This window comes from Ensifer sp. Root127 (assembly GCF_001425225.1).
GTDB classification, from domain to species: Bacteria; Pseudomonadota; Alphaproteobacteria; order Rhizobiales; family Rhizobiaceae; genus Ensifer; species Ensifer canadensis.
In genome coordinates this window covers 1-230,686 of the sequence record NZ_LMDX01000051.1, presented here as the reverse complement: position 1 = coordinate 230,686, position 230,686 = coordinate 1, and the positions used below count along the sequence as shown (strand labels likewise).

Sequence of the window (230,686 nt, the reverse complement as noted above, 5' to 3'; positions counted from 1 at the left end):
TCCGCCACCATCTGACCGGTATTACCAACGCGGTGCCGCGCATTGGCCCCGAATTCGACGCGGCGCGCAGCCGCCTCGCTGGAGACATGGAAAACCATGGCTCCGCCCCGATCCTCAAGGGATTCCTCTTGATCTTGCTGGTCGGGTACGGCGCCGAATACGCGCTACGCTATTTTTTGAGGCGGACGTTGCGTTCGGCGGCCTTGACCGGGGCGGCGCGCACGATTCTGGTCAAGGTGCTGCCGCTCCTGGTGTTCGCTATTGCCACGACCGCCGTGCTCGCCGTCGCTGAGTGGCCATCGCGGCTTGAAGAAACCATCGCGCCGCTCCTGGTTGCCTGGATCGGAGCCCGCTTGCTGATCACCAATGGGGCCGCAGTAATGTCTGGTGGAGCGGTCGATGCGACCGATCCATCCGGTCGAGCCGGCTATCTCTCGCTGACGGCTGAGGATGCGCATTTTTGGTACCGCTCGTCAGTGGCAATCATTTGTGCCGCCGCCGCCATCTGGGGTATCGGCGACGCCATGCAGGCCCTTTCTGTCGCCCCCGACGTTCGCAACCTTGTGGCGGCCGCGCTCGGTCTTATCGTGCTTGCACTTGCAATCCTCACCGTGCTGAGGAGACCAGCCGCAACCACAGGATCGCGCCGTGTTGTCGGCAACATTCTGCTGGTCTCCTTCCTGGTGCTGCTTTGGGTGCTGTGGGTGGCCGACATGAGGGTTCTGTTCTGGATCGGCCTTTACATCATCGGCTTGCCACCGCTCCTGCGCTTCACCAGTGCCTTTGCCCGCACGATGCTGGATGTATCGGCGGACGACGATATGCGCGTCATGCGCAATGTGCTGATCGAACGCGGCGCCAGATTGGCGATCATTGCCTTGGCGGCCGGATGGCTCGCGCTTGTCTTCCGCGTCAACGCAGCGATGATGGTCCAGGACGACGTTTTCAATCGGATTTTCCGTGGTGTGCTTGCCGGTGTCGTCATTCTGCTCGCGGCTGACTTGATATGGCAGTTGACGAAGAGCCTGATCAGCCTTCGCGTCAAGCACGCTACCGTCCAAACGACTGACCCCTCCGAACGTGCACGCAACACCCGCTTGCTGACGCTGATGCCGATCCTGCGTAATTTCCTTGCGGCCTTCATCCTCGTGGTGGCGCTGCTGATGGTGCTTTCCGGCCTTGGCGTTCAGATCGGCCCGCTGATTGCCGGTGCCGGCGTTTTTGGCGTCGCCATCGGTTTTGGTTCGCAAACCCTGGTCAAGGATGTGATCAGCGGGATCTTCTACATGATGGATGACGCCTTCCGCATTGGCGAGTACATTCAAAGCGGCAGCTACAAGGGGACGGTGGAATCCTTCAGCATACGCTCGGTGAAGCTGCGGCATCATCGCGGTCCGGTCTTCACCGTGCCGTTCGGGTCTCTTGGTGCTGTTCAGAACATGAGTCGCGACTGGGTGATCGACAAGTTCATGATCAATGTGTCCTACGAGGCCGACATCGCCAAGGTGAAGAAGGTGGTGAAGGGCATTGGCGCGGCGCTTCTCGATGATCCCGAATTGGGGCCGACGATTATCGAGACGGTGAAGATGAAGGGCGTCGAGAGCTTCGGTGACTACGGCATCACCTTGAGTTTTGCGATGACGACCAAGCCGGGACATCAGACACAGGTCCGGCGCCGGGCACAGGCGATGATCAAGGAGGCCTTTGACAAGAACGGCATCTCCTTCGCTTCGCCGACAATGCACGTGGCCGGCGACGAACAGAACGCGGCTGCGGCAGCCGCGACGCGCGATGCGATCGCCAAGAAGAATGCAGCGGCAGCGCTCGCCGAGGGTGCACCACCGGAATAGGGTTTTCTCTGGCTGGGGAGGCCATAAATGAGACGCCTCGCATTGTTTCTGCTGTTCTTCGCCGTGGCGGGGACCGGACATCTATGGGCTCAATCGGACGAAAGTACATTCCAGCCGATCATCGCCCCGCATATGGGTGATCTCGACGTCATGGAGAAGCGGCGGCTGGTGCGGATCATCGTGCCCTTCAGCAAGACAATCTACTTTATCGATCGCGGTCGGCAGCTCGGCACAGCAGTCGAGTTCGGAACGGCGCTCGAAAAAGAGCTGAACGCCGGGCGAAAAAAGGAGATCGAAAAGATAAGGGTCGCATTCGTGCCGATGGCACGTGGGCGCCTGCTGACGGCGCTTGAGGAGGGCCTTGGCGACATCGTCATGGGAAACCTCACGATCACCGAGGCGCGGCTGGCCAAGGTCGACTTCACCGATCCGTTGTTCAACGAGGCCAAGGAAGTGCTGGTTACGGGGCCGTCGGCGCCGGCGATCGCCAATCTGGACGATCTAAGCGGCCGGGAAGTCCGTGTTCGCACGTCCAGCAGCTACCACGAGCATCTGGTCGCGCTGAGCGACGGTTTCGTCAAGGCTGGGCGCGCGCCGATCACGATCAAGGAGATGGACGACAATCTCGAGGACGAGGACATTCTCGAGATGGTGAATGCCGGTCTTTTGCCCTGGGCGGTGGTCGACAGATACAAAGGCAGCATTTGGGCTACGGTGTTCACGGATATCAAGATGCGTGACGATATCGTCGTATCTGATCACGGGCAGGTTGCCTGGGCGATCCGCAAGGAGAACCCTCAGCTCAAGACCGCGCTCGACGCCTTCGTCAAGACCCACCGGGTCGGCACCACCTTCGGCAACATCCTGAAGAACACCTACTACAAGAGCGACAAGATGCTGAAGCGTGCCTATGCGCCTGAGGACATGGAGCGCTTCCAGCAACTGGTCGAGATTTTCCGCAAGCACGGCGGTACCTATTCCTTCGACTATCTGATGCTGATGGCGCAAGGCTATCAGGAATCGCAGCTTGAACAGTCCCGGCGCAGCCCGCGCGGTGCAGTCGGCATCATGCAGCTTCTGCCGTCCACCGCCGCCGACAAGGCCGTCGGCATCCATGGCATCGACAAGGACCAGAACCTGAATGTCGAGGCCGGATCGAAGTATCTGAGGCACCTGATCGATACCTATATTGATGACCCGGCGGTCACGCCGCGCAACCGCATGCTCTTCGCCTTCGCGGCCTATAACGCCGGCCCCGGCAATTTGCACAAGTTCCGTGCAAAGGCAAAGGACATGGGCCTCGATCCGAATTTGTGGTTCGGCAATGTCGAAAATGCCGCGGCCGCGATCGTTGGGCGCGAGACGGTTCAATATGTCAGCAATATCTACAAATACTACGTTGCCTACGGGTTGCTGGCGGAGCAGGCTCAGGAAGCCACCACAATAAAATCCTCGGCCACTGCCAATGCCAGTGCGCAGTAGATTTGCATCACGTCGTCTTGAGTGGCCCGCGCCCTTATTGACGACGGAGACCCGAAAGCCAGCTGGACCTGATGGCGCCGACCGGCCTATTGAATGATGCCTTCAATCAATCGGATGAAGGCATTTTTGGGCGAGTGTGAAATGTTGCGGCGACCATGACGTATCGTTTTTGAGGCGTTGGATACTGGGTCACGAGCGCCTCGTCCGGGGCCGGCCCGAAGGAGGTTTTGGTGATGGTTGTATCGAGACGCGCGTTCCGTCCCTGCGGGCCATTGGTACTGCTCGCAGTGTTGGGCCTTGCTCTGGCCGGCTGCACCACTCCGGATCTGGAGCCGATACCGGGAAGCATCACCTATGGCGGGCAGCCGAGGACGAAGCTGACGAAGGCGCCGGTGGGCAGCATGGTGCCGCATACTTTTGTGAGCGGCAGCAGCTTCGTCAAAGAGACATACATTATCCAGCCGGATCGCTCGCTCAGGCTTGTTCGAAGGGATTATTTCGACATACCTGTCAATTGATCCGGTTAAGGTCCGTGTGCGGCCCGAAGGCCGGCTTGCACTGCCGCTGCCGTTGACAGTGTCAAACGAAGACGCGATAGCTCGATCTGCATGAAAATCGCCTTCTACGCACCGCTGAAATCCCCCAGCCACCACGTTCCATCCGGTGACCGGCTGATGGCGCGCCTGTTGATCGACGCGCTGCGGCAGGCGGGACATGAAGTGTGGATTGCCAGCGAGTTGCGCAGCTTCATGGCGGATGCCAGCGAGGTACAGTTCGCGTCGATGGCGGCAGCCGCGGCCAGCGAAACGGCGCGTCTTCGCACGCTTTGGCAGTCCCTAACGCCACCTGATGTCTGGTTTTGCTATCACCCCTATTACAAGGCGCCGGATCTGATCGGGCCAGGGCTTGCGGCCGAGTTTTCCATTCCCTACGTCACAGCCGAGGCCTCCTATTCATTCCGCCGCAATGAAGGCGTGCGCGCCGTTGCGCAACGCCATGTACTGCGCGCCATTGAACAGGCCGCGGTCAATATTTGCCTGACGCAGCGGGATCGCGATGGCCTGGTCGAGGCAGCACCCACCTGCCGGCAGGCGATGCTTCCCCCCTTCATCGATACGGCTCCGTTTACACGGGCATTCCGCAGTGCTGCGGATGGTTGTCGCCTCGTCACCGTGGCGATGATGCGCAGCGGCGACAAGATGGAGAGCTATCGTATGCTTGCCAGATCCCTGTCGCTGGTTGTCGATCGGCCGTGGACAATGACCGTTGTGGGTGACGGGCCGTGCCGGCAGGATGTTCACGACGTTTTTTCCGCTTTGCCGGCAGACCGATTGATTTGGCTTGGCGAAAAAGATGCGAGCGACATCCCGGGCATCCTCGGCGAAAGCGCGATTTATCTTTGGCCGGGCCGCGGTGAAGCCTATGGGCTGGCCTATCTCGAGGCACAGGCGGCCGGACTGCCCGTCGTTGCGCAGCGCACAGCGGGCGTGCCCGAGGTGGTGCGGGATGGCGAGACCGGGCTGTTGACACCCGAGGGCGACGTCGATGCCTATGCGGCAGCGATCCGCTGTCTGATCAACACCCCAGAGACCCGCCAACGGTTTGGCGAAAATGCCCGACGTTTCGTCCACGAAGAGCGGTCCTTCCCCGCCGCAGCACGGCGATTGGGCGAGATTTTCGAAGGATTTCTGGAGGAGCCCGCGTGACCGTTGATGCCGACTGGCACTTACTCGTCGATGAACTCGATCGCGCACACGTGCGGGGACGAAAGGTCGACTTCTGGCTGAGGGACGACGATGCCACCGAGCCGAGCGCTCCGCTCGACCGGCTTCTATCGCTTGCGGCAAGCCATGCGGTGCCGGTGACGCTCGCCGTGCCGCCTGCGCCGGCGACCGAAGCGCTGGCGCGGCGTCTCGCGGGCCTTGCCGATGTCTGCGTGACGGTGCATGGCTGGGCACACCGCAATCACGCGCCGCCTGGCGAGAAAAAGCAGGAACTCGGTGCCCATCGGCCGCACGTCATGATCCTCGATGAATTGCGATGCGGCGTCGAGCGCCTGCAAACGCTCTTTCCCGAACATTTCATTCCGATGCTCGTCCCGCCGTGGAACCGGATCGATCCGGCCCTGCTGCAACGACTGCCCGAGGCTGGATTTGCCGCCCTTTCGGTTTTCGGACCGGAGAAGCCGTCGCCTTTCCCGCTGGTCAACACTCATGTTGACGTCATGGATTGGCGCGGTACGCGCGGATGTCGGGACCACGGGATTATCATTGCCGATATTGTCTCGCGCACGCGGCAGGTCAGCGGCGACATAGAGGGCAAGGAGCATCAGTCGGGCCGCACGGTCGGTCTCTTGACCCATCACCTCGTGCACGACGAGGCCGTCTGGGATTTTCTCGAGAAGCTCTTCACCGTCACGGCCGGGCACCCCGGTTGCCAGTGGCGTCAGGCGAAAGACCTCATAGATCGATGATCTGACCGTCACGGGCAGCGAACGCACCGGCAAACATGGACTGTACGTCGATTTCCATCGCGTCCAGCTGTGCGTCTGTTCGCGCGGGGTCGTGATGGAACATTGCCAAGCGCTTGACGCCGGCGGCCATCGCAAGGCGCGCGCCATGCATCCCGGTCGAATGACCAAAACCGCGAAAATGCGTCATCTCGCTTTCGAGATAAGTGCAGTCGTAGATCACCAATTCGGCGGCGGCGATGAGCTCAAGGACCGCCGGGTCGAGGATGCCGGGTTCGTGTTCGGTGTCGTAGACGAGCGCCACTGCGCGGCCGTTCCATTCGACGCGATAGCCGACGCAGCCGCCGGGATGGGTAAGGCTCGTCGTGCGGATCGTCACGCCCTCGCGCGGGGTCAGGACGTCTCCGGGCTTGAAGTCGACGCCTTCAAGGCTTGCCTGACAGATATCCGGATCGACGGGGAACCATGGCGGCCGCATGAAATCGCGGATCATTTCCTTGGTCGTCATCAAGCCGTGCAGATGCCCCGACCAGAACCGCACCGACGACTGACACTTGTAGATTGGCTTGAAATACGGAAGGCCGATGATGTGGTCGTAGTGGCTGTGCGTAAAGAAGAGGTCGTAATTATCGACGCCTTCGGCAATCAAAGAGGCGCCCGCTTCGCGTAATCCTGATCCTGCATCGAAGAGCAACACTTCCTTGCCGCATCGAATTTCGATGCAGGATGTATTCCCCCCATAGCGCAGGAACTGCTCGCCGGATACCGGCAAACTCCCTCTTACGCCCCAGAACCGCACTCGAAAATTGTCTTCTTGCATTCCTGTTTCGGCTTCACGCTGTCCGCGCAAGCCTAGTTGCCTGCGCTTAACTGATAGACAAGCACATATGACCACCCCCCTGCAATGGCATGGGTTATTGTTTAGACATTAACCTTATCAATGCCCACAAATGACGATGGCATATTTGATGTTGTGTCGGGTGGGCCGAAGCCTTGTCGCGGGCAGCGATCAACGGCCGTTTGCAACAATCGTCAGGCTTTTCGGGAGCTTATCCGGCCATTTGACCGTCGCAGCTGTTGCTCCTCCTCAAGCTGATGCAGCGAATTCTTGCAATCGCCAGCGGATATGAAGCGGCACATCCCAAGCGTTGCTTCTGCCTCTACCCATGACGTTTGCGGCAGCGTCTGGTCACGATGTCACCATTTTATGCTGATGCCGATATTCCCCTCCAGCACTTGCGTTTTGTCTCCGCCGAGGTTGGTCGTGTAGTCCGCCGTCGCGAAGAGGCTGGTCGATTCCGATAATTTTGCAACGAGACCACCGCCGATTTCCAAAGCGGTGCCGCCGACTTTGGTGACGATCGCGTCTGAGCCGAAATTTATGCGCTGGTCCGCATCGAAGCCGTGCCAGATATTGGCTTTGACGTAGGGATGAAGCGTTGCCGTCTCTGTCGGAATGTCGCCTTGCAACCGAAAGCCCAAACGGCCGGTAACAGCGTCCTCGCTGTCGAAGGACGTCGTCGAGAATGCATCCCGTTGCTCGTCCAGCGAGAGATGTTGCCAAATCAACTGTGCCTGCGGTTCGAGCGTCCAGCTCTCGGTCAAGGCTATCGGATAGCCGCCCTCCAGCGATGCCGTAATGCCGGTTCCGTCAACCCCGATGCCGGTGCCGCCGTTGGAGTTCGCATCTCCATCGAACCAGGTACCCATCAAAACGGCATCGAGATACCAGTCATTGGGGCCGATATGGGTCCAATATCCGCCGAAGCTGTTTGCGTCGACCTCGATGTCGCCGACGCTCAGATTGTTCCAGCCGAGCGCCTGGCCGGTGATGTCGCCGTCGGCGCGGACGTGGCTGAGGAAAAGACCGACGCGGTCATGATGGCCCGTATCGGTTTCCCATCCGAAAAGGTCCTGACCGGCCTGAAAGCCGAACAGGTTGCCATCGAATCCCGGCGCGACAGTTCCATCCCACTCCATTTCGGTGTTCTGGCCGAAAACACGCGCCCAACTTGTCGGCAGCGCACCTGCGCCGTCAAGCAATGCCTGCTCGCCGCGACGTTCGTGGAACGTGCCGAGGCTGGAGAGGGCAAGATACTGGGCAACGGGCGGCACGGCCGCGTAGGTAGGTACCTCGACACGGTAGAGTGGAACGACTTCCACAGCTGTCGGCGTACCGTCTATCGTCACAACCACCACCTCGGGGGTTACTGGCGTGGCATCCTCTGAAGGGGGCGTAGCGCCAGGTCCAGGCGGTACGAGGACCACTTCCGGCGTCACGACCTCCGGCAGCGGGGTCGTCACCGGCGGCGAGGGCCACGGGTGCCGAGACCTGACAACCGTCAAATTTTAGGAGGAAACTCGGACAATCGAGGATTGTTGCCAAGGCGTTACGTCCAGTTGCCAAGGTCTTTGACGGCTGATGCTGAAACCCGCTTCGCGGGCCTCTGGCGTTGCCGGGGTCGTCGCAGGTTCCCTGAACACGGGTATCGGGATTTGAAACTTTTTCTTGCGGTCTCGCGTGGAACATCTATCGACATAGCCAGTAGGTAAAAGCTCGGAGCATCGATGGCACAGACGAGTGAAACACGATTCTACGACAGCGTGCCGCTCTTTGACGCGTTCGAAGGGGTTGCCGACGAAACGAATTATCGTGCCTTGCCGGACGACTGGATGCTCGCGCTCGCCGATATCGTCAATTCAACCGGTGCGATCGCCGAGGGCCGCTACAAGACCGTGAACATGGCCGGCGCAAGCGTCATCTCCGCGCTGATGAACGGTCTTGACGAGAAATCCATGCCGTTTGTTTTCGGAGGCGACGGGGCGCTGGCGGTCCTGCCAGCATCGATGGCGGAGCGCGCGAAAGCGGCGCTTGCCGCGGTGAAAACGTGGGTCCTCGAAGAATTCGGGCTCGAGTTGCGCGCGGCACTGGTGCCGGTCAGGGACATCAGGGCGGATGGCCTCGACATGCGCGTCGCCCGCTTCAAGGCGAGCGAGGAGGTCTCCTACGCGATGTTTGCCGGCGGCGGTGCAAGCTGGGCGGAAGCGGCCATGAAGGCGGGGCGTTACCAGGTGGAGGCGGCACCGTCGGGCACGCGACCCGATCTCACAGGTCTATCGTGCCGATGGAACCCAATCCAGTCACGACACGGCTCGATCGCGTCGATCATTACAGTGCCCGGCGAAAAAGGCAGCGGACCGGAATTTCAGGCGCTGATCGCCGACATCGTTGCTCTTGCCGACGAGGAAGAGCGACACGCGCATCCAGTTCCCGAGCTCGGGCCTGAACCACGCTTTTCCACTCAAGGCATCGAAGCCGAGGCGCGGGCGAGGGCGCCGCGGGGAGGGCGGCTTCTGGCGCGCCTTTGGATCACGCTGCAGACATTGGCGCTGTTCATCTGTTTTCGCATGGGTTGGAACCTCGGCACGTTCGATACGACCCGTTATCGGCGCGATCTCGCCAACAACACCGATTTCCGCAAATTCGATGACGGCCTCAAGATGACGATCGATATCAGCGCCGCGCGCCTCGCCTTGATCGAGGCGCGGCTTCGTCGGGCCGAGGCGGCCGGCGTCGGCCGCTACGGCCTGCACGAACAGGACTCTGCATTGATGACCTGCATCGTGCCCACCCCGATGAGCCGGGATCACATGCATTTCGTGGACGGAGCCTCAGGCGGCTATGCGGTTGCCGCCAGCAAGCTGAAGGCGGCCTTGGCTAGGCCTTGACGATGTGCGCGCCGGTCAGGCCGTGGCGGTGAAACACGTTGCGCGTATCGACGATAAGCGGTGAGGCGCTAGCAAGGGCGGCGTAGTCGACCTGGTCGTGGTCGGTTGCCACCAGCACGACATCGAACTGCCGGATCGACTGCTCGTCGAGCGTCACGGACCGTCTGCCCTTCAGAGCGCTGTATTCGCGCGTCGATGGGATCTCGGCGACATAGGGGTCGTGGTACTCGCACCGACCGCCGCGTTCCTCGATCAGTTCGATCAATTTCAGCGAAGGGCTTTCGCGAATATCGGGCACGTTCTTCTTGTAGGCGAGGCCGATGACAAGGACCTTCGAACGGCTGAGCGCCTTGCCCGCATGGCGATCGAGCGCCTCGGCGATCCGGCTGACCACGTGGCGTGGCATTGCCGAATTGATCTCTCCGGCCAACTCGATGAACCGGGTCGGCAATTCGTATTCGCGCGACTTCCAGGTGAGGTAGAAGGGATCGATCGGGATGCAATGCCCGCCGAGCCCAGGCCCGGGATAAAACGGCATGTAGCCGAACGGCTTGGTCTTCGCCGCCTCGATCACTTCCCAGACGTCGATGCCCATCGCCTCGAAGACAATCTTCAGCTCGTTGACGAGGGCGATGTTGACCGAGCGGAAGATGTTCTCGGTCAGCTTGACCGCTTCGGCGGTGGCGTTGGACGATACCGGTACGACCGTTTTGACCACCGCGGCATAGAAGCGTTCCATCAGGCTTGCGGCGAGCGGCCCGTCGCCTGCCACGACTTTCGGAATGCTGGTCGTCTCGTAGACCGGGTTGCCGGGGTCTTCGCGTTCGGGTGAAAAGCCGACAAAGAAATCAACGCCCGACCTGAGGCCGGTCTCCTCGAGGATCGTGCGCACGACGCCGTCGGTCGTTCCCGGGTAAGTGGTCGATTCGAGCACCACGAGCTGGCTGGCCCTGAGCGTTGCTGCAATCGCACGTGCCGTATTCTCAACGAAGGAAAGGTCGGGATCGCGGTGTTTCGTCAGGGGCGTTGGCACGCAGATGACGATGACATCGCAACTGCCCAGCTGTCCGAAATTGGTGGTGGAGCTGAAGCGCCCGGCTGTCGCCTGCTCGGCCAGCACGGCGTCCGGTACGGCTGCGATATAGGATTTGTGCGCGTCGAGCGCGACGATCTTTGCCGGGTCGATGTCGAATCCGGTCACCGAAAAGCCCGCGCGTGCCGCCGCAACTGCGAGCGGCAGGCCGACATAACCAAGTCCGATGACGCCGACATGGGCCGTGCGAGCCGAAATCGACGCCAGCAGCCTTTCGTGATGGGGTGAGGTCAATTTTCGGTTCCAGCTTTTGTGAACGGGAGGCGCCAGCCTGGCGACATGTCGTGGTTTGTTGGATAGAAACAAGGTACAAGTCAAGCGTGGCGCGGATGCCTTCCCCTGACTGCGGTGCATTGGCGTGCCATCAAATCTTCGTGTGGCCGCGGCGCGAAACAAAAAATTCGCGCGCCTCTGGAAATTGCAGAGGGCCATCAATATCTGCAGTATATAAGTGCCGCATTCCGGGTGCCTGCACGTCATCGACGCCGGAATCGGTTGGAGCATTTTCTTAACGGGCACGTATCATCATCAGCCGCCGCGAGCGAACGCCGACACATCGTCGGGCCGTTCGCCCATCGCAATTGGGCATGGTGCTGGACTGTCTGTCACGGTGAGGACGCGAAATGGGCCCGGTAAACGATAACGTATCTGAAATCCTGATCGACAAGGTCGCGGACTGGCTCATGCGGACGTCGCTCAGCGACGAGCCGCTGGAGACGATCGTCAAGGGCTTCTGCGAGCGGCTGGCAGCTGCCGGCCTGCCGTTAATGCGCGTGCACCTTTCCTTTTCCATGCTGCATCCGCTCTATGATGCGCTCGGCTTCACCTGGGTGCGCGGCAAGGGCGTCGAGGTCAGCGGCCTGCGGCACGAGGAACTCGCGCTCAATCCGGAGCGGTTCCTGCGCAGCCCCTACTATTACCTGCTCAACAACAATCTCGAGCATGTCCGCCGGCGCCTCTACAAGGATACGCCGTCCGAGTTCCCGATCTTCGACGAGTTGAAGGAACAGGGGGCGACCGACTACATCGCCTTCATGCAGTCGCTCGGCGCCGATTCCGGCCACGGTATGGTCGGCTCCTGGACGACGGACCGCCACGGCGGCTTCACCGATGACGTCATCGGCGCGCTGTTGCGCCTGCAGAACCATCTCGCTGTTGCGGCCAAGATGGCCGTTCTCGGCAAGCTCGCCGACAACATGCTGACCACCTATCTCGGCTCGAGCGCCGGCCGCCGCGTGATGAGCGGGCAGGTCCGGCGCGGTGACGGAGAGACGGTACGTGCGATCCTTGTCATGGCGGATATGCGCCGCTCGACCATGCTTGCCGAAAAGGAGGGCCGCCAATCCTATATCGAAACGCTGAACGGTTACTTCGATGCGATTGCTGCGCCGTTCAACCGCAACGGCGGCCATATCCTCAGCTTTGTCGGTGATGGTTTCCTGGCAGTCTATCCCTGCGGCCGGCACAAGGAACCTTCCGAATTTGCCGCGCGCGAGGCGTTCGGCGCGGTGCGCGCCGCAACCGCACGCATGGAATTGCTCAATTCCGAGCGGCGCAAGCAAGGGCGTGACCCGATCGGCTATGGCGTCGGGCTTCATGTCGGCAATGTAATGTTCGGCAATGTCGGCCTTCGCGACCGGTTAACGTTCTCGGCCTTCGGCTCGGCGGTCAACGAGGTGCAGCGGCTGCAGAACCTGACGAAGAAATACGCCCACAGCGTTGTCGCCAGCGAGGCTTTCGCCAATTATTGCGGCGGCGACTGGACCGCGCTCGGGCAGGAAAAGCTGCGCGGCGTGCGCCAGAAATTCACCATTCTCTACCCGAATGAGGCAGCGCTTCTGCCAAAGCCGGATGAGCGCCTCGATGATGTTTTGCAGGATGGACTTTCGGAAGCAGAGCATGTCATGCTGCTCCATCGCAACACCCGCCCGCTGCAACCGCCGCGTGGCCTTATCGACAAGATGCTTCAGTAAGGACCTCAATGTTCCGAGCAGCCCTCATCGTCGCGAGCTTCTTCATCACTGGCGTTGCAGCAGCGCAGCCGTGGGAAACCAAGCTTTTCGACGGGTTCGAGGGAAAGGATTTCTCGCCGGACGGCGGGCTCTACTACCGGGAGAATTTCGAGCAGAGCGCGGGGACGGCCGAGTTTCAGAGCATCGTCAAGCGCAACGGCAATGGCGGACTCAAGCTGAGCGTCGTGCCGATCTGTCCGGATTCGCTCGACGGCTGCAGTGAGAGAGCGGAAATCTGGGAGAAGACGGCGCTGCGGGTGCCCTACGACCAGGGTATTTGGTACGGGTTCTCCATGAAGTTTGCCGACCCGATCCCCTCAGGTGATCATCGTTATCTCGTGGCGCAATGGAAACGCGAGATCGACCCGGGTGCTGAAGGCGATTTCAGCCCGTTCCTGGCGCTCCGCATGAACTTCGGCAAGTTGTTCGCAACTATCGAGACCAATTATATCGCGCCGGTTTCCACCGGGCCGGACGGGGTCGCCGCCGCCTGCATGCCGGGTGAAGTGCCGGTATGGGGACGCCCGGGCGTCAACCAGATGCGCATGCTTGTGGCCGCTGATTCCGCGTGGAAGGCGGATGACGGCAATCTGTTCAACGCCTGCACAGATGCGATTACGGTGACGAACCACGGCAATCCATTGCCCGATCCGAAGTCGGGCTGGATCGATTTCGCGATTTATACGAAGCCGGGCGCCGACGGCACCGGCCATATCGAGCTCTTTGCCAATGGTAAGCCGATCATCACGGTCAAGGGCCATGTCGGGCATGCTGACAAGGGGCTCGGCCGTAATCAGTATTTCAAGTTCGGCCCCTATCGCGCGGCCGATGCGACCGACTGGACGCTCTATTATGACGATTTCCGTCGATCGCCGCGCTGCGCCGACGTGCTGCCCCAAGAAACTTGCCCTCTTCCCTGAGATCGCGACGCGACCGTAAACTATGCTGTGGTTGCAAGGGGCTAAGCTAGACAGCCCCCTGAAGCTGCGATAGTCTTTTTTTAGAGGCGGCGGATACAAGGGCAATGAGGGAAGTGTGTTGTGATGACATCAGGGGCGGACCTGCTTCGAGTTGAAGGTCTGCGGATCACATTCTCGGTGCTCGGCGGTGAAGTTGAAGCCGTCAAGGAAGCGAATTTCAGAATTTTGCCAGGAAAGGTGACCGCCCTCGTCGGCGAGTCCGGTTCCGGGAAATCGGCCATCAGTCAGGCCGTCATGGGTATCCTGCCGAATGTCGCGCGGGTCGGTGGACATGTCCTGTTCAACGATCCGGCGGCCAAGGGCAAGCCGATCGACCTGCTCTCGCTGGAGCGCGAAGGTGAAGAAATACGTGCCTTGCGCGGTACCCGCATCAGCAAGATCTTCCAGGAACCGATGACGTCGCTGTCGCCGCTCCACACGATCGGCAACCAGATCTCCGAAGTCTTGAAAATTCATACGGATGCGGAAAAAGCCGAAAGGCGCGCCAGAACGGAAGAGCTTCTTGGTTATGTCGGGTTTTCGAACCCGAAGCGTGCCTATGATATGTATCCTTTCGAGCTCTCCGGCGGCATGCGCCAGCGTGCCATGATCGCCATGGCGCTGATCTGCCGACCGGCGCTGTTGATCGCCGACGAGCCGACGACTGCGCTCGATGTGACGGTGCAGGCGCAAATCCTGCAGTTGCTGCGCGAGTTGCAGGTCAAGCTCAACATGGCGATGCTGTTGATCACCCACGACCTCGGCGTGGTTGCCAATATGGCTGACGAAGTCGTGGTGATCTATCACGGCCAGATTGTCGAAGCAGGTCCGGTCGATGCGATCTTCCGCAATCCGCAGCATCCCTATCTCAAGGGCCTGATGGCCGCGGTCCCGCATTTCGACATGAAGCCGGGCGAGCGGTTGAAGGCATTGCGGGAGGTGCCGGTCAAGGCTGGGACACTGCTGGGTGCCAAGGCCTCCACTAGGGCGGTTGGCCCCGACGTTCTCCTGTCCGTACGCAACCTTTCCAAGACCTATGGAACGCGCAAGACCTCGTGGTTCGGCAAGAAGGACCCGTCTCGCCATCGCGCGGTGGACGATGTCAGCTTCGATATCCGTCGTGGCGAGTGTCTGGGTCTGGTCGGCGAGAGCGGCTGCGGCAAGACGACGGTCAGCAAGATTTTGATGCGGGCCATCACGCCTGATGGCGGCAGCGTCAGCTTCGATGACGGCGAAGGTCCGATCGACGTGCTCAAGGCGGAAGGTGATGAGCTGAAGACGCTGCGCTCGAAGATCCAGATGGTTTTTCAGGATCCGGTGTCGTCACTCTCGCCACGCATGACTGTCAGGAATATCCTGAGCGAGCCGCTCGAAATCCACGGGCGCGGAACGGCGAAGTCGCGTGTCGAGACGGTGCGCTTGCTGCTGCAGGCCGTCGGGCTCGACCAGCGGTTCGTCAACCGCTATCCGCATAGTTTTTCCGGCGGCCAGCGCCAGCGCATAGGTATAGCGCGGGCGCTCGCTCTGGTCCCGCAACTGCTGATCTGTGACGAGCCGGTATCGGCGCTCGACGTTTCCGTCCAGGCCCAGATCCTCAACCTGCTCAAGGATCTGCAGAAAGAACTTGGGCTTACATGCCTGTTCATCTCGCACAACCTCGCGGTGGTCGACTATATGGCCGATCGGATCGCGGTGATGTGTGCGGGGCGCATCGTCGAACTCGCGCCGCGCGAAGTTCTGATGCGCAAACCGGTGCATCCCTACACGAAGTCGCTGCTCGCTGCCGTCCCCTATCCGGATCTCGATCGTCCGCTGGATTTCGATCTGCTCAAGGCCATTGAGGGGTCGGACATGCGGCGCTGGGGACCGCAGTTCAGCGACGACGGCGAGGAAGGTGCGCTTTTTCCTGCTGACCTTGGTGGCGACCACTATGTTCTCGCGCGCAAGTCAGTGGATGCAAGGGAGTTACGGCCATGATCACTCGCCGAACTGCGCTCGCCCTGCTCGCAACAGTGGCGTTTCCCAAGTACCTTCTTGCAGCGGCAAGCGAGCCGAAATTTTTTGAGGCGCTTGTCGCCGAGGGAAAGCTGCCGCCCGTCAATGAACGGTTGCCGAAGACCCCGCGCGTCATCAACGTTGCGGCCATGGGACGCCAGCCAGGCAAACACGGCGGCACCGTGCAGAGCCTGATCGGCAGCGCGAAAGACATACGGTTGATGACCGTTTACGGCTACTCACGCCTGGTCGGCTACGACGAAGAACTCGAACTGCAGCCGGACGTGCTGGAAAGCTTCGAGACAGTCGAGGACCGGATCTTCACGTTCCATCTGCGCGAGGGACACAAGTGGTCGGACGGAAGCCCGCTTACGACGGACGATTTCCGCTACTGCTGGGAAGATGTTCTGCTCAACGAGAAACTGAGCCCGGCGGGCCTGCCGATGGCGCTGGTGATCGACGGCGAGGCGGCAAAGTTCGAGGTGCTCGACGAGCGGACCGTGCGCTACACCTGGTCCACGCCCAATCCTGATTTTCTGCAAAAGCTCGCCGCACCACAGCCCTTGGTGCTGGTGATGCCGGCGACGTACCTCAAGCAGTTCCACGATAAATATCAGGATGAGGACAAACTCAAGGCGCTTCTGAAGGAGCAAAGGGTCAAGAAGTGGAACCAGCTGCATATGCGCATGGCCCGTTCCTACCGCCCGGAAAATCCCGATCTGCCGACGCTTGACCCGTGGCGCAACACAACATCCTTGCCGGCCGAGCAGTTTGTCTTCGAGCGTAACGCCTTCTATCATCGGGTCGATGAGAACGGGTTGCAGCTCCCCTACATCGACAAGTTCGTGCTCAACGTCAGTTCTCCGGCGCTGATCCCGGCGAAGGCCGGCACCGGCGAGAGCGACCTGCAGGCGACAAATATCGACTTTATCGACTACACCTTCCTGAAAGATGCGGAAAAGCGCTATCCGGTGAAGGTTCTCCTCTGGAAGAAGACGCAAGGCTCACGGGTCGCGCTGCTTCCCAATCTCAATTGCTCCGATGCGGTCTGGCGGTCGTTGCTGCAGGATGTGCGCGTCCGCCGGGCGCTGTCGCTGGCGATCGATCGTTCTGAAATCAACAAGGCCGTCTTCTACGGACTGACCAAGGAGAGCGCCGACACTGTCCTGCCGGACAGCCCGCTGTTCCGGCCGGAGTTCGCCTCCGCCTGGATCGCCTACGACCCGGTGCAGGCCAATGCGTTGCTGGATGAGGCTGGCCTGACGAACCGCGGCAGCGATGGCATTCGTATTCTCCCTGACGGCCGTGCCGCTCAGATCGTCGTTGAGACCGCAGGCGAAAGCACCCTGGAGACCGATGTCCTGCAGTTGATCACCGACTACTGGCAGAAGATCGGCATTTCGCTCTTCATCCGCACGTCGCAACGCGACACCTTCCGCAGCCGTGCCGTCGGCGGTGAGATCGTCATGTCCATGTGGTTCGGACTCGACAATGGTGTGCCGACTGCGGACATGAACCCAGGCCAATTGGCGCCGACTGCGGACGATCAGCTGCAATGGCCGGTTTGGGGGCTCAACTATCTCTCGCATGGTGAGATGGGGCAGGCGCCCGATCTTCCGGCCGTCGTTGAGCTAACCGAGCTTCTGCAGCGTTGGCGGCACTCGGCCGAGGATGCCGAGCGCACCGAGGTCTGGGAGAGGATGCTGTCGATCTACACCGACCAGGTCTTCTCGATCGGCATCGTGAATGCCTCCCTGCAGCCAATTCTCGTTGCCAACAAGATCAAGAATGTCCCGGAAGCAGGGCTCTACGGATTCGATCCGACGAGCTATTTCGGCGTCTACAAACCCGATACGTTCTGGATCGAGCAGGAAGGCTGACATGCTGCGATACATCCTCTGGCGCATCGCGGCGATGGTCCCGACCTTGCTCATCATTTCAGCGCTCGTCTTCACCATCATTGAGCTGCCGCCCGGCGACTACTTCGAGAGTTACGTCGCCGAGATCAGGGCGCAGGGCGAAGGCGTCAACATGGAGCAGATCGAGGCTCTCCGGAAGGAATACGGCTTCGATCAGCCGCCGCTGCTGAGATATGTTCATTGGCTCGGCGGCATGCTGCAGGGCGATTTCGGCTACTCCTTCGAGTACGAACTGCCGGTCAGCGCCGTCGTCGGCGACAGGATGTGGCTGACGATCCTCGTCTCGTTCGTCACCATCATCTTTACCTGGCTGATCGCCTTCCCGATCGGCATCTACTCCGCCACGCACCAGTATAGCTGGGGCGATTATGGGCTGTCGCTGGTGGGGCTGATTGGCATCGCCATTCCGAACTTCATGCTGGCGCTGATCCTGATGTACTTTGCCAATATCTGGTTCGGCATCTCGATCGGCCATCTCATGGATCAGAAATATCTGGCAGAGCCCATGAGTTGGGCGAAGGCGAAATCGATCCTCGAACATATCTGGATACCGGTCATCATTGTTGGTGCGGCGGGGACCGCCGGCATGATCCGGCGTCTGCGCGCCAACCTGCTTGACGAATTGCAGAAGCAGTATGTCGTGACCGCCCGCGCAAAGGGGCTTTCGCCAATGCGCACGCTGCTCAAGTATCCGCTCAGGATGGCGCTGAACTTCTTCATCTCGGATATCGGTTCCATCCTGCCGGCGATCATTTCCGGCGCGGAAATCACTGCGATCGTACTGTCTCTCGAAACGACCGGCCCGATGTTGATCAAGGCGTTGCAGAGCCAGGACATGTACTTGGCCGGCTCGTTCCTGATGTTCCTCGCATTTCTGACCGTCATCGGCGTGCTGATTTCCGATCTCGCGCTCGCCATTCTTGATCCTCGGATACGGCTGCAAGGCAGGAGCACCAAGTGACGTCATTCCTTCCGGCGCCCGGCGAACCGCTGCCGCACTACGTATCGACAGCACCATTCGATCCCTATTCCGTCGAAGCGATGACGGAAGAACAGGTGCGGGTTAACCAGGCTTCGCAGCTGCGGCTAATGTGGTGGAAGTTCCGCCGGCACAAGCTGGCGCTGATATCAGGCATTTTCCTGGTCGCGCTCTACCTGATGATCGCGATCTGCGAGTTCCTCGCACCCTACAATCTGCACACGCGCAATGTGGATTTCATCTATGCGCCGCCGCAGTCTGTGCACCTGTTCCACGAGGGCAAGTTCGTTGGCCCGTTCGTCTACGGGCGGACGATGGAACTCGATATGGAGACGCTGAAGCGCAACTACACCGACAACCTGCAGGACGTCGAGCCGATCCGCTTCTTCTGCCGCGGTGACAGCTACCGCTTCTGGGGCCTGTTCGAAAGCAATGTGCACCTGGCATGCCCGGCAAAGGACGGTCAGCTCTTCCTGCTCGGCACCGACCGGCTCGGCCGCGATGTCCTGTCGCGCATCATCTATGGTGCGCGGATTTCACTGACGATCGGCCTTCTCGGCATTACGGTGAGCTTCGTGCTCGGCATCGTCATCGGCGGTCTCGCCGGCTACCACGGCGGTGTCTTCGATCTCATCGTCCAGCGCATCATCGAAGTGCTGCAATCGATCCCGAGCATTCCGCTCTGGCTGTCGCTGGCCGCAATCATGCCTGCGACCTGGAGCCCGATCCTGATTTATCTGGGTATCACGATCATCCTCGGGCTTCTCGACTGGACCGGGCTTGCCCGAGCGGTGCGTTCGAAACTGCTTGCGCTGCGCGAGGAGGACTACGTTCTTGCCGCGCAATTGATGGGCGCAAAGAGCGGCCGCATCATCGGTCGACACCTGGTTCCGGGCTTCATGTCCCATCTCATCGCCACTGCGACCATTTCCATTCCAGGGATGATCCTCGGCGAAACGGCGCTGAGCTTCCTCGGATTGGGGCTGCGCCCCCCGATCACCAGCTGGGGCATCCTGCTGACGGAGGCGAAAAGCGTGAGCGTCATCGCCTTCTACCCCTGGCTGCTATTCCCAACGATCCCGGTCATTTTTGTGATTTTGGCGTTCAACTTCTTGGGAGACGGGTTGCGCGATGCCGCCGATCCCTACAAATGAGGTTCGTTTCGACGCCGGCCGCAAGCCGGCGTCGCGAGTTTTGATTCGTTTTTTCCTGAGCGAAAGGTTTCTGGCATGACGCGGCGCTTAGAAGATGCCCGGATACTCATGTACAGCCATGACACTTTCGGGCTCGGCCACCTGCGCCGATGCCGCACGATTGCGCATTCGCTGGTGGAAGATTATCGGGGTTTGAATATCCTGATCATATCGGGTGCGACGATTGCCGGCGCCTTCGATTATCGCGCGCGCGTCGATTTCGTGAAGATTCCGAGCGTCATCAAGCTGCACAACGGCGACTACACGTCTCTCGATCGCCATATCGAGTTGGACGAGACGTTGAAGATGCGCCAGTCGATCATCCGTCACACGGCGGAAACCTTCAAGCCAGACATCTTTATCGTCGACAAGGAGCCGATGGGGTTGCGAGGCGAGGTCGAGGAGACGCTCACCTATCTCAAGGCCCATGGCACGACGCTCGTTCTCGGCCTGCGCGAGGTGATGGATGCGCCGCATCTGCTCGAAGCGGAATGGAAACGCCGCGACACCATGCGCAAGATCGAGCAGTATTACGATACGATCTGGGTTTATGGGCCGCCCGACTTCTACGACCCGCTGACGGAACTCGAGGTGCCGCCCGCCGTGCGCGAGCGCATGAACTTCGTCGGCTTCCTGCAGAGGAGCGTACCGCGCGAGGAATTGCCCGGTCACAAGCCGGAAGGCGACTATATTCTCGTCACCACCGGCGGTGGCGGCGATGGTGCCGACCTGATCCACGATTTTATTCACGCCTACCAGCAGGATCCGGAGTTGACGCATAAGGCGCTTGTGGTCCTTGGCCCCTATATGCCGGTCAAGAAGCGCGAAAAGCTGATCAAAAAAGGAAGCAAGATCCCTTTCATCAAGATCATCGAGTTCGATAATCGCATGGAAGAGCTGATTGCCGGCGCCAAGGGCGTGGTGGCGATGGGCGGTTACAACACCTATTGCGAGATCCTGTCTTTCGATAAACCGGCGCTGATCGTCCCGCGGATTCAGCCGCGCGAGGAGCAACTGATCCGTGCACGTCGTGCCGCCGAGTGGGGTCTCATCGACATGCTGCTGCCCGACGAGGCGGTGGATCCCTTGCGTTTCGCCGCCGCGTTGAAGGCTTTGCCGCAACGCGCGCCGCCGTCGAAAAGTTGTGCCAACGGCCTGCGGCTCGAGGGGCTGGTGCATATCTCCGAAATCGTAGGCGGGTGGCTCGACGAGCAGTCGAGTGAGCACCTGAGTATTGTCAAGAAATCGAGCTGAAGCATTGCCAACGGACCGCAAGATTGCCGTCATTCTGAAGGGATATCCGCGCCTTTCGGAAACCTTCATTGCGCAGGAATTGCTCGGACTTGAGAAAGCGGGGCATGAGCTGGTCCTGATCGCGCTGAGGCGCCCGACCGACGGCAAGCGCCATCCCGTGCATGACGAGATCCGCGCCGACGTGCACTATCTGCCGGAGTACCTGCACGAGGAGCCATTGCGTGTCCTCAAGGGTCTGGTGCGTTCGCTGCCGAAGCCCGGATTCTGGAAGGCGCTTGGGCTGTTTGTGAAAGATCTGGGCAGGGACCTGACGCGCAATCGCTTCCGCCGTTTCGGGCAGGCGCTGGTTCTGGCATCGGAATGGCCGGGCGATCCGCGCTGGCTGCATGCCCACTTCATCCACACGCCGGCTTCCGTCACAGCTTATGCCAGCGTCATCGCCGGTACGCCCTGGACGTGCTCGGCGCATGCGAAGGATATCTGGACATCGCCCGACTGGGAGCTTTCCGAAAAGCTCGGCCGCGCGCGCTGGACGGTGACCTGCACCCGGACCGGCTACGAGCATCTGCAGAGCCTGACCTCACAAAAGGCCAGAGTGCATCTGAGCTATCACGGCCTCGATCTCGAGCGTTTCCCGCGTTTCGACGGCGAACATTCGAGCCGCGACGGTTCCGATGAGGCAGACCCGGTGCGCATCGTCAGTGTCGGCAGGGCGGTGGGCAAGAAGGGCTACGATGTTCTCCTTCAAGCTCTAGCCCTCTTGCCTGAGGATCTTCACTGGCGCTTCGAGCATATCGGCGCCGGCGAATTGACAGCAAAGCTCAAGGTCCTGGGTAGCGAGCTCGGTATCTCGGACAGAATTGCCTGGAAGGGTGCGCTCGATCAGACCGACGTGCTCGCCCACTATCGCACCAGCGATATCTTTGCGCTCGCCTGCCGGGTGACGGCAGATGGCGACCGTGACGGACTGCCGAACGTGTTGGTCGAAGCGTCGAGCCAGCGGCTCGCCTGTGTGTCTACGGCAATCTCGGGCGTGCCGGAACTCCTGGTCGACGGAGAAAACGGTCGTATCGTGCTCTCCGAGGACGCGAAGGCACTGTCTCTCGCCTTGGAACAGCTGATCCGCGACCCAGAGGGTCGCCGCCGGCTGGGCGCTGCCGCCGAGAAACGGGTGAGGGCGCACTTTGACCACCACTCCAGCATCGAACAACTGACGACCCTGTTTGCAAACGAATGGAAAGCGGCGTGATGCGGCAGCGGCGGGTCTTCTTTTATGTCCAGCATCTGCTGGGGATCGGCCACCTCGCGCGGGCAAGCCGCATTGCCAGCGCACTTGCCGCCGATGGTTTCGACGTCACGGTTGTCACCGGAGGCACGGCCGTTCCCGGCTTTCCAAGCGCCGACCTCAAACACGTAGCCCTGCCGCCGGTTGTTGCCGGCGACAAGGGGTTCTCCGGCCTGGCGGACGAAACCGGAAATCCGGTCGATGATGACTTCAAGGACCGCCGACGGAAGATGTTGCTTGACGCTTTTCGCACCTGCGACCCGGATGTCGTGATCTTCGAGGCGTTTCCGTTCGGTCGCCGCCAGATGCGGTTTGAACTGATGCCGCTGCTCGACCTCATCGAGGCATCGAGCCCGCGCCCACTGGTGGCGACATCCCTTCGCGATATCCTGCAGGAGCGGACGAAGCCCGGCCGTGCCGAGGAGATGCTGGATCTGGTACAGGAGCATTTTGACCTTGTACTCGTGCATGGGGATCCCGCCTTCGCTCGGCTTGAAGAGACCTTCCCTTACGCGCAGGAGATCGCCGACAAGGTTGCCTATACCGGTCTGGTCGCGGGCGATCCGCCGGCGCCGCCGTTGGAGCGTTTCGATGTGCTGGTCTCGGCCGGTGGCGGCGCAGTCGGCAAGGAGCTGATTGGCGCCGGTCTGGAATCTGCGAAGCTCCTGCCGCCGGGGCTGCAATGGTGCATGATTACCGGGCCAAACCTTCCGCAGGTCGACTATGACGCATTCGAGGCCGCCGCGCCTGGCAATGTGAAGCTGTTCCGTTTCCGGCAGGATTTTGCCAGTCTGCTTTCGGGTGCGCGGCTTTCCGTCTCGCAGGCCGGCTACAATACGGTGTGTGACATCATTCGCGCCGGTTGTGCGTCGCTGCTGATCCCGTTCACGGCGGGCGGGGAAACGGAGCAATCAACGCGTGCGGTTCGACTGGAAAAGCTCGGGCTTGCCGGTGTCCTGCCGGAGAGCGAGGTAACGCCGGCCCGATTGGCGCGCGACGTTGAAACGCAGCTCGCACGGGCCAAGCCCACGATGCCGCCGCTCGACCTCGAAGGCGCCGCCCACACGGCGGCGATCCTGCGTGAGCGGCTTTCGCAAGTGGCGGTCAAACCGTCCCGATCAGCATGAACCTTGTATATTTCTTCGTCGGCAACGCACCGACGAAATCGAGCGTCGCGAGTTTCGCCTGGTCGGCGAAAGCATCGACGGACTCGACGCAGTTGATGTGCGTCGGTTCGCTGAAGTAATCGTTCGACTGCAGGAGAACACGTGTGCCTGATGGGATCAGCGCAAGCCAGCTCCGCAGATCGGCGATGTGCTCGCAACTCGTGTTGACGATCAGGTCGGCGTCGAGGCTTGCGTAGTCGATCGCGTACATGTCGGCCGTGATGGCCCGGAAACGATCGGCAAAGGTCGCGTTGAGGGTGCGGGCGACAGCCTCGACGGAGGCGTCAATGTCGTAGCTCTCAGCCATTGCGATTTCGAAGCGACAATCCTCAAGCAACATCGCCGAAAGGATGCCGTACCACCCGCCGAGAACGACGATCCGCTTATAAGACTTGCCCGCCGCTTGCAGCAGCGTGTCGCGAGCCCAGAGCTTGCAGGCAACCTGCCTATGATTGAAGGCATTGGCTATATCGGCGTCAGGGTGTCTGGCAATCACCTTGGCGATGCCATCGATCAGCGGGCTTCCGGTATAGGCGGCGATACCGCGCGTCAGGTCGAAAGCGTTTTCGTACCAGTCGCTCGCAGGAGTAGGGGGATGGCTGGTGTGTTTCATGCACTCGTTGTAAGCTGGCAGACAATCGAGTGCAATATGGGCATTTTTCGTTCCCCACGCCTTGATCCGCCGCAGGGAGGCATGAGCGCCGATCTTGAAGGTGCGTTCAGGCGTCCATTGCGGTTTTCTCGCGCTCCTGCATAATCTAATAAACCGGATTCGAAACCGGATCAGATTTTTGCCGAAACGCCTTCGCGACCGGCCGCCCGTGGCAGTTCAGTCGGAAAGGACCACAAGCAAGCATATCGTGGCCGGGTATCGGTGGCTGCCCGCGCCGCAAACAACGCAGTGTTCAATAAGGTCTCGTTGCCAGAAACATGGAACCACGCCTCTCCCGCTACATTTGGACTCATACGCGCAAGGACCAGCTCTGGATCCTGTTGGTCGTGGCGTTCTCGATGGTCCCCTACTTCCTGTCCTTCGATCTGCCCAAGCAGATCGTCAACGGACCAATTCAGGGCGACGGTTTTGACAGCCCGGAAGCGACGCAGGCGTTCCTGGCGATCTCCTTTGACTTGCCCTATCTCGGGACGATCAATCTTTTTGACGGCTTCCAACTCGGTCGCGAAGGCATGTTGCTGGCGCTGAGCCTCGTGTTCCTGCTGCTGGTTGTCGTCAACGGCCTCTTCAAATTCTATATCAACACCTTCAAGGGGCGGCTCGGCGAGCGTCTCCTGCGGCGGATTCGCTTCGAGCTTGTCGATCGCGTTCTGAGGTTTCCACCGACGCATTTCAAACGGGTGAAACCGGCCGAGATCTCAACGATGATCAAGGACGAGGTGGAGCCGCTCGGCGGCTTTACCGGCGATGCCTTCGTGTCGCCCGCACTGCTTGGCGGTCAGGCGCTGACGGCGCTGATCTTCATCCTGCTACAGAGCTTCTGGCTCGGGCTGATCGCCTCTGTTATCGTCGCCGTTCAGGCGGTGATCATCCCGCGCATGCGCAAGCGGTTGCTCGTCCTTGGCCGCGAGCGCCAGCTGACTGCGCGCGAATTGTCTGGCCGGGTGAGCGAAATCGTTGACGGCATCGGCACGATCCGCGGCCACGACACCTCCAATCTCGAGCGCGCCGACATCGCGTCGCGGCTCGCGCGCATCTTCAAGATCCGCTACGACCTCTATCAGTGGAAATTCCTGGTCAAGTTCATCAACAATTTTCTCGCCCAGGTGACGCCGTTCATGTTCTATTCGATCGGCGGCTATTTCGCGCTTCAGGGCCGCCTCGATATCGGCCAGCTTGTCGCCGTCATCGGCGCCTACAAGGACCTGCCCGGGCCGCTGAAAGAGCTCATCGATTGGGACCAGGCGCGCCAGGACGTGCAGGTGAAGTACGCCCAGGTGGTCGAGCAGTTCAGCATCGAACCGCTGCTCGATCCCAAGGTCCACGCCCTCGCAGCGGCAAGTCCGGCGCCGCTGAACGGCTCGCTCGCGGCCGTCAACCTGACGGTGACCGATGATGGTGGCGTGACACTCCTCGACCACGTCTCGCTGCAGGTGCAGCCCGGCGAGGCGGTCGCACTCAAGGCCGGCGGGGAAGTTCTGGCAGAGGCCTTCGCTCGACTGATCTGGCCGGCTGGCGGTCGTGTTGTCATCGGTGGTCAGGATATACTGGAGATGCCGGAGTCGGTCACTGGCCGGCGGATTTCCTATGCCTCCTCAGACGTGTATGTGTTTCAGGGCAGCCTTGGCGACAACCTGCTCTACGGCTTGAAGCACGCGCCAATGACCGAGGTCCGGTATGAAGGCGAAAGGGCGGCCCATCGCAAGTGGGAGCTGGTCGAAGCCAAGCTTGCAGGCAATCCATCCTTCGACGTCAACAGCGATTGGGTCGATTACCAGGCAGCCGGGGCGACCGGGCCAGACGATCTTCTGATCAAGATCAGGCCTGTCCTTGATGCTGTCCTCCTGACCAATGACGTTCTGGCGCTTGCCGTGCGCTCCACCATAGACCCGAACCGCAATGCGGCCTTTGCCTCTGGTATCGTCGAGATGCGCAGCGCGCTTCGGGAGCGCCTTGAACAGGAAAAGCTCAGCGATCTCGTGGTGTTCTTCGAGCCCGGCTCGTACAACATCGAAGCGACCATCGGCGAAAACTTGCTCTTCGGCACGATTACCGATCAGGTGATGTGGGACGGTGCGCTCGAGGGACACCCGTTCTTCAAGACCGTGCTTCAGCGCGTCGGCTTGCGTGACGTCTTCTACGAAATGGGGCTGGAAATCGCCGAGAACGTCGTCGAACTGTTCCGCGACCTGCCGCCGGATCACCCGTTCTTCCAGCAGTTGACATTCATGACGGCCGAAGAAATTCCTGTTTATGAGGCGTTGCTGCAAAAGGTCCGTGGGCGACCACGCGCGGACGTTGCCGAGGATGACCAAGTCAAGATCATTCGGCTGTGCTTCGGCTACATCGAGCCTCGACACCGCTTTGGTCTCCTGACCGACGAACTGATGGCCAAGATCGTAGCTGCCCGGCGCGAGTTCGACGAGGGCCTGCCGACGGACCTCGCCGGCATGATCGAGCACTATCGTCCGAACCGCTACATCGCGTCCGGCAGCATCATCGACAACGTGCTCTTCGGGCGCATCGGTCACAAGCACGCCGATGGATCGGAGAAAATCCGGGCGATCGTGCGCGATCTTTTCGAAGCCGTTGGCCTCTATAACGAGGTGCTGGCCTTCGGCTTCGAATTCAATGTCGGCGCCGGCGGCAAACGCTTGACCGCAGGCCAGCGCCAGAAGCTTGATCTGGCCCGCGCGCTCATCCGCATCTGCGACTTCTACATCTTCAACCAACCGCTGCTGGCGCTCGACCAACGGGTCCAGGAGCAGGTGGTCCGAAACGTCTTTGGGCTCTTGCGGCAGGGCGGGCGCAATCCGGCAATCGTCTGGGTGGTCGCAAATCCGGCGGTGATGGAACTGTTCGATCGTGTCGCCGTATTCGAAAATGGCCGACTGGTTCGCGACAACGAAACGGAAGTGGGGGCTAACGAAGGACCCGACTATAAGGAAATGGCATCTTGATGTAATATTAATGTCAGGGCACCAGCATAAGGTCCCGCGGCAACGCGGGAGGCAGGTCGCCCCGGCTGGATACTCGGAGAAACGGATTGTGATGTTGCTCAAGGATGAAGTCGAAATGCTGCGCCGGATAACCCTGTTTTCAGGATTGCCGCCTGCAAAATTGAAACTCCTTGCCTTCACCTCTGACCGGGTCATGTACAGCGCCGGGGAGGCCCTTTTCTATCAGGGCGATATTGGCGATGCCGCCTATGTCATTCTCTCAGGCAAGGCCGACGTGCTGGTGACGACTGCAAGCGGGCCGCTGAAGCTTGCGGAAGTGGAACAGAATTCGATCGTCGGCGAAATCGCCATTCTCTGTAACACCCCGCGCACGGCGACCGTGCGCACCACGACACCGCTGGAAGCTCTGCGCATCCGCAAGGACGACTTCCTGAAGCTGCTGGCCGACTTCCCCGAAATGGCGGTGGAAATCATGCGCGTGCTCGCTGACCGCCTCAGCCAGACGACGGCCGAACTTACGGAAGCGCGCAGCCGAAACGAGCGCATGGAAGCGTGAAATCGAACCGGCGGCGCCCGTCGTTGGCATGTCCTGGCCGCATGGAAGACCTTCGCAAAAACGATTCCGCTTGACCGGGATATGGGCTAGAGAAGCGCCATGCGTGCGATCACCTACTTCTGCAAGACCGTCCATTTCCCTGACAAGCCTGAGAAGAAGCGCTTCTTTGCGCGGCTTCAAAGCGGCGAGTGGGAGCCGTGCACATTTCAAAACATCGAGCGGCTGGTCGACGGCAACACGACCTTTGTCGATATCGGCGGCTGGATCGGCGTGACGCCCTATTGGGCAGCTCAGATAGCCGACAACGTCATTACGGTCGAACCCGACCCCGTCTGCTTCGGCATCCTCAAGGAAATGGAACCGCAGAACGAAGGGGAGGTCGCGCTGATCAATGCTGCACTTTCCGAGGATGACGTCCTGGTGCTGAACTCGGTCGGCGGATTTGGTAGCTCGGAGACCTCGGCGCTGATCGCCGACGACACGGGGCAGGCGATCAAGGCGAAAACGATCACGATTGCCGAACTGCAGTCGCTGGCGCGAACCGAGAAGCTATGCTTCAAGATCGATATCGAAGGCTACGAATACCGTTCCCTGGCCCAGTTCCGGGATATCGACCGCACGCGGACGACGGGCGTTTTGCTCGCCGTTCATCCGCAGATCCTGTTTGCGTCACTGAGCGGGCCGGCAATCGTCAGGGCATTGCGCACCGTCGTTGCCACCCTCGGGCTCGTGCGCAGCTTTCGCGGCTTCCGCCTCGACAATCCATCAGCGATATGGACTGCCCTCAAGAAATCCACCTTCCGGCGTGAATTCCGCGGGTTCGATCTACTCTTTGTTGCAAGGTCAGCGACCCGTAACGATGCGCGCTGAAGAGAAACAGTCGCTGACGTTCTGAGCCACGGCCGCAGCCAATACATGCCTTGTGGAAGCAGGACTTAGCTGAAAGGCGCTGAGTCCACGAATTAACCACGTCTGCAACAAGGTTAATTCTTGGTTTAAGAATGTTACTTCTGCTGGTATAAGCGGCTAGTTTCTATTTTCATTCCTCGGTTTTTCTGCTGTGCCATGAGAGCGGTCAGATGTCCTGGATGTATTTTGTTGGCGCAACCTATTGTATCGCTGCGCTTTTCCTGTTGGCGATGACCTATCTGGAAGGTCTGCAGGCGCACGCGCCCTGGAATGTCTATCGTGTCGCCGGCATTGTGATCTGTATTTTCTGGCCGCTGCTCATTTTCTATCTAATGTTTAAAATTGTAACGAAAAGAAAAATTCCGCAGGGGTAAAGGTATTTCTGTGATGTTTTGATGACGTATTTTTGTCTTCTTGGAGAATTTACCATACAACCAGAAAACGCCGGCGGTTAACCCATGAACTCTTCATGCGGATTATGTTTCGGTTGTGATTGACCCGTGTGAAAGTTCTGAACATGTGCGGTTTTGGCGGCTATTTCGGTTCGGTCCGGGAAGCAGAAACCCTTCTCAAGAGGATGGTGACCGCGATCGCGCATCGCGGACCGGACGAGCATGGCACATTCGTGGCGCCGGAAGCCGGCCTCGGTCATGTCAGGCTCTCGATCGTCGGGCTTGGTGACGGCCAGCAGCCAATGTCAGATGCGACGGGCGAGCTAACAATCGCCTTCAACGGCGAGATCTTCAATTATGTCGAACTACGTGAGGAACTGCGCGCCAAGGGCCGGCATTTCCGGACTTCGAGCGACACCGAAGTTATCCTCCATCTCTACGATGAGATGGGCGAGGACTGCCTGTCCGTCCTCAATGGCGACTTTGCCTTTGCAATCTGGGACGCCCGCCGCCACCGAATGATGCTCGCTCGCGATCGCATGGGCGTGCGTCCACTTTTCTATACGACCAGAGGCGGCACACTCTACTTCGCATCCGAGATCAAGGCGCTGCTTCAGGTGCCCGGCATCGTAGCCGAGATCGACCCGATCGCGCTCGACCAGATCTTCACGCTTTGGGCGCCGATCGCGCCGCGGACAGGCTTTCGTGATATCCACGAGCTGGAACCCGCAAATTTCATGATCGCCGAGCGGGGGCGTCAGACGATCAGGCCCTATTGGCGTCTCGACTATCCGGATCGCGAGGCCACTTCACGCTTCGTCAATGAAGACGAAGCCGCCGACGAATTGCGGGCGCTGTTGAGCGACGCGACGCGGATCCGCATGCGGGCCGATGTGCCGGTCGGCTCCTATCTGTCGGGCGGTCTTGATTCCTCCATCGTCGCGGCGCTGGCGGCGGGTATGGCGCCGCAAGGATTGCGCACGTTCTCCGTCACGTTCGACAGCGTCGAGCACGACGAAAGCGCCTACCAGATGCAGATGGCCGCGGCCCTCGGCACGCAGCACAGCACCGTTGCCTGCCGTGCCGGCGATATCGCCAGGGTGTTCCCGGATGTGGTACGTTTTGCTGAAAGGCCGATCATCAGGACGGCGCCGGCGCCGCTCTATCAGCTTTCGGGCCTGGTGCGCGAACAGGGGCTCAAGGTCGTACTGACCGGCGAGGGGGCCGACGAGGTCTTTGCCGGCTATGATATCTTCAAGGAAGCGCGCGTGCGTCGGTTCTGCGGGCGTCAGCCTGGCTCGCACATCCGCCCGCATCTGTTCCGCAAGCTTTATCCCTATCTCCCTGGCCTACAGCAGCAGTCGGCTGAATATCTCGCCGCGTTCTTCGGGGCGGGAGACGTTGCGCTAGACGATCCGCTCTTTTCCCATCGCCCCCGCTTCAAGAGCACGGCGGCGACGAAGATCTTCTTCTCGCCCGATCTGCGCGCCAGCCTTGCCGGCTACGACGCGGCAGAGGAGCTGGCGAGCCGTCTGCCTCAGGATTTCGGCCGCTGGCATCCCTTGCATCAGGCTCAGTATCTCGAGGGTCGGTTCCTTTTGCCCGGCTATATCCTTTCGAGCCAGGGCGACCGCATGGCGATGGCGCATGGCATCGAAGGGCGTTTCCCGTTCCTCGATCATCGGCTGGTCGAGTTTGCGTCCGGTCTGCCGCCGGAGATGAAGCTCAAGGGGCTGGTGGAAAAGCACATCCTGCGCGAGGCAACCAAGGACCTGATGCCGGAAGCGATCGGCAAGCGCACCAAGCAACCCTATCGAGCACCCGATAGCCTTTCGTTCACCGGCGTCGGTGAACTCGATTACGTCCGCGAGGCAATGAGCCAAGACAGAATTGCCGCGGGTGGTCTCTTCAACCCGAAGGCGGTCACGAAACTCTACGAAAAGTGCCAATCCCAACCGGTATCCGGCTTCCGCGACAATGCAGCGTTCGTCGGAATCCTGTCGACACAGCTATGGCTGAAGACATTCACTGGCACGAGCATCCACGCCGCCCAGGCGGCCTGAACGACTGAGGAAAGGAAAGGAAAAGACATGACGGAGACGATCAAGGACAAGGTCAGGGCCTTTGTCATCGAGAACTTCTTGTTCGGCGACACGTCCTACGACCTTGCCGACACGGCATCGCTGATCGAGAACGATATCATTGACTCCACCGGCGTGCTGGAGCTGGTCGCATTCATCGAGGATCACTACGGCATCGCCATGGCGGACGCCGATATCGTACCGGCGAACCTGGATTCGCTCGCGCGCATCTCGGCTTTCATCGAAGCCAAATCTGGCGCGACGGTAGCGGCGTAAGCGACAACGGGTGAGGTCCACGCAGATGCGGTTCGAGCAATTCCTTATCGACAACGCCGCGGCGCATGCGGCGAAAACAGCATTGATCACCGACCGCAAGCGGCTGCGGTATGACGAGTTCGATCGGCTTTCGAGCCAACTGGCGGCCTCGCTTTCCAGGAACGGTGTCAAGCGCAATGACCGCGTGCTGGTGTTCATGGACAATTGCTGGGAAGCCGCTGTTTCGATCTTTGCCGTGCTGAAGGCAGGCGCGACCTTCAGTCCGATCAATTCGTCGACCAAGGCAGACAAGCTGGCCTACATCATCGGCGATTGCGAGGCAGCCGCCATCCTCACACAGGCAAAACTGATGCCGGTCGTGGGCGATGCCCGTGCGCTTGCCGGCGATGCGATGCTGTTCGTTGCTTCCACGGCGGCGCCCAACGGCCAGGTGCCTGCGGGTGCCACCGCATTCGACACATGCCTGGAAGGCGAGCCGCAGCCGGTTGTCCACGGCGGGATCGATGTTGACCTGGCGATGCTGATCTATACCTCCGGCTCCACTGGGCGCCCGAAGGGCGTGATGATGACACATCGCAATATCGATGCGGCGTCCGGATCGATCACCACCTATCTGCGCAACCAGCACGACGACATCATCCTCAACGTCCTGCCGCTCGCCTTCGACTACGGCCTCTATCAGCTGCTGATGGCGGTCCGGCTCGGAGCGACGCTGGTTCTCGAAAAGTCCTTCGCGTTTCCGCATGCGATCTTCGAGCGCATTCGCGAGGAGGGTGTCACCGGATTTCCGCTCGTGCCGACGATGGCGGCGATGATCTTGCAGATGCGCGATCTGGAGCCGGGTTTTCTACCCAGCCTTCGCTATCTTTCCAACACTGCCGCGGCGCTGCCGCCGGCACATATTGCCCGGCTAAGAGAACTCTTTCCCGGCGCGCGGCTCTACTCGATGTACGGGCTGACGGAATGCAAGCGCTGCACTTATCTGCCGCCCGAAGAACTTGATCGTCGGCCGGGCTCCGTCGGCATCGCCATCCCCAACACCGAGGCCTTTGTGGTCGACGATGAGGGTAAGCGCGTTCCGCCGGGCGTGCCCGGCGAACTCGTCATCCGTGGCCCGCACGTCATGCAGGGCTATTGGCGCAACGATGCCTCGACCGAACGCATGCTTCGGCCGGGACCGCACCCTTGGGAGAAGGTGCTCTACACCGGCGATCTGTTTCAGGCCGATGCGGAGGGCTTCCTCTATTTCGTCGGGCGCAAGGACGATATCATCAAGACCCGCGGCGAGAAAGTTGCGCCGAAGGAAGTCGAGACGGTCCTGCATTCCCATCCAGGCATTGCGGAAGCCGTCGTGCTTGGTGTGCCCGACCCGGTTCTCGGCCACGCGATCGCGGCACTTGTCGTGCGCTCGGACCAGACGCTCAGCGACAAGGACATCATCCGTCATTGCTCGCGCCATCTGGAGGACTTCATGGTCCCGAAGGTTGTCGAATTTCGCATCGAGTTGCCGAAGACGGACACGGGTAAGGTTAGCCGCCGACTTGCGGCCGAGACGATGGAGCCTGCAGAATGAACATTCGCCCGACCCAGGACACGGCTGCGTTTTCGGCCGAAACGCTTGATATCGACCATGCGGCTGAAACCGACCGCATCGTGGCAGGGCTGCGTGAGCAGCTGCGTGGAATGAAGAAGCGCGGCCTCGTGCTAGGTCTTTCCGGCGGCATCGATTCCAGCGTGTCTGTCGCCCTGGCTGTGCGAGCTGTGGGTGCGAAGAACGTCTTTTGTCTGTTCATGCCCGAGAACGACAGCGACCCGGAAAGCCTGAGGCTCGGCCGTCTGGTCGCCGAAACCTTTGGCGTCGATGCCGTGGTTGAGGATATCGGGCCGATCTTGCAGGCAATGGGCTGCTACGAGCGTCGCGACGCCTTCATCCGCCAACTTGTTCCTGCCTACGGCGAAGGCTGGGCATCGAAGATCGTGATCGCCAACGCGCTCGAAGGTGAGGGCTACAACATCTCGTCGCTGGTGGTCCAGGATCCACAGGGCAAACAGACCAAGCTGCGCATGCCGCCGCCTGTCTATCTCGGTATCGTTGCCGCCACCAACATGAAGCAGCGCACGCGCAAGCAGATCGAATATTACCATGCCGACCGGCTGAATTTCGCCGTCCTCGGCACGCCGAACCGGCTGGAATACGACCAAGGCTTCTTCGTGAAGAACGGCGATGGCGCCGCCGACGTCAAGCCGATAGCGCATCTCTACAAATCGCAGGTCTACGCGTTGGCGGCCTCTCTCGGCATTCCCGAGGAAATCCGCCGCCGCCCGCCGACGACGGATACCTATTCGTTGGAGCAGACGCAGGAAGAGTTCTATTTCTCGCTGCCCTACGACCGCATGGATCTATGCCTTTATGGCCTCAACAACGGACTGGCGATCGAGGCGGTTGCGCAGGCTGCGGGCTTGACGGCAACGCAGGTCGATCGCGTCTGGGCGGATATTGCCGCCAAACGCAAGGCGACGCGCTACCTTCATCTCGGGCCGCGACTCGTCCAGACCGTTGAGGAGATTGCTGACTGATTGGCATAGGGTGCGATGGCCAATCCGGCCGCATCGGTCAGTCGAAGCGGCCGCCCATAAGTCGGCTCCAATGTTCGCCGGCCAACCCGTTTATAAATCCTTGCGAATGGCGGAACGCCTGAACGAGTTCGTCGTCGCGCGAGTGGATCACGGTTGACGCCATGTGCACAAAGGCGATGCGACGACCGAGCATGGCCTCAAGGAGAGCTGGCTGCGTCCGACCACGCAGACCCGCGACACCGCGCGCGGCTGCGTGGTCGATCAAACAATCGATGACGGGGCCGGCCTGTCCGGGAAGGGCGAGGATCTGCAGCACGCGGCCGATATCGCCGGAGCGAGCGTGATAGGCAAAGGCGCCGACGACGGTTCCGGTGCGCGCGGTGACGGATGCGAAGATTGCGCTACCCTGATCAGGTTTTTGCACCGCGTCTGCGAGGATGTTGTTGAGCTGCCCTTCCGCCCAATCCGGGCGCAAAGGGAATTGGGCAGTGAGCGGACCGACGAGATCGGCGAAACCGCTTCTGTCGATTTCACCAACGCGAAAATTTGCCTGTCCCGTTCCGCTTTCGGGGACGGCCGACCAGCGCCGCTCCCCGCGACCCATCCTGTTGCGATAGAAACGATCAAACGCATGCGCGAGCGGATTGACCAGCCGAGCGAGCTTGATCCGGTGCTCGGCGACGCTGAGCGTGAATGCCGATGGCCGGATGACACGCACCCAATCAAGACTGTATTGCGGCAGTACGATACCGCGCAGTTTCGTCCACATCTGAGTCGATACTTCGCTTGCGGTCTCGCTGAACGACAGATCCTGTGGACCCGCGAGGAAGGCCTTCAGCAACCGTGCACCCGCCATCGGATCGCTTTCACGATCCTCGGCCATAAGGGAGCCGCATATGGCGGCTCGCAACGGCCGCCCGTTAAACGTCATCGGCAGCGCGTTAACGCCAACGAAACCGGAGATGCGGCCGTCGCCGTTGACGTGGACGAGGGGCCGAATCTCGCGATCGCAACCAGGTGCGTCCAGGTAGAGCTGCCGCATATAGTCGACGAGCGCAGCTGGCGGCTCCGTCTGATCCTTGCAGAAAACCTTCTGGAACATTCCAGCGATCGCAGGAATGTCTGCGGGTTCAAGCGGCCGGATGTTACTCATCGTTCCTCGTCCCCGGCACCCGCCGCAACGGATGCTTGAGCAACAAGTTTCCTGACGATGGCGACGCGTGGCTTGCCTTCCGCATCGGTGGCGAAGGTGACGGGCTCGTAGGCCTTGGTGCGGGCGAGAAGGGCGGATGCCTGCCGATCCTGGCCGGCGCCGAACTCGAAGAGCAGCCAACCACCGGGTTTCAGGAACGCCACAGCATCGCGGATAAGGCGCTGATGGATCGAGATGCCGTATGGGCCGCCATCGAAAGCTTCCCGCGGCTCGGCTTCAAGCAGATGGGCGCTGTCGCCTTCGAGCCTGGATGTCGAAATATAGGGCGGGTTGCAGACGATCATGTCGACCGAGCCCTCGAGATTGTCGTCGGCCAGCGCAGCAAACAGATCGCCCTGTCGTATGGTGACGCGATCGGCGACGTTCAGGCGAGTGACGTTTCTGCGGGCCAGCGCAACGGTGCTATCGGTCAAGTCCGCACCCCAGACGCGGGCGGAAACGACATCGGCCGCAAGCCCGAGCGCCAGGTTTCCGGAGCCGCAGCACATGTCGATGACGGTTGCGCCGGATGGCCGGTCATGCAGGATCCTTGAAGCCGTGCGTCCGAGCAGCTCCGTTTCTTCTCGTGGCACCAAGACATCGGGTGCCAGTTCGAGTTCGACGTCCATGAAACGGTGCAGACGCGGCGCCACGCCGCTTGCCTGATCATCCTGAAGGGGATTGTTGTTTTGCGGCACGGCCTCTCCTTCATGCGTCGATCGATGGCTGCACGATCCACACTACTGCAATCAGGTAAACGGAAGCTAAAATGCAATTGAAGCGGGAGTGTTAACCGCGCAATCATTTCTAAGTGCTATTCTTTGCGATGATCGGAAGCGTGTGCTCGGCTGTTGCGGCAACGCCCATCCGGCATCGGACGCACATTTCGTCGGATTGTTGTCAAGGGCAGATCGGGATGGCATCGGAAGGTCTCAGAGAACCGGGCGCGCACAAACCGTTCCTGTCGATGATCATGTCCTATGCCGCCTCGGGCGGCAGCCTCATCATTGGATCCGCTGCCCAGCTTCTGACGTTCGCGATCCTCGCACGTTGGCTCGGCGTTCATGAGTTCAGTGTCTTCGTGGCGATCACGGCGGTTGCCAATATTGCCGTGCATCTCTGCGGGTTGGGGGCGATGGAGTGCCTCGTGCGCCGCGTCGCACGCGACCGGAGCATGTACTCTCGCATGCTCGGTCACAACGTCATCTTGACCGCCATCAGCGGCATCGTTCTGGTTTTGCTTGGCGCGATTGCGCTGCCGTTCTTCTTCACGCTGTCAGCTGACCCGGCTACCAACATTGCCGTGATTACGCTGATGCTGGTCACCAACATCATCTTCGTTCGCGTCATCGTGCTGACGGAGCAAATCTTTCTCGCTCACTCGAATTTCGCACCTGCCAACAAGGTTGTCGTCGGCTTCGCCATCGCCCGCACCATCGCCGCGGCGCTCGCCTGTATCGTCTTTGGCGTGGCGACCGTTGCCTCCTGGGCGGTCTGGCAGTTCGTATGCCATGTGCTCGTCGCCATCGGTTGCTGGTATGCCGTAAAAGGCCTTGGCCGGCCCGTCTATGGGATCGTGCGCGAAGAGCTGCCGCAGGGGCTCTACTTCAGCATCCCCTTCATTCTGCGCGCGGTGCGCCAGAATGCCGACCTGCTCGTCCTGAGCCTCGTTGCCTCCGCAGAAGTGATGTCGAGCTATAGCGTCGCGCGGCGCATGCTGGAGAGCAGCTATCTCTCGGTCGAGGCGCTGAACCGGTTGATTTATCCCGGTTCGGCCAAGGCAACGGCCTCCGGCCTGCACCATGCCTTCGAGCGGGTACGCAAGGTGCTCGTTGCTGCCACTTCGATCAGTATTGCGGCGGCGATCGCGGTCTTCGTGCTTGCGCCGGTCCTGCCTTACCTCTTCGGCAAGGACTATGTCTCGTTGGTGTCCTTCGTTCGAATTCTCTGCTGGGTCGTCGTGCCGATTGCCATGTGGTCGGTCGCAATGGAAGCGCTCGGAGCATCCGGGCATCACCCTGCGCGTGCCTCTGTCATGGGCCTTGGCAGCGTCCTTGGCGCTGCGTTGACAGCGTGGGCGACTTGGTATGCGCCACCTGCGGGCACGTTCATCTCCTTCTATGTGATCGAGATCGCGATGGTCATCGTTTCCTGGAGTGTCTTCCTGCGCTTCGTCCGGCGCGACAGGGAGGGAGCGGTTGAGCGCGTCGTCCCGGCGAGGATGGCGCATGAAGGCTGAGGTGAGGGAACTGGAAACTGCCACAGCCATCGGGCATCGCATGCAGCACCCGGGCCGCGTGAGACCGATGGAGCTGGGCGATATCCCTGCAGTTAGCTCGCTCTTCAGCAAGATTTTCCGCAAGCGCGACATTGAGCCAAGTGGTGACCTCCGGCAGTATCTTGAAGCGGTCTTCTTCGGCAGTCCGCTTTACTCTCCCGAGCATGGCAGTATCGTCTACGATGACGGCGACGGCACCATCGCCAGCGCAATCCTGGCATTGCCGATGGAATTCTCGATCCACGGTCGCCATACCGTCGGCAAGCTTCTTTGCGCGTTCATGTCAGACGGCAAGGCGGGTGCCGTTGGTGCGGCATGTCTCGCTCGTACGATGCGCTCCGCGCGCCAGGACATGTGCTTCTCGGATAATTCGTCGCCGGTGAGTGCGGACCATTGGGTTGCCGGGGGCGGGGTCGTGCTTCCGATACAAAGCCTGGAGTGGCAGCGATCGTTTCGACCGGCTACCAGCAGCGCCATTCGTGCCAGCCGTCAATTTCCGGCATTGGGTTCGAAATTGGTGCTCGGTGTCCTTGGTGCATTCGACAGGGTGTTGCGCTGGCGAAGACCATCCGTCAAACCCACCCCGGCTTCAGGATGTATGACGAAGGTGATCGGGGCCGGCGAGTTTCTCGGTTGCGCCCGACCGATGATGGAACGGTTTTCGGTCAGGCCCGTTTGGTCAACCGAGGAGTTCGATTGGCTCGTCGCGATCGCCGGTAAGAACCAAGGCCTCGGTGAAGTGCATTTCCGACAAGTAACGGCGGATGGAAGAGCGATTGGCGTTTTCCTCTTTCTTGGCAGGGCGAACAGGACTGCGACGGTTCTGAATGTGCTTTGCCAACCGGGTCGGGAGTTTGAGGTGACGGCCGAGATGTTTGCCTGCCTCGACCGCGAAGGTTACGCCCAGGCCACAGGCGCCGCACAACCATTTCTGATGAACGCGATCTCGCGCCAACGCTGGCTGACGTTCCGCCACCGTGGCTATTTCTGCATGGTAACGCGCCATGGAGATCTCAAGGACGCGGCATTGCGCAACGACCTCTATATCGGCGGTCTGGCATCCGAAAGCTGGAGCCGGTTGCTGACGGACTTCTAAGCGTCAAGGTAAACGGCTGCCGGGCCGATTAACGGAATTTTCACCGTACAACTCTAATCCTTCATTGGAGATACGAGACGCGCAAGCCGGCGATTTTTGCGTCTTGAAGCGGGCGTGAGGGATGCGGATGTATAGGCCGAACGAGCCCCGACAACAAAGGTCGCCTCAGCCAGCGCACGGTCAACGTGCGATGGTCGGCGGCGGTTCGTTGCTCAACCTTCTGCCGACAGACGACGAGGACGCGCTCCCTCCTTTTGAAGAAAAGCAAGCGCCGCGAAGAGAGCCGGAAGTCCGGCGTTCCCAGGTGGTTGCGCGGGCACAGACCGAGACGCAGCCGACGCCGCATGTCGGTGGCCTGTTCTTCCCGCGGCTTCACCTCGTCAGCCAGATCGGGGTAGACGACGGTATTCGCTGGCTGCGCGACGGTATGCTCTGGATCATCGCCGCAGTGACGATTTGCACATTTGCGGCCCTTGTCTATGCAATGACTGCGTCGCCTCGATACACCGTCTACACGGATATCGTCGTCGACCCGTCCAATCTCAACGTTGTCAGCGACGATGTTTTTACAAGCAATCCGCAGCGTGACGCGCAGCTGTTGGAGGTGGAGAGCAAACTCCGGATCCTGACGTCACGCAATGTGCTGGCGCGGGTGATCGACGAATTGCAGCTCACGCGCGATCCCGAGTTCGTCAAGCCGGCATCCTTTGCATCGCTGCGCAACCTGTTTTCATCGAAGCAGGAACAAGAGGTCAACAACGAGCTTGCAGCCATGCGCGCGCTTTCGGAGCGCGTGGAGGCGCGGCGCGAGGAGCGTTCTTTCGTCGTCGTCATGAAGGTTTGGAGCGAGGAGCCGGCAAAGGCCGTGACCCTCTCGAACGCGATCGTCGATGCCTTCGAGCAGGAGCTGTTTCAGTCGGCGGCCGAAAGTGCAGGGCGTGTCGCCAAGAACCTCAACGCCCGGCTGGACGAATTGCGCCGCAACGTGACCGATGCCGAGCGGGCGGTGGAAGATTTCCGCAGGGTCAACGGCCTGCAGTCGACCAATGGTCAATTGGTCAGCAACCAGCTTTCCGGTGAACTCAACACCCAGGTCCTGGACGCACAGCAGCGCTTCATCCAGGCGGAGACACGCTACAACCAGATGAGTGCGGCAATCGCTCAAGGGAGAACCGCCAGCGCGTCGGAGTTCGAGTCCGAAAACATGACGAACCTGCGCGAGCAGTACAACTTGCTCCAGCAGCAGATTGCCTCGATGCAGCGCACGTTCGGCGAACGGCATCCCCGTCTGGTGTCGGCTCGATCCGAGCGCGCGACGATCGAGGGTGCGCTTGCCGACGAGGCCCGGCGCATTCTGGAGCGGGCCAAGGCGGACATGGATCGCGAGCAGCAGGCGCTTGAAGCCTTGCGCGGTAAGGCAAACGTCGAGAAGTCGAATGTCTTCACCGACAATGAGTCTCAGGTGCAACTGCGCGATCTGGAGCGCGATGCCCGTGCCAAAGCGGCGATTTACGAGACGCATCTTGCGCGCGCCCAGCAAATTACCGAACAGCAGCAGATCGATACGACCAATGTGCGGGTGATCTCGCGGGCGTTGCCGCCCAACGCACGCACGTGGCCGCCACGTACGGTGATCCTGCTGGTCGCCGGCGCTATGCTCGGCCTTTTCCTTGGTGTGTCGGCAGCGATCGCCCTCGGCCTGTGGAGATATATTCGCCGCCCGCAGCCGGCGACTGCCTGACGGGAGCGCGCCAATGACGAGCGCCGCCTACGCCGAAACCAATGCCGCCGAAACGCTGCGGCTGCGTGTCGGCACCGTCCTGTTCATGACGACGTTTCTGTTCTTCTGGATATCGATCACCCCGTTCGTCGACCTGACGGGAGCAGCAGTGCTTGATCCGTCGGCCGGTAATTCGAACCGATTGAACCAGATCGTTTCTCTTTTGTTGTTTACGGGCATGCTCGGTTACGGCCTATGCCATCCGATGCGAAATATCATCCTGCAGCCGCGGCCGCTGCTTGCAGTGCTGTTTACCTGGTTCCTTTTCGTATCGGTGATCTCAGCCCACCCAATGCTTGGGATCAAGGGCACCGTTCTTGCCATCATGGTCACGGTCAATGCCAGCATCTACCTGCTGTTGCCCGCCAGCGAACGGCATTTTGCCAAAATGCTGGGCATCGGTACGCTCATCATGCTCGGCGTTGCCTATTACGGCATCGCCTTTAAGCCGATGCTCTCTATTCATCAGGCGTCAGAACTGCGCGAGCCCATGAATGCGGGTCTATGGCGCGGCCATTTCCCGCACAAGAACAGTGCGGCCGCCGCGATGGTGATCGCGGCCTTCTTCGGGCTTTTCGTCATGAATAGCTGGTCGCGATTGGCCGGGATCGCCATCGTGCTGCTGTCGTTCAACTTCCTCATCCATACCGGCGGCAAGACCTCGACCGCGATGCTGCCGGCGATCCTGTTGCTTGCCTGGATATTCGAGAAGATCCGTCTCCTGCGCATCCCGATCGTCATCGGTGGCGTCGGGCTGTTCAATCTGTTTGCCGTCGGATCAGCCGTATTCATGCCGCTCAGCGAGTTCATCACCGAACTTGGCATCGACGCGACGTTCACCAACCGGGCGGATATCTGGCGCTTCGCGTTCACCGCGCTCGCCGAGCAGCCTATCACCGGCTACGGTTTCAAGGCATTCTGGCAAACGGAAGAGCTGGTCCACAGCGGCGGAGCGATCGAGACCTGGGCGGTGGCGGCTGCCAACGGCCACAATTCCTATCTCGACATCGCCTTGATGACGGGCTTTCCCGGGCTGCTGCTCACGGTGTTGTGGATCCTCGTCCTGCCGCTGCGCAATATTGCCCGCATGGCGTCCGCCGAGCAGCATTCACATCTCACGCGGCTCTTTACGCGCGTCTGGCTCTATACGATCTTCAACGCCGGCCTTGAGAGCTTGTTCTACGAGGGCGGCAACCTGCTGTGGTTCACCTTCCTGTTTTCGCTCTACGGTCTGCATTTGCAGGCCCGCGCGGTCCTTGCCTTGCCGTCGCAATCTGCCGAAAAAAGGGGCGTGGCCTATGCTTGAGTTTGTGCAAAAGGTTGACGGCCTTGTCGACCGGCTGGCAAATCGTCTGATCTGGCGCCTTGCTCAGAAGAAGCTCGCCGTTGCGACCGACGTTCCGCTCGTCTCGTTCACCTTCGACGATGTGCCTGACAGCGCCTTGCACCAGGGTGCCGAAATCCTTGAACGGCACGGCGTCCGCGGCACATTCTACATTGCCGGGGGGCTCGAAGGGCGGGTTGAGCCGGATCGAACCTTGATCACCGCTGCGGGTTGTGAGGCTCTCTCCAAGCGCGAACACGAAGTCGGCTGCCACACCTTCAGCCACAGCAAGATAAGACGTCTCACCGGGGGGGCGCTTGCGCGCGACCTCGACCGAAATGCGGACTATCTAGCAGCCAGTGGCGTCGCGGAGCCGGCAAGGAACTTTGCCTTTCCCTACAACGCCGCCTGGCCGATGGCACGCAGGGAATTGGGGCGGCGCTACCGAACGTGCCGGGCCGCAGGGGAGGCGATCAACCGCGGTGCAGTCGATCCAATGATGTTGAAGGCGGTCGAGATCCGCCAGCCCGAGGCGCACGCTCTTGCGCTGACCCGCTGGATCGATGACCTCGTCGCGCAGCCGGGATGGCTGGTCTTTTTCACGCACGACATCGCGCCACGACCGACGCCTTATGGCTGCACGCCGGAGATGTTCGAGCATCTGGTCCGCTATGCGGTCGAGAAGGGATGCACCGTCCTGCCGGTCGACAAGGCACTCGATCGGCTTGGCGGATGAGGAGAACGATGTGCTCAACACGATAGCCGCCGGCAAGCGACTTCTCGCCATCAACAACTACTTCTATCGACGCGGCGGCGCCGAAGCGGTGTTCTTCGACCATATGAAGATGTTCGCCGATATTGGCTGGGATGTCGTGCCCTTTGCCATGGAGCACGAGGACAACGAGCGCTCTGAATGGTCCAAGTATTTCGTCTCCGAAATCGAATTTGGTCGGCAAACGAGCTTTCTGCGGAAAATAGAGCAGGCGGCAAGCGTGATCTATTCGCGCGAAGGCCAGCGCAACATCGCCAGGCTGATTGACCGCGCGCGTCCGTCGGTTGCCCATGCACACAACGTCTATCACCACCTGTCGCCGGCGATCTTTTCGACGTTGAAGGCAGCGGGCGTGCCGGTTGTCATGACGGCTCACGACCTAAAACTTGCCTGTCCTTCCTACAAGATGCTGCGCGACGGCAAGATCTGCGAGGACTGTCGCGGCGGACGGGTCTACAACGTCCTGCGTCACCGCTGCGTCAAGGGCTCGGCGATCTTGAGCGGTGTCGTGCTGGCAGAAACGGTGCTGCATCGTACGCTGGGCCTCTATCGCAACAAGGTCGACCGGATCGTCGTTCCGAGCCGGTTCTACGTGGAGAAGCTTGTCGAATGGGGCTGGCCGCGTGAGCAGATGGTGCACATTCCGAACTTCGTGGATGTGGACGATTACAGCAGCGCCTGGGACGAGGGCGACTATTTCGTTTTCGCAGGCCGGCTTGCACCCGAAAAGGGCATCGCCACGCTGATCAAGGCGGCGGCACTTTCGAAACAGCGGTTGGTCGTCGCCGGTACAGGCCCCGAAGAGGCATCGCTTCGTCGGCTCGCGAGCGAGCTTAATGCAGGCGTGACGTTCACCGGATATCTCTCAGGCGAGAGCCTGCACAAATTGATCGGATCATCCAGGGCACTCGTACTGCCGTCGGAATGGTACGAAAATGCGCCCATCAGCTTGCTGGAAGCCTATGCTCTGGGACGGCCGGTGGTCGGTTCAGCCGTCGGAGGCATTCCGGAAATGATCCAGGTCGGGGAAACGGGCATGACGGCAACGTCGGGAGACGCTGATGATCTGGCAAGGGCGCTGGCCGACATGACGGCTCTTGGGCCGACAGCGCGCGCCCGCATGGGCGCTGCCGGCAGGGCGTGGATATCCAGAGATTTCTCCGCCAATGCTTATCGCGACAGAACGCTTGATCTCTACGCTGCGCTCGGGGCGACCTAGTTGGCAGATTTATCCTTGCGTCATTAACCAAGGCTTGCGAATATACTTACCGCGGCATTAAATATGTTCGTTTATTGATCGAACAATTAGATATTTAACGATTTAATTACGATCTTATTAAGTATTGTTAACGTAAATGGCCTTGGGTGCGCAATCTTTGAGGCCACGCCATGGGCAGGAAGTTACGAGTCTCGCAAGTTGATCGTCGGCAACAGCCGTCGGTTTCCACTGAGATTGTACAATCTGGAATATTGGAAGGCGTCGACGGGAAGGGCGGTACTGCCCAGCGTGGAGTCCACCTCGTGCACAATCACCGCGAGCTGACAGGCAAAGATCGTCGGCTGAGCGCGCGAACCGGACGGCGGCGCGTGATGATGCTGGGCCTGCGCGGAATTCCGGATGTGCAGGGCGGCATCGAAAAGCATGTCGAGATCCTTGCCGGCAAGCTCACGAAGCACGGCTGGGACGTCGACGTGATCGGGCGGCGCCGATATCTTCCGGCATCTGTCCCCTTCAGCTGGAATGGCATTCGTGTCGTTCCTTTCTGGGCGCCGCGCCGGATGGCGCTGGAAGCCATCGTTCACACTTTCATGGGTGTTTGCTACGCGGGCTGGCAGCGTCCCGACGTGCTGCATATCCATGCGATCGGGCCAGCACTGTTCGTCCCGCTTGCGAGAATGCTCGGCCTGAAGGTGGTCGTGACCCATCATGGCTATGACTACGACCGGCAAAAATGGGGTGCTCTTGCCAAGGGTACGCTGAAGCTCGGTGAACGCCTGGGCATGCGCTTTGCAAGCGGGCGGATCGCCATTTCGAAGGATATCGCTGAGACCATGGGCGCGCGGCACAATGTGTCCATGGCCCTTGTGCCCAACGGGGTGTCGGTCACGCCGTCCAGGGGCGAGACCGGCATTCTTGCCGAGTTCGGCCTTGCGCCACGGCGGTACATTCTGCTTGCCGCACGGATCGTGCCCGAGAAGCGCCAGCTCGATTTGATCCGCGCCTATGCCAAATGTTCCACTCCGGAGTTCCGGTTGGTTCTGGCCGGCGGTGCGGAATTCGAGACGCCCTACACCGAGGAGGTGAGAAGGCTGGCAGGTGATATCGCAGGTGTCGTTCTAACGGGCTTTCAGTCCGGTGATCGGCTTGCAGAGCTTTTCGCCAATGCGGCCCTGTTCGTTCTGCCTTCCAGCCACGAGGGCATGCCGATTGCGCTGTTGGAGGCCATGGCCTACGGCTTGCCGGTTCTTGCGAGCGATATCGTTGCCAATGTCGAGCTTGGCCTTGCAAGCGACGAATATTTCCCGCTCGGCGATGTCGAGGCGCTGGCATCGGCCATGACGGCGAAGCTTGCCAATCCGCCCAGTGAAAGCGAGATGCGCGCCCGTGCGGCGCACGCCGAAGCCGCCTATAGCTGGACAAGCGTGGCGGAAAAGACCGTCGCGGTGTATAGCGCGTTGGTGGCAAAGTAGATCGCGCGCAATCGCACGCGACATCCCTGTTGCCGTCGGGCTGATTTTTGCCGTGTTGTGTGCGGTGCGGAGAGACAAGAACAGTATGAATATCAAACGCGCCGCTGGCCTATTTGGCTGGCTCATATTCGCCGTGATCGCCTATTCGACCCTATCACCACTCGATCTGCGCCCGCGTATGGGCACGTTCGTGCATGTCGAGCGGTTCGGCGCGTTCGGGCTGATGGGGCTGCTCTTTGCAATTGCCTATCCCCGGCGGCTCCTGCTTGTCCTCGGGCTCGTTTTGGCCACCGCCATCGGGTTCGAATTGCTGCAGGTGGTGTCGGCAGACCGTCACGCCCGGATCGGGGACCTCGCCATCAAATTGCTTGGCGGTGCATGCGGCGTGGCTTCGGGTTGGGTCCTTATCCGCAATCGGTCGCGTCTGCTGCAATTGCTGGTGCAAATAAACCAAAACTCAAAGTATCGCGGGTAGAACTGGCTGCGCCGGGACGCTTGGCTACTGCATAATTCCTTAAATCGGAATCGATTTAAGGAGAAAATTATGCAGCAGGATTCAAGCGTTACAGCGTCCTTCGCGCGTCATATTTGACGCGCGGCGCTGTAGACGCCCCGGTGATTTTGGAGGCGCGCTTGTCAGTATCCGTCATCATCAAGACGCTGAACGAAGAGAAGCGAATAGCGGCCACGATTGAAAGTGCGCTTGCTGCCCTCGGAGCGACAGGTGGCGAAGTCATCGTCGCCGACAGCGGCTCATCCGACCGAACGGTCGAGATTGCCGCGCAATATCCCGTCGTCATCGCCCAGATCAGCCCGCCGGCGCGGCCGAGCTGCGGCATTGGCCCGCAGCTTGGCTTTCAATACTCCAAAGGCGACCATCTCTGTCTGCTTGACGGAGACATGTTGCTCGACCGTGATTTTCTCGCCGTCGCCGTGGCGTTTCTCGCCGACAATCCTGAGGTTGCCGGCGTTACCGGCCATGTCCAGGAGATGCTGACGTCTAATCTCGAGTTCTCGCGTCGCGTCAAGCGCAACTCGCCGGAAAACCGGATCGGATCGATCGACCGGATGAACGGCGGTGGGCTCTACCGGCGCGATGCGATCGAAGCGGTCGGTTACCTCTCCGATCGCAACCTGCATGGATACGAAGAATTCGATCTCGGCATCCGGCTGCGAAGCGCCGGATGGGGGTTGCATCGCCTTGACCGGCGTTTCGTCCAGCACTTCGGACATACTGTCAATTCCTATCGCCTGCTGGTTCGACGCTGGAAAAGCAAATATCTCTTCGGTATCGGCGAACTTCTGCGCGCGTCGCTCGGTCGGCCGTATTTCTTCCAGCTGCTGCGTGAGCTGCCCGAGCTGAAGCTCTGGTGTCTCGTCTATCTGTGGTGGGCGCTCTCGCTCTGTGTGCTTTTGTTCTCGCCGAGCCTGGCTGTCGGCCTGGGCATCGTCTTTGCTGTCCTCGCCTCAGTCATCGTGTTGATGAGCATTCGCAAAGGCAGCTTGAACATGGGGCTGTACACGGTCGTTGCGTGGTTCTTCCACGCCGCTGCACTGCCTGTCGGCTTTTTCAGGCGACGGCGAAGACCGGAGGTTCCGATCGAGAGCAAGTTGCTTGGAGCGGTAGCGTGATGCGCCAGGGATGTCTGGCTGCGGTGCTGGCGCTTGCGGTGATGTGCGTGCCTGCGCGCGCCGCGGATCAATGGGTTCCGGTGAAAGAGATCTCGCTCGAATTGAGACCAGGCAGCCCGCTCGATTTCTCGTCCATCCTGCCCAACGGCCCGATCAATGGCGATCACAGACTGGTCGTCGGCAAGGAGGGGCGTCTCGCCTATGCGAAAGCGCAGGATACGCCGGTCAGGATGTTGTGCGCCTCGCTTGCCTGGAGCCCCGCGTCCGGCGGCTTCCCCGATCATGAAGGCGCCGATCGTTATGCGCGCCAGCTGGCGATGCATGGCTACAACATCGCGCGCCTGCATTTCGTCGACGCAAGTCTGATGTTCGGGCGTGATCGGGATTTCGATTTCGACCCGGAAACGCTCGATCGGATCCAGTATCTGCTTGCGGCTCTGAAGCGCAACGGCATCCACTGGATTATCGACGGCCTGTCGTCGCCGCGTGGCGCCTATGGCGGTTTCGATGACCGCTGGGACACCGGCGGCGATGTAAAACTCATGCTTCACCTCGACGATCGGACCTTTGAGCATTGGAGGCGGTTGCAGCAGGCGGTCCTCGGGCGCGTGAACCCTTACACAGGCGAAGCTCCGATCCGCGACGATGCTCTGGCCCTGGTCATTCTTGCCAATGAGAATGGCCTGGAGTTCGAGACGGTGGTTCATGATCGGCCCGGCCGGGCTCCCTATGACGACCGGTTGGCGCAACCGTTCAATCTCTGGCTGAAGAAGCGTTACGGCACGACGGCGAGCCTGGCGAAGGCGTGGGGGGCGCTTGGTTCAGGGGAAGTGCTGGAAACAGGCGGGATCAGGTTGCCTCGGGACCGCTATATCGACAGCCCGCGTCTGCGCGATCTTCAGGCGTTCTTCGTCGAAACCGAGCGAGCCTCCGCCGCGCGCATGAGCAAGGTTCTGCGCGACCTTGGCTACACGGGCCTGATCACCAACTACAACAACTGGCCGTCGACCCAGATGGCTCTGAGCAGGCGCGATCTCCAGGTCGTCGCGGCGAACACCTACCATGATTGGGTCGGCGGCTACACGCCGGGCAGCAAACTCCTTCAAACCAGCTCAATCGCCGACAGCGTCAACTACATCAGGATGATCGCTGCATCGCGCTGGCTCGGAAAGCCGTTTGTCGTCAGCGAATACGACCACCTGTTCTGGAACCGCTACCGCTACGAGGGTGGCCTTGCCATGCCGGCCTATGCCGCCCTTCAGGGCTGGGACGCCCTTTGCCGCCACGGCCATGGACCGATCGCGCTCGCCTATGGGGAGCCGTTTCCGCATAAGCAAGCGATGCTGCCCTACGCGATCGCCCTCGATCCGGTTGCGCGCGCGGGCGAAACCTTGGCCGCCTTGCTCTATCGGCGCGGCGATGTCGCGACCTCGGATGTGACGATCCCATTTTCCGTGCGCGGCGAGGAGGATCTGACCGACGACATGCAGGCGCGCGAACCGGAGTCTCTGACCGATCTTGCCCTGGTCGGTCGTATCGGTCTGGAACGCGCCGAGCGATTGGGTGATGCGATCGCGGTTACCCAGCCGCGGCGGGAAAGCAGCGACAATGTGCTGGCGCTGCTGCGTGCGAGCAGTAGGTTGAAGCCGGACAACGCAACGACCGTCGATGCTGGCATCTATCAAAGCAGCACCGGTGAAATCGTTCTCGATCGTTTCGCCAGGCAGCTGCGCGTAGCGACGCCGGCGACGGAAGCGATGGCGTTTGCGTCCCTGCGCGAGCCGGTCGACCTCGGTGTGCTACGGGTGGAGCGCGCCGACGGCAACGGCCTTGTCGCTCTCTCGGCGCTCGATCCTCCGGCAACCCTGTCCGGCAGCCGGCGTTTCCTGTTGATCTTTGCCACCGACGCCCAGAACACGGACATGACGTTCCGTGACAGTGAAGAGAAGGTCATCGAGAGTTTTGGCCGGTTGCCGGTGTTGATCCGGCAGGGGACTGTCGATCTCTCCCTGTCGAGGACGGCGGCCAAGTGGCGCATTTCACCGGTGGGTCTTGACGGAACAGTTCACCCACCTGTCGTCGATGGCGCCGGTGCGGTCAAATTTCGCCTGAGCAACGACGGCCCGTCCGGCCCGACGACCTACTTCCTGCTGGAGTTGCGATAAGCGACGTTCGGCGAACAAGTCGGTCGTCAGGATCAATGATTGGCCACGATCTTCGGCTATCGTCATTCCTCCAAACCGTAGGAGGATGCAATGAGAACGTGGGAAGCGATGCACCCCGGCGCGCGCTGGATAGCGCCTGAAACGGACTTGCGCACCGTGGCAAGGATCATGCGTGACGAAGACATCGGTGCTCTGCCGGTCGGCGAAAACGATCGCCTCATCGGCATGGTGACGGACAGGGACATTGCGTTGCGGGCATGGGCAAACGGGCACGACGACGCTGCGTTGCTGACTGCGCGCGATGTCATGACAAGGGATATCGTCTACTGCCGCACCAGCGAAACGATCGAGGAGGCTGTTCGCCTGATGGAGAGCAAGAAGGTACGGCGCCTGCCGGTGATCGATGACGAAAAGCGCATGGTCGGCATGTTGTCGCTCGGCGATATTTCGCATGCGAGCAGCGGTGAATTGACGACCGGATTGGTCAAGGCCGTCACCGCCCATCACGCATGACGTACGACTGTCCGTTTGGTTGCTGACCTCGCCGTGTAACGGCGAGGGCGGAGATTTTCCACTGCGTGTTTCCTTAAATCCTATTCGATTCAAGGATAAAAACATGCAGCCATTCAAAGCGCTACAGCGACCTTTGCGCGTCTAATATGGCGCGCGGCGCTGTAGACCTGAAGCGGTGTCATCCGCTGGCGAAAAACGTCAGAAGCGGTAGGTAATGCCTGTGCCGATCAGCCAGGGATCGAGTTTGACCTTGCCCGTCACCGTGCCGGCGCCCGGCAGGGTCGCGTTGACCTCTGGCTCGAGGAACAGTTTCTTCACGTCGAAGTTGATACCCCAGTGATCGTCGAGCTTGATGTCGACACCGGCCTGCAGGGCCACGCCGAAGGTATTCTTGAGGTTGAAGCTGGAGAAGTCGCCCTGGGCTTTTTCGTTGTAGAAGATGGTGTAGTTCACGCCGGCGCCGACATAGGGCTTGATCGTGTCAGTGAGATTGACGTGGTACTGCAGCGTCAGTGTCGGCGGCAGCAACCAGGCCTTGCCGATCTCGCCGAGACCGGCGATCGAACCGCTGCCCCTTGCGCTGTGCGGGGTCGTGCCCAGGACCAGTTCCGCCGCAAGATTGTCGGTGAAGAAGTAGGTGATATCGAGTTCGGGCACGACCGAGTTGCTGACGCCGACTTTTTCGCCGTCAAGTGACGTGCCATTCAACTGCAGCGATGCCTTGTCTTGGGGTAAAACGGCAAGCGCGCGGGCGCGGATCATCCATGGGCTCTGCTCGCTTGCAGCCGGTAGCTGAGCGGCGGCCTCGCTCGGCGCGGTAAGGTCCGCGGCTTGAGCCGCAGTGACCGAGGCCGCCAGCAAAACGAGTGCGGCGGCGGTTGGAAGGATGGAGCGAGTAGACATGATTCCGGACCCCCAGAAGAAGTTGAAAATTGCCATTCAGGGCATGCGGCGGCAGGGAATCTGCGGCCGGCGGCACTATGGGCAACTCCGCTCGACGGGGGGTTGTTCTAGATCAAGGTACTTTGTTCGTTGGTGAGGGGGTCGCTAACGGTAGATTCGTGAGTGACCGAAGCGCTCAGGCCGGCATGCGCGGAATGCTGGCAAGCAACCGCTGTGTATAGGGATGCTGGGGCGCCGTCAGGATATCGCGCGTCTTGCCGCTCTCGACCACCTGTCCCTTTTCGAGGATGACCATCTCTTCGCAAAGCGATGCGACGACACCAAGGTCGTGCGAAACGAACACCAGCGTCAGCGTTGCCGACAGCGTCTTGAACAGTTCGACGATCCGGATGCGGGTCGACAGGTCGAGCGCGCTGACGGCTTCGTCGGCAAGAATGATCTGTGGACGGGCGACGATTGCGCGCGCAATCGCGATGCGCTGGCGCTGTCCCCCGGAAAATTCGTGCGGGTAGCGCTGCATGGCATCGAGCGGCAGGCCCACAGCCTCCAGGGCTTGCGCCACCGCATCCTTGCGTGGACCGGCGATGCGCAGCGATTGCAGCGGCTCAGCGATGATGTCGAGCACCTTCTGGCGAGGATCGAGCGACGAATAGGGGTCCTGGAACACCGGCTGCACCGCGCGCCGGTAACGGCGCATGAACGCGCCATCGGCCGGATCGAGTGCATCGTCGCCGAAGCGGATCGTGCCGCTCGTGGGCCGCTCCAGACCGAGCAGCAGCCGCAGCAGTGTCGTCTTGCCCGAACCGGACTCGCCCACCAGTCCAACGCTGGCGCCGGCGCGCACGCTGAACGACACGTCGCTCAAAATCTTGCGGTGACGGGAATAGCCGAAGTTCACATTCTGCAGGTCCAGCATCACGATCCCGTCCGTCCAAGGGCCTCGTCGAACATGCGCGCGGCATCGACAAGCGTCTGCGTATAGTCGTGCGACGGGTTGCTAAACACGTCGACAACGGCGCCCTCTTCAAGCGCGATGCCGTCGCGCAGCACCATCACACGCTCGACCACTTCGGCAACAACAGGCAGGTCATGGCTGATGAAGAGCAGCGCCATTCCCGTTTCACGCACAAGCCCGTCGAGCAGCTTGAGGATTTCGGCCTGGGTGGTGACGTCGAGCGCGGTCGTCGGCTCGTCGGCGATCAGAAGTTTTGGGCGGCAGGCAAGCGCCATGGCGATCGCAACACGTTGGCGCTGGCCGCCCGACACTTCGTGCGGATAGGCGTTGGCAATGCGCTCCGGTTGCGGCAGGGCGACCTTGTCGAGCAGGTCGAGCACTTCGCGGTCGACCGCTGAACGCGTCGCGCGTCCCTGTTCGCGCGCGAGCCTGCGGCGCACCGGCTCGGCGATCTGCTTGCCGATTCTCATCAGCGGATCGAGGGCTGTCAGCGGCTCCTGGAAGACAACGGCGGTTGCGACCCCGCGCAGCCGGTTCAGGCGCTTGTCTTCAGTGCCGACCACCTCCTGGCCATCGAGCACGATCGAGCCGGTGACGGAGATGTTCGCCGGCAACAGGCCGGTAATCGCCATCGCGGTCATCGACTTGCCCGAGCCGGATTCGCCGATCAGCCCCATTCGCTCGCCGGAGCCGATGGAGAACGACAGGTCCGAGACCAATGTCTTGCCGCTAGCGCGGACGGTCAGGCCCTGAACGGAAAGCAAGGCGCTCATCGCGATCTCCCGCGTGTCGGGTCGCCGACGTCCCGCAGGCCGTCGGCAAGCAGGTTCATGCCAATGACCAGTGCGACGAGGGCAATGCCGGGTGCAATCGCGCCGACGGGGGCGGTATAGACCGTACCCTGTGCCTCCTGCAGCAGCCTGCCCCAGGATGCGTTCGGCGGCGGTGCGCCCAGGCCGAGATAGGAGAGCGACGCTTCCGCGATCACTGCCAGGCCGAATTGCAAGGCGAAGTTCACCGAGAGCGTCGGCCAGATGTTGGGCAGTACATGGCGCACGACGACGCCGGGCCACGAGGTGCCGGAGGTCCGGGATGCGACGATGTAGTCCTGGCGCAGCACACGCTTGGCAAGGATCCGCGTCAAGCGGGCGACGATCGCCGAAATCGCCAGGCCAAGTGCCAGGGTCGCCGACCACAGGCTAGCACTGTCGCTGGCCGCGACCACCAGCATCGCCAGCAGCAGCGTCGGGAACGCGATCAGAATATCCAGGGTGGCGGCCATGACATCGTCGAGCAGGCGCGTCGCGAAAGCGGCGAGAATGCCGAGCGTCACGCCGATCGAGGCGCCGATCGCAACAGCGCCAGTACCGACGATCAACGCCGTGCGCGCGCCGATCATGATTTGCGTCAGGTAATCGCGGCCGAGTCGATCCGTGCCGACCCAGTGCAGCAGTGACGGCGCTTCGAGCCGGCCGCCGGAGGCATTGAGCGGGTCGTAAGGTGTCCAGAACAAAGTGACGATGGCGACCGCGACGTTGAGGCCGACGAGGGCAAGCCCGATGGAAAGCGACAGCGAATGTTGGCGGGCGGGTTTATCTGTCGAAAGGTCAAGGGCGGTCACGTCGCAGCTCCTGTCGCCCGTTCGCGCAAGCGGGGATCGATCATCCGCTGAAGCAGATCGGCGGCAAAGCCGATCAGCAGCACCAGCAGGGTCGAGATGAATAACACGCCCTGGACGTTGGGGTAATCGCGCTGTTCGATCGCCAGCAGCAGCATCGAGCCAAGGCCGGGCAGGGCGAACACCCGCTCGACCACGACCGCGCCAAGCAGGGTCGTTGCAAGCTCGATGCCCAGGATCGAGACGATCGGCACGGCGCCATTGCGAATGCCGTGCCGGATCAGCGCCTGCGAGAAACTGGCGCCGAGCGCACGCGCCGTCCGCAGATAGTCGCTGCCGAGAACATCTTGGGTTGCGGATCGGATGTAGCGGATCAGCGAGGCAGCCATGACCAGCCCGATCGTTAGGACCGGCAGAGCCAGTGCATAGAGAACCTGGCCCTCGTTCTGCCAGCCGCGCCGGGGATAACCGCCCGACGGAAAGATCCGAAGATTGACCGCAAAGACGGTGACAAGCAGGATTCCGACCCAGAAGACCGGGATGGCGATGCCAAGCTGCGACACGGTCGATATGGCCGCGCCGTACCAGCGGTTGGCCTTGACTGCCGAAACGATCCCGAGCGGCACGGCGATCATAACGGCGAGCCCAAAGCCCAGCAGCGCCAGCGGCACCGTTACGGTTAGACGGGCGGCGATTTCCTCGACAACGGGCTTGCCGCTGACGAAGGACGTTCCGAGATCGAAGCGCGCAAGGCTGCCGACGAAGCGCAGGAACTGCTCCCAGAGCGGTAAGTTGGAGCCGACCTGTTCGCGCGCTGCCTCGATCTGCTGCTGATCGGCGCCGACGGAAAGCAGGGCGTTCGCCGGGTCGCCCGGCAGCAGACGCAGGAGCACAAACAGCACCACCGCGGCGATCAGCAGCGACAGGATCAGGATGGCGAGGCGGCGCAGGACATAGGCGAAAATGGTAAGTTTCCTTTCGTCCGACGGGTGTAACACCCAGGGCCGGAGCGCTGGCTTTTGCATAAAATCAACCGGGAGGCTACTGCATAATCCCTTAAACCCTCATCGATTTCAGGGGAATGATGCAGCACGTTTCGAACGCAGATGCGTCCTTGGCGCGCCATGACTGGCGTGGGGATATCGTGCGTGTAGTTGGAAAAGATCTGACGTTGCGTTGTCGACGCAATGAAGCGCCGTCAGCTGCAATGCAAAGGAGCCCCCAGCTCGCTCGGGGGCTCCTTACTTGTGCGTGACCATAACAGATCGCTTGGGAAACGAACGATCAGCTCCCGCTCTTCTTGATGTTGTAGGCGAAGAACTGCGAGTTCAGGCCGTTGACGGGGTAACCGGTGACGGCGGAACTCGAAACCACGATCTGCGGATAGAGATAAAGCCAGTTGCTGGCGGCGTCCTCGGCGATGATGCGGTTTGCCTCCGTCAGCTTGGCGGTCTGCTCGTCGGTGTTGACCGCAGCTTCCGATTCCTTGATCAGGTCGACAACCTTCGGGTTGTTGTATCCCCAGTAGAAGTCGGGGTTGCCGTAGAACACGATGTCGCGGTGGTTGACGTGTTCCTGCAGCGTCGCCTGGAAGTCATGCGCCTTATAGACCTTGGTGTACCACTCGTTGGCGGTGATGATGTTGATTTCGACCTTGATGCCGACCTTCGCCAGTTCGCTCTGCAGGAACTGGGCAACGATCGGATGCGGATCATAGTTGGGCGTGTCGAGCTTGAACGAGAAGCCATCGGCAATACCGGCTTCCTTCAAAAGCGCCTTGGCGCTTTCGACGTCATAGGCATCGACGCCGGTCAGGTCGACGTACCACGGATCGGTCGGCGGCACGAAGGAACCGATCAGCGTGCCGTATTCACCCCAGATCGACTGCAGCAGCTTCTTGTCGTCGACCGCGCGGGCGATGGCCTTGCGAACCTTGACGTTGTTGAACGGCTCGACCCTGTCGTTGAACGCCAGAAGCTCCTTGGTGGTCGACTGGCCGGCGGTCACCGTGAAATCAGGATTGTCCTTGAACTGGGCGATCGAATCCGGGCTCTGGACGCTGGTGATGACATCGACTGCACCCGTCAGGAGCGCATTGTTAAGCGCGGTGGCATCGGTGAAGTACTGGAAGACGACCTCGCCATTGGTCGGCGCCGTGCCCCAGTACTTGTCATTGCGGGTCAGCGCCAGCGACGAGCCTCGGCGCCATTCGTCCAGGCGGTAAGGGCCTGTGCCATCTTCACTGGCGTTCAGATCCTTTGCCGCGTCGTTGACGATCCAGACGTAGCTGAGGTTATAGGGCAGCGAGATGGAGCGGGCGGAGAGCTTGACCACGACCGTCTGATCGTCGGGCGTCTGGATCTCGCTGATCGTCGCCAGGCTCTTCTTGCGCGAGCTCTTGGAATCCGGTGCCACGACGCGCTCGATGCTGTGCTTCACATCCTGCGCCGTCAGCGGGTCGCCGGAATGGAAGGTCACGTTCGGCCGAAGCTTGAACGTATAGGTCAGGCCGTCCTCGCTGATGGTCTGCTCGGCCACGAGGCCGGGAGCGACGTCACCCGCGTCGGTCAGCGTGAATAGCGCCTCGTAGACGTTGCCGTTGAAGGCTTCGTTGATGCCCTGGCCGGCGCCGGCGGTGTTGTCCAGGTTCTGCGGTTCATAGAGCGAGCCGATGACGATGGAGGCATCCGGATCGAAGTTTGCGTCCTGCGCGAGCGCTGCCGTGCTCGTTGACAGAACCATGGCCAAGGCCGCGGTGGCGAGGATCGAACGCCTGCCTTTCCGGCCCTGTCCTGAAAGTCTGCCAAAGTCGATCGTGTTGCCAGTCATTTCCCTAACTCCTGCATATATGCTCATCACGCGAGGTCGCGCTTGCCATCCGAATGTACACATCGGGCGGTTGCGGCGCATCATACAAATTCCCCACCAATTTAGTGGGAATTTTGGTTCGTTTTGTTTGGCGAAGTTGAAATTTGCACCCGCTGTTGGCATCGGCAAGCGAAGGGCGTTCCTAAAACCGGAGGGCCGCTCCCGCCGGTTCAGCGCTGCGCATATCGCTGCGACCACCGCCGCGGAATCATCAACACCAGCGTGAACAACAGACCGGAGAGGATTGTCGGGCCCAGAGCGAGAGCTGTCCGAAGCGGTACTCGAGCATGGCGCCGACGATCGCCCCGCCAAGCATGCCGATCCAGGGCACGATCTGGATCGTCCATTGTATGTTGCCTGTGCCGATGATCCACCGGCCCAAGCCACGGCCGAAGCGGGACAGGGCGCCCGTTACATAGGTGAGACTGATCGGCAGGCCCTCGATATGCTCGACAGAGGCGTTCGCGACGCCCATGGCAAGGACGATGAGATAGAAGCGCAGTTCGTTCGGCAGGTGGTCGCCACCGGCGGCGGTAAGGGCGAGGGTGACGGTGACGCCGAAAAGAACGCCGCCCGCACGAAACCTGCTTGAAACGATCGTTCCCATGGCATTGCCGACAACGAAGACCGCGAGCGAGCCGAGAAGGATGAGCGACCGCAGGATGTTGCCTTCGGCGACGGCTGTCGCGGCTCGTGTCGTGTTGCCGCTCATGAAAGAGACGAAGTCGCCGACTGTCAGCAGGCCGATGGCGTCGGTCATTCCGGCCAGAAAGGAAATGAGCGCGACCACGAGAAGCGCGGTCCCTGTTCGCTGGCGCCGCACGATCCGGCGCCTCCGCTGAAACGTCATGATGGTATCCTGCAGGGTTTTGCTGGGGCCGTTAAGTGATGTCGGTGAACAGGTGGCATTTGACCGCTTCGCTTTACTGTCAGCATTTCAGACTGAACCAATGGACGCGAGTCGGTGGCCGCTTGTCCACAGTCCACGGTCCGATTGGATCCACAATTTCATCCTGTGCCGGCAAAAGGATTCGACAGTTGCGGCATTCTGATATATCGCATGATTAATCGTTTAATCACCGATAACGGAAACCACGGCCTTGGCGCGTTCCGGACCAAAACTGACGAGGATTGCCAGAGCACTGGGCGTCTCCGCGGCGACGGTCTCCAACGCGCTCTCCGGTAAGGGGCGTGTCTCTGCCGAAATGGCCGAGAAGATCCGCGCGACGGCCGCCGAACTCGGTTATGTCCCGAGCCTTGCGGGCAGGGCGCTCCGCACCGGCCGAACCGCCGTCATCGGGCTCGTGCTTCCCGATATCGCCAATCCTCTCTTCCCGCAGATCGCACAGGCAATCGAGCTGGCTGCGTCGTCAGCCGGTTACGGCGTTCTGATCGCCGACTCCCGTGGGGACGTCACCACCCAGACCAAGGCCATCGAGCGGCTGATCGATCGCGATGTCGACGGCATGGTCATCGTGCCGCGGCGAGGGACCCGCATCGCCGATGTCGGCTGTCCCGTGGCGGTCATCGATACGCCGTCCACGCCAGGCAATACTGTTGCCGCCGACCATTGGGGCGGGGGCCGCCAGATCGCCGAGCATCTGAAAGCGCTCGGACACCAGTGTGTTCTCATCATCGGCAACAATCCCGCCTCCAACGTGCAGAACGACCGCATCGGCGGCATTCGCTCGGCGCTTGCCGAGGGCGCATTCGTCGAAACCCTGTGGATCGAACCGCTCGAGCGCGAGCAGGGCAAGGGCTGTCCGCTCGGCCTTGCCGAGAAGGTCGCGCAAGGTTTTACCGCCTTTGCCTGCGTCTCCGATCTTCATGCGCTCAGGGCGCTGACCGAACTGCAGCGCGCCGGCATCAACGTGCCGGAGAGAGCAAGTGTTACCGGCTTTGACGATCTCATTTGGTCGCCGGTGGTAACGCCGGCACTGACCACGGCGCGCATGGACATGACGCGGATCGCCGCGATTGCCGTCGAAGCACTTGTAAAAGCGATCGGCGAGCGCGACCCGACCGATGCCGCCATCGGCGCACCGGTGACCGCCGACAACGCCGAAGTGCCGATGCAGCTGGTCGTGCGCCAGTCGAGCGCCGCGCCGCCCAGAACACAGTTCCAGCCTGCCCAGACGATCGCCAACGCAAGTACGATTGCCGACGCCAGAACCTCAGCCCCCGAAGGAGAACACCAGCCATGAAGAAGATCCTGCTCGCCTCCAGCGCGCTTTTGCTCGTCGCTGCACATGCCGCTTCCGCCCAGGAAAAGACGCTGACCATTTCCGTCTACGGTTTTGCCCAGGACGCTTTCAAGGAACTGGTCTACACGCCCTTCGAAGCCAAGTGTGGCTGCAAACTGGTGGTCGAGACCGGCAACAGCGTTGAGCGCCTCGCAAAGATGGAGGCCAACAAGGCAAGCCCGGTCGTCGATATGGCCGTCGTCTCCATGGCTGACGCTCTCTCGGCCTCGCGCGCCGGCCTGATCGAAAAGATCGACAACACGAAGCTCACGAATTTCAACAAGCTCTACGATCTCGCCAAGGATCCGAACGGCGACGGCATGAGCGTCGGCTACACCTTCTACGCAACGTCGATCGTCTACCGCTCCGACAAGATGGAAGTGAACTCCTGGGCTGATCTGCTCGACGAGAAGAACGCCAGCCATGTCGCCTTCCCGAACGTCACCACAAATCAGGGCCCGCCGGCGCTCTACATGGTCGGTGAGGCGATCGGCAAGAATACGCCGGATCTGAAGGAAGCCATCGCCGCCGTCGGCGCGAAGAAGGACGAAATCGTCACCTTCTACGTCAAGTCTTCGCAGCTCGTGCAACTGATGCAGCAGGAAGAGATCTGGGCCGCCCCGATCGGGCGTTTCTCCTGGGAGGGCTTCACCAAGCTCGGCCTGCCGATCAAGTGGGCGACGCCGAAGGAAGGCCAGACCGGCGGCATGAACGTCATGGTTCTGACCAAGGGCGCCAAAAACCAGGACCTGGCGCTGGAATTCATGGACTTCTGGCTCTCGACCGAAATCCAGACGGCACTTGCAGAAAAGCTGGTCGACAGCCCGGCCAACAAGGACGTCAAGGTAGCGCCTGAAATCGCTGAAAACCTCACCTATGGCGAGGAAACCGTGAAGAGCCTCAAGCTCATTCCGTCGGCCGTCGCTCTCGACAATCGCGAAGCCTGGCTTTCCGAGTGGAACGCCCAGGTCGGACAGTAACAGCCATCGACAAACGCCCCCATCGCCGTGATGGGGGCAGTTTTGCGGGTCGGCCGGCAACCTTTGAGCCGATCCCGCAGTGAATGAACGCGACGAAAGGAAGACCAGGGATGTTTCAGAACCGCGCCGAGGCACTGGCGCTCGCTTTGCCGGCGGCGGTCTTTGCGGCGATCGTCTTTCTGGCGCCCGTCGTCATTCTGCTCGCCGAAGGCTTTCGCAGCGCCGACAGCTGGTCGCTGACCGCTTATGTCGATTTCTTCACCGACCCGCTGAACCGCACGGTCTTCCTGCGCACGTTCCGGCTCGGTCTGATGGTGACTGCCGTCTCGGCCGTGCTCGGCTATGCCGCTGCCTTTGCGATCGTCAATCTTTCGCCGCGCAGCAAGGGGCAGATGATCGGCCTTGTCGTGCTGCCGCTGATGATTTCGTCGGTCGCCCGCACCTATGCCTGGATCGTCATTCTCGGGCGCACCGGCATCGTCAACCAGGCGCTGCAGCTCATCGGCCTTTCGGACGAACCGATCCGCTTTCTCTTCACCGAGACAGCCGTGTTTATCGGCCTGTTGCAGCTGTTCCTGCCGCTGATGATCCTGTCGCTGATCAGCGCGCTCGAGAACATGCCAAAGGATGCCATTCCGGCGGCGCGCGTGCTGGGTGCCAACTGGTTCCAGGTGTTCTGGAAGGTCATTCTTCCGCTCACAAAGGAAGGTCTCGTCATTGGCGGTACCCTGGTCTTCACCGGTTCGCTGACTGCCTATATCACCCCGGCAATCCTCGGCGGCTCCAAGGTGCTGATGCTCGAGACGCTGCTCTACCAGCGCGTCACCGTCGCCAATGATTTCGTCTCGGCGAGCGTCATTGCCTTCATCCTGATCGTCATGAGCTTTGCCGCCAATCTACTCCTGAAACGGCTCGCCACCGCGAGGAACAAGCGATGACCCCCCGCGTCTTTTCTCCCCTCGTCCTGTTTCTGGTGATCGCCTTCCTGATCGGGCCGTTCTTCATCATCGTCGCGGCATCGCTGTCGGGCGGCGAGACCCTGGCTTTCCCGCCGCAAGGCTTCTCGCTGAAATGGGTCGCCAAGGTCTTCACCGTCGAAAGCTTCCGTGAAAGCTTCGCCGTGTCGATGTTCCTTGCCATCTGCGGTACCGCAATGGCGCTGGTGCTTGGCATTCCCGCTTCATACGCGCTTTCGCGCTACAAGCTGCCCTTCGGCGAAACCATCCGCACGATCGTGTCGTTGCCGATCATCGTGCCGGGTATCATCGTCGGCCTGGCGCTGCTGCGCTACATCGTCGTGCCGTTCGGCTTCAACATCACGCTCGCGCTCTTCCTCGCGCATACGGCGCTGGTGCTGCCCTATGCCGTGCGCGTCGTATCGGCCAGCCTCAACAACCTGCGCTCCGACATCGAGGAAGCTGCAGTGCTGCTCGGCTCCTCGCGCGCCGGCGCGTTCTTCCGGGTGGTGATGCCGAATATTCGCAGTGGTATTCTCGCCGCCTTCATCCTCGGCTTCGTGACGAGCTTCAACCAGGTGCCGGTCTCGCTGTTCCTGTCCGGTCCGGGCGTGCGCACGCTGCCGATCGACATGCTCTCCTATATGGAGATCACCTACGACCCGTCGGTGGCGGCTCTTTCGGCGCTGCTCGCCTTCATGTCCATCGGCATCGTTTTCCTTGCCGAACGCTTCTTAGGATTTTCCCGCTATGTCTGACGCTTCCTTCCTCAGCCTCGAAAAACTCACGCTCGCCTATGGCGATACCGTTGCGGTGAAGGATCTCGACCTGTCGATCCGCAAGGGCGAATTGGTGGCGTTTCTTGGACCGTCCGGCTGCGGCAAGACGACGACAATGCGCTCGATCGCCGGGCTGCTGACACCGGCATCGGGCCGCATCAGCCTCGACGGCGTCGACATCACACGAGTTTCCGCCAACAAGCGGTCGGTCGGGCTGGTCTTCCAGTCCTATGCGCTCTTTCCGCATCTGTCGGTTTTCGAAAACGTCGCGTTTGGCCTGCGCCTGAAGAAGCTGCCGGCAAACGACATCGAGACGCGTGTGACGGCCGGCCTCAAATCCGTCGGCCTGTCGAAATTCGCCACGCGCAAGCCGGCCGAGCTTTCCGGCGGCCAGCAGCAGCGCGTGGCACTTGCCCGTTCGATGGTGATGGAGCCGAAGGTCCTGCTGCTCGACGAGCCGCTGTCGAACCTCGATGCCCGGCTTCGCTTGGAGATGCGCACCGAGCTGCAGCGCGTGCAGAAGGAAACCGGCGTGACGATGATCTTCGTCACCCACGACCAGGGCGAGGCGCTGTCGCTTGCCGACCGGATCGTGGTGATGCTCAACGGCGCCATCGAGCAGATCGGCACGCCCGAGGACATCTACAACCGCCCGGTTTCCCGCTTCGTTGCCGACTTCGTCGGCTTCGAGAACATTTTCGCGGTCGAGGGTGGCAAGCTCAAAGCCGCAAACGGCCCGATTTCTCTTTCCGAATCCCTGCCGCCTGACACGGCAGGGCTTGCGTGGCGTCCGCGCATGGTGACCCTTGGTTCAGGTCCTTTCCAAGGCACTGTGCGCGGAGCCTCTTTCTCAGGCAGCACACGCGAATACCTGCTCGATACGCCGCTCGGCGCGATCAAGGCCGAGGAGGATGCAGGTCTCGCCGCGCACCAACCGGGCACTGAACTTACCTTCGATCTGCCGGCCGCCAAGGCGGCCCGGCTTGAGCGGTTCGGGTAATTTGCAATGGGCATCTGGATCGATACGGATATGGGCTTCGACGACATCGCTGCGGTGCTCGTCGTTCTCCACGCCAACGAGACGATTGACGGCATCTCGCTCGTGTTCGGCAATACGCCGCTCGAGCAGGTCAAGCGCAATGCGGCGAGTGCGGCCATGGCATTCGGCTGGTCGTTTCCCATCCATGAGGGCCGCGCCTTGCCGGTGCTCGGCAGGCTGGAAACCGCCGAGCGGATCCTCGGGCAAACCGGCATGCCGACCGTCGGCCTGACGCTTCCGGCGGCCCCGCCGCTAGCGACGAGCGACGCCTTCGCCGAGCTCTGCCGCTGGTTGGAGGAAGCCGAGGAGCCGCGCCGTGTCCTGGCGCTCGGGCCGCTGACCAACCTTGCCGCGCTCTGCCTTGCCCGCCCGGATCTGGCCGCGAAGATCACCGACCTGACCTGGATGGGCGGTGGCGTCACCACCGGCAACCATACGGCCTCAGCCGAGTTCAACGCTTTCGCTGATCCGGAAGCACTGGCGATCGTGCTGGCGCACGAACTGCCGCTACGCATGGTCGACCTCGACCTTTGCCGCAAGGTCTTCGCCTATCCCGATGATATTGCACCCATTCGTGCCACGGGCGGTGTCAATGCCACGCTGATCGCCGATCTCTTGTCCGGCTACGTTTCCATCGGCACCAGCCGCGGGCGGCCGGGCATGGCGATCTACGATCCGACGGCCGCAGTCGCGTTCGTCAATGCCGGCGCGGTCTCCTTCCGCAAGGCGCGCATCGATGCTGAGCTTGCAGGTTCGCTGACCCGTGGGCGTACAGTGGTCGAGACGCGAGAAAGCCATGCGGCCTTCAACGCCGAATACGCGACCGACGTGCATGCGGAAACGGCACGCGCCCAGATCCTCGGCGCGTTGATGAAGGAAGCCGCCAAGTGAGCCGTGTGCAGGAGCCGATGGACCTGATGGATGCCGAACTGCGCGCGCGTGCCGTTGCAGCCGCGCGTGGCGTGGCGGCGTTCGACGTACTCATCTCCGGCGGCGTTGTCGTCGACATGGTCACCGGTGAAAGGCGGGCTGCCGATGTGGGCCTCGTCGGTTCGCTGATTGCCAGCGTGCATGCCCCCGGCAGCCGCAGCGATGCCGCCTCGTTCGTCGATGCCTCCGGCGCCTTCCTGTCACCGGGCTTGATCGACACGCACATGCATGTCGAAAGCTCGATGGTGACGCCCGCGACCTATGCCGATGCGGTGCTGCCGCGCGGCGTCACGACTGTTGTCTGGGATCCGCACGAGTTCGGCAACGTCAGCGGCATCGCCGGGGTGCGCTGGGCTGCCGATGCCATCGCTGACTTGCCGCTGCGTTGTGTTCTGCTGGCGCCGTCGAGCGTACCATCTGCGCCGGGCCTGGAACTGGCGGGCGCCGACTTCGATGCCGATGTCATCGCCACGATGCTTTCCTGGCCGGAAATCGGCGGCATCGCCGAGATGATGAACATGCGCGGCGTTATCGATGGCGATCCGCGTATGCAGGCGATCGTCCAGGCGGGGCTTGCCGCGGGCAAGCCGGTCAACGGCCATGCGCGCGGCCTTGCCGGCGCGGACCTGCAGGCTTTCGTGACCGCGGGCGTCAGCTCGGACCATGAACTGGTTTCCTCTGACGACCTGATGGCCAAGCTTCGCGCCGGGCTCTCGATCGAACTGCGCGGCTCGCACGATCACCTATTGCCCGAGTTCGTCGAGGCGCTGAATACACTCGGCCATCTGCCGCAAACCGTGACGCTTTGCACTGACGATGTCTTTCCTGATGATCTCGATCGCTCGGGTGGGCTCGACGACGTCGTGCGGCGGCTCGTGCGCTATGGCCTAAGGCCCGAATGGGCGCTTCGCGCCGCGACGCTGAACGCCGCGACCCGCCTCGGCCGTGCCGACCTCGGCCTCATCGCCCCCGGACGGCGCGCCGATATCGTGATCTTCGAGGATCTTGCCGATCTCGAGGCCCGTGCCGTGATCGCCGGCGGCAAACAGGTCGCCGTTGCCGGACGGATGATCGATGCCCTGCCGAGGACCAATGTAGAAGCGCTCGCTGGCACGATGAAAATCGAGCCATTGAGCGAGACCGATTTCGCCATTGCGTCGACCGGTTCAAAGGTGAGGGTCGCTACGGTCGATCGCCCGCGCTTCACGCAGTGGGGCGAGGTTCTGGCCGCGGTCGAGAATGGCTTCGTCGTTCCGCCGCAAGGCGCAACGTTGATCGCCGTCGCTCATCGCCACGGCCGCGCCGACAGCAAGCCGCGCGTCGGCCTGCTTACCGGTTGGGGAGAGTGGCGCGGTGCATTCGCGACCACCGTTTCACACGACAGCCACAACCTGACAGTCTTCGGCGGCAATGCCCGCGACATCATGGAGGCGGCCAATGCCGTCATCGCCGCCGGTGGCGGCATGGCTGTCGCATCGGCGGGCAAGATCGACGCGGTCCTGCCGTTGCCGCTCTGCGGCCTCGTCTCCGATGCACCGTTGGCCGATGTGTCTGCCGGCTTTGCCGCCCTGCGCGATGCTGTCGGGCGGATCGTCGATTGGCAGCCGCCTTACCTCGTCTTCAAGGCCTGCTTCGGGGCAACGCTTGCCTGCAATGCAGGGCCGCACCAGACCGATCGCGGCATCGCCGATGTGCTAACCGGAAAGCTTCTCGAAAATCCGGTGCTCGAAGTCCTCTGAGGCATCAAGCACGGCGACGATTGTCGCCCTCAGACTGCTGACAACGTCAGTACGAGGAGTAAGGAAGGCTCGGCGTTAGCCAAATTCTCCTTCATTCCTGTGCCTGTCACAGGAATCTGGCCAGCCCAAGTCCTTGGGCTGAACGGTCTTTTGACCTGACGGACGTCAGCTCGCTGGATTCCGGCACGGGGCAGGAATGAGGCAGAACTGAGCGAGCCTTTCGTCAACCAGGCATTCTCAAGCTTTGTCATCATGCTCAGGCGTCGATTGACGCCCCGCTGATCCCTTCGGCAACCACCGGCCTCTACCGAAGGGGCGCGACGTTTCGGAGCAGCGGACATTCTGAGCGACGGCGTTACATGTTCAGAGGCCGGCCGAAGCACTCAGTTCCTGTTCCACCAATGTCGTCCAGAAGGTGGTGCCCGGACCAATCGCGTCGTCGTTGAAGTCATAGGCCGTGTTGTGGTGCAGTGCGCCGTCGACGGCGGGTCCGTTGCCGAGCCAGACGTAGCAGCCGGGAGCTTCGAGACCAAAGAAGGCGAAGTCGTCGCCGGCGGTCGATGGCGGAAACTGCGTGCGGGTCTTTTCGCCGAAGACGGCACGGGCTGCCGAAAGGGCGCGTTCGCTGGCGCCGGCGTCATTGACCACGGGCGGAATGCGACGCTCGAACGCGTAGTCGACCTTGATGCCGTACATCTCGGCCGTACCGCGCGCCAGCCGGCCGATCTCTTCCTCGAGCTGATCGCGAACATGAGGCGTGTAGGCGCGCGCCGTGCCGCCGATCTCGACCGTATCGGGAATGACGTTGAGCGCCTTCGGGTCGCCGGCGCGAACGGAGCAGGCGCTGACGACGGCCGGCTGTAGCGGATCGACGACGCGGCCGACGATCGATTGCAGTGAGGCGAGGAACGTGCCGGCTGCCGTCACCGGGTCGCGGCCGAGATGCGGCTTGGCGCCGTGGGTGCCGACGCCGCGGAAAGTCAACCGCCAGCTGTCGGACGAGGCGAGCTGCGGTCCGGCGACGACGGCCATCTCGTCGGGGTGAAGGCCGGGCATGTTGTGCAGGCCGTAAACCGCGTCGCAGGGGAAGAGCCGGAAGAGGCCATCCTCGACCATGCGCTTGGCACCGCCACGACCTTCTTCGGCCGGCTGGAAGATGAAATGCACTGTGCCGGAAAAATTGCGCGTCCTGGCGAGATGGCGGGCGGCGCCAAGCAGCATGGCGGTGTGGCCGTCATGGCCGCAGGCATGCATCTTGCCGGCTTCCTTCGATTTGTATGGCCGCTCGGCAAGTTCCGGCATGGCAAGCGCATCCATATCGGCGCGAAGGCCGATGGAGCGGGTGCCGTTGCCGATCTGCAGCGTGCCGACGACACCGGTTTTTCCAAGGCCCCGGTGGATTTTAAGCCCGGCTTCTTCAAGCAGTTTCGCGACCAGATCGCTTGTGCGAACCTCCTCGAAGCCAAGCTCCGGATGGGCGTGGAGATCACGACGGAATTCGGTGAGGAAGGGCAGATCGTTGGTGATCCCATCTGGCACGCGCATTGTCTGGCAGTTCCTTGCATGTCTGTCGGAGAAGGGCCGTCGAATTCCCCAGATTTGCGTCTGCCGGGGCGCCCTTTCGGTTTGATCGAAGTGGTAAACGGTATAGACGAAAACCGCCGGAACCAGAACAGTGCGCCGGCGTTTTCATTGCCTTTCGTTCGAAGCCTTGGTGGCGCAGAAGAGGACAGTACCGATGCAGCCGCATGAATTCTGGCAGGATGTGTTCCCGCCGAAAAGTTTCGATACTGGAAGCGGTTATCGGGATTTCTTCCCGGCAACTCTCGAAGACGGTCGCCAGATCCTGTTGCCGATCCGGCAGCTCTCCGATGGCAAACACGCGCTGGCCTCGCTGATCATCAACCAGGCGAGTTTTGCGGTCGAAGAAGCGCTGGCAACGGAACTGGCCACCAGGCTCGCGCCGTTAAAACCGGATGTCATCGCCGGTCTGCCGACGCTGGGGCTGACCCTGGCGGCTGCCGTCGCCCGCAAGCTCGGCCATGCCCGTTACGTGCCGCTCGGAACGTCGCGCAAATTCTGGTATGTCGACGATCTCTCCGTGCCGCTGTCGTCGATCACCACCCCCGACCAGAAGAAGCGGCTCTACGTCGATCCGCGCATGCTGCCGCTGCTTGAGGGCAAGCGCGTTGTGCTCGTCGACGACGTCATATCAAGCGGCACGTCGATCGTTGCCGGCTTGACGCTGATGGAGACTTGCGGCGTCGAGCCGATCGCAATCGGTGCAGCCATGCTGCAGACCGAGCGTTGGCGACAGCCTCTGGCCGATCTTGCGCCGCGTTGGCCGGAGTGCGTGGTCGGTGTGTTCCGCACGCCGTTGCTGGCCCGAGGGGAAGACGGCGCCTGGCGCGCCGCCTGAGCCTTATCGCCGATAAAGTGCCCGCGCTATTGCGCCGGCCGGACCTCGTAATAGACGGTCGCAGCAGTGCCGGCGGTCTTGGCGATGGTGTAGACGTCGTAGGACGCCTGCGGATCGTTGCCCATGCCAAGCGAACCTGCGGGCATGCCGGGCACGGCAATGCCAGCAATGTCCGGCTTTTCGGACACAAGCTTCTGTACTGCCTCAAGCGGCACATGCCCTTCTACGACATAACCGTCGATGACGGCGGTGTGGCACCCCTCCATGTCGGCCGGCACGCCGAGCCGGGACTTGATCGGCGTCATGTCGGCTTCGTCGCGGATATCGACCTTGAAGCCTGCTGCCTCCATGGCTTCCGCCCATTGTTCGCAGCAGCCGCATTGCGGATCCTTGTAGATCGTCATCGGGCCTGCTGCGATCGCCACACCGGCCGTGAGCATCGTCATGCCCATGATCGCACCGGCGATGAAATGTCTGCGGTTGAGGTCCATCATCGGACGCTCCTTTCGTTTCAGTTCGGCCTCGTCGTCCAAGGCCCGGAATTGTCGTTATACCGGGCCTTGGACATTGGATTACTTGATCTCGGTCACAGTGAGCTTGCCATCGACCCGGTCGGCGACGAATTCGATCGCAGTGCCTTCCTTGAGCTTGGCCAGTATCGCATCATCCTTGACCCGGAACACCATGGTCATCGCAGGCATGTCGAGGTTCTTGAGATCTTCATGGGCGATGGTCACCTTCTTGGCCGAGGCGTCGAGCTTCTTGACCGTCCCCTTGGTGAATTCCGCAGCCTGCGCGGAAGCGGCGATGGCGAGAGCGGCAAACAATGTGAGGAGCGTTTTCATAGTGTCATCCTTTCAGTGGGTTACAGTTATTTCTTCACGACTTCGAGCGGCCCATGCATGCCGGCGTCGTAGTGGCCGGGGACCAGGCAGGCGAACTGGAACGTGCCGTTGTTGGTGAAGGTCCAGACGATCTCGCCGGATTTGCCGGGCTCGAGCCGGATGGCGTTCGGATCAGCGTGTTCCATGTCCGGAAACTTCTCCATCGCGGCCTTGTGCTCCTGAATCTGCGCCTTGTCGTCGAGCACGAACTCATGTTCGAGTTCGCCGACATTCTTGATGGCGAAGCGCACGGTCTGCCCCTGGCGGACCTTGATGCTTGCCGGCGTGAAGATCATCTTGCCGTCGTCGGTTTCCTTCATCGTCACGCGTACGGTCTGGGTCGCCTTCTTGGCGTCGCCCGGTTTGCCGACCGACATGACATCATGACCGCCGGCGTGAGAGCCGCTGGCCAGCATCGGCGAGGCGAGCGAGGAAGCGGCGAGGAACGCCAGCGCGAAAAGTGTCGTCTTCATCTTTGTTTCCTTGGTTGCATTGGAAGAGGTCATTGCGGTCAGCCCTTTTTTGCGGGCGGCGGCGTGATCACTGTCTTGGCATCGGTTGCCCGGTTGGTTTCCGGCAACGCGCCGGTCCATTCCCAGGCCTGCGTTCCCGGCGGGTTTTCGTACCAGCCGGGGTCGCTGTAATCGCCGGCGGAGATGCCTTCGCGCACCTTCACCACCGAGAACATGCCGCCCATCTCCAACGCGCCGTGCGGGCCCCAGCCCGTCATCATCGGGATGGTGTTGTCGGGAAGCGGCATTTCCATTTCGCCCATGTCGGCCATCCCGGCCGTGCCCATGGGCATGTAGTCGGGCTTGATCTTGCGGATCTTGGCCGCGACCTGGGTCTTGTCGGCGCCGATGAAGGTCGGGATGTCGTGGCCCATCGCATTCATCGTGTGGTGCGATTTGTGGCAATGGATCGCCCAATCGCCTTCGTACTTGGCGTCGAACTCGTAGGCGCGCATGGCGCCGACGGGGATGTCGATCGAGACCTCCGGCCACCGGGCTTCCGGGCGAACCCAGCCGCCATCGGTGCAGGTCACTTCGAAATCGTAGCCGTGCATGTGGATCGGATGGTTGGTCATCGTCAGGTTGCCGACGCGCACCCGCACCCGGTCGTTCTTGGCAACAACCAACGGATCGATGTCCGGGAAGATGCGGCTGTTCCAGCACCACATGTTGAAGTCCGTCATCTCCATGATGCGCGGAACATAGGTGCCGGGGTCGATGTCATAGGCGTTGAGTAGGAAGACGAAGTCGCGGTCGACCCGCATGAAGGCCGGATCCTTCGGGTGAATGACGAAGAAGCCCATCATGCCCATGGCCATCTGCACCATCTCGTCGGCGTGCGGGTGGTACATGAAGGTTCCGGACTTCACGAGATCGAACTCGTAGACGAACGTCTTGCCCGCAGGGATATGCGGCTGAGACAGTCCACCGACGCCATCCATCCCCGAAGGCAGGATCATGCCGTGCCAATGGATCGTCGTGTGCTCCGGCAGCTTGTTGGTGACGAAGATGCGCACCCGGTCGCCTTCGACCGCCTCGATCGTCGGCCCGGGGGACTGGCCGTTATAGCCCCAGAGATAGGCGGTCATGCCGTCGGCCATCTCGCGTTCCACCGGTTCGGCGACGAGATGGAATTCCTTGACGCCGTTGTTCATCCGGTGCGGCAGCGTCCAGCCGTTGAGCGTAACGACCGGGTTGTAGTCCGGCCCGCTCGTCGGCACGAGCGGCTTCTGGGTGGCGGCGTTGTCCATGCCTGCCGCCTCCGGCAGGCCGGATGTCGAGGTTTGCGCCCAGGCGGTGGTAGAAACGAGTGCCGCGCCGGCACCGAGGATTTGTCGTCTGTTGAACATGGTCATCGTTCCTTTCAATCCGCATCCGCTGCGGCAGGAGCGGCGGTCTCGACCGCAGTGCCTTCTTCCCCGCCGCCATGGATGGCCGTCATCAGATCGGCGTCCGCCAGCCAGAAATCGCGTTTGGCGTTGATGGAGAGGATCACCGAGTCCACCTTGGCGCGCGTGTCGGCGAGCATTTCGAAGGTGCTGGTGATCATGCCGTTGTAGCTGAGGGTGGCCTCTTCCTCGATCTTGCTGCGCAAGGGCACGACGTTGTTGCGATAATGTCTGGCGATATCGTAGCGCGATCGATAGGCCTGATAGGCCGAGCGAGCTTCCGAGCGGACGTTGACGGCCTTCTCGGCAAGCAGGTTGGCAGCGCGCATATGCGCCAGTTCCGCCTTGCGCAAGCGCGCCTGGCCGGTGTCGAAGATCGGGATGGAGAACTCCAACTCACCCTGGCCGGTGGTCTCGACCTTGGTGTCCCCGTCTTCGCGTTCGCGCTCGGCTTCTGCCCCTGCGACGAGCGTGAGATCGCTGACGAAGCGTGTCGCGTCGGTCAACCGATAGGACTTTGCCACGGCCTCAAGCTCGAGGCGGGCCATCTGCAGGTCGACACGGCGCTTGAGCGCTTCGCCCTCGATGCTGTTCCGGCGGGCGAGGGTCTTCGGCAGGTCGGGCAGTCGGTTCGGCACCTGGTAGTCGGCGTCCGCTCCCCAGAGACCCATTTTCCGGGTGAGGCTTTCCTTGGCAAGTCGTGCCGCAAGTCGGGCTTGCGCCACCTGGCCGGCGAGTTCGGCATTGAAGACGTGCTCGCGTGCCTGGTCACCCTTGCCCATAGAACCGGTTTCGCCCAGCTTGGCGGCGAGTTCGGAGGATGCGTCGGCTGCGGCCTGCGCCCGGTTGAGCTGCCCGACCGTTTCCCAGGCCGAAACCGTCTCGACCCATGCGCGCCGGGTTTCTGCCGCAAGCGCAAGCGTTCGAAGGGCCGCCGCAAGCTGCGCCTGGCGAAAGCGGGCGTCGGCAACGGCGATGGTCTTCTCCCGCGTCATGAGCGCCAGGATATTGGTGGTGATCAGCCCCTCAATGGCGCGATAGGCTTGAAGCTCCGGCGCCCCGATCCCGGTGGTACCGATCGAAACAGTCGGGTTGAGGAGCATCGTTGCCTGCCAGGCATCCGCCGACGCATCGCCGAGATCGGCATAGGCGGCCTGCAGGCCCCTGTTGTTGAGAAGCGCGATCTGCACGGCGGTGTCGGCATCGACCGATTTGCGTGCCAGCAGGGCTTTCACCTGTGCTTCAGCCTTTGCGGCCTGCTCGCGGTTCTGGATCCAGACGCTTCTCTTCGCAGTGCCTGCGCTGACCTTGGCCTCGACCGCGGTAAAGCCGGCGTCCTTTGCCGAATATTCTGCGGTTGTGGTGCAGCCGGCAAGCGCCAGCGGCAAGCCGATGATCGCGGCGAGCTTGAACCTTTGCCTGCTCATGATGCGCCTCCCTTGGCGGGAGACTGGGCGTCGTTGAGCGGCACCCAGCGTTTTGGACCGACAGGCTCACGGTGGACATAGCCGGCAACAGGGCTTCGGTAAGCCTGACCGCCGGCGCCAGTGGAACTTTGCGAGGGATCGGCGAGGCTTGTGACCTCGGCAGGCATCGTGGTGGCGCATCCGCCCAAAAGGATGGGCAGGAGCGCCATGGAAAACAGACGTTTCATGGTTCAACCTGAAATGTGAATGATGGATATCGGCGTCCGACCGGCAAAGCCGGGCAGGCCAAGACCGCGCGTGCGGTCAGCTGTTCACGAAATCAGGCTCTTGGAGGGCGATGCAGACCAGCGGGCTCGCCTGGGCTGAGTTGCGACTGCAGGCCGAAGCTTAAAGCGGAGCGTGGAAGACCGAAGCGGGCTTCACCGGCGTCGGCAAGAACGGCAACGGACGCACAGAAGGTCTTGCAGCAATCCTTCTTGTCGGCCTTGCTGCTATCGCCGATGGGTTTTGCCTTGCCGCTTTCGGCACTTGGGCAATGCTCGTTCAGCGCTGAGGCACTGATATCGACCGAGGCATCTGTCTGCATCGCCGCGTGCTTTTGCATCGCCGCGTGCATCTGCATGGCTGTGTGTGATGCGACATGGGTCATGCCGGCGGCGCTGGAAAAGGGCAGCACAGCCAGCGACAGCATCGTCACCAGCTTGAGCATCGTCAGCAGACGCTGATATGCAGTTCGTACCTTTTCCATCATCAATCCGTAGAAACGCTGTCGATTCCTGTCAATGCTACCGGCGGGACCGAGGCTCACGAATGCGTGAGCCTCGGTCAGTTTCGGTCTTCAGGCCTGTCGGCGATTGCGGACCGGGTCGATGCCGGCCGGGCCGAAGCGCGCGGGCTCGAGGGCCTTGCCCGGTTCGTTGGCCATGTCGGCGAGATCGTCGAGGATCGGGCAATCCGGTCGTCCGTCGCCGTGGCAGTTGGCGGCCAGATGCTTGAGCGTCCGGCTCATAGCCTTCAACTCCTCCGCCTTGCGCTCGAGGATATCGACGTGTTCGAGCGCGATCTTCTTCACCTCACTGCTGGCGCGCGAACGATCGCGCCAGAGTGTCAAGAGGTCGGTCATCTGCTCGACGGTGAAACCGAGATCGCGGGAGCGGCGGATGAAGCGCAGGGTGTGGACGTCGTTGTCGCCGTAGTTGCGATAGCCGGCCTCGCTGCGATCGGCCGGAGGAATGAGGCCGATCGTTTCGTAATAGCGGATCATCTTCGTCGAGACGCCGGAGGCGCGTGCGACTTCGCCGATGTTCATGGCTTCACCTTTCAAGAGGCGCGCAGAGCGCGGGCATTCATGTCGAATATAGGAACTCTCCCCGGCGGACGCCATGCGGGCGTGTCCCGCCGGGGAGAGGCTTTGATGTTATCGCGCCGCTGGCGTTTGCGCGACGACGCCGCGAAAACCCCTCAGCCGAAGCGCGTTTCCGAGCACGAAGACGCTGGAAAGCGCCATGGCACCGGCGGCGAAGATCGGCGACAGCAACAGGCCATAGGGCGGATAAAGCGCGCCCGCTGCAACCGGGATCAGGACCGCGTTATAGGCAAAGGCCCAGAACAGGTTTTCTTTGATGTTGCGGATCGTTGCCTTCGACAGCGCGATCGCGTTGGGCACGCCCAGGAGATCGCCGGACATCAGCACAACATCGGCGCTTTCGATCGCGACATCGGTGCCGGTACCGATCGCAAGTCCGACATCGGCTTCGGCAAGAGCAGGCGCATCGTTGATACCGTCGCCGACGAAGGCGACGGCGCGACCGTCTGCCTTCAGGCGCTTCAGAGCAGCAATCTTGCCGTCGGGCAGCACCTCGGCGATCACTTCGTCGATCCCGAGCTTGGCGGCGATCGCTTCGGCCGTCCGGCGGTTGTCGCCGGTAATCATCGCCACCTTGAGACCGAGATCGTGCAACATGCGGATCGCCTGCGGCGTCGTTTCCTTGATCGGGTCGGCAACGGCGATGATGGCGGCAAGCTTGCCGTCGATTGCTGCATAGAGCGGGCTCTTGCCTTCCGACCCGAGGCGGGCTGCCTGGTCGGCAAACACCGAGACGTCGAGCTTCAGCCGGGTCATCAGCCGATCGGCGCCGACATGGATGCTCCGCCCATTCACCGTGGCGCTCGCGCCGAAGCCAGGAACAGCCTCGAAGTTCGCGGCGGTCGGAATGGCGATGCCTTCGGACTTCGCCGCTTCGACGATTGCCTCGGCGATCGGGTGTTCCGATCGGGTTTCGACGGCGGCGACGAGTGCAAGCACCTCGCTGCGCTCAAAACCGGCTGACGTGTCGAGATCGGTCAGTTCCGGGCGACCCTTGGTGAGCGTGCCCGTCTTATCGACGGCAATGATCTCGGCATTGCGCAGTGTCTGCAACGCCTCTCCCTTGCGGAACAGCACACCCATCTCGGCGGCACGACCGGTGCCGACCATGATCGAGGTCGGGGTCGCTAGGCCCATCGCGCAGGGGCAGGCGATGATCAGCACCGCGACGGCGTTGACGAGCGCGAAGGTCAGCGCGGGATCCGGGCCGAAGACGAGCCAGATCGCGAAAGTAAGGACTGCCATGGCGATGACGGCCGGAACGAACCAGGCCGTCACCTTGTCGACCAGCGACTGGATCGGCAGCTTGGCGCCCTGGGCCTGTTCGACCATGCGAATGATCTGGGCAAGCACAGTGTCGGCACCGACCTTGGTGGCGCGGAAGGTGAAGGAGCCTGTTTTGTTGATGGTGCCGCCGACGACGTCGGCGCCGGCGATCTTCTCGACGGGAACCGGCTCGCCGGTGATCATCGATTCGTCGACGTAGGAATTGCCATCGACAACGGTACCGTCGACTGGCACGCGGTCGCCGGGGCGCACCAGCACGGTGTCGCCGGCATGCACGTCGGCGAGCGGAATCTCGATCGTTTCCCCATCGCGAACGACGCGCGCCGTCTTTGCCTGCAGGCCCATCAGGTGCTTGATCGCTTCCGAGGTGCGGCCCTTGGCGCGGGCTTCAAGCACCCGACCGAGCAGGATCAGCGTCACGATGACGGCCGCGGCTTCATAATAGACGTTGGCCGTGCCCTCGGGCAAAAGCCCAGATGCGAAGGTGGCAACGACCGAATAGCCCCAGGCGGCGGCCGTGCCGATGGCGACGAGCGAATTCATGTCGGGCGCGAGACGCAACAGGGCCGGTATGCCCTTCTGGTAGAAGCGCAAGCCCGGGCCGAAGAGCACGAGCGTCGTCAACACGAACTGCAGATACCAGCTCTCCTGCATGCCGATATTGATCATGACGAAGTCGTGCACGGCCGGGATGAAGTGCGAGCCCATTTCCAGGACGAAGATCGGCAGCGTCAAGGCTGCTGCAACCAGCAACGCGCGGCTGAGACGCCGGCTTTCGCGCTCGCGCTTTTCGGCCTCCTCATCGGTGTTCGCATCGCCGGTGATGCGCTTGGCGTCATAACCGGCGGCGCGCACGGCCTCTTCGAGACTGGCGACTGTTGCAATGCCCTTGGTGAGGCGCACCGAGGCGCGCTCGGTCGCCAGGTTGACGCTGGCGTCAGCGACGCCGGGCACCGCTTTCAATGCCTTTTCGATACGGGCGACACAGGAGGCGCAGGTCATACCTTCGATTGCCAGCTCGATCGATTCCTCAGCGGCGCCATAGCCGCTGTTTTCGATTGCCTTGACGATGTCGGCGGTCTTGGTCGATCCATCGAACCTGACATCGGCCCGTTCCGTTGCAAGGTTGACAGAGGCGGATGTCACCCCTGGGACTGCTCGGATGGCCTTCTCGACGCGCGCGACGCACGAGGCACAGGTCATTCCCTCGACCGGTATGCTGGCCGTCAGGGCGTTGCCGGCGATTGCTACGGCGCTCTTCGTTTCGATGGTGGTCACGGATCCCATGATCGTGCTCCTTTTCCTTTTCTTTTATCGGAAGATGGGGCTTCCAACGATGGGAAGGTCAAGGGCGGTTTGAAACATTTCTTCATGCAGCAAGGCATCGCATTCAAATGCTCAGTGCTGGTGATGCGAATGCACGACGGCGTGACCCTTGCCACGTGCAATCAGCCAGCGATTGACGGGAAACGCGGCGGCCCCGGCAACAAGGAGCGCGACCGCAAGGCTCGCCCAGAAGAGGAGAGACGTTACGCCTGCATCCATCGCTCCGGGGATGAACAGCATCAGGGCGTTGTCGACGATTTCCATGATGACGATGGACGCCGTGTCGGCGGCAAGCGCCAGCTTCAGGACCACCGCGAACGGCATGCCTGCCTTCAGCAGCGGAAACATGGTCAGGCCGTAGCCGAAGACAAAGGCAAGGAAGACGGCGAGTGCAATGGTCTGGACATTGCCCCAACCAAGCGCCGAGCCGATGACCATGCCGAGCACCTCGCCGATGGCGCATCCTGTCAGGCAATGCACCGTGGCAGAGAGCGCGAGACAGTTGAGTGACATGCTTTCGGGTTTCGAGGGACTGGCGGTCACGCTGCGGTGATCATGTCGGTGCCCGTCGTGTTCGTCGTGTTGCATGCTCGGTCTCCGTGAAGATGCGGAGCCGGCAAGCTAGAGCTTCCCACCGTTGTAGGGTCAAGGCGTGCGGCGGCGTCAAACGACAAACGCCCCGGCTTTGGGAGCCGAGGCGCGCCAACCGGTGACTGGAGGCACCGTTGCGATCTTGATTTAGAGCTGGCGGCCCTCATAGCCTGCCGTCTTCAGCGCGTCGGCAATCGGGCCGGATGCGGCGGCGGTGTCGACGCTGATTTCGCGCGCGCCGAGATCGACCTTGACGGTTGCCTGCGGATCAACGCTCAGGATCGCCTTTTGCACGACGCCGGCGCAATGTCCGCAGGTCATGTTGTCGATCTTGTAATTCTGCATCGCTTGTCTCCTTCTTTTCGATGTGAGACAAACATGAGGTTTCCCACCGTTGGAAGGTCAAGAGGCCATTCCACTATATTTATTCGGCGTGCTTCGGCCGCCGAACCCGGTGGCGAAAGTGCCAGGAATCGGCCTGCCAATCGGCCGCAACTGCTCCGAAAAATTTGAAAGTCTTTCCTTGTCGAACCCTGGAATAGACGGCTAGCAGTCGGCCGCCGGACGACGCACAATCCGAAGGCTGTGCACAAGGGCATTCGCGTCGTCTCAAGGGGGCGGACGATCGCCCGCCCGGCACGGACCGGAAATGGTCCGTGATGCGATCGCACCGGATAATTCGGGGATGATCGAAATGCACTGGTCGGGTACTGGAGGAGACTGTGGCCCGATCTCTGTCGTTCGGCTGCGTCGTCGCGACGCCGCCAAGGGAGGAAATATGTTTGAACGACTATTCAAGTTAAACGAGCATGGGACGTCCGTGCGCACTGAGGTGATCGCCGGCGTCACGACATTCCTGACGATGTCCTACATCATCTTCGTCAACCCCGACATTCTGTCGTCCACGGGCATGGATAGGGATGCCGTCTTCGTCGCGACCTGTATTGCCGCGGCGCTCGGCTCGGCCGTCATGGCGCTCGTCGCCAACTGGCCGATCGGCATGGCGCCAGGCATGGGCCTCAACGCCTTCTTTGCGTTTACCGTCGTCGCAGCCCTCGGCTTTACCTGGCAGCAGGCGCTGGGTGCCGTGTTCATCTCGGGCATGATCTTCCTGATCCTGACGGTAACAGGGGTCAGAAGCTGGTTGATCGCCGGTATCCCGCATTCGCTCAGAAGCGCGATTGCGACCGGTATCGGTCTTTTCCTCGGCATCATCGCGCTGAAGAATGCCGGCATCGTCGTCGACAATCCGGCGACGCTGGTCGGTCTCGGCGACCTGAAGCAGACCGGACCGCTGCTGGCGATCCTTGGCTTCTTCGTCATTGCAGTGCTCGATTCGCTCAAGGTCCGCGGCTCGATCCTGATCGGCATCCTCGTCGTCACCATTCTGTCGATGCTACTGGGGGTGAGTGAGTTCAAGGGCATTGTTTCCGCGCCGCCGAGCATCGCGCCCACCTTCATGCAGCTCGATATCATGGGCGCGCTCCATGGCGGCTTGCTCCACGTGATCCTCGTCTTCGTGCTCGTCGAAGTCTTCGATGCCACGGGTACGCTGATCGGTGTGGCCAAGCGCGCCAAGCTGGTGGAAGAAGGAAAGCCAAGCCGCCTCGGCCGGGCGCTTCTGGCCGACAGCACCGCCATCGTTGCCGGCTCGCTGATCGGCACCAGCAGCACCACCGCCTATGTCGAAAGCGCCTCCGGCGTCCAGGCAGGCGGTCGCACGGGCCTGACGGCGCTGACCGTCAGCGTGCTCTTCCTTGCCGCCCTGTTCTTCTCGCCGCTGGCAGCGGCCGTTCCGTCCTATGCGACGGCACCGGCTCTGCTCTATGTTGCCGGCCTGATGATGCGCGAACTGACGGAAGTTGACTGGGACGACCTGACGGAAGCGGCGCCTGCCGCACTCACGGCACTGGCCATGCCCTTCACCTACTCGATCGCCAACGGCCTTGCCTTCGGCTTCGTGAGCTATGTCGTGCTCAAAGTGTTCACCGGCAAGTGGAGCGTCATCCATCCGGCAACGCAGCTGGTCGCAGCGCTCTTCATCGTGCGCTTCGCCTTCTTCGCCGAATAGGAAAAAGGCCGGGGCAGACAACGCCCCGGCCTCACATAACTTCCCCCGCGAAGCTGGCCGGACTGCAGGCGTTTCCTGCAGCTCCGGTCTTTTTGCGTTTGGCGGTGGTTGGTGGCGCGAGCGCTCCTCGATCAGTATTGCCCGGCCGGCAGATGCACCACGAGGCCGTCAAGCGCGTCGGAAACAGTGATCTGACAGCTGAGCCGGCTTCTTTCGTCCGGATTGACGACGCAATCCAGCATATCCTGCTCCTGATAGTCGGGCGATGGCAGCCGGCCGGCCCATGTCCCGTCGATATAGCAGTGGCAAGTGCCGCAAGCGCAGGAACCGCCGCATTCGGCGGCGATGGCATCTATGCCGTTCTGCACGGCTGCCGACATCACCGACTGGCCGATTTCGGCCTCAACCTCGGTCGATTTCCCCTCGGCATCCACAAAGACAATCCTGGGCATTGCATGGTCTCCACTCAAATCTGAAATCGTTCGAATTGCTTCGCGCTGGAGGGCGCATCTGTTGGCGTTCAGGCCGGCTTGATGGCGATCTGCAGCCGCTTGGGGCCGCGCACCGAAAGGCCTCGCTTGTATTCGGGCTCTTCGTCGACAAGCTCGATCGTCGGGAAGCGCCGCAACAAGGTGCTGAAGATGATGTCCATGTCGAGCCGGGCGAGATGGTTGCCGAGACAGAAATGCACGCCACCGCCAAAGGCCAGATGCCTGTTGGGGGTGCGACCGATGTCGAACGCATTGGCGTTTTCGAACTGCTTGGGATCGCGGTTGGCAGCGCCATAAAGCACTCCGAACTTCGTGCCGCGCGCGAAAGTCCGCCCGCCGATTTCCACGTCCTCGATGCAGTGGCGATGGAAGAACGGCAGCGGTGACTCGTAGCGGAACATCTCCTGCACGGCCGTCTGGATCAATGCAGGGTCCTTTCGCAGCCGCGCCATCTGTTCGGGAAACCGCAGCAGCGCATGCATGCCGCTTCCAAGCACGTCGATGGTCGATCCATGGCCGGCCATCAGGATCAGCATGCAGGTCGAGATGAACTCGTCTGAATTCATCGCGCCGGCACGTTCGGCCTCGATCAGGACCGAGATGAGGTCGTCCTTGGGGTTTCGCTCGCGCTCGTGTTTCAGAACCGTCAGGTATTCGTAGAATTCGGTGGTGTTGGTCTCGGCGATGCGCTTGCGTTCATCCGACCGGTCGACGTCGAAAAACTGGACGATGTTCTCCGACCAGATGCGCAACTGGGGACAGTCTTCGTCCGGAACGCCGAGCAGTCGGCCGATGATGTGACCGGGCACGTGGGCGGCGAGATCATCGACGAAATCGATCTGGCCGCGATCGGCGAGGCTGTCGATCAGCCTGTCGACATAGGCCTGGATCTGATCGCGTAGCTTGGCAATCATCGCCGGCGTGAACAGTTTGAAGACCTGTCTGCGCAGCCGGTCGTGTACGGCGCCATCGCTGTCGAGCAGGCTAAACTGCACAAAGCGGGAGTGGTGCGGCATGTCGTGCCAGTTGCCGGCGCGCTGGATCCTGGCGATTTCCTCTGATGTCGCGATGTCCTCGAGCGAGCGAACCATACGCTTGTCCATGACGATTGCCGAGACATCCTCGAAGCGCGAGGCCAGCCAGATGTCGAAGTCCTCGTAATAGTGCAGACCGTCCTTGTCGCGCAGCGCCTTGTAGGTCGGATAGGGATCGCGCGCGAAATCGGGGGACAAGGGAGTAAACGCGACCTCCACCTGGCTCTCCGTCGATAAGGTCTCTGCCATTTGCCGCACTCCCTGCAAAAACTGCATGATAGCGTCATCAGGCAGTACTGGGAAATGCAGCAATCTCGCGAGATAATGGACAAAACTCGCATCGCCATGCAGAGTGTCGCGCATGTTGGCTGAGCGCGAAGAGATCTATTTTCACACACCGGCACGTTTTGCAGGCGCGTTCCCCTACAAGGCGCTGGTTGCCGGCGCGCGGGTGGCGTTGCCGGAGGAGTCGCCGATACGCAAGCGCTTCCATCAGCACGTGCTCGTTCACACCACCTCGGGGCAGGGGCTGATAGAAGTGCGCGGGCAGCGGTTCGTCGCCGAGGAGGGCCTGTCGGTCTGGCTCGACACGTCGCAGGCCTATGAACATCGCTGCGCGCCCGACGCCCGTGAATGGCGATATCTCTGGATGGGTGTCGAGGGACATGGGTTGGACGAGGTCTATGCCTTCCTCAATGTGCAGCAGTCGCCGTTGTTCGAGCCGTCGGATCGCGAGGCGGCCCGCGTCGCGTTCCAGGCCGTCATCGGCTATCTCGACGATCGCTCGTCGGCAACGGATGCGCTGGTCAGTGCGGCGATTGCCGGCCTGATCGCCAACCTGAGTGCGCCGCGATTGGTGGGTGCTGCCGCACCCGACGATTCTGCCTCACGCGATCGCATAACCAGTGTGCTTGCCGCAGTCCGAAAAGACCTTGCCAAAGCCTGGACGATCGATGAGCTTGCGGTCCTCGCGCATCTCAGCCCATCGCAACTGTTTCGGAGATTCAAGGACACCATCGGTACGACGCCGATGGACTGGCTGCGCCATGAGCGCATCAACCAGGCAAAACGTCTGCTGGTCGAGCCGGAGGCGAAGGTTTCGGCAGTCGCGGCGCACTGCGGCTATCCCGATCCCTATCATTTCTCCCGCGATTTTCGCCGTTTGACCGGCTACACCCCGACGAGATTCAGGCGTGACGGTGGGTACTAGGGCTCGTGAACGAAAGGATGACGGGACCCACTCCGGTAGAGCGGGTCCGTCCTCTGGTGTCAAACCCGCCGTCAGCGCAGCAGGAATGGTTGCTCGAAGAAATGCTCCTCGAGATTGACGCCTTCGCCGCCGCGGTCGACCACGGCAAAGTCCGAGACGTCTTCCAACGGCGTCAGGATGCCGTGCCAGACATTGCGGGCGATATTGACGCCCTGGCCGGGCGCGGTCCGGAAGGCGATCGGTTCGCTCGGACCTTCAGCCGTCTCCTCCGAAACGACAACCAGGAACGGATTGTCGGTCAGGGGAATGAAGGCCTGACTGCCGAGCGGATGCCGTTCGACCATGGTCAGCTTCAACGGCAGCGGATAGGGCTCGCCGCGCACGAGGCTGATCATCGGCCGGGCCTTTTCGCCGGCGGTTTCGATCTTGGCGAGATCATGGTAGCGGGTGCATTTTCCACCGTTGATGGGAAAGCTGTGGGCGTTTTCAGTCTCGATCACGTCGCCGAATGGCGCGAATGCCTCGCGTGTCAGCGGCTTTATCTCGATCTCCTTCATGTGACGCTCCTCCGTCCTATGTTGGTCGTTTACGGGGTGCCGGCCCTTGCAATGCGCCCGAAGACACGCAGCCGGCTGACGCCGCCATCGGGGTAGATGTTGAGACGAACATGGGTGGCGCAACCGACCTCTTCGATCAGGTCAGGGCCGAACTCATGAATGCTGTCGGCGCTCAGTTTCTGGCGCGAGAGGACGTCCCGCCAATAGAGCGAAGATGCTGTTAGCGCCGCGTCGACCGTACAGTCCGTCTCGCCGAGGTCGGCCGCCTGCACCGAACAGGCGTCGGGATAGTTGCCCTTGAAATGGGCGGTATCGACGATGATGCGTTCGATCGACGTGCGTGCGGCCAGCCTGACGATGATCCAGTCGTTGCCGGGTTCGCGCCGCCGTCGCGTCTCCCAGCCGTCGCCCATGTTGATCCCCCGCCCGGGTGCCAGCAGTCGTTGATGGCCGTAGTGGCCGTTGGAGAAGACGACGATCCGGCCGCCGAGCAGCGAGGATGCGAGATCGACCACGTCGTCGCCGATCCGATCCCGGTCGAGGGCGGGCGTGCCATAGACCCGCAACCGGGCAACGCCACCGTCGGGATAGATCCGCAGCCTGATATGGCTCCAGGTCCCATCTGCAAGGGCTGCGAAGTAGTGATGGGCGCTTGGACCAAGCGGGCTCATGCCCAAGAGCTCGGTCCAAGCGGTTGCTTCATCCGGCCCATCAGGCGCCAGACAGGCGTCGACTGCGCAGGCGGAGGGGTAGTTGCCGGTAAAATGCGTCGTATCGACGTCGAAGCCGGCGATCCGGCCGGTGGCGGCAAGCGCGACGATCGCATGGTCGTGGCCGGGACCGCGTCGACGCCGCGTTTCCCAGCCATCCATCCATTTGCCGTGTTCGTCGTAGACGCCGGGATGAAAGACAGCGGGACAATCCTGCAACAGCCGTTCGAGCGGGGCGAAGAACTCGTCGGTGGCAAACACCGGCCTTGCCCCGAGGCCGGCGGAGGCGAGATTGATCGCCTTGCGCGCGAAGTCAGGCAGGCCGACGCTGTCGATCGTCATCGCCTGCACTCAGCTCGGCAGCATGTCTTTGAGGCGGAGAAGCGCAATCCTTTCCACCTGCCGGCAGGCCGTCTCGAGCTCGCTGTCGCGATCGTTCTCGATCCGGGTTTCGAAGGCCGCCAGGATGTCCTCCTTGCTGCGGCCTCTGACCGCGATGATGAAGGGAAAGCCAAATTTTTCGACATAGGCGCTGTTGAGTTCGGTGAAACGCGTGCGTTCAGCATCGGTCAGGGCGTTAAGGCCGGCGGAAGCCTGCTCGCTGGTCGAGCTTTCGGTCAGCCGCTTTGCCTGCGCCAGCTTGCCGGCGAGATCCGGGTGGGCGTTGAGCACGGCAAGACGCTCTTCCGGCCTCGCCTCGCGGAAGACTGCAGTGAGCGCTGCAGCAAGCCCGATCGCCGTGTCGTTGGCGGCCGATAGCTCGCTGGCAAAGGCGCGCCTGGCGATCCAATCGGAATGTTCGAAAACGCCACCGAAGCGAGCGACGAAATCAGCCTCGGAAAGCTGCGATGGACGGTCGTCCCAGGCCTTGAAGGGATAGGCCTTTGCCCAATGCCGTGCGATATCGACGCGACGAGCTAACCAGACCTTTTCGTGGCCCTTCACGTAGTCGATGAAACGCGCAAGCGCTGCGGCGCGACCCGGCCTGCCGACAAGGCGGCAGTGCAGGCCGATGCTGAGCATCTTTGGTGCGCCGGCCGCACCTTCCGCATAGAGCACGTCGAAGCTGTCTTTGAGATAGCTGAAGAACTGGTCACCGCTGTTGAAGCCCTGCGCCGTTGCAAAGCGCATGTCATTGGTGTCGAGCGTGTAGGGAATGACCAGCTGGTGGCGGCCCGCATGTTCATGCCAGTAGGGCAGATCGTCGGCATAACTGTCCGAGACGTAGTCGAAGCCGCCAGTCTCGGTCACCAGATCGAGCGTGTTGTCCGAACAGCGACCGGTGTACCAGCCGCGCGGCGGTTCGCCGGTGACGATCGTGTGCAGCCAGATCGCCTCTGTGATCTCTGTCCGCTCCCGCTCAGGGCTGAATTCCTTGTGCTCGATCCACTTCAGACCGTGCGAGGCGATCTCCCAGCCGGCGTCTTGCATCGCGGCCACCTGCGCCGGGGAACGCTTCAGCGCTGTTGCGACGCCATAGACTGTCGCGGGCACGCCCTTTTCCGTGAACATGCGATGAAGCCGCCAGAAGCCGGCGCGGGCGCCGTATTCATAGATCGATTCCATATTCCAGTGGCGCTGTCCGGGCCAAGCCTGCGCACCGACGATTTCCGAGAGAAAAGCCTCTGATGCGGCGTCGCCATGCAGCACGCAGTTCTCGCCGCCTTCCTCGTAATTGATCACGAATTGCACGGCAATCCGCGCCTCGTCGGGCCAGACGATGGTGGGGTTCGGGCCATGGCCGTGAAGATCGCGGGGGTATCTCATGCAAGCAGTCCTCCAGACATTTGTCTCTGCACCTCGATTCCTAACGGGATTTTTCCGCCGTCATTCCCCCCAAAAATTTTGAAAGTCTCGAATGATCCGCCCGCTTCTCAATGCACTGGCTCACCGGGATACTGCGAAATGGAAAGATGACTTCGGGAGGAGCAAGACGCATGCAATCTCATGGTGGAAACGACGGCCGTCTGACGACCCATGTACTCGATACGGCCAGTGGCAAACCGGCCAAGGACCTGCGCATCGAGCTGTATCGCATCGAGGGCGAGCGCCAGACGCATCTGCGCTCGGTCAGGACGAATGATGACGGACGCTGCGATCAGCCGCTGTTGAGCGGATCGCTGATGCAGGCCGGCACCTACGAGCTGCATTTCCACGCCGGCGACTATCTTGGGTCCGAAGCTGCGCGCGGCGCCAACCCGTTTCTCGATGTCATCCCGATCCGTTTCGGTATCGACGATCAGGCGGCGCACTATCATGTGCCGCTGCTCTTGTCGCCCTACGGCTATTCGACCTATCGCGGGAGCTGATCAGCAATGACCATTCAGATACGCAACACGATCCGTTTTCTCCTGAACCACCGCCTTGTCGAGCTTTCCGACGTTTCTGCGGTGCAGACATTGCTCGATTTCCTGCGCATCGATCGCAACCTGCGCGGAACCAAGGAAGGCTGTGCCGAGGGAGACTGCGGCGCCTGCACGGTGCTGGTCGGCCGCCTGCTCGGCGGGCAGCTCAAGTATGAATCCGTCAATGCCTGTATCCGCTTTGTCGGTTCGCTCGACGGCTGTCACGTGGTGACGGTGGATTCGCTGGCAACACCGGGTGGTCCACTCCATCCCGTCCAGCAGGCGATGGTCCAGACGCACGCGTCGCAATGCGGCTTCTGCACGCCTGGCTTCGTGATGTCGCTCTACGGGCTTTGGATGGAAAACGCCAAGCCGTCGGTCACCGAAATCGAGAAGGCGCTGCAGGGCAACCTGTGTCGCTGTACTGGCTATGCCGCGATCATTCGCGCGGCCGAGGCGATTTCGACCATCGGCGATCTGGGGAAGGATCCATTGTTTGCCGAACGCGATCGTATCGCCGGCGAACTCGCAGCCCTTCAGGATGGCCGCCGCGTGGTGATCGGCGAGGGAGCGGAACTGTTCATGCTGCCGGCTTCCGTCGATGATTTTGCCGATGTGCTCGAAGCCAATCCGAAAGCGACGATCGTTGCCGGCTCGACCGACGTCGGCCTCTGGGTCACCAAGTTCATGCGCGATATCGCGCCGGTCGTGCATCTCACGCACCTGGAAGAACTTCGTCGCATCACCGTCGACGACAAGGGTGTGACGCTTGGCGCTGGTGTCAGCTATGCCGAAGCCTATCCCGTCATTACCGAACATTTCCCGCAATTGCGCGAGCTTTGGGACCGGATCGGCGGACAGCAGGTCCGCAACATGGGTACGGTCGGTGGCAACATCGCCAACGGATCGCCGATCGGCGACACGCCGCCGGCATTGATTGCGCTCGGCGCGTCGGTGACGCTGCGCAAGGGCGCTCGCCGCCGTACCGTGGCGCTCGAAGATTTCTTCATTGCCTACGGCAAGCAGGATCGCGAGCCCGGTGAATTCGTCGAAGCGGTTCACATTCCTTTCCTCGAAGCTGACACCAGCTTTGCCGTCTACAAGATCACCAAGCGTCTGGATGAAGACATCACCGCCGTCTGCGGCGCATTCCGCCTGACATTCGACGGTGCCGGTGAAGTCGCTGACGCGGTGATCGCCTTTGGCGGCATGGCCGGAACACCGAAGCGGGCTGTTCATGTCGAGGCGGCGCTGAAGGGCAAGGCCTGGCAGGAGCCAACGGTCGAGCAGGCGATCTCCGCCTTCGATCAGGACTTCACGCCGCTTACCGACTGGCGCGCCTCGGCGGAGTATCGCCAACTGGTGGCCAAGAACCTGTTGCGCCGCTTCTATCTTGAAACGCAGGCGACCGGAAACATCCGGATCGACCGCAACATTGCCGTAGCCGTCTAGGAGGTGAGACCCATGAATGTGATGCAGCCCATCGACCGCATCCGCGGTGGCGTCCACGAAAACGAACGGCACGAGTCCGGCCACAAACATGTGTCGGGAACGGCCGAGTATATCGACGATATTCCGGAACCGGCCGGCACATTGCACGGCTATCTCGGTCTGTCCCAGCGCGCCCATGCCGATATCCTGTCGATCGATTTCGACGCGGTCAGCGCCAGCGAGGGCGTCATCGGTATCCTCACAGCTGACGACATCCCGGGTGAAAACGACATCAGCCCCGCCCACAAGCACGACGATCCGGTGTTTGCAACCGGCAAGGTCGAGTTCTACGGCCAGCCGATGTTCGCCGTCATCGCCACGTCGCGTGAAGCCGCGAGGCGTGCAGCCGTCAAGGTCGAGGTCGAATACCGCGATCTGCCGCATGTGACCGACGTGCTTGAGGCTGCTGCCGCGAACTATCCTCTGGTCATCGATCCGCTGAAGCTGGAGCGTGGCGACATCGAAGCCGGTTTTGCCAGGGCGAAGAACATCGTCGAAGGCGAGATGCGCATCGGCGGTCAGGACCACTTCTATCTCGAAAGCCAGATTTCCTTTGCCATTCCCGGCGAGGACGATGAGGTCCTGGTTTATTCGTCGACCCAGCATCCGAGCGAAACCCAGCACATGGTGGCAACCGTGCTTGGCGTGCCGTCCAACGCCGTGACTGTCAATGTGCGCCGCATGGGTGGCGGCTTCGGCGGCAAGGAAACGCAGGCCAACATCTTCGCCGCCGTGGCGGCCCTGGCCGCAAAGAAATACCGTTGCGCCGTCAAGGTCAGACCTGACCGCGACGACGACATGTCGGCAACCGGCAAGCGTCACGACTTCCACGTCGACTACAAGGTCGGCTTCGATGACGAGGGCCGGATCGAGGCGGTCGATGCGGTGTTTGCGGCGCGCTGCGGCTTTTCCGCCGATCTCTCTGGACCCGTGACCGATCGCGCGCTCTTTCATGCCGACAACTGCTACTTCTATCCGAACGTCCGTCTTCGTTCGAAGCCGTTGAAGACCAACACCGTCTCGAACACTGCGTTTCGTGGCTTCGGCGGCCCGCAGGGCATGGTCGGCGGCGAGCGCATGATCGAGGATGTCGCCTATGCTGTCGGCAAGGATCCGCTCGAGATCCGCAAGCTCAACTTCTATGGCGGCGAGGGCCGCAATCTCACGCCCTATCACCAGACGGTCGAAGACAACATCATCGGGCGCATCATCGAGGAGCTCGAAACGTCGGCCGATTACGCTGCGCGTCGAGAGGCCGTGATCGCCTTCAACCGCGAAAACCACATCATCAAGCGCGGCATCGCGCTCACCCCGGTCAAGTTCGGCATCTCCTTCACCAAGACCGAGTACAATCAGGCAGGCGCCCTGGTGCACGTCTATACCGACGGGTCGATCCACCTCAACCATGGTGGTACCGAGATGGGGCAGGGGCTTTACACCAAGGTCGCCCAGGTGGTGGCCGACGAGTTCCAGGTCGATCTCGATCGGATCAAGGTGACGGCGACGACGACGGGCAAGGTGCCGAATACGTCGGCGACAGCAGCGTCCTCCGGTTCGGATCTCAACGGTATGGCGGCCGCGGATGCGGCGCAGCAGATCAAGGCGCGGCTGGTGCGCTTTGCCGCCGAGCGCTGGAAAGTCGCCGAGGCCGATGTCGCCTTCGAGCCGAATACAGTGCGGATCGGCGCGGATCGCTTAGCTTTCGGCGAGTTCATCAAGCTCGCCTATGGCGCCCGCATTCAGCTTTCAGCTGCGGGTTTCTACAAGACGCCGAAGATCCACTGGAACCGCTCGGAGGGCCGCGGCCGCCCGTTCTTCTACTATGCCTATGGTGCGTCCTGCTCCGAAGTCAGCGTCGATACGTTGACCGGCGAATATCAGGTCGATCGTACCGACATCCTCCACGATGTCGGCCGGTCGCTGAACCCGGCATTGGATCTGGGTCAGGTCGAAGGCGCGTTCGTTCAGGGCATGGGCTGGCTCACGACAGAGGAACTGTGGTGGGATGCCAAGGGTCGGCTGCGCACGCATGCGCCGTCGACCTACAAGATCCCGCTTGCCTCCGATCGACCGCGCGTGTTCAACGTTCGCCTGGCCGATTGGTCGGTCAACCGGGAGGAAACGATCCGGCGGTCAAAGGCCGTCGGGGAACCGCCGTTCATGCTGGGCATTTCGGTTCTGGAGGCGTTGTCGATGGCAGCGGCGAGCGTTGCGGAGTATCGTATTCCCCCGCGCATCGATGCGCCGGCGACGCCGGAACGGGTGCTGATGGCGATCGAGCAGCTGCGAGCCGCCGCAAGGCAAGGGGCTGTAGCACAGGGTTGATGGCGATGGTTGCGAGCCGAGAGGATATCAGGGACTTCCTGCGTCGCGAACCGGACTGCGTTCTGGTCGAGGTGACGGGTGCCGCAGGCTCGACGCCGCGCGACACCGACGCCTGGATGCTGGTGGCGCCGGACGGCCTCTTCGGCACCATCGGCGGCGGCCAGCTCGAATATATGGCGATCGACCACGGTCGGCGCGCGCTGAAGCGCGGCGATAGCGCCGACACGATGACGGTCCCGCTTGGTCCCGAGATCGGCCAGTGTTGCGGCGGGCGCGTCGCGCTCGCCTTCACGCGCATCGATCGGGAGAAAGCCGCCATGTTGATTGAACGCAGCGATCTGGAGATTGCCAGCCGCCCCCATGTCTACGTCTTCGGCGCCGGGCATGTCGGTGATGCGCTGGCGATGGCGCTATCGCTCGTGCCGGTGCGCACTATCCTCGTCGACACCCGCGAGGACGAGCTTTCGGCCGCCGATATCCACGGTATCGAGACCTGCCTGACGGCGATGCCCGAGGTGGTGGTCCGCGATGCGCCGCGCGGCAGCGCCTTCGTGATCCTCACCCATGACCACGCGCTCGACTTCCTGATTGCAGCCGAGGCGCTCAGGCGTGACGACGCTTCCTATGTCGGCATGATCGGCTCGAAGACCAAGCGTTCGACCTTCAAGAACTGGCTGTCACGGGAAATCGGCCGGCCCGATCTTTTCGACCGCCTTATTTGCCCGATCGGCGGCACGGCGGTGAAGGACAAGAGGCCGGCGGTCATAGCGGCCCTGGCCGCAGCCGAGATCATGACCGCCGCTCTCAATCATCATTGGGAAGCGCCGGCTGTCTCCTCGGTCAAGCCAGGCAAGCGCGTCGGCGCCTGACGCTCAGGCGCTTTGGCGCGGCCGGATGATGCAATCGCCGACCTGGTCGAATTCACCCAGTTCTTCGGCGTGACGCTGGCCCCATTCGCACAGGGCAAGCAGGACCGGCTCGAGGCTGTGGCCAAGCGCCGTTGCCGAATATTCCACCCTTGGCGGCACTTCGCGAAAGATCTCGCGATGAACGAGGCCATGTTCCTCCATTTCGCGAAGCTGCTGGATCAGGACTTTCTGGCTGACGGCCGGCACAAGCCGTCGCAACTCCGAAAGGCGCCTCGGACCGTCGAACAGGTGATAGAGGATCACTGCCTTCCATCGCCCGGAGATCACCTTGAGCGCACGCTCGGATGGCAGTGACGGCAGTCTCTTGATGATATCGGCCATGGTTACCAACCGGTCAGTATGGAACAAAAGGGTGTGTAGAGCCGAACGGGAGCCTAAGGCTATCTATGGATCAAAGCCAGTCAAATGAGGTCGAGATCCATGAAAGCAATCCAGTACCGCTCCTTCGGGAGCCCTGAAGTCCTTGAGCTGATCGATATGCCGAAGCCGGTGCCCGCGCACGGCGAAGTGCTGGTGCGGGTCGGGGCGATCGGACTCAATTTCTTCGAAGTTCTGATGCGGCAGGATCGATATGCGGTGAAGCCTGGTTTGCCGATGGTGCCGGGTGTCGAGGTCGCGGGCATTGTCGAGGCGCAGGGCGAAGGCGTGAAAACGCCGGCGGTCGGCACGCGTGTCGCCGTGCCGATGTTCGCCTTCGGCCGCGGGGCGGGCGGGTGCGCCGAATATGTCGCGATCGACGCTGACGCACTCGTGCCGATCCCCGGCGACGTTTCGTTCGAAGTGGCGACAGCGCTGATGATCCAGGGGCTGACGGCGCTTCATCTCGTTCGGCAAAGCAATCCGCAGGGAAAGACCGTGCTGGTGACTGCTGCGGCCGGCGGTGTCGGCTCGCTGCTCATTCAGCTTGCAAGAGAGGCGGGTGCAAAAACGGTAATCGCGCTTGCGGGCGGCGGCGAGAAGGTCGCGTTCACACGCTCGCTCGGCGCGGACCTTGCAATCGACTACAAGGCAGCGGATTGGCAGTCGGAGCTTGGACAGCATCTGGCGGGTGGGTCAGTCGAGACGATCTACGACATGGTCGGCGGATCCTTCACCAAATCCGCGCTTGGTGTTCTGGCGCAAGGCGGTGAGCTCGTCTTCGGCGCGATGGGTCGCTTCGAACTCGAAGCCGCTGACGTCGAACAAATGCTTTCGGGCAATCAATCCCTGCGTGGGTTCGCTCTATTGCCGTTGCTCACGCCGTCCGCCCTGAAAACCGATCTCGGCGATCTGTTTCGTCGCGTGGAGGACGGGCGGCTCAAGGTCCATCTGGGTGGTCGGTTTCCGTTGGATCAGGCGGCAGAGGCGCACCGTGCCATGGAAACACGAAGCACGACCGGTAAGATCGTGCTCGTGCCTTAACCGATCAAGCAGAGCGCTGTTTTAGGCGGGGCTGTCAGGCGAGCATCTTGCCGATCAGCCGCTGACAGCGCTCCGCCATATAGTCGATCATCAGCCGAACCTTCGGGTCCTGGAAGCGCTTGTGCGGATAGATGGCCGCCAGTTGCACGCCGAGCGGCGGTGTCGAGGCAAGGATTGGCACCAGCTCGCCGGTGTTGATGTAGCTCTTCACCTCGAAGAGAGGCTTGTTGATGATGCCGCGACCATCGAGCGCCCATTGGGTCAACACATCGCCATCATCCGAATCGTAAGGCCCGGTCACTTCGAGCTTCCTGACACCCTCAGACGTCTGCAATGTCCAGAAGTACTCCTTGGAACCGGGATAGCGCAGCAGCAGACAGTCATGCTTGTCGGCGATAAGCTCGTCGGGCGTTTGCGGCACGCCGCGCTTCTCGAAATAGGCGGGTGCGCCGCAGACGACGCGCTCGCAGTTCATGATGCCACGCATGCGCAGGTTCGAATCTTCGAGGATGCCGAGCTTGAAGGCGACATCGACGCCTTCCGACAGGATATCGACATTGTGGTCGGAGAGCCTGAGCCGCACCTCGATATCCGGATATTTGTCGTGAAACTCCGGAATGCCCGAGGCGATCAGCCGCCGACCTATCCCCAACGGAGCGGTAATCTTCAGTGCACCCTTCGGATTGTGCGACAGATCCGCGATGGCGTTCTCCGCCTCATTGACAGCTTCGAGAATCTTGACGGCACCGTCGTAGAACACACGGCCGTGCTCCGTCGGGGTCAGCTTGCGTGTCGTCCGATTGAACAGCCGAACGCCCATGTGGCGCTCCAACTCTTTGATTCTATTGCTGGCAACCGCCGGCGTTACGCGCTGGTCGCGACCAGCTGCCGACAGGGTTCCAAGCTCTACGACGCGTACGAAGACGCGAACATTGTCCAGATATGACATGCCTCCCGATCTCTCCTCCGGGCCCTATCTAACGCATCCATTCCGTCGCGATTTTATAGATTTTTTTGAAAGTGTTGGTGAACCAGCGACGTTCCCGCGGCCTCCAGCAATGACACATAATGCGCCACGGAGAAATGGGAGAATTGCATGTACGAGTATGCCATAGCCTGGGATTGGCTCACCTTTGCCATGAGATGGCTACACGTCATCACCGGTATCGCATGGATCGGTTCGTCGTTTTATTTCGTCGCGCTCGATCTTGGCCTGAAGAAAAGACCCGATCTGCCTGTTGGAGCCTATGGCGAGGAATGGCAGGTCCACGGCGGCGGCTTCTATCATATCCAGAAGTATCTGGTGGCTCCATCAAACATGCCGGAGCACCTGATCTGGTTCAAATGGGAATCCTACGTCACCTGGCTTTCCGGTTTCGGCATGCTGTGCATGGTCTATTACGCCGGCGCTGACCTTTATCTGATCGACCCCAATGTCCTCGACGTGTCGAAGACGACGGCGATCGCCATTTCGCTGGCCTCGATCGGCTTCGGCTGGCTTGTCTATGACACGATCTGCAAGTCGCCGGCCGGCCGCGACAACACCAAGCTGATGGTGCTCCTGTATTTCATCCTCGTCGGCATGGCCTGGGGCTATACGCAGCTTTTCACCGGCCGCGCCGCCTTCCTGCATCTCGGCGCCTTCACCGCGACGATCATGTCGGCAAACGTCTTCTTCATCATCATCCCGAACCAGAAGATCGTCGTTGCCGACCTGATCGCCGGCCGCACGCCGGACGCCAAATACGGCGTCATCGCCAAGCAGCGTTCCACGCACAATAACTACCTGACGCTGCCTGTGCTGTTCCTGATGCTGTCGAACCATTATCCGCTGGCCTTCGGCACCCAGTACAACTGGATCATCGCCTCGCTGGTGTTCCTGATGGGCGTCACCATCCGCCACTATTTCAACACCCGTCATGCCGACAAGGGCAATCCGACCTGGACGTGGCTTGCGACCGCGCTGCTCTTCATTGTCATCATGTGGCTGTCGACCGTGCCGAAGATCCTGAGCGGCGACGAGGAGGCGAAGGTTTCGGCGGCGCAGCAGCCGTTCGTTACCGCCGAGGCCTTTCCGAAGGTTCGCGACACTGTGCTTGGCCGCTGTTCCATGTGCCACGCCAAGGAGCCCGGCTGGGAAGGGCTGGTCGTGCCGCCGAAGGGCGTGACGCTGGAGACCGACGGCGAGATCGCCGCGCACGCACGCGAAATCTATCTGCAAGCCGGCCGTTCGCACGCGATGCCGCCGGCCAATGTCACCGGCATATCGGACGAGGAGCGCAAGCTCCTCGTCGCCTGGTATGAGACGGTCGTAAAGGGAGAGAAGGTTCAATGACCGATTTGCTGATCCGCGGCCGCGTGCTGACGTTTGTCGAGGCGCCCAAAGGCATCGACGACCACGCCTCCTATCGCTACTTCGAAGATGGCGCCGTTCTGGTGCGCAACGGCAAGGTTGCCGATATCGGCGAGCATTCGGATGTTGCCCGCAGGGCCGGGCCAGCGGTCAAGGTTGCCGATCATCGACCGAACCTGGTGTTGCCGGGCCTGATCGACACGCATCTGCATTTCCCGCAGACGCAGGCGATCGCCTCCTATGGTGCGCAATTGCTCGAATGGCTGAACACCTACATTTTCGTCGAGGAACAAAAGTTCCGCCAGCCGGAGCATGCTCAATTCATCGCCGGCCGGTTCATGGACGAGCTGCTTTCCAACGGCACCACCACGGCCGTTGCCTATTGTTCGGTGCATCCGGAGAGTGTCGATGCCTACTTCGGCGCTGCGGAAAGCCGCGGCATGCTGATGATCGGCGGCAAGGTAATGATGGATCGCAATGCGCCCGATGCGCTGCGCGACACGCCTCAACTCGGATATGACGAGACGAAGCAACTGATCGGCAAGTGGCACGGCCGCGGCCGCGCCCACTACGCCATCAGCCCGCGTTTCGCCATCACCTCGACGCCGGAACAGATGGAGATGAGCCGGGCGCTCGTCGCCGAACATCCCGAATGCTACGTCCAGACGCATCTGTCCGAAAACAAGGACGAGATCGCTTTCGCGACGTCGCTCTACCCGGAAGCGAAGGACTATACCGACATCTATGCACGCTACGATCTTTTGACCCGCAAGACGTTGCTCGGGCACTGCATTTACCTCAGCGATCGCGAGATCTCGGTTCTCGCCGAGACCGGCGCCGTCGGCACTTTCTGCCCGACCTCGAACCTGTTCCTCGGTTCGGGCCTCTTTGACCGCGACCGTTTCGACAAACTCGGCGCGCGCTGGTCGGTGGCAACCGACGTCGGCGCCGGCACCAGCTTCTCGATGCTGGAAACCATGGATGAGGCCTACAAGGTTCTTCATCTGCAGGGTCAGCGGCTTTCGCCGTTCAACTCGTTCTACATGATGACGCTCGGCAACGCGCGGGCGCTCGATCTCGACGACCGCATCGGCTCGCTGCATATCGGCGCCGACGCCGATATCGTCGTGCTCGACAGTCGCGCCAAGCCGTCGATGGAGCTGAGAATGCGCGTGGCCAAGACGCTCGCCGAGGAACTCTTCATCCTGCAGACGATGGGCGACGACCGATCGGTGGCCGAAACCTATGTTGCCGGCAAGCCGATGAAACATCGTGCCAGCAACCAGGCAGCCGAGACAGAAGCCACGGGCGGCCGGAAACTCGAGACGGTCTGAACCATCGCGGAAGCCTGGTCTCCCAACGTTCGACGCTGAACGTTCCAACTCAACGCCGCGTACGCAAGCCTCCCCCCACAAGGGGAGGCTTTCTTGTCAAAGATCTCCTTATCAGAGATCTTCGGGGCGCTTGCCGCCCATGGCCCGGGTCAAGGCATCGGCGCGCTCGCGCACGACCGGTCCCAGCACTAAGAGCTTGTCGTCATTGACGCGCACGGATGGTCCTGAGATCGAGATCCCGGCGATCGTTTCCCCATATTCGTTGAAGATCGGCGCTGCCACGCAGCGCATGCCGAGCGTGTGTTCCTCGTCGTCGATCGACCAGCCGCGCTGGCGGATCTTCTGGATGTCCTGCAGCAGCGCCGACAGGTTGTCGCGTGTCTTGTCGGTGAAATGCGCCAGGTCGCGTCCAGCCAGCAGATGCGCGACATCCTTGTCGGCCCAGGTCGACAGGATCGCCTTGCCGATTCCGGAGGCATGGATCGGCCCGCGCCGGCCGGGGCGGAAGAAGGCCCGCATCGGGGCATGGCTTTCCACCTGCGAGATGAAGACGACATCGCCGCCTTCTTCGATGCCGATATTGGCAGTCTCACCGCTTTCTTCCATCAGCTGTTTCAGAAACGGACGGCTGATGGTGCCGAGCTTGCGGAAGCGCAGATAGGCGTTGCCGATCTCGAATGCCTTGAGGCCGATCGTCCAGGCGCCGGTGTCGGGGTCGTTCATCACCATGCCGTGGTTGGCCAGAGACGTCAGCAGCCGGTGCACGGTCGATGGCGCCATGCCTGTGACATCGGACAAGTTCGTCAATGTCGAGCCGTCGCTTTCGGCAACGACCGCCAGCAGCGTCAGGCTACGGTCGAGCACCTGCACGGAGCCGGGCGCTGCGTTTTCGCCCGCCTTTCGGCCGCGTTTTCCCTTGCCTGTCGCATCCATGATCCATCCTCCAGCAGCCGAGTCATTCCTATCATCCTCTAGCAGGACCAGGATTGATTGTTTCGAAATTCTTGAAGATGTTTATTTCCATCTGATGGAAATGAATTCCATTTAAATGTTGAACATTGATGACAATGGGGTATCGTCTCATCAAATAGGAGGAGTTCCCATGGCTAAGATGCGTGCCGTTGATGCGGCTGTTTACGTTCTTGAGAAAGAGGGCATCGATTGTGCCTTCGGCGTGCCCGGTGCGGCAATCAATCCGTTTTATTCCGCTCTGAGGGCGCGCGGCTCGGTTCGCCACATCCTTGCCCGCCACGTAGAGGGCGCCTCGCATATGGCGGAAGGCTACACCCGCGCCAAGCACGGCAACATCGGCGTTTGCATCGGCACGTCAGGCCCGGCCGGCACCGACATGATCACCGGCCTTTACTCGGCTTCCGCCGACTCGATCCCGATCCTCTGCATCACCGGGCAGGCGCCGCGCGCCCGCCTGGACAAGGAGGATTTCCAGGCCGTCGATATCTCCAAGATCGCAGCACCCGTCACCAAGTGGGCTGTCACCGTCATGGAGCCGGCGCTGGTGCCGTTCGTCTTCCAGAAGGCTTTTCACCTGATGCGCTCCGGGCGGCCCGGACCGGTGCTGATCGACCTGCCGGTCGACGTTCAGCTGGCCGAGATCGAATTCGATCCCGAGACGTATGAGCCGCTCGAGCCCTACAAGCCGAAGGCGACGCGCGCGCAGGCCGAGAAGGTCATTGCGATGCTGAACGAGGCCGAGCGGCCGTTGATCGTTGCCGGTGGCGGCATCATCAATGCCGACGCCTCGGATCTCTTGACCGAATTTGCCGAGATCACCGGTATCCCGGTCATTCCGACACTGATGGGCTGGGGCACGATCCCGGACGATCATCCGCTGATGGCCGGCATGTGCGGCCTGCAGACGTCGCATCGCTACGGCAATGCCAGCATGCTCGCCTCCGACTTCGTGCTCGGCGTCGGCAACCGTTGGGCAAACCGCCACACCGGCAACATACCGACCTATACCGAGGGTCGAAAGTTCGTTCACGTCGATATCGAACCGACGCAGATCGGACGCGTCTTCGCGCCGGATTTCGGCGTCGTCTCAGACGCGGGGGCAGCGCTGAAGCTTTTCCTTGACGTTGCGACGGAATGGAAGACCGCCGGCAAGCTGCGCGACTGGTCGGGCTGGGCGCAAGAATGCCGCGAGCGCAAGCGGACCATGCTGCGCAAGACCCATTTCGACCAGACGCCGCTAAAGCCGCAGCGCGTCTATGAAGAGATGAACAAGGCCTTCGGCCGCGACACCTGCTATGTCTCGACCATCGGCCTCAGCCAGATCGCCGGCGCGCAGTTCCTGCACGTCTACAAGCCGCGCAACTGGATCAATTGCGGCCAGGCCGGCCCGCTCGGCTGGACCCTGCCGGCTGCCCTTGGCGTGCGTGCCGCCGATCCCGATCGGCCGATCGTAGCACTTTCCGGCGACTATGATTTCCAGTTCATGATCGAGGAACTGGCGGTCGGCGCCCAGCACAAGCTGCCCTACCTGCATGTCGTCGTGAACAATTCCTACCTCGGCCTCATCCGCCAGGCGCAGCGCGGCTTCAACATGGATTTCGAAGTCAGCCTCGCCTTCGACAACATCAATGCGTCTGAAGACGCGGAGAAGGGCTATGGCGTCGACCATGTCGCCGTCGCCGAGGGTCTCGGCTGCAAGGCGATCCGGGTGCGCAGCCCCAACGAGTTCCAGGAAGCGTTCGACCGGGCACGCGCCCTGATGGATGAGCACCAGGTTCCCGTCGTCATCGAGTTCATCCTCGAGCGCGTCACCAACATCGCCATGGGTGCGGACATCAACGCCGTCGTCGAGTTCGAGGAACTGGCGGCGCGTGGCGAAGATGCACCGACCGCGATCGAAGCGCTTCTCGATTGAAAACTATCACAAGGAGGAAAAATCGCATGGCGAAGTTCGCTGCGAACCTGACAATGCTGTTTACCGAGGCGCCGTTCCTCGATCGTTTTGCCCTTGCTGCAAAAGCCGGCTTCGAAGGTGTCGAGTATCTCTTCCCCTACGAGTTCGAGAAGGTCAGCCTGCGCGCCGAGTTGCAGCGTTACGGCCTGAAACAAGTGCTGCACAACCTGCCGGCCGGCAACTGGGCCGGCGGCGAGCGCGGCATCGCCATCCTTCCCGACCGGATCGACGAGTTCCGCAAGGGCGTGGCGAGCGCCATCGACTATGCGACCACGCTTGATTGCAAACAGGTCAACTGCCTGGTCGGCATTGCGCCGGACGGGGTCTCGGAAGCCGTGCTGCGCACCACGCTGGTCGCCAACCTCAAGCTCGCCGCGAGCGAACTGGGCAAGCAGGGCATTTGCCTGCTGATCGAGCCGATCAACCACTTCGATATTCCCGGCTTCTACCTCAACACGGTCGAGCAGGCCGCTTCGATCATCGACGAGGTCGGCAGCGACAACCTCTTCATCCAGTACGACCTCTACCATCAGCAGCGCACGCAAGGCGAACTCATCGGTACCTACAGGCGCTTTGCCGGCCGCATCGCCCATGTCCAGCTTGCCGATAACCCGGGCCGCAACGAACCGGGTACGGGCGAGATCAACTATCCCTACGTCTTCGATGCGCTCGAAGAGGCGGGCTACGACGGTTGGATCGGCTGCGAATACAAGCCGCGCACGACCACGGCCGAGGGCCTTGGCTGGCTTGGCGCCGAGCGCAAGCGCACGCAATCCGCAGATATCATCAAGATCAGGAGTTAAGCACAATGGCAACGATCGGCTTTATTGGACTGGGCATCATGGGTACGCCGATGGCACGCCATCTGCAGGATGCCGGGCATACGATCATCACTTCGAAATTTGCGATCCCGCCGCGGCAGGAACTGCTCGACAATGGCCTGACGTTTGTCGAGACGCCGAAGGCACTTGCCGAGGCGGTCGACACGATCATCCTGATGCTGCCGGACACCCCTGAAGTGAAGGACGTTATCTTCGGCGAGAACGGCGTCGCCTACGGCCTTTCCAAGGGCAAGTTGGTCATCGACATGAGCTCGATCTCGCCGATCGAGACCAAGGAGTTCGCCAAAAAGATCCGCGAAACCGGTGCGGAATACGTCGACGCGCCAGTCTCCGGCGGCGAAGTCGGTGCCAAGAACGGTTCGCTTTCGATCATGGCCGGCGGCTCTCAGGAGAGCTTCGACCGGGCCTTGCCGTTGTTCCAGCTGATGGGCAAGAACATCACGCTCGTTGGCGATTGTGGTGATGGCCAGGTGACCAAGGTCGCCAACCAGATCATCGTCGCGCTGACGATCGAAGCGGTGTCCGAGGCGCTCGTCTTCGCGTCGAAGGCCGGTGCCGATCCGGCGCGGGTTCGCGAAGCATTGATGGGTGGTTTTGCCTCCTCGCGCATTCTCGAAGTGCATGGCGATCGCATGATCAAGCGCACCTTCGATCCGGGCTTCCGCATCTCGCTGCACCAGAAGGATCTGAACCTGGCGCTGCAGGGCGCAAAATCCCTCGGCATCTCGCTACCGAACACGGCAGCGACGCAGGAGCTGTTCAACAACTGCGCCGCCAATGGTGACAGCGGGCTTGACCATTCCGGCCTGGTGCGTGCCCTTGAGCGCATGGCGAACCATCAGGTCGCCTGAAGCACCGCTACGACAGCATGAAAATACGCATGATCGACCGGCGGCCCGTTCCGTCTGCCGATCGTGCCTCCGGGCGGCGGAAGGAGGAGCCGCCGCCCGAGATCTTGGATGAAGGGGAGAGACATGGCAGCCATTGCCGATCCGCGCACGTTTCTGGAAACGCTGTTCACATCGGCGGTTGCCGCTGCCGACCCGGCACTGGTGATTGCCGCCAACCTGCCGGAGCGGCCGAAGGGCCGGACCGTGGTCGTCGGCGCCGGCAAGGGTGCGGCACAGATGGCGCAGGCCTTCGAGCGACATTGGGATGGTCCGCTTTCCGGCGTCGTCGTCACCCGCTACGGCTACGCAGCCCCTTGCCAGCGTATCGAGGTGCTGGAAGCATCGCATCCGCTGCCGGATGAAAGCGGTCTGCAGGCCTCTCGGCGCTTGATCGCCGAGGTCAGCGGCCTGTCGGAAGACGATCTGGTCGTTGCTCTTGTCTGCGGTGGTGGATCGGCCCTGCTGCCGTCACCACCTCCAGGCCTTTCGCTGGACGATGAAGTCGCCGTCAACCGGGCGCTGCTCGCCTCGGGCGCGCCGATCAGCGCCATGAATGCGGTGCGCAAGCACGTCTCATTGATCAAGGGTGGCCGGCTCGCGGCCGCGGCCTATCCGGCGAAGGTCGTTTCACTCATCGTATCTGATATTCCCGGCGATGACCCGGCGCTGGTCGCCTCCGGCCCGACCCTGCCCGACGCAAGCACTCGTGCCGACGCCCTGAAGATCATCGAGCGCTATGGCTTGCAATTGCCCGAAAAGGTTCTGGCGTGGCTCGCCGATCCGGCTGCCGATGCGCCGTCGCCGTCCGACCCGCGTTTCGCTGCCAACGAAGTACGCCTGATCGCATCCGCTTCCGTCTCGCTCGAGGCGGCTGCCGCCAAGGCGCGGGAGGCCGGCATCGAGGCAATCATTCTCTCCGACGCAATCGAAGGCGAGGCGCGTGACGTCGGCAGTGTTCACGCGGCAATCGCCCGTGAGGTCGCAGGCCGCGGCCGCCCCTTCGCGAAGCCCGTTGTCGTTCTTTCCGGCGGCGAGACGACCGTTACCATGCGCGGGGCAGGCAAGGGCGGACGCAACAGCGAGTTCCTGCTGTCGCTGGCCCTTGGCATTGATGGCGCCATTGGCGTTTCGGCGCTTGCCGCCGATACCGATGGCATCGACGGTTCCGAGGACAATGCCGGCGCCTTCGCCGACGGAACGACGATCGCCCGGCTCGCCGCACAGCGGCTCGACGCCGCAGCACTCCTACAGCGGAATGATAGCTGGAGTGCCTTCGACGCGCTCGGCGATATCTTCAAGCCCGGGCCGACCGGCACGAATGTCAATGATTTCCGCGCAATCCTGGTACAATAGCACGCGAGGATAGGGTGCCTAAGACATTGGTGCCGCTGGGTCAGGCGGCGCTTTGGGCGAAGTGGCAGCTGACTGTGCCATGATTGCCGAAATCGGCAACGAAAGTGTCGCCGCTGCGCGCCTCCACCGCACGCACGAACGAGCCGGAAAGCACGATCTGGCCCGGTTCGATCGCGTCGCCATACTGCGCCAAGCGGTTGGCGAGCCAGGCGATGCCATGGGCGGGATGATTGAGAACGCCCGCCCCCAATCCAGTTTCTTCCACTTCGGCGTTGCGCGAGAGGATGGCGCCCATCCAGCGCATATCGACCGCGTCGGGGCGCATCGGTCGTCCGCCAAGGATCAGCCCGGCATTGGCCGCATTGTCGGCGATCGTATCGGCGATCCCTCGGGCCTGCTGTGTCTCGGGATCGCGTCTGACGATGCGGGTGTCGAGGATCTCCAGCGCGGGGATCACGAAGTCGGTGGCGTTGAGCACGTTCAGGATGGTGACGCGCGGCCCTTTGAGCGGCGCCTTCATCACGAAGGCGATTTCGGCCTCTACGCGAGGCTGGATGAAGCGATCGGCGGGAATGGTTGCACCATCCTCGAACAGCATGTCGTCGAACAGCACGCCGGAATCCGGTGTGTCGATATCAAGCGCCTGCTGCATGGCCTTTGACGTCAACCCGATCTTGAAGCCGATGATCCGTCGGCCGAGGTCCCGCTTGCGCCGCACCCAGGCGGATTGAACCGCATAGGCGTCGTCTATCGTCATCCCCGGATGTTTGAGGGACAACAGGCCGACCTGGCTGCGATCGATTTCGGCCTGGTGAAGGCTCTCGGCTGCTTGCGAAATCTCGGCAGGGCTGAGCATGCGACCGTTTTCCTCTCGCACGGACGTCATCCATAGCCTTGCGATGGCATCCGAAGGACTTCGAGCTTTGCGCTGACGTTCAAGGCCCGGATATCATCGCCGAAACAATCGGGATAGGAAAGGGTTTGATCGCAAGACCCCTCGTGTCAGACGGACTGCGTTGCCAGCATCATGCCGAGGCCGATGAGGATCGAACCGCATGCCCGCGGGACCAGGCTGCTCTGGCCGGTGAAGCGACCAAGGGTCAGGGATGCGAGTATCACAGCGGCGACATCAGCGGCCGACAACGCCAGATTGACCAGCATGCCGAAGACCAGGAACTGCAGCGAGACTGGCATTGCCGCTGCGGGGTCGACGAATTGCGGCAGGAACGTCACGAAGAACAAGGCCGTCTTCGGGTTGAGGATTTCGACGAGGATGCTGTCGCGCAGCACGCCGGGCTTGGCATCGGTCTTATGCGTATCATGCTTGCCGATGCCGAGCAGCATCATGCCGCCAAGCCAGACCAGATAGACGGCGCCGGCAAGTTTGATTGCCGCATAGACAAACGGTGCATGGCTGAGAAGGGCGGCAAGCCCGAGGGTTGCGGCTGCAATATGCACATAGCAGCCGATATGGATGCCGAATGCGGCCAAAAAACCGGCTTTGCGGCCATGCGCCAAGGTCTGCGCCGTCATGTAGAGAATGGCGGGCCCCGGCATGCAGGCAAAGATCGCCGTAGCGACCGCAAACGAAATCCAGTGCTCGATCGAGGGCATCGCAGTTCCTCCGGTTTGCCGGCTGCCCCTCCGGCAGCGTGGCATTCGGCCCGACCCCGTCGGTGCGGAATCGGGTCGGCAGAGAACTACGCTTGGTTGTAGATCGGCGACATACGGCAGGTGCCGTATTTCGGAGCCTCGAACCTGCGGCCAATGATGTGGTGGTTAAGGGAATGTCACCGCTGGAGCCGGCGCGGCATGCGGATTTCAGCCAATGGGCAGGCCGATGCGCACAGCGTAGGCGGCGAGTTCGGCAGCGCTATGCAGGCTGAGCTTGCGCATCAGGTTTTCGCGGTGCTTGCGCGCGGTGAGCGGGCTGATGCCAAGCCGTTCGGCAATCTCGCGAGCCGTCAGGCCCTGAGCCGCGAGCGAAAGGATCTGCATCTCCCGCCGGGTCAGGGGAATGGGCGAAAGCGCTTCGTCGGTCGCGGACGGCAAGGTCCGTCGCTCCGGGTGGCTGACGGCAAAGCGTATCGATTGTGCGAGGTAGATTTCGTTGGCGCCAAGCGCGTCAACGGCAGAGGCAAGCTCGGCCGGGTCGCCGTTCTTCGTGAGATAACCGCTTGCGCCCGCATCTATGGCGGCGCGGACCGTTCGCGGTTCGATATTGGCGGTCAGCACTAGGATCTTCATTCTCGGAGCCAGTTCCCTGATGTCGGCGATGAACTGGATGCCTGCCACGCCCGGCATGCCGAGATCGAGGGTCAGAAGGTCTGCCGGCTCACTTCTCGCAAGCGCCAACACGGCTTCGCCGTCGGCGGCCTCGGCAACCACAGATATGCCCGCCATCGTCGAAAGTAGCATCTTCAAGCCTTCGCGAACGATGGCATGGTCGTCGGCAACGATGACGTTCATGGCCTTCGACATTTCAGCAATCCTTCATTGATATCAGCAATTGTCCGCAACCATAAACAGGTTCGCGTGCGGAGGCGATGCAAACAGCGTGAGCGACTGCAACCTCTCCTGATAGAACTACTATTTCGTCAATCTTACGCGGTGCTGGTCGCAAATTTGGTCATTCCACTACCGGTTGCCATTGATCCGAAGGAGTGGATGCGGTGAGACCCGTTGGCGGGATGCACCGTAACCCTCCATACGCGGACAGTCGGGCGCCTCGGCGGTATTCTGACCGTTCACGCCGGGTCGAGCGACGTGCGCAAACTGCAGCCGACTGAGGGTCTCATCTATTCGATAAAGACGCGCACGCTGGCGGCCCGACCCACGGCGTCGATGACCGTGAGGGTGGAATAGCCGGCGCCATCGGGCTGCCATTGCGTCGTCCGCCGGCGGGTCGGATCGGGCAACGGCTTGCCATTTGCGAGCCACCGGAAGGGCGCGCGGCCGCCCTGCAGCTTCAAAGTAAGCGGTGACATGGTCTCATGGTCGATGCCAAGTTCGACACGCGCGCCCTCGGGCGGAAAGACGATCTGTGGCGCCGGCTCGCGCGCCGAGGCGTTGACGAGGCCGCTTGCGGTCATCGAGAAGCGGCGCTGGCTGATCGGCAGCTCGATTTGGGAGATGCGCACAGCGCCCGGCGGTGCATCCGGCAGCGGCGTGATCGGCAATCCGGATTTGGCAAAGCCTTCAAAAAGAATGGGCGCGGCCGCGCCATAGCCGGTCAGCCCCGGAACGGCGCCATTGTCCGGCCGCCCGACCCAGACCCCGAGCACATAACGGCCGTCGTAGCCGACCGACCAGGCGTCGCGATAGCCATAGCTGGTGCCGGTCTTGTAGGCGATGCCGCGCTGCCGGCTTCCCGCCGGCGGCAAGACGGCCGAGAGCACATCCGAGACATGCCAGGCGGAAACGGGCGAAAGCAGCGGTTCGCCGTCGATCAGACCGGCCGTGCCGGTGATGCCATCGCCGAGCCGCACCGGGAAGCCGCGATTGGCAAGACCAGCATAGAGCTGCACGAGATCGCGCAGCGTCAGGCCGACCCCGCCAAGGCCGATTGCCAGCCCGGGTGCCTCGCCTGCGGGCAGCACAGGCTTCACCTCGGCGCGGCGGAACCTGACCATCAGCCGGGCAGGGCCGACGACGTCGAGCAGGCGAATGGCCGGAACGTTGAGCGACAGTTGCAACGCCTGGCGCACGCTGACGTCGCCTTGGTAGCTCATGTCGAAATTGCGCGGGCGGTAACCGAAGAAATCGGCCGGTCGATCCTCGATAATGGTTTCCTGGCTGACCAGGCCCTCCTCGAAGGCGAGACCGTAGATGAAGGGTTTTAGCGTCGAACCGGGCGAGCGGGTGATCCGCGTCATATCGATCCAGCCCGAGCGGCTCGCGTCGAAATAATCGGCCGAGCCGACTTCGCCGATGATCTCGCCCGTGCGTGCGTCGGCCATGATCATGGCGACGGACACTCTCGGTCCCAGTTTGGCCGCTCCCTCGCGCGCAACCGCTTCGAGGCCGCGCTGGACATTGCGGCGCAGCGTCGTGTGATGCTGCACGGCCGTCGGTTGCTTGCGCAGCGCCGTCTCGGCCAGATGGGCGGCATAGGCCGGCAACTGAAGGCGGCGGTTCGGAATGGCCGTCATCGCGGCCCGTTCAGCTTCGCCTTCGCCGATCACGTCGGCAACCGCCATCCGAGTCAGGACGCGCTTGCGGGCAGCTTCGGCTGCGGCGTGGTTGCGGTCCGGCCGGCGCTTTTCCGGCAATTGCGGCAGCGCCACCAGCAGCGCGGCTTCGCCTACAGATAGTCGCTTCGGCTCCTTGCCGAACCAGGCCAGGCTTGCGGCGCGCACCCCCTCAAGATTGCCGCCATAGGGTGCGTGGCTGAGATAAAGGTCGAGAATCTGGTCCTTGGACAGCCGACGCTCGATCTGGATCGCGCGCGCAATCTGAAGCAGCTTGGCCGCAATGCTTCGTTGTTCGCGCGGTTCGATCAGCCGCGCCACCTGCATCGAAAGGGTGGAGGCGCCGGAAACGATGCGGCCGTTGGTGACGAACTGCAGCGCGGCGCGGCCGAGCGCCAGGAAGTCGATGCCGGCGTGCTCGCGAAACCGCTGGTCCTCATAGGCAACCAGCATCCGCAGAAACTGCGGGTCGACGTCACCGACAGTCGTGTTCAGCCGCCAGAGACCGTCAGGTGTTGCAAAGGCCCTGAGCAATTGGCCGTCGACGTCGAGAACCTCGCGAGACACGATGCCAGCCGCTCCCAGTGGCGGCGGAAATGCCTGGTCAGCCTTGTCGAGCGCAAAGGCAGACAGCCCCGTCAGCAACAGGCCGACGGGGATCGCGATCAGCAATTTTTGCCTTATCGACATTATCGGGCCTATTGGGCTGCCAGAACCTCCATACGCCCTGTCGCGGTGCGCGCCGAGAACTGCGGCCGGTACATGTCTTCGACGCTTGCGGCAGGATGATCGTAGACACCGGGGTTCACCGCGCGGACGACATAGGCGAGCGTCAGCTCGCGGCTATCGCCGGTAGCGCGGTCGAAGGCGGCGACGAAGCGATCGTTGCGGAACTCCGTATGCGTCGCGGTAATCTCGCCGAGCCATTCGAAGTTCGTCAGCTGGGCGCTGTCGACCAGGCTCGGGTTATCGATCTGGAAACCGGCCGGCAAAAGGTCCGAAACAAGCACGCGGGACGGCCAATCGTTGGTTTCGGTGACCTTCAGCACCACGACATAGCGCTCGTTCTGCCTGGCTTGGCTGACATTGGCTTCGGCACCATCGAGTGTGTAATAAGTGCGCTCGATGGCAAAGCCGTCACCGCCGGCCGACAGTGGCTGAGCCGGGGCAGCAACCGTGGTGACCACCGCAGAGACGGCGTCCGCCCCCTCGTTCTTGATCACCACCGGATGAGACAGAAGCGCATCGCCGGGCATCCGCGCGGCGTAGCCGCCGGTCTTCGACGCGCCATTGACGTCAAGCAGCATGCCCTCGTCGCCGCCCTGAACGGCACGGGCGGCAAGCAGCATCCAGGCCTGTTCCTGCGTGCTGGTATATTTCTTCTGCTCCCATTGCCGTGCCACGATCTTCGACAGTTCCGGAATGATCGGCGGAACCGGACGGCTTTCGGCGGCCAGAGCCAGGACGGCCGCGTCGTCGCGCAGCGAAGAACCGTAGTCGGAACGCGACAGGCTGACATTGACGAGGCCGGTCGACATGTTGGCCGAGGACGCAAAGATTTCCTGTGACCGCTGGGCATCGCCGTAGAGCGCCAGCGCCGCTGCGACCTGAGCCTTGGCCAATGGCGTCGGGAAATCATTGATCAGCGTGTTGGCGTAATAGCGGATGTCGTTGACGGCGGCCTTGCGGTTGCGTGCGAGCACATAGAGCGCATAGGCGATCTCGTTGCCGCGATCCTTGACATTGGTGTCATAGCCGAGGCCGTTCTGCAGGTTTTCCAGTGCCTGCACCATCGCTGCCTCAGGCACGTCGTACTTCTGTTCACGTGCGCGTGTCAGGAAGTCGGTGACATAGGCGTCGAGCCAGAGGTCCCCATAGCCCGGCCCCCACAGGCCGAAGCTGCCGGACGACGACTGGTTGGAGAGCACGCGGTAGATCGCTTCCTGCACCCGCTTGGTCACTTCGCCGTCATCGGGAAGGCCGGACTGCTTGGCCAATTCACTCATATAGAGAAGCGGCAGCGCCCGGCTCGTCGTCTGCTCGGTGCAGCCATAGGGGTAGCGGTCGAGCGCCATCAGGATGGCGGGAATGTCGAAGGCCGCAGACCGGGTGACGCTCAGCGAAACCGACGCGCCCTGGAGCACGCTGTCTGCCAGCAACTGGCCGTCGATCGTCAGGCTGCTGCCCGCCGCAAGGTTGACCACCTGTCGCTGCGTGACCGGCAGTGTGGCCGGGCGCACCGGAATGTTGAGCGCCTGTTCGAGCGAAAGTCCGGAGGCGCCGGTGAGCTGGACAGTAACGAGCCCGTCGCCTGTGTGTTGGCCGACCAGCGGCAGCGTCAGAACCGATTTGCCGCCCTGTTCGAGGCGTACCGTTTCGCTGGCGCCGGTCTGTTCCACCGTCACCGGTCCGTTGGTGGTCAGTTGTACTTGGTAGTCACCGGCCGGAGCGTCGGTGTTTGCGATGTCGAGCCGCAGTTCGGCGCGGTCTCCCGGCGCAAGGAAGCGCGGCAGGCTCGCCGTCACGACGATCGGGTCGCGGATGACGACGTCGCGGACAGCATGGCCGACGCCGGACTTCGTCCAGGCGACGCTCATGATCCGCGCCGTGCCGTTGAACTGCGGAATATCGAAGCTGACGGTCGCCTTGCCATCGGCGTCGAGCTTCACCGGACCTTCGAAGAACGCCACCAGCTTTTCGGTGGGCGGGCTTCCCTGCAGCGCGACCTGGCCGCCGTCGCCGCCGGTGCGCAATTTGCCGGTCGCCCCAAGCGAGCCATCGATCAAGCGACCGTAGAGATCGCGCATTTCGAGCCCGAGCTGGCGCTGGCCGAAATACCAGGCGGCAGGATCCGGAGCTTCATAGCGGGTCAGGTTCAGGATGCCGACGTCGACCGCGGCAATCGTGACATAGGCTTCTTCGTTGGCGCCGGCCCCTGCCACCTGCAGGCTGATATCGAGCGGCTTGCGCGGTTCGGTCTTTTCGGGCGCTTCGATGGCCACGGCAAGCTTGCGCTCAGCGGGATCAACGGTCAGCCATTTGATGCCAATCGCGCGCATAGGCATGCGGCTTTCCTGTGCATCACCAGGCCGATAGAGTGTCGCGGTGACATAGGCGCCGGCCCCCCAATCGGCGGTGACGGGCAAATCGATCTCGCCACCCTCGGCGACAATCGTCGCGCTCTTTGTCGTGATCAGGCCTTCCGTGCCGACGGTTACCAGCAGTTCACCGGCAAAACGCGGTGAAACCTTGAGCTTGGCGGTTTCGCCGACGGCGTAGTTTTCCTTGTCGAGCGCGATTTCGAGGCCATCGGGCGTTTCGGTCGATGTCGATGCGACATACCAGCCGGCATCGAATTCGACGCTCGATGTCGGTCCGTCGAGGGCCGCCGTCTCGACTTCGAGACGGTAGCGGCCCCAGCCGACGGGCACGGCGATCTCGCCTCCATCGGCGGTCACGTCGAGCGTGCCGTTCGCAACCTGCTTGGTGGTGACCACCGGCTCGTATTTCCAGGCGGTTCCGTCTCGGTACCATTGATAGTTGCGCTCGACGCTGATCAGCTTCCAGAGCGCACCCGGCATGGCGGCCCTGGCACCGTCGGGGTCGATGGCGATCACGCGGAACTTGCCGACGGAGTTTTCCTGAAGGTCGCCCGAAAACTCGGGTTTGATGCCGATCATCGCGCCTTCCGGCTTTACCGGCAGCGTCAAGGATCGTTCGACGGCGCGACCGCCGGCCTCGCGCATCCGCACGGTGACATTGGCGTTGAGCAGTTGCGTCGTCGACGGCACTTCGCTCAAAGCCACGTCGAAGGTCGACTTGCCGTCGTCATCGAGAGCCGTCAGGTCCTCAAGCGGCAGACGCGTGTCCTCGCTCGCCTCTTCGTCGGCAAGGCCGAAGAAATATCCCTTGAAGGCAGCACTTTCGCGCGTCGGCTTCAGAACCACTTCGCCCTCAAGCTCGAGGCCGGCGGCCGGTGCGCCATAGAGATAGCGTCCATCGACCACGACTTGTACCGGTTCGCCGACAGCGATCTCCTTTGCTTCGCTCGTCAGATCGAACTCCGTGCGGTCCGGCACGAAATCGTCGACTAGAAACTGCTTCTCGCCGATCGGCGAGGCCTTGGGATCAGTGAAGATCTGCATCGTCCAGGTGCCACGCATGGCGTTTTCCTGAACATCGAGATCGAGCGTGTGGCCGCCGAGCTTGCCGCCGTCGCTGATCATCCTGCGGTATTCGACGCCGTCAGGGCGCAGGAACACGAAGGTGAGCGGCAGATTCTCGATGGCCTCGCCATTAACGTCTCGCGCAAGTGCTGACGCGTGCACCGTCTCGCCGACGCGGTAGATGCCGCGCTCCGTCCAGGCGAGGACGTCGATGGCGCCGGGCGCCGCACGGCCGGTGACCCCACGATCCGACAGGTCGAATCCCGCCCTCGTCATGTCGAGGAAAACGAAGTCGTCTTCGCCGCTCTTGGCTGTGATTACGGCCGGGGTCAGGGCGGAGGTGCCGCGGATGAGACCAGCGGTGAAGGTGGCGCGGCCGTCGCCATCCGTCGTTGCCGTGCCGAGGATTTCGTTGTTCTTGGCGACAAGCTGCAGCTCGACACCTTCGATCGGCTTTGCGGTTGCGAGCGATCGGGCAAAGACGTTCAGGCCGTCGGTGCCGGCATAGGTCGACACGCCGATGTCGGAGACGACGAACCATTGGGTAGCGCGGGCGTCCCAATCCTGGCTGAGGCCGGTTTCGGATGCTGCGGTCAGCACGTAGACGCCGGCTTTGCGCTTCGGCAATGCTTCATCGACCGGGAAGCTGGTGACCACTTCCTTGTTGAGGACGCTGTCGATGGCGATCGAACCTTCCCAGACCAGTTCTCCGCTTTCGTCTTGAATGCGCTGGGCGCTGTAGCCGTCGATTTGCGTCAGGAACTGCGAGTTCTGCAGCACCTGCGCCAGGCTGCGATCGCCGATGCGGTAGAGCTTGAGCTTGGCGCTGTCGGTGTTGACGGAAACCAGCGGAATGCCGCGGCGCGCGGTCGAGGGCAGCACGAAGCTGTCGCCGGTAAAGCGCACGACCTGGCCGCGATCCTTGACGTAGACCTCAAGAGTGACCGGCGCCTCAAGCACTTCATCGACCGACGAGGGCAGGCCGGTGCGCAGCGTCAGCTTGTAACGCTGGCCATGCGACAGACCCTCAACGCAAATCTGGTCGCCCTTGGCTTCCACTGCTTTCGGGGCAGCGCCGTCTAGTGTGACGAAGGAGGCATAGTCGGCGCCGCTCTTTAGTAGCTGCTCCGAAAACTGCACGCAGGCGCGCGGCGAGGCGCTATCGGCATCAACGGTGTTTTCGATGACGCGGAAGCGCTTGCGTTCCTTCAGGTCGAGGTAGGCGGTCTCGACCGTTTTTGATTGCACCAGTTCGAGGCTGGCCTTGTAGGCATTGAGGGCGCCGCGGAAATTCTCGGCATTTTCCAGCGCCTTGGCGAGAACGGCCAGCGCATGGGCGCGGCTTTCTGCGGTCCGCGTCAGCTGATAGCCGTTGATCGCCGCAAGGGCGGCTTGCGTCGCGACATCGGTATTGCCGGTGACGCGATTTGCCGTGCGCGCCGTTTCAAGCCACAACTCGCTGTCATCAGGGGTGATCGCAAGCGCGCCCTGGAACGCCTTCAATGCACCGTCGATAATGCCCGATTCCGCCTGCGCGCGCGCCGTTTCGATCAGGTTGTTGACACCGAAGCCCTGCTGATCGTCGGCAAGTGAAAGGTTCGCCTTGGCGTCGCGCGCATCCTGAAGGATCTGGTCGGAGAGAAACGAGAGTCGCGGCGGCGCGCCGAGGTCCGGCTGCACGGCCTGCGCCTGGACGATCTTGCCGGCGATGGCGCCGGGGAAGTCGTTCAACTGATTGAAGTCGGACTTCAGGAAGCACCATTTCACCTTGGGATTGTAGGTGAATGCGCGGCAGGATTGGTCCGCGATGCAGGCGGTCTCGCACTGATCCAGCGAGACATTCTGTTCGGTTCGCAGATCGAAGCCGAAATAGTCACCGTCCTGGGTGATCTCGACCTGACGGCCGGTCTCAGCCGAAAAAGCCGGATATCCGGCGGCCAAAACAGAAACAAGAAGAGCGGAAAGGCCGAAAAACGCGCGCACAGACATAAGTCCTCCCAACGCAGCCGGTCTCGATAGGGCTTCACTTTTTCAAGGTTCCTGATGCCTTGTCAACCACGGACGTTCAAGAGTTGGACGACAATTTACGCGAGAGCGAGCAACATGTCCTAGTGAGGCGGCGCCACTGCGAATGGGCGCCTATCTTCTCTGCTCCTTCAGGAAAACGACGAGCGAACGGCCGGCGTCGAGGATGTGATCCCGGGTGAGCGACGATGCCAGATCGGCGTCACCTTTGGCGCAGGCATTGAGGATCGCCTCATGCTCGCGCGCTGCGCGCTTCATGCCATCCGTCAGCGTCAGCTGCGCGCGCAGATAACGATCGATGCGGTCGAGCGAGGCGCGCACGATCTGCAGGTAGTAAGGCCGCCGCGCGGCCTCATAGAGGCTGTAGTGGAAGTTCCGGTTGGTTTCGCCCCACTTCGCCGAATCGGATTCCTTGCCGAACTCGTCGCAATGCCTGCGGGCGAGTTCGAGCGTCCTTCGATCCATATTGGGCACGGCAAGCCGGATCACCTCCGCCTCCAGCAGAGCGCGAAATTCGAAGATCTCTTCGATCTCTTCGATCGAAAGGCCGGCAACGACAGCGCCTTTGTAGCGTTGCGTCGTGATCAACCCGTGCTGTTCAAGGCGCGAAAGCGCTTCGCGCACGGGGATGCGGCTGGTGTTGAACATCTGGGCGATCTGGTCCTGCCGCAGGTTCTCCCCCTCGGCAAGCGCACCCTCGATGATCGCCTTGCGCAATGCCTCGTAGACGATATCGGCTGCGGAAGCGGCTTGCCTGACATCAACGGCATCGAGTTTCATCGCGTCTAAACCCCGGCGGCTTTGTGTCCCTGACAGTGCGGAAACTGCTGTGGTTCTGGTCATAGGTCCATTCTCTTGGTCGGGCAACAGAGGTCGCGGCTTTGCGCAAAATATCGTATATTTCAGATTGTATATTGGATCCAATCTTTCTATGACTGGTCCCACGTCGGCTGCGGCGGCCGTTTGGTCACCGAAAAGAGAGCCAGTCTCCCGAGTGTCGGCGTACAGATATCAAGGCATGGCATGTGGATGCGGTCCGCATGCATCGCGTGGAGGCGAAAGATGCGCAGCAGCAAGGTCATTCATATTGTTTCCTGCCACGCCGAGGGTGAAGTCGGCGATGTCATCGTCGGCGGCGTTGCGCCACCGCCGGGCAAGACGCTGTGGGAGCAGCGACGCTTCATCGCCGAGGATCAGACCTTGCGCAATTTTGTGCTCAACGAACCGCGTGGCGGTGTTTTCCGCCACATCAACCTGCTGGTGCCGCCAAAGGATCCACGCGCGACTATGGGCTTCATCATCATGGAGCCTGAAGACACGCCGCCGATGTCCGGGTCCAACTCGATCTGCGTTTCGACCGTCCTGCTCGACAGCGGCATCGTGCCGATGCAGGAGCCGGAGACGAGAATGGTGCTGGAGGCGCCCGGCGGGCTCGTCGATGTCGTTGCCACCTGCCGCAACGGCAAGGCCGAGCGCATCACCGTCACCAACGTCCCGTCCTTTGCCGGCAAACTCGATGCCAAGATCGAGGTGGAAGGGCTCGGCACACTCACCGTCGACACCGCCTATGGCGGCGACAGCTTCGTCATCACCGATGCTCGTACATTCGGCTTCTCCGTGACGCCGGATGAAGCGCGCGAGCTTGCCGAGACCGGCATCAAGATCACGCGCGCAGCCAATGAGCAGCTCGGCTTCGCGCATCCGGAAAACCCGGAATGGGCACATATCTCGTTCTGCCAGCTGACGCTGCCGGTGGAAGAGCGCGATGGCGTCCTGCACGGACGCAACACAGTGGTGATCCAGCCGGCAAAGCTCGACCGGTCGCCGACCGGCACCGGCTGCTCCGCGCGGATGGCGGTGCTTCACGCGCGCGGGCAGATCAAGGTTGGCCAGCGTTTTGTCGGCCACTCGATCATCGATTCGACGTTCGATTGCCGCATCGTCGGCGAAACGACGGTTGGCGGGCGCCCAGCGATCGTTCCGGAAATTTCCGGTCGCGCCTGGGTCACCGGCACACATCAGGTGATGCTCGATCCGGCCGACCCGTGGCCATCAGGCTATCGGCTCGCGGATACCTGGCCGCGCAAACAATAGGCCCCCGAGCGGGTTATTCCTCGGCAATGATGCGCGTGGTGCCGACCCAGAGTTCACGAGCCGGCCCTGCGCCGATGTTGCGGGCGCGGTGCGGTAGCGACGAGGGGAAGTGCAGGGTGTCGCCCGCTTTCAGGACATATTCCTTGCCGTCGATCTCGTAGAGCATTTCGCCTATCAATCAGATAGAGGAAATCCTCGCCCTCGTGGCTGGTCAGCTCGGAAGCGTAGCCGGCCGGCATGTGGGTGATGCAGCCGTTGAGTTGGGCGCCGGGAAAGCCGCGCTCGAGCAGTTCATAGACACGCTCCTTCGTCTCGACATTGTAACCGCGGCGTTCGCCGGCGTGAGACACAATGGAATGGGCGTGCTGCGGCGGCTGCGACAGGAACGTATCGACGCTGGTGCCGAGCGCATTGGCGACATTGTAGAGCGAGATCAGCGAGGGGGTTGAAATACCTCTTTCGATCTGGCTGATGAAGCCCTCCGTGAGGCCGGCTTCACGCGCGACCTGCTTCATCGTCTTGCCGATTTCCTTGCGGCGGGCGCGCAGCATCTGGCCGATCGTTGCGGCCACAGGCATGTCGGTGAGGGGGGCGCCGGCGTCTGCCGCTGGCGCCTCATCGGTATCGAGAGGCATGATTTTCTTTCCGCTTGACTCGCGTCTATTGTTGTACTTTAGTCCAGCTAAAGTCGGTTATGCAAGCTGATCAACTCGGCTTAGTACCGCTTTAAAAAGGGGAACAACAAGAATGCCTTCGCTGCAATCCGGACGCAAAGGAAAACGTTCGGAAAAATTGGATCCAATATCCAATTGGTGTGAGGCGTCGTGCCGGCGCTAGCCGGTCGATCAAACAGGAGGAGTGAGAGATGAAACGTTTGTTGCCGATCTTACTGGGTGCCGCCCTTGGGCTGGCCGCGGCCACGTCTGCGCTCGCCATCGAACGTGGCGGTGCGATGACCTTTGCGCGTTATGACGATTCCACGGTCATCGATCCTGTTTATGCCGATCGCAACCCGGACCTCTGGATGGTCACCGGCCTATACGAAACGCTGCTGCGCAACGGCCCGGACGGTTCGATCGTTCCAGGGTTGGCCGAGGGCTATGACGTTGCTGCCGACGGGCTTTCGATCAAGCTCAAGCTGCGCGACGGACTGAAATTCTCCGACGGGTCGGCCCTGACCGGCGCCGACGTGGTGTTTTCCCTTGACCGGGCCCGCAATCCCGAGCTTGGCCCTTGGGCGGGTCTGCTTGGCGCCGTCGACAAAGTCTCCGCCGATGGCAATCAGGTAACGCTGGCGCTCAAGAACCCGGACCCGACCATCGTCTCTATCCTCGCAACCTTCAACACCGGCATCATGCCGCAAGCGGCCTTCGAGAAGGCGGCCGGCGCCAACGATCAGGAAAAGGCGCGTGCCTTCTTCGAGGCCGGCCCGGTCACATCGGGCCCATTCACGATGAAGAGCCGCGTGCAGGGCTCAAGCATGACCTTCGCACGCAATCCCAACTACTGGCGGCCCGGCACGGATGGGCAGCCGCTGCCCTATCTCGATCAGGTCGATTTCGTCATCATCCCAGACGATGCCACCCGCATCCTTAAGCTTCAGGCCGGTGAAGTTGATGCCGCGGAGTTCATTCCTTTCGCTCGCGTTGGCGAACTCAGCGCTGATCCGGCTCTGAAGATGGAGCTCTTTCCCTCGACCCGCATCGTCTACGCACCGATCAATACGCGCGAGACACGCAAGGACGGCTCCAAGAACCCGCTTGCTGATGTAAAAGTGCGGCAGGCGCTGAACTACGCCACCGACAAGAACGTGCTGATCAAGCTCGTCACTTTCGATACCGGCAAACCGATGACGTCGTTGATGTCGGCCGCCACCCAGCTCCATTATGGGCCTGAGCCGCTCTACCCCTACAATCCAGACAAGGCCAAGCAACTGCTTGACGAAGCCGGTCTCGGCGGCGGCTTCGAGGTGAAGTTTACGACGCTTGCCGGCAGCGCCGACGACGCGACCTTGTTCACCGCGCTGCAGCAGATGTGGTCGCCGCTCGGCGTTAATCTCAAGGTCGAACAGGTCGACAATCCGACCCGCGGTGAGAAGAACCGCTCCGGCGACTTCGACATCCACACCTATGGCTGGGCAAACGACGTCAACGACCCGGCGCAGGTGACCGGCTGGCTCGGCTACTACAAGCAGCGCCAGGCCGTGGGCACGGGCTGGAACAATCAGGAGTTCAACACGCTGTTCGAAGCGTCCAACATCGAGGTCGATCCGGCCAAGCGCAAGGACGAGTACAAGCAGATGCAGGAAGTCTATGCAGAGGGCGCGCCGCTGCTCTTCCTGTTCGAGACCCCTTTTGCCGTTGCCGTCTCGAAGTCGATCGAGGGCTACGTGCAGACGCCGCTCGGTGCGAACGACTTCTCCGAGGCCTGGCGGGCCAAGTGACGACAGCCTGAATTCATGATGTTGGGCGGCGAGAGCTGCCCGACATCGCTTACAAGGTTCAATCCATGCCCTCGTTATCCTATCTTCTGGCGCGGTTGCTGCAGATCATCCCGACCTTTCTTCTGGTGATGATCTTCATCTTCCTGCTCGTCCGGCTGCTGCCGGGCGACCCGGCCATCGCCATGGCCGAAGCCAAGGCAACGGACGCGCAACTTGAGCAGATCCGCCACAATCTCGGCCTCGATCAGCCGCTGCCGATCCAGTTTCTCGTCTTCGTCAAGAACACGCTGACCGGCGATCTCGGGCGTTCGATCATGCTGAAGGCGCCCGTGACCGAGATCATCCTCGCGCGCCTGCCGACCACGGTCTTCCTGGCGCTCTATTCCGTTCTGCTGGCGATCTGTCTCGCAGGGCCGCTGGCGTTCCTTGCCGCGTCGCGGGTCAACGGTCCCGTCGATGTTGCAATCCGCAGCGTCTTCCAGGTCGGGCTGTCCATGCCGGTCTTCTACATCGGCCTCGTGCTGTTGACGGTCCTCGCAGCCCAGCTGCGCTGGTTTCCGGTCGGCGGCTACGGAACGGGCTTTCTCGACAATCTTCATCACCTGATCCTGCCGGCGCTCAGCGTCGCGCTTTACACCTCGGCCATCATTCTTCGCAATCTCAGGGCCTCGCTGATCGAGGTGCTCGATGCCGACTACGTGCAGTTCGCCCGCGCCAAGGGGCTTTCGCGGCGCATCGTCATGACCCGGCATGTGCTGCGCAACGCACTGGTCTCCACCGTGACGCTGCTCGGCCTTTCCATCGGCAACCTGATGAGCGGAACGCTGGTCACCGAGACCGTCTTTGCCGTTCCGGGCGTCGGCCGGCTGATGCTGGAGGCGATCTTCGCGCGTGACTATCCGCTGATCCAGGGGCTCACACTCACCTTCGCCGTGCTGGTTTCCGTCGTCTTCTTGCTGACGGACATCGTGCAATCCTGGCTCGATCCGAGGCTTCGTCAGTCATGAGTATCGTCGTGCAATCTCCCATCCGTAAGGCGGGTCGCGTGCGCGCCTTCCTCGGCCGGGCCTTCTTACGACCGTCCTTCGTCATCGGCTTTGCGATCCTCGCGCTGTCGATCGCGCTGGCGCTGTTCCCTGGGATGTTCGCGCCCTACGATCCGCTTGCCTTCGACCTGAGTGCAATCCAGCAGGGGCCGAGCCTCGCCCATCCCTTCGGCACCGACAATTTCGGGCGCGACGTGCTCTCGCGCGTCATCTGGGCCTATCGCGTCGACATGCAGATGGCCTTCTTCGCCACGATCTTCGCACTTCTGATCGGCATGACGGTCGGAGCTTTCGTCGGCTATTACGGTGGCATCGCCGACACCATCTTCGGCCGCTGCGTCGATGCGATCATCACCTTTCCCTTCCTCGTTCTGGTCATCGCCATCGTCGCGGTGCTCGGGCCTGGCCTCGTCAACATGTATGTGGCGATCACCGCGGTGAACTGGGTGTACTACGCCCGTCTCACGCGGGCCGAGATCATGGCGCAAAAGGCCAATGATTATGCCGCGGCCGGCCGCGTGCTCGGTTATTCCGACCGACGCATCATCTTCCGGCATCTGCTTCCCAACGCGATCTCGCCGATCATCGTCTACTGGATGACCGATATGGCGCTCGCCATCCTGCTCGGCTCTTCGCTCGGCTATCTCGGCCTGGGCGCACAGCCACCGGCGGCCGAATGGGGCGTGTTGATCGCCGAAGGCCGCAACTTCCTGCTGACAGCCTGGTGGATGAGCCTGATGCCGGGCATCGCCATCGTGCTCACCGGCCTCGGCTTCAGCCTCGTCGGCGACGCGCTGGCCGATCTGCTTCGACCGAAAGGGCGCTGACATGAACCAACTCGAGAAAGAAACGGTTCTGGACGTCCGGCATCTGCGCACGGAATTCGGCCTGCCAGAGCGCCCTCTTGTTGCCGTCGACGATGTTTCGTTTCAGGTGCGGGCGGGGGAGATCCTTGGGCTTGTCGGCGAATCCGGCTCGGGCAAGAGCATCACCTTGCGCTCGATCCTCGGCATCGTGCGGCCACGCGGCCGCGTCGGCGGCGAAATCCTCTGGAAGGGCCGGGATCTGGTGCCGCTCGACGAGGGCGCGCTCAGACGGGTGCGTGGACGCGAGATCGCGATGATCTTTCAGGAGCCGATGTCGTCACTGAACCCGTTGTTGACCGTCGGTTTGCAGATATCGGAAAACCTTGCCGCCCATACCGATCTGGATGGGAAAGCCAGAAAGGCGCGCGCGATCGAACTGCTCGACATGGTCGGCATTCCCGCGGCGCGCAACAGGCTCGGCGATTACCCGCACGAGTTTTCCGGCGGTATGCGGCAACGGGTGATGATCGCCATCGCCCTTGCGTCCAACCCGAAGCTGCTGCTGGCCGATGAGCCGACGACGGCGCTGGACGTGACCATCCAGGATCAGATCCTACGGCTCATTCAGGCGCTCAGCCGCGACCTCGGCATGGCCGTGATCCTCGTCACCCACGACATGGGCGTGGTGGCGGAGACCTGCGATCGTGTAGTGGTGATGTATGGCGGCCGTCTTTGCGAGACAGGACCGACGGCTGATGTCATCGGCGACGCCCGGCATCCCTATTCCCTGGGACTTCTGCGCTCTATCCCGCGCGATGTCGCACCACGCACGCCGCTCTATTCCATCCCCGGAGCACCGCCGTCACTCAACGCCTTGCCGGCCGGTTGCGCGTTTACGGCACGCTGTCCCGTGGCCGGGCCGGAATGCCGGGATGTTCGCCCGAGCCTCGAAGCGATCGGACGGCTGCGCCAGGTCGCCTGCCACCACCGCGAGGAAGCCCTCGTTCATTTCAGCGCACGGGAGGCGGCGCAATGAGCCAATCGATGCAAGAAGCGGCCACGCCGCTACTTTCCATCCGCGACCTTTTCATGCGGTTCGAGAAGCGTCGCTCGCTGTCGGATACGCTTGCCGGTCGGCCGCGGCAGGTCGTCTCAGCGCTCAACGGCGTCGATCTCGACGTGATGCCGGCCGAAACGCTGGGGATCGTCGGCGAGTCCGGTTGCGGCAAGTCGACGCTTGCGCGCTGTATCGCCGGTCTTCACCGGCCGACATCGGGCGATATCCGTTTCGAAGGCGAGAGTGTCATCGACCTCAAGGGCGCCAGGCGACGCGGCTACAACAAGCGCGTCCAGATGATGTTCCAGGATCCCTATACCTCGCTCAATCCGCGCATGACCGTGCGCGATACTCTGCGCGAGGCGATCACTGTCCATCGCATGCGCGAGGGCGCCGGCGTCGACCGCCGTGTCGACGAACTGCTCGACCTTGTGCGGCTGCCTGATGGCGCAGCCGACAAGTATCCGCACGAGTTTTCCGGCGGCCAGCGCCAACGCATCGGCATCGCGCGGGCACTCTCGCTGGAGCCGACCTGCCTTGTTGCCGATGAGCTCGTCTCCGCGCTCGACGTGTCCGTTCAGGCGCAGGTCGTCAATCTGCTGCTGGAACTGCAGGACAATCTGGGGCTGACGGTGCTCTTTGTTGCCCATGACCTCAGGCTGGTGCGCCATGTCTCCCATCGCGTGGCGGTGATCTATCTCGGCGCCATCGTCGAGATCGGGCCGTCGGAGGCGCTGTTTTCCAAGCCGATGCACCCGTACTCGCAAGCCCTGCTGGCCGCGGCCCCGTCGCTCGACCCGACGGAGCGGCGCAGGGCGCCAGCCCTGTCGGGTGAGTTGCCGAGCCCGCTCGACATTCCGCCCGGCTGCCCCTTCCACGTCCGCTGCCCGCACGCAACCGAGCTTTGCCGCCGGGAAAAGCCGGCACTGCGGCCGGTCGGCAACGGCATGACCGCCTGTCACTTCGCCGAAACGATCGGCGGCGCGTGAAGACAAATAGTCAATAGGGAAAGACCACATGACATCGAAAGACAGGCTGGAGGCTTCCGGCCGGATCGAGGCCCTGCGCCGCAAACTCGACGAGCAGGGGCTGGACGGCTACGTCGTCCCGCGGTTCGACGAACATCAGGGCGAGTATTGTGCGCCCCATGACAACAGGCTCGCTTTTGTCACCGGCTTCACCGGTTCTGCCGGCGTTGCGATCGTCATGCGCGACCGCGCGGCAATCTTCGTCGACGGTCGCTATCAGGTGCAGGTTCGCCAAGAGATTGATGCCGACAGCTTCGCCATCGAGCATTTCTACGACGCACCGCTCAAGGACTGGCTGCGGAAGAACCTGCGCAAGGGCGAACGCGTCGGCTTCAATTCGATGCTGCTGCCGTCGACCTGGGACATGGATTGCGGCCAATCGGTTGTCGCCGCTGGCGCCGAGTGGGTCGCCGTAACCGATGATCTCGTCGATGCGATCTGGTCGGACCAGCCCGAACGCCCGCTTGGCAACGTGATGGCCCTGTCGCGCGACTATGCCGGCGAAAGCGTCGCCGACAAGAAGCGCCGCATTGGCCAGATGCTGGCGGAGCAAGGCGCCGACGTGCTGATCGAGGCGCAGCCCGACAACATCGCCTGGTTCCTGAATGTTCGCGGCCGTGACATAGCGTTCAACCCAATGCCGCAATCCTTCATGATCGCCGACAGGGACGGCCGGGTCGAATGGCTCGTCGACCACCGCAAGCTGCCCAATGACCTCTCGGACTTCGAACTCGACGGCGTGACGATGTCCGAGCCGGAGGTGTTGCTCGACCGCGTCCGGACCGCTGCCGCCGGGCGGGTGGCGCTCGTCGATGCCGGCTTTGCCCCATCGGCGGTCGCCCATGCGACGCGCGAGGCTGGCGGCAGCGTGCGCCTTTTGCGCAGCCCGATCACGCTTGCCAAGATGCTGAAGAATCCCGTTGAACTCCAGGGCTTTCGCGATTGCCATCGCCATGATGGTGCTGCGTGGATCAGGTTCTTCGCATGGCTGGAGGCCAATGCGGCCAAGCGCGAGAAGGACGGGCGCCCGGTGACCGAACTGGAGGCGGAGGATCGTATTCTCGCCCTTCGGCAGATGGAGGAGACCTTCGTCGAGCCGAGCTTCCGCTCGATCTCGGCGGCCGCCGGCCATGCCGCCATGTGCCACTATGCGGCCAGCGCCAAGAGCGATGCGCCGATCACCTCGCAAGGCATCTATCTGCTCGATTCAGGTGGGCAGTATTTTACCGGCACGACGGACGCGACGCGCACGACCGCGATCGGAGCTGTCAGCGATGAAGTGCGCCGCACCTATACGGCGGTCCTCAAGGGGCTGATCTCCATGGTCTCGCTCAAATTCCCGAAGGGGACCTACGGCCATCACCTCGACGCCTTCGCGCGCCGGCCGCTTTGGGACCTCGGGCTCGACTATGATCATGGCACCGGTCACGGTGTCGGCCACTTCCTGTCGGTGCACGAGCAGCCGCAGCGTTTCGACCGGCGCGTCAACGAGATCGAATTGCGGCCGGGCATGGTGACGACCATCGAGCCTGGCTATTACAAGGCTGGGGAATACGGCATCCGCATCGAGAACCAGGTGGAAGTGATCGACGACGGCGATGGTTTCATGAGCTTCCGCAGCCTGACGTTGGTGCCGATCGATCTGCGGCTCGCGGATATCAGCCTGCTGAGCGAAACTGAGCGGCAGTGGATCGACACCTACCATTGGCGTGTAGCCAAGACCATGGAAGGGGTGTTCGATCCGGAGACCGCAGCGTGGCTGGCAGCGCGTACCGCGCCGATCGCCAGCTAGCCGAGCGAAAAGCGGCGGCGGGTTTCTTTGATCTACCGCCGTCGGCATTCTCAAAGCGACAATTTTCGACGACGGAGGCTTGCATTGCGGTCTCCGTCGTCTGCTTTTGCCGGGTCGTGTGAAGTTACTTGCCGAATAACGACACTTTGTGATAATTGTCACAAATTGTGTTCGGCCATCTCTGCTGTGATGTTTTGGCTCGAACGACCGGACAGACGGAACGATTATGGCCAGCCGCAAGACAGCCCGCATCATTCAACTCGCCGACGCGCTCTCCGGCCGTCGCGTTCTTCATCTGCGCGATGCCGCTGCCTTGCTCGGGGTTTCCGAGATGACCATCCGGCGGGATGTCGCCGATAATCCCGGGCAATTCACCTTCCTCGGCGGCCACATCGTGCCTGCGGGCGAGATCGATGGCGATATGCCCTATGAGCTGGCGCGCGAGGCCGACAGTCATGCAGCGGCAAAACGCGAGGCCTGTGTCCATGCGGCGCAGCACATTCGTCCGGACGAAACCATCTTTATCGATTGCGGTACGACGCTCGAGTATCTGGTCGATCTCATTCCGGACAATTATTCAATTACTGCAGTCTGTTACTCGTTAAATGTTGCTGACAGGCTGACGCGAAAACCCAATGTCCGCATCGTCATGCTCGGCGGTGTCTATCATCCGGCCTCGGCGTCGTTCTCGGGGAATTCTGGGCTGGAAACGCTCGATTTGCTTGGGATCAATGTCGCCTTTCTCTCGGCCGCAGGCGTGGACCCGGGACGTGGTGCAACCTGCGTGCATTTTCATGAGGTGGCGGTGAAGCAGAAGGTGATCTCGCTCGCGCGCGAAAGCCACCTCGTTGTCGACCTGAGCAAGATCGGCAAGCTGAAGCCCGCATTCTTTGCACCGATGAACGTCTTTCGTTCGGTGATCACCGAGGACGGCGACACGCGCATTCCGGTGATCTGAGACCTCGCCAAAAAATGGCAGCATTTCACCGAAACGCGATAGGTCGCTTGACACGTCGCGTTTCTGGTGGAATGCTAACAAAAATACGATAGAAAAATAACAAAATGAGAATCGCCGCCGACACGGGTAACAGCCGTGCTATCGTGCCGCGATGTCAGGGAGTTCGAGGAGCAATCGCTTGGAAGACCTTGCTGTGAAGAATGTGGCCGCGAAAGCCGTGGCACCTGTGGCCGCTGGCCATAACTGGCCGCGCAACGATGGCATGGAGCTTGATCTCGGCTGGGTTGTCGACCAGCGTGTCAACCTTTCGGCTGCCGAACGACGCGTCTCGACGCTGCCTGGTCGCCGGACGGTGAAGAAGGACGCGCAGGCCGCCTGGCTGCTGAAGGCCGTGACCTGCATCGACCTGACGACGCTCAACGGCGACGACACGACCGAACGCGTCAAGCGGCTCTGTGCCAAGGCGCGCCAGCCGGTTCGCCAGGACATTCTCGATGCGCTTGGCATGGGCAGTCGCGGTATCACCACCGGCGCCGTCTGCGTCTATCATCGTTTCGTTTCGACCGCCGTCGACGCGCTTGAAGGTTCGGGCATTCCGGTTGCCGCCGTCTCCACCGGTTTTCCTGCCGGCCTCATTCCGCATGACGTCAAGCTGCGCGAGATCGAGGCTTCGGTTGCCGATGGCGCCAAGGAAATCGACATCGTCATTACCCGCGAGCATGTGCTGACCGGCAATTGGCAGGCTCTCTATGACGAGATGCGCGACTTCCGCGCCGCCTGCGGCGATGCGCATGTCAAGGCGATCCTGGCGACCGGCGACCTGAAGACGCTGCGCAATGTGGCCCGCGCTTCGCTCGTCTGCATGATGGCGGGCGCCGATTTCATCAAGACCTCCACCGGCAAGGAAGGCGTCAACGCCACCCTTCTGGTGACGCTGGTGATGCTGCGCATGATCCGCGCCTATCAGGAACGCACCGGCATCAAGGTGGGCTACAAGCCGGCCGGCGGCATCTCGGCCGCCAAGGATATCCTCAACTACCAGTTCCTGATGAAGGACGAACTCGGTCGTGAGTGGCTGGAGCCGGACCTTTTCCGCGTCGGCGCATCGAGCCTCCTCGGCGATATCGAACGCCAGCTGGAGCATCACGTGACCGGCGCCTACTCGGCCCTCAACCGACACCCGATTGGATGATCCCGATGACAGTCGCAAGGTATTTTGACGAAATGTCCTATGGTCCCGCACCGGAAGCCGACACCGAAGCTCGCCAGTGGCTGGCGCGCCACAAAGGCGAGTTCGGCCACTTCATCAACGGTGCTTTTGTCGCGTCTTCCTCCGGCAAGGCCTTCGAAACCTTTGAACCCGCAACCGGCGCTCTTCTGGCAAAGGTCGCCCTGGGTAGCGCCAAGGACGTGGACGACGCGGTCGCGGCGGCACGAAAGGCGCAAGGGTCCTGGGCCAAGCTGCCGGGCCATGCACGTGCCCGCCACCTCTATGCCCTTGCCCGCATGATCCAGCGCCATGCGCGGTTGATCGCGGTGGTCGAGGCGATCGACAACGGCAAGCCGATCCGTGAAACGCGCGACATCGACATTCCGCTGGCCGCCCGCCACTTCTACCACCACGCCGGCTGGGCGCAGCTGCAGGAAACCGAGTTTGCCGATCAGGTGCCGGTTGGCGTCGTCGGTCAGGTCATCCCGTGGAATTTTCCGTTCCTGATGCTCGCCTGGAAGGTCGCGCCGGCCCTGGCGCTGGGCAACACGGTCATCCTCAAGCCGGCCGAGTTCACGCCGCTGACGGCCTTGCTTTTCGCGGAACTTGCCGCTGCAGCCGGACTGCCTGCCGGCGTGCTGAACGTCGTGACCGGCGAAGGCGAAACAGGCGCGCTGATCGTCGAGCATGCGGATATCGACAAGATCGCCTTCACCGGCTCGACGGAGGTCGGCCGCCTGATCCGCGAAAAGACGGCTGGTACCGGCAAATCGCTGACGCTTGAGCTCGGCGGCAAGTCGCCTTTCATTGTTTTTGACGACGCTGATATCGATGGCGCCGTTGAAGGTGTGGTAGACGCGATCTGGTTCAACCAGGGCCAGGTCTGCTGTGCCGGTTCCCGACTTCTGGTGCAGGAAGGCGTCGCTCCGCTCTTTTACGAGCGCCTGACGCGGCGCATGCAGACCCTGCGCGTCGGCCATCCGCTCGACAAGGCGATCGATATGGCGGCGATTGTTGCGCCGGTGCAGTTGCAGCGCATCGAGAGCCTGGTCGCCAAGGGCGTCGCCGAAGGCGCGAAGCTTCACCAGCCGAAGATCGAGCTGCCGAAGGGCGGCAGCTTCTATCCGCCGACCTTGCTCACCAACGTGCAGCCGACTTCGATCGTCGCGACCGAGGAAATCTTCGGACCCGTCGCCGTGTCGATGACCTTCCGCACGCCGGAGGAGGCAATCCAGCTCGCCAACCATTCGCGCTACGGCCTGGCCGCAAGCGTTTGGAGCGAAACGATCGGCCTGGCGCTGAACGTCGCAGCCAAGCTTGCGGCCGGCGTCGTCTGGGTCAATGCCACCAATCTCTTTGACGCTGCGGCCGGTTTTGGCGGCAAGCGTGAATCCGGCTTCGGCCGCGAGGGCGGCCGCGAAGGCTGCTACGAATATCTGAAGCCCAAGGCCTGGGTCGGTCGCAAGCTGCGTGCAGCACCGGCAGAACCGGTGTTGAAGCAGGCGTCCGGCGATTTCTCGCTGCCGTCGCTCGATCGCACGGCCAAGCTTTTCATCGGCGGCAAGCAGGCGCGCCCGGATGGCAACTATTCGCGCCCTGTCCTTTCGCCGAAGGGCAAAGTGCTCGGCGAGGTCGGTGAGGGCAACCGCAAGGATATCCGCAACGCCGTCGTTGCGGCGCATGCGGCCTCCGGCTGGGCGTCGGCGACGTCGCATAATCGTGCACAGATCCTCTATTACGTCGCCGAAAACCTGAGCGGCCGGGCGGATGAATTTGCAGACCGTATCGTCGCGATGACCGGCGCCTCGGCAGCCAACGCGAAGGCAGAGGTCGAGGCTTCGATCTCTCGGCTCTTCAGCTACGGCGCCTGGGCCGACAAATACGAGGGCGTGGTCCATCAGCCGCCGCTGCGCGGCGTCGCGCTTGCCATGCCCGAAGCGATCGGTGTCGTCGGTGTCGTCTGCCCGACGGAAGCGCCGCTGCTCGGCTTCATCAGTCTGGTGGCACCGTTGATCGCTACCGGCAACCGCGTCGTTGCGGTTCCAAGCGAACAGCACCCGTTGGCAGCGACGGACTTCTACTCGATCCTCGAGACGTCCGATGTTCCGGCGGGGGTCATCAACATCGTCACGGGCTCGGCGATGGAGCTGGCAAAAACGCTGGCAAGCCACAACGACGTCGACGCGCTCTGGGCCTTCGGCACGCAGGAGCTTTCGACAATGGTCGAAAAGCTCTCGGCAGGGAACCTGAAGCGGACCTTTGTCGACAATGGCAAGGCGACCGACTGGTTCGATCGCTCCGCAGAAGGACAAGCCTATCTGCGCCGCGCCACCGACGTCAAAAACATCTGGATCCCTTACGGCGAGTAAGGGATCCCCATCTCGGGGCGGGGGGAGCCGGCTCGAGAATGCAGCGACTGCAACGTTGCATGGTTAGATTTGGGAGAGCGTGGCGCCGACATGGCGGCACGCAGTTTCACGCCACTCGGGAGCATGCGAGCGGGCGTCTGGAGGAGGGTTGTCTATGCTGAAAAATCTGGACCCGGCGCTCAATGCCGATGTTCTGCACGCGCTTCGTTCCATGGGGCACGGTGATACACTGGTCATCTCCGACACCAATTTCCCATCCGATGCGATCGCCAGGCAGACCACGCTCGGCAAGCTTTTGCGGATCGACAACGTATCTGCTGCACGCGCCGTGAAGGCGGTCCTGTCGGTATTGCCGCTCGACACGCCGTTGCAGCCTTCGGCCGGGCGCATGGAGATCATGGGGGCGCCGACGGAAATTCCCGGCGTGCAACAGGAGGTCCAGGCCGAAATCGACCGCGCCGAGGGCAAGCCTGCGCCGATGTACGGCATCGAACGCTTTGCGTTTTATGAGGAAGCCAAGAAGGCCTATTGCGTCATAACCACCGGCGAGACGCGCTTCTATGGCTGCTTCCTTTTCACCAAGGGCGTCATTCCACCGGAAACGGCCTAGCTGACCATACGTTAGCCTAAGCATCAGCCGCCTGAGCTGATCGTCGTAAGATCTTGAAGTTGTGAAATTTAGCTGGATCTCCGCTTCGTCCTTCGTCGCGGCCTGACCAGGGGAGGCAGGAATGAAGGTTGGTGTTTCGATCCTGGGGATCTTCGTGGCCGATACGGCCTATCTGGCGCGGCGCATGCCCGTTGTCGGCGAAACGATTACCGGCAGCGGCTTTTCGGTCGGGCCGGGTGGCAAGGGGTCGAACCAGGCCGTCGCCGCAGCGCGGGCGGGCAGTCAGGTTTCCTTCATCTCGAAAATCGGGCGCGATACCTTCGGCGAGATGGCGCTTCGTACCTATGCCGAGGCAGGCGTGACACCCAAGATCGTCCAGATGGACGACCTTCCGACCGGTGCGGCCTTCATCTACGTCAACGACCAGAATGGCGAGAACGCGATCATCGTCTATCCCGGTGCGGCCGGGTCGATCGGTATCGACGATGTCGAGGCGGCGCGAGAAACGATCGAAGGATCGCGCATCTTCGTCACGCAGCTGGAGCAGCCTGCGGCTGCCGCCCAGCGAGCGCTCGAAATCGCACATGCGGCAGGTGTCGTCACCGTCTTCAATCCGGCGCCGGCGGAACCCTTCCCGGATGCGATCTACCCGCTTTGCGATTACATCGTGCCGAACGAGACCGAAGCGGCAGCGCTGGTCGGATTTGCTCTTGCCACGGCCGACGATGCGCGGCGGGCAGGTGACGCCCTTCTGAAGAAGGGCGCAAAGTCCGCGTTGATCACTCTCGGCGAACGGGGCGTCCTTCTCCACAGTGAGAGCCAGTCCGTTTTCGTCCCGGCGATGGCAAGCGGCGCGGTTATCGACACGACCGGTGCGGGCGATGCCTTCGTCGGCGGGTTCTCGGCGGCACTGGCGCGGGGATTGGCCCCGGTTGAGGCAGCACGCTTCGGCTGCGCGACGGCCGGGATCTCGGTTACCCGCCGCGGCACAGCACCTGCCATGCCGACCCTTGCGGAGATAGAGGCTCTACTTGGGCGAGGGGCGGCCGCATGACCACGCGCAACGACCCGATCAAGCACTTTTTCATCTGGCCGGCTCTCATCATCGTCCTGGTGATTTCCATCTTTCCGTTGATCTATTCGCTGACCACCAGTTTCATGAGCATGCGTCTGGTGCCGCCGATGCCGGCGCGTTTCGTCGGTTTTGGCAACTATGCGGATCTCTTACAGAACCCACGCTTCTGGCATGTTGCGGGCACGACCACGCTGATCGCGTTCATCTCCGTCGGCCTGCAATATGTGATCGGCCTTTCCGTCGCGCTTGCGCTTAATTCCCGTGTGCCGGGCGAGGGCATCTTTCGCGTCAGCTTTCTATTGCCGATGCTGGTGGCCCCGGTTGCTGTGGCGCTGATCGCCCGTCAGGTTCTCAATCCGACGATGGGTCCGCTCAACGAGTTGATGAGTGCTCTCGGTTTTCCCAATTTGCCGTTCCTGACGCAGACGAGTTGGGCGCTCGGGTCGATTATCGCCGTCGAGGTCTGGCAATGGACGCCTTTTGTCATTCTGATGCTGCTGGCCGGGCTGCAGACGCTGCCCGATGACGTCTACGAGGCCGCGGCGCTGGAGAACGCGACACCCTGGCAACAGTTCCGCGACATCACCTTTCCGATGCTGCTGCCGATCTCTGTTGCTGTCGTCTTCATCCGGCTGATCGAAAGCTACAAGATTATCGACACGGTCTTCGTGATGACGGGCGGCGGGCCTGGAATCTCGACCGAAACGCTGACGCTCTTTGCCTATCAGGAGGGCTTCAAGAAATTCAATCTCGGCTACACCTCGGCGCTGTCGTTTCTGTTCCTGATCGTCATCACGGTGATCGGCCTCGTCTATCTCGCCATCCTCAAGCCGTATCTGGAGAAGCACAAATGAGCGTGCGCACCCTCAAGGGGAAACGGCGTTGGGTCGCGCTCGGCGGTTGCCTCATCTGGCTCGCCATTACTTTCTTCCCGCTCTATTGGGTCCTGATCACGTCGTTCAAGACGCCGATCGCCGTCGTCGGCGGGCCGACCTATCTGCCCTTCGTCGATTTCGAGCCGAGCCTCACGGCCTGGCGCGAACTTCTGTCCGGCCAGCGTGGCCAGTTCTACAACACCTTCCTGGCCTCGACGATCATCGGCCTTTCAGCGTCTGTCCTCGCGACAGGCATCGGCGCGATGGCAGCTTATGCGCTGGTGCGCTTTACCTTCCGCTTCCGGCTGGCCTCCGCCCTAATCTTCGTCGTCATCGCCTTCGGCGGCTTCCTGCTCGGTCGCAATGTGCTCGGCTTCGGGCAGGGGATCTCGCTGATCTACGCCTTCATCGCCGCCTTGGCGCTGGCGGTGTTCTCAAGTCGCTTCCGGTTGCCGGGGCCTGAACTCGGCAACAACGACATCGTCTTCTGGTTCGTCAGCCAGCGCATGTTCCCGCCAATCGTTGCCGCCTTCGCGCTCTATCTGATGTACACCGAAATGGGCAAGCTCGGCTTCAAGCTGGTCGATAGCTATATCGGCCTGACCTTCGCCTATGTCGCCTTCTCGCTGCCGATCGTCATCTGGCTGATGCGCGATTTCTTCGAAGCGCTGCCAGTCGAAGTCGAAGAGGCGGCCATGGTCGACAACGTTCCGTCCTGGCGGATTTTCTTCGGCATCGTTCTGCCGATGTCGAAGCCGGGGTTGATCGCGACTTTCATGATCACGCTAGCCTTCGTCTGGAACGAGTTCCTGTTCGCGCTGTTCCTGACCAATTCGAGATGGCAGACGCTGCCGATCCTCGTGGCTGGTCAGAACAGCCAGCGCGGCGACGAGTGGTGGGCAATCTCCGCCGCCGCGCTGGTGGCGATCATTCCGATGATGGTCATGGCCGGGCTGTTGAGCCGGCTCATGCGCTCCGGTCTGCTGCTGGGGGCGATCAAATAACGACCTGTTTTTCGGCAAGAATTCATTCAAGGGAGGAAAGAATGAGGAAACTGCTACTGACATCAGCGTCGCTGGGTGTCCTTGCCATGGCAAGCACCGGCACGGCACTCGCCTGCGACCCCGATTATTCCGGCGTCGAACTGACGGCGACCACGCAGACCGGGCCTTATATCGCGTCCGCGCTGCAACTTGCGGCCAAGGGTTGGGAGGAAAAGACCTGCGGCAAGGTAAAGGTGGTCGAGTTTCCGTGGTCGGAACTCTATCCGAAAATCGTTACGTCGTTGACATCGGGCGAAGATGCCTTTGACGTCATCGCCTTTGCGCCGGCTTGGGCGCCGGACTTTACCGATTTCCTGTCGGAAATGCCCGCCGACATGCAGAAAGGCGCCGACTGGGAGGATATCGCACCGGTCTATCGCGAACAGTTGATGGTCTGGAACGGCAAGATCCTGTCACAGACGATGGATGGTGACGCCCATACTTACAGCTATCGTATCGACCTGTTCGAGAATGCCGACAACCAGAAGGCCTTCAAGGCGAAATACGGCTACGATCTGGCGCCGCCGAAGACCTGGAAGCAGTATCTCGACATCGCCGAATATTTCAACCAGCCCTCCAACAACCTGTGGGGAACGGCCGAAGCCTTCCGCCGCGGCGGCCAGCAGTTCTGGTTCCTCTTCAGCCACGTTGCCGGCTACACCAGCCATCCCGACAATCCAGGCGGCATGTTCTTCGATCCGGACACGATGGATGCGCAGGTCAACAATCCCGGCTGGGTCCGCGGCCTCGAGGAATATATCCGCGCCTCGAAGCTCGCTCCGCCGAATGCCCTGAACTTCTCTTTCGGCGAAGTGAACGCGGCGTTTGCCGGCGGCCAGGTTGCCGAGTCGATCGGCTGGGGCGATACCGGCGTTATCGGCGCCGACCCGAAGCAGTCGAAGGTGGCAGGCAATGTCGGCTCGGCGTCCTTGCCGGGTTCGGACGAGGTCTGGAACTACAAGACCAAGAAGTGGGACAAGTTCGACCACGTCGTGCAGACCTCCTTCATGGCGTTCGGCGGCTGGCAGGCGGCGGTACCCGCATCGTCGACCAAGCAGGAAGCGGCCTGGAACTACATTCAGTATCTGTCGAGCCCTGCCGTCTCCGGCCAGGCGGCGATCACCGGCGGTACCGGCGTCAATCCCTATCGCATCTCCCACACGACCAATGTCGATCTCTGGTCGAAGATCTTCTCCGAGCGTGAAGCCAAGGAGTACCTGGGCGCGCAGAAGGAGGCGGTGACCGCGAAGAACATCGCGCTCGACATGCGTTTGCCGGGCTATTTCTCCTACACCGAAGTGCTTGAAATCGAACTTTCCAAGGCACTTGCCGGCGAAGTCACACCGCAACAGGCGCTTGATAGCGTCGCTGAGCAGTGGAACAAGCTGACGGACGAATTCGGTCGTGACAAGCAGCTTGCTGCCTATCGCGCATCGATGGGCCTGCCACAGAAATAGGATGAGCCAGCGCCCGCTCCGAAGTGACCGGGGCGGGTTTCTCGATATCTGCGGCCGGGGCGCACCGTCCCGGTTGCAGCTACGCTACAGCGCCGCGCGTCAGATATGGCGCACTAAAGACGCTGTGGCGCTTGAAACCTGCTGCATAAAGTTCTCCTCAGATCGATGTCGATTTGAGGGATTATGCAGTATCCCGGTCGCTTTTCGCGCCGGCTATCGTCAGCAGAAAAGGCGTCAGCATGTCCCAGGTCCGGTTGGAGCAGATCACCAAGTCCTTCGGTAACATCACCGTCATCCCGCCGCTCGATCTTGAAATCGCCGACCGGGAGTTCGTCGTTCTCGTCGGGCCGTCCGGTTGCGGCAAGACGACCACCCTGCGCATGATTGCCGGCCTTGAGACGGCATCTTCGGGCACGGTGCGGATCGGCGAGCGTGACGTCACCGATTTACGCCCGGGCCTGCGCAATTGCTCGATGGTGTTCCAGAATTACGCGCTCTACCCGCATATGACGGTGGCCGAGAACATCGGCTACGGCATGAAGGTGCGGGGCACTTCGAAGGCCGACATCGAAAAATCCGTCGCCGAGGCGGCCCGTATTCTCAATCTCGGCGCCTACCTCAATCGCAAGCCGAGCGCCCTTTCCGGTGGCCAGCGCCAGCGCGTCGCCATCGGTCGCGCGATCGTCCGCCAGCCCGATGTTTTCCTGTTCGATGAACCGCTGTCGAACCTCGACGCCAAGCTGCGCATTGAAATGCGCACGGAAATCAAGCTGTTGCATCGACGTCTTCAGACGACTGCCGTCTACGTGACCCACGATCAGGTCGAGGCCATGACCATGGCCGACCGCGTCGTCGTCATGAATCAGGGACGCATCGAACAGGCCGCCGATCCGATCACCCTCTACGAGGCGCCGAGCAATCTGTTCGTCGCGGCATTCATCGGCGCGCCGAGCATGAATTTCGTCGAGGGAACGCTCGAGCGCGGCGACGGCGGGCTATGGTTCAAGGCGGATGGTGGCATCGCAGCCAGGATACCAGACACACGAGCCGAGAAACTCGGCGCTTTCATCGGTCAGGCCGTCGTGCTTGGCATTCGCCCGGAGCACACGATGGCGTCGGACGTCGATGCGCCGAAGCTCTCCGTGCAGGTACGCGATATCGAGCCCCTGGGGCCGCACACACTGGCGCTCGGCAAGGTCGGTCAGGCAGCGTTCACCGCACAGATCCACGCGGCATCGCGGGTCAGGCCGGACGACACGATCGAGGTCCCGATCGAGACGCAGAAGATGCACTTCTTCCTGAAGCAGACCGGCATGGCGATCGGTCGCTGAGGCAAAGGCGTGGCCGAGGGCAATCGATGCCCCCGGCCACGACATGTCAGTTCTTGGCCGAGCGAGCGGCGGCAAGGAAAGCCAGCTTGGCCGGCAGTTCCAGATGCTTCGACAGGGCAACGCGCTCGGGCGTGTAATGATGTTCGACGTCGAGGCAGTTGACGGTTCCGAGCAGTTCGCCACCGACAACGACGGGGATGTTGGCGACCGATCCGCAGCCGAGTGCCCAGATCGTTTCGTGGTCGCCGAATACCTTGGAGATGTCGACAATCGTATTGGCGACGAAGGTCTGATGCGCCTTGTGCACGATGTCGAACCAGCTGTCGTAGCGGATCGGCTTGGTGCCGGAGGTCGGGTATTCCTCCGGATGCGATGTATAGGCGCGACGGGCGACTTCGTTGACCATGTCGACGGTCATGATCGTGAAGAGCTTGGCGCCGATCACCTGGCGGCAAAGCGTCTGAAGCGCGCCCCATACGGCGTCCGCGTCGATGTCCTTGGCAATCGCCGCGTCGAATTCAGTCAACGCGGCAGCGATCTGTTCACTGTTCATCATAAGTCCTTGGAATGTTGATTAGTTCGCGTGCGCTGCGCTGATGTGCATCAGTTCGCGCGAATAGGGGTCCTTGAGGTCGCCACGCTTGAGGTCGGCGACATCGGCCACTTCGACGATGCGGCCCTGCCGCATCACTGCCAGCCGGTCGCAAAGGAAGGAAACGACTGGAAGGTTGTGGGTGACCATGAGGAAAGTCAGGTTCTGTTCCTGCCGCAAACGCTTGAGCAGGTTCAGGATTTCCGCCTGTACCGACACGTCGAGTGCCGAGGTAGGCTCATCGAGCAACAGCACCTTCGGCTTCAACATCAGTGCACGCGCAATGGCGACACGCTGGCGCTGGCCGCCGGAGAGCTGGTGCGGAAAGCGGAAGCGGAATTTCCGGTCGAGGCCAACGGCGGACATCACCTCTTCGATACGGGCACTGCGATCGCCGATGCCGTGAATGGTCAGCGCTTCGCCGAGCGTGGCATCGACGGTCTTGCGCGGATGCAGCGAGCCGTAGGGATCCTGAAACACCATCTGGCACTGACGGGAGAAGGCCCGGTCGATGCCGTGGCTGCGCGGTTTGCCGAAGACGTTGATTTCGCCGGTCCACTCGGGAGCCAGGCCGGCGATTGCCTTCAGCACCGTCGACTTGCCCGAGCCGCTCTCGCCGACGAGCGCAAAGCTTTCGCCATCGGCAATCTCGAGATTGACGTCGTGCGTGATGTGCGCGTCGCCGTAGAAGATGTCGAGGTTCTTGAGGGAAAGCGCCGTCATTTCTTTGCCCATGCGCTGCGGTCGAGCACGGGAAGCTCGGTCCGGGTTTCGTCGAGACGCGGGATCGAAGCGATCAGACCACGGGTATAGGGGTGTTTGGCATTCATCAATTCGCCCGCCTTGCACTCTTCCACGACCTCGCCGGTGTTCATCACCAGGATCCGGTCGCAGTAGCTCGAAACAAGGTTGAGGTCGTGGCTGATGAAGATCAGGCCCATGCCCTTGCGCTTGACCAGTTCGTCGATGATGTCGAGGACCTGTGCCTGCACCGAGACGTCGAGCGCCGAAGTCGGTTCGTCGGCGATCAGGAGGTCGGGTTCCGGGATCAGCATCATTGCGATCATGACGCGCTGGCCCATGCCGCCGGAAACTTCGTGCGGGTAAAGTTTCGCAACGCGCTCCGGGTCGGCGATCCGGACCGATTCCAGCATGGTCAGAACGCGGTTGTTCACTTCGCGGCGCGGCATACGCTGATGCGTCAGCAAGGCCTCGGCGATCTGTTCGCCGATCGTCATCACCGGGTTCAGCGAGAACTTCGGGTCCTGCATCACCATCGAGATGCGGGCGCCGCGGATCGGGCGCATCTGCCGTTCGGAGCGTGTCAGCAGGTCGATGCCGTCGAAGGTCAGCTTGTCTGCCGTTACCCGGCCCGGTGCGCGCACCAGTTTCAGGATCGAGCGGCCGGTCATCGACTTTCCCGAACCGCTCTCGCCGACGATCCCAAGGCGTTCGCGGCCGAGCGTGAAGGAGAGGCCACGGACGACCTCAAGGTCGCCGCGCGGCGTCGGGAAGGTGACGCGCAGGTTTTCGATTTCGAGAAGCGGGTTCATCAGCGTTGCTCCCCGCTCTTCGGATCGAGCACATCGCGCAGACCGTCTCCAAGGAAGCAGAAGCCGAGGCTGACGAGGATGATGGCAAAGCCTGGCATGGTTGCCACCCACCACTGGTCGAGAATGAAGGAACGGCCGCGCGAGATCATCGCACCCCATTCGGGAAGCGGCGGCTGGGCGCCCAGCCCGATAAAGCCGAGACCGGCTGCCGTCAGGATGATGCCCGCCATATCGAGCGTGACGCGCACGATCATCGACGATGTGCAGAGCGGCAGGACGTGACCAAGATTGACCCGAAGGCTCGACGCACCGAGCAGGCGCACGGCCGAGATGAATTCCGAGTTCTTGAAGGTCATCGTCTCGGCACGGGCGACGCGGGCGTAGCCGGGCCACGACGTTATGGCGATGGCGATGATCGCGTTTTCGATGCCCGGCCCGAGAGCCGCGACAAAGGCAAGCGCCAGGATCAGCTTGGGCAGCGACAGGAAAATGTCGGTGATGCCCATGAGGATGCGGTCGACCCATCCGCCGAAATAGCCGGCTGCAACACCGATCACCAGGCCGGCAGGTGCTGCAAGCACGGCAACCAGCGTCACGATCGCCAGCGTGATACGTGCACCATAGACGACGCGCGACCAGATATCGCGGCCGAGTTCGTCGGTTCCCATCCAATGCTCGGCACTTGGCGGCAGCAGGCGCTCGCCGAGTGCCTGGCGAAGCGGATCATGCGTCGCGATCCAGGGTGCGAACAGTGCGGTCAACACGAGCACCAGGATGATGATCGCGCCGACCACGGCGAGCGGATTGTGCATCAGCGCGCCGAAAATCCGGTAGAACCTGCCAAGGCGCGCTTGCATCGGCGAGGCGGGGCTGTCGTCGATCAGCCAGTCGCGAAGTGTTGTCATGTCCGCTTCTCCCTAGCGCGCACGCGGATCGAGCACGCGATAGAGCACGTCCGATATCTTGTTGATGCCGATGAAGACCGCGCCGATCACCAGGGTCGAGCCGAGGACGGCCGCCATGTCGGCGTTGAGCAGGGCGACGGTCAGGTAGTTGCCGATGCCGGGCCACGAAAAGATCGTCTCGATCATCACGGAGCCTTCGAGCAGGCCGGCATAGGAAAGCCCTATGACGGTGATCAGCGGCACGCGGATCGGGCGGAAGGCATGGCGCCAGATCACGAGCCGTTCCGGAACGCCCTTGACCCGCGCCGTCGTCACATATTCTTGGCTCAACTGATCGAGCATGAAGGACCGTGTCATGCGGGCGATATAGGCAAGCGAGAAGAAGCCGAGGCAGGACGCCGGCAGGATGAGATGCCAGACCGCGTTGCGGAAGATCTCCCAGTCGCCGGCGATGATGCTGTCGACGAGGATAAGGCCGGTGATCGGGGTGACGACGCCGTCGTAGAAGATATCGACCCGACCAGGGCCGCCGACCCATTTCAGCTTCGCGTAGAAGACGGCGAGCCCGACGAGGCCGAGCCAGAAGGCCGGCACCGAATAACCGAGCAGGCCGACGACGCGGATGCCCTGATCGAGCCAGGAGCCGCGGCGGCTTGCGGCGACGACGCCGAGCGGCACGCCGATCAGTACGCCGAGGATGATGCCGAGCGTCGCCATCTCCAGCGTCGCCGGGAAGACCCGGGCGAGATCCTCGATCACCGGCTTGCCGGTTGATACTGCCGTGCCGAAGTTGCCGGTGACCACATCGCCGACATAGCTGACGAACTGGGCGGCCAGCGGTCGATCGAGACCCATTTCCTCGCGGACGCGCTCATAGACGGCGACGGGGGCACGGTCGCCGACGACGGCGAGCACTGGGTCGATCGGCACGATGCGGCCGATGAAGAAGGTGATTGCGAGCAGCCCGATGAAGGTCACGCCAAGCGTGACGAGAAAGCCAAGCAGCGAAAAAAGGCGCCGTCTGCCCGGGCTTTGTGCCCCGGCGCGGCGCGTCGGCGCGGGCGCTGTAGTCGTGTTGTTGTTTGCCACGTGGCGATTCCATCCCTCGTTCGCTTGCGGTCGCGGCTGTCGATAGCGCAAGAATTCGCTTGGAGTATATAAATAAGTTTGCTTAAATCAAAAAAATTTTACTGGTGAGGAGAATCCATTGTGACCGTGCCATCTGAGGATGCAGAGACCGCATCCGCCAGGGCCGCGACTGCGGGCCAGCCGCGGATCGGCGCGCTGTTGCGTGCGCGCCGGCGGCAGATGCATATGACGCTGCAGGCGCTGAGCGATGCTGCGGGGGTATCGGTTGGCTATCTCAGCCAGATCGAGCGCGATCTCGCCATGCCTTCCCTCGGCACGCTTGCGCAGATCGCCCAGGGGCTGAACGCCGAGCTCAACCACTTCATCCTGGCACCGGCGATCGATACCGGTCTGTCACGCGCCAGCGAGCGCATGGTCTTTTCCGTCGGCGGCTCGCCGGTGTCCTATGAGCGGATCGGTGCGGACTTTGCCGGGAACCAGCTATCCAGCTTCGTCATCACCATCCCCGCCGGACACCGCTCGGAGGTGTTCAGCCATGAGGGCGAGGAACTGGTGTACGTCCTGCAGGGCGAAATCCTGTTCGGTCTCGATGACGACGAGACCACACTTACCCCCGGCGACGGCCTGCATTTTCGGGGTATCCAGCCACACTACTGGTGGAACAAGACGGATCGGCCCGTCCGGCTGATCTGGACCGGCACCCTGCCTCTGTTCCGATCCCGTACACCCTTGCCCAACGAGACCGGTATGCCTCAGGCAACCCCCAAGCCGGCGACGACAACAAAAACCAAACCTCATCGAAAATAGGAGAGCGATGATGAGAATGTTCAAGGCCGCGGTTTTCGCGGCATCCCTTATGCTGAGCGTGGCTCCGGCAGCTTTGGCGGAGACCCCGGCCGAAGTGCTGGTGGTTGCCCAGAACATCGACGATATCGTCAGCATCGATCCGGCCGAAGCCTACGAGTTTTCGTCCGGCGAATATGTGACGCAGACCTATGACCGTTTGGTGCAATATGATGCGCCCGACGTCCTGAAGCTTTCGCCTGGTCTTGCCAGCGAATGGACCGCCGACGATGCGGCAAAGACGATCACCTTCACCCTGCGAGATGGCGTCACCTTCTCCTCCGGCAACCCGCTGCGTGGCGAAGATGTTGTCTACTCCTTCAAGCGCGTCGTCGCGCTCAACAAGGCGCCTGCCTTCATCCTGACGCAGCTCGGCTGGACACCTGAAAATATCGACAAGATGGTGACTGCCGACGGCAACAAGGTCACGATCAAGTATGAAGGCGACTTCTCGTCGGCGTTCGTACTCAACGTTCTGGCGGCACGTCCGGCCTCGGTCGTCGACGCGGAAGCCGTCAAGGCGAACGAAGCCGACGGCGACTACGGCAATGCCTGGCTCAAGGCGAACTCGGCCGGTTCCGGCCCGTTCGTGCTCAAGGCTTTCCGCGCCGGGGAACTTCTGAACCTGCAGAGCAACCCGAACTATTTCGGCGGCGCTCCGGCCATCAAGGGCGTGATCATCCGTCACGTTGCGGAAGCCGCAACCCAGCAGCTGATGCTTGAAACCGGCGACGTCGACATGGCGAAGAACCTGACGCCCGACCAGGTCGCAAGCCTTGGGGCCAAGAGCGGCATGAAGGTCGAATCCTACCCACAGGCGGCCGTCCACTTCCTGTCGTTCAACCAGAAGGCCGCAGCCCTGCAGCCGCCAGCCGTCTGGGAAGCAGCCCGTTATCTCGTCGACTACAAGGGCATGACTGACAGCTTCCTGAAGGGCCAGATGGAGGTCCACCAGGCCTTCTGGCCGAAGGGCTTCCCGGGCTCGCTTGACGAGACGCCTTATACCTACGATGTCGAAAAGGCGAAGAAGATCCTTGCCGATGCCGGCATCCAGACGCCGATCAAGGTGACGCTCGATGTTATCAACTCGACGCCGTTCACCGACATGGCACAGTCGCTGCAGGCTTCCTTCGCCGAAGCCGGCATCAACTTCGACATCATCCCGGGAACCGGCAGCCAGGTCATCACCAAGTACCGTGCCCGTACGCATGAGGCCATGCTGCTCTATTGGGGCCCTGATTTCATGGACCCGCACTCGAACGCCAAGGCCTTCGCCTATAACGAAGACAATGCGGACGACAAGTATCAGTCGACGACCACATGGCGTAACGGCTGGGCAGTCCCGGCAGAGCTCAACGAAGCGACGAAAGCTGCGTTGAAGGAAGCCGATCCGGCCAAGCGTTCGGCGCTCTATGTCGATCTGCAGCGCAAGGTGCAGGAAACGTCACCGATCGTGATCATGTTCCAGGCCGCAACTCAGGTTGCGATGAAGGACAAGGTCGAAGGTTACGTCAACGGCGCCACCTCCGACTTCGTCTTCTACCGCCTCGTCAAGAAGAACTGATTCCTGTGCGCGCTCACTTGCGCCAGCGACTGGGCGCGGACATATCAGAGCCGTGGGCCACTACCGCATGTTTCCTTAAATCGCATCCGATTTAAGGACAAAAACATGCAATAATTCAAAGTGCTACAGCGACCTTTGCGCGTCTGAAAAGACGCGCGGCGCTGTAGTGGCCCACGGCACCACGGCCGAATCGGGACTTCTGCGTAGTGGCTGAACCCGTTTCTGCGAACATTGGAGAAGGCGAGTAAAATGGCAGACGTGAAGGTAAGGACGCGAGAAACAGGCGCCACGGCAGTGGTGGGCAGGACCGGCTTTCCGCACGTGACTTCGGTTACCGGCGGCGAACTGGATATCGTGACGGGCCCGTCGCAGCCGGGCTACGGACCGCTTGACCTGCTCTATGCTTCGCTCGCCAGCTGCCTGGTATTGAGCGCCCGCATAGCCGCCAGCCGATTTGGCGTCCTCGACCGGCTGACTGAAGTCAGCGCCAAGGTAACGGGCGAGAAGGCGCATGACGAACCGTCACGCATCGCCAAATTCGACATTCTGTTCGACATCAAGGGTGACTTCGATGAGGCGACGCGGCATGCGATTGCCGAGGCCGCCGAAAACGAAATCTGCACCGTTAGCAACACCTTGCGCGGCAATCCGGAATTCACCACCCGATACGCGGATTGATCCGCCTTCCTGCTGCATACGTCCTTAGGTCGGAAACGAGTCGAGGCGAAAATTATGCAATGGAGCGACAGCGCCTTTCGGGCGCTGTCATGTGGTTCGATTAGGCCATGAACCACGGCTGATTTCAGTCCATGAACGGCGCCAATTCCGCATCGAATTCGACTTCAACCACATTGTTGAACAGCGCCGTTGCGACCATGATCCCGGCAAACGCCACGAGGTTGACGAGTGCCGCATGGTCATAGCGCGCTTTCAACCCATCCCAGATTTCCGCAGGCACCGCATTCGAATTGGCGACGATCGCCCGGCCGAAGTCGATCAGCCGCTGCTCGTCCGAGGTCGGCACGATCGAATGAAAGTCGACGCCGGAATTGGCAAAGGCGCGGCGGAAAAAACCCATCGCGATCGGCGATTTCATCGCCTCGGAGATCGCATGCGACAGCAGCCAGATTGCCCGGTCGTCGAGCGCCGGTCGCAACTCCTCTCTGAGCGTGAACCATTCCGCATAGATCCGGTGGGCTGTGGGCGAATGCAGCAGCGTACGCTTCATGTTGGTCATGCGGCCGCGAACGCGGATCTCTTCGTCATGGGCGGAACGGATAACGTCGGAAGCGGTGTCGTAATCGATCTGGGGAATGTGGCTCACGGTCTTGCCTGTGTTTGAGAGGGCGCGAGGATGCGCCCCTGTCAGATGGAGCTTAGATGTCAGATGGTGCTGAGGAGAATGCTCGTCTCGCTGTTGAGCACGCCTTCGACGTCGCGGACTTCACGCAGGATGCGGTCGAAGTCGCTGAGGCTGTTGGCGCGAATTTCGGCCACCATGTCCCAGGCGCCATTGGTGGTGTGGAGAGCATAGAGTTCGGGCAGGCCGCGAAGGAATTTGATCACCTTTGTGGTCGTGCGCCCGCTGACCTCGATCATCATGATTGCCCGAATGGCGCGCTGGTCATAGTCCTGGCGGACGCGCAATGTGAAGCCCAGCACCGCCCCGGTTTCCAGCAGCCGGTCGATGCGCGTCTGTACGGTTGCACGCGATATGCCGAGAACCGAGGCGACCTTGGAGTAGGGCGCGCGGCCGTCTTCTCGCAGAAGCGAGATAAGCTGGTGATCGAGGTCATCGAAGATATGCATAAAAATCTTATAGATGAGTTGTACAATTTGCGCAATCTTTTGCAAGATTTTGCGCAAGTTTAAAATTTCAACTCGCTTCTTGCGTGCCTACGCTGACCTCATCGAATTTCCCGATGGAGATGAAATCGTGGTTCAGTATGTCGGTGTCGGCAACGTAATCGAGCTGGTCAAATCGATCGGCATTGAAACGTTCCTGTTGGGTCTTGCGGAATATATCGAAGACGATTTCCGCAGGTGGAACGCTTTTGAGAAAACCCCGCGGCTGGCGAGCCATTCGAAGACGGGGGTCATCGAATTGATGCCGACGTCCGACGGCGAGCATTACGGCTTCAAATACGTCAACGGCCACCCGAAGAATCCGAATGTTGGCTTGCAGACTGTGACGGCCTTCGGTGTTCTCTCGGACGTCAGCACTGGTTATCCCTGCCTCGTCTCCGAGATGACGATCATGACGGGTCTGCGCACGGCGGCGACCTCTGCATTGGCCGCAAAGTACCTGGCTCGCCCCGATGCCCGCTCGATGGCGATCATCGGGCTTGGCGCGCAGTCGGAATTCCAGGCGCTCGCCTTCCGGGCCCTGCTCGGGATCAAGCGCCTGCAGGTGTTCGATATCGACATCGAAGCGGCGGACAAGTTCCTGAAGAACCTCGCCGACATGGATTTCGATATCGTTGTCGCCAAGACCGCAGAAGAGGCCGTTGCTGGCGCCGACATCATCACGACGGTGACGGCCGACAAGCGCAACGCGACGATCCTCTCCGACAATATGGTCGGCGCCGGCGTGCACATCAACGCCGTAGGGGGCGACTGCCCCGGCAAGACCGAACTGCAGGGCGATATCCTGCGCCGTGCCGATGTCTTCGTCGAATATCCGGAGCAGACGCGGATCGAAGGAGAAATCCAGCAGATGGCGCCGGACTTCCCGGTGATCGAACTCTGGCGCGTGATTGCCGGCGAGGCTGAAGGCCGCCGGTCGGGCTCGCAGATCACCATCTTTGATTCCGTCGGCTTTGCCACGGAAGACTTTTCGGCGCTGCGCTTCCTTCGTGACAGGATCCAGGGCACGGCCTTCTACACCGAGCTCGACCTGACGACGCAGCCGGAGCATCCGCGTGATCTCTACGGACTGTTCAAGCAGCCGGCGGCCGCTGTCATTGCCGAGCGGAGCGTTGCCTGAGATGAAGAGACTGTCCGTACAGGCGCCGAAGGGTGTCGTGATGATCCGTCCGCACCATTTCGGCCCGAACCCGATGACGGCCAAGGACAATGCCTTCCAGTCGACTGACGAGGCGCGCAAGCCCTCGGCGATCGCAACTGCCGCTTTTGATGAAGTGACGCGCATGGCTGATGGCCTGTCGGCCGCCGGCGTCGCCGTCCACCTGTTCGAAGACGAGACGATGACCCGTCCGGACTCGGTGTTCCCGAACAACTGGTTCTCCACCCATTCGGGCGGACATGTGGCCATCTATCCGATGTATTCGGAAAGCCGTCAGAGCGAACGCCGCGCCGACATCATCGAGATGCTCAAGAACGAGTATCGCGTCCAGGACGTGATCGACTACTCAGGCCTCGAAAAGGACGGCGTCTATCTTGAAGGCACCGGCGCCATGGTGCTCGACCATATCGGTCGCGTGGCCTATGCGGCCCGGTCGAACCGCACCAACGAGGTGGCGCTGGAGCGCTTCTGCACCCACTTCAACTTCGAGCCGATGGTGTTTGGTGCGGTCGACCGCAACGGCAACTCGATCTACCATACCAATGTGCTGATGTGCATCGGTACGGATTTCGCGCTGATCGGCACCAGCATGATCCCCGACGCGGCAAGGCGACAGGAAATTTGCGCGCGGCTGGAGGAAACGGGCCGGCAGGTCATCGATCTCACGATCGATCAGATCGAGAATTTTGCCGGCAACGCGATCGAACTCGACGGCGCCGATGGCCGTGTCGTCGTGATGTCGGCGCGTGCGCTTGCGTCGCTTCGGCCGGACCAGGTCAAGGCGATCGAGGTTTCGGCGCGCGTGCTCGCCTTCGACGTGCCGACCATCGAGCTTGCCGGCGGCTCCGTGCGCTGCATGCTCGCCGGCGTGCATTTGTCACGCAGAGAACCCGCCGGTACGCAAAAGCTTTACGCCGCCACATCCGATCGATAGAAGCACCTCATCCAAGCCAAAGGTACTACAAATGTCGCAAGCAGGCCCCGTCTACAATTTCAACAACATCATCGTCCGCACGCCCTCGACCACCGTCGTCAACGGCCTGCGTGCCGATGACCGTGGCAATCCGACCTATGAGGGCGTGAAGGCCGAGCACGATACCTACATCGCTGCGATGAAGGATGCGGGCGTCAAGGTCACCGTGCTTCCGGCGCTCGAAGCCTTCCCGGATTCGATCTTCGTCGAAGATCCGGCGCTGGTGTTCACCGAAGGCGCGATCCTCCTGCGTCCGGGTGCTGCCACCCGCGTCAAGGAAACCATCGAGATCGAGCCGACGCTTCGCGCGATGTTCGAGACGGTTCTCGATCTGCCGGGCACCGGCCTTGCCGATGGCGGCGACGTGCTGACGACCCGCGAAAGCGTGATGATCGGTCTTTCCGCCCGCACCGACAAGGTCGGCGCCGAAGCGCTGCAGGCGTGCCTCGACAAGCTCGGCCGCAAGAGCGAGATCGTCACCACACCGGAAGGCGTATTGCACTTCAAGACCGATTGCTCGCTGCTCGATGAGGAAACCGTGCTCTCGACCGCTCGTCTTGCCAAGTCCGGCGTGTTCGACCGCTTCAAGCAGGTCATTATTCCCGAAGGCGAAGAGCCGGCGGCCAATGCGCTGCGCGTCAACGACGTCGTCATGGTTGGCTCCGACTTCCCGCGCACGATCGAGATGCTCGACAAGCTCGGCTACAAGGTCGTGCCGATGAAGACGACAGAAATCGGCAAGATCGACGCCGGCCTGTCCTGCATGTCGCTGCGCTGGTTCAGCAACACGCTCTGATCCAGACATAATATTCGCGGAGGAAACATCATGAGAACTTTCAAGTCGGCCCTGTTCGCGGGGATCGCCCTCACCATGGCGGCAAGCGCTGCTTTCGCTGAGGACACCATGCGCCTGGGCATGACGCCGGAGCCGTACATGCCGTTCACGCAGGTCAACGCCGGCGGCGAATGGGAAGGCCTTGAAGCCGACCTGTCGCGTGCCCTCTGCGAAAAGATGGCCGTGAAGTGCGACATCAACCAGATGGCGTGGGATGGCCTCATCCCGTCGCTGAAGGAAAACAAGGTCGATTTCATCATCGGTGCGTTCTCGATCACCGATGAGCGCCGCAAGGTCGTCGACTTCTCGACGCCTTACTACACCGAAGGCACGTCCTTCGTCGGCGCCAAGTCCGACACCAGCGAGATCAAGACGACCGACGCCGCCGACGGCGGTGGCCAGATCATCGATCCGGCCAGCGTCGAGGGCAAGATCATCGGCGTTCAGACGTCGAGCGTGCAATCGGCCTACGTCGCCAAGTATCTGCCGGGCGCCGAGGCCAAGAGCTACGATACCGCCGACAACTCCGTCGCCGATCTCGTCGCCGGCCGCGTCGACTACGTTCTGATCCCGGACCTCTACATCCAGACGTTCCTGAAGTCGCCTGACGGCGCCGACTACGAAGTCAAGGTCGAGGTTCCCAAGAACGCCGTACTCGGCGAAGGTGTTGCCTATGCGGTGCGCAAGGGCGACGCTGCGAACCTCGAGAAGGTCAATGCCGGCCTCGCCGCTCTCGAAAAGGATGGGCAGATCAAGACGCTCGTCGACAAGTGGATCTTCGGCAAGAAGTGATAACGGACGTTTTCGAGGGCGACGGGCCGAGGCCCTTCGCCCTCGATCGCCAAACGGACCGCAGCGTCCGGGGCATCATCGCAGCCTTTGGCTGACGACACCAATCGGGAACAGGTAGCGACGGATGGAGTATTACTGGCAATTGCTTGCCTGGGGCGGCGAGGGCTGGGGCGATGATTTCGCCTGGGGCCTGGTGATGACGCTGCAGGTATCCGTGGTCGCCTATGCGGTCGCGGTCGTCTTCGGGCTGCTGGGCGCTGCCGGCAAGCTGTCGAAGCACCGCTTGCCACGTCTTCTGGCCGATATCTACACGACCGTCGTGCGTTCGCTTCCCGAACTCCTGGTTATCCTGCTTCTGTATTTCTCGGTGGCAAGCGGCGCTGAGCGGCTGCTGAAGCATTTTGGTCTCGTCGCCGAGACGTTTCAGTTCAGCTCGTTCTGGGCGGCAATCATCGCGCTTGCCTTCGTCTCCGGCGCGTTCATGACAGAAGTGCTGCGTTCGGCCTTCCTCGCCGTTCCGCCCGGGCAGATCGAGGCTGCGGTTTCGATCGGCATGCGGCCACGCAAGGTCTTCACCCGTATCGTGCTGCCGCAGATGATGCGCCACGCCGTGCCCGGCATGGGCAATCTCTGGCTTTCCATCACCAAGGAAAGCGCCATCATCAGCGTGCTCGGCTCGTTCAGCGAGTTGCTCTATACCGGCTACCGCGCTGCCGCGGGCACCAAGCAATACATTTTCTTCTACGGGCTGACGGCCGTCCTGTTCCTGCTGATTACGCTTGTCTCAGCCTTGGTGATCGCGCAGATCGAACGCCGCCTTAACCGGGGGCACAATTGATGGAAGCGATCTCCAACGTTGTCGGCTTCTTGCCGGCGCTCATCAAGGCGACCCCGCTGACGCTGCTGTTGACCGCCGTTGCCGGCGTCTTCGGTCTGGTCATAGGCACGTTTGTCGCGCTCGCCCGGCTTTCGACCCGACGCATCCTATCGATGCCGGCCTATGTCTTCACCTTCGCGTTTCGCGGTACGCCGCTACTCGTGCAGATTTATCTCATCTATTACGGCCTCGGGCAGGTCCTGCCGGGAACCTGGGTTCGCCACAGCTTCCTGTGGCCGTATCTTCGCGACGGCCTGTGGTACGCGATCTTCGCGCTCAGCCTCAACCAGGCGGCCTACAATGCCGAAGTCATCCGCGGCGCGATCAAGGCGATCCCGCGTGGGCAGATCGAGGCCGCAAAATCGATCGGCATGCGATCGTCGATGATACTCAGGCGGATCACGCTGCCGCAGGCGCTGCGATCCTGCTTGCCGGTTCTGACGGGCGATCTGATCATCCTTTTGAAGACGACCTCGCTCGCCTCGACGATCACCATTCTCGAGGTGATGGGCACCGCGCGCATGCTGCAGCGTCAGTCGCTGTTGATCTTCGAGCCGTTGATCGCGGCCGGCATCATCTATTTCACCGTCGTCTTCATTCTGACGCGAGTGATGAACGTCGTCGAAAAGCGGCTGACCCGCTACCGCACGGCGAAGGCATAGGTACACGGCGCGCAGAGGCGCCACGGGAGGAACGATGATGGTCGCAACCGCACTGTCAGTGAAGAACATCCACAAGAGCTTCGGCTCGGTCGAGGTGCTCAAGGGTGTTTCGTTCGAAGCGAAATCCGGCGACGTCATTTCGCTGATCGGCAGCAGCGGCTCTGGCAAAAGCACGCTGCTGCGCTGCATCAACTATCTCGAGACGCCCGACGAGGGCGAAATCTCGGTATCGGGCGAAGTGATCAGGACGTTGAAGGGCAAGGACGGCAAGCTCGTTGCCGCCGACAAGCGCCAGCTCGAGCATATCCGCACCCGCCTCGGCATGGTGTTCCAGAGCTTCAATCTCTGGTCCCACAAGACCATCCTCGAAAACATCATCGAGGGGCCGATGCATGTGCTTGGCATGACGCGCAAGGACGCCGTCGGCGAGGCCGAGGTGCTGATGGAGAAGGTCGGCATCACGCCGAAGCGCGACCACTATCCCAACCAGCTTTCGGGCGGCCAGCAGCAACGCGCAGCGATCGCGCGGGCTTTGGCGATGAAACCCGATGTGATGCTCTTCGACGAGCCGACATCGGCGCTGGACCCGGAACTCGTCAACGAGGTGCTGCTGGTCATCAAGAAACTGGCGGAGGAGGGGCGCACCATGGTGATGGTGACGCATGAAATGTCGCTGGCGCGCGACATCTCCAGCGAAGTCATCTTCCTTCACAAGGGGCTCGTTGAAGAACGCGGCGCCCCGTCGCAGGTCATGCGTGACCCGAAGTCGGCGCGCCTGCGCCAGTTCCTGCAGATGGCTTGAGGAGAACACCATGCGCGACGCGATCCTGTCGAAATTCCTGCCTGAACTCGTCAATATCCGCCACAAGCTGCACGAGATGCCGGAGATCGGCCTGTCTGAAGTGAAGACCTCGGAATTCGTCGCCGGCCTGCTGCAGTCCTGGGGCTTCGAGGTGACGCGCGGGCTTGCAACGACCGGCATCGTCGCGACACTGAAGCGCGGCAACAGCAACCGGTCGATCGGCTTTCGTGCCGACATGGATGCGCTGCCGATGCAGGAAGAAACAGGACTCGCCTATCAGAGCCAGCATCCCGGCGCGATGCATGCCTGCGGCCATGACGGTCACACGAGCATGCTGCTGGGCGCCGCCTGGGCGCTGTCGCAGGATGCGAGTTTCAACGGAACCGTGCATCTGATCTTCCAGCCCGCCGAGGAGAATTTCGGCGGCGGCAAGCTGATGATCGAGGACGGCCTGTTCAAGCGCTTTCCCTGCGAGCGCGTCTTTGCGCTTCACAACTGGCCAGGTCTGCCGGCCGGTACCTTCTCGACGCGCGCCGGTGCCATGGCCGCCTCGATCGATGTGCTGACGCTGACGATCAGGGGCAAAGGCGGCCATGGGGCGCAGCCGGAACTGACGGTCGATCCGGTGGTCGTCGGCTCAAGCGTCGTCATGGCGCTGCAGACGCTCGTGTCGCGCAACGTCTCGCCGCATCAGCCCTCGGTCGTGACCGTCGGTTCGTTCCAATCGGGCTCGGCGTCCAACATCATTCCCGACACCGCAGTGCTGGAGATCAGCATGCGGGCAACCGATCCTGCCGTGCGAAAGCAGTTGCAGGAGCGCGTCGAGCAGATTGCGCGTTTCCAGGCGCAGAGCTTCAATGCCGATGTTACTTTCGGCTGGCAGGTCGGTTATCCCGCGACCATCAACGACGCGGAGGCGGTCGCAGAGGCGCGCGCCGTGATCAGCGAGAAATTCAGTGAAGGCGCGTTCGTCGAACTCGCCCAGCCGTTGATGGGCAGCGAGGACTTTTCCTTCCTGCTCGAAGAGGTTCCCGGCGCCTACGTGCTGATTGGCAATGGTGAGAGCAGCGGGCTCCACACCACGCGCTACGACTTCAACGACGAAATCCTCGAACGTGGCGCGATGTATTTCTACCATCTCGCACGCTCTGCGCTGGTCTGAACCAACACCTGACGGTCGGCTTGCCGACCGTCAGTTTGCCGGCGCGAGATCCCCGAAGACCGTCGGGATAAGCTCCGAAACCGTCGGGTGAATGTGCACCGCATGGGTGATCGTGGTGTAGGGCTTCTTGGCGTACATGACGTCGAGAATGCTCTGAACCGCTTCGTCGCCGCCGGTGCCCAGGATCGATGCGCCGAGGATCTCCTTGCTGTCGGCGTCGACGACAACCTTCATGAATCCCTCGGTCTCGCCTTTTTCGACCGCCCGGCCGACCCGGGTCATCGGCCTCCTACCGACGGCAATCTTGCGGCCGGTCTTGCGCGCCTCGGTCTCGCTCATGCCGGCGCGCCCGAGCGGCGGGTCGATATAGAGCGCATAGGTGGAGATGCGGTCGCTGACGCGCCGCGGCTCGCCGTCGAGCAAGTTGGCGGCGACGATCTCGAAGTCGTTATAGGCAGTGTGGGTGAAGGCGCCGCGGCCGTTGCAATCTCCCATGGCGAAGATGTGCGGCACGTTGGTCCGCAAGGCGTCATCGACCTCAATATAGCCGTGCGCGTCGGTCTTTACGCCCGCCCTGTCGAGCCCGAGATCGTCGGTGTTCGGCCGGCGGCCCGTCGCAAGCAGCAGATGTGAGCCGGTGACCTCCGGCGCGCCCGAGGTGCAATCGACGCCGGCGACGACATCGTCGCCTCGCCTGGCGAAACGAATGCATTCGGCGTTGAGCCGAAACCGGATGCCCTCCTTCTCCAGGATCGCAAGGACCGCATCTGAGACATCTGGGTCTTCGCGGGCAATCAGCTTCGGGCCCTTCTCGATCACCGTTACCTCGGAGCCAAAGCGGCGGAACATCTGGGCGAATTCAAGGCCGATATAACTGCCGCCGACGATGATCAGATGCCTTGGAAGAACATCCTGGTCCATCATCGACACATTGGTGAGAAAAGGCACGTCGTCGACACCGGGAAAATCCGGTACTGCCGCCCGACCGCCGGTGTTCAGGAAAATCTGGTCGGCAGTGAGGATTTCTTCGCCCACCCGGATCGTGTGCGGGTCCTCAAATTGGGCATGACCTTCGATGACGGTGCAGTTTTCCATCCCCTTGAGCCAGTTTTCAACGCCCGTGCGGGCGTCGGTCCTCACCTTGTCCTTGCGCGCCATGACGCGCTTGAAATCGACCGAAACCGGGCCGGTTGTCACGCCGAAATCGGCACCGCGACGCGCCATGTGCACGGCGTAGGCGCTGGCGACCATCGCCTTGGTCGGCATGCAGCCGGTGTTGACGCAGGTGCCGCCGAAGAGCTTGCGCTCGATAAGCGCCACGGCCTTGCCGGCCGCGGCCAGACGACCGGCCAATGATGGTCCCGCCTGGCCTGCGCCGATGATGATGGCGTCGAAATGTTTTGTCATAGGACCGAGGACACCACCCAGAGCGCGAGCAGCACTGCAACGACGTCTTCCAGCAGGGCAATCGGCAGGTCCTTACCGCCGGTGGCTGCGACCAGGCGTTTGCGCGCCTCATAGCCACCAAGCGTGCCGATCACGGCGCCGATGACGCCGGCAATCAGGCCGCCGACCAACGAACCGCCGGCAGTGCCCAGCACCGCACCGCAGAATCCGCCGCTGACGATGCGTGCGCCGAACTGTTGCGGCACCTTGCGGCTCGGTGTGCTCGGCAACTGGTCGGTGACGAATTCAACGAGCGCGAGGAGCCCGAAAATGTAAGGCGTAAAGCGGAAGCCCATGAAGGCTGCCCAGGTGCCGGAAAGCGGCAACCAGCCGGCGGCCGCACCAATGCTGACGGCGGCAGGTGCAGTCATGACGCGAAGGCCGGCGACCACGCCGATGAGAAGCGCGAGAAGATAGATCGACATCAATTCCCCGAACGTTCGCCGGGCGAACCCGCGCCGCCAGCCCCCAAGCGGTTCGGATCGAGCGGCATCGCAACCAAGAGTGAAAGCGGATGTTTCCGGCGGGCCTCAATCAGAGTGACCGACAACGCTGTTGATTGCAACGTCCAATCCTACGCTGCCCCATGCGGTAGTTGATGCTTTCGATCGCGTTACTTGATGTTGGAATTTTTCGCGCGCCGCACTTCCTGCGTGCAGCTCTATTTTTCGTCGAAGACTGACATATATGGAATGGCTTGCCCGGACGACGCGAATATTCCGTGATCAAACTGCGGGACTGAATTTCGAGGGAGATCTCCATGCGCCTGACCAAACTGCTTATCGGGACAGCCTTTGCCTTGACACTCACTGCAGCCGCCGCCAACGCCGACGTCGTGGTGTCCTCCAAGATCGATACAGAAGGCGGTGTGCTCGGCAACATCATCCTTGCTGTGTTGAATGCCAATAATATCAAAACTGTAGACCGCGTACAGCTCGGTGCTACACCGGTGGTGCGCAAGGCGATCACCGCCGGCGAGATCGACATCTACCCGGAGTACACCGGCAATGCCGCCTTCTTCTTCGAGAAGGCCGATGACCCGGTCTGGAAGGACGCGGCGAAGGCCTACGAGTCCGCCAAGAAGCTCGACTACGACGCCAACAAGATTGTCTGGCTGACGCCATCGCCGGCCAACAACACCTGGGCAATCGGGCTGCGCAAGGACGTCGCTGAAGCCAACAAGCTGGCGACGTTGTCCGATTTCGGCAAGTATGTTGCCGGCGGCGGAAACATCGTGCTCGCCGCATCGTCCGAATTCGTCAACTCGGCAGCAGCGCTTCCCGCATTCCAGACGACCTACGCCTTCACGTTGAAGCCGGAGCAGCTGATCACGCTTTCGGGTGGCGATACGGCAGCGACAATCGCTGCGGCTGCTAACCAGACGAATGGTGCCAATGCCGCGATGGTCTACGGCACCGATGGCGGCATCGCCCCCTCCGGCCTCGTGGTGTTGGAAGACGACAAGGCAGTCCAGCCGATCTACCAGCCGGCTCCGATCATTCGCGAGGCAGTGCTGAAGGAAAATCCTCAGATCGAGTCCCTGCTGAAGCCGGTCTTCGAGAAACTCGATCTGGTGACACTGCAGGAGTTGAATGGCCGCGTCCAAGTCGGTGGTGAACCGGCCAAGACGGTTGCCGAAGACTTCCTGAAGAAGAACGGCTTTCTGAAATAGGTTGACGCAAATGCGCGACGCTGGTCGGATGCACGCATCCGACCAGCGTTTTGTTTTCTAGGCGTAGAACGACCAAGGTCCGTCGAGCGGAAGCCGGGCGAGAAAAAGGGATCTGATGCAGCTCCGCGTGGACAAGCTTGGCGTGATCATTGCCGTGCTTACCGCCTACGGCGCCTTGCTGGCGCCCTTTGCGACTTTTCGTGCCAACCGCATCGTCGCCGGCGAGGCGAGATCGCTCGGCGAGGCGTTGCCTCCGGCGTGGGCTGCCATCATCCTTATCCTCGTGATCGCCACGGCGGTTGTCGCCCTCCTGAAAACGCCAAGCCCGCTACGCCTTGCCATCGCCTTTTCGACAATCGCGGCATTGGCGCTCGGTATCGGTGCTGCAGCCGGCCACCTGACGCCGCCTGAAAATACCTACGCCCGCGTTTCGCCAGCATCAGGGTTCTGGATTCTTTTGTTTGCGCTCGGTCTTCTAGCGGCCGACGCATTGACCCGGATGCGTCCATCCCCGCTCGTGCGAGTGCTGTTCCTTGCCGCCGTCCTTGGTTTTATTGCCGCGCTCCTGTGGTCCGGCACCTGGGACGGTCTGTCGCTTCTGAAAGAATATGCCAGCCGCGCCGACACCTTCTGGGCCGAGGCAGGCAAGCATGTGATGCTCGCCTTGGGTTCGCTTGCCGCCGCCACCATTGTCGGCATTCCGCTCGGCGTTCTCTGCCATCGTGTCACGCGCCTGCGCGATGGCCTTTTGGGTGTCCTGAATGCGATCCAGACGATCCCGTCGATTGCACTTTTCGGCATTCTGATAGCGCCGCTTGGCTGGATTGCGATCCATGTTCCGGGTGCTGCCGCCATCGGCATCCGTGGGATCGGGGCGGCACCGGCATTCGTTGCCCTTTTCCTCTATTCGCTGCTGCCTGTCGTCGCCAATACAGTGGTGGGGCTTGCCGGCGTGCCGCGAGAAGCCAACGACGCGGCACGCGGCATCGGCATGACCGACTTCCAACGCCTTGCCGGTATCGAGTTTCCGCTGGCTTTTCCGGTCGTTCTCACCGGCATTCGCATCGTGCTCGTTCAGAACATCGGGTTGGCGACGATCGCGGCGCTGATCGGCGGCGGCGGTTTCGGCGTCTTCGTCTTCCAGGGGGTGGGGCAGACGGCGATGGATCTGGTGCTGCTCGGGGCAGTGCCGACCGTTATCCTTGCCTTCACGGCCGCAATCGTCCTCGACGCCGTGATCGAGGCGGCTACTCCGAACCGCAACCAGGTGCAAAGCGCATGATCGAGATCGAAGGCATTACCAAGCGCTATGGCGAAACCACTGTCGTCAGGGATGTCCGCCTGACGATCGCGCCGCGCACGGTTACCGTTATCGTCGGCACGTCCGGTTCCGGCAAGACGACGCTGCTTAGGATGATCAATCGTCTGGTCGAACCGACATCGGGCACGATCAGGCTCGATGGCGAGGATAACCGCTCGTTGCCGGGCTACGAGCTGCGTCGCCGGATCGGCTATGCGATCCAGGGGCACGGGTTGTTTCCACATCGCACGGTCGCTCAGAACATCGCCACCGTGCCGACGCTGCTCGGCTGGGATCGCGCCCGCATAGACGCGAAGGTCGCCGAGCTGCTGACGCTTTTTCAGCTCGACCCCGCGGCGTTCGGCCCGCGCTATCCGCACGAACTCTCCGGCGGCCAGCAGCAGCGCGTCGGCGTTGCCCGCGCGCTTGCGGCAGAGCCGAAGGTGCTGCTGATGGACGAGCCCTTCGGCGCGCTCGACCCGATCATTCGCGCCAAGGCCCAGGACGACCTGCTGGCGATCCAGAAACACTTCGAAACGACTGTTGTCCTCGTCACGCACGACATGGAGGAGGCTTTCCATCTGGCCGACCGGATTGCGGTCATGGACAAGGGCGAGGTGGTGCAATACGCAACGCCGGCCGAAATGCTCGTCAAACCGGCGACCGCTTTCGTCGAGAGCCTGATCGGGGCCGGTGAGCGCCCGTTTCGCCTGCTGGCGATCGAGCCGGTGTCATCAGCCGTTGAACCGGGTACCGCTGAGGGAGAGGCGATCTCAAGCGCTGCCAGTCAACGCGAGGCCCTGTCGACGCTTCTCTGGTCCGGCCGCAAGGCTCTTCCCGTCGTCGGCCCCGATGGTGTCCTCATCGGCAAGGTCAGTCTTGAAAGCTTGGCGCAGCGTGCCGCGGGGCCATCGTGATGCTGCGTCTTCCCAACCTGTTCCGGCTGCTTGCTCTAGCCGTTCTGATCGCGTTTCTGGTCCAGCCGCAGTGGTTCGAGCCGCTGTTGCGACCGCTTGTGCAGGAGAATGCGCCGGCCATCTATAACCAGGGCAGCCTGCTGCAACTGACGTTTCTGCATCTGCGCACTGTCGCGATTGCAACGGCTGGCGCGACGGTGGTCGCGCTGGCTCTGGCGATCCTGGTGACACGCACTTCCGGAGCAGAATTCCTGCCGCTTTCGCGCAGCCTTGTGAACATCGGCCAGACGTTTCCGCCGGTTGCGGTGCTGGCGCTCGCCGTGCCGATCTTCGGCTTCGGCGAGAAGCCGACGCTGATTGCGCTCTTCCTCTACGGCCTGCTGCCGATCTTCGAGAATGCTCTGACTGGGCTTACGACCTTGCCGCCTTCGATCATGGAGGCGGCGCGGGGCACCGGCATGACCGGGCGCCAGCGGCTGATGAAAATCGAACTGCCGCTGGCGATGCCGGTCATCCTCGCCGGCATCCGGCTCTCCGTGGTGATCAGTCTGGCGACGGCGACGATCGGCTCGACGGTCGCGGCAAGGACGCTCGGCGAGGTGATCATCGCCGGCCTCCAGTCGAACAATCTCGCCTTCGTCGTTCAAGGCGGCCTCATCGTCGCGGTGCTCGCGGTGTTGATCCACGACGCCTTGCAGGCAGCCGAACGAAGCATCAGTTCTCGAATGGGACGGTAGTTTCGTCAACAATTCGTTCTGGCGCGATGGAGATGCACTGCGCGGCGAGCCCCATTGGTCTGGACCGCTTTCCCTCTGTTGTGGCGTGAAGGGGTTGCCTCTCTTATTGGCTGTAGAGGCTATTCCCGCATTTCCGGTATTTTCCGGGTTTATGAAAATGAATTTCACAATTTTACAAAATACGCGGATTTAGGTTGACGACCTGAAAAAACTGTCCCAGTCTGCGAAAATAAATTACGCCATAAGGCAAGGGAACAGTGCGCGCATGAAAGTCGGGATAATCGGACTCGGATTCCGTCTGGGATATCTGGGCTACGTTTTCAAAGCCATGGATGAGAATTTCGAGATCGCGGGATACGTCGATCCGAATCCGGCCGGACTGCCGGGCCTGACCGAAAAAGGCATCTCCGCCGGCACGGCCTATGCGACGCCTGAAGAGCTGATCGCCAATGAAAAGCTCGACCTGCTGATGATCGGTTCGCCCAACCACATGCATCTCGATCATATCCGGATCGGGCTCGAGGCCGGCCTCAAAGTCTTCAGCGAAAAGCCGATCGTGACGACGGTCCAGGAAAGCCTGGAGCTTGCGCAGTTGATGGCGAAATTCGGTCACGAGCGGCTGATGGTCGGCCTCGTGCTGCGCTACGCGCCGATGTATCGCGACCTGCGTGCGGCCCTTGCCGAAGGAAAGCTCGGCCAGGTCGTCTCGATCGAGGCATCCGAACATATCGAACCCTATCACGGCGCCTTCTTCATGCGCGACTGGCGCCGCTACGAGCGCTATTCCGGCAGCTTCATGCTGGAAAAATGCTGCCACGACCTCGACCTTTACAACGGCGTCGTCGGTGCGCGTCCGGAACGTGTCGCCAGCTTCGGCGGCCGCAAGAGCTTCATTCCCGCAAACGACCCCGCACGCGAGGGCATCAACGATCTCGAGCTTTTCCATCGCAAGCCGAGCGGCTGGATGGGATCCGACAAGGTGTTCGACAGCGACGGCGACATCATCGACTATCAGGTCGCCATCGTCGAATATGCCAATGGCGTCGGCATGAACTTCCACACCAATCTCAATGTGCCGGACCAGTTCCGACGCTTCTGCATCATGGGATCGCGGGGCATGGCCGAGGGGGATTTTATCCGCGGCTATTTTGACGTGCACGAGATGCTGAGCGGCAAGAAGGTGGTCGAGAACAAGTACGCGGCCACCGAGCTGTCGCAGCACTACGGCGCCGATGAGCAGATGGCGACCGACATCATCGGCCATGTGCGTGACGGCCGGCCGCTGCCGGTCTCGACGATCGATGCGCTCGAAGCCGGTATCCTCGCCTTGTCGATGGACGAGGCCCGGCGCAAGCGGACCGTGATCGATCTCAGGCCGATCTGGGATCGGTTCGACGAAGCCTTGCACTCGCGCGCGGCTTGAGGGGAGAAGCGGGATGAGTGTTCAACGCAGCACGATCATCTTCGCCTGGATCCTGCTCCTACCAGCCGTGCTCTACGTCACGGTCATCGTCGCCTATCCCCTTGTCGACACCTTCATCCTGTCGTTCACCGACGCGTCGCTGAAGAAGACGACGAAATGGGTCGGCTGGGCCAACTATGACAAGATCTTCAACGAGACCTTCGCCGAGGTCATCTTCCGCACCTTCATTTGGACCTTCTTCTCGGTCTCGATCAAAATGATCATCGGTGTCTTCGGCGCGACCATGCTGAACGCAGCCGTGCCCGGCCGCGCGCTTTTCCGGCTGCTCACCATGCCGCCGTGGATCGTCCCGATGGCCATCGGCATCTTCATGTGGGGCTGGATGTACAACGGCCAGTTCGGCATGATTTCCGGCGTGCTGCAGAACTGGGGTCTCATCGACGGACCGATCGCTTTCCTCGCACGCGGCGAGACGGCCTTCTGGGCGACAATCGTTACCGACGTGTGGATCGGCGTGCCGCTGGTCACGCTCTACATGCTGGCTGCGATGCAGGCGATCCCGCAGGATCTGTATGAGGCGGCCTGGACGGATGGAGCAGGGCGCTTCTATCGATTCCGGCGCATCACGCTGCCGCTGCTGGTGCCGTCGCTGATCACGATGTCGATGTTGTCGCTGATCGCGACCTTCAACTCCTTCGATATCATCTGGATCCTCACGCAGGGTGGTCCGAACGGCGAAACTACCACGATGATCATCGATACCTACCGCACCGCCATAGGGTCGAAGAAATACGGCGAGGGTGCTGCACGCGCGGTGCTGATCTGCATCTTCCTGTCGATCTTCTGCTTTGCCTATTTCCGGGTCACCAGCCGCCTGTCCTCGGGAGAACAGAAATGAGCCAGCCTGCCTTGATCAACCGCTATCGCTGGTATGAGCTTGTCGCCATCTATGCCGGGATCTTTGTTTTCCTGGCCTTCATTCTGGCGCCATTCGTCGAGGGGTTCCTCGTTTCGCTGAAGCCGCTGGGTCTGCTCTTTTCCTCCCCCTACAAGTTCTGGCCGGAAAACGGATCATTCGCCGCCTATCGGACCATGTGGGACAGCGTGCCCGGTTTCGCGCGGTACATCTTCAATTCCTTCTTTATCTCCACCATCGTCACGGCCATCGTGTTGCTGCTTGTCATTCCGGCGGCATATGCCTTTGCGCGTTTCAAATTCCGCGGCAGCGGCGCGCTGCTCGGCGCCTTCCTCGCCGTCAACATGTTCTCCGGCGCCGTACTGCTCATTCCGCTTTTCCGGCTGATGCGCAGCTTCGGCGTGCTCAACACCTATCTCGCCATGATCATGCCGGGTGTCGCCTTCCTTATCCCGTCGGCGATCTGGCTGTTGCGCACTTACATGATGCGCATTCCGCGCGAGCTGGACGAGGCTGCTTTCGTCGATGGCGCGAGCCACTTCTATACGCTGCGCCGCGTGATCCTGCCGATTGCCATGCCGGGCATCACGGTTGTTGCGATCACCACCTTCATCGGCGCCTATGCCCAGCAGTTCATCTACGCCCTCACCTTCAATTCCAAGACCGAATACATGCCGCTGCCGGTCGGGCTCTTCGCCTATTTCGGTCGCCAAGAGGTGATCTGGAACGAGCTCATGGCGGCGAGTTTCGTCGGCATCGCGCCGGCGGTCGTCGTGATCTTCCTCCTACAACGGTATCTCGTCAGCGGGCTGACCGCAGGCGCGGTGAAACAATAAGACCAACCAACCACCAGAGAACGGGAGCTTGCAACGTGTCAATTCAATTCAAGACAGGGGTACTCGCGCTCGCCCTGCTCGGTTCGACCGCGCTTGGCGCAGTCACCGCCCAGGCGGCCGACCAGGAGATCAGCTGGATCTACTGCGGCGACACCATGGATGCGGTTCACGCCAAATACATCAAGCAGTGGGAAGAAAAGAATCCAGGCTGGAAAGTCACGCCGGAAGTTGTCGGCTGGGCCCAGTGCCAGGATAAGGCAACGACGCTTGCCGCTGCCGGCACGCCGGTCGCCATGGCCTATGTCGGCTCGCGCACGCTGAAGGAGTTCGCCCAGAACGATCTCATCGTTCCCGTGCCGATGACGGACGAGGAAAAGAAGAGCTATTACCCCAACATCGTCGACACGGTGACCTTCGACGACAACCAGTGGGGCGTTCCGATCGCGTTCTCGACCAAGGCGCTCTATTGGAACAAGGACCTGTTCAAGCAGGCCGGCCTTGATCCTGAGAAGCCGCCGAAGACCTGGGCCGAAGAGATCGAGTTCGCCAAGGCGATCAAGGAAAAGACGGGTATCGCCGGTTACGGCCTTCCGGCCAAGACCTTCGACAACACGATGCACCAGTTCATGCACTGGGTGTACACCAACAACGGCAAGGTGATCGATGGCGACAAGATCGTCATCGACAGCCCGGAGGTTCTCGCCGCGCTCCAGGCCTACAAGGACATCACTCCCTATTCCGTCGAAGGGGCGACCGCCTACGAACAGAACGAGGTTCGCGCCATCTTCCTCGACGGCAAGGTCGGCATGATCCAGGGCGGGTCTGGTGCCGCTGTGCGCCTGAAGGACACCAAGGTCAACTGGGGCGTTGCGCCGCTGCCGCTCGGCCCATCGGCCAAGGGCGAGGGGACGCTGCTGATTACCGACAGCCTGGCGATCTTCAAGGGCTCCGGTGTCGAAGAGAAGGCGACCGAATTCGCCAAATTCATCACCTCGCCCGGTCCGCAAGGTGAGTATGAGTTGCAAGGCGCGGCCGGCCTGACGCCGTTGCGTCCGTCGCCGATGGTTGACGAATTCGTCAAGAAGGACCCCTATTGGCAGCCGTTCATCGACGGCATCGCGTTCGGTGGTCCGGAGCCGCTCTTTACCGACTACAAGGGCTTCCAGAACGTCATCATCGCAATGGTCCAGTCGGTGGTGACCGGCAAGGCCGAACCGGCCGACGCCTTGAAGAAGGCGGCCGCCGACCTCGAAGAGTACAAGTAAGATCACCGGGCCGCGGATCTTTGGTCCGCGGCCCAGGCCAATCCGCTTACGAACGTGCCGCTTCTCGCCGGTGGCCGGAGACAGTTTCTTGGGACAGCTCAATCTCAATACGGTTCAGAAATTCTACGGGACATTCGAGGTGCTGAAAGGCATTCAGCTCGAAGTCAGGAACGGTGAGTTCGTCGTTTTCGTCGGACCCTCCGGCTGCGGCAAGTCGACATTGCTCAGGATGATAGCCGGTCTCGATGAGACCAGCTCGGGGGACATCGTGATCGATGGCAAACGCGTCAACGACCTGCCGCCGGTCAAGCGCGGGATCGCGATGGTGTTCCAATCCTATGCGCTCTACCCGCACATGTCTGTCTTCGAGAACATTGCCTTTCCGCTTCGCGTGGAAAACATGCCGGAAGAGAAACTGAAGGCCAAGGTGGAGCATGCAGCGCGCATTCTCCATCTGGACCAGCGGCTACAGCAAAAGCCGGGAATGCTCTCCGGCGGCCAGCGCCAACGGGTGGCCATCGGCCGGGCGATCGTGCGCGAACCGAAGATCTTTCTGTTCGACGAGCCGCTCTCTAACCTCGATGCGGCGCTGCGCGCCGACATGCGCATTGAATTGGCGAAGCTGCATCGGCAATTGCGGGCCACGATGATCTACGTCACGCACGACCAGGTCGAAGCGATGACGATGGCGGACCGGATCGTCGTGCTCAATGCCGGTGAAATCGCCCAGACAGGCGCGCCGCTCGAGCTCTACCATAAGCCAGCCAACATCTTCGTCGCCGGTTTCATCGGCAACCCGAAGATGAACTTCCTGCCGGTCACCTGCAAAGGCGTCAGCGATGCCGGCGTAGAGGTCGATTACAAGGGGAAGACGGTTGTCGTCCCGGTCAGGCCGCACGATGGCCTGGTTGGGCGGACATTGACGCTGGGCGTCCGGCCCGAGCACATTTTGCTCGGCGCCGGAGACCTGTCGCTGACAGTCACGCCAACGGTGATCGAGCGCCTGGGCGCCCATACCGTTGCCTATGCCGCCATCAGCGGTGAAGGGGAGAACTATTGCGCGATGCTGCCGGGCACGGTGGCAATCCGCCCGGAGGAACAGGTGTTGACCGGCATACGTGCCGCCGACTGCCATCTGTTTGACGAGGCGGGCATCGCGCTCGAGCGGCGTGTCGAACTCACCGATATCGACATGGGCTTGCTCGACCCGGCGGCGGCCTGAGCGGAGCGTAGCTAGACTAAGACAAGAACGGCCGCTGTCCATGACCAGGACAGCGGCCGTTTTCGTTATTGGTGATGAGAATAGGCCAGATCAGAAGGCCGATCTGCTGACTGTCCGCCTCGATCGCGGCCGCCGCATAAACTGCCTTGGTTCACGCCGCTCCCTTTTCGAGACCATGCGGATCGGCGACCTTCGGCCAGATATTCCTGGGTGCGCGCAGATAGGCGGTCTTGGCGGGGTTGTTCGGGTAGGGGGTGCCGGCCGAGCAATATAGGATCTGCGCGGCGATCTTGGAGAACGAGGCGTAGAAGTGGTTGGTCGATTTGATGACCAGAATGCGCTTTGACTGCGGGTCGAGGCCCATCACCGAGAAGAGGCTCGGATCGAAGCTTTGCGCCCGCGTCGAATTCAGGATGATATCGATGCCGCGATAGGAAATGAGGGCTGCATCGCCGAAGGGGGCAAAACTCTCGCCGAACCGCATTTCGGCGTCGCGGACCAGCTTGACCACCTTGACGATGCCATCGACAGGATTGCCGGTTCCCGGAGCCGACTTGGCGCCGAAGCGCAACGGGATTTCGGCGCCTTCGCCGGCGGCCATGCAGATCTGCACGGCCATCGGATCCCAGATCGTTCCGACGGCGGCATTAGTGACACCCTGTGCCAGCAGTTCCTCGAGCAGCACCGTCGCGTCGCCCGCGGTTCCGCCGCCCGGGTTGTCCCAGACATCGGCGATGACGACCGGGCCTTCGGTCGCAGCCTTCGCCTCGGCGACAGCTTGCTTCTCGTCGATCTGCGGCATGATGAAGGTTCCGCGTTTCGAAAAGAGTTCGAGCCCGAGTTCCCGTGCGAGCGCCTCGCCTTTCTCCGGTTTGCCGTTGGTCACGGCGAGCACCTTCGTGCCCATTTCCGGAACATCGCCCGCCATGAAGCCGTGCACCATCGAAAGCGACAGGACATCGGCGTCCTCCGCTTCGATACGCATCAGCTTGTCGACGAAGGAGCGCATCGGCTCGCGCGAAGTTGGGTAGACGTCGATCATGCGGCAGTCGAACACTGACATCACAGGCGTCACGCGACCTTCCAGCGTGTCGATGGCGATCCGCCAGAGATCCTCGGCACGATCGACGAAGTCGGTGTGCGGGAACTCCTTGAAGTAGACGAAGAAGTCTGACGCCGAAACGCGCTTCTGGGTCAAGTGGCTGTGCGGGTCCAACTCGGCGCAGACGAGAACATCAGGGCCAACGATCTCGCGAATGCGAGAAAGAAGATCGCCTTCGGTGTCCTCGTAGCCGGCAGCGACCATCGCGCCGTGCAGTCCCATGACGACGGCATTGACCGGAAGCGCGGCGCGCAACTGGTCGAGGATTTCATCGCGCAGGCTCTCATAGGTCTGGCGGTTGACGAGGCCGGCAGGATCCGCCCAGGTGGCGGTGCCTTCGATCAGCGTCCAGCCTTTTTCCGCCGCAATGCGGCGGCCGACTGTGATCGGCGCCGTACAGAGCGTCGGCGTCTCAGGATGCTCGCCCGGCGGCGCGTAGAGCGACGCCTCGAAGGCGCGGCGATCTATGCAGATGGGCGAGAAGGTATTGGTTTCCGTTGCAAGCGCTGCTGTGAAGATCCGCAATGCCGTTGCCTTTTTGCTTTTTAGGCCGGTCCCATCGGGTTCGGCAGGTAGCCGGTGAAACCGGAGATCTTCCAGCGTCCCTCGTGCAGGCGGCAATAATAGACCGTCTGCCATTTCATCACGTCGAAGCTGCCGTCCGATTTCTTCAACCCGCCGTCGAACTTCTTGCGCGCAAGCGCGAAGTCGCCATTGACCTCGATGTCCTCAAGCGTCGTCGTCGTGAAGATCGCCGTGCGTGTGTCTTCCGCGAAGGAGAGGCCCGCGAAATCTTTCGCCTGGCGCAGCCACTCATCGCGATAGGCCGAAAGCGAGGGAAAGGTGAGGCGCCAATTGTCGGGATTGGTTTCGCGACGTCCATCGATGCCGATGAAGCCGTCTTCGACAAAGTCACCTGCCACCATCGACCAGTCGGCCGAAAGAAAAGCGTCGATATCGCGCGGAACAAGCATCTCCCAGATGCTATGGCGTGCGGTGTCGGAAGAGGGGAACGGATTGAGGAAGGGATCCCGCATGTTTTCGCCCTGGATTGAAATTCTTTTCATGAATGGTGTTTTTCTCTGGTCAAATTCAGCTTTCTATGGTCACTTGTCAACGATCAAAGAAAATAATTTGCACGAAGGCACACATGACCATCAAACGGTATGGCACTGAACAAGTCGGTGCGGGCGGTAAGCCATTACCCTTTGCGCGCGCGGTGGAAGCGGACGGCTGGCTGCATGTTTCCGGCCAGGTCGCCATGGAAAAAGGCGAGATCATCGAGGGCGGTATCATCCCTCAGACGCACAAGGCGATCGCCAATCTTCTGGCCATTCTGGACGAGGCCGGATACGGTACCGAGCACGTGGTGCGTTGCGGCGTTTGGCTCGACGATCCGCGTGATTTCTGGACTTTCAACAAGATCTATCAGGAGTATTTCGGTGCGCATCCACCGGCGAGGGCCTGCGTCCAGTCGGCGATGATGGTTGATTGCAAGGTCGAGATCGACTGCATCGCCTACAAGCCGAAGGAAGGCTGATAGACCCTAAGGACATCAGCAGCCGATGGATATTTTCGCGACACTTCAGGAAGAAAAGGGCCGGCTCTCGCAATCGGAGAACCGCATCGCCGATATTCTTCTGAATGACTTCGAGTTCGCGGTGAATGCATCGATCATCGAGCTGGCCGGCAAGGCCGATGTCTCTCCTCCCACGGTCACGCGCTTCTGTCGGCGGCTCGGTTGCGACAGCTTCTCCGATTTCAAGGTGCAATTGGCGCGCACCGCCTATATCGGCATGCGCTACCTGAAGCCGGAGCCGAAGAGCCGCGAGACCGGTGACGTCGCCCAGGACATCATCACCAAGGCGCAGAACGCGCTTTTCCTCCTGCATCGTTCGCTGGATCTCGCGGCAATCGAACAGGCGGTCGAGCGCATTGCGACGGCCGAAATGATCTATGCCTTCGGTTCGGGCGGCAATTCCTCGATGATAGCCAGCGAGTTGCAGAACCGGCTCTTTCGCTACGGCCTGCGTGTTACCGCCAGTTCCGACCACAGCATGCAACTGATGATGGCGGCCGCCGCTCGCCCAAGCGACGTTCTGATCGGCTCATCCTTCTCGGGCCGGAACGCCGAACTCGTGCGCGCCTTCACGTTGGCGCGCGAGCTCAAGGTGCCGACGATTGCGCTGACCCAGAGCAACAGCCCGGTCGCGGCCGCGGCGACGATCACGGTTCCTGTCGACCTGCCAGAAGGCAACAACATCTATCGTCCGACCTCCACCCGCATCGCCTATCTGGCGCTGCTCGATATCCTCTCAAGTCTCGTTGCCTACCGGGTTCAGCCGCAGGCGACGGTCACACTTCGGCGCATCAAGCAGCAGCTGGTGACGCACCGCGACGGTGATGACCGCCAGTTGCTGGGAGACTGACGTGCCGCGAAAGGTTTCCGCATGACGCAGTCCGTCGCCATCGTCACCGGTGCAGCCGGCGATATCGGCCGCGCAATCGCCAGACGTCTTGGGGAAGACCATGACGTCGTCCTGCTTGCCGACATCGACAGCGGTGCTGCCGAGAAGGCTGCGCGCGAGATCGGCGACGGCAAGCGCTTCGTTCCGGTCGCCTGTGACGTGACGGATGCGACAAGCGTCGGAAACTTGGCCGCGACGGCCGGCGAGCACGGTACGGTGCGCACGCTCGTCAACAATGCCGGCGCCGCACGCGCCGTCAGCCTGCACGATACGACGCCGGATATCTGGCGCATGGACAATGCGCTGAACCTCGAAGCGGCCTTTCTGTGCTTTCGCGCGGTGGAAGACATGCTGAAGGAAAGCCGCGGCTCGGTGATCAATATCGCCTCCGTCAACGGCATGAATGTCTTCGGTCATCCAGCCTACAGCGTCGCCAAGGCCGGCCTGCTGCACCTGACACGCCTCATCGCCGTCGAGTACGGCAAGTTCGGCATTCGCTCCAACGCCGTTGCGCCGGGCACTGTGCGAACGCAGGCATGGGAAGCGCGTGCCGCCGCCAATCCTGACGTCTTCGAGGAAGCGCGCCGCTGGTATCCACTGCAGCGCATCGTCAATCCTGACGATGTTGCCAACGCCGTACATTTCCTCGCAGGGCCGCTCGCCGCTGCGATCTCGGGCGTGTGCCTGCCTGTCGATTGCGGTCTGACCGCCGGCCAGGCTGAACTGGCGCGAACCTTCTCACAATCTAGCTACTACTGACCGAAAGACTTCTGGGAGGAAAATCATGGCGCCCGTTTCCTATCGTCTCGAAGCGTCCTGGCAGCCTGACGGCGGCGCATTTGGCCGGTTCACCTTCACGCTGTTCAATTTCTCAGCCACACCGCTCACGGGCTTCCGCCTGGTGTACACGTCGCTCACGCGCGTAATCGTGCCGGAGGCCTGCGACAACGCCACTTTCCTGCGCCGCAACGCCAATTTTCATGAATTCGCACCACCCGCCGGGCTGACGCTTGGCCCCGGCGAAAGCTGGACGTTCACGGTGAGCGGCCTGCATCGACAGGCGAAGCACTGCACTGATGGTGCCAAGTCAGCCTATCTGACGTTTTCGAGCGGCGAGCATGTGCCGGTCGCCGTCTCCGATCTGCTCCTGGAAAATGCCATGAGCGAGCCTCCGCCAGCACAACTGCCCGAAGGCAAGCTCGACCTGCCGTTTTCGATGCAGCCATGGCCGGCGCAAATCGACGCCTGGGCAGGCGACAGCTTTCCCGTCGTGCTTTACCCCGCGCCGATGACGGCGCCCGACGACGTGGCAGCGGTCGCGAGCGTGCTTGGGCTTTTTCATCGTCTGTTTTCGGCGGGGCATGCGCCATTCAGCCTGGTTGCCTCCAGTCAAGGGCGGGCAATTGTCTTCTCGAAGAATGCGACGCTTGCTGCCGAGGCCTACGAATTGGCCTTCTCGACCAAGGAGATCCGCCTTGCCTATGGTGGTGCTGCCGGCCGGCAATACGCGCTGACGACCTTGGCGCAGCTGCTGAACGGCGCGCGCACGCATCCGGAAAAATTCCGTTTTCCGGCGCAGGGCACGATCTCCGATGCGCCGCGTTACGGCTGGCGCGGTTGTCATCTCGACGTATCCAGGCAATTCTACCCGACATCGGACATTTCCCGCCTCATCGATATTCTCGCCTGGTTCAAGCTCAACATCTTCCACTGGCATCTGACGGATGACGAAGCCTGGCGGCTTGAAATCAAGGCGTTTCCAACGTTAACGACGATCGGCGTGCTGCGCGGGCCGGACGAACCGTTGTTGCCGCAACTCGGCAACGGTGCGGAACCCGCCGGCGGGTTCTACAGCCAAGAGGATGTGAAAGCCCTGGTGGCCCAGGCGACGGCGCTTCACGTCGAGATCGTTCCGGAGATCGACATTCCCGGCCATAGCACCGCCACGCTTGTCGCCCTGCCTGACCTGACCGATGGCCAAGAAGCGCCGGAAAGCTATCATTCCGTTCAGGGCTACCCGAACAATGCGCTCAATCCGGCGATCGCCTTTACCTATGACTTCCTCGAGAAAGTGCTCGACGAAATGGTCGAGTTGTTCCCGAGCCAGTACATCCATATCGGCGGCGACGAGGTTGCCAACGGTTCCTGGCTTGCCTCGCCGCTGGCGAAGAAGCTGATGGAGAAAGAGGGTCTTTCCGGCACCTTTGCGTTGCAATCCTTCTTCCTGAAGAAGGTCAAGCAGATGCTGACCGTCCGCGGCCGCAAGCTTGCCGGGTGGAACGAGGTCGCCCATGGCGGCGGCGTCGAGACCGAAGGCACGTTGCTGATGGCGTGGGAGCGGCCGGAGGTCGGCATCGAGCTTGCGCGGGAAGGCTATGACGTGGTGATGACGCCCGGTCAGGCCTATTATCTCGACATGGCGCAGGCCGACGCCTGGCAGGAACCGGGCGCCAGCTGGGCCGGGACGGCAACGTCGGCCCATACCTATGGCTACGAGGCCGAAGGCGAATTTCCGGATGAGCTGAAAGCGCGCATGAAGGGCGTTCAGGCCTGCATCTGGTCGGAGCATTTCCTGTCGCGCGGCTACTTCAATCGGCTCGTCTTCCCCAGGCTGTGCGCCATCGCCGAAGCCGCATGGACCCCGAAATCCGCCAAGGACTGGCAGCGCTTTGCTGCGATCGCTCCCTTGAGCCCGAAACTGTGACAGGAGCTTCCATGCGCATTGCCGTCGGCGGTATCCATACGGAGTGCAGCACCTATTCGCCGGTGCTGATGGCGGTCGAGGATTTTCGGGTGCTGCGCGGGGCGGATCTGCTCCAGGCGGAGTATTTCGATTTTCTCGACGCTGAAGGCATCGAGCATCTGCCGCTCCTGCACGCGCGCGCCGTGCCCGGTGGGCCGGTGTCCCGACCGACCTACGACGCCTTCAAGGCGGAGTTTCTCGACCGGCTGCAACAGGCCCTGCCGATCAACGGGCTCTATCTCGCCATGCATGGGGCGATCAAGGTCGACGGCATGGAGGATGCTGAGGGGGACTGGATCTCTGCCGCGAGATCTGTCGTCGGGCCGGACTGCCCGATCGCCACCAGCTACGATCTGCACGGCAATGTCAGCCAGCGTATCATCGACCAGATCGACATCTTCGCGGGCTATCGGACCGCGCCGCACATCGACACGCGTGAAACGATGATCCGCGCCTGGGCGATGCTCATTGAGGCGCTACGCAGCGGGACGCGCCCGGGTGTTGCGTGGGCAAAGATCCCCGTGTTGCTGCCGGGGGAATGCACCTCTACCGAGGACGAGCCGGCCAGGGGCCTCTACCGGCAACTGCCCGACATCGACGCGCGGCCGGGTGTGCTCGATGCCAACCTGATGGTCGGCTATGTCTGGGCCGACGAGCCGCGTGCAACGGCTTGTGCCGTGATTACCGCGACCGATCGGGCCGCGGCAGAGCAGGCAGCCGTCGACATTGCGGCGGCATACTGGGCGGAACGTCGCAATTTCCGTTTCGGTCCTGTGACGGGCCCGCTCGACGCCATGCTCGATGTCGCCGAAAAGGCGACGACAACCCCCATCATCCTTGCCGATTCCGGCGACAACCCGACCGGCGGCGGTGTCGGCGATAGGGCGGATGTGTTGAAGGCCCTGCTTGCGCGGGGGTGGCGCGGCGCACTCATCGCCGGTATCGCCGATCGTCCTGCCGTGGAAGCCTGCTTTGCTGCCGGCGTCGGCGAAAACCTGATGCTGAAGATCGGCGGCAGCCTCGATCCGGCAAGTCCCGTCGCGGAGATGCTGGTGGAAGTGGTACGGCTCGATGATCCTGGTCCTGCAAAGGAGCGCCAGGCGGTTGTCCGCGTTGGGGCGATCGACGTCGTGCTTTCGGCGCGACGTCGACCCTATCACGATATCGCCGACTTCACCCGCCTCGGCCTCGACCCGAGCAATGTCCGGTTGCTCGTGGTCAAGTCAGGCTATCTCTCGCCGGAACTCGCGCCGATTGCCAACCCCAACCTGATGGCGTTGACCGATGGTGTCGTCAACCAGGACATCCCCCATCTGGCAAGCCTGCACCGCTCTCGTCCCGCATTTCCCTTCGATCAGGAATTCGACTTTATGCCCAAGGCGAATCTCTCGGCGCGCTGGTCGGAATCGGTGTAAGCAGCTTCCCGCAATGCAACCGCCGGTGCGACCCGCCGGCGCCAAGCTCCCCTTTTGAAATCGCCTCCTTCGTGGACGTGCATCATCATGACTTCCTCGCTTTTCAGCGCCATGCGCAACCCGTCGATTCGGGTCAGCATGCTGGCGATCTTTCTCTTCGGCTTCGCCGGGGCGGCAACCTCACCCTATCAATCCGTGGTCGGCATCAACGAACTGGGCCTGAGTGACGGGCTCTATTCACTGCTGATTCTGGCCGCCGCGACGGTGAACGTCATCGTCAGCGTTTCCATCGGCATCCTTGCCGATCGGATCGGCAATTATCGCGTGCTGATGTCGAACGCGATCCTGTTCGGCGTGGTCGGCTACGGCATTGTCTATGTCCTGCCCTATCAATCGAGCTTTCTCGTCAGCGTGCTTCTGTTCCTGCCGATCTATGGCGCAGTCTACACGTTGCTCTTTGCCAATGTGCGCAGCGTCGCGCGGCGCATGAGTGGGCAGGACGCCGGCGCTCTGACGACCGGCGCGCGCGCGGCGATTTCGCTTGCCTGGGTATTGGTGCCCGGGCTGGTGGGCTTTGCGCTTGCCGGTGGCGACAGCATGCTGCCCGCCTATCTGCTCGCCAGCCTCGGATGCTCGGCCAACCTGCTTCTGGTCTTCTTCTCCTTGCCGAACGAGCGCGGCGTCGATCCGGGCCTGGGCAAGCGCCTTTCCTATTGGACATCCTTCGGCGAGATCCTTGCGCCGCGCATCTTCGCGCGCGTGGTCGCGGTGGCAATGATCACCTCGACATTGCATATCAATGCGGCCGTCCTGCCGCTGATCATGACCAATGCCGTCGGTGGTAGCGTCACGGATATCGGCATCATCGCCGGCGTTGTCGCTTTTCTCGAGGTGGTCTTCATCTTCGTCTGGGCGCGCATCCAGGTGAGCCTGCTGCCGGCGAAGGCACTGGCGCTCGGGACGGTCATCTATATCGGCTACATGGTCCTGCTCGGACTGTCGTCGGCGCCGTGGCACATCTATGCGCTGACGCTGATCAGCGCCTTCGGCGCTGCCGCGCTGATCACGATCCCCATCACCTACCTGCAGGAATTGATTGCCGACCGGCCGGGGCTCGGAAGCTCGCTGATCTCGGTCAACATCTTCATGAGCGGCGGCCTTTGCGCGGCGCTCTTTGCACTCGGCACCCGCATCAGCGACTATTCGGGAACAGCACTTCTTGGAGGTCTTGGCGGATTGGCGGGCCTTGGGCTACTGCTCTTGCTCGAAGGCGGCAATCGGAAAGCGACCACCCCGTAAGAACAAGGGGTAGGGGCGCCAGACCGGCGCCCCTAAATCTTCGTCAGTTGCCGAGGATGCCCGGCAGGCGCAGGCCCTTGTCCTTGGCGCAGTCGAGCGCGATGTCGTAGCCGGCATCGGCGTGGCGCATGACGCCGGTGGCCGGGTCGTTCCAGAGTACACGCTCAAGTCGCTTGGCGGCATCATCAGTGCCATCGGCGCAGATGACGACGCCCGAATGCTGCGAGAAGCCCATGCCGACGCCGCCGCCATGGTGCAGCGACACCCAGGTGGCGCCGGACGCAGTGTTCAAGAGGGCGTTGAGCAGCGGCCAGTCGGAGACGGCGTCCGAGCCGTCCTTCATCGCTTCCGTTTCGCGGTTCGGCGAGGCGACCGAGCCGGAGTCGAGGTGATCGCGGCCGATGACAACAGGAGCCTTGAGCTCGCCGTTTCTGACCATTTCGTTGAAGGCGAGGCCGAGCCGATGGCGATCACCGAGACCGACCCAGCAGATGCGTGCTGGCAGTCCCTGGAACGAGATGCGCTCGCGCGCCATGTCGAGCCAATTGTGCAGGTGGGTGTTGCCGGGGGTCAGTTCCTTGACCTTGGCATCGGTCTTGTAGATGTCTTCCGGATCGCCGGAGAGTGCGGCCCAACGGAACGGGCCGATGCCGCGGCAAAAGAGCGGGCGAATATAGGCCGGCACGAAGCCGGGGAAGGCGAAGGCGTTTTCGAGGCCCTCTTCCTTGGCGACCTGGCGGATGTTGTTGCCGTAGTCGAAGGTCGGGATGCCCATGTCCTGGAAGGCGATCATGGCTTCCACATGTTCACGCATCGAGGCGCGCGCAGCCTTTTCGACAGCCTTCGGGTCGCTCTCGCGCTTGGCCTTCCACTCGGCCATGGTCCAGCCCTTGGGCAGGTAGCCGTTGACCGGATCATGCGCGGAGGTCTGGTCGGTGACCATATCCGGGCGGATGCCGCGGCGAACCATTTCCGGCAGGATTTCGGCGGTGTTGCCGAGCAGGCCGACGGACTTGGCTTCGCCGTTTTTCGTCCAGCGGGCGATCATCTCCATCGCCTCGTCGAGCGTTTCCGCCTTTTCATCGACGTAGCGGGTGCGAAGGCGGAAGTCGATCGAGTCCGGGTTGCACTCGACCGCGAGGCAGGATGCACCGGCCATGACGGCTGCCAGCGGCTGTGCGCCGCCCATGCCGCCCAGACCACCTGTCAGCACCCACTTGCCTTTGAGGCTGCCACCGTAATGCTGGCGGCCGGCCTCGACGAAGGTTTCGTAGGTGCCCTGAACGATGCCCTGCGTGCCGATGTAGATCCACGAGCCGGCCGTCATCTGGCCGTACATCGCCAGACCCTTTTTATCCAGCTCGTTGAAGTGGTCCCAGGTTGCCCAATGCGGCACCAGGTTGGAGTTGGCGATCAGGACGCGCGGCGCATCCTTGTGGGTGCGGAAGACGCCGACCGGCTTGCCGGACTGGACGAGCAGGGTCTCGTCTTCGTTGAGGTCCTTCAGGGTTTCGACGATCTTGTCGAAGTCGGCCCAGGTGCGGGCGGCGCGGCCGATACCGCCATAGACGACCAGCTCGTGCGGGTTTTCTGCCACGTTCGGGTCGAGGTTGTTCATCAGCATGCGCAGCGGCGCTTCGGTCATCCAGCTCTTGGCGTTGAGCGTGGTGCCCTGTGGGGCGCGCACGTCGCGAATATTGTGGCGCGGATTGTTCATGGTCATGCCTCGCTCCCTGTCAGCGTTTTAAGGTCGAATGCGGTATTCTCGATGCTTTGAAGAATGGCCCGAAGGGGCGCGCGCAGGCGTTCCGCCTTGCTGGCGTCGAGCACGAAAGGCGGCTCCTCGGTGGCAAGATGGGTCGATTGCGCCAGTTCCATCTGGATGGCGTGCACGCCGGTTTCCGGGCGCCCGTAATGCCGGGTCGTCCAGCCGCCCTTGAAGCGGCCGTTGAGAATGCTCGTGTAACCATCGGCCGAAGCGGCGATATCGACGGCGGCCTTCTCGATAGCAGGCGCGCAGGTGCGGCCCATGTCCGTGCCGATGTTCAGGTCCGGCAGCTTGCCGTCGAACAGGAACGGGATATGCGAGCGGATGGAATGGCAGTCGTAGACGATGGCGATGCCGTGGATGGCCTTGACCCGCTCGATCTCGGCCAGAAATGCGGCGTGATAAGGCGCATGGAATTGGCGCAGGCGCGATGCCGTGTCGGCCTCCGTCGGGGCCTCGCCATCCTTCCAGATCGGCAACCCGTCGAAATCGGTCTCCGGGATAAGCCCGGTGGTGTTCTGCCCGGGATAAAGGCTGACGTTTTCCGGGTCGCGGTTGGCGTCGATTACGTAGCGGTGGAAGGTGGCGCGCACGACGGTAACATCAGGCAACAGGCCTTCATAGAGCTTGTGAATGTGCCAATCGGTGTCTGCGAGCAGGCGACCGGTATCGTTGAGACGGTCCCATATTTCAGCCGGCACATCCGTGCCGGTGTGCGGAAAGCCGAGGATGACGGGCGAGGTGCCCTGGCGGACTTCGAAGACGCTCATCTCAAGCCTCCAGTTTTGGCAGAATGCCGGCAGAAATCGCGGCATTCAGGGTGCCGGATGCGATCAGCTCGCCGGCCGCCTGCAGATCGTCGGCGAGATAGCGGTCCTCTTCGATCGTCGGCGAAACTGCACGTAGGGCTGCGGCGGCTTTTTGAAGTTCGGGGCTCGTTGTCAACGGCGCACGGAATTCGACGCCCTGCACGGCGGTCAGCGCCTCGATGCCGATGATCGAAAACAGGTTGTCGGTCATCTGCAGCAGCCGGCGGGCGCCATGGCAGGCCATTGAAACATGGTCTTCCTGATTGGCCGATGTCGGCGTGGAGTCGACCGAGGCCGGGTGCGAAAGTTGCTTGTTTTCCGACATCAACGCCGCCGACGTCACCTCGGCGATCATCAGGCCGGAGTTGAGGCCAGGCTTCTTGGCGAGAAAGGCCGGCAGTCCGTAGGACAAGGCCGGGTCGACAAGAAGGGCAATGCGCCGCTGGGAGATCGCGCCGATCTCGCAAACCGCGAGCGCGATCTGGTCGGCGGCAAACGCTACCGGTTCTGCGTGGAAGTTGCCGCCGGAGACGACGGAATTGTCGGAAAGGACAAGCGGGTTGTCGGTAACGGCATTCGCTTCGATTTCGAGCACGCGCGCGACCGAGCGCAACAGGTCGAGGCAGGCGCCGTCCACCTGCGGCTGGCAGCGAATGCAATAGGGATCCTGCACCCGCTCGTCGCCCTCGATATGGCTTTCGCGAATGGCGGAACCTGAGAGAAGCGCGCGAAGGGCGGCGGCGGTGTCGATCTGGCCCTGATGGCCGCGAAGTGTGTGAATGTCCGGATGGAAGGGCGCAGACGAACCCATCGCTGCATCGGTCGACATTGCGCCGGTGATGAGCGCTGCCTGGGCGGCGCGGTGGGTGCGGAAGAGGCCGGCGAGCGCGAGTGCGGTCGACGTCTGAGTGCCGTTGATCAGCGCGAGGCCTTCCTTGGCGGCAAGCACCACCGGCGTCAGCCCGGCCTTGGCAATGGCCTGTGCGCCGGACATGCGGGCGCCTTCGAAGAATGCCTCGCCGTGGCCCATCATGACGGCTGCCATGTGGGCAAGCGGTGCCAGGTCGCCGGACGCACCGACCGAGCCCTTTTCCGGAATGACCGGGATGACACCCTTGTCGAGCATCGCCTCTATCAGCCGCACCAGTTCGAGCCTGACGCCGGAGGCGCCGCGACCGAGAGAAACGAGCTTCAGCGACAGGATCAGGCGGACGATGTTTTCGGCGAGCGGCTGGCCGACGCCGCAGCAATGCGACAGGATCAGGTTGCGCTGCAGGGTGGCGACGTCAGCGCTGTCGATCTTGATCGAAGCCAGTTTGCCGAAGCCGGTGTTGATGCCATAGACAGGCGCATTGCCGGCGACGATCTCGGCGATGCGCTTGGCCGCCTTCTCGATTCCTGCGTCGAACGACGGATGCAGGCGGGCAGGTTCGCCGCTCCAATAGATGGTCTCGAGATACTCAAGCGGAACCGAGCCTGGATGCAGAATGATGGTCATAGACCGGTCCTTTCGCCCTTAAAGATGCGCAGATGAAGTGGATTGAAGCCGATGCGGTAGACGAGCTCGGCCGGATCTTCGATGTTCCAGAGTGCGAGGTCGGCAGACTTGCCGACTTCGATCGTGCCGGTTTCGGCGAGAAGCCCGAGCGCACGTGCCGCCTCGCGGGTAACGCCGGCGAGGCATTCGGCAATCGTCAACCGGAAGAACGTCGCCGACATGTTCATGGTCAGTAGCAGCGAAGTCAGCGGCGAGGTGCCGGGATTGCAATCCGTTGCGATGGCGATGTGCGCTCCGGCAGCGCGCAGCGCGTCCACCGGCGGAAGCTGCTTTTCGCGCAGCGCGTAAAACGCGCCGGGCAACAGCACGGCTACCGTGCCCGATTTGGCGATTGCCTGCGCTCCATCAGCGTCGAGATATTCGAGATGGTCGGCGGACAACGCACCGTAGGAGGCGGCAAGCTTGGCGCCACCGAGGTTGGAAAGCTGTTCGGCATGCAGTTTGACCGGCAGGCCGAGCGCCTTGGCGCGACCGAAGACGCGGGCGATCTCTGCGGTCGAAAAGGCGATGCCTTCGCAGAAGCCATCGACGGCATCGACCAGGCCCTCGGCGTGGGCGACATCAAGACCCGGAAGCACCACCTCGGAAATGTAGTCGTCGTTGCGCCCCTTGTAGTCGGCGGGGGTCGCATGCGCTGCGAGATAGCTGGTGACGATGCGGACCGGACGTTTGTCGCCAAGCTTGCGCGCGGCGCGCAGCATGTTGAGTTCGGCGTCGATATTCAGGCCGTAGCCGGACTTGATCTCGACCGTCGAAACACCTTCGGCAATGAGCGTGTCGAGCCGTGGCAGAGCGCTTTCCACGAGCGCGTCGACTGAGAGTGCATTGGTTGCCTTGACCGAGGAGACGATACCGCCACCGGCGCGGGCGATTTCCTCATAGGACGCACCTTCGAGCCGCATCTGGAACTCGCGAGCGCGGTTGCCGCCGTGGACGAGGTGCGTATGGCAATCGATGAAGGCGGGCGTCATCACCCGGCCGTTGCAATTCGTTGCTTCAAGTGTGCGGGATAGATCGGCGGGAAGGTCGCTCTCGGCGCCGGCAAAGGCAATGTGCCCGTCGACGACAGCCACTGCGCCCTTTTCCACCATGCCGAGGCCGTCTTGATCGGGTCGCAACGTCGCAAGGCGAAGATTGCGCCAGATGCCGGACGCGTTTGCGTTGGTCGAAAATTGACTCATCAGCCGATCCCCTCTCGTTGGATATAATGTATATACATAATAATCGTCTCGACAAGAGGAAAATTGACTTGCTGAAGGAAAAGGGAAGGAGACGGCGCACGGAATTGCCGCCGGGCGATGGCATTCAAATGCAAAAGACCCCGGAGCGGTTGCTCCAGGGTCTTAAAAAACGGCGCCTGGGAAAACGCGACACTTAGGCCGGATGGGCGGCACTCATGCGCAATCGCTCGACGAGGTCGACGAAGTGACGCCCGGCACTCTCAAGGCGACCGCTGTTGTCGATGATCGTGACATCCGGTCCCGATGTGACGTCGGGCACCTGTCGCGAGAGCCGGCGCAACACGTCCTCTTCGCTTTCGCGTCCGCGCTCGGCAAGACGCTTGGCGAGCGCGGCGGGCTCGGCCGTGATGACCGCGACGGCGATGTTGCCGAAGGCGGCGCGGAACGCCGGCAGGGCGCTTCGGCTGCCGTTGACGATTGCCGTGGTGCCGTGTTCGACATTGCGGCGAACGTCTTCGGGAATGCCGTATTTCAGGCCGTGCGCGTCCCAGGACACAGCGAAGGCGCCTGCCTGCTCCATGTCGACGAATTCGGCGACTGAAACGCTTTCATGCACCTCGCCTCCGGCGTCCGACGGCCGCGTGATCACGCGGCGAACGAAGTGGACATCGGAGCAGTCGCAGAAGTGTCGGGCGGCAAAGCCCATGACGCTATCCTTGCCGGCCCCGCTCGGGCCGACGACGACGACAAGCGCGCCACGCCTAAGTTCGAGCTGGCTCATGCGACACGCCGACCTTCGCGCCAGACCGAACGCACCACTGGAATACCTTCCTGCCTGTGGACACGCGCGATGTCGGCGCGCAAGCCGACGGCAATCCGGCCACGATCGTCGAGGCCGACGGTGCGGGCAGGGGTGGTGCTGACCATGGCGATCGCCTTCGGCAGGTCGATGGCTTCAAGCTCATCGGCGAGCACGAACGGCGCGTGGATCAGGCTGAAGGGCACATAATCGGACGAAAGCACGTCGAGCACGCCGCGGTCGGCAAGGTCACGGGCGGCGATATTGCCCGAATGCGACTTGCCGCGCACGATGTTGGGCGCGCCCATCAGCACACTAAGACCGGCGCGATGGGAGGCTTCCGCCGCTTCGAAGCTGGTCGGGAACTCGGCGAGCTTGATGCCGTAGCTGATAGATTCGTCGACATGGGCGATCGTGGCGTCGTCGTGGCTGGCGATGGTAATGCCGCGCTCAGCACAGGCCTTGGCGAGCGCATCGCGGTGCGGGCCGGCATACTTCGCCGAAAGCGCCTGCTGACGTTCAACGAATTTTCCGAATTCGGCGTCCGACAGGCCGCGCTTGGATTTGTAGTAGAGCGTGTACTGGTCCATCGTCTGGAACTGGCGCTGCCCCGGCGCGTGGTCCATCAGCGAGACGAGCTTGACCTGCGGATCGTTCTGGAAGTCCTCGTAGTGATCGAGCACGTCCGATGTCGAAACCTCGCAGCGCAGGTGGATCAGATGGTCGGCGCGCAGGCGGCCTTCCTGCTTGGCCTGGGCCAGCGCGTCCGCCATGCTGCGCATTTCGCCCTTCTGGAAACCGCCGTCTTCGTCCGAACCAAGGCGCAGGCAGTCGAATACGGTGGTGATGCCAGACGTGACGACCTGTGCGTCGTGTGCCTGGATCGCGGCGATCTTCAACCAGCGAACGCCGGGCCGCGGCGAGTAATGTGCCTCAAGGTGGTCGGTGTGCAGCTCGATGAGGCCAGGCAGAAGGTAGTCGCCTTCGAAGTCTTCACCAGTGTTGGTCGTGCCATGAGAGATATCGGCGATCTTGCCGTCGCGGATCAGCACCGAGCCGTCGAGGATACTGTCCTCCAGAACGATGCGGGCATTGGTCAGGACTTGTTCATTGCTCATCTCATGCGATCTTTCGTTGTGTCGCGCCGCGGAGCGGCAGCAGGGAATGGACCAGGAACGGTGCGCCACGGTGCGGCTCGACGAAGAGCGCAACTGACGTGACGTGAAGCGGCTTGCCGATGTGATCAGCAAAGGTGCTCTCAAGCACGGTCCGCATTGGTTTCGCTGTCTCGCCGGGTACCGGCCCGGTCAGCGTCAGGTGAAACTGAAATTCTTCGAAAACAAAGGGATATCCCCACTTTCTCAAGTATTCCCTCTGCCGCTCCGGAAGCTTGTCCGGGTTGCGTCGCGCCATGTCCAGGTCCGACAACGGCGCCCGAAACGGCTCGAAGGTTTGCACGGCCTGCGCCGCGAATTCCTGCAACGCCTCGCAGTGGGTCGCGGAAACCAGCGCGAAGAACGGGCCAAGCTGAAGGAGCGTGAGTTGAGGGATCTCGAAGGGTTCAAGGTTGTCGGCAAACGTTTCGAAGGCTGCGACCAGCTCGGCTTCGCTGCGGTCTTCGGCAAGTGTGAAGGGGGCCTTGAGAGTGCCGTGAAAGCCGTAGCGTCGCGGGTCGGCAGTCAGTGCATGTCGCGTGGCGGCATCAAGGCTGCCTAACGCTGAAAGTTCATTGGTCTCGCCGGTAAAGGCATCACGGCCGAGCCAACGGGCCGCCGTCTGCGACAGCCGGTCGTCTGCCGGCGGCGCGAAGTAGATTGCATAACGCACGGTCTTCACTTTCTTGTATCGACCGGCCCGCCGGAACGGCGGGTCGATTGTTCGCGGGATGCGATGCGCAGCTAGCCGATTTCCATGACAACATCATGATGACCGCGCTGCAAAAATTCTTCTCGTCAATGAGCCTTCTGCCCCATCAGTCGCGAGCGGCAGGCGTTCGAGATGCTGTCGAAAATAAACACGACCAGCAAGATGAGAAGCACCATATAAGCGACATTTTCCCAATCGGAGTTGGTACGCATCGCTTCCCAGAGTTTCAGGCCGATGCCACCGGCGCCGACAGCGCCGATGATCGTTGCCGAACGCGTGTTGGATTCCCAGAAATAGAGCGCCTGGCTGGCGAATACCGGCAGGACCTGCGGCAGGACGCCAAAGCGTTGCACGGCAAGCGGGGTGGCGCCGACGGATTTTACGCCTTCGCGCTGCTTGTCGTCGATGTTCTCCAAAGCCTCGGAGTAGAGCTTGCCCAAGGTGCCTGTATCGGTGAAGAAAATTGCCGACATGCCGGCAAGCGGTCCCGGGCCAAAGGCGCGCGTGAAGAACAATGCCCAGATGAACATGTCCACCGAACGCAGGAAATCGAAGAAGCGCTTGGCGATCTGGTTCGTCAGGAAATTCGGGGTGATGTTGCGCGCCGCCAGGAAGCAGAGCGGGAACGCGACCAGCGAGGCAAAAAGCGTGCCGACGAAGGCCATGACCACGGTCTGCAGCAGTTTGGTCCACACATCCAGATGCTGCCATTCGGCGTTGTAGAGGATGTTGTTCCAGGCAAGCGACAGGTTCGAGCGCGTGGGATCAATGCGCTCGCCGCTCGTGATCAACGAAAATACGTCGCCATAGCTCTTGCCGAAGAACGGTGAGTGGACGTCGAAGAGGAAATTGGCCCAGCCGAAGAAGCGATTGCGGATCGAGACGTCGTCACCTTCGACGTCGGCCCAACCAGTTGCACCAAAGGCGAGCGTGATCTTCTCGCCCGGGCGTTTCTGCGTGGCCCAGGCGGGAAGGGCACCCTGAGGGGTTACCGTGTCCTGGCCATCGACGGCCATCGTCAGCGTCTCGCCACGATGGGTTGCCTTGACGAGTCCGTCGGCAATTTCGATCTTCGTCGACCTGTCATAGGTGATGACGGCCCTGGTGATGATTTCCTCGGTCCGCATTTCGACGCGGTTCTGCTCACTTGGCGTATTGGCCGCGCCGAGCGCTGAACCCGGCGCCATGAAGCTGAAGGATGACGTCGTCTTGGGCTTTGCGGTCTGTGCGGTTGCAGCGGGTAATTCGACTTTTCGGGTCACGGTTTCCTTGTCGAGTTCCACCCATGCCGGATTGGGATTTGGCCCAAGTGGCGAGTTGCGCTGGTAATCGAGCGTCATCGTCTTGTCGCGGGCGATCTTGATCTCGGGTCGAACCTCGTAGGAGACCCAATCCGCGAGATAGGTCCCGGCAATGCCCCAATTGGCGTTGCCCAGAACATGCCCGATCGAAAAGAACCACCAGCTGAAGATGAGGTAAGCGACGAGGCCGACACTGATGACAATCGTGCGCAGGCGCTTGTTCGAGGAGCCCTGCAGCAAGTGCGGGTGACGCGATGCGATCGCATCCATTTCGAGAGCGCTTAATCTGGTCGTGGAGGTCATGATGCGCACCTACTGGGCAAGCTGGAAGGCCTGGTCGCCGACGAGGCGACGGCGCAGCCATGCGGAAAACTGGTCGACGGCGAAGATCGTTGCAAACAGCAGCATGACGATCGCCAGTGTCTTTGCCTGATGGCCCTGGCCGATCGACAGACGCAGCAGTTCGCCGATACCGCCGCCGCCAACTGCGCCGATGATGGTCGAGGCCCGCACGTTGATCTCGAGACGCAACAGGAAATAGCTGGCGAAATTGGGCAGCACCTGCGGCACCATGCCGAACCAGACGCGTTCGATCCAGTTGCCACCGGCGGCGCGCAGGCCCTCGTCCGGTTTCATGTCGGCGTTCTCGACCACCTCGAAAAACAGCTTGCCGAGTGCGCCGACCGTGTGGATCGAAACCGCCGCGATCGCGGGTATCGGCCCGAGCGAAAGGATTGCCAGGAAGAAGCCGGCGATGACCACTTCGGGAAAGGCGCGCAGGATCTCCATCAGCCGGCGCACGACACCCCGCACCCACGGATTGGGCATCAGGTTGCGGGCGGCGAGGAAACAGAAGATGAAGCCGAAGAACGTGCCGATGACGGTGGAGAAGATCGCGATGTTCACGGTCTCCAGCATCTTGTGCACATACTCAGGAATGTAGAAGCTCTCGGTCAGGTAGAGCCGACCCTCGGGATAATTGTACTTGAAGCTGCCGTCGTCGTAGGGCGAAGGCAGATCGAACATGGCGCGGAAGATTTCCAGGCCGTCACGCGGCGCGAGATCGCCGACGAAATCGAAGAAGTGCGGCAGGCGGTCGAAGAATTTGCCGGCATTGGAATCGTTGGCAAACCAGAGCGAGCCGGAAAGGGCGAGCAACAGCACGGCGAAGCCGAGCCAGGAGTAAAGCCGGCGACGGGAGTTCAACTCCTGCCAGTGGCGCTCGACCAGCGCGCCGTTTTCACTCAGATGCCTCGGGAGCATGGAAGTTGCCATGAATGTTCCGGCAATGCCGGCCTCTGTCGACAGGCGCTCCAGGCGCCCCAGAAAAAAGGCGAACGCTGGCCGTTTTGGCGGCCAGCGTCCTTGAATGATCAGGAAAATCAGCCGCCGATCGTTGCCTTGCGGGCGTCGATGATCGGCTTGTAGAAGTCGGCGTTGACTTCGGTGAAGCCAGTGAAATCGCCACCCTGGATGGCGGAGAAGCAGGCGGCATCGGTCTTCGGCAGGTCGAGCATGAACTGCTTGAACTTCGCCTTCATGTCGTCGTTCATCGTCGAGCGGACGACGATCGGGCCGTTCGGGATCAACGGCGACTTCCAGAGCTCGACCAGGTCGTTCATGTCGAGGATGCCCTTGTCGACCATCTTCTTCAGATTGCCCGAGGTGTAGCCGTCCTTGAATTCGCCGACGCCCGAACCGAAGGTCGTGCCGGCATCGAACGTGCCCTTGACGACTTCGAGAACCAGGTTTTCGTGACCGCCGCCGAAGCCGGTTTCACCGAAGAATTCCTTGACCGGCGCGCCGATCGATTCCGGCAGGGTGACGAGCGGGATGAGGTAGCCAGAGGTCGAGTCCGGATCTGCAAAGCCGAGCTTCTTGCCCTTCAGATCTTCGAGCTTGGTGATGCCGGAATCCTTGCGGGCGACCATGATCGAGTGGTAGCCGGTCGAACCATCGGTCTGGACGGTCGTCAGGATCGGCTCGACCGCGTCGGCCTTGGCGAGGTAGATCTTGGCAAAGCCCGAAGCGCCGAGTTCGGCGTAGTCGAGCGTACCACCGAGCAGGCCCTGGATGACGCCGTCATAGTCGGCGGCCGGGAACAGCGAAACCTTTTCGACGCCGATTGCGGCCGGCAGCTTGTCGACGATGCACTGGAAGTTGCGCAGGCGGTCGGCTTCGTTTTCGCCGCCGATGATGCCGACGCGGAATTCCTTGAGGTCTTCGGCCTGAGCGTGGCCGACGAGGGCGAGCAGGGCGACGGCGCCCAGAAGAGCTTTCTTCAGCATAAGGTTCTCCCGTTTCTCCGGCTTTGCCGGATGATATTCGGTTTCAAAGAGGTGCCCTTGACGTGGGCCTTCGATCCTGGCGGGCGTCAGATGCCGGCCAGTGCCAGCGGCTGGAGGCCGGCAGATGCCGTTTGTTCCTGCGGAATGGCCGCCGGAATGTTGATGCTTGTCGAGGTCATCGATTCCTCGATGCCCGTGTCGGCGCCGTAGATCTCGGCGACGGCGGCCGCCGTCAGATCCTTCGGCTGGCCGTCGAAGACGACGCGGCCGTGCGCCATACCGATGATCCGCTCGCAGTAGTTGCGCGCCGTGTCGAGCGTGTGGAGATTGGTGATTACGGTGATGCCGTCGCGCTCGTTGATGTCGCGCAGCGCGTCCATGACGATCTTGGCGTTGAGCGGGTCGAGCGAGGCGATCGGCTCGTCAGCGAGCAGAACCTTCGGCTGCTGCATCAATGCGCGGGCGATGGCCACGCGCTGCTGCTGGCCGCCGGAAAGCGTGCCCGCCGCCTGCAGCGCCGTCTGCTCGATGCCGAGGCGCTCCAGCGCGCCGATCGCCATGATGCGCTCTTCGCGGGTAAACATGTTGAGGATGCTCAGAACCGTCGAACGATGGTTCAGGCGACCCAGCAGCACATTGGTCAGAACGTCGAGGCGCGGCACCAGATTGAACTGCTGGAAGATCATCGCGCAGTCGCGCTGCCAGTTGCGCAGTGCGGCACCGCGCAGTGACGAGACTTCCGTGCCGGCAAACTCGATCGAGCCGGACGACAGGTCGACCAGGCGATTGATCATGCGAAGCAGCGTAGACTTGCCAGCGCCGGAGCGGCCGATCACGCCGACCATCTGGCCCTGGGGAATGTCGAAGGTAACCGAGCACACGGCTGTCTTCTTGCCGAACTGGCGGGTTACATTCTTCAACTGAAACATTTCTAGCAGGTCCTCTTTCGGGGAGACCGGTCATCGGTATGACACCTGCCATATCGGCGCTTCATGAAAGCGAAATGTCAGTTTCTTGTAGTTTATGTTACAGTTCACAGCCTCGCCGACATCCTTAACGGAATGTGACAATCGCAGCGGGATGGAGGTGCGTTGTCGCTACCTCAGGAAGCGCTCGGGGTTGAAACCGACGGGGTCAAGGCCGTTTGCGGCGAAGCTTTCGGGCGCCGGTAGGCCAATCAGCAGGTTTGCGGCAAGCGCGCCCAGTGCCGGCGACGTCAGAATGCCGTAGCCGCCCTGGCCGGCAAGCCAGAAGAAATCCGGTCGATCCTTGGCGTGACCGATCACCGGCAATTTGTCCGGTGAAAAGCTGCGCAAGCCGGCCCAGCTCTTGAAGATGCGGCGGACCGGGACGGTCGTCGCCTCTTCCACGTAGTGTGCGGCCCAGGCGACATCGATCTCCTCGGGCTGCACGTCCGTCGGTTCGCACGGCGTGGCGTCGGCGGGAGAGGCAAGCAGCCGTCCGCCTTCGGGCTTCATATAGAAGTCCTCGTCGATCTCGTTGATCTCGGGCATTGTCAGGGCATCGATTTCGGTGGGCAGGTCCACGGTGATCGCGCTGCGGCGATGCGGCACGATGCCGACCGGCGCCACGCCGAAGAGGCTTGCGACCGGATCGGCCCAGCCGCCAGCCGCATTGACGATGACCTGGGCATGGATCTCGCCGGCATTCGTCGAAAGCACCCAGCCATTTGCCTCGCGGCGCGGAGCCACGATGTCGCTGCGCTCAATCACCTCGGCGCCATGGCGACGTGCGCCGCGCAAGTAACCCTGCAGCAGGTTCTCGACCTCGATGTCCCAGAAGTTCGGGTCATAAAATGCGGCCGCCACATAGTCGCGCCGAAGAATCGGTACGCGGGTGATTGCTTCGTCGACGGTCAGCCTTCGCAGGTCGGGATTGACAGCGCTTTCCTCGGCAAACACCGCCTCAAGTCGTGCCGCTTTCTCCGCATTGGCGATCATGACGCCGCCACGCTGCTTCAACAGCGGTACGTCGGAAAAGCCTTCGGGAGGCTGATCGAAGAAAGTCTTGGAGATCGCCGCGAGCTTGCACACTTCAGGGGCGTTGTACCGCAGAACGAATTCGGCCGCGGAGCGCCCGGTGCTGTGATAACCGAGCCCGTCTTCCCGCTCGATGACGGCAACGGAGCGGTGCGGTGCCAGAAAAAAGGCCAGCGAAAGGCCGGCAATGCCGCCACCAACGATTGCCACATCAAATTCACGCATGTCCCAACCCCGCTCCTGATTTGGTGGGACCATAGGCAGCGCGTGTTACGCGTTCAAATTTATAACGGGAAATGTCGCTATCAATTCTGCTGATGATCAAGGCAGTGATCAAGCGGCGCGGTATCGGCCACATGCGTAAGGAAGGCGGCTTCGGCCGGATTGAGAATCGAGTTCGGGTTGGAGATGCGAAACACATCCGTCGTTGGCAGGTTGTGGTAGGGCGGCAGTTGCCAAAGTCGTCCGCCGGCGACGGCGGGCGCTGCCAGATGATCCGGCAGCATGCCGATGCCGACGTTGGAGGCGATCAGCCGCATCACTTCCTCGACATTGCAGGAGACGGCCCGAACCTGCTGGCCAAACGAGCCAATGGCGCGCACTGCCGTCACGGAGTTCATATGCTGTCCGCCGAGCACATCGGCGATGAACGCGATGTAGGCATTGCCGCGAAGATCGTTGAAATCAACACCCTCGACGCCGAACAGGGGATGCTCGCGGCCGCAGTAAAGCGCATAGCGCTCACGTACGTGGAAGCTCTTGTTCAGCCAGGCGGGGATGTTGCCGTCGCAAAGACCCATCGTCGCGATGTTGCGTTCGACTGCGCTCAGAACGTCCACAGTCGTGGCGACCGTCACCGAAATCGTTACCTTCGGATGCTGGATAAAGAAGCTCTCGAGCTTCCGGTCCCAGGCCGGGTTGTGGGCATGGCTGACGACATGAATGTTGAGGTGGCCGGTGATTTCCTCGCCCACCGTTTCAAGGACGTTGGGAAGCCGGATGACGGCCGCGAAGATGTCGCGGCACTGCGCGTGCAATCGGGCGCCGGCATCGGTCAGGTCGAAGCGGCCCGGGCGGCGGTCGATGAGCTTTTGCCCAACGGTCTGTTCGAGCCGCTTGAGCGCCATGCTGACGGCCGGCTGCTGCAGCAGGAGCCTGTTGGCCGCAGCGGTGATGCTGCCTTCCTCCACCACGACGACGAATGTGCGCAGCAAGTTCCAGTCGAGATTGTGAGCAAAGCGTTCTAAGCGGTCGTTGGCCATTGGCGGGTACGAGCATGGACCTTTAGCGTGGCACTGGCGCGGCGCGGTCACGACGAGCGCCGCCAAGTGAACCCGACCCTTGTCGCTATATTTCGACGGATTTGCAACATGAACGGCACCTGGCGACCGGTGGCGCGCCCAATGTGTAGCGCGCAAGGAGTCCTGCGGCACTTCACAGCCGATTGTGTGGCGCTCAGCGAGGCCATTCCGCAGACGCATGAGGCGGTGCCTCAATTTCGTTTGAAAGCCTTGGTTCTGCTTGCCATAACCGCAAGTGGAAAAATCCGATGGGAGAGAAACATGGCCGGCAAGACGCAATTTCAATGGGACGACGCGTTCCTCCTCGAAGATCAGTTGACCGAGGACGAGCGCATGATCCGCGACACGGCGCGAGCCTATGCACAGGATCGCCTGCAGCCGCGGGTCATCGCTGCCTATCGCGAAGAATCGACTGATCCCGAAATCTTCCGGGAAATGGGCGAACTCGGTCTGCTCGGCGCGACCGTATCGGAGACCTACGGCGGTGTCGGCGCTTCCTATGTCGCCTATGGCCTTGTCGCCCGCGAAGTCGAGCGCGTCGATTCGGGCTACCGATCGATGATGAGCGTGCAATCCTCGCTGGTCATCTACCCGATCTACGCCTACGGCTCGGAGGAGCAGAAGCAGAAGTATCTACCGAAGCTGATCAGCGGCGAATGGATCGGCTGCTTCGGCCTGACGGAGCCTGACGCCGGTTCCGACCCCGGCGGCATGAAGACCCGCGCCATAAAGACGGAGAACGGCTACCGTCTCGTCGGTTCGAAGATGTGGATCTCCAATGCGCCGCTCGCCGATGTCTTTGTCGTCTGGGCAAAGTCCGAAGCCCATGGCAATGCCATTCGTGGCTTCGTGCTCGACAAGGGCATGAAGGGCCTCTCGGCGCCGAAGATTGCCGGCAAGCTGTCGCTGCGCGCCTCGATCACCGGCGAAATCGTCATGGACAATGTCGAGGTCGGCGAAGATGCGCTGCTGCCGAACGTCGAGGGGCTCAAGGGCCCGTTCGGCTGCCTCAACCGCGCCCGCTACGGCATTTCCTGGGGTGCGCTTGGCGCGGCCGAGTTCTGCTGGCACGCCGCTCGTCAATACGGTCTCGACCGCAAGCAGTTCAACCGCCCGCTCGCGCAGACGCAGCTCTTCCAGAAGAAGCTCGCAGACATGCAGACGGAGATCTCGCTCGGACTTCAGGGTTCGCTGCGCGTTGGCCGCCTGATGGATGAGGGCCGGATGGCGCCGGAAATGATTTCGATCGTCAAGCGCAACAATTGCGGCAAGGCGCTCGATATCGCCCGCATGGCCCGCGACATGCATGGTGGAAACGGCATCTCCGAGGAATATCAGGTGATGCGCCACATGGTGAACCTCGAGACAGTCAACACCTATGAGGGCACGCACGACGTTCATGCGCTGATCCTCGGCCGCGCCCAGACCGGCCTCCAGGCCTTTTTCTGAGCGGCCGATCATGGAAGCGCCACTGAAGGGTATTCGCGTTCTTGAGCTGGCCCGCATTCTCGCCGGTCCCTGGATCGGCCAGACGCTCGCCGATCTCGGCGCCGACGTCATCAAGGTGGAGAGCCCGGCGGGTGACGACACCCGCACCTGGGGGCCCCCATTTGTCGCCGGCGAGGAGGGGGAGAAGCTCGACGCGGCCTATTTCCACGCCTGCAATCGCGGCAAGCGCTCGGTCGTGCTCGATTTCACGACCGAGGAAGGGCAGGAGGCGGTGCGGCGGCTGGTGGCACAATCCGATGTCCTGCTGGAAAACTTCAAGGTCGGCGGCCTCGAGAAATATGGTCTCGACTACGCGAGCCTGAAGAAGGTCAATCCACGCCTGATCTATTGCTCGGTCACGGGCTTCGGTCAGGATGGTCCCTATGCGCATCGCGCCGGCTACGACTATATCGTCCAGGGCATGAGCGGGATCATGGATCTGACCGGCGAGCCGGATCGTGAACCGCAGAAGATCGGCGTCGCTTTTGCCGATATCTTCACCGGGCTTTATGGCGTCATCGCCGTCCAGGCGGCATTGGCGCAGCGCGAGCGAACCGGTAAGGGCCAGCAGATCGACATGGCCTTGCTTGATTGCATGACCGGCGTGCTCGCCAATCAGGCGCTCAATTTTCTCGTCTCGGGAAAGGCGCCGCGCCGCCTTGGCAACGCCCACCCGAACATCGCACCCTACCAGGTGTTCCCGACGGCGGACGGGCACCTGATTGTCGCCGTCGGCAATGACCGCCAGTTCGTCAAGTTCTGCAACCTGCTTGGCCGCGGCGATCTGGCGACGGACGAGCGCTATCTGACCAATGCCTCCCGCGTCCAGAATCGCGAGAGCCTGACACCGGCGCTTAGCGCCGAAACGGCAAGGTACGAACGGGACGCGCTTTTGACATTGCTGGAAGAGGCAGGCGTGCCGGGCGGTCCGATCAACACGGTCGCCGACGTCTTTGCCGATCCGCAGGTCGTGCATCGGCAGATGCAGATCGACACGCCGCATTCCGGTGCGGCCGGTGGAACGTCGCCGGGCGTCCGTACGCCGATCCGTTTTTCCGATGCCTCGCTGGTGCTTGACCGCGGTGTTCCGCGTCTCGGCGAGCATACGGCGGAGGTGCTGGCGGAGATCGGCATGACGGCTGCGCCCGAAAAAGCGAAAGGGTGAGAGGGATTTCTCCCTCTCACCCTTTCATCGCTGCAATTACAGGTGCTTGAACCGGTGCGTTAAACCTTGAGCGCCCGGTTGAAGACGCGTGACAGGCGCTCGGCGAATGCGCGTGGATCCTGCGGCTTGTCGCCATCGAGGACGCGCGCCTGGTCGAGCAGAAGCTGAACGGCGTCAGTCCGAAACGCGCTGTCATCGGCCGGGCAGGCGGCGATTGCGGCAATCAGCGCATGGCCGGGATTGATCTCGAGGATCGGCTTTGCCGCTCCGTCGAGGCGGCCGGCGCCCTGCAGCATCTTTTCGAGCTGGCGGTCGGGGCCATTCTCGGGCGCGACCAGGCATACGGCGCTTTCCGTCAGGCGATCGGACGTGCGAACTTCCGACACGGCGTCCCCAAGCGTTTCCTTGGCGAAGGCGACGAAATCCGCCACCGCCTGGCTTGCCTCGGGTGCGCTGTCGGCACTGCCCTCCGGCTTTGCGACACTGCCCAGATCGGCCGAGCCCTGCGTGATCGACTTCATCGGCTTGCCTTCGAAGTCCGGTGCCGACGTCACCCAGAAGCTGTCAACCGGGTCGGTCAGCAACAGCACTTCGATGCCGCGTGCACGGAAGCCTTCAAGTTGCGGCGATGCCTTGAGCTGGGCCAGGTTGTCGCCCGTCAGGTAGTAGATCGCCGACTGGCCGTCCTTCATGTCCTTGACGTAGTCGGCAAGGCTGCGGTGACCGTCTTCCGAGGTGGTCGTGCGGAAGCGGGAAAGCGAGATCAGCTGGGCACGGCGTTCGAAGTCCTCGTAAATGCCTTCCTTGAGCACGCTGCCGAAGTTTTCCCAGATCTTGTCGAAGGCCTCGCGATCGCTCTCCGCCAGCTTTTCGATCGCCGTCAGCACGCGGTTGGTCAATCCCTTGCGGATGCTCGACAGCAGCGGGCTTTCCTGGATCATCTCGCGCGAGACGTTGAGCGGAAGGTCCGAGGTGTCGACCAGACCCCGCACGAAGCGCAGGTAACGCGGCAGCAATTCCGCCTCGTCGGTGATAAAGACGCGCTTGACGTAGAGCTTCATCCGGCCCTTGCGGTCCTGATCGAAGAGGTCGAAGGGCTTGGAGCCGGGCACGAAGGCAAGTGCCGTATATTCGTGCCGGCCCTCGGCGCGGAAATGCACCGTCAATGCCGGATCGTCGTACTGGCCCGAAACGCCCCGATAGAAGTCGGCGTAGTCTTCCTTGGAAATCTCGCTCTTCTGCTTGGTCCAGAGCGCCGTGCCGTCGCCGACGGAAACCGGTTCGGCACCGGGCTTTTCGACGATCGAGATCGGAACCGGAACGTGGCCGGACTGGTCCTTGACGATGCGCTCGACCGTCCAGCGCGAGGTGTAGGTCTTGGCATCTTCCATAAGATGCAGGGTGATGCGCGTGCCGCGTGCCGGTGCGTCAGCACGATCGGCGGCTGCGACCGTGTAGCTGCCCTTGCCGTCCGACGACCAGTGCCAGGCGTGGTCCGAACCGGCGCGGCGCGAGACGACGTCGACATTGTCGGCGACCATGAAGGCGGAGTAGAAGCCGACGCCGAACTGGCCGATGAGCTGCGCGCCTTCCTTGCCCTGTGCGGCTTCGATGCGCTCCATGAAGGCGCGCGTGCCTGAACGGGCGATGGTGCCGAGCGCCTCGACGAGTTCGTCGCGGCTCATGCCGATGCCATTGTCCTCGACGATGAGGCGGTTGTTTTCCTCATCGAGCGTCAGCTTGATGCTGGGGTTCGTATCGCCTGCCAGCAGTTCCGGCGAGACGATCGCCTCGTAACGCAACTTCTCGCAGGCGTCCGCGGCGTTCGAAATCAGTTCGCGGAGGAAGACGTTCTTGTCGGAATAGACCGAGTGCACCATGAGATGGAGCAGCCTGGCTACATCGGCTTCAAAGACATGTTTCTCGACGGACATTTCAGCTTCGCTCATCGCGGTGGCAACTCCTATGGTTCCTTGGTTCCTGCCCCAATTGGCAAGCCCGCCGATCAATTTCAAGTGCTGTTTATGACAGGCCGGGTACCGGCAGGCATTGCGCCCGCCGCAGTCCACAAACATTGCGATCAGCGGCGAGGCGAGAGGTTCAAGCAGTTCACGTGGAAGGCAACGCTCAGATGTTGCCCATGCAGAGATACTTCATCTCCAGATAGTCTTCGAGCCCGTGACGGGAGCCCTCGCGGCCGATGCCGGATTGCTTGATGCCGCCGAAGGGGGCGGCCTCCGAAGACATGCGGCCGGTGTTGATGCCGACCATGCCGTATTCGAGTGCCTCGGCCACATGCCAGACGCGCTTGAGGTTCTCGGCATAGAAGTAGGCGGCGAGGCCATAGATCGTATCATTTGCCTCGGCGATCACCTGTTCGGCGGTCTCGAAGCGGATGATCGGGGCAATCGGGCCGAATGTCTCTTCCTGGGCGATGCGCATGTCGGTCGAAATGCCGGTCAGCACCGTCGGTTCGAAGAAGGTTCCTGACGTGCCGAGGCGATGACCGCCGCTGCGCACCTCGGCGCCCTTGGACACGGCATCGGCGACATGGGCTTCGATCTTCTCGATCGCGTGCCGGTCGATCATCGGCCCGATCGTGACGCCGGCGGAAAAGCCGTCCCCGACCGAGAGTTCGGCCACGCGTGCGACGAATTTCTCGGCGAATGCGTCATGCACCGCCGATTGCACATAGATGCGGTTTGCCGAAACACAGGTCTGGCCGGCATTGCGGAACTTCGCCTGGACGGCGCCATCGACCGCCTCGTCGATATCGGCATCGTCGAAGACGATGAAGGGCGCGTTGCCGCCGAGTTCCAGGCTGACCTTCTTGATCTGGTCGGAGCACTGGCGCATCAGCAGGCGCCCGACTTCCGTCGAGCCGGTAAAGCTGATCTTGCGAACCTTGGGGTTACTGCAGAGTTCCCGCCCGATCGCAGCACCTTCCGAGGCGTAGAGCAGATTGACGACGCCGGCCGGGAAACCCGCCTTCTCGGCCAGGACGAACAGGGCTCCGGCAACGAGCGGCGTCTGTTCGGCAGGTTTCAGGACAATGGCGCAGCCGGCGGCGAGTGCTGGAGCGATCTTGCGGGCGACCATCGAGGCCGGGAAGTTCCACGGGGTAATCGTGCCGACTACGCCAACGGGTTGCTTGATGACCAGCATGCGGCGGTCATTGGCCGGAGCCGGAAAGGTCTCGCCGTAGATGCGCTTGGCTTCCTCGGCATACCATTCGACATAGGCGGCCGCGTGCAGCACTTCGCCTTTCGATTCTCCGACCGGCTTGCCCATTTCGGCGGTCAGGATGGCGGCGAGATCGTCGGCATGGGCGATGATCAGGTCGTGCCAACGTCGAAGCACGGCACTTCTATCCTTGGCGGGCTTTGCCGCCCAAAGGGTTTGCGCGGCGGCTGCCGCGTCGATCGCCGCACTCGCCTGTTCGATGCCCATATCCGGCAACGACGCCAGAAGCTCGCCGGTAGACGGATTGAAGACGTCGAAGGCCTCGCCCGTCCAGCTCCCGGCGAAATGCGCTATGCGGTCCAAGGCGGAAAACAGTTCGCCGTCGCGCAAGTGTTTGGTCAAAGCCGGCGTCAGGGTCATGATGGGCGTCCTCCAGCGATGCCTGTCGCACGCCGACCGACCCGCTTCCTGTTTGTTCTTGCGGGTGTCGTTCCTCCCGACACCCGGAGCCATTTCATCGGCCCGGACAACCGCGTTAGCGGTCGCCCGGCAAAGCGTCAACCGCGTGCTTCGAGGATCGATGCCTCAAGGATGTCGAGCGCCTCGGCAAAGACGTTGTCCTGGATGGTAATCGGCGCGAGGAAACGGATGACGTTGCCGTGCACGCCGCAGGTCAGCAGGATCAGACCCTTGTCGAGCGCAATCAGGCGCACCTTGTTGGCAAAGTCGGCGCTCGGCAGATTAGTCTTCACATCGTTGAATTCCACGGCGTTCATGAAGCCGGGGCCGCGGATGTCGACGATCTCGGGCGCCTGTTCGCGGATTGCGGCGAGGCGCTGCTTCAGACGACCGCCGAGCAGTTCGGCACGTTCGCAGAGGTTCTCTTCCGCGATGACGTCGAGTACGGCATGCGCGGCGGCGATGCCGAGCGGGTTGCCGCCATAGGTGCCGCCAAGGCCGCCCGGCGCCGGTGCGTCCATGATCTCGGCACGGCCGGTGACGGCAGCGAGCGGGAAGCCGCCGGCAAGGCTCTTTGCCATCGTCATCAGGTCGGGCGCGACCTCATGATGGTCCATGGCAAACATCTTGCCCGTCCGGGCAAAGCCGGTTTGAACTTCGTCGGCAATCAAGAGGATGCCGTGCTGGTCGCAGATTTCGCGCAGCGCCTTCATGAAGGTCGGCGGAGCCGGGTAGAAACCGCCTTCGCCCTGCACCGGCTCGATGATGATTGCGGCCACGCGACCCGGATCGACATCGGCGGCAAAGAGCTTCTTCAGCGCCGCCAGCGACTGGTCGACGGTGACGCCGTGCAGCTCGATCGGGAAGGGGGCGTGGAAGACGTCGCCCGGCATGGCGCCGAAGCCGACCTTGTACGGGACCACCTTGCCGGTGAGCGCCATGCCCATGAAGGTCCGGCCATGGAAGCCGCCGCCGAACGCGATCACGGCCTGGCGGCCAGTCGCCGCGCGGGCGATCTTCACTGCATTTTCAACGGCTTCCGCGCCGGTCGTGACGAAGATCGTCTTCTTGGCGAAGTCGCCGGGCGCAAGCGCATTGAGGCGTTCGGCGAGATGCACATAGGTCTCGTAGGGCACGACCTGATGGCAGGTGTGGGTGAAGCGATCGAGCTGCGCCTTGACGGCGGCGATCACCTTCGGGTGGCGGTGGCCGGTGTTGACGACTGCAATGCCCGAGGCAAAGTCGATGTAGCGGTTGCCTTCCTTGTCCCAGATTTCGGCGTTCTCCGCACGGTCGGCGTAGATCTGCGTGGTCATGCCGACGCCGCGGGAAATGGCAGCGTTCTTACGATCGGTGAGGCTAGTCATGGCGCGTGTCCTGTTGCTGGCGGAGGCAATATATTGCATTTTTTCTGCAAGATTGTCTGGGAAGTGGTACATCTTTCAAAATGGAATGCAAATCAAATTTGGTGATCGAGAGAACACCGGCGCTGATGACGCATTCTTGTAAAAGGTCATGCCCGGCAGGTAAGTTCGCCAACGCGCAGGCGCGGCGCAGATTCGCGCCGGCACCCGCGATCGAAACAGGGAAACAGAAAATGGGCGGCGTGCGCTACAAGGTTGCCGAGGCTGCACGGCTGGCGGGTGTATCCGCCTCGACGCTCCGATTGTGGGAAACCCAAGGACTGGTCGTGCCCGAGCGCTCACCGACGGGCCACCGGCAATACACCGAAGGCGATCTCGCCCGGCTGAAACGCATTTCCTGGTTCCGGGTCGAGCGCGGTCTCAATCCCGCGGCCATCAGGGAAGCGCTCGAAGCGGAAGCGGCCGGGGACGACGACGCGCCCGCACCGGGCGAAAGCGGTCTCGACAATCAGGTCGGTCGCAAGCTGCGCAGTCTGCGGCATGCCGCCGGCCAGACTCTCGAACAGGTCGCAGGCGACGTCGGCATTGCCGCTTCTGTCCTCTCGACGCTCGAGAGAACCTCGCAGGGCGTGTCTGTCGCTGTTCTGCACAACATCGCCGAATATTTCGGGTCGACGGTATCGAGCCTGTCGGGCGAAGAGGAGACCGATGGTCGAGCCGTTGTCCGTGCGGGAGAATGGCGCACCTGGCCGAAGACGACGCCCGGTGTCACCGTGCAGCTTTTGGCCGACGGTCGCAACCAGATGGATTGCCATCGCTTCGTGCTGGAGCCGGGTGCTTCGAGCGAAGGCGCCTATCGGCATGAAGGCGAGGAATTCGTCTATGTGCTTTCGGGGCGTGTCGAGTTCATTCTCGACAGCGATCAGTTTTACGACCTGAGCGCCGGCGATTCGCTCTACTTCGAAAGCAAACGCCGCCATGCGTGGACCAACCGGCATGACGGCGAAACGGTTCTTCTCTGGATCAACACGCCGCCCACGTTCTAACCCTCGGGCTGACTGGAGGACGCTCGTTTCTGAAACGAAACAAGCGCTTGCGGTGCGGTTCTGCAGCGGCGACCGAATTTGCAGGCGTGGCGTCAGCCGCCAGCCGCCGGTAAATGCGCGCGCTTGCCAATCAAGCGGTCAAAGTTTGGCCCTATTCGGCCCTAAGGTTTTGGGGGCCGCCCTCAACGCGTCTTGCGACCGACCGGACCCTTCGCGCTTCTTCGAAGCAAATGGCAACCTCGCGGCAAAAATCGTAGCTGACCACGGAGTTGGCTCCACAGGAAGTAGACCGCAGCGGTCGGAACTCCGAGGGGACGTTGAATGCTGACTATGCGCGACCGGCAACTGGACGGATTGAGAGCCGTTGCCGTTTTGATGGTGCTGTACGCGCATTTCTTTGCCGCCGATGATTCCCATTGGGGGCATCTCGGCGTGCGGATGTTCTTCGTGCTCAGCGGCTTTCTGATAACGCGGCTGCTCCTCGACGCGCGTTCCGCGGCTCAGTTCGAAGCAGCGACGACCCTCAGGTCGTTCTATATCCGCCGTGCCCTGCGCATCTTCCCACCCTATTTCGGCATGCTTGGCTTCGTGTGGCTGGTCAACCTGGAAGGCGCCAGGGAAGGCTGGGCATGGCACGCGCTTTATCTCTCGAACTTCTGGTACGCGCTCAAGGATGCGTGGACGCCGTGGGTGCTCTGCCACACCTGGAGCCTGAGCATTGAAGAACAATTCTACATCGTCTGGCCGCTCCTCATTCTGCTGACGCCGCGCCACTGGATCGGGCGGCTCTGCATCGGCGTCATCGCCTGTTCGCTGGCATACCGATTTTATTGGCCGCTCACGGGGGAGCCCTCGCTTGCACGAGACCTGCTGCCTCCGGCATCGATGGATGCGCTGGCGGCTGGTGCCCTCTTGGCTGTTCACCGATCGACGGCCACGGCCTGGCCGCGATGGATGACAGTCAGTTGGCTGCCGTTTTCCATATTATCCCTCGTGCTGCTTTGGGGTCGATCGATGCCGGTGGGGCCGGCACTTGATTGGATCGTTTGGATCGGTCTCGAAGTTTTGCCTCTCGTCTCGCTTGTAATGTTGGTCGGCACCGCTTCCGCCGGGTTTCGTGGCGATTTCGGCAGGTTGCTGGAACTCCCGCCGCTAACTGCGCTTGGGCGTGTCAGCTATGGCGTCTACCTGTTTCATCCGGTCGTGCTGGCGCTGGTCGTCAAGGCGCAGGGGTGGATACCGGTCAACGTTTCGGAACAGGGCGTTGGGCGCTTGGTCGTCGCAGGTGCCGCCACTCTGGTCGTGGCGGCGTTCTCCTGGCTGGCGTTAGAGAGGCCGCTCAACGGCTTGAAGCGGCACTTTCCCTATCTTCGTGCCAACGGTCGGCCAAGTGCACCATCCGCGAGTGCTGGAAGCACTGTCGACTGGTTTCAGGGGCGAGGGGACGAGCGGCCGCATCCGGCTTATCGTGCTGACGCCGCTGGCCGGGGAAACGCGCTTCAAGCCTCAGATCTGCAATAGTGTTCGAGATTGTTCATGACCGTTCCGTTGGTTTCCGTCCTGGTGCCCGTCTACAACGCCGAGTCCTATCTCGCCGCGGCGCTTGAGAGCATTCTGAGGCAGGACTACCAGCGGCTGGAGATCATCGCCATCGACGATGGTTCGCGTGATCGCTCACTGGAAATCATGCGGCGTTATCAAAAGGCCGATGACCGCGTCACTATCATCTCCCGCGAGAACCGCGGTTTGATCGCGAGCTTGAACGAAGGTCTCGCTCTGGCAAAGGGCGATCTCATCGCCCGGATGGATGCCGACGACATTTCCTATCCGTCACGGCTGTCGCGGCAGGTGTCGCTGTTCATGCAACAGCCGCAGCTCGCGCTGTGCGGCACCGGCATCGATACGCTCATCGGCGATCGTATCGTCCGCGGCACGCCCAATCCGATCTATCGGCCGGAGAACCTGAAGGCGCTGTCGATGTTCTTCACGATCTTCATGCACTCGACCGTCGTCTACAACAGGCATGTCATTCCGGAGGATATGCTCACATATGACGCGCTTTATGTGCATGCGGAGGATTTCGATCTCTTCCGGCGTGTCACCGACCGTTTTCCGGCGATGATGATCGACGAGGCCATGGTCGCCTATCGTATCCATGGCAACAGCGTGACGAACAAGCACAAGCGCCAAATGCGCCGTACCCACTTGAAGATTGTTGCTGAAAACCTCGAGCGCGAACGTCTTTGCGACAATCCCCAGGCGCTCAATGACATCGGCCTTGCCGTCACGGCCGAGACGATCGGAAATGCTGCGAACAGCATTCTGGCGCTCGAAGACAGGATTTCCGGGTACCCGAAGCAAGGCCGCGCCGGCTATGAGGAAGGCGCCTTGAACCTCTTCTATTTCCTCTACCAGCTTGTCAGCGACGAGCGGCGGCCGCAGCTCACCCATGAGTTCCTAACGCGGACGGACAAATGGGGGCTTATCCGGCGCCGGGAGCGATACGGCCTCATCGCAGGCGTTCATGCGCCCTGGTGCAGCAGCATGTCGCTGGCTGCGATGAGGCGCATGGATGCCCTGTCGCGATACCTGCAGTCGGTGCCGGCAGCGAACGTCCTTCCTCGTCATGGCCCGGTCTAATATGACAGTCGAACGCCCGGCATGGGCGGCAAATGGATGCGCGAACGCGACGGAGACGCCGTGGGTGCCGACGTCGGCCGCGCGCGAAGAGACCTTCGCAAGCTTCATCGTCTGCACGCGCAACCGCGTTGAGGCGCTCGATGCCTGTATCCGATCGATCGAGGCGGCGTGCCGCTCCCATGCCACAGTGCGATGCGAGCTTGTTGTGGTGGATAACGGCTCAACGGACGGCACACCCGATCGCATCAGCCGGATTGCGGCCGCGTCACCCATGGCGATCACGCATGCCGTCGAGACCCGACCGGGCCTGGCTGTCGCAAGAAATACCGCAATGGCACATGCACGCGGCAGGATCCTGATCTTCATTGATGATGACTGCGAAGTCGACGTCGGCTATCTGCGCGATCTGGAACACCACTGTGCAGGCGGCGGGGGCGGGGTCATCCGCGGCGGCCGTGTCGAGCTCGGCAACCCCGCCGACTTGCCATTCACCATCAAACGGTCGAACGTGCGCGAACGGCTGACGCATGAGGTTCATCCAGGCGGCTTCGTGCTGGGCTGCAACATGACAATGCATCGTGAGGTCGCATTGCGCGTCGGCCCCTTCGACGAACGGTTTGGCGCCGGTGCGCCGTTGCTGTCGGCAGAGGACACCGATTATCTCGTGCGCGCCGATCGACTTGGTATCCCCGTCGAATATGTCCCCGACATGGTCGTCTTCCATCATCACGGCCGTCGCGCACGGGCGGCAATCGAGACGCTTCATTGCAACTACAGCTTCGGCAATGGCGCGCTTTGCCTGAAGCACCTGCGCACCGCGCCGTGGCTGCTGCGGCATTTCTGTTGGACCGTCAGGTCGGCGTTCGGGGAAATCTTCGGTGGCGCCCGGTTCGACCCCGTCTTGCACCTATCGCACTGGCCGATCGTTTTCATGAACCTGCTCGGTGCCCTCAAGTTCGTGGGCCTGTTCGTCGCGGAGCGATCGCCAGGTCCGGCCGAGCAACGGGCCGAAGAGCAACTCCACCGCTGAGGACGGTCGCCATGTTCAGAATCTTCTTGCCGGGCCTGCAGCTATTGCGCGATGCGCTCGGCGGACAAATGCGTCTGCTTCCGGCCGTGGTGATTCTCGGCCTTTGCAGCGCAGCACTCGAGGGCGTCGGTATCGGCCTCATCATCCCCATGCTGGGCATCATTGCCGGCGATCAGGATCCAGCGGCATTGAACGGCGTCTCCTCGCTGTTCCAACAGGTCGGGTCGGGGCTGGACGACGGCGAGCGGCTGATTGTCATCGCAGGCGCGGCTTTTGCCTTGATCGCGCTCAAGAACGTCATCGCCTTTGCCAACACCGTGCTCGCGACCTTCATCAACGGCAAGGCAGGACACTCGATCCGCAGCGCCCTGTCGGGTCAGCTCCTGCGGGTCGGCTATCCCTTTTTCATGAAGGAGAATCCGGGGCGCCTGCTCAACATCATTTCAAATGAGTCCTGGCGGGCCTCCGATGCAATCCAGACCGTCCTTGCGGCGATCGTGAATGGCTCGGCCGCCGTCATTCTCCTGGCATTCCTCCTACTTCTGTCCTGGCAGATGACGCTGTTCGTGGCGCTCGGCCTCGTTCTCGTCCAGCTCGTGCACTACGTCCTGTCTGCAACCCTCAAGGGGCCGAGCCGAGAAGTCACCTCCTTTAACAGCGAGCTTGCGGCTCGAATGCTCCATCTTGTTCATGCCGGTCGTTTGATACGGATATTCGGCCAGGAGGCGCGGGAGAAGGCCGTGTTCGATACGGCGTCGGATGCGGTCAGACGCGCCGGGTTCTCGCTACAGGCCCGTCAGGGCGTGCTGCCGCCACTCACCGAGACGCTCCACTCCGCCCTCTTCCTGGCTGTTGTTGTCGCCGCCTGGTCTGTCGGCGTCAGCTTTCCCGTCATCGTTGCCTTCGTGGTCCTGCTCTATCGATTGCAGCCGCACGTGCGTGCGCTGCAATTGTCCTGGAGCCAGATCCAGGGCTGGAGCGGCTCATTGGAGGAGGTGCGGTGGCTGTTGGACGCATCCGACAAGCCAAAGCCACCCGAGGGGAGGGAGCCATTCGATTGTCTGCGACAGCAGCTGAGATTTGATCGGGTGACCTTCCGATATCCGAGTTCTGGCTCGCGTGCCGTGGTGCTGCATGCCGCGACATTCAATATCCGTGGCGGCCGCTCGACGGCGGTCATCGGCCGGTCCGGTGCCGGGAAAACCACGATCGTCAATCTGTTATGCCGCTTCGTCGAACCGGACGAGGGGCAGATCCTCGTCGATGGTATCCCCCTGAACCGGATAGACCCGGTTCAGTGGCGGAACCAGATCGCGCTCGCCAGCCAGGACCTGGAATTGGTGGATGGTACGATCCTGGAGAACATCACCTATGGCCGGGAGGCGACGACCGCAGAAGTGGAGCACGCGGCCAGGATGGCCGAAGCACACGGCTTCATCGAAAGCCTGCCGCAGGGTTATCAAACCGTCGTCGGATACAGAGGCGCCAGCCTCTCGGCGGGGCAGCGGCAGCGGGTTGCCCTGGCCAGAGCCCTCGTGCGCGACCCCGAGATCCTGATCCTGGACGAAGCCACCAACGCGGTCGACGGCCTGTCCGAAGCGGCCATCGTCGAGACGCTGAAATCGAGGGCCGGGCACCGCACGACCATCGTCATCAGTCATCACCGCAGCACGATTTCATTTTGCGACGAGGTCGTCATCCTCGGCGGTGGCCGGGTGAAAAGCCAGACGCCTTTCGCTGACGTGGCCACCTTGAGCATGGATCAGCTTTACGAGCACGAAGCGGCGGGCGAGCGCCGCGCCTGAATGAGCGCTGGGGCCGAGTGAGTACTTGGATATCGCTGGTCGCCGAACCAGCCATCGCGATCGAAACGAAATCGGCGCGCGGCCGCTTGATCACGGGCCGCGCGCCGACTGTTGTCTGTCGCCAAGCGCTCGAACAGGCCACCCCCGTTCCCGTCGTTCCATTGGGAAGAGGGGCGGCCGGTTCGCGGATCAGGCGGCTGCGTAGCGCTTTGCCATCTCCGGCAAGCGCAGGGTGCGGATCTTCGATGCCTTGCCGGCGGTGCGGAAGGCTTCGAAACGCTCCCTGCAAACTTCGGTCATGAGAGCCGTTGCTGGCTTTAGGTAGGTGCGCGGGTCGAAATTCTCCGGGTTTTCAGCGAAGTTCTTGCGGATCGTTCCGGTCATGGCCAGACGCAGGTCGGTGTCGATGTTGACCTTGCGCACGCCGAGCGGGATCGCCTTCTGGATTTCCGACACCGGAACGCCCCAGGTCGGCTTCATCTTGCCGCCATAGGTGTTGAACAGGTCCTGCAGATCCTTCGGAACCGAGGACGAGCCGTGCATGACGAGGTGGGTGTTCGGCAGGCGCTTGTTGATCTTTGCGATCGTCTCGATCGACAGGATCTCGCCATCCGGCTCGCGGGTGAACTTGTAGGCGCCATGGCTCGTGCCGATGGCAACGGCCAGCGCATCGACGCCGGTCTTGGTGACGAAGTCGAAGGCCTGTTCCGGATCGGTGAGCAGCTCCTCGCGCGACAGCTTGCCTTCGAAGCCGTGGCCGTCTTCCTTGTCGCCAGCGCCGGTTTCCAGGTTGCCGAGGCAGCCAAGTTCGCCTTCAACGGAAACGCCGGCCGCATGGGCGATCTTCACGACTTCGGCGGTGACCGCGACATTGTATTCATAGCTGGCGACGGTCTTGCCGTCCTTTTCCAGCGAACCGTCCATCATGACGGAGGTGAAGCCGTTGGTGATCGCCGAAATGCAGGTCGACGGCTGGTCGCCGTGATCGAGATGCAGACAAACGGGAATGTGCGGATATTCTTCCGCCGCACCAAGGATGAGATGGCGCAGGAACGCATCGCCCGCATAGGAGCGAGCACCGCGGCTTGCCTGCAGGATGACGGGGGAATCAGTGGCGTCAGCAGCGCGCATGACGGCCTGAATGTATTCGAGATTGTTCACATTGAACGCCGGCAGCGCGTAGTCGTTCTCCGCCGCATGGTCGAGCAGTTGCCGCAATGTGATCAATGCCATTCGATATCTCCCTTTAGTGTTTCGGCACAGCCTTGTGCGCCACGAAAAATGGTCCGGCGTAGTGCCGCACGTGCTTGCATCGACGCAAAGTCGATGGCCGGATTGTCGTGCGACGTGGCAACGCGTGCGAAATGGTCGCGCCCACCGAAGTCTGGCGCACAATAGTTCATCAAAGTGGTTTGGCAACGGTCAAGAGGCAGCCTGCGAGGGGCACCGAAGCCGCTTCAATCGATTTTACTGTGGACTGGATGCAACACAGCGGATCTAACCGTTTCGCTTTCTAGTGGTGCGCCACGGACGAGCGGGTCGGGGAAGGTCAATACCACTTTTCCGCGTGCTGATGGCGGGTTGCACCGAGATAGAAAACACCTATAGGGAAACACAGTGTCGCTGCTGAGTGAACGCTTTGCAAGAAGATTGCGGCAAAGGCTCTGTTTCTTTCCGCACATTACGTAAACTGCGCCTTGAATTCACGAAATTTGCATCAGGGCCGATTCTTGCCGTTCTGGGGACAGAGCGGCGCCAGCATCTAAAACGTTGCAGTAAAAACGCGTGGATTGCCGCCCGGTTGTCACACCTGCGTCGCAAAAACGACGAAAAGGACCGCAAACGAAATACAACCTGTGATTTCGTAAAATTACAGCTCTATAGATAAAGATGCAGCAGGTTGCAGAATCCGCCTTGCGTTCGAGAAAGATTTGCACTTCTCTCCTGCGATCACAAACCCAAAAAAGGGGAAGGAGAGAAACAAAATGGCATCACTGAAACTCAACCTAAGCGCCGCCGCGCTGATCGGCTCGTTGCTCATCGGAGCAAGCCCGGCTCTTGCCGAAGCTGTCCTGCATCGTGGCAACGCCGGTGAGCCGCAGACGCTGGACCAGGCCCATACGTCGATCAACATCGAAGAGTTCATCCTCAAGGATCTCTACGAAGGCCTGACGATCTATGACGCCTCGGGCAAGATCGTCCCGGGTGCAGCCGAAACGTGGGAGCTTTCGGACGACGGTACGGTCTATACCTTCAAGCTGCGCGCTGACGCGAAGTGGTCCGACGGTTCACCGTTGACTGCAGAAGATTTCGTCTTCTCGTTCCGCCGTGTCGAAGACCCGAAGGTCGCGGCCGGCTACGCCAACATTCTCTTCCCGATCAAGAACGCCGAAAAGGTCAACAAGGGTGAACTGCCGACCGACCAGCTCGGCATGAAGGCTGTCGACGACAAGACGCTCGAAATCACGCTTGAGCGCCCGACCCCGTTCTTCCTCGAGCTGCTGGCGCACCAGACGGCACTTCCGGTCAGCAAGGCAAGCGTCGAAAAGAATGGCGCGGACTTCGTCAAGCCGGGCGTCATGGTTTCGAACGGTGCATTCACGCTCGCCGCGCACGTTCCGAACGACAGCCTGACCGCCGTCAAGAACCCCAACTACTGGGATGCCGCCAACGTCAAGCTCGACAAGGTCATCTTCTACCCGATCGACGACCAGGCCGCCTCGGTTCGCCGCTTCGAAGCGAAGGAAATGGATCTCGCCTACAACTTCTCGGCCGATCAGCTCGATCGTCTGCGCAAGTCCCATGGCGAACAGGTTCATGTTTCGCCGACGCTCGCGACCTACTACTACGCCTTCGATACCCGCCAGGAGCCCTATAGCGACGTTCGCGTTCGTCAGGCCCTGTCGATGGCAGTCGATCGCGACTTCCTCGCCAAGGAAATCTACGCCGGCTCGCAGCTGCCGGCCTACTCGATGGTGCCCCCGGGCATCGAGAGCTACGGTGATCCGTCCAAGGCCGAGTTCGGCACCCTGTCGCAGCTCGATCGCGAAGACAAGGCACTGGCTCTGATGAAGGAAGCCGGTTACGGCGAAGGTGGCAAGCCGCTCGAAATCGAGCTGCGCTACAACACCAACCCGAACCACGAGCGTGTTGCAACGGCCGTTGCCGACATGTGGAAGAACACCTTCGGCGCCAAGGTGTCGCTGGTGAACCTCGACGTGTCCTCGCACTATGCCTACCTGCAGGAAGGCGGCAAGTTCAACGTTGCGCGCGCCGGCTGGGTTGCCGACTACGCCGACGCCGAGAACTTCCTCGCTCTCAGCCTTAGCTCCAACAAGACCTTCAACTACGGCCACTTCGAAAACGCTGAATTCGACGCGCTGATGAAGAAGTCTTACGAGGAGCAGGATCCGGCAGCTCGCTCCAAGCTGCTGCATGAAGCTGAAGCTCTGCTGATGAAGGAACAGCCGATCGCTCCGCTTCTGACCCAGGCCGACCTGTGGCTGGTTTCCGACCGCGTCAAGGGCTGGCAGGACAACTCGCCGAACCAGCACTTGAGCCGGTTCCTGAGCGTCGCCGAATAACGAACAGGGACGACGCGCGGTGAAAATGCCGCGCGTCGCCTCCGGAGCACGTCAATGATTTCCTTCATCCTTCGCCGATTGGCGAGTGCGGTGCCGACCTTGTTTATTGTCGTCACCATTTCCTTTTTTCTGATGCGGTTTGCCCCTGGCGGCCCCTTCAACCTCGAGCGTCCTCTTCCGCCACAAACAATGGCGAACCTGATGGCGACCTATCAGCTCGATCAGCCCCTGTGGCGCCAATACGTTCACTATCTCAGCAATGCGGTGACCGGCGACTTTGGCCCGAGCTATATCTACAAGGATAACAACGTCGCGCAGTTGATCGGCAAGGGCTTGCCCTATTCGATGGAGCTCGGCCTGTACGCACTGCTGTTTGCCGTGATCGGCGGCGTTACCGCCGGTACGATCGCTGCACTCCGGCAAAACAGCATCCTCGACTTCACGATCATGTCGGTCTCGACGCTCGGCGTCACCGTACCGAATTTCGTCGTTGGTCCTGTCTTGACGCTGGTCTTCGCCATCGTCCTAGCCTGGCTGCCGGCCGGCGGTTGGGGTGACGGTTCGTTGCGCTTCCTGATCCTGCCGATGATCGCGCTCGCACTGCCGCAGCTCGCGGTCTTCGCGCGGCTTACCCGCGGTTCGATGATCGAGGCGCTGAACACCGACCATATCCGAACGGCCAAGGCCTACGGTCTTCCGGCAAGGACAGTCGTCATCACCCACGCCATGCGTGGCGCGATGCTGCCGGTTGTCTCCTACCTCGCACCTTGCGCGGCGGCATTGCTCACCGGTTCGGCTGTGGTCGAGACGATCTTCACCATTCCGGGCGTCGGTCGCTACTTCGTCCTTGGAGCAATCAACCGCGACTATACGCTGGTGATGGGCACGGTCATTCTCGTCGCCATTTTCGTTATCGTTTTCAATCTTTTGGTCGACATTCTCTACGGCCTGCTCGATCCGAGGGTTCGCCATGACTGATATCGTCCAGACGCCGGCGGTAACGCCGGAAACCAAGGGGCGCAGCCTCTTCCAGCTGGCGGCCATGCGCTTCAAGCGCAACCGCGCTGCCATGGCCGGCTGCGTCATGCTGGCCCTCATCGCGATATTCTCGTTCCTGGGACCACTGTTTTCGCCGCATACCTACGACCAGGTGTTCCCGTCCTACGTGAATATCGGCCCGAGCCTCGAGCCGCGCCCGGAAACATCCACCCTGCAAGGGGTGATGGAAGGGATCGCAACACGTGCCCGCGTCACGCTCAAGGAGTTCAACATCGACGGTGAGACCTTCACCGCGACGATCACCTCGGAGCAGCCGATCGATGCCCGCGCGACGCGCTACTTCGATCGTGCCAACGAGTTCCGTGACACTCAGGTCGTGGCAACGGAGGACGAGGGTCGTACTCTCAAGGTGACCGGTCAGGTCAACCGCGAGTATTTCCCGTTCGGCACCGATTCGAACGGCCGCGATCTGCTGGTGCGCGTCATGCTCGGCGGCCAGATCTCGATTGCCGTCGGTCTCTTGGCAAGTCTCGTGTCGCTCGGCATCGGCGTCGTCTACGGCGCGACGTCGGGTTATATCGGCGGCCGCGTCGACAACGTCATGATGCGACTGGTGGAGATCATGTATTCTCTGCCCTTCGTCTTCCTCGTTGTCGTGCTCGTGGTCTTCTTCGGACGCTCGTTCATCCTGATCTTCCTGGTGATCGGCGCGGTCGAATGGCTGGATATGGCCCGTATCGTGCGCGGCCAGACGCTGGCGCTGAAACGGCGGGAGTTTGTCGGTGCAGCCCAGGCGCTCGGCCTGACGGACTGGCAGATCATCCGCCGGCACATCATTCCGAACACCATCGGTCCTGTCATCGTTTTCGTCACCGTCGTCGTGCCGAAGGTGATCCTGCTCGAGAGCTTCCTCTCCTTCCTCGGCCTTGGCGTTCAGGCGCCGCTGACGAGCTGGGGAGCGTTGATTTCGGAAGGTGCCAACAACATCCAGTCGGCGCCCTGGCTGCTGATCTTCCCGGCCATCTTCTTTGTTCTGACGCTGTTCTCGTTGAACTTCGTCGGCGACGGCCTGCGCGATGCGCTCGACCCGAAGGACCGCTGATATGGCTGACACAAACGAAACCATCCTGGCCGTTCGCGGCCTCAAGGTGAATTTCTCAACGCCTGACGGGACGGTCGAAGCGGTCAAGGGCATCGATCTCGACGTGCGTACCGGCGAGACGCTGGCTGTTGTCGGCGAGTCCGGCTCGGGCAAGAGCCAGACCATGATGGGAATCATGGGACTGCTCGCCAAGAACGGCACCGTTACCGGTTCTGCCCGCTATCGCGGTCAGGAGCTGGTGGGTCTTTCGCCCAAGGCGCTCAACGGCGTGCGCGGTTCCAAGATCACCATGATCTTCCAGGAGCCGATGACCTCGCTCGACCCGCTCTACACGATCGGCCGGCAGATCGCCGAACCGATCGTGCACCACCGCGGCGGCACGTTCAAGCAGGCGCGCAAGCGCGTGCTGGAACTGCTCGAACTGGTCGGCATCCCCGAGCCGGGTCGGCGCATCGATAGCTATCCGCACGAGCTTTCGGGCGGCCAGCGTCAACGCGTGATGATTGCGATGGCGCTCGCCAACGAGCCTGACCTTTTGATTGCCGACGAGCCGACGACAGCGCTTGACGTGACGATCCAGGCTCAGATCCTCGATCTCCTGAAGTCGTTGCAGAAGCGCTTCGGCATGGCGATCGTGCTGATCACGCACGATCTCGGCATCGTCAAGCACTTTGCCGAACGCGTCGCGGTGATGCGCCGCGGCGAAGTGGTGGAGCAGGGAACGACCGCAGACATCTTCGAGCGGCCGCAGGCCGACTACACGAAGATGCTGCTCGCGGCCGAGCCGAGCGGCCGCAAGGCACCTCCGGCAGACAGCGCACCGATCATCCTTGAAGGCCGGGACGTCTGTGTCGACTACGCGATCGGCGGTGGGTTTTTCACCCGCGGCAATGCCGTCTTCCGCGCGGTCGACAAGGTCAACCTGCGGCTTCGCGAGGGCCAGACGATCGGCGTTGTCGGAGAATCCGGCTCCGGCAAGTCGACGCTCGGGCGTGCCTTGCTGCGGCTTTTGCCGAGCAGCGGCTATTACCGCTTCGGCACGACCGACATCTCTGGCTTCGACCGCGGCCAGATGCGTCCGCTGCGGCGCGCGCTGCAGCTGGTGTTTCAGGATCCCTACGGCTCGCTGTCTCCGCGCAGGACCGTCGGTGAAATCATCACCGAAGGCCTTCACGTGCACGAGCCCTCGCTTAGCCGTGCCGATCGCGACCGTCGTGCCATCGAAGCGTTGAAGGAGGTCGGGCTCGATCCGGCCTCGCGCAACCGCTATCCGCACGAGTTTTCGGGTGGTCAGCGGCAGCGCATCGCGATCGCGCGTGCCATGATCCTGAAGCCGAAGGTGGTTATTCTCGACGAGCCGACATCGGCGCTCGACCGCTCCGTCCAGGGCCAGGTGATCGAGCTGCTGCGCGATCTACAGCGCTCGCACGGCCTGTCCTACATCTTCATCAGCCACGATCTGTCGGTGGTGAAGGCAATGTCGGACTACGTGATCGTGATGAAGAACGGCAAGATCGTCGAGGAAGCCGATACCGACGGGATCTTCACTGCACCGAAGGAGCCTTACACCAAGACGCTCATCGGTGCGGCCTTCAACGTTTAAGGCGAAACCCTTACCAGGGCTTTGCAGGGGCGCGGCATCCGCGCCCCTGTTCTTGTTTTGGGTTGGGCGCAGCGGTGGCGCGGGTACGCGGTGTTGCGAGGACACCATGCGCATGACGTCCGGCGTCGCCGCGTGGTCGCCGACGTTACCGCCCGTCGCTTTCGCCAGACATGTCCGTCGCAACGAGCTTCTTGTCGAGGCCAAATTTCTGCATCTTCTCGTAGAGCGTTTTCCGTGAGATGCCGAGCGACTCGTATACGGGCTTCAGGGCGCCGCCGTAGGTGGCTATGGCATTGGCAATCAGCCCCTTCTCAAACGCTGCGACCTTGTCGGCCAAACGGCCGCTGTTCGGCTCGGACGAGTTGATTTCGTTCGAGGCCGTATCGAGCCCAAGAACCAGCCTTTCGGCGGCGTTACGCAATTCGCGCACGTTGCCCGGCCAGTTGCGTTCCGCCATCTCGGCCAGCAGGTTCTGCGATACCTCGACTTCATCGCGGCCGTAACGAGCCGCGGATTCCCGTACGAGCTGCAGAAACAAGAGCGGAATGTCGGCACGACGCTGCGTCAGCGGCGGCACGCGCAGCGTCGCGACATTGAGGCGATAGAGAAGGTCGGGCCGGAAGCGGCCGGCGGCCACCTCCTGCTCGAGATCGACCTTGTTGGTAGCGATGAAGCGTACATCCAGCGGCACCACCTCGTTGGAGCCGAGCCGCGTGATCACGCGCTCCTGCAGGACGCGCAGAAACTTGGCCTGCAGATCGATCGGCATCGAGCCGATCTCGTCGAGCAGGATGGTGCCGCCGCGCCCATGTTCGAACTTGCCGTAGCGTGGACGGATCGCGCCGGGAAACGCGCCTGGCTCATGTCCGAAAAGCTCGCTCTCGATCAGGTTTTCGGGCAGGGCTGCACAGTTGATGGCGATGAAGGGATTGTTTGCCCGGCCGCTCAGATCGTGCAGGGTGCGGGCCACGACCTCCTTGCCGACGCCGGTGTCGCCGATGATCAAGGTGTCGGCATCAGAGGCGCCGATTGCGCGGACCCGATAGCGCAGATCGACCATGACCTGACTGCGGCCGGGCAGGCGTTGTTCAATGTCGTCGCGCTTGCCGGCCACCGCCTTGAGCCGCCGGTTTTCGAGTACCAGTGCGCGCCAGTCGAGCGCGCGGCGAATGGTGCCGGCAAGCATCTGTGCGGTGAAGGGCTTTTCGACGAAATCATAGGCGCCTTCGCGCATGGCACGCACGGCCAGTTGAACGTCGCCATGGCCGGTGACAAGGATCACCGGCACCTCGACGTCGATCTCGCGGATGCGCTGCAGGAATGTCATCCCGTCCATGCCCGGCATCCGGATGTCGCTGATGACGACACCGGGAAAGCTGAAGCCGATGAACTCCAGGGCGTGTTCTGCGCTCGCGAAGGTATCGACGCGGAAGCCGGCGAGTTCCAGCGCCTGCGCACTCGAATGGCGCAACTCCTCTTCGTCATCGACAAGCAGTACGCGGCTCTCGATCATTCGGCGGCCTCCTGGCCCTGCTCATTGGCGACGGGAAGTTCGATGCGGAATTCCGCACCGCCTTCGGCAAGGTTCGTGGCAGTCAGGCTGCCGCCGAAGTCCTTGACGATGTTGTAGGAAATGGACAGGCCAAGGCCTAGTCCCTTGCCGACGCCTTTGGTCGAAAAGAATGGGTCGTAGATGCGCTCGGCGATCGCTGCAGGTACGCCGGGACCGCGGTCGCTGACCGCGAGCACGACCTTGTCGCCGTCGCTCCAGGCGCGAAGCCGGATGTGGCGATCGTCCAGCCCCTCGACCGCATCGGCTGCGTTGGAGATGACATTGACCAGCACCTGTTGCAGACGGACAGAACCGGCGCGCACCACCAGCGGCGCTGGACCAAGATCGATGTCGATGTCGGCCGCAGCCGCCTTCAGCCTGACGGCGACGATCTCCATCGTGTCGCGCACGACATCCTCGATCAACACCGGCCCCAGCTTCTCGTTGGGCTTGCGCGCAAAATTGCGCAGATGCCGGCTGATTGCCGCCATGCGGTCGACAAGGCCGGAGATGCGCCGGATGTTGTCACTCGCCTCTTCGGCCCGCCCACGCTCGATCAGCAAGGCTGCGCTGTCGGCATAGGTTTTTGCAGCCGCCAGTGGCTGGTTGAATTCGTGCGAAAGCGCCGCTGACATCTGGCCGAGGCCGGCGAGCTTACCCGCCTGGATGAGGTCCGCCTGGGTCCGACGCAATTGTTGCTCGGTCTGGCGCCGTTCGGCGACTTCTTCCTCGATCTGCACGTTGACGCGCGCAAGGTCCGCGGTGCGTTCGTCGACGCGTCGCTCGAGTTCGGCCTGGGCTTCCGCCTGCATCGAGATGCGCTCGTTGAGGCGGGAGCGGCGCTGCCAGAGAATGGCGGCGGCAAGGCCGGTGAGGCATAGAAGCAGAAGGGCAGCGATGACGGTGGTCAGCGCCTGGGTGCGGACGGATGCCGTGTCGGTCAGCACATTCACAGTCCAGTCGGCATCGGCCATGTATTGCGACAGTAGCAGGTACTCCCGGCTCGTGTCGCTGGACGCGATCGTCATCAGGTCGTGATCAGTGAGGCTGGTGCGCGCGACAGGCAGTGCGCGCAAGGTGGCATTGGCGTAGCGCCTTGATGTCTCCGTGCGTGCAAGTCGCTCCGGGGTCAGCGGCAGGACTGACGCATAGAGCCATTCCGGCGTGCCGGACATGAAAATGATGCCCTCCGGGTCGGAAACGAAGATCTTGTATTCGCCTCCCTGCCAGGATGCCTCGATGCTCTCGATATCCACCTTGAAGACGATGACGCCGCGAATGTCGTCACCCACGCGGATTGGCGAGCCGAAATAGTAGCCGCGTTTCAACGATGTCGTGCCGAGTGCGTAGAAGCGGGATTGCTGCCCGCGCAGGGCTTCCTGAAAATAGGGGCGATAGCTGAAATTCTGCCCGACGAAGCTCGTCGGACCGTCATAGTTGCTGGCAGCAATCGTGTCGCCGTCGGGTGTGATCACATAGATATCGGATGAGTTGAGAAGTGCATTGATATCTTTGAGATAGGCGTTCACAGCCTCTCTCAGCCGACGGTCGCGCGGTCGTGTGGCCAGTTCGCGGATGTCGTCGTGGTCGGCGATCAAAGCGGGCAGGGCCTGGTAGCGATTGAGGTGACCATCGAGGGCCGCCACCGCGAGCCTGAGCGCCGTATTTGCCTGCGCCGATGCTTCATCGAGATAGCTGCGCGTGGCCACGGCATTGCCCTGCCAGGCAAGAGCGGCAACCGCCAGCGGCAAAAGGATGACAGCAACAACCAGGCGGTATTTCACGGAATGTCTGGGCTCCTCCTCCCGCACGTTCCCGACAGCCACAATGTGACCGATGGCGATCTTAAGCAGCAGCCGATCCACCCACAAGGCAGGGAACGTCTGCTCGTCATTCGTTCAACGATTTTCTCCAGTCGTCAACGGTATGTTGACAATGCGTTTGGTCGCGGCCGTCTTTCGCAACGATCCGGATGGGCGCATCTATGCGTCATGACAAAGCCCGGTCTTGGCGGGCAGAAAAAGGATCACGGCAATGCTCAATCAGATCAAGGGCCTGCACCACGTTACATCGATGGCGGACGACGCGTTCACCAACAATCAGTTCTTCACGAAGACACTGGGCATGCGTCGCGTCAAGAAGACGGTGAACTTCGATTCCCCCGACGTCTATCATCTCTACTATGGTGATGAAGCCGGCACGCCCGGCACGGTGATGACCTATTTTCCTTTCCCGCAGATGCCGCGCGGACGTGCCGGCACGGGCGAAGTCGGGACCACCGTCTTTTCCGTTCCCGAGGGCGCACTCGGCTTCTGGCGCGAGCGGCTGTCGAGCCTCGGCGTCAGCGGGCTCAAGGATGAAGAGACCTTCGGTGAAAAGCGTTTGAACTTTGCAGGCCCTGATGGCGACGGCTTTGCGCTGGTCGAAGTGCGCGACGACCCGCGGGCGCCTTGGACGGATGGCGGCGTTTCGCAGGACCATGCAATCCACGGCTTCCATTCGGCCGCAATGCGGCTGCGCGACGAAGGGGCGACAGCGGAACTTCTGAAGTTCATGGGCTACGAGGAGCTGGACCGTAAGGACGGCGTCACCCGCCTGATTATGCCTGATGGCAACGGCGCGGGCCTGATCGACCTTGAGACCATGCCGAACCTCAACCGTGCCGCGCAGGGTGCGGGTTCCGTGCATCATATCGCCTTTGGCGTCGACAATCGCGAAAAGCAGCTCGAAGTCCGCAAGGCGCTGATGGACACCGGCTACCAGGTCACCCCGGTGATCGACCGCGATTACTTCTGGGCCATCTACTTCCGCACGCCGGGCGGGGTCTTGTTCGAGATTGCCACCAACGAGCCGGGCTTCAACCGTGATGAGGATCTGGCCCATCTCGGCGAGGCGCTGAAGCTGCCGCAACAGCACAAGCACCTGCGCCCGGTTCTCGAAAACCATCTGCAGAAGCTGGAAGCCTAAATCCATTGGCTGAAGCGCACGGCGGCGGGCGACGCCGCCGATGCCACATCCGGCAAGCAATAAGGAGACTTTCCATGGCAGATCACGGCTACGTCCATAAACTGAAGGCCGGCGAGCCCGGCAATCCGATCTTCTTCGTCTTCCACGGCACGGGCGGCGACGAAAACCAGTTCTTCACCTTCGGAACCCAGCTGATGCCGGAAGCGACGATCATTTCGCCGCGTGGCGACGTGTCGGAGCATGGCGCTGCCCGCTTCTTCAAGCGGACAGGCGAGGGCGTCTACGACATGGCGGACCTATCCCGTGCAACCAAAAAGATGGCCGAATTCGTCAGGGCCGTCGCAGGCGAACACCAGGCATCCGAGGTCATTGGGCTCGGCTATTCGAACGGCGCGAACATTCTTGCCAACGTGCTGATCGAGAACGGCCTATTCGACAAGGCTATCCTGATGCATCCGCTAATCCCGTTCCGCCCCAGAGACAATGCAGCGCTCGCGGGGCGTCAAGTTCTGATCACGGCCGGGGAGCGCGATCCGATTTGCCCGGCGCCTCAGACGCAGGCATTGGCGGACTATTTCAAGGCGCAGGGCACCGCCACCGAGATCGAATGGCATGCCGGTGGGCACGACATCCGCCAGAATGAAATCTCTGCGATCGAGCGTTTCATCAAGGGTTGATATTCATTCCAGCCGGCGGCGGAACAGCCATGAAGCGGCCGAGAGCGTGACAAGGGCGATGACGCAGAGCGGAATCGTCTGGCGCACGACCTCGGCCAGCGGGATGTCCTTGAGGAATACGCCCTTCACGATCACCAGGAAGTAACGCAGCGGATTGACGAGCGTGACCGGCTGCAGCCAGGCGGGCATGTTTTCGATCGGCGTGGCGAAGCCGGAGAGCAGCATTGCCGGCACCATGAACAGGAAGGCGCCGAGGATTGCCTGCTGCTGTGTCATCGACAATGCGGAAATGAACAGGCCGAGCCCGACAACGGCGGCGAGATAGAACACTGCGCTGCCGTAGAGCAGGAACAGCGAGCCACGCAGCGGCACGCCGAAGATGAAGACGGCGGCGAGAATATAGACGGTGATGTGGAACAACCCGATCATCATCGGCGGGATCAGCTTGCCGATCAGGATCTCGTGGGTGCGCAACGGCGACACCATCAACTGGTCGAAGGTGCCAAGCTCCCGTTCGCGCGCGATCGAGAGCGCCGTGACGATCAGCCCGATCAACAATGCGATGCTGGCAACGAGATTGGGCACCATGAACCATTGATAGGTGAGGTTTGGGTTGAACCAGTTCCGGGCCACGACCGCGATCGCCTCGGACGACACGCGCTTGCCGGCCGGCGTATCGGCGGCGAGCATGCCGACGATGCGTCCGAGGTAGCCCGAGACGATCTGCGACGCATTCGACCGACGCCCGTCGAGAATGATCTGGACCTCGGCGGGCCGGCCCGCCTCAATGTCGCGCGAGAAGGTTGGGCCGATCTCCAGGGCCGCTATGGCGCGTTGCCGGTCGATGGCATCGCGAACCTCGTTCTGATCGTCGGTAAACGCAATGCTTCGAAACGTCGGAGAGCCGTCGATCCGTTCGACCAGTTCTTGTCCCCAATGGCCGTTGTCGCGATTGAGAACCATGACGTCGACATTGGTCACCTCGAGCGTGGCCGCATAGGAAAACACCAGAAGCTGCACGATCGGCGGTCCGATCAGGATTGCGCGGCCCTTGGGGTCGCGCAGCACTGCCAGCAGTTCCTTGACGATCAACGCCTTGAGCCGGGTCCACCACATGTCAACCAATCCTCTTGCGGGTGCTTCGGGCCGCGAGCGCGAAAAACACGCAGCCGATCAGCAGCATGACGGCGATCGCCTGCAGGAACATCGGCCAGATGTCGCCAGCCAGAAACACCGTCTGCAGGCTCGGAATGAGATAACGGGCTGGCACGATGAAGGTGATCCATTGGATGACAGTCGGCATCGAGTTGATCTCGAACAGGAATCCGGACAGCAGAAAGGCCGGCAGGAAGGCCGAGATCAGCGCAAGCTGCGAGGCCAGGAACTGGTTCTTGGTGGCCGCGGAAATCAGAAGACCCTGGCCGAGCGCCGGCATCAGGAACGTTGCCGAAAGCGCGTACAGGGCTGCAACGGAGCCGCGGAACGGGACGCCGAAAAGGAAGACCGCGAGAAGTACACAGAGCGTCATCGACGCCAGCCCGAGCAGAAAATAGGGCAACAGCTTGCCGGCGAGCAGCTCCGCTGCCGATACGGGTGTTGCCATCATCGCCTCCATCGTGCCGCGCTCCCACTCGCGCGCGACGACCAGTGAGGTCAAAAGCGTGCCGACGAGGGTCATAACGATGGCGATCGAGCCGGGCACGAGGAAGTTCCGGCTCGTCAGCTCCGGGTTGAACCAGAACCGTTGCTCCGCGGAGATTGCCGGCGGCCGGCCGGCATCCTCCTCGAGCCGTTGGCGCTCCCAGTTGGCGACTGTAGCCTGGGCATAGTTCTGCACGAAGTTGGCGGTGTTCGGATCCGAGCCATCGACGAGAACCTGTAATGCCGGGTGTCGTCCGGCGGCATGATCGGCAGCAAAGCGGGCAGGGATGATGACGATCCCACGGATACGCCCGAGCACGAGATCGTCTTCGAAATCGCGACGGTCACGGCCGAGACTGACAGAGAAGTAGCGCGATGCCTGAAAGCCTGCGGCGAGATCGCGCGTCAGGGGCATCTCCTGCTCCACCACCAGGCCGATGCGCGTTTGCGTGGTATCGAGCGATACGCCGTAGCCGAACAGGAACAGGAGGATCAGCGGCAGGACGAAGGCGATGAGGATGCTGCTCGGATCGCGGACGATCTGGTAGCTCTCCTTGCGCACAAGTGCTGCAAAGCGGCGTCCGCGTCCGGTCGTCGGCGTTTCGATTTGTGCCGAGGTATTCATGCCGCGGCCTGTTTTTCGTCAGACCCCTGCACCAGGGCGATAAAGGCGTCTTCCATCGTCGGGTCGGGGTTGGCCGCATCGGCCACCTGCTTCTTCAGGTCGTCCGGCGAGCCGAGCGCGATCGAGCGCCCGCGATAGATGAGCGAGATCCGATCACAATACTCTGCCTCGTCCATGAAGTGGGTGGTGACCAGCACCGTCACGCCCTTTTCGACGAGGCCATTGATGTGGGTCCAGAACTCGCGACGGGTGATTGGATCGACGCCCGAGGTAGGCTCGTCAAGGAACAGCGCTTCCGGTTCGTGCAAAACGGCGCAGGCAAGGGCAAGGCGTTGCTTGAGGCCGAGCGGCAGGTCCTTGGCGGACATTTCGAGCAGACGGCCGAAACCGAAAATCTCGACCATCAATCGCGTCCGCTCCCGCTTGCGCTCGCCGGACAGGCCATAGACACCGGCAAAGAAATTGAGGTTCTGCGCGACGCTGAGATCGCCGTAGAGCGAGAATTTTTGAGCCATGTAGCCAAGGCGGTTGCGCGCTTCGGCGGCGTCGCGGCGCAGGTCGAAGCCGGCGACGCGTCCTTCGCCGGCGCTCGGCTTCAACAGTCCACAGAGCATCTTGAACGTCGTCGATTTTCCGGCGCCGTTGGGCCCGAGAAGTCCAAAAATCTGGCCACGTGGAATCTCGAAGGTGATGTCGTCGGCAGCGGTGAAATCGCCAAAGCGCTTCGTCAGGCCATGGGCCTCGATCACTGGCCTGCCGTTCTCGTTCGTAAACGGCGTCTGCGCCTCGGCCAGTTTCGAGCGGCCGCCCGGACCACCGCCGAGCATGTCGATGAATGCATCTTCAAAACGCGGCGGCGTCACCGTCGCTTGCGGCGCGGCGTCATTCTTCTCTGGCGATGCTGATGGCGGGGCTACCCCTGATGCCATGACAAGGCGGATGGCTTCTCCCTGGATGACACCGTCGACGACGCCGTCTTCATCGAGATATCGCGCAAGCGCCTCGCGGCGGCGTCCCGTGATGCCGGAAATCTTGAAGACACGATCGGCGACGCGCCCCGTCAACTCGGCGGGCGCGCCGGCAAAAAGCAGCTTGCCCTCGTTCAGCAGCAACACCCCGTCGCAGGCCTCCGCCTCGTCGAGATAGGCTGTCGACCAGACGACGCCGATGCCGGAGGCCGTCAGGTTTTCGACCATCTTCCAGAGGTCACGTCGGGAAATCGGGTCAACGCCGACGCCCGGCTCATCGAGCAGCAGCAGGCGTGGTTTGCGGAGCAACGCGCAGGCAAGCCCGAGCTTCTGCTTCATGCCACCGGAAAGCTTGCCCGCCAAGCGCGACGTAAAGCGCTTGAGGTCGGTGAATTCGAGCAACTCGTCGTATGTCGCAGTGCGTTCGGCGAGCGGAAGGCCGCGCAGGTCCGCATAGAGATCGAGGTTTTCCTGGACGCTCAGGTCTTCATAAAGGCCGAAGCGCTGCGGCATATAGCCAATGGACGCCTGAATGCTGGCGGGGTCCTTCGCGGTGTCGAAACCCAGGACGTCTACCTTTCCTTCGTCGGGCAGCATCAAGCCAGTCATCAGCCGGATCAGGGTGGTTTTTCCCGCACCGTCGGGGCCGACCAGACCGGTGATGCGACCGCCGAGAATTTCCCCGTCGATCTGATCGAGCGCGGGCGCGCGCTCGCCAAAGCGCTTTACCACGCCGGAGATCCGAACGAAGGGTTCGTCGGTCATGGCACGTGCCCTTCAGCCGTTGGCAGACGTACGGTGACGGGCATGCCCTGGCGCAAATCCTCTCCCGGCTTGGTTACCACGATACGCAGGCGGTAGACGAGATCGGTGCGCAGTTCCGGCGTTTCGACCGACTTCGGCGTGAATTCGGCAACGGGAGAAATAAAGCCTACCGTTGCCTCATAGGGCCGGTCCGGGGCCGTATCCGAGACGATCTCGACTTTCATGCCGGGATGCACGCGGCCGAGGTCGGGTTCGGCGACGTAGGCGCGAACCCAGACGGGCTCATTCAGCGAAAGCACATAGGCGGTATCCGCTGGCGCAATCATCGCGCCGGGCTCGCGTACACGGGAAAGCACGATGCCGTCGCTCGGCGCCAGTAACTGCGTATCGGAAAGCGAGGTGCGCGCGCTGGCAAGCTTGGCTTCGGCAGCCTGCACCTGTGCGGTGGCAGCCGCGATGTCTTCGACCCGACTTCCTTCCTCAAGCAGTGCAAGTGCCTCGCGGGCGGAGGTGGCGCGAGCGGCCGCCGCGGCGCGAACGGCGCTTGCTTCGTCAAGGTTCGCCTGCGAAATCGTGCCATTCGGCCGCAATTGTCGGGCGCGCTTATAGGCGAGCTCGGCATTCTGGAGATCGGCGAGACGCTCCTCATGGGCGGCGCGCGCCTGAGCGATCTCGGTCTTGCGTGCACCGGCTTTCAGCTTCTCAAGATTGGCGCGCAGCGCACCGAGGTCCGCCTCGGCCGCATCGACCGCCTGTTGAAAAGGTGTGGCGTCGAGGTTGCCGAGGATATCGCCCGTCTTGACTGGATCTCCTTCGTCGACAGCAAGCTTGTCGATGCGGCCGCTCACGCGAAAGCCGAGAGACACCTGCCTGATATCGACATTGCCGTAAAGCACTGAGGCCGAGCGCTGTTCGGTCCATCCAAGCCGCGAGGGTAGCTCGAACCACCAGCCGGCAGCGACTGCTCCGGCGAGGAGGACGACCGGGATGAGTACTTTCCGGTTCATGGTCGGCGCTCCCCATTCTCTCCGAGCGCTTCGACGAGGCCGGCGGCATGGCGCTGCAGCATCTCCAGTTCGGCGGGGCCGACGGCCAACCACCGCATCTGCCGTAGCAGTGCGGCATGCGCCATGCGGAAGACGAGGATGCTGCCGACGAAAGACAGCGTCTTCAGCCGGACCTGCTCCGATGCCGGGTCCTCACCAAGGATCGCGCCGACCAGCCGGCCGGCCATGCCGATCATCGGCCCCATGATGTTTTCGTAAACCCGTGCGAAGGCTTCCGTCGGCTCCATCTGCTCGCGGATGATGAATCGGGCCCAACTCTCGGACTGCTGGCTGACGAAGAGGCCGACCATGCGCTGGGCCATCTGCGTCAACAAGGCGCGTGCCTCCGTTGGGCTCATGGCGCCACCTTCCGCATCAAGCCGTGCCAGGCGTTCCAGGATCACGGTTCGCAGATCGGCGACATGTCCGCCGATGATCGCCGCCAGATGCTCGGCTGCGGCGATGTAGAGGCCTTCCTTGCCGCCGAAGTAGTAGGGGATCGCCTGCAGGTTGACGCCGGCCGCATCTGCGAGTTTTCGAGTACTTGCCCCGTCAAAGCCATAGCGTCCAAAGACGTCGATCGAGGTCGAAAGCAGCTTCTCTTTGGTGAGGTCGCCGCGATCGGGTTTTGGTGTGGGCTGGGAGTTTTTGTTTTTCATCACCTGCGCATATTGCGGCATTCGAGAGAGTAAGTCAATCGAATGAATGTACATAAAAACAAGCCGACGGATCGCGCGCCATTTTTCTAGAAGATGGCTTGGTAGTGTCGCCCTCGAAAGGCCCAACGCTAAAGTGCGAGACTACGCGACGTCGCGCTCGTCATTTTCCAGCCTTCGCTGGAAGAGGGCGGCGATCAGATCGGATTGCGTGATGATGCCGACCAATCGGTTGTCGGCGTCGACAACAGGCATGTGGTGCAGGCCCATGTCAGCCATCGGCGGGACGAGCTTGGCGATCATCGTTTCCGGCAGTGCCGATTGGACGCGACGCGTCATGATCTCGGAAACCAGCCGTGGTGGCTTCGGGCCGATTCCGATGACGTTGCCGAGGCGCTGCCTGAGGCCGCCGTGCTGTGCCAGCATCGTATGCTTGATGAAGTCGGTCTGGGTGACGATGCCGACGAGACCTTCTTTTTCCGTGACCACCGGCAGGGCCTTGATGTCGTGCTCGAGCAATGTCTGCCAGGCTTTGCGCAGTGAGGTTTCCGGCGTCGCCGTCGCCACGTCGCGTGACATGACCTCGCCGCAGGTGATTTCGCCCGAGCGCCGATTGAACGCGCGGATCTGCGCCTGATGAATGAGCGCATCGAGTTCGTCCGGGCTGATATCGACAACTTCGCCATATTGCGCCAGCACCGCCTGCAAATCTTCCGGCACGATGCCGAGACGCTGCATCGGCGGCGGGTCATCGGTGCGGTGCGTATTGCCGGCGGGCGCTAGGTGCGGATAACGGCGGCCGGTGGCGTTGTTGAACAACAGCGCGACGACGAGGATGAGCGCGGAATTGATCGCGACCGGCGACAGCACGAACCAGTAGCCGGCCTCATGGATCGATGTGCCGCCAAGCACGGCGGTCAGGGCGACCGCGCCGCTCGGCGGATGAAGGCAGCCGAGCAACAGCATGATGGCGATCGCAAGTCCAACGGCAACGGCCGCCGCGACCACCGGTTCCGGAATGAGAAGTGTGCAGGTGACGCCGATCAGCGACGACACGATGTTGCCGCCGAGGATGGACCAGGGCTGCGCCAACGGACTGGACGGCGCGGCGAACAGCAGGACCGCGGAGGCGCCCATCGGCGCGATCAGCAGGGGCAGATTGGCATCGGCACCAAGTGCCAGAGTGCTGACGAGGCCGGTCAGGAGAATGCCGACAAGCGCGCCAAGCGACGCGCGCAGCCGCTCCATATGGCTGACGGGGACGAGCGATGGGATGAAACGCTTGAGATAGGCACTGGCCTTCGACATGGCAACTCGCGGGCGGCAGAATGACTAATTGCCCAGCCCAATAGCACATGACGGAGAATTGGGCAGGAAATCCACATCCAAAAAAACGCGATGGATTAAAATATATGCACGGCGCCTGCGTCGGAAGCATCGCGGGCCTCGGCCTCCCGCGTATCGGTCGTCAGGTCTGCGACCCATCCGATCGGGCGGCAGAGAAGTCGATGGTAATCTTCGTGCCTTGATCCGATGCGGTCTCGAAGGCGATCGGGGCGTCATGCAGCTCACTGATGCGCTGGACGATTTTCAGGCCGAGGCCGAGCTGTCCCGTACGCTTGATATAGCCGAGATCTTCGTGATGTTCCGGAAGATCGACGAGCCCCTTGCCGTTGTCCTCGACGCTGACGATCGCGCCAGGGCCGCAGGTCAGCACAATTCGGGTGCCCGTTGGATTATGCTTGACCGCATTCTCGATCAGGTTGCGCAGCATGTTTTCGACGAGCGCCGGGATAACCGTGACCGCAGGCGTTCCTTCGTCGACGAATTCCAGCGATTTGTCGTGGTCAAAAACAAAGGGCGCGATCGCCTCTGCGAGGCTCGCACCGATCTGCGAGAGGCTGGCCGATTGATAGGCCGAAGGGTCGACGGCATCGGCCCGGGCGAGCGAGGTCAGCTGCTCGAGAATATGCGTGAGGGCATCGAGGTCACGTTCGGCATTGCGGGCGCGAGGGTCGTTGATGTGGCTGAGTTCCATTTTTGCGATCGAAACGGGGGTGCGGATCTCGTGCGCTATGGAGGAGGAGAACAGTTTCTGGGATTGGACCAGGTCGGCGACCCGCGCCAGCATGCGGTTGACGGCACTGATCAGGCGAGCGATCTCCTCGGGCATGCGGGTGAGTGGCAGCCGAGCACCGCTATCGCGGGGATCCAACCGATCTGCCGCCGCAGCCGCCATGGCCACCGGTTTCAATGCGCTGCGGATCGACCAGATCGTCGCGCCGATGACGAGGCAGAACATCAAGGTCATCGGCACGATCATGGAATCGAACATCTCGTGCAGCAGTGCGCCGTACATGAAGCCGTTCGGGTCCTTCAGGATCGCCAGTTCGACCAGGACAGTCGCCCCGGAACGCTCGAAGGTTTGTCCGCCGGCGACGCTGAACGGTTTGCCTGGTTGAATTTCGCGTTTCCAAAAATTCGGCGCGTCGATGCTCATTGGAAGAAAATGCTCGGCGCATTCCGTCGTGCAGTTTGAATAGAGCGGCGTACCCGTCTCCGTTCGGACCCTGAGGAAGATCGAGCCATCGCGATCATGGCGGTCGATATAGCGTTCCCTCAGCTCGCGATCCGGTTCGAAAATTACAATGCCGTCGCGGACGTGGATGGCACGCGAAAGAGCCTCCGTCTCCTGTTGCAGCATGAGAACGCTGAGCTTGTCGTCGTCGAACCAGTAATCTGCAAAGACGACGCCGATCTGGATTGCCATGGCGAGCAGCGAGAACGCCACGATGCGGCGGGCAACGATGCCGATCAGCGACGAGTGCTTCATAAGGCCCGCCTGAGCAGATAGCCGATCCCGCGTACGGTCTCGATCTGGATGCCGGTCTCGTAGACCTGCAGCCGTTTGCGCACCCTGGAAACGGCCAACTCCAGCGCATTGGGGCTAATCTCCTGGCCATATTCCGAAAGTGCGGTTTCCAGCCTGCGCTTCGGAACGACCCGGCCGACCTCGCGCATCAGGATTTCGATCAGCGAGCGTTCGCGCGGCGGCAGCGGTACTACAATGCCATCACATGTCAGGTCCGCGGTCGCAGGGTCGTAGCGTAGGGCGCCTGCCTCGAGAACCGGCTGCACCGCTTGCGGATTGCGCCGCAACATCGCGCGGCAACGCGACAAGAGCTCCCGGTGATGAAAGGGCTTGACCAGATAGTCGTCGGCGCCGGCATCCAGTCCGGCAATGCGCTCATCGACCGATCCCCGCGCCGTGATGATCAAGACGGGCAGCCCCGGATACTCCTGGCGAATGCGGCGCAGCAGTGTCAGGCCATCGCCATCCGGCAGGCCGAGGTCAAGCAGAATCAGGTCGTGTTCCTGAGCCGCGATTGCCGCTTCAGCGTCCGAAACGCTCGAAACGGCGTCGAGCCGCCAGCCCGCATCGCGCATGGTCTCTCCGACCAGTTCTACCAGTCGCGGACTGTCTTCAACCAGGAGCAGGCGCATCGAGTCGTCTCGGCATGACCATTCTTCGTTCGACCATATGGGCTTTCTCAAGGGCTGCCAACTCCCCCGCGCATGCCAACCAAAGCGGGTGTCGCAGAGGCAATGAGCAATCTTGACGGGGTTTCGACAGCTTACGGGGCGTATGTCGACAGAGCAGAGGCAGGCTGCAGTCGAACCGGCGAGCCCGCATGACGTGGCCTCCGCCTCTACTGGATGCCCGCGACAGCATCGGCCGTAAAGCAAAATCGGCCCGGCAGTCGCAGCAGGAGAAGACTGTTTTGATGGTCACGAAAATCCGCCGGCCAGAGCTCGGCAGCATTGCGCTCAGTGCGATCGTCAGCGTTTATTTGCTCGCTATCACCAATAATTCCTTCTGGACGCATGCCGCGGTCTATTTCGACCATTCACGGCTGTCGCTTCTGTCCTTTGGGACCGCACTGGCGCTTACGACCTTCGCGGGTATGATGCTGGCGTCGGCCAAGTACATCATGAAGCCGGTGTTGATCTTTCTCATAGTCGCTTCCGCGGCGGCTGCCTATTTCATCGATTACTTCGGTGTAATCATCGACAAGGACATGATCGGCAACGCTGCCGTGACGACGCAGGCCGAGGCGAGCCATCTGTTGACCGGCAGCTTGGTGCTGCATCTGTTTCTCTATGCTGTCGTTCCTTCACTGTTCGTGGTCTGGGTCAAGGTACGCCACCAGCGGGTCCTGCCCAAGACAGCAACCACTCTTGCCATTGTCATTCCCTGCCTGCTCGTCAGCGGCGGGCTGATCTATTCGGATTTTGCAAGCGTTGCCTATGTCATTCGCGAGCACAAGGATCTGATGAAGCGCTTCAATCCCACCGGGCCGGTTTCCGCTGCGTTAAAATACGCATCCTCGACCTTTAAGGAGCGCAATATTGCCGTGCAGCCGCTAGGCACTGACGCCCGGCAGGGTGCGCGTGTCGCCGCGGCGGGCAAGCCGGTTGTCGTGGTCGTCGTTGCCGGTGAAACCGCCAGGGCGATGAACTTCTCGCTCAACGGTTATGACAGGGAAACCAATCCGGAGCTCAAATCTCTCGGCGTGATCAACTATACCGACACGACGAGCTGCGGCACGGCAACGGCGATCTCGCTTCCCTGCATGTTCTCGGTCTATCCGCGCAACGAGTATACGGAATGGAAGGCCCGCTCGACCGAAAACCTCGTGAACGTTCTAACCCGCGCCGGCGTTTCTGTGTCCTGGTGGGACAATAATACCGGCAGCAAGGGCATTGCCGACCTCATCAGCTTCGCCAGCATGACGAACCAGAAGAACAGCCCGCTGTGCAACAATGGCGAATGCCTTGACGAGATTTTCCTCGGCGAACTGGACAAGAAGCTGACAGCGACCAAGTCGAACAGCGTTATCGTGCTGCACCAGCTCGGCAGCCACGGCCCGTCCTACTATCTGCGTTATCCGGAAAAGTTCCGGAAGTTCAAACCGGATTGCCGCACAGCTGAGCTGATGAAATGCTCAGTCGAAGAAATCACCAACGCCTACGACAATAGCATCCTCTACACGGACCATGTGCTGGCAAGCGTTTCCCGCCTCTTGGAGAAGCATCAGAACGACATCTCTGGCGCGATGATCTACATGTCCGACCACGGCGAATCCCTTGGCGAGAACGGTATCTATCTGCACGGCGCGCCCTATGCGATCGCGCCGCGCGAGCAGACTCAGGTTCCCTTCGTCACATGGTTCTCGAAACCGTATCAGGCGGCAATGGGCGTCGACACAAGCTGCCTTGCCAAGGAGACGGATCAGCCGAAATCGCACGATAACCTGTTTCACACCGTGCTTGGCATGATGGATGTCGAGACGAAGGTCTACAATCGCGAGCTTGATGCCTTCGCCAACTGCACCCGGCAGGATCCGCCCGGCAAATCGAACGGTTCCGCCTTCCAGGCCGCCGATACGGCAAAAGACCTGCCGGCGCCGATTGTCCCGGCAACGATCATGCCGGGTGCGAAGGCGCTCTAAACGATCGGTCCGACCGCGGATCCGGTACAAATCTGATCGACCGGTGGAACAAAGCAACCATCTGCGCACTTCCCTGAATGGACACTCGTTTGCGCCACAGTGCGGCAATGCAAACGAAGGGTGGCAAAGACGCCAGCGCCAATCGGCGCCGGCGATCCATGCTTTTGCAGAGGGAGAGACTGATGCAGGTCGTCGGAATACAGGTTTCCGCTGAACGCGCCGGCAAGGCCGGCTTCACGGTCGAGTTCGTTGGCGCCGAGGGCGAGGTCGTCACGGTGACATGTCCGCAGGATGCGGAAGGATCGCTGAACAGGTTGAATGCGGTGGCGAGGGCAAAGGACATTCTGTCCGCCGCGCTCGGAGCCGATGAAAAATTGCAGGATACGCCAGATCCGCGCGCAAGTGCCGCCGCGCTGCGCCCGATCCCCAATGCGCGGACTGCACATGACCGTAAAACCATGGAAGAACAACTCGACGAAGGTCTCGAAGATACCTTCCCGGCAAGCGATCCGGTCTCCATTGCCAGCTCGGCGATTGCCAAGGGAAACTCCCGCCGTTAATCAGTGGGTTCTCAGTGGTTCAAATCGAGCCCAAGATGGCGCACCATCCTTGCCCGGCGCCTTGGCTGCTTTTTCGGCTTGATCATCGCTGGCCTTGCCGTGTTTCTGCCATCCATGCAGTCTATCGGCGCTCGCATCCAAGCGCCGAACATCCGTTGCGGCGTCAACCCTTTCGTCGAGTACCGGAGGACTGGCGCATGAGCGCGCAGCATCTGACCTTTGCCGTCGGCGATATCCACGGCTGTCTGACCGAGCTTCAAGCGCTCCTGAGGCAGATCGAAACCTATGCGCCCGAGGGCAGGGTGATCTTTCTTGGTGACCTGATCGACCGCGGCCCGGATAGCCGAGGCGTGATTGAATTGATCATGGCAGGGCCGCAGAAGCAGGGCTGGTCCTGGCTGACGCTCAAGGGCAATCACGAGGAAATGCTGCTCGGCGCACGCAGCGGCGAGAGCGATGTCGACTGGTGGCTGCTTAACGGCGGCAAAGAGACACTGGCATCCTACGATCACACTATTCCCGCAGCGCATTTGAAGTGGCTGATGCAGCTTCCCTCCATTATCGTCGAACCGTTTCGCATCTTCGTCCATGCGGGCGTCGATGAAACCATGCCGCTGGAGCGCCAGGGCGAGGAAATCTTCCTGTGGATCAGGCGGCCCGACAATCACTCCGGCGATTATTGGGGCAAACACCTTTGCCATGGCCACACGCCGAGCCGCTCCAATCCACGCACCGTCGGTAACCGGACCAATGTGGATTCGGCTGCCGTGTTTGGCGGCAGTCTGTCCTGCGCGATTTTTGACGATGACGTTCCGGGTGGCCCGATCGGTTTTCTGAGCGCCGGGCGTGGCGCTGACCATTCGTAACTCACCGTTGCCGAAGATGATCACGGGCACACCGAATTGCGTTGTGCCCCTGATCTCCAGGCTGTAGGTGTGCCGGGACTGTCGGGCGGGCTTTCTCGCCCATCATTGCAGCTTCAGGGGATCACCGTTGGATACCGCGCCTTCATCTCTCTTTGCCAAGAACTTCGCCGCTCTCCTGTTCGATATGGATGGCACGCTGCTCAACTCGATGGCCGTCGTCGAACGCGTCTGGGGCGCCTGGGCTGTCCGGAACGGGCTCGACCCCGTCGAAATGATGAAAACGGTACATGGCGTTCGCGCCGTGGATACGATCCGCACGCTCGAACTGCCGGGCGTTGATCCGGAGCATGAGGCGCACGAACTCGCGCTCGCCGAAATCGCCGACGTCGAAGGCATCATCGAGATCGAGGGCGCTGTCGCCTTCCTCAATTCACTGCCGCCGGAGAAGTGGGCGATCGTCACATCGGCGCCGCTCGACCTTGCCGTTCGTCGCCTCGCGGCCGCAGGTATTCCCACGCCGAAGCTGATGATCACCGGCGAAGACGTGTCGGTCGGCAAGCCCCATCCCGAGGGCTATCTTTTGGCCGCCGAAAAACTTGGCGTGCGGCCGGAAGACTGCATCGTTTTCGAAGACGCTCCGGCCGGAATTCTCGCGGGCAAGGCCGCCGGCGCCGAAGTCATCGTGATCATCGGCGCGCACTCTGCCGCGGCAGACACGCCGCACCTGACGCTCGCCCGCTACAACGATATCGAGGCAGGCATTGCCGATGACGGCCTGCTGTCGCTGCGCCACCGTCGCTAGAGCGTTTCCGATTTAGACGGAACCGCACACGCATTTCCTGAGGGAAAGCCGCTTCGCATTTTTCCTGGAAATGCGCTAAGCGCTGCCCTTGAAAGACGCGGGCCGCCATGACGGTGCCACCTCGCGAAGTTGATGAAAGCCGGAGAGCCTGATCAGGGCCTCCGGCCTTTCCGTCTCCTGGCTCAGGCCGTGACCCAGCACTTCGTCAAGGCGTGGCCGCCCATCAGTTCGCCGTTCGGATCGTCGGCCCAGCCGCCGACCTTGTCGTTGGTGGCGTCGATATAGTTGTTGAACATCGGCACGATGACGCCGCCTTCGTCGCGCAGCATCATTGCGGCCTGGCGATAGATCGCCTTGCGCTTGGCCTCGTCGAGTTCGCCGCGAGCGGCGAAGATCAACTTGTCGAAGTCTTCGCGCTGGAAACGCGTGTCGTTCCATTCGGCCTTCGACAGATAGGCAATCGAATAGACCTGATCCTGCGTCGGTCGGCCGGTCCAATAGGACATGCTGAAAGGCTGCTTGTTCCAGACATCCGACCAGTAGCCGTCGCCCGGTTCGCGCTTCAGGTCGATGGTGATGCCGCATTTGGCAGCGCTCATCTGGAAAAGCTGGGCGGCATCTACGGCGCCGGGGAAGGCGACGTCGGACGTGCGCAGCAGCACGGAGCCGTCGTGCCCGGATTTCTTGTAGTGGAACTTCGCCTTGTCAGGGTCGAAGACACGCTGCTTGATGTCGTTGTCGAAGAGCGGATAGCCATTGATCATCGGCGTATCGTTGCCGACGGTGCCATAACCGCCGAGAACCTTTGCCACCATCTCCTCGCGGTCGACGGCATATTTCAACGCCAGCCGCAGGTCGTTGTTGTCGAACGGCGCGGTGTTGCAATGGGCAATGAACACGTAATGGCCCTTGCCCGGCACATTTCGGATGACCACGCCGGGAAGGCGCTTGATCAGTTCGACAAGCTTCGGCTCGATGCGGTTGATCATATGCATCTGGCCGCTTTGCAGCGCCGCGGTGCGCGCGGTCGAATCGTTGATGACGACGATTTCGATCTGGTCGGCATGACCGCGTTCGGCCGATCCCCAATAGCCTTCGTGGCGCTCAGCGACGTGTTTTACGCCCGCCTCGTTCACGACAACCTTGTAAGGACCGGTGCCAATGCCGGCGGTCGGATCGTCCTTGCCGCCGTTCGGCTGGATCATCAGGTGGTAGTCGCTGACGATATAGGGCATGTCCGCATTGGGCTGCCGCAAGGTGATCACGACATTGTCGCCGTCAGCCTTGATCGTCTCGAACTCCTGCACAAAGGGCAGGGCCGCCGATTTCGAGTCTGCATCGCCGTGGCGCTCGAGCGTTGCCACCACGTCAGCCGGCGTCAAAGGCTTGCCATTGTGGAAGGTGACGTCCTTGCGGATCTTGAAGCTCCAGGTTTTTGCGTCGCTGGAGGCCTCGTAGGACTCGGCCAGGCGGTACTCGATCTCGCCGGTCGGTGCGACTTCCAGCAGCTGCTCGCCCCAGCAGCGACCGAGCGTGTATGGCACCTGGCTCGCCCATGTCGCAGGGTCGAGGCTGTTGGTCGATTCGCCGCCGACCAGGCCCGCCCGCAGCGTCCCGCCCTTGACGGGGCCCGCCGCGCGGGCGGCACTGCCTAGCAAAATCTGCGCCGACGCGATCGTCACGCCCAGCGCCGCTGCCCTCCCCAAAAATTCCCGTCGTGACAGGCGGCCCGCTGCAACCTGTCGGCTCATGTATTCCAGTTCTGTTGGCATCGCTTACTGCCTCCCTCGCAAGACGCGCCCGGCATACCGGCAACGTTGCAGGATAGTGTGGGAGAAGAGACGTCTGAGATTCTCACCCGACGACAGTTCATGCCGCAGATGATGAACACAACGTCGTATTCGGCTCTGCCTTCATCCTTCAGTCCATCCGTCGCAGACGCGCGAAGCGGGCTAAGATCAACATGCAGCGTGAGACCACCTCACGCACGAACCGTGTCTGCGCCGGGGTCCCGTCAGTTCGGCAAGCAGGATGTGATATTCGCCGGCAAGGCGGATGGAGAGCGGCCCGTGGTCGGAGACACACGCACGCCTGTCGGCACTGAGATCGACGAAGCCTTCGGCATTCAGGCGCACGAACGCACCGCGAACGCTGGTGCGACTGACCTTGAAATGATCGGCGATCGTGTCTTCGGATTGCTTGGTGCAGGGCTTCAGCGCGTGCTCCAGGACGGCCTGCGCAACAACCGATAGACGGACTCGCTGCGACTTGATCTCTCAGACAACGCTGTCCCCCCAAGCAAGCCGGGCGGGTCTGCAATACATGCCCCATAACCTCGATAGTGTCCCCAAACTATACGCGTCAATATTGTATACAATAATGTTGCCATTCGTATCCGGCTATCGTATGCAATTGGTGACACGGCGGGTTGATCCGCTGTGTGCCTAGGCGGGAGGAGGCATGCGACGTGGATCGCATGACCCGCAGAGGCGGAGATTGTCGAAGTCAACGGGAGGGGAAAATGAAGAAAAGAATTCTGCAACTTTGCGCCACCGCAGCAGGCATCGTGGTCGGCCTCACGGCGTTCACCGCCAGCGCCGCCACCACGCTTGAGACAGTCAAGGCGCGCGGCAAGCTGATCTGCGGTGTCTCGATGAGCACGCCCGGGTTTGCGACGGCTGACGCCAAGGGCCACATGCAGGGTTTCGATGTGGACGTGTGCCGTGCCGTTGCGTCGGCTGTTTTCGGCGACCCGGAAAAAGTCGATTTCGTTCTGACGAACATCAACACCCGGTTCCAGGCTCTGCAGTCAGGCGAAATCGACATGCTGTCGCGCCAGACCACCCATACCTTCTCGCGCGAAGTCTCGCTCGGTCTCGATTTCGGCCCGACGGTATTCTATGACGGTCAGGGGTTGATGGTGCCGAAGTCGCTCGGTGTCAACAGCGCCAAGGAACTGACGGACGCAGCGATCTGCACACTGCCCGGCACGACGACGGCCCAGAACCTCAGCGATTTCTTCCGCACGATCGGTGGCAAGTTCGAACTGGTTGTTTTCGAAAGCCCGGATGAAAACCGCAACGCCTTCTTCTCGGGCCGTTGCGAGGCGATCTCGTCCGACCGGTCTGACCTGGCGTCGATCCGTGCGGTTGCCAACAATCCGGACGACTATGTCGTCCTTCCCGAGACCATCTCCAAGGAGCCGCTCGCTCCGTCGGTCCGGCAGAACGATTCCAACTGGCGCGATATCGTTTCCTGGTCCGTCTGGATGCTGATGGCGGCCGAAGAGCGCGGCATCACCCAGGCCAATGTCGACGAAATGACGAAGAGCGAGGATCCGGAAATCCAGCGCATGCTCGGTGTCAACGAAGAGCTCGGCAAGATGCTCAACCTCGACAACAAGTGGGGCTACAACATCGTCAAGGGCGTCGGCAATTACGGCGAAGTGTTCGAGCGCAACCTCGGCACCAAGACCGCGCTTGGCCTGACCCGTGGGCCGAACACCCGATGGAGCGAAGGCGGCCTGCTCTACGCACCGCCGTTCCGTTGATATTCGTCGGCCCGCGCCCTGGCGCGGGCCTTTTTCGTCTTCGACGTTCCCCTTTGCCCGGCAGACGTGTCGCCATGTCCCTGTTTTATGACGCGCGCATCCGCGCCTTCCTCTATCAAACGATCGCGATCGGCGCTGTCGTCTTCGTCGCCTGGGCGATGTTCAGCACGGCGAGCGCCAACCTTGCCAAGCAGGATATTGCCACCGGCTTCGGTTTCCTGGCGCGTCAGGCGGGTTTCGTCATCACTGAGACTGCGATCGCCTATGAGCCGACCGACACATTCGGCCGTGCCATCCTTGTCGGCATCGCCAATACGGTGAAGGTTTCGGCACTCGCCGTCTTCTTCGGTACGATCCTCGGTGTGCTCGTCGGCATCGGCCGGCTGTCGCACAATCCGGTTCTGTCGCGCCTGATGCTTGCCTATGTCGAAGCGCTGCGCAACGTCCCGCTGCTCCTCTATCTGCTGCTCTGGTATTCGCTGATCATCTCCGTGTTTCCGCCGGTAAAGCAGGCGATCGAGATGCTGCCGGGCGTGTTCCTGTCCAATAGCGGTCTGGTCATGCCGGCCATGCGATGGGCGAGCGGCTTTGAAGCTGTGCTCGTCGCCCTGGTTGTCGGCGCCATCGCCGCCGTCTTGATTGAACGCGTCCTTGCACGCCGCCGGATCGCCACGGGCAAAGAGATGCCTGTTGCCACCATCGCGACACTCGCCTTCCTGTTGCCGCTCGTGGCCACATTGCTGCTCGCCGACATTTCGGTCTCGATGGATGTCCCCGAGCTCGGCCGGTTCCGCTTGACCGGCGGCTATCACGTGCGCCCGGAATTCGTGGCACTGCTGATCGGCTTGACGCTGAGCGCTTCGGCAAATGTCGCCGAGATCGTGCGCGCCGGCATTCAAGCCGTCAGCAAGGGACAATGGGAGGCCGCCACGGCCCTCGGCCTGCCACGCTCGCGCACGCTGAAACTCGTCATCCTGCCGCAGGCGCTGCGTATTATCGTGCCGCCGTTGACCAACACCTATCTCACGGTCTTCAAGAACAGCTCGCTCGCGATTGCCATCGGCTATCCGGATCTGGTGATGGTTTCCAACACCATCATGAACCAGACCGGCCAGGCCATCGAAGCCATTGCCATCTTCATGGCCGTCTATCTCGGCCTGTCCATCCTGATCTCGCTGGTGATGAACTGGTACAACGCGCGCGTTGCGCTGAGGGAGCGCTGAGCCATGGCCCAGTTCGAAGGCTTCGTTGCCGACCCGATCCTGATGGCGCCCGCCGCCCGCCCGATGGTGCGCAACCGTACCTGGCTTTCCGCCTATTTCGGAACGCCGGGCAACGCACTGATCACCATACTTTGCCTCGGCACGATCTTCGGCCTTGCCAAGCTCGCGATCGGCTGGCTGTTCGTCGACGCGATCTTTTCCGGCACGCCGGCGGAGTGCAAGGTTTCAAGCGGCGCCTGCTGGCCGTTCCTGTCGGCCAAGCTGCGCTATATCTTCTTCGGCTTCTATCCCTTCGACGAGCAGTGGCGACCGCTCACGGCGATGCTGCTGTTTCTCGGCGCTTGCGGCGTGTCGATGGTGCCGCGCACTTGGGGCAGGGCGCTTGCGGTCACATGGATCGTGGTGATGCTGCCGACGCTTTACGCGCTGATGGCCGGTGGCCTATTCGGGTTGACCGTCGTGCCGACCACCCAGTGGGGCGGCCTGCCGCTGTCGTTCATGCTTTCCTTCGTCGGGCTCGCCTGCGCCTTGCCGCTCGGCATTGCACTTGCGCTGGCGCGTGCTTCGAGCCTGCCGGCGATCCGCATTCTCGGCGTCGGCTTCATCGAAATCGTCCGCGGCGTACCGCTGATCAGCATCCTGTTCATGGCGACCGTCATGCTGCCGCTGTTCATGCCCGATGGTGTCACCATCGACAAACTACTGCGGGCCCAGGTCGCGATCATTCTCTTTGCCGCCGCCTACATCGCCGAAATCGTTCGCGGCGGATTGCAGGCCGTTCCCAAGGGGCAGATCGAGGCGGGCCATTCGCTCGGGCTGCATTACTGGCAGATCATGCGCAAGATCGTGCTGCCGCAAGCCCTGAAGAAGGTTATCCCGCCGCTCGTCGGTCTGTTCATCGGCTTTTTCCAGGATACGACCCTGGTGACGATTGTCGGCCTGCTCGATTTTCTCGATACCGTGCGCACCGCCATGCGCGATCCGCAATGGCAGGGCATCGCCGTGCTCGAAGGCTACGTCTTTGCTGCGGTCGTTTACTTCTTTTTCAGCGCATTAATGGGCGCTTATAGCCGTTTCCTCGAGCGATATTTCAGGACCACGCATGACTAGCAATATTCACGTCATCCGCAGGGCGCATACGGTTGTCGGCTTCGACACCGAGACGAAAAGCCATGTCTATCTCAACGACGTCGACGTCGCCTATGACGATACCGGTTTCGTCCATGTCGGCGGGCATTATGACGGCGCCTTTGCCAGCGAAACCTTCGGTGCCGACCGGATGGTGATGCCGGGTTTCGTCAATGTGCATTGCCACTCCGGCGAGGAACCGATCTCCAAGGGCATCTTCGAAGACGCGGGTACGGCAGCACTTTGGGGCAACGCCCTCTACGAGTATTCCAACCTGCTGGAAATCGACGATGGCGCGATCGAGGCGTCGTTGACCGTGATGCTCGGCGACCTCATGCGCAGCGGCGTCACCACGCTGCTGGACATTGCCGGGCCGCATGAAAGCTGGCTGCCGACCTTGGCGCGAAGCGGTGCTCGCGCCTTCGTCGCTCCAGGCTTCCGCGAAGCGCAATGGCATGTCGAAGACAGCCATCGCCTTGATTTCATCTGGGACAAGGCTCGAGGCCGCGAGGCTTTCGCCCGGGCGCTTGATGTCCTCGACACTGCCGCAGCCCATCCCTCCGGACGCCTTGGCGGGGTGGTGGCGCCATCGCAGATCGAGACCTGCTCGGCCGAATTGCTGCAAGACGCGGCCGCAGAGGCGCGCAAGCGCGGCATGCCGATCACCATCCACTCCGCCCAGACCATGGCGGAACATGAGGAAATGCTGCGCCGGACCGGCCTGACCGCGGTGCAGTATCTGGAAAGCCTGGGGATCCTCGGCGACAACCTGATCCTTGGCCATTGCATATTTGTCGACAGCCATTCCTGGACGCGCCAGCGCACCAATATCGATCTCGGCCTGCTGGCAGAGCGGCAAACGACCGTGGCTCATTGCCCGGTGACCTTCTCGCGCAGCGGCATGGCGCTGGAATCGGTCGGGCGCTATCGCCGCGCCGGCGTCAACGTCGCCCTCGGGACCGACAGCTATCCCTTCAACATGCTTGAAGAAATGCGCCAGGCGATGATCTGTGCGAGGCTTTCGGGCAAATCCGTGTTCGACGTATCGACCGCGGATATTCTCGATACGGCAACGCTTGCGGGCGCCCGCGCGCTTGGCCGTGACGATATCGGCCGGATTGCCGTCGGCGCAAAAGCCGACTTTCTCATCGTTGACCTGAAACACCACGCCATGCAGCCGGTTTACGACCCCTTGCGCAATCTGCTGCATTGCGCGGCGGAGCGCGCTATCGAGGAAGTGTATGTCGATGGACAATGCGTCGTGCGCCATGGGCGTCCGACCTTGATCGACTATGACGGCGCCGTGGCGCTGCTGCAGGACGCGCAGGATTACGCGTGCCGCAAGGCGCCGGAGAACGATCCCAAGAAGCGGCCGATGCGCGACCTGGCGCCGTTGTCGCTGCCCGTCCGTTGCTAGAACACCACGCGGGCGGTAATCATTGATCCAGAAAGCGCCGGCTATGCCGGCGCTTTTGAAAGGTCAGGCTTGCGCGACCAGTCGCGGTTTCTCGGTGGCGGCATCGTCCTGTTTCGACTTCACGAGAGGCTGCCCCTCCCTGAACAGCTTCCACTTGGTTGGTCGGAATGCGACCCTTGCGCGGTCCTGTGTTGTGGTTCTCTCGGGCGGCAGTTCGATTTCGGCATGTGGGTGGTTGCGGCCGAGGTCGAGTTCGAGATGGCGGGTACCGGCAACGCGGCGGCTGGCGGTGACCAGGCCGGCGAGACAGCCGCCACAGCCATCGATCAGCTCGATGTCGTGCGGGCGGAAGTAGAGGGTGGCCGGGCCGTCGGGCTCGGTCGGGGCTCTGAGGCCGATCGGCCGGTCCTCGAACCAGATCTCGCCGTTGGCAAGGGTGACGGCAAGCGCGTTCGACTGGCCGATAAAGCCGTAGACGAACGGCGAGACCGGATGGTCGTAGATCTCGTCGGGGGTGCCAACCTGTTCGATCGTGCCCTTGCTCATCACCACCACCCGGTCGGCAAGCTCCAGCGCCTCTTCCTGGTCATGGGTGACGAAGATGGTGGTGTGGCCGGTGCTGGTCATGGGTGACGAAGATGGTGGTGTGGCCGGTG

Annotated in this window: 198 protein-coding genes and 1 pseudogene (1 of these 199 cut by a window edge); 119 read left to right on the top strand and 80 right to left on the bottom strand. The window is 61.8% G+C overall.

Going from position 1 to position 230,686, the window contains the following annotated elements:
- From ASD03_RS32230 to ASD03_RS32210, 5 genes are all read left to right on the top strand, one after another.
- Positions 1–1,850, top strand: the 3' portion of a protein-coding gene (locus tag ASD03_RS32230) for a mechanosensitive ion channel family protein (protein WP_244494344.1). It extends 229 nt beyond the left edge of the window; only the last 1,850 of its 2,079 coding nucleotides appear in the window; its start codon lies off the left edge, out of view; it ends in the stop codon at positions 1,848–1,850.
- 27 nt (positions 1,851–1,877) lie between these two features.
- The gene (locus tag ASD03_RS32225; RefSeq protein WP_057218214.1) at positions 1,878–3,332 is read left to right on the top strand and encodes a lytic transglycosylase F; all 1,455 of its coding nucleotides are present in this window, start codon (positions 1,878–1,880) and stop codon (positions 3,330–3,332) included.
- Positions 3,333–3,565: 233 nt separating this feature from the next.
- Positions 3,566–3,850, top strand: coding sequence for a hypothetical protein (locus tag ASD03_RS32220; RefSeq protein ID WP_057218212.1), 285 nt, complete (start codon positions 3,566–3,568; stop codon positions 3,848–3,850).
- A 90-nt stretch (positions 3,851–3,940) separates the two neighbouring features.
- Positions 3,941–5,038 (top strand): glycosyltransferase family 4 protein, encoded by a 1,098-nt coding sequence (locus ASD03_RS32215; protein WP_057218210.1) that lies wholly within the window; start codon positions 3,941–3,943, stop codon positions 5,036–5,038.
- Positions 5,035–5,805, top strand: coding sequence for a polysaccharide deacetylase family protein (locus ASD03_RS32210; RefSeq protein WP_057218209.1), 771 nt, complete (start codon positions 5,035–5,037; stop codon positions 5,803–5,805). The genes ASD03_RS32215 and ASD03_RS32210 overlap by 4 nt, the downstream gene beginning before the upstream one ends.
- Here the strand turns inward: ASD03_RS32210 and ASD03_RS32205 are convergent.
- Complete coding sequence (locus ASD03_RS32205; RefSeq protein ID WP_057218207.1) at positions 5,792–6,622, bottom strand: MBL fold metallo-hydrolase; 831 nt, start codon at positions 6,620–6,622, stop codon at positions 5,792–5,794. The genes ASD03_RS32210 and ASD03_RS32205 overlap by 14 nt on opposite strands.
- A 377-nt stretch (positions 6,623–6,999) precedes the next feature.
- Positions 7,000–7,992, bottom strand: a complete 993-nt coding sequence (locus ASD03_RS32200; protein ID WP_244494338.1) for an autotransporter outer membrane beta-barrel domain-containing protein — start codon at positions 7,990–7,992, stop codon at positions 7,000–7,002.
- 378 nt (positions 7,993–8,370) lie between these two features.
- On the opposite strand from ASD03_RS32200, the gene ASD03_RS32195 reads away from it, so the two are divergent.
- Positions 8,371–9,531: a DUF3095 domain-containing protein gene (locus ASD03_RS32195; RefSeq protein ID WP_057218204.1), complete on the top strand. Its 1,161-nt coding sequence runs from the start codon at positions 8,371–8,373 to the stop codon at positions 9,529–9,531.
- On the opposite strand, the gene ASD03_RS32190 is transcribed toward ASD03_RS32195, so the two are convergent.
- A complete protein-coding gene (locus ASD03_RS32190; protein WP_057218202.1) occupies positions 9,521–10,858 on the bottom strand; it encodes a nucleotide sugar dehydrogenase in 1,338 nt (445 codons plus the stop codon). The two genes, ASD03_RS32195 and ASD03_RS32190, sit on opposite strands and share 11 nt — an antisense overlap.
- 389 nt (positions 10,859–11,247) lie before the next feature.
- On the opposite strand from ASD03_RS32190, the gene ASD03_RS32185 reads away from it, so the two are divergent.
- The 9 genes from ASD03_RS32185 to ASD03_RS32145 all read left to right on the top strand — a co-directional run bounded on the left by ASD03_RS32185 (position 11,248) and on the right by ASD03_RS32145 (position 23,347).
- Positions 11,248–12,597: an adenylate/guanylate cyclase domain-containing protein gene (locus tag ASD03_RS32185; RefSeq protein WP_057218200.1), complete on the top strand. Its 1,350-nt coding sequence runs from the start codon at positions 11,248–11,250 to the stop codon at positions 12,595–12,597.
- A gap of 8 nt (positions 12,598–12,605) precedes the next feature.
- Entirely contained in the window at positions 12,606–13,556 is a 951-nt protein-coding gene (locus ASD03_RS32180) for a polysaccharide lyase (protein WP_082555716.1), read from the top strand.
- Between the two features lie 123 nt (positions 13,557–13,679).
- Complete coding sequence (locus tag ASD03_RS32175) at positions 13,680–15,572, top strand: ABC transporter ATP-binding protein (protein WP_057218198.1); 1,893 nt, start codon at positions 13,680–13,682, stop codon at positions 15,570–15,572.
- Positions 15,569–17,470, top strand: coding sequence for an ABC transporter substrate-binding protein (locus ASD03_RS32170; RefSeq protein ID WP_057218195.1), 1,902 nt, complete (start codon positions 15,569–15,571; stop codon positions 17,468–17,470). Before ASD03_RS32175 ends, ASD03_RS32170 begins: the two co-directional genes overlap by 4 nt.
- A 1-nt stretch (position 17,471) precedes the next feature.
- Complete coding sequence (locus ASD03_RS32165) at positions 17,472–18,470, top strand: ABC transporter permease (RefSeq protein ID WP_057218193.1); 999 nt, start codon at positions 17,472–17,474, stop codon at positions 18,468–18,470.
- A complete protein-coding gene (locus ASD03_RS32160; protein ID WP_057218189.1) occupies positions 18,467–19,642 on the top strand; it encodes an ABC transporter permease in 1,176 nt (391 codons plus the stop codon). The genes ASD03_RS32165 and ASD03_RS32160 overlap by 4 nt, the downstream gene beginning before the upstream one ends.
- Positions 19,643–19,717: 75 nt before the next feature.
- Complete coding sequence (locus tag ASD03_RS32155; RefSeq protein WP_025428533.1) at positions 19,718–20,935, top strand: glycosyltransferase family protein; 1,218 nt, start codon at positions 19,718–19,720, stop codon at positions 20,933–20,935.
- 4 nt (positions 20,936–20,939) lie between these two features.
- Positions 20,940–22,184 carry a glycosyltransferase family 4 protein gene (locus tag ASD03_RS32150; RefSeq protein ID WP_025428534.1) on the top strand — a complete coding sequence of 415 codons (1,245 nt, stop codon included), beginning with the start codon at positions 20,940–20,942 and terminating at the stop codon, positions 22,182–22,184.
- Entirely contained in the window at positions 22,184–23,347 is a 1,164-nt protein-coding gene (locus ASD03_RS32145) for a glycosyltransferase (protein ID WP_128090385.1), read from the top strand. Before ASD03_RS32150 ends, ASD03_RS32145 begins: the two co-directional genes overlap by 1 nt.
- Here the strand turns inward: ASD03_RS32145 and ASD03_RS32140 are convergent.
- Complete coding sequence (locus tag ASD03_RS32140) at positions 23,325–23,999, bottom strand: hypothetical protein (RefSeq protein WP_025428536.1); 675 nt, start codon at positions 23,997–23,999, stop codon at positions 23,325–23,327. The genes ASD03_RS32145 and ASD03_RS32140 overlap by 23 nt on opposite strands.
- Before the next feature lie 317 nt (positions 24,000–24,316).
- On the opposite strand from ASD03_RS32140, the gene ASD03_RS32135 reads away from it, so the two are divergent.
- From ASD03_RS32135 to nadE, 8 genes are all read left to right on the top strand, one after another.
- A complete protein-coding gene (locus tag ASD03_RS32135) occupies positions 24,317–27,019 on the top strand; it encodes an ABC transporter transmembrane domain-containing protein (protein ID WP_057218187.1) in 2,703 nt (900 codons plus the stop codon).
- Between the two features lie 91 nt (positions 27,020–27,110).
- Positions 27,111–27,575 carry a Crp/Fnr family transcriptional regulator gene (locus ASD03_RS32130; RefSeq protein ID WP_025428538.1) on the top strand — a complete coding sequence of 155 codons (465 nt, stop codon included), beginning with the start codon at positions 27,111–27,113 and terminating at the stop codon, positions 27,573–27,575.
- Between the two features lie 99 nt (positions 27,576–27,674).
- The gene (locus tag ASD03_RS32125; RefSeq protein WP_057211309.1) at positions 27,675–28,445 is read left to right on the top strand and encodes an FkbM family methyltransferase; all 771 of its coding nucleotides are present in this window, start codon (positions 27,675–27,677) and stop codon (positions 28,443–28,445) included.
- 209 nt (positions 28,446–28,654) lie between these two features.
- Positions 28,655–28,858: a hypothetical protein gene (locus ASD03_RS32120; protein WP_057218185.1), complete on the top strand. Its 204-nt coding sequence runs from the start codon at positions 28,655–28,657 to the stop codon at positions 28,856–28,858.
- A gap of 143 nt (positions 28,859–29,001) precedes the next feature.
- Positions 29,002–30,939 carry an asparagine synthase (glutamine-hydrolyzing) gene (asnB, locus tag ASD03_RS32115; RefSeq protein WP_025428541.1) on the top strand — a complete coding sequence of 646 codons (1,938 nt, stop codon included), beginning with the start codon at positions 29,002–29,004 and terminating at the stop codon, positions 30,937–30,939.
- A gap of 27 nt (positions 30,940–30,966) precedes the next feature.
- Positions 30,967–31,233, top strand: coding sequence for an acyl carrier protein (locus tag ASD03_RS32110; protein ID WP_025428542.1), 267 nt, complete (start codon positions 30,967–30,969; stop codon positions 31,231–31,233).
- A gap of 25 nt (positions 31,234–31,258) precedes the next feature.
- Complete coding sequence (locus ASD03_RS32105; RefSeq protein ID WP_025428543.1) at positions 31,259–32,806, top strand: class I adenylate-forming enzyme family protein; 1,548 nt, start codon at positions 31,259–31,261, stop codon at positions 32,804–32,806.
- On the top strand, positions 32,803–33,810 hold the full coding sequence (nadE, locus tag ASD03_RS32100; RefSeq protein WP_057211307.1) for an NAD(+) synthase: 1,008 nt from the start codon (positions 32,803–32,805) through the stop codon (positions 33,808–33,810). The genes ASD03_RS32105 and nadE overlap by 4 nt, the downstream gene beginning before the upstream one ends.
- A 37-nt stretch (positions 33,811–33,847) precedes the next feature.
- On the opposite strand, the gene ASD03_RS32095 is transcribed toward nadE, so the two are convergent.
- Both ASD03_RS32095 and ASD03_RS32090 read right to left on the bottom strand, forming a co-directional pair.
- Positions 33,848–34,963 carry a hypothetical protein gene (locus ASD03_RS32095; RefSeq protein WP_057218183.1) on the bottom strand — a complete coding sequence of 372 codons (1,116 nt, stop codon included), beginning with the start codon at positions 34,961–34,963 and terminating at the stop codon, positions 33,848–33,850.
- Positions 34,960–35,631, bottom strand: a complete 672-nt coding sequence (locus ASD03_RS32090; RefSeq protein ID WP_082555721.1) for a HemK/PrmC family methyltransferase — start codon at positions 35,629–35,631, stop codon at positions 34,960–34,962. The genes ASD03_RS32095 and ASD03_RS32090 overlap by 4 nt, the downstream gene beginning before the upstream one ends.
- A 287-nt stretch (positions 35,632–35,918) precedes the next feature.
- Here ASD03_RS32090 and ASD03_RS32085 point away from each other — a divergent pair, with 287 nt between their 5' ends.
- The 11 genes from ASD03_RS32085 to ASD03_RS32035 all read left to right on the top strand — a co-directional run bounded on the left by ASD03_RS32085 (position 35,919) and on the right by ASD03_RS32035 (position 49,253).
- Positions 35,919–37,241: a lipopolysaccharide biosynthesis protein gene (locus ASD03_RS32085; protein ID WP_057218178.1), complete on the top strand. Its 1,323-nt coding sequence runs from the start codon at positions 35,919–35,921 to the stop codon at positions 37,239–37,241.
- A gap of 40 nt (positions 37,242–37,281) precedes the next feature.
- A complete protein-coding gene (locus ASD03_RS32080) occupies positions 37,282–38,376 on the top strand; it encodes a GNAT family N-acetyltransferase (RefSeq protein ID WP_107027260.1) in 1,095 nt (364 codons plus the stop codon).
- Positions 38,377–38,503: 127 nt separating this feature from the next.
- Positions 38,504–40,117, top strand: coding sequence for a GumC family protein (locus ASD03_RS32075; RefSeq protein ID WP_057218175.1), 1,614 nt, complete (start codon positions 38,504–38,506; stop codon positions 40,115–40,117).
- A gap of 13 nt (positions 40,118–40,130) precedes the next feature.
- Positions 40,131–41,462: an O-antigen ligase gene (locus ASD03_RS32070; protein ID WP_057218173.1), complete on the top strand. Its 1,332-nt coding sequence runs from the start codon at positions 40,131–40,133 to the stop codon at positions 41,460–41,462.
- Positions 41,455–42,216 carry a polysaccharide deacetylase family protein gene (locus ASD03_RS32065; protein ID WP_057218171.1) on the top strand — a complete coding sequence of 254 codons (762 nt, stop codon included), beginning with the start codon at positions 41,455–41,457 and terminating at the stop codon, positions 42,214–42,216. The genes ASD03_RS32070 and ASD03_RS32065 overlap by 8 nt, the downstream gene beginning before the upstream one ends.
- 10 nt (positions 42,217–42,226) lie before the next feature.
- On the top strand, positions 42,227–43,471 hold the full coding sequence (locus tag ASD03_RS32060) for a glycosyltransferase family 4 protein (protein WP_244494337.1): 1,245 nt from the start codon (positions 42,227–42,229) through the stop codon (positions 43,469–43,471).
- Between the two features lie 371 nt (positions 43,472–43,842).
- Positions 43,843–44,943 (top strand): glycosyltransferase family 4 protein, encoded by a 1,101-nt coding sequence (locus tag ASD03_RS32055; RefSeq protein WP_244494343.1) that lies wholly within the window; start codon positions 43,843–43,845, stop codon positions 44,941–44,943.
- An 85-nt stretch (positions 44,944–45,028) separates the two neighbouring features.
- Positions 45,029–45,418: a VanZ family protein gene (locus ASD03_RS32050; protein ID WP_025428554.1), complete on the top strand. Its 390-nt coding sequence runs from the start codon at positions 45,029–45,031 to the stop codon at positions 45,416–45,418.
- Between the two features lie 158 nt (positions 45,419–45,576).
- Positions 45,577–46,575, top strand: a complete 999-nt coding sequence (locus ASD03_RS32045) for a glycosyltransferase (RefSeq protein WP_057218169.1) — start codon at positions 45,577–45,579, stop codon at positions 46,573–46,575.
- On the top strand, positions 46,575–48,740 hold the full coding sequence (locus ASD03_RS32040; RefSeq protein WP_057218168.1) for a hypothetical protein: 2,166 nt from the start codon (positions 46,575–46,577) through the stop codon (positions 48,738–48,740). Before ASD03_RS32045 ends, ASD03_RS32040 begins: the two co-directional genes overlap by 1 nt.
- A 90-nt stretch (positions 48,741–48,830) precedes the next feature.
- Complete coding sequence (locus ASD03_RS32035; protein ID WP_057218166.1) at positions 48,831–49,253, top strand: CBS domain-containing protein; 423 nt, start codon at positions 48,831–48,833, stop codon at positions 49,251–49,253.
- Positions 49,254–49,451: 198 nt separating this feature from the next.
- Here ASD03_RS32035 and ASD03_RS32030 read toward each other — a convergent pair whose 3' ends face one another.
- The 7 genes and pseudogenes from ASD03_RS32030 to ASD03_RS32000 all read right to left on the bottom strand — a co-directional run bounded on the left by ASD03_RS32030 (position 49,452) and on the right by ASD03_RS32000 (position 56,447).
- Positions 49,452–50,156 carry an OmpW family protein gene (locus ASD03_RS32030; protein ID WP_057218313.1) on the bottom strand — a complete coding sequence of 235 codons (705 nt, stop codon included), beginning with the start codon at positions 50,154–50,156 and terminating at the stop codon, positions 49,452–49,454.
- Positions 50,157–50,331: 175 nt separating this feature from the next.
- Positions 50,332–51,078: an ATP-binding cassette domain-containing protein gene (locus ASD03_RS32025; protein WP_025428559.1), complete on the bottom strand. Its 747-nt coding sequence runs from the start codon at positions 51,076–51,078 to the stop codon at positions 50,332–50,334.
- Entirely contained in the window at positions 51,072–51,884 is an 813-nt protein-coding gene (locus tag ASD03_RS32020; RefSeq protein ID WP_057218163.1) for an ABC transporter ATP-binding protein, read from the bottom strand. Before ASD03_RS32020 ends, ASD03_RS32025 begins: the two co-directional genes overlap by 7 nt.
- Positions 51,881–52,732 (bottom strand): ABC transporter permease, encoded by an 852-nt coding sequence (locus ASD03_RS32015; protein WP_057218160.1) that lies wholly within the window; start codon positions 52,730–52,732, stop codon positions 51,881–51,883. The genes ASD03_RS32020 and ASD03_RS32015 overlap by 4 nt, the downstream gene beginning before the upstream one ends.
- The gene (locus ASD03_RS32010) at positions 52,729–53,754 is read right to left on the bottom strand and encodes an ABC transporter permease (RefSeq protein ID WP_082557456.1); all 1,026 of its coding nucleotides are present in this window, start codon (positions 53,752–53,754) and stop codon (positions 52,729–52,731) included. Before ASD03_RS32010 ends, ASD03_RS32015 begins: the two co-directional genes overlap by 4 nt.
- Positions 53,755–54,013: 259 nt before the next feature.
- The gene (locus ASD03_RS32005; RefSeq protein WP_244494719.1) at positions 54,014–55,471 is read right to left on the bottom strand and encodes an ABC transporter substrate-binding protein; all 1,458 of its coding nucleotides are present in this window, start codon (positions 55,469–55,471) and stop codon (positions 54,014–54,016) included.
- Positions 55,472–55,767: 296 nt separating this feature from the next.
- Positions 55,768–56,447 (bottom strand): annotated as a pseudogene (locus tag ASD03_RS32000) (YoaK family protein).
- Positions 56,448–56,697: 250 nt separating this feature from the next.
- On the opposite strand from ASD03_RS32000, the gene ASD03_RS31995 reads away from it, so the two are divergent.
- The 7 genes from ASD03_RS31995 to ASD03_RS31965 all read left to right on the top strand — a co-directional run bounded on the left by ASD03_RS31995 (position 56,698) and on the right by ASD03_RS31965 (position 64,263).
- A complete protein-coding gene (locus ASD03_RS31995; protein ID WP_082557455.1) occupies positions 56,698–57,801 on the top strand; it encodes a LacI family DNA-binding transcriptional regulator in 1,104 nt (367 codons plus the stop codon).
- Complete coding sequence (locus ASD03_RS31990) at positions 57,798–58,820, top strand: ABC transporter substrate-binding protein (RefSeq protein WP_025428566.1); 1,023 nt, start codon at positions 57,798–57,800, stop codon at positions 58,818–58,820. The genes ASD03_RS31995 and ASD03_RS31990 overlap by 4 nt, the downstream gene beginning before the upstream one ends.
- Before the next feature lie 110 nt (positions 58,821–58,930).
- The gene (locus tag ASD03_RS31985) at positions 58,931–59,758 is read left to right on the top strand and encodes an ABC transporter permease (protein ID WP_025428567.1); all 828 of its coding nucleotides are present in this window, start codon (positions 58,931–58,933) and stop codon (positions 59,756–59,758) included.
- A complete protein-coding gene (locus ASD03_RS31980) occupies positions 59,755–60,534 on the top strand; it encodes an ABC transporter permease (protein ID WP_057218157.1) in 780 nt (259 codons plus the stop codon). Before ASD03_RS31985 ends, ASD03_RS31980 begins: the two co-directional genes overlap by 4 nt.
- Positions 60,527–61,555 carry an ABC transporter ATP-binding protein gene (locus ASD03_RS31975; protein ID WP_025428569.1) on the top strand — a complete coding sequence of 343 codons (1,029 nt, stop codon included), beginning with the start codon at positions 60,527–60,529 and terminating at the stop codon, positions 61,553–61,555. The genes ASD03_RS31980 and ASD03_RS31975 overlap by 8 nt, the downstream gene beginning before the upstream one ends.
- A gap of 6 nt (positions 61,556–61,561) precedes the next feature.
- Positions 61,562–62,485, top strand: a complete 924-nt coding sequence (locus ASD03_RS31970; RefSeq protein ID WP_025428570.1) for a nucleoside hydrolase — start codon at positions 61,562–61,564, stop codon at positions 62,483–62,485.
- Positions 62,482–64,263, top strand: coding sequence for an adenine deaminase C-terminal domain-containing protein (locus ASD03_RS31965; protein ID WP_156408113.1), 1,782 nt, complete (start codon positions 62,482–62,484; stop codon positions 64,261–64,263). Before ASD03_RS31970 ends, ASD03_RS31965 begins: the two co-directional genes overlap by 4 nt.
- 363 nt (positions 64,264–64,626) lie before the next feature.
- Here ASD03_RS31965 and ASD03_RS31960 read toward each other — a convergent pair whose 3' ends face one another.
- Positions 64,627–65,808, bottom strand: a complete 1,182-nt coding sequence (locus ASD03_RS31960) for a M20 aminoacylase family protein (RefSeq protein ID WP_025428572.1) — start codon at positions 65,806–65,808, stop codon at positions 64,627–64,629.
- A 193-nt stretch (positions 65,809–66,001) separates the two neighbouring features.
- Between ASD03_RS31960 and ASD03_RS31955 the strand changes: the two genes are divergently transcribed.
- On the top strand, positions 66,002–66,682 hold the full coding sequence (locus tag ASD03_RS31955; protein ID WP_057211279.1) for a phosphoribosyltransferase: 681 nt from the start codon (positions 66,002–66,004) through the stop codon (positions 66,680–66,682).
- Between the two features lie 26 nt (positions 66,683–66,708).
- On the opposite strand, the gene ASD03_RS31950 is transcribed toward ASD03_RS31955, so the two are convergent.
- From ASD03_RS31950 to ASD03_RS31905, 11 genes are all read right to left on the bottom strand, one after another.
- Positions 66,709–67,134, bottom strand: coding sequence for a DUF411 domain-containing protein (locus tag ASD03_RS31950; RefSeq protein WP_225906303.1), 426 nt, complete (start codon positions 67,132–67,134; stop codon positions 66,709–66,711).
- Positions 67,135–67,254: 120 nt separating this feature from the next.
- Positions 67,255–67,527, bottom strand: coding sequence for a copper-binding protein (locus tag ASD03_RS31945; protein WP_057211277.1), 273 nt, complete (start codon positions 67,525–67,527; stop codon positions 67,255–67,257).
- Between the two features lie 26 nt (positions 67,528–67,553).
- Positions 67,554–68,039: a plastocyanin/azurin family copper-binding protein gene (locus ASD03_RS31940; RefSeq protein ID WP_057218308.1), complete on the bottom strand. Its 486-nt coding sequence runs from the start codon at positions 68,037–68,039 to the stop codon at positions 67,554–67,556.
- Between the two features lie 38 nt (positions 68,040–68,077).
- Positions 68,078–69,427, bottom strand: coding sequence for a copper oxidase (locus ASD03_RS31935; protein ID WP_057218306.1), 1,350 nt, complete (start codon positions 69,425–69,427; stop codon positions 68,078–68,080).
- A 14-nt stretch (positions 69,428–69,441) separates the two neighbouring features.
- Positions 69,442–70,893 (bottom strand): TolC family protein, encoded by a 1,452-nt coding sequence (locus ASD03_RS31930; protein WP_057218153.1) that lies wholly within the window; start codon positions 70,891–70,893, stop codon positions 69,442–69,444.
- Entirely contained in the window at positions 70,890–71,120 is a 231-nt protein-coding gene (locus ASD03_RS39505) for a hypothetical protein (RefSeq protein WP_156408112.1), read from the bottom strand. The genes ASD03_RS31930 and ASD03_RS39505 overlap by 4 nt, the downstream gene beginning before the upstream one ends.
- 92 nt (positions 71,121–71,212) lie before the next feature.
- Positions 71,213–71,641 carry a hypothetical protein gene (locus ASD03_RS31925; protein WP_113567519.1) on the bottom strand — a complete coding sequence of 143 codons (429 nt, stop codon included), beginning with the start codon at positions 71,639–71,641 and terminating at the stop codon, positions 71,213–71,215.
- 90 nt (positions 71,642–71,731) lie between these two features.
- A complete protein-coding gene (gene cueR, locus ASD03_RS31920) occupies positions 71,732–72,202 on the bottom strand; it encodes a Cu(I)-responsive transcriptional regulator (protein WP_025428581.1) in 471 nt (156 codons plus the stop codon).
- A 108-nt stretch (positions 72,203–72,310) separates the two neighbouring features.
- On the bottom strand, positions 72,311–74,833 hold the full coding sequence (locus ASD03_RS31915; RefSeq protein ID WP_082523802.1) for a heavy metal translocating P-type ATPase: 2,523 nt from the start codon (positions 74,831–74,833) through the stop codon (positions 72,311–72,313).
- Positions 74,834–74,944: 111 nt separating this feature from the next.
- Positions 74,945–75,460 carry a DUF4396 domain-containing protein gene (locus ASD03_RS31910; RefSeq protein ID WP_057211269.1) on the bottom strand — a complete coding sequence of 172 codons (516 nt, stop codon included), beginning with the start codon at positions 75,458–75,460 and terminating at the stop codon, positions 74,945–74,947.
- Positions 75,461–75,610: 150 nt separating this feature from the next.
- The gene (locus tag ASD03_RS31905) at positions 75,611–75,808 is read right to left on the bottom strand and encodes a heavy-metal-associated domain-containing protein (RefSeq protein ID WP_057218150.1); all 198 of its coding nucleotides are present in this window, start codon (positions 75,806–75,808) and stop codon (positions 75,611–75,613) included.
- Between the two features lie 433 nt (positions 75,809–76,241).
- Between ASD03_RS31905 and ASD03_RS31900 the strand changes: the two genes are divergently transcribed.
- On the top strand, positions 76,242–77,534 hold the full coding sequence (locus ASD03_RS31900; RefSeq protein WP_025428585.1) for an NCS2 family permease: 1,293 nt from the start codon (positions 76,242–76,244) through the stop codon (positions 77,532–77,534).
- Positions 77,535–77,665: 131 nt separating this feature from the next.
- Here ASD03_RS31900 and ASD03_RS31895 read toward each other — a convergent pair whose 3' ends face one another.
- The gene (locus ASD03_RS31895) at positions 77,666–77,986 is read right to left on the bottom strand and encodes a 2Fe-2S iron-sulfur cluster-binding protein (RefSeq protein ID WP_025428586.1); all 321 of its coding nucleotides are present in this window, start codon (positions 77,984–77,986) and stop codon (positions 77,666–77,668) included.
- Positions 77,987–78,054: 68 nt separating this feature from the next.
- Positions 78,055–79,308: a cytochrome P450 gene (locus ASD03_RS31890; protein ID WP_057211383.1), complete on the bottom strand. Its 1,254-nt coding sequence runs from the start codon at positions 79,306–79,308 to the stop codon at positions 78,055–78,057.
- A 112-nt stretch (positions 79,309–79,420) separates the two neighbouring features.
- Between ASD03_RS31890 and ASD03_RS31885 the strand changes: the two genes are divergently transcribed.
- A complete protein-coding gene (locus ASD03_RS31885) occupies positions 79,421–80,269 on the top strand; it encodes an AraC family transcriptional regulator (RefSeq protein WP_057211266.1) in 849 nt (282 codons plus the stop codon).
- A 71-nt stretch (positions 80,270–80,340) separates the two neighbouring features.
- Here the strand turns inward: ASD03_RS31885 and ASD03_RS31880 are convergent, their stop codons facing one another.
- The 3 genes from ASD03_RS31880 to puuE are packed head-to-tail and all read right to left on the bottom strand — an operon-like array spanning position 80,341 to position 83,303.
- A complete protein-coding gene (locus tag ASD03_RS31880) occupies positions 80,341–80,826 on the bottom strand; it encodes an ureidoglycolate lyase (RefSeq protein ID WP_057211263.1) in 486 nt (161 codons plus the stop codon).
- A gap of 29 nt (positions 80,827–80,855) precedes the next feature.
- A complete protein-coding gene (gene alc, locus ASD03_RS31875) occupies positions 80,856–81,878 on the bottom strand; it encodes an allantoicase (protein WP_057218148.1) in 1,023 nt (340 codons plus the stop codon).
- 9 nt (positions 81,879–81,887) lie between these two features.
- Complete coding sequence (gene puuE, locus ASD03_RS31870) at positions 81,888–83,303, bottom strand: allantoinase PuuE (RefSeq protein WP_057218146.1); 1,416 nt, start codon at positions 83,301–83,303, stop codon at positions 81,888–81,890.
- A 170-nt stretch (positions 83,304–83,473) separates the two neighbouring features.
- On the opposite strand from puuE, the gene uraH reads away from it, so the two are divergent.
- Genes uraH through xdhC form a run of 4 tightly spaced genes read left to right on the top strand, consistent with a single transcriptional unit; the run spans position 83,474 to position 88,566 of the window.
- A complete protein-coding gene (gene uraH, locus ASD03_RS31865) occupies positions 83,474–83,845 on the top strand; it encodes a hydroxyisourate hydrolase (protein ID WP_025428592.1) in 372 nt (123 codons plus the stop codon).
- Positions 83,846–83,851: 6 nt separating this feature from the next.
- The gene (gene xdhA, locus ASD03_RS31860) at positions 83,852–85,333 is read left to right on the top strand and encodes a xanthine dehydrogenase small subunit (RefSeq protein ID WP_057211257.1); all 1,482 of its coding nucleotides are present in this window, start codon (positions 83,852–83,854) and stop codon (positions 85,331–85,333) included.
- A 12-nt stretch (positions 85,334–85,345) separates the two neighbouring features.
- Entirely contained in the window at positions 85,346–87,697 is a 2,352-nt protein-coding gene (gene xdhB / locus ASD03_RS31855; RefSeq protein WP_057218143.1) for a xanthine dehydrogenase molybdopterin binding subunit, read from the top strand.
- Positions 87,697–88,566, top strand: a complete 870-nt coding sequence (gene xdhC, locus ASD03_RS31850) for a xanthine dehydrogenase accessory protein XdhC (RefSeq protein ID WP_057218141.1) — start codon at positions 87,697–87,699, stop codon at positions 88,564–88,566. The genes xdhB and xdhC overlap by 1 nt, the downstream gene beginning before the upstream one ends.
- A 3-nt stretch (positions 88,567–88,569) precedes the next feature.
- Here the strand turns inward: xdhC and ASD03_RS31845 are convergent, their stop codons facing one another.
- Positions 88,570–88,947 (bottom strand): helix-turn-helix domain-containing protein, encoded by a 378-nt coding sequence (locus ASD03_RS31845; RefSeq protein WP_057218139.1) that lies wholly within the window; start codon positions 88,945–88,947, stop codon positions 88,570–88,572.
- Positions 88,948–89,046: 99 nt separating this feature from the next.
- On the opposite strand from ASD03_RS31845, the gene ASD03_RS31840 reads away from it, so the two are divergent.
- Positions 89,047–90,027 carry a zinc-binding dehydrogenase gene (locus ASD03_RS31840; protein ID WP_057218137.1) on the top strand — a complete coding sequence of 327 codons (981 nt, stop codon included), beginning with the start codon at positions 89,047–89,049 and terminating at the stop codon, positions 90,025–90,027.
- Positions 90,028–90,061: 34 nt separating this feature from the next.
- On the opposite strand, the gene ASD03_RS31835 is transcribed toward ASD03_RS31840, so the two are convergent.
- Positions 90,062–90,976, bottom strand: coding sequence for a LysR family transcriptional regulator (locus ASD03_RS31835; RefSeq protein ID WP_057218135.1), 915 nt, complete (start codon positions 90,974–90,976; stop codon positions 90,062–90,064).
- Positions 90,977–91,123: 147 nt separating this feature from the next.
- On the opposite strand from ASD03_RS31835, the gene ASD03_RS31830 reads away from it, so the two are divergent.
- Positions 91,124–92,362, top strand: a complete 1,239-nt coding sequence (locus ASD03_RS31830; RefSeq protein WP_057218133.1) for a urate hydroxylase PuuD — start codon at positions 91,124–91,126, stop codon at positions 92,360–92,362.
- Positions 92,359–93,714, top strand: coding sequence for a guanine deaminase (gene guaD / locus ASD03_RS31825; protein ID WP_057218131.1), 1,356 nt, complete (start codon positions 92,359–92,361; stop codon positions 93,712–93,714). The genes ASD03_RS31830 and guaD overlap by 4 nt, the downstream gene beginning before the upstream one ends.
- Positions 93,715–93,825: 111 nt before the next feature.
- Here guaD and ASD03_RS31820 read toward each other — a convergent pair whose 3' ends face one another.
- Positions 93,826–94,647: an IclR family transcriptional regulator gene (locus tag ASD03_RS31820; RefSeq protein WP_025428601.1), complete on the bottom strand. Its 822-nt coding sequence runs from the start codon at positions 94,645–94,647 to the stop codon at positions 93,826–93,828.
- A gap of 169 nt (positions 94,648–94,816) precedes the next feature.
- Here ASD03_RS31820 and gcl point away from each other — a divergent pair, with 169 nt between their 5' ends.
- The 4 genes from gcl to ASD03_RS31800 all read left to right on the top strand — a co-directional run bounded on the left by gcl (position 94,817) and on the right by ASD03_RS31800 (position 99,725).
- On the top strand, positions 94,817–96,601 hold the full coding sequence (gcl, locus tag ASD03_RS31815; RefSeq protein WP_057218128.1) for a glyoxylate carboligase: 1,785 nt from the start codon (positions 94,817–94,819) through the stop codon (positions 96,599–96,601).
- A gap of 26 nt (positions 96,602–96,627) precedes the next feature.
- On the top strand, positions 96,628–97,443 hold the full coding sequence (gene hyi, locus ASD03_RS31810; RefSeq protein WP_057218126.1) for a hydroxypyruvate isomerase: 816 nt from the start codon (positions 96,628–96,630) through the stop codon (positions 97,441–97,443).
- Between the two features lie 5 nt (positions 97,444–97,448).
- Positions 97,449–98,333, top strand: a complete 885-nt coding sequence (glxR, locus tag ASD03_RS31805) for a 2-hydroxy-3-oxopropionate reductase (protein WP_057218124.1) — start codon at positions 97,449–97,451, stop codon at positions 98,331–98,333.
- A gap of 123 nt (positions 98,334–98,456) precedes the next feature.
- The gene (locus ASD03_RS31800; RefSeq protein WP_025428605.1) at positions 98,457–99,725 is read left to right on the top strand and encodes a glycerate kinase; all 1,269 of its coding nucleotides are present in this window, start codon (positions 98,457–98,459) and stop codon (positions 99,723–99,725) included.
- Positions 99,726–99,765: 40 nt separating this feature from the next.
- On the opposite strand, the gene hpaH is transcribed toward ASD03_RS31800, so the two are convergent.
- The 6 genes from hpaH to ASD03_RS31770 all read right to left on the bottom strand — a co-directional run bounded on the left by hpaH (position 99,766) and on the right by ASD03_RS31770 (position 110,886).
- Positions 99,766–100,581, bottom strand: a complete 816-nt coding sequence (gene hpaH, locus ASD03_RS31795) for a 2-oxo-hept-4-ene-1,7-dioate hydratase (RefSeq protein WP_057218123.1) — start codon at positions 100,579–100,581, stop codon at positions 99,766–99,768.
- 146 nt (positions 100,582–100,727) lie between these two features.
- Positions 100,728–101,339, bottom strand: coding sequence for a LysE family translocator (locus ASD03_RS31790; RefSeq protein ID WP_057218121.1), 612 nt, complete (start codon positions 101,337–101,339; stop codon positions 100,728–100,730).
- A gap of 207 nt (positions 101,340–101,546) precedes the next feature.
- Positions 101,547–102,206, bottom strand: coding sequence for a response regulator transcription factor (locus tag ASD03_RS31785; RefSeq protein WP_057211243.1), 660 nt, complete (start codon positions 102,204–102,206; stop codon positions 101,547–101,549).
- A gap of 317 nt (positions 102,207–102,523) precedes the next feature.
- Positions 102,524–104,605: a penicillin-binding protein 1C gene (pbpC, locus tag ASD03_RS31780; RefSeq protein WP_057218119.1), complete on the bottom strand. Its 2,082-nt coding sequence runs from the start codon at positions 104,603–104,605 to the stop codon at positions 102,524–102,526.
- Between the two features lie 8 nt (positions 104,606–104,613).
- Complete coding sequence (locus ASD03_RS31775) at positions 104,614–110,064, bottom strand: alpha-2-macroglobulin family protein (RefSeq protein ID WP_057218304.1); 5,451 nt, start codon at positions 110,062–110,064, stop codon at positions 104,614–104,616.
- A gap of 156 nt (positions 110,065–110,220) precedes the next feature.
- Entirely contained in the window at positions 110,221–110,886 is a 666-nt protein-coding gene (locus ASD03_RS31770; protein WP_025428611.1) for a GntR family transcriptional regulator, read from the bottom strand.
- Between the two features lie 282 nt (positions 110,887–111,168).
- Between ASD03_RS31770 and ASD03_RS31765 the strand changes: the two genes are divergently transcribed.
- Positions 111,169–112,200, top strand: a complete 1,032-nt coding sequence (locus ASD03_RS31765) for a proline racemase family protein (protein WP_057218117.1) — start codon at positions 111,169–111,171, stop codon at positions 112,198–112,200.
- A gap of 53 nt (positions 112,201–112,253) precedes the next feature.
- Here ASD03_RS31765 and ASD03_RS31760 read toward each other — a convergent pair whose 3' ends face one another.
- On the bottom strand, positions 112,254–112,835 hold the full coding sequence (locus ASD03_RS31760; protein WP_082557453.1) for a helix-turn-helix transcriptional regulator: 582 nt from the start codon (positions 112,833–112,835) through the stop codon (positions 112,254–112,256).
- Positions 112,836–113,065: 230 nt separating this feature from the next.
- On the opposite strand from ASD03_RS31760, the gene ASD03_RS31755 reads away from it, so the two are divergent.
- The 15 genes from ASD03_RS31755 to ugpC (ASD03_RS31685) all read left to right on the top strand — a co-directional run bounded on the left by ASD03_RS31755 (position 113,066) and on the right by ugpC (ASD03_RS31685) (position 131,300).
- The gene (locus tag ASD03_RS31755) at positions 113,066–114,643 is read left to right on the top strand and encodes an ABC transporter substrate-binding protein (protein WP_025428614.1); all 1,578 of its coding nucleotides are present in this window, start codon (positions 113,066–113,068) and stop codon (positions 114,641–114,643) included.
- A 65-nt stretch (positions 114,644–114,708) separates the two neighbouring features.
- The gene (locus tag ASD03_RS31750; RefSeq protein ID WP_025428615.1) at positions 114,709–115,650 is read left to right on the top strand and encodes an ABC transporter permease; all 942 of its coding nucleotides are present in this window, start codon (positions 114,709–114,711) and stop codon (positions 115,648–115,650) included.
- Positions 115,647–116,516, top strand: a complete 870-nt coding sequence (locus ASD03_RS31745) for an ABC transporter permease (protein WP_025428616.1) — start codon at positions 115,647–115,649, stop codon at positions 116,514–116,516. Before ASD03_RS31750 ends, ASD03_RS31745 begins: the two co-directional genes overlap by 4 nt.
- A 1-nt stretch (position 116,517) precedes the next feature.
- Positions 116,518–117,531: an ABC transporter ATP-binding protein gene (locus ASD03_RS31740; RefSeq protein WP_057218115.1), complete on the top strand. Its 1,014-nt coding sequence runs from the start codon at positions 116,518–116,520 to the stop codon at positions 117,529–117,531.
- Positions 117,528–118,541, top strand: a complete 1,014-nt coding sequence (locus tag ASD03_RS31735) for an oligopeptide/dipeptide ABC transporter ATP-binding protein (RefSeq protein ID WP_082523801.1) — start codon at positions 117,528–117,530, stop codon at positions 118,539–118,541. The genes ASD03_RS31740 and ASD03_RS31735 overlap by 4 nt, the downstream gene beginning before the upstream one ends.
- Before the next feature lie 28 nt (positions 118,542–118,569).
- The gene (locus ASD03_RS31730) at positions 118,570–120,372 is read left to right on the top strand and encodes an aminopeptidase P family protein (protein WP_025428619.1); all 1,803 of its coding nucleotides are present in this window, start codon (positions 118,570–118,572) and stop codon (positions 120,370–120,372) included.
- A gap of 226 nt (positions 120,373–120,598) precedes the next feature.
- Positions 120,599–121,330 (top strand): DeoR family transcriptional regulator, encoded by a 732-nt coding sequence (locus ASD03_RS31725; protein ID WP_038577837.1) that lies wholly within the window; start codon positions 120,599–120,601, stop codon positions 121,328–121,330.
- A gap of 178 nt (positions 121,331–121,508) precedes the next feature.
- A complete protein-coding gene (gene deoC, locus ASD03_RS31720; protein ID WP_025428620.1) occupies positions 121,509–122,522 on the top strand; it encodes a deoxyribose-phosphate aldolase in 1,014 nt (337 codons plus the stop codon).
- A gap of 5 nt (positions 122,523–122,527) precedes the next feature.
- A complete protein-coding gene (locus ASD03_RS31715) occupies positions 122,528–124,909 on the top strand; it encodes an aldehyde dehydrogenase family protein (RefSeq protein WP_057218113.1) in 2,382 nt (793 codons plus the stop codon).
- A gap of 154 nt (positions 124,910–125,063) precedes the next feature.
- Positions 125,064–125,519: an RbsD/FucU family protein gene (locus ASD03_RS31710; RefSeq protein WP_025428622.1), complete on the top strand. Its 456-nt coding sequence runs from the start codon at positions 125,064–125,066 to the stop codon at positions 125,517–125,519.
- A gap of 121 nt (positions 125,520–125,640) precedes the next feature.
- On the top strand, positions 125,641–126,573 hold the full coding sequence (gene rbsK / locus ASD03_RS31705) for a ribokinase (protein WP_025428623.1): 933 nt from the start codon (positions 125,641–125,643) through the stop codon (positions 126,571–126,573).
- Positions 126,570–127,448 carry a sugar ABC transporter permease gene (locus ASD03_RS31700; RefSeq protein ID WP_057218111.1) on the top strand — a complete coding sequence of 293 codons (879 nt, stop codon included), beginning with the start codon at positions 126,570–126,572 and terminating at the stop codon, positions 127,446–127,448. The genes rbsK and ASD03_RS31700 overlap by 4 nt, the downstream gene beginning before the upstream one ends.
- Positions 127,445–128,473: a carbohydrate ABC transporter permease gene (locus tag ASD03_RS31695; protein WP_057218109.1), complete on the top strand. Its 1,029-nt coding sequence runs from the start codon at positions 127,445–127,447 to the stop codon at positions 128,471–128,473. The genes ASD03_RS31700 and ASD03_RS31695 overlap by 4 nt, the downstream gene beginning before the upstream one ends.
- 41 nt (positions 128,474–128,514) lie before the next feature.
- On the top strand, positions 128,515–129,969 hold the full coding sequence (locus tag ASD03_RS31690; RefSeq protein ID WP_025428626.1) for an extracellular solute-binding protein: 1,455 nt from the start codon (positions 128,515–128,517) through the stop codon (positions 129,967–129,969).
- A 239-nt stretch (positions 129,970–130,208) separates the two neighbouring features.
- Positions 130,209–131,300, top strand: coding sequence for a sn-glycerol-3-phosphate ABC transporter ATP-binding protein UgpC (gene ugpC / locus ASD03_RS31685; protein WP_025428627.1), 1,092 nt, complete (start codon positions 130,209–130,211; stop codon positions 131,298–131,300).
- Between the two features lie 46 nt (positions 131,301–131,346).
- Here the strand turns inward: ugpC (ASD03_RS31685) and ASD03_RS31680 are convergent, their stop codons facing one another.
- The 5 genes from ASD03_RS31680 to ASD03_RS31660 are packed head-to-tail and all read right to left on the bottom strand — an operon-like array spanning position 131,347 to position 135,355.
- On the bottom strand, positions 131,347–131,853 hold the full coding sequence (locus tag ASD03_RS31680) for a GAF domain-containing protein (RefSeq protein WP_057218302.1): 507 nt from the start codon (positions 131,851–131,853) through the stop codon (positions 131,347–131,349).
- A 21-nt stretch (positions 131,854–131,874) separates the two neighbouring features.
- Positions 131,875–132,615 (bottom strand): ABC transporter ATP-binding protein, encoded by a 741-nt coding sequence (locus tag ASD03_RS31675; protein WP_057218107.1) that lies wholly within the window; start codon positions 132,613–132,615, stop codon positions 131,875–131,877.
- Positions 132,612–133,445, bottom strand: a complete 834-nt coding sequence (locus ASD03_RS31670; RefSeq protein WP_025428630.1) for an ABC transporter ATP-binding protein — start codon at positions 133,443–133,445, stop codon at positions 132,612–132,614. Before ASD03_RS31670 ends, ASD03_RS31675 begins: the two co-directional genes overlap by 4 nt.
- Positions 133,445–134,350 (bottom strand): ABC transporter permease, encoded by a 906-nt coding sequence (locus ASD03_RS31665; RefSeq protein WP_025428631.1) that lies wholly within the window; start codon positions 134,348–134,350, stop codon positions 133,445–133,447. The genes ASD03_RS31670 and ASD03_RS31665 overlap by 1 nt, the downstream gene beginning before the upstream one ends.
- Before the next feature lie 12 nt (positions 134,351–134,362).
- Positions 134,363–135,355, bottom strand: coding sequence for an ABC transporter permease (locus ASD03_RS31660; RefSeq protein ID WP_038578191.1), 993 nt, complete (start codon positions 135,353–135,355; stop codon positions 134,363–134,365).
- Between the two features lie 204 nt (positions 135,356–135,559).
- On the opposite strand from ASD03_RS31660, the gene ASD03_RS31655 reads away from it, so the two are divergent.
- From ASD03_RS31655 to ASD03_RS31645, 3 genes are all read left to right on the top strand, one after another.
- Entirely contained in the window at positions 135,560–136,246 is a 687-nt protein-coding gene (locus tag ASD03_RS31655) for an XRE family transcriptional regulator (protein WP_025428633.1), read from the top strand.
- Positions 136,247–136,256: 10 nt separating this feature from the next.
- Complete coding sequence (locus ASD03_RS31650) at positions 136,257–137,846, top strand: ABC transporter substrate-binding protein (RefSeq protein ID WP_057218105.1); 1,590 nt, start codon at positions 136,257–136,259, stop codon at positions 137,844–137,846.
- 249 nt (positions 137,847–138,095) lie between these two features.
- Positions 138,096–138,524, top strand: a complete 429-nt coding sequence (locus ASD03_RS31645; RefSeq protein WP_057218103.1) for an OsmC family protein — start codon at positions 138,096–138,098, stop codon at positions 138,522–138,524.
- A gap of 124 nt (positions 138,525–138,648) precedes the next feature.
- On the opposite strand, the gene ASD03_RS31640 is transcribed toward ASD03_RS31645, so the two are convergent.
- Both ASD03_RS31640 and ASD03_RS31635 read right to left on the bottom strand, forming a co-directional pair.
- Complete coding sequence (locus ASD03_RS31640; protein ID WP_057218102.1) at positions 138,649–139,170, bottom strand: hypothetical protein; 522 nt, start codon at positions 139,168–139,170, stop codon at positions 138,649–138,651.
- Positions 139,171–139,229: 59 nt separating this feature from the next.
- Positions 139,230–139,655, bottom strand: coding sequence for an Lrp/AsnC family transcriptional regulator (locus ASD03_RS31635; protein ID WP_025428636.1), 426 nt, complete (start codon positions 139,653–139,655; stop codon positions 139,230–139,232).
- A gap of 124 nt (positions 139,656–139,779) precedes the next feature.
- Here ASD03_RS31635 and ASD03_RS31630 point away from each other — a divergent pair, with 124 nt between their 5' ends.
- The 8 genes from ASD03_RS31630 to ASD03_RS31595 all read left to right on the top strand — a co-directional run bounded on the left by ASD03_RS31630 (position 139,780) and on the right by ASD03_RS31595 (position 146,974).
- Positions 139,780–140,832, top strand: a complete 1,053-nt coding sequence (locus ASD03_RS31630) for an ornithine cyclodeaminase (RefSeq protein WP_277996393.1) — start codon at positions 139,780–139,782, stop codon at positions 140,830–140,832.
- Between the two features lies 1 nt (position 140,833).
- On the top strand, positions 140,834–141,805 hold the full coding sequence (locus ASD03_RS31625) for an arginine deiminase-related protein (RefSeq protein WP_025428638.1): 972 nt from the start codon (positions 140,834–140,836) through the stop codon (positions 141,803–141,805).
- A gap of 31 nt (positions 141,806–141,836) precedes the next feature.
- A complete protein-coding gene (locus tag ASD03_RS31620; protein WP_057218100.1) occupies positions 141,837–142,640 on the top strand; it encodes an arginine deiminase family protein in 804 nt (267 codons plus the stop codon).
- A gap of 30 nt (positions 142,641–142,670) precedes the next feature.
- On the top strand, positions 142,671–143,471 hold the full coding sequence (locus ASD03_RS31615) for a transporter substrate-binding domain-containing protein (protein WP_057218098.1): 801 nt from the start codon (positions 142,671–142,673) through the stop codon (positions 143,469–143,471).
- Between the two features lie 124 nt (positions 143,472–143,595).
- Positions 143,596–144,309 (top strand): ABC transporter permease subunit, encoded by a 714-nt coding sequence (locus tag ASD03_RS31610; RefSeq protein ID WP_025428641.1) that lies wholly within the window; start codon positions 143,596–143,598, stop codon positions 144,307–144,309.
- On the top strand, positions 144,309–145,010 hold the full coding sequence (locus tag ASD03_RS31605; protein ID WP_057218096.1) for an ABC transporter permease subunit: 702 nt from the start codon (positions 144,309–144,311) through the stop codon (positions 145,008–145,010). Before ASD03_RS31610 ends, ASD03_RS31605 begins: the two co-directional genes overlap by 1 nt.
- A 37-nt stretch (positions 145,011–145,047) precedes the next feature.
- Complete coding sequence (locus ASD03_RS31600; RefSeq protein WP_025428643.1) at positions 145,048–145,812, top strand: ATP-binding cassette domain-containing protein; 765 nt, start codon at positions 145,048–145,050, stop codon at positions 145,810–145,812.
- A 10-nt stretch (positions 145,813–145,822) separates the two neighbouring features.
- On the top strand, positions 145,823–146,974 hold the full coding sequence (locus tag ASD03_RS31595; protein ID WP_057218094.1) for a M20 aminoacylase family protein: 1,152 nt from the start codon (positions 145,823–145,825) through the stop codon (positions 146,972–146,974).
- Between the two features lie 30 nt (positions 146,975–147,004).
- Here ASD03_RS31595 and ASD03_RS31590 read toward each other — a convergent pair whose 3' ends face one another.
- Together ASD03_RS31590 and ASD03_RS31585 are read right to left on the bottom strand one after the other, a co-directional pair.
- Entirely contained in the window at positions 147,005–148,381 is a 1,377-nt protein-coding gene (locus ASD03_RS31590) for an FAD-containing oxidoreductase (protein ID WP_025428645.1), read from the bottom strand.
- Positions 148,378–148,845, bottom strand: a complete 468-nt coding sequence (locus tag ASD03_RS31585) for a membrane protein (RefSeq protein WP_025428646.1) — start codon at positions 148,843–148,845, stop codon at positions 148,378–148,380. Before ASD03_RS31585 ends, ASD03_RS31590 begins: the two co-directional genes overlap by 4 nt.
- Before the next feature lie 335 nt (positions 148,846–149,180).
- Between ASD03_RS31585 and ASD03_RS31580 the strand changes: the two genes are divergently transcribed.
- The 9 genes from ASD03_RS31580 to ugpC (ASD03_RS31540) all read left to right on the top strand — a co-directional run bounded on the left by ASD03_RS31580 (position 149,181) and on the right by ugpC (ASD03_RS31540) (position 158,708).
- On the top strand, positions 149,181–150,092 hold the full coding sequence (locus ASD03_RS31580; RefSeq protein ID WP_025428647.1) for an ABC transporter substrate-binding protein: 912 nt from the start codon (positions 149,181–149,183) through the stop codon (positions 150,090–150,092).
- A gap of 115 nt (positions 150,093–150,207) precedes the next feature.
- Positions 150,208–151,374: an ABC transporter permease gene (locus tag ASD03_RS31575; RefSeq protein WP_025428648.1), complete on the top strand. Its 1,167-nt coding sequence runs from the start codon at positions 150,208–150,210 to the stop codon at positions 151,372–151,374.
- Positions 151,371–152,309, top strand: coding sequence for an ABC transporter ATP-binding protein (locus tag ASD03_RS31570; protein WP_025428649.1), 939 nt, complete (start codon positions 151,371–151,373; stop codon positions 152,307–152,309). Before ASD03_RS31575 ends, ASD03_RS31570 begins: the two co-directional genes overlap by 4 nt.
- The gene (locus ASD03_RS31565; RefSeq protein WP_057218092.1) at positions 152,309–153,046 is read left to right on the top strand and encodes an ABC transporter permease; all 738 of its coding nucleotides are present in this window, start codon (positions 152,309–152,311) and stop codon (positions 153,044–153,046) included. Before ASD03_RS31570 ends, ASD03_RS31565 begins: the two co-directional genes overlap by 1 nt.
- A gap of 265 nt (positions 153,047–153,311) precedes the next feature.
- A complete protein-coding gene (locus tag ASD03_RS31560; RefSeq protein WP_025428651.1) occupies positions 153,312–154,469 on the top strand; it encodes a Gfo/Idh/MocA family oxidoreductase in 1,158 nt (385 codons plus the stop codon).
- Positions 154,470–154,482: 13 nt separating this feature from the next.
- Positions 154,483–155,367, top strand: coding sequence for a sugar ABC transporter permease (locus tag ASD03_RS31555; protein ID WP_025428652.1), 885 nt, complete (start codon positions 154,483–154,485; stop codon positions 155,365–155,367).
- Entirely contained in the window at positions 155,364–156,221 is an 858-nt protein-coding gene (locus ASD03_RS31550; RefSeq protein ID WP_057218090.1) for a carbohydrate ABC transporter permease, read from the top strand. The genes ASD03_RS31555 and ASD03_RS31550 overlap by 4 nt, the downstream gene beginning before the upstream one ends.
- 35 nt (positions 156,222–156,256) lie before the next feature.
- Positions 156,257–157,486 (top strand): ABC transporter substrate-binding protein, encoded by a 1,230-nt coding sequence (locus ASD03_RS31545; RefSeq protein ID WP_025428654.1) that lies wholly within the window; start codon positions 156,257–156,259, stop codon positions 157,484–157,486.
- A gap of 88 nt (positions 157,487–157,574) precedes the next feature.
- Positions 157,575–158,708, top strand: coding sequence for a sn-glycerol-3-phosphate ABC transporter ATP-binding protein UgpC (gene ugpC, locus ASD03_RS31540; protein ID WP_025428655.1), 1,134 nt, complete (start codon positions 157,575–157,577; stop codon positions 158,706–158,708).
- A gap of 151 nt (positions 158,709–158,859) precedes the next feature.
- On the opposite strand, the gene ASD03_RS31535 is transcribed toward ugpC (ASD03_RS31540), so the two are convergent.
- On the bottom strand, positions 158,860–160,335 hold the full coding sequence (locus tag ASD03_RS31535; protein WP_057218087.1) for a M81 family metallopeptidase: 1,476 nt from the start codon (positions 160,333–160,335) through the stop codon (positions 158,860–158,862).
- Positions 160,336–160,355: 20 nt separating this feature from the next.
- Positions 160,356–160,847: a hypothetical protein gene (locus ASD03_RS31530; protein ID WP_025428657.1), complete on the bottom strand. Its 492-nt coding sequence runs from the start codon at positions 160,845–160,847 to the stop codon at positions 160,356–160,358.
- Positions 160,848–160,960: 113 nt separating this feature from the next.
- On the opposite strand from ASD03_RS31530, the gene ASD03_RS31525 reads away from it, so the two are divergent.
- The 6 genes from ASD03_RS31525 (at position 160,961) to ASD03_RS31500 (ending at position 167,735) form a co-directional block, all read left to right on the top strand.
- Positions 160,961–161,350, top strand: coding sequence for a RidA family protein (locus ASD03_RS31525; protein WP_025428658.1), 390 nt, complete (start codon positions 160,961–160,963; stop codon positions 161,348–161,350).
- Positions 161,351–161,375: 25 nt separating this feature from the next.
- Complete coding sequence (locus tag ASD03_RS31520; protein WP_025428659.1) at positions 161,376–162,239, top strand: MurR/RpiR family transcriptional regulator; 864 nt, start codon at positions 161,376–161,378, stop codon at positions 162,237–162,239.
- A gap of 21 nt (positions 162,240–162,260) precedes the next feature.
- Positions 162,261–163,037 (top strand): SDR family oxidoreductase, encoded by a 777-nt coding sequence (locus ASD03_RS31515; protein WP_057218085.1) that lies wholly within the window; start codon positions 162,261–162,263, stop codon positions 163,035–163,037.
- Between the two features lie 25 nt (positions 163,038–163,062).
- Positions 163,063–164,982 carry a beta-N-acetylhexosaminidase gene (locus ASD03_RS31510; protein WP_057218083.1) on the top strand — a complete coding sequence of 640 codons (1,920 nt, stop codon included), beginning with the start codon at positions 163,063–163,065 and terminating at the stop codon, positions 164,980–164,982.
- Positions 164,983–164,993: 11 nt separating this feature from the next.
- Entirely contained in the window at positions 164,994–166,436 is a 1,443-nt protein-coding gene (locus ASD03_RS31505) for a M81 family metallopeptidase (protein WP_057218081.1), read from the top strand.
- A gap of 87 nt (positions 166,437–166,523) precedes the next feature.
- Positions 166,524–167,735 carry an MFS transporter gene (locus ASD03_RS31500; RefSeq protein ID WP_057218079.1) on the top strand — a complete coding sequence of 404 codons (1,212 nt, stop codon included), beginning with the start codon at positions 166,524–166,526 and terminating at the stop codon, positions 167,733–167,735.
- Between the two features lie 43 nt (positions 167,736–167,778).
- On the opposite strand, the gene hutU is transcribed toward ASD03_RS31500, so the two are convergent.
- The 13 genes from hutU to ASD03_RS31435 form a co-directional block, all read right to left on the bottom strand.
- Entirely contained in the window at positions 167,779–169,452 is a 1,674-nt protein-coding gene (hutU, locus tag ASD03_RS31495) for a urocanate hydratase (protein WP_057218298.1), read from the bottom strand.
- Positions 169,453–169,454: 2 nt separating this feature from the next.
- Positions 169,455–170,273, bottom strand: a complete 819-nt coding sequence (gene hutG, locus ASD03_RS31490) for an N-formylglutamate deformylase (protein WP_057218078.1) — start codon at positions 170,271–170,273, stop codon at positions 169,455–169,457.
- A gap of 1 nt (position 170,274) precedes the next feature.
- On the bottom strand, positions 170,275–171,810 hold the full coding sequence (hutH, locus tag ASD03_RS31485; protein WP_057218076.1) for a histidine ammonia-lyase: 1,536 nt from the start codon (positions 171,808–171,810) through the stop codon (positions 170,275–170,277).
- Complete coding sequence (hutI, locus tag ASD03_RS31480) at positions 171,807–173,051, bottom strand: imidazolonepropionase (protein ID WP_057218073.1); 1,245 nt, start codon at positions 173,049–173,051, stop codon at positions 171,807–171,809. Before hutI ends, hutH begins: the two co-directional genes overlap by 4 nt.
- Before the next feature lie 193 nt (positions 173,052–173,244).
- A complete protein-coding gene (gene phnN, locus ASD03_RS31475; protein WP_057211228.1) occupies positions 173,245–173,832 on the bottom strand; it encodes a phosphonate metabolism protein/1,5-bisphosphokinase (PRPP-forming) PhnN in 588 nt (195 codons plus the stop codon).
- Positions 173,829–174,968, bottom strand: coding sequence for an alpha-D-ribose 1-methylphosphonate 5-triphosphate diphosphatase (locus ASD03_RS31470; RefSeq protein ID WP_057218072.1), 1,140 nt, complete (start codon positions 174,966–174,968; stop codon positions 173,829–173,831). Before ASD03_RS31470 ends, phnN begins: the two co-directional genes overlap by 4 nt.
- Position 174,969: 1 nt before the next feature.
- A complete protein-coding gene (locus ASD03_RS31465) occupies positions 174,970–175,677 on the bottom strand; it encodes a DUF1045 domain-containing protein (RefSeq protein ID WP_057218297.1) in 708 nt (235 codons plus the stop codon).
- 125 nt (positions 175,678–175,802) lie between these two features.
- Entirely contained in the window at positions 175,803–177,320 is a 1,518-nt protein-coding gene (gene phnE / locus ASD03_RS31460) for a phosphonate ABC transporter, permease protein PhnE (protein ID WP_057218295.1), read from the bottom strand.
- Positions 177,321–177,329: 9 nt separating this feature from the next.
- Positions 177,330–178,292, bottom strand: a complete 963-nt coding sequence (phnE, locus tag ASD03_RS31455; protein ID WP_057218070.1) for a phosphonate ABC transporter, permease protein PhnE — start codon at positions 178,290–178,292, stop codon at positions 177,330–177,332.
- Between the two features lie 107 nt (positions 178,293–178,399).
- On the bottom strand, positions 178,400–179,305 hold the full coding sequence (gene phnD / locus ASD03_RS31450) for a phosphonate ABC transporter substrate-binding protein (protein ID WP_025428673.1): 906 nt from the start codon (positions 179,303–179,305) through the stop codon (positions 178,400–178,402).
- An 86-nt stretch (positions 179,306–179,391) separates the two neighbouring features.
- Positions 179,392–180,234, bottom strand: coding sequence for a phosphonate ABC transporter ATP-binding protein (phnC, locus tag ASD03_RS31445; RefSeq protein WP_057218067.1), 843 nt, complete (start codon positions 180,232–180,234; stop codon positions 179,392–179,394).
- Between the two features lie 168 nt (positions 180,235–180,402).
- Positions 180,403–181,530: an FAD-binding oxidoreductase gene (locus ASD03_RS31440; RefSeq protein ID WP_057218065.1), complete on the bottom strand. Its 1,128-nt coding sequence runs from the start codon at positions 181,528–181,530 to the stop codon at positions 180,403–180,405.
- An 80-nt stretch (positions 181,531–181,610) separates the two neighbouring features.
- Positions 181,611–182,567: a LysR family transcriptional regulator gene (locus tag ASD03_RS31435; protein ID WP_057218063.1), complete on the bottom strand. Its 957-nt coding sequence runs from the start codon at positions 182,565–182,567 to the stop codon at positions 181,611–181,613.
- Positions 182,568–182,867: 300 nt separating this feature from the next.
- Here ASD03_RS31435 and ASD03_RS31430 point away from each other — a divergent pair, with 300 nt between their 5' ends.
- Both ASD03_RS31430 and ASD03_RS31425 read left to right on the top strand, forming a co-directional pair.
- Positions 182,868–184,055: an acyl-CoA dehydrogenase gene (locus ASD03_RS31430; protein ID WP_057218061.1), complete on the top strand. Its 1,188-nt coding sequence runs from the start codon at positions 182,868–182,870 to the stop codon at positions 184,053–184,055.
- A gap of 10 nt (positions 184,056–184,065) precedes the next feature.
- A complete protein-coding gene (locus ASD03_RS31425; protein WP_057218059.1) occupies positions 184,066–185,259 on the top strand; it encodes a CaiB/BaiF CoA-transferase family protein in 1,194 nt (397 codons plus the stop codon).
- A gap of 59 nt (positions 185,260–185,318) precedes the next feature.
- On the opposite strand, the gene htpG is transcribed toward ASD03_RS31425, so the two are convergent.
- The 3 genes from htpG to ASD03_RS31410 all read right to left on the bottom strand — a co-directional run bounded on the left by htpG (position 185,319) and on the right by ASD03_RS31410 (position 190,268).
- The gene (gene htpG, locus ASD03_RS31420; protein WP_057218057.1) at positions 185,319–187,208 is read right to left on the bottom strand and encodes a molecular chaperone HtpG; all 1,890 of its coding nucleotides are present in this window, start codon (positions 187,206–187,208) and stop codon (positions 185,319–185,321) included.
- A gap of 178 nt (positions 187,209–187,386) precedes the next feature.
- Entirely contained in the window at positions 187,387–188,862 is a 1,476-nt protein-coding gene (locus ASD03_RS31415; protein ID WP_057218055.1) for an NAD-dependent succinate-semialdehyde dehydrogenase, read from the bottom strand.
- A 137-nt stretch (positions 188,863–188,999) separates the two neighbouring features.
- The gene (locus ASD03_RS31410) at positions 189,000–190,268 is read right to left on the bottom strand and encodes a 4-aminobutyrate--2-oxoglutarate transaminase (RefSeq protein WP_057211377.1); all 1,269 of its coding nucleotides are present in this window, start codon (positions 190,266–190,268) and stop codon (positions 189,000–189,002) included.
- Between the two features lie 230 nt (positions 190,269–190,498).
- Here ASD03_RS31410 and ASD03_RS31405 point away from each other — a divergent pair, with 230 nt between their 5' ends.
- From ASD03_RS31405 to ASD03_RS31385, 5 genes are all read left to right on the top strand, one after another.
- Positions 190,499–191,311 (top strand): cupin domain-containing protein, encoded by an 813-nt coding sequence (locus ASD03_RS31405; RefSeq protein ID WP_057218053.1) that lies wholly within the window; start codon positions 190,499–190,501, stop codon positions 191,309–191,311.
- A 321-nt stretch (positions 191,312–191,632) separates the two neighbouring features.
- Complete coding sequence (locus ASD03_RS31400) at positions 191,633–192,832, top strand: acyltransferase (RefSeq protein ID WP_057218051.1); 1,200 nt, start codon at positions 191,633–191,635, stop codon at positions 192,830–192,832.
- 15 nt (positions 192,833–192,847) lie between these two features.
- Positions 192,848–193,951, top strand: coding sequence for a glycosyltransferase family A protein (locus tag ASD03_RS31395; RefSeq protein WP_057218049.1), 1,104 nt, complete (start codon positions 192,848–192,850; stop codon positions 193,949–193,951).
- A gap of 64 nt (positions 193,952–194,015) precedes the next feature.
- A complete protein-coding gene (locus tag ASD03_RS31390; protein ID WP_057218294.1) occupies positions 194,016–194,981 on the top strand; it encodes a glycosyltransferase family A protein in 966 nt (321 codons plus the stop codon).
- Positions 194,982–194,992: 11 nt separating this feature from the next.
- A complete protein-coding gene (locus ASD03_RS31385; RefSeq protein WP_057218047.1) occupies positions 194,993–196,786 on the top strand; it encodes an ABC transporter ATP-binding protein in 1,794 nt (597 codons plus the stop codon).
- Between the two features lie 189 nt (positions 196,787–196,975).
- On the opposite strand, the gene fba is transcribed toward ASD03_RS31385, so the two are convergent.
- Positions 196,976–198,019, bottom strand: a complete 1,044-nt coding sequence (gene fba / locus ASD03_RS31380) for a class II fructose-bisphosphate aldolase (RefSeq protein ID WP_053248972.1) — start codon at positions 198,017–198,019, stop codon at positions 196,976–196,978.
- A 752-nt stretch (positions 198,020–198,771) separates the two neighbouring features.
- Between fba and ASD03_RS31375 the strand changes: the two genes are divergently transcribed.
- From ASD03_RS31375 to ASD03_RS31360, 4 genes are read left to right on the top strand one after another with little or no spacing between them, the layout of a single operon-like run.
- Positions 198,772–200,370 (top strand): peptide ABC transporter substrate-binding protein, encoded by a 1,599-nt coding sequence (locus tag ASD03_RS31375; RefSeq protein ID WP_025428689.1) that lies wholly within the window; start codon positions 198,772–198,774, stop codon positions 200,368–200,370.
- 54 nt (positions 200,371–200,424) lie between these two features.
- Positions 200,425–201,348, top strand: coding sequence for an oligopeptide ABC transporter permease OppB (oppB, locus tag ASD03_RS31370; RefSeq protein WP_057218045.1), 924 nt, complete (start codon positions 200,425–200,427; stop codon positions 201,346–201,348).
- The gene (locus ASD03_RS31365; protein ID WP_057218043.1) at positions 201,341–202,471 is read left to right on the top strand and encodes an ABC transporter permease subunit; all 1,131 of its coding nucleotides are present in this window, start codon (positions 201,341–201,343) and stop codon (positions 202,469–202,471) included. Before oppB ends, ASD03_RS31365 begins: the two co-directional genes overlap by 8 nt.
- A gap of 1 nt (position 202,472) precedes the next feature.
- Positions 202,473–204,074 carry an ABC transporter ATP-binding protein gene (locus ASD03_RS31360; RefSeq protein ID WP_025428692.1) on the top strand — a complete coding sequence of 534 codons (1,602 nt, stop codon included), beginning with the start codon at positions 202,473–202,475 and terminating at the stop codon, positions 204,072–204,074.
- A gap of 145 nt (positions 204,075–204,219) precedes the next feature.
- On the opposite strand, the gene ASD03_RS31355 is transcribed toward ASD03_RS31360, so the two are convergent.
- Positions 204,220–205,587 carry a sigma-54 dependent transcriptional regulator gene (locus ASD03_RS31355; RefSeq protein WP_025428693.1) on the bottom strand — a complete coding sequence of 456 codons (1,368 nt, stop codon included), beginning with the start codon at positions 205,585–205,587 and terminating at the stop codon, positions 204,220–204,222.
- A complete protein-coding gene (locus ASD03_RS31350) occupies positions 205,584–207,410 on the bottom strand; it encodes a sensor histidine kinase (RefSeq protein WP_025428694.1) in 1,827 nt (608 codons plus the stop codon). Before ASD03_RS31350 ends, ASD03_RS31355 begins: the two co-directional genes overlap by 4 nt.
- A 250-nt stretch (positions 207,411–207,660) precedes the next feature.
- Between ASD03_RS31350 and ASD03_RS31345 the strand changes: the two genes are divergently transcribed.
- Both ASD03_RS31345 and ASD03_RS31340 read left to right on the top strand, forming a co-directional pair.
- Complete coding sequence (locus ASD03_RS31345; protein ID WP_057218041.1) at positions 207,661–208,593, top strand: VOC family protein; 933 nt, start codon at positions 207,661–207,663, stop codon at positions 208,591–208,593.
- Positions 208,594–208,667: 74 nt separating this feature from the next.
- Positions 208,668–209,270 carry an alpha/beta hydrolase gene (locus ASD03_RS31340; protein ID WP_025428696.1) on the top strand — a complete coding sequence of 201 codons (603 nt, stop codon included), beginning with the start codon at positions 208,668–208,670 and terminating at the stop codon, positions 209,268–209,270.
- A 3-nt stretch (positions 209,271–209,273) separates the two neighbouring features.
- Here ASD03_RS31340 and ASD03_RS31335 read toward each other — a convergent pair whose 3' ends face one another.
- The 8 genes from ASD03_RS31335 to ASD03_RS31300 form a co-directional block, all read right to left on the bottom strand.
- Positions 209,274–210,386: an ABC transporter permease gene (locus tag ASD03_RS31335; protein WP_057218038.1), complete on the bottom strand. Its 1,113-nt coding sequence runs from the start codon at positions 210,384–210,386 to the stop codon at positions 209,274–209,276.
- Position 210,387: 1 nt separating this feature from the next.
- Positions 210,388–211,536 carry an ABC transporter permease gene (locus ASD03_RS31330; protein WP_025428698.1) on the bottom strand — a complete coding sequence of 383 codons (1,149 nt, stop codon included), beginning with the start codon at positions 211,534–211,536 and terminating at the stop codon, positions 210,388–210,390.
- On the bottom strand, positions 211,533–213,269 hold the full coding sequence (locus ASD03_RS31325) for an ATP-binding cassette domain-containing protein (protein ID WP_057218036.1): 1,737 nt from the start codon (positions 213,267–213,269) through the stop codon (positions 211,533–211,535). The genes ASD03_RS31330 and ASD03_RS31325 overlap by 4 nt, the downstream gene beginning before the upstream one ends.
- Positions 213,266–214,276 (bottom strand): secretion protein HlyD, encoded by a 1,011-nt coding sequence (gene hlyD / locus ASD03_RS31320; RefSeq protein WP_057218033.1) that lies wholly within the window; start codon positions 214,274–214,276, stop codon positions 213,266–213,268. Before hlyD ends, ASD03_RS31325 begins: the two co-directional genes overlap by 4 nt.
- Entirely contained in the window at positions 214,273–214,974 is a 702-nt protein-coding gene (locus ASD03_RS31315; RefSeq protein ID WP_156408108.1) for a CerR family C-terminal domain-containing protein, read from the bottom strand. Before ASD03_RS31315 ends, hlyD begins: the two co-directional genes overlap by 4 nt.
- Positions 214,975–215,115: 141 nt before the next feature.
- A complete protein-coding gene (locus ASD03_RS31310) occupies positions 215,116–216,279 on the bottom strand; it encodes an HPP family protein (protein ID WP_057218031.1) in 1,164 nt (387 codons plus the stop codon).
- A 160-nt stretch (positions 216,280–216,439) separates the two neighbouring features.
- Positions 216,440–217,804: a HAMP domain-containing sensor histidine kinase gene (locus tag ASD03_RS31305; RefSeq protein ID WP_057218030.1), complete on the bottom strand. Its 1,365-nt coding sequence runs from the start codon at positions 217,802–217,804 to the stop codon at positions 216,440–216,442.
- Positions 217,801–218,475 carry a response regulator transcription factor gene (locus tag ASD03_RS31300; RefSeq protein ID WP_057218027.1) on the bottom strand — a complete coding sequence of 225 codons (675 nt, stop codon included), beginning with the start codon at positions 218,473–218,475 and terminating at the stop codon, positions 217,801–217,803. The genes ASD03_RS31305 and ASD03_RS31300 overlap by 4 nt, the downstream gene beginning before the upstream one ends.
- 278 nt (positions 218,476–218,753) lie before the next feature.
- On the opposite strand from ASD03_RS31300, the gene ASD03_RS31295 reads away from it, so the two are divergent.
- The 4 genes from ASD03_RS31295 (at position 218,754) to ASD03_RS31275 (ending at position 222,712) form a co-directional block, all read left to right on the top strand.
- Positions 218,754–220,484 (top strand): phosphoethanolamine--lipid A transferase, encoded by a 1,731-nt coding sequence (locus ASD03_RS31295; RefSeq protein WP_057218025.1) that lies wholly within the window; start codon positions 218,754–218,756, stop codon positions 220,482–220,484.
- Positions 220,485–220,666: 182 nt separating this feature from the next.
- Positions 220,667–221,044, top strand: a complete 378-nt coding sequence (locus tag ASD03_RS31290; protein ID WP_057218024.1) for a hypothetical protein — start codon at positions 220,667–220,669, stop codon at positions 221,042–221,044.
- 197 nt (positions 221,045–221,241) lie between these two features.
- Positions 221,242–221,910 (top strand): metallophosphoesterase family protein, encoded by a 669-nt coding sequence (locus ASD03_RS31280; RefSeq protein WP_057218021.1) that lies wholly within the window; start codon positions 221,242–221,244, stop codon positions 221,908–221,910.
- A gap of 127 nt (positions 221,911–222,037) precedes the next feature.
- The gene (locus tag ASD03_RS31275) at positions 222,038–222,712 is read left to right on the top strand and encodes an HAD family hydrolase (RefSeq protein ID WP_025428708.1); all 675 of its coding nucleotides are present in this window, start codon (positions 222,038–222,040) and stop codon (positions 222,710–222,712) included.
- Between the two features lie 182 nt (positions 222,713–222,894).
- Here ASD03_RS31275 and ASD03_RS31270 read toward each other — a convergent pair whose 3' ends face one another.
- A complete protein-coding gene (locus ASD03_RS31270) occupies positions 222,895–224,484 on the bottom strand; it encodes an ABC transporter substrate-binding protein (protein WP_057218019.1) in 1,590 nt (529 codons plus the stop codon).
- Between the two features lie 297 nt (positions 224,485–224,781).
- Here ASD03_RS31270 and ASD03_RS41385 point away from each other — a divergent pair, with 297 nt between their 5' ends.
- The 5 genes from ASD03_RS41385 to ASD03_RS31245 all read left to right on the top strand — a co-directional run bounded on the left by ASD03_RS41385 (position 224,782) and on the right by ASD03_RS31245 (position 230,030).
- Entirely contained in the window at positions 224,782–224,964 is a 183-nt protein-coding gene (locus ASD03_RS41385) for a hypothetical protein (protein ID WP_234907890.1), read from the top strand.
- A 269-nt stretch (positions 224,965–225,233) separates the two neighbouring features.
- Positions 225,234–226,262 (top strand): amino acid ABC transporter substrate-binding protein, encoded by a 1,029-nt coding sequence (locus ASD03_RS31260; RefSeq protein ID WP_057211213.1) that lies wholly within the window; start codon positions 225,234–225,236, stop codon positions 226,260–226,262.
- A gap of 74 nt (positions 226,263–226,336) precedes the next feature.
- The gene (locus ASD03_RS31255) at positions 226,337–227,485 is read left to right on the top strand and encodes an ABC transporter permease subunit (protein WP_057218015.1); all 1,149 of its coding nucleotides are present in this window, start codon (positions 226,337–226,339) and stop codon (positions 227,483–227,485) included.
- 3 nt (positions 227,486–227,488) lie between these two features.
- Entirely contained in the window at positions 227,489–228,595 is a 1,107-nt protein-coding gene (locus tag ASD03_RS31250) for an amino acid ABC transporter permease (protein WP_200957373.1), read from the top strand.
- On the top strand, positions 228,588–230,030 hold the full coding sequence (locus tag ASD03_RS31245; RefSeq protein ID WP_057218011.1) for an amidohydrolase family protein: 1,443 nt from the start codon (positions 228,588–228,590) through the stop codon (positions 230,028–230,030). The genes ASD03_RS31250 and ASD03_RS31245 overlap by 8 nt, the downstream gene beginning before the upstream one ends.
- Before the next feature lie 63 nt (positions 230,031–230,093).
- On the opposite strand, the gene ASD03_RS31240 is transcribed toward ASD03_RS31245, so the two are convergent.
- Positions 230,094–230,686: TOBE-like domain-containing protein (locus ASD03_RS31240; RefSeq protein WP_200957371.1), on the bottom strand; the 593-nt coding region annotated here is incomplete at its 5' end.

Bases quoted from the DNA above. Each gene is read 5' to 3' on its own strand.
- ASD03_RS32225 (WP_057218214.1), top strand. From the start codon at position 1,878: ATGAGACGCCTCGCATTGTTTCTGCTGTTCTTCGCCGTGGCGGGGACC.
- ASD03_RS32220 (WP_057218212.1), top strand. From the start codon at position 3,566: ATGGTTGTATCGAGACGCGCGTTCCGTCCCTGCGGGCCATTGGTACTG.
- ASD03_RS32215 (WP_057218210.1), top strand. From the start codon at position 3,941: ATGAAAATCGCCTTCTACGCACCGCTGAAATCCCCCAGCCACCACGTT.
- ASD03_RS32205 (WP_057218207.1), bottom strand. From the start codon at position 6,622: ATGCAAGAAGACAATTTTCGAGTGCGGTTCTGGGGCGTAAGAGGGAGT.
- ASD03_RS32195 (WP_057218204.1), top strand. From the start codon at position 8,371: ATGGCACAGACGAGTGAAACACGATTCTACGACAGCGTGCCGCTCTTT.
- ASD03_RS32185 (WP_057218200.1), top strand. From the start codon at position 11,248: ATGGGCCCGGTAAACGATAACGTATCTGAAATCCTGATCGACAAGGTC.
- ASD03_RS32180 (WP_082555716.1), top strand. From the start codon at position 12,606: ATGTTCCGAGCAGCCCTCATCGTCGCGAGCTTCTTCATCACTGGCGTT.
- ASD03_RS32175 (WP_057218198.1), top strand. From the start codon at position 13,680: ATGACATCAGGGGCGGACCTGCTTCGAGTTGAAGGTCTGCGGATCACA.
- ASD03_RS32170 (WP_057218195.1), top strand. From the start codon at position 15,569: ATGATCACTCGCCGAACTGCGCTCGCCCTGCTCGCAACAGTGGCGTTT.
- ASD03_RS32165 (WP_057218193.1), top strand. From the start codon at position 17,472: ATGCTGCGATACATCCTCTGGCGCATCGCGGCGATGGTCCCGACCTTG.
- ASD03_RS32155 (WP_025428533.1), top strand. From the start codon at position 19,718: ATGACGCGGCGCTTAGAAGATGCCCGGATACTCATGTACAGCCATGAC.
- ASD03_RS32145 (WP_128090385.1), top strand. From the start codon at position 22,184: ATGCGGCAGCGGCGGGTCTTCTTTTATGTCCAGCATCTGCTGGGGATC.
- ASD03_RS32140 (WP_025428536.1), bottom strand. From the start codon at position 23,999: ATGAAACACACCAGCCATCCCCCTACTCCTGCGAGCGACTGGTACGAA.
- ASD03_RS32135 (WP_057218187.1), top strand. From the start codon at position 24,317: ATGGAACCACGCCTCTCCCGCTACATTTGGACTCATACGCGCAAGGAC.
- ASD03_RS32130 (WP_025428538.1), top strand. From the start codon at position 27,111: ATGTTGCTCAAGGATGAAGTCGAAATGCTGCGCCGGATAACCCTGTTT.
- ASD03_RS32125 (WP_057211309.1), top strand. From the start codon at position 27,675: ATGCGTGCGATCACCTACTTCTGCAAGACCGTCCATTTCCCTGACAAG.
- ASD03_RS32120 (WP_057218185.1), top strand. From the start codon at position 28,655: ATGTCCTGGATGTATTTTGTTGGCGCAACCTATTGTATCGCTGCGCTT.
- asnB (WP_025428541.1), top strand. From the start codon at position 29,002: ATGTGCGGTTTTGGCGGCTATTTCGGTTCGGTCCGGGAAGCAGAAACC.
- ASD03_RS32110 (WP_025428542.1), top strand. From the start codon at position 30,967: ATGACGGAGACGATCAAGGACAAGGTCAGGGCCTTTGTCATCGAGAAC.
- ASD03_RS32105 (WP_025428543.1), top strand. From the start codon at position 31,259: ATGCGGTTCGAGCAATTCCTTATCGACAACGCCGCGGCGCATGCGGCG.
- nadE (WP_057211307.1), top strand. From the start codon at position 32,803: ATGAACATTCGCCCGACCCAGGACACGGCTGCGTTTTCGGCCGAAACG.
- ASD03_RS32095 (WP_057218183.1), bottom strand. From the start codon at position 34,963: ATGAGTAACATCCGGCCGCTTGAACCCGCAGACATTCCTGCGATCGCT.
- ASD03_RS32090 (WP_082555721.1), bottom strand. From the start codon at position 35,631: ATGGACGTCGAACTCGAACTGGCACCCGATGTCTTGGTGCCACGAGAA.
- ASD03_RS32085 (WP_057218178.1), top strand. From the start codon at position 35,919: ATGGCATCGGAAGGTCTCAGAGAACCGGGCGCGCACAAACCGTTCCTG.
- ASD03_RS32080 (WP_107027260.1), top strand. From the start codon at position 37,282: ATGCAGCACCCGGGCCGCGTGAGACCGATGGAGCTGGGCGATATCCCT.
- ASD03_RS32075 (WP_057218175.1), top strand. From the start codon at position 38,504: ATGTATAGGCCGAACGAGCCCCGACAACAAAGGTCGCCTCAGCCAGCG.
- ASD03_RS32070 (WP_057218173.1), top strand. From the start codon at position 40,131: ATGACGAGCGCCGCCTACGCCGAAACCAATGCCGCCGAAACGCTGCGG.
- ASD03_RS32065 (WP_057218171.1), top strand. From the start codon at position 41,455: ATGCTTGAGTTTGTGCAAAAGGTTGACGGCCTTGTCGACCGGCTGGCA.
- ASD03_RS32055 (WP_244494343.1), top strand. From the start codon at position 43,843: ATGATGCTGGGCCTGCGCGGAATTCCGGATGTGCAGGGCGGCATCGAA.
- ASD03_RS32050 (WP_025428554.1), top strand. From the start codon at position 45,029: ATGAATATCAAACGCGCCGCTGGCCTATTTGGCTGGCTCATATTCGCC.
- ASD03_RS32040 (WP_057218168.1), top strand. From the start codon at position 46,575: ATGCGCCAGGGATGTCTGGCTGCGGTGCTGGCGCTTGCGGTGATGTGC.
- ASD03_RS32035 (WP_057218166.1), top strand. From the start codon at position 48,831: ATGAGAACGTGGGAAGCGATGCACCCCGGCGCGCGCTGGATAGCGCCT.
- ASD03_RS32030 (WP_057218313.1), bottom strand. From the start codon at position 50,156: ATGTCTACTCGCTCCATCCTTCCAACCGCCGCCGCACTCGTTTTGCTG.
- ASD03_RS32020 (WP_057218163.1), bottom strand. From the start codon at position 51,884: ATGAGCGCCTTGCTTTCCGTTCAGGGCCTGACCGTCCGCGCTAGCGGC.
- ASD03_RS32010 (WP_082557456.1), bottom strand. From the start codon at position 53,754: ATGCAAAAGCCAGCGCTCCGGCCCTGGGTGTTACACCCGTCGGACGAA.
- ASD03_RS32005 (WP_244494719.1), bottom strand. From the start codon at position 55,471: ATGGTTCTGTCAACGAGCACGGCAGCGCTCGCGCAGGACGCAAACTTC.
- ASD03_RS31990 (WP_025428566.1), top strand. From the start codon at position 57,798: ATGAAGAAGATCCTGCTCGCCTCCAGCGCGCTTTTGCTCGTCGCTGCA.
- ASD03_RS31985 (WP_025428567.1), top strand. From the start codon at position 58,931: ATGTTTCAGAACCGCGCCGAGGCACTGGCGCTCGCTTTGCCGGCGGCG.
- ASD03_RS31980 (WP_057218157.1), top strand. From the start codon at position 59,755: ATGACCCCCCGCGTCTTTTCTCCCCTCGTCCTGTTTCTGGTGATCGCC.
- ASD03_RS31975 (WP_025428569.1), top strand. From the start codon at position 60,527: ATGTCTGACGCTTCCTTCCTCAGCCTCGAAAAACTCACGCTCGCCTAT.
- ASD03_RS31970 (WP_025428570.1), top strand. From the start codon at position 61,562: ATGGGCATCTGGATCGATACGGATATGGGCTTCGACGACATCGCTGCG.
- ASD03_RS31960 (WP_025428572.1), bottom strand. From the start codon at position 65,808: ATGCGCGTGCCAGATGGGATCACCAACGATCTGCCCTTCCTCACCGAA.
- ASD03_RS31955 (WP_057211279.1), top strand. From the start codon at position 66,002: ATGCAGCCGCATGAATTCTGGCAGGATGTGTTCCCGCCGAAAAGTTTC.
- ASD03_RS31950 (WP_225906303.1), bottom strand. From the start codon at position 67,134: ATGGGCATGACGATGCTCACGGCCGGTGTGGCGATCGCAGCAGGCCCG.
- ASD03_RS31945 (WP_057211277.1), bottom strand. From the start codon at position 67,527: ATGAAAACGCTCCTCACATTGTTTGCCGCTCTCGCCATCGCCGCTTCC.
- ASD03_RS31940 (WP_057218308.1), bottom strand. From the start codon at position 68,039: ATGAAGACGACACTTTTCGCGCTGGCGTTCCTCGCCGCTTCCTCGCTC.
- ASD03_RS31935 (WP_057218306.1), bottom strand. From the start codon at position 69,427: ATGTTCAACAGACGACAAATCCTCGGTGCCGGCGCGGCACTCGTTTCT.
- ASD03_RS31930 (WP_057218153.1), bottom strand. From the start codon at position 70,893: ATGAGCAGGCAAAGGTTCAAGCTCGCCGCGATCATCGGCTTGCCGCTG.
- ASD03_RS39505 (WP_156408112.1), bottom strand. From the start codon at position 71,120: ATGAAACGTCTGTTTTCCATGGCGCTCCTGCCCATCCTTTTGGGCGGA.
- ASD03_RS31925 (WP_113567519.1), bottom strand. From the start codon at position 71,641: ATGGAAAAGGTACGAACTGCATATCAGCGTCTGCTGACGATGCTCAAG.
- cueR (WP_025428581.1), bottom strand. From the start codon at position 72,202: ATGAACATCGGCGAAGTCGCACGCGCCTCCGGCGTCTCGACGAAGATG.
- ASD03_RS31915 (WP_082523802.1), bottom strand. From the start codon at position 74,833: ATGGGATCCGTGACCACCATCGAAACGAAGAGCGCCGTAGCAATCGCC.
- ASD03_RS31910 (WP_057211269.1), bottom strand. From the start codon at position 75,460: ATGCAACACGACGAACACGACGGGCACCGACATGATCACCGCAGCGTG.
- ASD03_RS31905 (WP_057218150.1), bottom strand. From the start codon at position 75,808: ATGCAGAATTACAAGATCGACAACATGACCTGCGGACATTGCGCCGGC.
- ASD03_RS31900 (WP_025428585.1), top strand. From the start codon at position 76,242: ATGTTTGAACGACTATTCAAGTTAAACGAGCATGGGACGTCCGTGCGC.
- ASD03_RS31895 (WP_025428586.1), bottom strand. From the start codon at position 77,986: ATGCCCAGGATTGTCTTTGTGGATGCCGAGGGGAAATCGACCGAGGTT.
- ASD03_RS31890 (WP_057211383.1), bottom strand. From the start codon at position 79,308: ATGGCAGAGACCTTATCGACGGAGAGCCAGGTGGAGGTCGCGTTTACT.
- ASD03_RS31885 (WP_057211266.1), top strand. From the start codon at position 79,421: ATGTTGGCTGAGCGCGAAGAGATCTATTTTCACACACCGGCACGTTTT.
- ASD03_RS31880 (WP_057211263.1), bottom strand. From the start codon at position 80,826: ATGAAGGAGATCGAGATAAAGCCGCTGACACGCGAGGCATTCGCGCCA.
- alc (WP_057218148.1), bottom strand. From the start codon at position 81,878: ATGACGATCGACAGCGTCGGCCTGCCTGACTTCGCGCGCAAGGCGATC.
- puuE (WP_057218146.1), bottom strand. From the start codon at position 83,303: ATGAGATACCCCCGCGATCTTCACGGCCATGGCCCGAACCCCACCATC.
- uraH (WP_025428592.1), top strand. From the start codon at position 83,474: ATGCAATCTCATGGTGGAAACGACGGCCGTCTGACGACCCATGTACTC.
- xdhA (WP_057211257.1), top strand. From the start codon at position 83,852: ATGACCATTCAGATACGCAACACGATCCGTTTTCTCCTGAACCACCGC.
- xdhB (WP_057218143.1), top strand. From the start codon at position 85,346: ATGAATGTGATGCAGCCCATCGACCGCATCCGCGGTGGCGTCCACGAA.
- xdhC (WP_057218141.1), top strand. From the start codon at position 87,697: ATGGCGATGGTTGCGAGCCGAGAGGATATCAGGGACTTCCTGCGTCGC.
- ASD03_RS31845 (WP_057218139.1), bottom strand. From the start codon at position 88,947: ATGGCCGATATCATCAAGAGACTGCCGTCACTGCCATCCGAGCGTGCG.
- ASD03_RS31840 (WP_057218137.1), top strand. From the start codon at position 89,047: ATGAAAGCAATCCAGTACCGCTCCTTCGGGAGCCCTGAAGTCCTTGAG.
- ASD03_RS31835 (WP_057218135.1), bottom strand. From the start codon at position 90,976: ATGTCATATCTGGACAATGTTCGCGTCTTCGTACGCGTCGTAGAGCTT.
- ASD03_RS31830 (WP_057218133.1), top strand. From the start codon at position 91,124: ATGTACGAGTATGCCATAGCCTGGGATTGGCTCACCTTTGCCATGAGA.
- guaD (WP_057218131.1), top strand. From the start codon at position 92,359: ATGACCGATTTGCTGATCCGCGGCCGCGTGCTGACGTTTGTCGAGGCG.
- ASD03_RS31820 (WP_025428601.1), bottom strand. From the start codon at position 94,647: ATGGATGCGACAGGCAAGGGAAAACGCGGCCGAAAGGCGGGCGAAAAC.
- gcl (WP_057218128.1), top strand. From the start codon at position 94,817: ATGGCTAAGATGCGTGCCGTTGATGCGGCTGTTTACGTTCTTGAGAAA.
- hyi (WP_057218126.1), top strand. From the start codon at position 96,628: ATGGCGAAGTTCGCTGCGAACCTGACAATGCTGTTTACCGAGGCGCCG.
- glxR (WP_057218124.1), top strand. From the start codon at position 97,449: ATGGCAACGATCGGCTTTATTGGACTGGGCATCATGGGTACGCCGATG.
- ASD03_RS31800 (WP_025428605.1), top strand. From the start codon at position 98,457: ATGGCAGCCATTGCCGATCCGCGCACGTTTCTGGAAACGCTGTTCACA.
- hpaH (WP_057218123.1), bottom strand. From the start codon at position 100,581: ATGCTCAGCCCTGCCGAGATTTCGCAAGCAGCCGAGAGCCTTCACCAG.
- ASD03_RS31790 (WP_057218121.1), bottom strand. From the start codon at position 101,339: ATGCCCTCGATCGAGCACTGGATTTCGTTTGCGGTCGCTACGGCGATC.
- ASD03_RS31785 (WP_057211243.1), bottom strand. From the start codon at position 102,206: ATGTCGAAGGCCATGAACGTCATCGTTGCCGACGACCATGCCATCGTT.
- pbpC (WP_057218119.1), bottom strand. From the start codon at position 104,605: ATGTCGATAAGGCAAAAATTGCTGATCGCGATCCCCGTCGGCCTGTTG.
- ASD03_RS31770 (WP_025428611.1), bottom strand. From the start codon at position 110,886: ATGAAACTCGATGCCGTTGATGTCAGGCAAGCCGCTTCCGCAGCCGAT.
- ASD03_RS31765 (WP_057218117.1), top strand. From the start codon at position 111,169: ATGCGCAGCAGCAAGGTCATTCATATTGTTTCCTGCCACGCCGAGGGT.
- ASD03_RS31760 (WP_082557453.1), bottom strand. From the start codon at position 112,835: ATGCCTCTCGATACCGATGAGGCGCCAGCGGCAGACGCCGGCGCCCCC.
- ASD03_RS31755 (WP_025428614.1), top strand. From the start codon at position 113,066: ATGAAACGTTTGTTGCCGATCTTACTGGGTGCCGCCCTTGGGCTGGCC.
- ASD03_RS31750 (WP_025428615.1), top strand. From the start codon at position 114,709: ATGCCCTCGTTATCCTATCTTCTGGCGCGGTTGCTGCAGATCATCCCG.
- ASD03_RS31745 (WP_025428616.1), top strand. From the start codon at position 115,647: ATGAGTATCGTCGTGCAATCTCCCATCCGTAAGGCGGGTCGCGTGCGC.
- ASD03_RS31740 (WP_057218115.1), top strand. From the start codon at position 116,518: ATGAACCAACTCGAGAAAGAAACGGTTCTGGACGTCCGGCATCTGCGC.
- ASD03_RS31735 (WP_082523801.1), top strand. From the start codon at position 117,528: ATGAGCCAATCGATGCAAGAAGCGGCCACGCCGCTACTTTCCATCCGC.
- ASD03_RS31730 (WP_025428619.1), top strand. From the start codon at position 118,570: ATGACATCGAAAGACAGGCTGGAGGCTTCCGGCCGGATCGAGGCCCTG.
- ASD03_RS31725 (WP_038577837.1), top strand. From the start codon at position 120,599: ATGGCCAGCCGCAAGACAGCCCGCATCATTCAACTCGCCGACGCGCTC.
- ASD03_RS31715 (WP_057218113.1), top strand. From the start codon at position 122,528: ATGACAGTCGCAAGGTATTTTGACGAAATGTCCTATGGTCCCGCACCG.
- ASD03_RS31710 (WP_025428622.1), top strand. From the start codon at position 125,064: ATGCTGAAAAATCTGGACCCGGCGCTCAATGCCGATGTTCTGCACGCG.
- rbsK (WP_025428623.1), top strand. From the start codon at position 125,641: ATGAAGGTTGGTGTTTCGATCCTGGGGATCTTCGTGGCCGATACGGCC.
- ASD03_RS31700 (WP_057218111.1), top strand. From the start codon at position 126,570: ATGACCACGCGCAACGACCCGATCAAGCACTTTTTCATCTGGCCGGCT.
- ASD03_RS31695 (WP_057218109.1), top strand. From the start codon at position 127,445: ATGAGCGTGCGCACCCTCAAGGGGAAACGGCGTTGGGTCGCGCTCGGC.
- ASD03_RS31690 (WP_025428626.1), top strand. From the start codon at position 128,515: ATGAGGAAACTGCTACTGACATCAGCGTCGCTGGGTGTCCTTGCCATG.
- ugpC (WP_025428627.1), top strand. From the start codon at position 130,209: ATGTCCCAGGTCCGGTTGGAGCAGATCACCAAGTCCTTCGGTAACATC.
- ASD03_RS31680 (WP_057218302.1), bottom strand. From the start codon at position 131,853: ATGAACAGTGAACAGATCGCTGCCGCGTTGACTGAATTCGACGCGGCG.
- ASD03_RS31675 (WP_057218107.1), bottom strand. From the start codon at position 132,615: ATGACGGCGCTTTCCCTCAAGAACCTCGACATCTTCTACGGCGACGCG.
- ASD03_RS31670 (WP_025428630.1), bottom strand. From the start codon at position 133,445: ATGAACCCGCTTCTCGAAATCGAAAACCTGCGCGTCACCTTCCCGACG.
- ASD03_RS31665 (WP_025428631.1), bottom strand. From the start codon at position 134,350: ATGACAACACTTCGCGACTGGCTGATCGACGACAGCCCCGCCTCGCCG.
- ASD03_RS31650 (WP_057218105.1), top strand. From the start codon at position 136,257: ATGAGAATGTTCAAGGCCGCGGTTTTCGCGGCATCCCTTATGCTGAGC.
- ASD03_RS31645 (WP_057218103.1), top strand. From the start codon at position 138,096: ATGGCAGACGTGAAGGTAAGGACGCGAGAAACAGGCGCCACGGCAGTG.
- ASD03_RS31635 (WP_025428636.1), bottom strand. From the start codon at position 139,655: ATGCATATCTTCGATGACCTCGATCACCAGCTTATCTCGCTTCTGCGA.
- ASD03_RS31625 (WP_025428638.1), top strand. From the start codon at position 140,834: ATGAAGAGACTGTCCGTACAGGCGCCGAAGGGTGTCGTGATGATCCGT.
- ASD03_RS31620 (WP_057218100.1), top strand. From the start codon at position 141,837: ATGTCGCAAGCAGGCCCCGTCTACAATTTCAACAACATCATCGTCCGC.
- ASD03_RS31615 (WP_057218098.1), top strand. From the start codon at position 142,671: ATGAGAACTTTCAAGTCGGCCCTGTTCGCGGGGATCGCCCTCACCATG.
- ASD03_RS31610 (WP_025428641.1), top strand. From the start codon at position 143,596: ATGGAGTATTACTGGCAATTGCTTGCCTGGGGCGGCGAGGGCTGGGGC.
- ASD03_RS31605 (WP_057218096.1), top strand. From the start codon at position 144,309: ATGGAAGCGATCTCCAACGTTGTCGGCTTCTTGCCGGCGCTCATCAAG.
- ASD03_RS31600 (WP_025428643.1), top strand. From the start codon at position 145,048: ATGGTCGCAACCGCACTGTCAGTGAAGAACATCCACAAGAGCTTCGGC.
- ASD03_RS31595 (WP_057218094.1), top strand. From the start codon at position 145,823: ATGCGCGACGCGATCCTGTCGAAATTCCTGCCTGAACTCGTCAATATC.
- ASD03_RS31590 (WP_025428645.1), bottom strand. From the start codon at position 148,381: ATGACAAAACATTTCGACGCCATCATCATCGGCGCAGGCCAGGCGGGA.
- ASD03_RS31585 (WP_025428646.1), bottom strand. From the start codon at position 148,845: ATGTCGATCTATCTTCTCGCGCTTCTCATCGGCGTGGTCGCCGGCCTT.
- ASD03_RS31580 (WP_025428647.1), top strand. From the start codon at position 149,181: ATGCGCCTGACCAAACTGCTTATCGGGACAGCCTTTGCCTTGACACTC.
- ASD03_RS31575 (WP_025428648.1), top strand. From the start codon at position 150,208: ATGCAGCTCCGCGTGGACAAGCTTGGCGTGATCATTGCCGTGCTTACC.
- ASD03_RS31570 (WP_025428649.1), top strand. From the start codon at position 151,371: ATGATCGAGATCGAAGGCATTACCAAGCGCTATGGCGAAACCACTGTC.
- ASD03_RS31565 (WP_057218092.1), top strand. From the start codon at position 152,309: ATGCTGCGTCTTCCCAACCTGTTCCGGCTGCTTGCTCTAGCCGTTCTG.
- ASD03_RS31560 (WP_025428651.1), top strand. From the start codon at position 153,312: ATGAAAGTCGGGATAATCGGACTCGGATTCCGTCTGGGATATCTGGGC.
- ASD03_RS31555 (WP_025428652.1), top strand. From the start codon at position 154,483: ATGAGTGTTCAACGCAGCACGATCATCTTCGCCTGGATCCTGCTCCTA.
- ASD03_RS31550 (WP_057218090.1), top strand. From the start codon at position 155,364: ATGAGCCAGCCTGCCTTGATCAACCGCTATCGCTGGTATGAGCTTGTC.
- ASD03_RS31530 (WP_025428657.1), bottom strand. From the start codon at position 160,847: ATGCGGGATCCCTTCCTCAATCCGTTCCCCTCTTCCGACACCGCACGC.
- ASD03_RS31525 (WP_025428658.1), top strand. From the start codon at position 160,961: ATGACCATCAAACGGTATGGCACTGAACAAGTCGGTGCGGGCGGTAAG.
- ASD03_RS31520 (WP_025428659.1), top strand. From the start codon at position 161,376: ATGGATATTTTCGCGACACTTCAGGAAGAAAAGGGCCGGCTCTCGCAA.
- ASD03_RS31515 (WP_057218085.1), top strand. From the start codon at position 162,261: ATGACGCAGTCCGTCGCCATCGTCACCGGTGCAGCCGGCGATATCGGC.
- ASD03_RS31510 (WP_057218083.1), top strand. From the start codon at position 163,063: ATGGCGCCCGTTTCCTATCGTCTCGAAGCGTCCTGGCAGCCTGACGGC.
- ASD03_RS31505 (WP_057218081.1), top strand. From the start codon at position 164,994: ATGCGCATTGCCGTCGGCGGTATCCATACGGAGTGCAGCACCTATTCG.
- ASD03_RS31500 (WP_057218079.1), top strand. From the start codon at position 166,524: ATGACTTCCTCGCTTTTCAGCGCCATGCGCAACCCGTCGATTCGGGTC.
- hutU (WP_057218298.1), bottom strand. From the start codon at position 169,452: ATGAACAATCCGCGCCACAATATTCGCGACGTGCGCGCCCCACAGGGC.
- hutG (WP_057218078.1), bottom strand. From the start codon at position 170,273: ATGAGCGTCTTCGAAGTCCGCCAGGGCACCTCGCCCGTCATCCTCGGC.
- hutH (WP_057218076.1), bottom strand. From the start codon at position 171,810: ATGACCATCATTCTGCATCCAGGCTCGGTTCCGCTTGAGTATCTCGAG.
- hutI (WP_057218073.1), bottom strand. From the start codon at position 173,051: ATGAGTCAATTTTCGACCAACGCAAACGCGTCCGGCATCTGGCGCAAT.
- phnN (WP_057211228.1), bottom strand. From the start codon at position 173,832: ATGAGCCAGCTCGAACTTAGGCGTGGCGCGCTTGTCGTCGTCGTCGGC.
- ASD03_RS31470 (WP_057218072.1), bottom strand. From the start codon at position 174,968: ATGAGCAATGAACAAGTCCTGACCAATGCCCGCATCGTTCTGGAGGAC.
- phnE (WP_057218295.1), bottom strand. From the start codon at position 177,320: ATGACCTCCACGACCAGATTAAGCGCTCTCGAAATGGATGCGATCGCA.
- phnE (WP_057218070.1), bottom strand. From the start codon at position 178,292: ATGGCAACTTCCATGCTCCCGAGGCATCTGAGTGAAAACGGCGCGCTG.
- phnD (WP_025428673.1), bottom strand. From the start codon at position 179,305: ATGCTGAAGAAAGCTCTTCTGGGCGCCGTCGCCCTGCTCGCCCTCGTC.
- phnC (WP_057218067.1), bottom strand. From the start codon at position 180,234: ATGTTTCAGTTGAAGAATGTAACCCGCCAGTTCGGCAAGAAGACAGCC.
- ASD03_RS31440 (WP_057218065.1), bottom strand. From the start codon at position 181,530: ATGCGTGAATTTGATGTGGCAATCGTTGGTGGCGGCATTGCCGGCCTT.
- ASD03_RS31435 (WP_057218063.1), bottom strand. From the start codon at position 182,567: ATGGCCAACGACCGCTTAGAACGCTTTGCTCACAATCTCGACTGGAAC.
- ASD03_RS31430 (WP_057218061.1), top strand. From the start codon at position 182,868: ATGGCCGGCAAGACGCAATTTCAATGGGACGACGCGTTCCTCCTCGAA.
- ASD03_RS31425 (WP_057218059.1), top strand. From the start codon at position 184,066: ATGGAAGCGCCACTGAAGGGTATTCGCGTTCTTGAGCTGGCCCGCATT.
- htpG (WP_057218057.1), bottom strand. From the start codon at position 187,208: ATGAGCGAAGCTGAAATGTCCGTCGAGAAACATGTCTTTGAAGCCGAT.
- ASD03_RS31415 (WP_057218055.1), bottom strand. From the start codon at position 188,862: ATGACCCTGACGCCGGCTTTGACCAAACACTTGCGCGACGGCGAACTG.
- ASD03_RS31410 (WP_057211377.1), bottom strand. From the start codon at position 190,268: ATGACTAGCCTCACCGATCGTAAGAACGCTGCCATTTCCCGCGGCGTC.
- ASD03_RS31405 (WP_057218053.1), top strand. From the start codon at position 190,499: ATGGGCGGCGTGCGCTACAAGGTTGCCGAGGCTGCACGGCTGGCGGGT.
- ASD03_RS31400 (WP_057218051.1), top strand. From the start codon at position 191,633: ATGCTGACTATGCGCGACCGGCAACTGGACGGATTGAGAGCCGTTGCC.
- ASD03_RS31395 (WP_057218049.1), top strand. From the start codon at position 192,848: ATGACCGTTCCGTTGGTTTCCGTCCTGGTGCCCGTCTACAACGCCGAG.
- ASD03_RS31385 (WP_057218047.1), top strand. From the start codon at position 194,993: ATGTTCAGAATCTTCTTGCCGGGCCTGCAGCTATTGCGCGATGCGCTC.
- fba (WP_053248972.1), bottom strand. From the start codon at position 198,019: ATGGCATTGATCACATTGCGGCAACTGCTCGACCATGCGGCGGAGAAC.
- ASD03_RS31375 (WP_025428689.1), top strand. From the start codon at position 198,772: ATGGCATCACTGAAACTCAACCTAAGCGCCGCCGCGCTGATCGGCTCG.
- oppB (WP_057218045.1), top strand. From the start codon at position 200,425: ATGATTTCCTTCATCCTTCGCCGATTGGCGAGTGCGGTGCCGACCTTG.
- ASD03_RS31365 (WP_057218043.1), top strand. From the start codon at position 201,341: ATGACTGATATCGTCCAGACGCCGGCGGTAACGCCGGAAACCAAGGGG.
- ASD03_RS31360 (WP_025428692.1), top strand. From the start codon at position 202,473: ATGGCTGACACAAACGAAACCATCCTGGCCGTTCGCGGCCTCAAGGTG.
- ASD03_RS31355 (WP_025428693.1), bottom strand. From the start codon at position 205,587: ATGATCGAGAGCCGCGTACTGCTTGTCGATGACGAAGAGGAGTTGCGC.
- ASD03_RS31345 (WP_057218041.1), top strand. From the start codon at position 207,661: ATGCTCAATCAGATCAAGGGCCTGCACCACGTTACATCGATGGCGGAC.
- ASD03_RS31340 (WP_025428696.1), top strand. From the start codon at position 208,668: ATGGCAGATCACGGCTACGTCCATAAACTGAAGGCCGGCGAGCCCGGC.
- ASD03_RS31335 (WP_057218038.1), bottom strand. From the start codon at position 210,386: ATGTGGTGGACCCGGCTCAAGGCGTTGATCGTCAAGGAACTGCTGGCA.
- ASD03_RS31330 (WP_025428698.1), bottom strand. From the start codon at position 211,536: ATGAATACCTCGGCACAAATCGAAACGCCGACGACCGGACGCGGACGC.
- ASD03_RS31325 (WP_057218036.1), bottom strand. From the start codon at position 213,269: ATGACCGACGAACCCTTCGTTCGGATCTCCGGCGTGGTAAAGCGCTTT.
- hlyD (WP_057218033.1), bottom strand. From the start codon at position 214,276: ATGAACCGGAAAGTACTCATCCCGGTCGTCCTCCTCGCCGGAGCAGTC.
- ASD03_RS31315 (WP_156408108.1), bottom strand. From the start codon at position 214,974: ATGAAAAACAAAAACTCCCAGCCCACACCAAAACCCGATCGCGGCGAC.
- ASD03_RS31310 (WP_057218031.1), bottom strand. From the start codon at position 216,279: ATGTCGAAGGCCAGTGCCTATCTCAAGCGTTTCATCCCATCGCTCGTC.
- ASD03_RS31305 (WP_057218030.1), bottom strand. From the start codon at position 217,804: ATGAAGCACTCGTCGCTGATCGGCATCGTTGCCCGCCGCATCGTGGCG.
- ASD03_RS31300 (WP_057218027.1), bottom strand. From the start codon at position 218,475: ATGCGCCTGCTCCTGGTTGAAGACAGTCCGCGACTGGTAGAACTGGTC.
- ASD03_RS31290 (WP_057218024.1), top strand. From the start codon at position 220,667: ATGCAGGTCGTCGGAATACAGGTTTCCGCTGAACGCGCCGGCAAGGCC.
- ASD03_RS31280 (WP_057218021.1), top strand. From the start codon at position 221,242: ATGAGCGCGCAGCATCTGACCTTTGCCGTCGGCGATATCCACGGCTGT.
- ASD03_RS31270 (WP_057218019.1), bottom strand. From the start codon at position 224,484: ATGCCAACAGAACTGGAATACATGAGCCGACAGGTTGCAGCGGGCCGC.
- ASD03_RS31260 (WP_057211213.1), top strand. From the start codon at position 225,234: ATGAAGAAAAGAATTCTGCAACTTTGCGCCACCGCAGCAGGCATCGTG.
- ASD03_RS31255 (WP_057218015.1), top strand. From the start codon at position 226,337: ATGTCCCTGTTTTATGACGCGCGCATCCGCGCCTTCCTCTATCAAACG.
- ASD03_RS31250 (WP_200957373.1), top strand. From the start codon at position 227,489: ATGGCCCAGTTCGAAGGCTTCGTTGCCGACCCGATCCTGATGGCGCCC.
- ASD03_RS31245 (WP_057218011.1), top strand. From the start codon at position 228,588: ATGACTAGCAATATTCACGTCATCCGCAGGGCGCATACGGTTGTCGGC.